We start from the raw sequence: 230,686 nt of genomic DNA, 5'->3' as shown, positions 1-230,686 counted from the left end.
TTCCTCGCGTTCGGCACGCAATTCCAGCGCATCCTGCAAACCGGCTTGTGCGGCCGAGGCATCCAGATCCAGCAGTTCGCCTTGCAAACCTTCCAACTGGCCGGCAGTGCGTTGTGCCTGCTCCTGCGCCAAGGCCAGATTGCGCTCCAGTTCGGCCATACGTTGCACTAAGGCACGTTCGGCAAACTGGGCATCGTGCACAGCACGTTCGCGCTCGTGGACTGTGCGCCGAGCCTGCTCAGCCTGCTCGGCGCCCTTCTCGCCTTCCATCTGCGCTTCGGCAAATACCCCCTGATGCTCGGCCAACTCTTCGTCCAGCGTTTCAAAACGGGCCTCGAACTCCTCGCGGTTCGCTTGCAGCTCTTCGCGCTGCACCGCCAGTTCTTCCAGTTCCTCGTTGATACGACCACCGCGCTCTTGCGATTGCTGCGCTTGCTGAGCCAGCTTGGAGTGTTCCAATTGCACATCGTGCATACGAGCGGTCAGCTCGCCCACGCGGGCTCGGGCCGGAACCAGACCATTACGCACTTGCTGCAAGGCCATTTCGGCCTGGGTGCTGGTATGGCCCAGCTCGTCCACAATCAATTGAGCGCCACGCAGCTCTCGCTCGAGATGCGCAATTTCCTGCTGACGAGCCAGCATCCCGGCTTGCTCGGAGTCCGGTGCATAAAAGCGAATGCTGTGCTTATCCACCAAATGACCTCCACGCACCACAATGGCCATTTGATCCGTCAACTGCTCGCGCAAGCTTAAAGCCTGCTTCAAGTCCTGGCAGACATAAACCTGGTGCAACCAGTTATCCAGCAAGCTACGCAAACCACCTTCCTGCTGTCGCAGCACCGAGGTCAGCAAGGGCAAATCCAGCGCGGGCTTGACAGGCGCCCCCGCTTCGGGCAACTGGTAAAAACTTAAACGAGCAGGTGGCGCATCGCTGGCGAACGCAGCCGCCATATCCAGGCGACGCAGCTCCAAAGCCGTCATGCGCTCGCGCAGCACGGCTTCCAGCGCGGTTTCCCAGCCCTTCTCCACGTCCAGGCTTTGCCAAAGACGTTTCATGCTCTCCAGCCCGTGCTTGGCCAGCCAGGGTTCCAGAGTCCCCTTGCGGGCCACGTCTTCCTGCAAACGGCTCAAGGCCAGATGACGTGCTTCCAGACGGGCCATGTCCTGCCCGCCTTGCACAGCTTGTTCCTGCGCTTCTTTGCGCTCTTGTTCCAATCGAGGAAGCTGGGCTTCCAGATGCTGCATATGCTCCTGAGCTTGCTGCAACTGATTTTGCAGCATGTTCAGATCGCCTTGCAGACGTTCCAGATTGTCCGGGTCCGGGGCATTGAGTTCGCGCAGTTCCTGCTTCAAGCGCTCCTGACGCTGCTCCACGCCTTGGATCTGGCGGTCAGCATCGCGCTGCGATTGCGCAGCCAAGGCCAGATTCTGCTCCAGACGCGCCAAAGCCATGCGCATTTCGTCCCGACGCTGGGCCTGTTCGCGTACACGCCGCTCCAGATCGGGCAAGGCTCCTTGCGCCTCTTCTAGCTGAATCTGTAACTCCTCCAGCTTTACCGCCGCCTCTTCACGCTGCTGTTCGCTGTTTTCCAGCTCCTGCTGACAATGTTCTTGTTGCTCGACCCAGTCGTGCTGTTGTTGCTCCAGTTGCTCGCGACGCTGCGCCATGCGGCTGCGCGAATCGAGCACGTGGCGAATTTCCGCCTCCAGGCTAGACACTTGGGAGCCGGCCTCATACAACTGGCTTTGCGCTTGATGCAAAGCGTCCCCGGCCTGCAAATGCGCCTGTCGCTGAGACTCCAACGCAGACTCGGTATGCCGCAAACCTGCAATAGATTCTTCCAGCTTGGTCTGGGCTTGCTCAATTGCCAGGAAACGAGCTTTCTGATCGCCCTGCGCATTGGACTCTTTCAACAGCCACAGCAGATTTTGCTTGAGCTCGCCATCTTGCTGCAAATTCCGATACTGGCGCGCCACTTCGGCCTGCGCCTGCAATTTCTCCAGTTGCGCATCCAGTTCTCTTTGGATGTCTTCTACCCGCAGCAGGTTTTCGCGGGTGTCGCGCAGGCGACTCTCGGTTTCGCGACGACGTTCCTTGTAGCGCGACACGCCCGCCGCCTCTTCCAGAAATACGCGCAGCTCTTCGGGCTTGGCTTCAATCAGGCGGTTAATCATGCCCTGCCCGATGATGGCGTAACCACGCGCCCCCAGGCCCGTACCTAAAAAGATGTCGTGAATGTCACGCCGACGAACGGCCTGATTGTTCAGAAAGTAGCTGCTTGTCCCGTCCCGACTCAGGACACGCCGTACCGAGATCTCGGCATAGGTGCTCCACTGGCCTGAGGCCCGCCCTTCGGAATTATCAAAAACCAGTTCAACCGACGCACGGCCAGCCGGTTTACGTTGCGATGAACCGTTGAAAATAACGTCCTGCATGGACTCGCCACGCAACTCGGAGGCTTTGCTCTCGCCCAGCACCCAACGCACCGCATCGATGATGTTCGATTTCCCACAGCCATTGGGCCCGACAACACCCACCAACTGACTGGGAGTTGGGATGGAGGTCGGGTCCACAAAAGATTTGAAACCAGCGAGTTTGATCTGGGTTAGACGCACAGGGTAGAAGTCAGCTCAGAAAAGACCAATTTGAACAGGCACACGGCGCCATTTTGATCTGCCTGGCACCGCGAGTCGTATGATACCGCAGCACCTGCCACCCACCGCAAAGACAGCTAAAAAACAAATGAAAACCACGGCTCGGCTGCTGAAATAGTAAGGCAGCCCCCATCGCCCGCCGTCAAGCCCTGTTTACCCTGCGTGGCAAGCGGGGCAATAGTGTCGAGCAGACCATTTACAATAGTGCTTTGGCAGTGCCCGCCCGTCCCGAAAATCCAAGCAGACAAACACATGCAATGAATTTCTGATACCACTGCCACCGCAGTCCCTGTTATTCTTGCTCCCCATCTCTGTTCGTAAATTTCGCACCGGCACAGGTTTTTCAGGAGAACCGTGGTGAGCAGCCCCCGGCCAGCTCGTCCTGCCTGATACCTGGCCTAGATTCGTGCTTTGCAGCCACCATACTGTTTTCAAAAAGCACACGCATTCGGAATGTATTTTGAATAAAGGTTTTTATCTGGTCATGGCCGCGCAGGCATTGTCATCAGTTGCTGACAATGCCTTGCTGATTGCCGCTATCGCCCTGATCGCAGATTTGCACGGACCTATCTGGATGGTCCCGATGATGAAATGGTGGTTTGCACTGTCCTACGTCCTGTTGGCGGCGTTTGTAGGTGCTTTTGCTGACTCGTATCCCAAGGGTCGAGTCATGTTCGCCACCAACGCCATCAAGCTGATTGGCTGTATGTTGATGTTCTGCCACCAGTACTTTGGCATGAACGACTCCCAGCAGTTGGTTCTGGTCTTTATCTCCTACACCCTGGTTGGTATCGGTGCTGCCGCCTACTCCCCCGCCAAATACGGCATCGTCACGGAAATGCTCAAGCCCGAATTGCTCGTCAAGGGCAATAGCTGGATTGAAGGGCTGACCGTTCTGTCCATCATCGGCGGCACGGTGTTGGGCGGTATCCTGATCAACCCATCGATCGCTAGCGCGCTGGCCGAACACCCTCTGATTGCACCGTTGGCCCAGACGCGTGCCGAAGTCGCTATCTTGCTGATTTCCTTTATTTATCTGTCTGCAGCACTGTGCAATCTGCTGATTCCCCGCACCAATATCGACTACCCACCTCAACAAAAAAATCCCATCTTGCTGCTCAAGGAGTTTCGTTCCTACGTGTGCATTTTGTGGCAGGACAAGCTGGGCCAAATCTCACTGGCCGTCACTACCTTGTTCTGGGGTGCCGGTGCCACCTTGCAATTCATTGTGATCGAATGGGGCGCCCAGCATCTGGGCTACCGTTTGGATCAGGCCTCGGTGCTGATGGGAGTAGCAGCCTTGGGGACGGTTTTTGGCGCTGTCTTTGCCGCTCGCGTTCCCTTGAAGAAATCCCTGGCCGTTCTGCCGGTGGGCGTGGCCATGGGCTTTGTGGTTTTGCTCATGCCGTTGGTCCACGAAAAATGGGCGGTCTATACCCTGCTGATGGGTATTGGGGGCTTATCCGGCTTTTTCGTCGTCCCCATGAACGCCCTGCTACAACATCGCGGCCACGTCATGTTGTCGGCCGGTCACTCCATTGCTGTCCAGAACTTCAATGAACAACTGAATATTCTGTTCATGCTGGCGCTGTACAGCCTACTGCTGTGGCTGCGTTTACCCATCAACTACATCATTGTGTTCTTTGGCCTGATGGTGGCATCCTTGATGACGGTATTCATCATCTGGAAAAATGCCAATCTGCGCGCCCATCCCGAGTTGGAAGCCTGCATCGGACAAGAAGGACATGGGCAGGCATTGACGGCCAAGTAAGCAAAAGCGCCCCAAAGGGGCGCTTTTGATCGGGGGCGCCGAGCCTTGGGGCGGCCCGGCGATAAAACATACCCCCCACGCTGCGCCTACGGCTTGCTGCCCCCCCAAAGGGGGCGCTTTTTATCTTGGGGCGGCCCGGCGATAAAACATACCCCCACGCTGCGCCTGCGGCTTGCTGCCCCCCAAGGGGGCGCTTTTTATCTTGGGGCGGTCCGGCGATAAAAATACCCAAAGGACCTGTATCAGGGCTGGTTTTGCAATTCGCGCAACAAAGACAAATCCCGCCAGGCATTGGCTTTGTGCTGCGGGCGCAACAAGAGCGAGGCCGGATGGTATGTCACCACCAAAGGCAGGCTGCGCCCCTGAGCATCGGTATACGTTAAAGCCTGACCCCGCAAGGTTTCCAGATCCTCATCACGACCACTTAGTGCCACCGCCGCCAAATGGCCGACGGCCAACAAACGACGTGGCTGTACCAAGCGAATTTGCGCGTCCAGAAAAGCCCGGCATGCAGCCAGCTCTTCCTGTGTGGGGGGACGATTACCCAGGGGGCGGCACTTCACCAGATGCGTTTTATAAACCGAGGCATTGGGAATCGCGCTATTGAGCATGGCTTGCAAGAGCAGACCCGCCTTGCCATCAAAAGGCTTGGCGCTACGATCATCGCTCGTGCCCGGTGCTTCGCCAATAATCATCCAGTCCGGCTCGGACAAGAGCTCTGAACCAAACACTACTTGAGCTCGCCCCGTGTGCAAACCACATTCCTGACAAGCCTGTACTTGCTCCAGCAAGCTGGCCATATCCTGCGCTTTTTCAGGCTGAATCAGCACGGCAGGCCGCTGCACCACTTCCTCGACAGGAGCTGCCGCTACCGGTCTGGCACCGGATTTACGCAAGACAGCCAGTGCCTGATCTCGGGCCGACATGGCATCCGTAGCCGCTGCGGGGGCTGAGGGGGACGGACTGCCCGCATCATTAAGATGCCGCTCTACCGGCTGAGCCGTCTGCATCGCTGCTGCGGCCTCTTGCGCAGGGGCGGCCACAGGGGCGGACTGCCCACCAGGCTGCGCCTGGGGCAGACGCGCCAAAAAAGCACGCTCCAGCCCCAACTCCAAAAGCCAGGTGCGCTGCAAAGGGGAGATAGGCTGAAAATCGATCATGCCCCTGCCTTGCTGGCCAAGCTCAGGCTCATCAAGACCGCGTCTTCACGCCGTCCATCGCTAAGCGGATAGTAGTTTTTACGTAAACCATCCGCCTTGAAACCATACTTCTGATATAAGCCGATAGCCGGCGCATTTGAGGCTCGCACCTCCAGAACCACGCGCTCGAGCTGCTGCTGACGGGCCCATTCCAGGCCATCGTCCAGCAATTGCCAGGCCAGACCGCGGCGCTGCTGCTCGGGGGACACCCCAATCAGCAGAAGTTCAATCATATCGGGGGCTTGCAACCAAATGGCATAGCCTTGAACCTGCCCTTGCTTGTGAATGATTCGGGAGCAATACGCACTATTGCCCAAAGCATCCGTGAAATTACCTGCCGTCCAAGGGTGTGTTTCCACGCAGCGTTCAATATCCAGTACAGCAGATACATGGCCTGCCTGCATGGCTTCAATTTGCAAAGGTTGATCCAGAGCGGCCGGGTTTCCACCCAAGCCCTGTTCACGTTCCTGAATGGTGTAGGCAACTTTCTCGCGCACATACAATGGCATGGCCAGGTCCGGGGAGACACCGCGTCCTTCGTCCAGATCATGCAAGGCCAAATGCGCCACACTGGCACCGGTTGCACGCCACGGCTGGCCCACTTCCCAGCCCTGAGCCAGAACGGCTGGGGCCAGATCAGGAAACTGCTCCAGAGCGTCACCAAGGACACAAATGGGCTGTTGCTGGGCAATCAACCCTTCCGCTTGCAAACGAACAATCCAGGTAGTGACCTGGGCGGCATCGAGCAAGACCGGACTTTGCAGCACGGACCAGGAACCCTTGGCCGTCCAACTGTACACAGCGGCATACACCTCTTGCATGCGCGCATCCTGCGCCACCACATAAGCCGTCCCCTCGATGGGCGTGCCGCAAGCGGCAGCCGCCAACAAGGACGAGACCGGCAGTACCGGCAAGCCCAAGGCAAAAGCCATACCCTGAGCCACGCCACAGGCCACGCGCAGCCCGGTAAATCCACCTGGACCTTGCCCGAACGCAATCGCGGTCAAGGCGTGTCTATCCACCCCCGCCTGCTCCAGCAGTTGCTCGGCCATGGGCAAAAGGCGTTCGGCGTGGTCGCCGCTCCCCTCGTGACTCAGCTCCACAAGCGAAATACCCGCCTGTGTGCGAGATAACAAGGTCAGTTCACAGAGATTGGAGGAAGTCTCCAAGGCAAGAATATGTGCATCCATCGCGCTATTTTAGTTTAAGCAGCCTCAAAATAGGCAGCTCCCTGGGATCGGACAAGGACAAAACACTCCACAGCGCAACTCAGAGCGCATTTCTTCTCTGGCCGCTCTTTTTTTTGACTTGGCTCAAACCGACCAATCAGATTATTTGCCACCATACAATCGTCTTCTAAATCACCCTAAACCTGCTGCAAGGCGCATAAATAGTACAAAACACTTAATGTGTAATATTTTTCTACACCCCCCTATACGCGCTTTCTGATGCCTGTTACATTTTCGCTATGAATACGCCGACACCCCCCCTCACCCGCAAAATCCTTGTCGTTGACGACGATCCCCGGCTGCGCGATTTGCTGCGCCGCTACCTGTCTGAACAAGGATTCAACGTCTTCGTTGCCGAAGACGGTAAAGAAATGGCCAAACTCTGGCAACGTGAGCATTTCGATCTGCTGGTACTGGATCTGATGCTGCCAGGCGAGGATGGCCTATCCATCTGTCGCCGGCTGCGCGGCGGTCACGACAATACCCCCATCATCATGCTTACCGCCAAGGCCGAAGAAATCGACCGTATCGTGGGCCTGGAAATGGGTGCCGATGACTACCTCATCAAACCTTTCAACCCCCGCGAACTGCTGGCCCGTGTCAACGCTATCTTGCGACGCCGTGGTACCGAGGAACACCCCGGCGCACCTAGTCAGGAAAATGAATCGATTGAGTTCGGTCCTTATGTGCTGAACCTGTCCACTCGAACACTGACACGCAATAACGAAGTTGTCCCCATCACAACGGGCGAGTTCTCCGTGCTGAAAGTGTTTGCCCGTCACCCCAAGATCCCCTTGTCGCGCGACAAACTGATGGAATTGGCGCGTGGCCGTGAATACGAAGCCTTTGACCGTAGTCTGGACGTCCAGATTTCGCGTCTGCGCAAGCTGATCGAACCCAATGCTTCCAAGCCCGTGTTTATTCAAACGGTCTGGGGCCTGGGCTACGTTTTTGTTCCAGACGGCGGTAACTGACCTTGTCTTCCGGTCAGCAAGACGGGCGGCCCGCCGTGGCCGCCCAACGCCGAGCAACAAAAAACTCAAGTATCCGGCTGGGTTTATTCAGCCGGTCTTTTTTATTGCTCGCAGCGTTAATGCTCGTCAGCCTGGGTGCCTGGCTGCAAGTATTCTTCAGTATGGAAGAAGGCCCACGCGCAGCCCAAATGGCGCAGCGCGTGGCGTCCATTGTCAGCATCACCCGTTCGGCCCTGGTGTACGCGCCCCCAGCGGTACGCCCTGCCCTGTTGCTGGATTTGGCTACCAAGGAAAGTCTGCGCGTGCAACCACGCGAGAACACGGACGAGCTTGAACCCCTGCCGCGCTCCAACTACTGGCAGCATGTCTCTACCGAAGTGCGTGGCGCATTAGGCAGCCAGACCTTGATCATGTGGTCGGTCAACAGCGTGCCGGGCATCTGGGTTTCGTTTGATATCAATGACGATCAGTATTGGCTGGTCTTTGATCGCGAACAATTAAGTCTGACTGCCGGAGTGGAATGGCTGGGCTGGGGCGCTACCGCCTTGCTGCTGGCCCTGATCGGTGCCGCTGTCAGTGTGCGCTTTGTGAACCGGCCTTTGGCCCAACTGGCCAAAGTGGCCCAGCAGTTGGCTCGTGGTGAAACACCCAGCACCCTGCCTGAAAAAGGCCCGGTTGAAATCCGTGACATGAATATCGCCTTTAACCGCATGGCCCGAGATATCCGCCAAACAGAGGCGGATCGAGAGATCATGCTGGCCGGTATTTCGCACGATTTGCGCACACCACTGGCCCGCATGCGTCTGGAAATTGAATTAAGTCAGGTATCGGACGAGACTCGTGCCGCCATTGACGAGGACTTGGCTCAGATTGACCACAGTATTGGTCAATTGATGGAATATGCCCGTCCTGCTGCGGCTGTGCCCGAGCATGGCATTGATGTGTCCGCCGTGCTCAATGATGTCTACGAGCGTGAGCGCACGCATACCGAATCGCTGGGTGGCATTTTGACAGCCTCCGTCGAACCCAATCTGTATGCCCGCATCAGCGCACACGACTTAAAGCGCATTGTCTCTAACCTGATCGAAAATGCCCGCCGCTATGGACGCAGTCCCGAAGATGATCGGGCACGCATCGAGCTGTCGGCGCATCAACATGGCAATATTTTGATCATCGCCGTCAAGGATCAGGGAGCCGGTATTGCAAAAAGCGACATCCAGCGCCTGCTGCGCCCCTTCTCGCGCGGTGTCTCTGCCCGCACAGGTGTCAGTGGTGCAGGTTTGGGACTGGCGATTGTGGAACGTTTGCTAGGACAGGTCGGAGGGCACTTTGAACTGGTCAGTGCTCCGTCCGAAGGCTTGACCGCTCGCATTCAATTGCCACGTATCCGTGCCAGTCGCAATGCGCCTGGAACCCAGGCCGATAAGGACAACAAAACTTCCTGAGCTGAATAAGACTTGGGCAGGGATTTTCCCTGCCCAAGGCTAGTCTCAGACCAAAACCACTCAGGCGCGATACAGCAAGGCCACCGAGGTGACCGCAATCCCTTCCTGGCGCCCCACAAAGCCAATCGCCTCGTTTGTCTTGCCCTTGATGTTCACACTGCCAGGTTCCAATTTCAGATCGGCCTCGATATTGGCCACCATCGCCGGGGCATGTGGTGCGATCTTGGGTTTTTGCGCATGAATCGTGGCATCCACATTCCCAACCAACCAACCCGCAGCGCGCACCTGCTCATAAGCATGACGCAACAAGACACGGCTATCAGCGCCCTTGTATTGAGGGTCTGTATCGGGAAAGTGGCGACCAATATCGCCCAGGCCTGCCGCCCCCAAAATCGCATCGGTAATGGCATGCAGCAAGGCATCGGCATCCGAATGCCCCATCAAGCCATGCGTATGCGGGATGGTAACGCCGCCCAAGATCAAAGGCCGGCCTTCGCACAGCACATGTACATCAAAACCTTGTCCTACGCGAATTGGCATGCTCATAACCACTTCTCCATCAATTCAAAATCTTCAGGCCAGGTGACTTTAAAATTCCGCGCCGACCCCAATATTAATAAGGGTTGGCTGCCCGCCAATTCCATGGCGCTAGCTTCATCCGTCACCACAAAACCCTGTTCTTTAGCCGCTTGTAAGGCCCCACGTAAGGCATGGGCGGGAAACAACTGGGGAGTCTGCGCCAGCCAGAGTCCTTCTCTGTCCACCGTTTCCAACACCCCCACTGGCTCCGCAGGCGTTGCGCGCTTGACAGTATCAGGCACGGGCAAGGCCAACAAGCCACCACGTTGCGCCTGCAAGCAGGCATCAATCAACCGTGCCAGGGCCTGCTTGGGCAAACCGGGGCGAGCGGCATCGTGAACCAGAACCCAGGCCTGTTCGTCCTTATCCAGGCTCTGCACAGTATTGAGCACCGTTTCAGCCCGCGTGTCACCACCACAGGGCAGGCAAACCGTACGCGGCAAGCCGTCCAGTGCCGCCGTCGCCCAGGTATCACCGGGGGCCACGGCCACCCGCACCTGGCTGATGCGCTCATCAGCCAGCAAAGCCTGTACCGAACGGCGCAACATGGGCTGCCCGCCCAGCAAACGATATTGCTTGGGCACGCCTTGCGTCTTCGTGGCAGAATCCAGGGCGCGCGAGCCAATACCGGCGGCTGGAACAATTGCAATCAAGGTAGTCTTCATAGGTGGGTGATTTTATAATGACAATCCTGATGGAAACCGAAAAACAGCACTCCCTGTCCCTGCCCAGCACTCAAGATGTGCTGGCCGCCTTACGCCCCGGTCAACGCTACTCGCAGCCCATGCCTCCTGGCTCGGGCGATGCCTGCCTGATTGCCGACCTGGCCCGCCAGCATAAAGCGCCTATTCTCGTACTGTGCGCCGATCCCTTGACCGCCCAAAGGCTGGCCGAGGAAATCCTGTTGTTTGGACCCGCCCTGCGCGTGCGCCAGTTGCCAGACTGGGAAACCTTGCCCTATGACAGCTTCTCTCCCCACCAGGATCTGATCTCCGAGCGTTTGCGCACCTTGCATGCCCTGACCATGCACGAGGTTGATGTGCTGACGGTTCCCGTCACCACCGCCCTGTATCGTCTGGCACCGCCTTCTTTTCTGGCCGCCTACACCTTTTCCTTCCGCCAGGGCGATGAGCTGGACGAGGCGCAATTGCGCGCCCAGTTGATGCTGGCCAATTACACCCACATGACACAGGTCAGCGCTCCGGGCGAATTCAGTATCCGCGGTGGCCTGATTGACCTGTTCCCTATGGGTTCGGTGCTGCCCTACCGTCTGGACCTGTTCGACAACGAGATCGAAAGCATACGCAGCTTTGATATCGATACCCAGCGCAGCCTGTATCCGGTCAAGGAAATCCAGCTCTTGCCCGGTCGTGAATTCCCTATGGACGAAGAGGCGCGCACGCAATTCCGGGCGCGTTTTCGCGAGTTTTTTGAAGGCGATCCTTCACGCGCCCTGCCCTATAAAGATGTAGGTAATGGCATTGCCTTTGCGGGCATCGAATACTATCTGCCGCTCTTCTTTGAAGAGACCGCCACCTTGATGGACTATGTGCCAGCAGGCAGCCTGGTCATCACGCACGGGGACGCACAAAACGCGATTGCCCGCTTCCAAAGCGATACCCATAGCCGTTTTTCCTTCCTGAAAAACGACCGTGAGCGCCCGATTTTGCCTCCAGAAAGCCTGTTTCTGTCTGATGAGCAGTTTTTCAACGGCATCAAACCTTTTAGTCGCCTCAGTCTGAACACGCAAGCTGACGATCAGCCCATTGCCCACCCAGACTTCGAGGCTTTACCCCTTGTCGCAGTCAACCGACGCGACAAGGATCCGTTGGCTCAATTGCGGCAAGAGGTGTTAGACCCAAAGAACCGGACGGTGCTGTGCGCTGATTCGGCGGGCCGTCGGGAAACCTTGCTACAAATGCTGCGTGACCACGATCTGTCGCCCGCAGCCGACTGCCAGAGTCTGACCGATTTTCTGGAGTCGGACGCCGCTTTTGCCCTGATCGTCGCCCCCCTGTCGCGTGGCTTTGCGCTGGTGCACGACAGTCTGAGTCTGCTGACCGAAAATGACCTTTACCCCTCCCAGACACGCACACAAAGCAGCCGCCGCCGCAACGAGCGCAGCAGCGATGTGGAAGCGATGGTGCGGGATCTGTCGGAACTGCGCGAGGGCGACCCCGTGGTTCACGCCGAGCACGGGATTGGTCGCTACTGCGGTCTGAAAGAAATGGACCTGGGCGAAGGCCCGGTCGAGTTTCTGCATCTGGAATATGCCAAGGGCAGCACCTTATATGTGCCTGTGGCGCAGTTGCACGTCATTGCCCGCTACAGCGGTGCCGACCCCGAACATGCGCCCCTGCACCAACTAGGCTCCGGTCAATGGGATAAAGCCCGCCGTCGCGCGGCCAAGCAAGCGCGTGACAGCGCGGCTGAATTGCTGGCACTGTACGCCCAGCGCGCTGCTCGTGAAGGCTTTCAATTCAAACTGCCTCTGAATGATTATCAGGCCTTTTCCGAGGGTTTCGGCTTTGAGGAAACACCGGATCAGGCCGCTGCTATTGAGGCAGTCGTAAACGACATGACCTCCGGCCAGCCTATGGACCGCCTCGTTTGTGGGGATGTGGGCTTTGGTAAAACCGAAGTCGCCCTGCGTGCCGCTTTCCTGGCCGTGGCCAATGGCAAACAAGTGGCCTTGTTGTGCCCAACCACCCTGCTGGCCGAGCAACACACACAAACATTTTCAGATCGTTTCGCCGACTGGCCTATCCGTGTTGCCGAGCTGTCTCGCTTCCGCTCGACCAAAGAAACCCAAGCCGCCATTGCGGGCCTGCGCGACGGCAGCGTCGATATTGTGATTGGCACGCACAAGATCCTATCCTCGGACGTACGCTTCAAACAATTGGGCCTGGTTATCATCGATGAGGAACACCGCTTTGGTGTGCGCCAAAAAGAGGCCCTAAAGCAGTTGCGGGCCGAAGTCGATATCCTGACCCTGACCGCCACCCCTATCCCCCGTACCTTGGGCATGTCTCTGGAAGGTATACGGGACTTCTCCGTGATTGCAACGGCGCCGCAAAAACGTCTGGCGATCAAAACCTTTGTACGTCGTGAAGATGGCAGCACCATACGCGAGGCCCTGCTGCGCGAATTAAAACGCGGTGGCCAGGTCTACTTCCTGCACAACGAAGTTGAAACCATCCACAACCGCCGCGCCCGTCTGGAAGAGCTGGTGCCTGAGGCCAGTATTGCCGTGGCTCATGGTCAAATGCCCGAGCGCGAGCTGGAAGCCGTCATGAAGGGCTTTTACCAGAAGCGCTACAACGTGCTGCTGTGCACCACGATTATTGAAACCGGCATTGACGTGCCAACCGCCAACACCATCGTCATCCACCGCGCGGATCGCTTAGGTCTGGCTCAATTACACCAGTTACGTGGGCGCGTCGGCCGCTCTCACCACCAGGCATACGCCTATCTGCTGACCCCCGGCGAAGATGCCATCACCAGCAATGCAAAAAAACGCCTGGAAGCTATTCAAGCCATGGAAGAGCTGGGCGCAGGCTTTTTCCTGGCCATGCACGATCTCGAAATTCGGGGTGCCGGTGAAGTACTGGGCGAGTCCCAGTCCGGAGACATTCAGGAAGTAGGCTATTCCATGTATGCAGATATGCTCAACACCGCCGTCAAAGCCCTGAAAGCCGGTGAAGAGCCTGACTTGGATTCGCCCTTTGCCTTGCAGTGCGAAGTGAACCTGCACACGTCCGCCCTGCTGCCGGCCAACTACTGCCCGGATGTGAATGCCCGTTTGGGGCACTACAAGGCCCTGTCACACGCTCGTACAGAAGACGATCTGATCCATATCCATGAGGAACTGATCGACCGCTATGGCTTGCTGCCAGAGGCGGGCGAGAACCTGCTGGCGGTGCATCGCTTGCGCATCAAGGCCGAACCATTAGGGATTGTGAAAATCGATGCCAGCGAAGCCCAGGCAACAATTCAGTTTTCTTCCAAACCCAATGTAGACGCAGTCAGCATTATCGAGCTGGTGCAAAAGAACAAGCAGGTGCGCCTGGCTGGACCGGACAAGCTGAAGATTGAAATTACCAAGGGCGAGGAAATCAAGAACCGCATCCAGGCCGTACGTAATGTGCTGAACAGTTTGCGCAAAGAGAAATAAGCCTTAACAACAAGGCTGGACATAAAAAGAGCGCTGCCACTGACAGCGCTCTTTTTTCGACGGTAAAGGCTGACTGCTTGAGTGTTTACTCTAGCCAATGAGGCGTTCTGAATACGGATCGAACCATTGCACTGTTTGCTTGGCAACAAACCGAATTCCGGGCTCAAGAGAAGCGCCCAACACTATAAGGAAATAGCCGGATCGACGCATCGTTCCATTGCCCCTCTTTCTGCCTGGCCTGGTTCTCAGGTAGTTTGCTGCGCTGCGTTTAGCTTTACTTTGCATCGCCAGACTACGCTGGCGATCCACCACCATCAAACATCCAGGCGGAACCAGTTCAGTACGGCATCCAGTGGAGAGTGATTCAACGCAAAGCTGGCTTGCTCCTGCACCACCGGTTTGGCACGGTAGGCCACCGAGTACTTGGCCTTTGACATCATGGGCAGGTCATTGGCCCCGTCGCCTATCGCAATACATTGTTCCGGACCAGCGCCCAGTTCCACAGCCAGTTCCTGCAAGAAGCGAGCTTTGGCCTGACCATCTACGATTGCGCCCAGCACCTTGCCAGTCAGCGTGCCGTCCACCACTTCCAAGGTATTGGAGTGGGCGTAGCTCAAGCTGAAACGGTCTTTCATACGTTCGGTAAAGAAGGTGAAGCCACCCGAGACCAACAAGGTTTTCACGCCATGGGCATGAGCCGTCGCAATCAAGCGTTCTGCGCCCAGATTGGGTTGCAAACGCTCTTCATAGACACGAGTCAGATCACTGACAGGCACACCTTCCAGAAACGCAACACGGCGATTCAGGCTTTCGGAGAAATCCTTGATCTCGCCGCGCATGGCTGCTTCGGTAATCGTGGCAACCTGCTCTTTACGGCCAGCCATATCGGCAATCTCATCAATACACTCGATATTGATCAGCGTGGAATCCATGTCCATTGCCAGCACACGCATTTCTTTCAGGCGGTCAATCTGCTCCAAAAAGGCAAAGTCCATCGCGCCGGTCTTGCACAAGGTTTGCACGTGGGCACGTTGCGTGGCGTCAGCACCCAACAGGCGTACGGCGGTAGGCCCCAGCTCCTGCACTCCATCGGCCTGCACCACTGCGGCAATTTTTTCGATGATGGCGCTATCTAGGCGCGGCCCTTGAAGAATGAGATGAGACATCAGATCGTCCACAAAGCAAAAAATACAGCACAGCCATTGTGCCAAAAGACGATTATTGTAGCCTGCCACGGGCCCTGCACACCCCAAGCTGTACACGACGATGTCAGTTTCCAGCCTGAACCCATCCTGCTACGATAAACGCTATCGCGAAATGACGAGGACGCCTTTCATGTACATCTGGCCCAACAATACTTTGCTGGATCTACTTCACATCGAGCAACCCATCGTTCAAGCCCCTATGGCAGGTGCCCAAGACAGCGAACTGGCTATTGCCGTTGCTCGTGCCGGCGGCCTGGGTTCCCTGGCCTGCGCCATGCTCAGCCCAGAACAGATTCGGGAACAAGTGGGTTTGTTCCGGCAAGCTGTCTCGGCCCCTATCAACCTGAACTTCTTTTGTCACGACGACCTGCGCCTGGAGCCAGAGGCCCTGCAAGAGTGGCGGTTGCGATTAATCCCCTATTACCAGGAATACGGCCTGGATCCGAATCAGGAACTGCCCAAAGCAGCACGCGCACCGTTCTCCAACCCACATACTGAATTGGTTGAGGAATTAAAACCTGAAGTCGTCAGTTTTCACTTTGGTCTGCCCTCCCCCGAGCTGCTTGAACGCGTGAAAAAGGTCGGCACTCTGGTCATGTCCAGTGCGACTTCCACGGCCGAAGCGGTCTGGCTGCAAGAGCACGGTGCCGACATCATCATCGCCCAAGGCCTGGAAGCCGGTGGCCACCGTGGCATGTTCCTGGACGATAAGGTGCATACACAAGTAGGCACCCTGTCTTTGGTTCCCCAAATTGCTGATGCTGTCAGCATCCCCGTGATTGCTGCCGGAGGTATTGCCGATGGGCGCGGTATTGCTGCTGCCCTGGCCTTGGGTGCCAGCGCCGCTCAAATTGGTACTGCCTATTTGTTCTGTCCTGAATCCAAGATCACCCCGCTGCATCGCCAAGCCCTGTCCAATAGTCGTTCAGACGGCACAGCGCTGACCAATTTGTTCTCTGGCCGCCCGGCTCGCAGCATCCGCACTCGCCTGATGGATGAAATCGGCCCGTTAAGCACCAGTGCTCCGGTATTCCCCCATGCGGGTTCGGCACTGAGCCCGCTACGTATCGAAGCCGAGAAACAAGGTCGCACTGAATTCAGCTCCCTGTGGAGCGGACAAAGTGCTGCCTTGGGCCGTGCCCTGCCTGCCGAGCAACTGACGCTGGTACTGGCTCAAGAGGCCCAGGGCGTCTGCAAGCGACTGGGAGTGGCTGGTGCCACCCATGCCCCTTTGGACAAACCTTGATCGATTGTACGGGCAGCTTGTGGCTAGACTGGCGAAACAAAGCAAGTCTAGCCCCACAGGCCTTCAACAGACAGCTATCGAGCATCCAGGCGGGATAATAATCGGACGACAAGACTTTAGAACTGACGCACTGAAAAAGACACCAAGCAGTTTTTTGACCTTGAGCGGCCAGACATAAAAAAAACCTCGCAAACTGATTTGCGAGGTTTTTTTATTCAATAGCACCACTACTCAAACTTGCCCTTGGGGTGTCGCATCAAATAGCGATACACAAAACCGGGATACGCCATTACCAAGAACAACGCAAAGGTAATGGTGTAGAACACCCAAGTCTGTTTGAACGGATTACCGATGCTTGCTTCAAAAGCAAAGCCGAACGCGCCCACAATCCCGTAAAACGCACAGACTTCCAAAAGGCGAGAAAAAAAGCCTTTGGACACTTTCTGATGGCGCGAGCGCCAAACCGGAAAGTAAAACATGGCTCCTACCAATACCAGACCCAGAAGCAGCTTACCCAACAGAACGGGCAAGGAGTTCAGGCCAGAGCTGGAGGCAATCATTGTGTAGATTCCCAAGCCCAACGCGGCCAGCACGGTCAGGTACACAAGGCCGACAATCAGTTGCAGCCAGGGCGAGAGACCAGAGCGCTCGCCCGGCAAGGACCAAGGCAAAACCAGCAAGGGCTTTTCCACAAGAAACGGCAAGTTTGCCGTAATCACGGAAAGAACAATCAAGACCCAGATGGAAAGGCTTTGGTCCATAGTGCTACCTACTTAAAACTGCAAGGAAGACTGAATCACGCGGATGCAGGTATCCATCAGGCCACCCGGCAACAAACCCAGGCCGATAATCAGAACACCATTCACCATCATGACCAGCTTGGTCATCAAGCCTGTTGCCACAGGATGCGCTTCACCTTCGGGCTCGTCGAAGTAAACGACCTTCACGACACGCAGGTAGTAGAAAGCACCGATCAAGGACATGATCACGGCAAACACGGCCAGCCAGACATAGCCCGCACCCACCACGGCTTGCAGAACACTCAGCTTGGCGGCAAAGCCGGACAGCGGAGGAATACCAGCCAGGGAGAACATGGACAGCAGCCAGACCAGAGCCAAGCCAGGGTTTCGACGGTTCAGACCTTTCAGGTCGCTGATGTTTTCACATTCAAAACCGCGACGGCTCAAGATCAGAATCAGGCCGAAGGTGCTCAGTGTGGTCAGAACGTAGATCACCACGTAGAACAACGAAGCGCCGTAGGCTTGAGAGTGAGTCTCGCCATTGAACACGCCAGCCAGCAAGCCCAGGAAAATGAAACCCATGTGCGAGATGGTCGAATACGCAAGCATACGCTTGAGATTCTTTTGCATGATCGCCGTCAGGTTACCCAGAGCCAGCGACAGCACAGCCATGATCAGCAACATAGGCTGCCAGTCCACGGCAATACCGTGCAAGGCTTCAACCAGGAAGCGCATGGTCACGGCAAAAGCAGCCAGTTTGGGAGCAGCACCGATGATCAGGGTGACGGTGGTTGGGGCGCCTTGGTAGACGTCCGGTGTCCACATGTGGAAAGGAGCAGCCGTCAATTTGAAGGCCAGACCAGCCACCACAAACACCACACCGAAAACCAAAGCCAGACGCTCGGCTTGACCGTTGGAGATGACTTCAGCGATGAGCGGGAATTCCAGATGGCCGGTAGCGCCAAAAATCATGGACATACCGTACAGCAAGATACCCGATGCCAAAGCACCCAGCACGAAGTACTTCAGAGCCGCTTCGATGGACTGGCGATGTTCACGACGCAGCGCAACCAGTGCGTACAGCGCAAAGGACATCAGCTCCACACCCAGATAAGCCGTCAACATACTGTTGGCCGAAATCATGATCATCTGGCCCAGCAGAGCCATCAGAGTCAGGGTGTACAACTCACCACCACGTTCCATCATGTCACGCTGCTCAGCGTATTCACGGCCGTAAATCAGGGTGGCGGCCACGGCTGCACACGAGAGCAGCTTCAGGAAGTGAGCCATCTCGTCCACGACGAACAGGCCACCGAACGAGACGCCGCTAACGCCCTTGGACCACTGCCAGGCCACGCTGGCCGCAACCACGGCAAGCGTCAGCAGGCTGAAAATAAACGTCGAGTGGCGCTGTTTATGTGTACTGAATGCATCAAAAATCAGCACACACGAAGCCAGAACCAGGAGCAGGATCTCGGGCAAAGCCAGAGAAAAGTTAAAGGTAGTATCCATAGTGATTCGGCCTACAGTTTCGAGATGGAGACGTGTTGCAGCAACGCTTCAACCGAAACGTGCATGACCTCGGTGAACGGCTTGGGATAGACACCCATGCCCAGCACCGCAATCGCCATTACGCCAAGAACGAAGAACTCACGGCCGCTCAGGTCGCTCATGCCGGCAACCTTGTCGTTACCGACAGGGCCAAAAGCCACACGTTTGAGCATCCACAGCGAGTAAGACGCACCTGTAATCAGCGCTGTTGCAGTCAACAGACCAATCCAGAAGTTGTACTCAACCGCACCCATGATGACGGTGAACTCACCGATAAAGCCGCTGGTGCCTGGCAAACCGCTGTTGGCCATCGAGAACAGCACAAAGAAGGTGACGAAACGAGGCATGACCTTGACCACACCACCGTAATCGGCAATTTGGCGGCTGTGCAGACGGTCGTACAGAACGCCAATACACAGGAACATGGCGCCAGACACGAAACCGTGCGAGATCATTTGCATGATCGCGCCTTCCATACCCGTGGTGTTGAATACGAAAAAGCCCAGTGTGACAAAACCCATGTGAGCCACAGAGGAGTAAGCCACCAGCTTTTTCATATCGTCCTGAACGATGGCGACCAGACCAATGTAGATCACCGCGACCAGGGACAAGGCAATAATGATTCCGGCCAGACCTTGCGAGGCATCAGGAGCGATGGGCAGGGAAAAGCGCAGGAAACCGTAAGCACCCAGTTTCAACATGATGGCAGCCAGCACCACGGAACCACCGGTAGGTGCTTCCACGTGGGCATCCGGCAACCAGGTGTGGACAGGCCACATAGGCACTTTCACTGCAAACGCCATGAACAGTGCCACAAAGATCAGCACCTGCGTGGTGTAGTCCAGGGGGACTTTGTGCCAGGTCAGGATATCGAAAGTGCCGCCGGACACGTTCCACAGGTAGATGAAAGCAACCAGCGTCAGCAGGGAGCCCATCAGGGTGTAAAGGAAGAACTTGACCGATGCATACACGCGGTTTGGACCACCCCAGATCCCGATGATCAGATACATCGGGATCAGCGTGGCTTCAAAGAACACGTAGAACAGCAAGCCATCCAGAGCGGCAAACACGCCCACCATCAGACCCGAAAGGATCAGGAAGGCGCCCATGTATTGCGCCACGCGGCTGGTAATCACCTGCCAACCCGCCAGCACCACAATCACCGTGATGAAAGCGGTCAGCAGAACAAACCACATGGAAATACCGTCCACACCAAGGTGGTAATTCACCTTGAAGGCATCAATCCAGGGGGCCAGCTCGACAAACTGCATGTCGGCTGTACTGGGATTAAAGCCCGTGTACAGAGGAATAGTGACAACAAGACCGGCAATCGAACCCAGCAGAGCCAGCCAGCGGGTGAAGGTGGGACGATCATCACGCCCCAGAGCCAGCACCAACAGGCCAGCGACGATGGGTACGAAAATCGCCAGCGTTAACCAAGGAAGAGTAGAAGACGCCATATCGCTAGCCATTACCGAACCGTCAGTACAAAAAAGGATAAGAGCGCCAGGATCCCGAGGATCATGGCAAAGGCGTAGTGATAGACATAGCCGGACTGGATATGACGGCTGATTGCAGCCACCCAGCCCACTACGCGCGCACTACCGTTGACCACCAGGCCGTCAATCAGACCGCGGTCAGCACCTTTCCAAAGGCCCGTACCCAGGCAGCGAACGCCACGAGACAGCACTTGCTCGTTGAACCAGTCAACGTAGTACTTGTTCTCCAGGATACGGTAGATAAAAGAGCAGTTCTTTTTGATAGCGGCAGGCAAGGCGGGATTGACCAGGTACATGTACCAAGCCACCACAGCACCGGCTACAACCAGCCAGAATGGCACCGTCACAAAACCATGCAAGGCATATGCCATCCAATCAGTCCAGTGGGCAGCCAGGTTTGCCATTGCAGGGTGGTCGGGCAGAACGGTCACAATGCCGTCAAAGTAACCACCGAACAGCAGCGGATCCACAAACCAGATACCAGCGAAAATCGATGGAATGGCCAGCAGAACCAGAGGCAGCGTCACCACCCAGGGCGACTCGTGAGGATCACCACCGTGAGCGTGATGATCGTCATGACCATGCGACTCGTCGTGTTTGACATCACGGAAGCGCTCTTTGCCGTGGAAGACCAGGAAATACAGACGGAAGGAGTACAGCGAGGTGACGAACACACCGATCAGTGTGGCGTAGTAAGCATAGGTCGAACCCCAAATGCCAGCTTCGCCTGCGGCTTCGATGATGTGCTCTTTCGAATAGAAACCCGAGAAGAACGGTGTACCCACCAGCGCCAGCGTACCGATCAGGAATGTCAGCCAGGTAATAGGCATGTACTTGCGCAGACCACCCATGTTGCGGATGTCCTGATCATGATGCATGCCGATAATGACCGAACCAGCGCCCAGGAACAGCAAGGCTTTGAAGAAGGCGTGCGTCATCAGGTGGAACACAGCGGCCGAGTAAGCCGAAGCTCCCAGAGCCACCGTCATATAACCGAGCTGGGACAAGGTGGAGTACGCCACAACGCGTTTGACGTCGTTCTGGATAATACCCAGCAAGCCCAGGAACAAGGCACCGGTTGCACCGATCACGATGATGAAGGACAGCGCGGTTGTCGACTGTTCAAACACAGGCGAGAAACGCGCCACCATGAAGATACCGGCCGTCACCATGGTCGCGGCGTGAATCAGTGCCGAGATAGGAGTAGGACCTTCCATGGAATCAGGCAACCAGCTGTGCAAAGGAACCTGAGCCGATTTACCCATGGCACCTACAAACAGGGCCAGAGCCGCAACGGTCAGCAATTGCCAGTCGGTACCGGGGAATGTCATGGTGCTCAGTTCCTGAACCTTGGCGAACACGTCGCTGTAGTTCATGGAGCCGGTGTAGGCGTAGAGCAAGCCAATCCCCAGAGCAAAACCGAAGTCACCCACACGGTTGACCAGGAAGGCCTTCATGTTGGCGAAAATTGCGGTCTTGCGCTCGTACCAGAAACCGATCAGCAGGTAGGAGACCAGACCCACTGCTTCCCAACCGAAGAACAGCTGCAGCATGTTGTTGGACATGACCAGCATCAGCATCGAGAAGGTAAACAGCGAGATGTAGGAGAAAAAGCGCTGATAACCGGGGTCATCTTTCATGTAGCCAATGGTGTAGATATGCACCATCAGCGACACGGAAGTGACCACCACCATCATCAGGGCAGTGAGCTTGTCGATCAGAAAACCGATGTCCCACTGAATGCTGCCAATGGTGATCCAGGTGTAGACCGGACCATTGAAGGTCTGGCCGTCCAGAACCTGAAACAGGACCATGACCGAGCCGACAAAAGAAAGCAGCACGCCCGCGATCGTGATCAGGTGAGCGCCTGTCTTGCCGATAAATCGACCCAGAAAGCCGGTACCGAACAAACCGGCTAGCGCCGAGCCCACCAGGGGGGCAAGCGCAATCGTTAAGTAAAGATTTATGGAGTTCATTAGTGTGCTATCCCATCAACCCTTAAGCTGGTCGAGATCTTGGACATTGATCGAATTAAGGTTACGGAACAACAGAACCAGAATTGCAAGACCAATGGCCGCCTCGGCCGCTGCGACCGTCAGGACGAAAAAGACAAACACCTGACCGGCCTCGTTGCCCATCCACGTTGAGAAGGCCACAAAGTTCATGTTGGCCGACAAAAGAATCAGCTCAACAGACATGAGCAGGATAATCAGGTTGCGACGGTTCAGGAAAAAGCCAAACAGGCCGATCGTGAACAGCACAGCGCCCAGGACCAAATAGTGCGCAAGCGTCAGCGTCATCATCATTTGTCTCCTGGCACGACAGCGTCAGCCGAACTGGACACCGACGGCTTTTCGGTTTGAGAAGGAATAGAAACCATGCGCAGACGGTCTTTGGCGCGAACCTTGACCTGTTCGCTGGAGACGGTGCGCTTGACACCCTCACGTTTACGCAGAGTCAGCGCAATGGCCGAGATCATGCCAACCAGCAGCACAATGCCGCCCAGCAACACCGCCAGTACATACTGGGAGTACATCAACTCGCCAATGACGCGGGTGTTGTTGTAGTCCGCAGCCACTGCGGCAGCAGGTGCCGTTGTGAACCACAGCTTGGTCAGCACAAAGCCCATTTCCAGAACCATGATGGCGCCGATCAACAGCCCCATCGGCACATGAGCCTTGAATTTCTTGGCAGCGGATTCCTGACGTACGTCCAACATCATGATGACGAACAGGAACATCACCATCACCGCGCCCACATAGACCACCACCAGCAAAAGGCCCAGGAACTCGGCCCCCATGGTGATCCACATCATGGCGGCCGTGAAGAACACCAGAATCAAGTGCAATACGGCCGTAACCGGGTTTTTGGCAGCGATCACGCGATACGCGGCCACCACCATCACCAGCGCCAACACATAAAACAGAACAGTAGTAAATAACATGAGTGTAGAGCTCCGGCCTTAGCGATAAGGTGCATCTGCGGCACGACGACGAGCGATCTCGTCTTCGTAGCGATCACCGATAGCCAGCAGCATGTCCTTGGTGTAGTACAAATCGCCGCGTTTTTCGCCGTGGTATTCGTGAATATGCGTTTCCACGATCGAATCGACCGGGCAGCTTTCTTCACAGAAACCACAGAAAATACACTTGGCCAGATCGATGTCGTAACGCGTGGTGCGACGGGTGCCGTCCTCACGTTCGGCCGATTCGATCGAGATAGCCATGGCGGGACATACTGCCTCGCACAGTTTGCACGCGATGCAACGCTCCTCGCCGTTTTCGTAGCGACGCAAAGCGTGCAAACCGCGAAAACGTGGCGAAGCGGGCGTGGTTTCAACGGGATAACGCAGCGTCACTTTACGCTTGAAGAAATACTTCCCCGTCAGGCGCATGCCTTTGAGCATCTCGGACAGCATCAGGCTGCCAAAGAAATCTTTGATTGCTTCCATAATCTTGCCCCTTAGCCTTATTGCCAGATGTTCCAGGGCGTCTGCATCCAGATCGCCACAATAACCAGCCAAACACCGGTCAGCGGGATAAATACTTTCCAGCCCAAACGCATGATCTGGTCATAGCGGTAACGTGGGAACGTTGCACGGAACCAGATGAACATGGAGACCACGACAAAGGTCTTCAGACCCAGCCACAGCCACCCCGGAATCCAGGTAAATGGAGCGAACTCGACGATTGGAGTCCAGCCACCCAAGAACATGATGGACGCCAGAGCCGACAAGAAAATCATGTTGGCATATTCGCCCAAGAAGAACAGAGCGAAACCGGTACCGGAGTACTCCACCATAGGACCGGCCACAATTTCCGATTCGCCTTCCACCACGTCAAACGGGTGACGGTTGGTTTCAGCAACGGCGGAAATCACGTAGATCACAAACAGTGGCAGCAGTGGCAGCCAGTTCCAGGACAGGAAGTTCAAGCCCTTGTCCGCAAAGTAACCCTGAGTCTGACCGACCACGATACCCGACAGATTCAGCGTGCCGGACACCAGCAGCACGGTAATCAGGACAAAGCCGATGGCCAGTTCGTAGGACAGCACCTGAGCGGCGGCACGCAAACCACCTAGCAAGGCGTACTTGGAGTTGGATGCCCAACCGGCCACGATCACACCGTACACGCCCAGCGAGGTAATCGCCAGAATGTACAACAAACCGGCGTTAACGTCGGCCAGAACCACATCGGGGCTGAAAGGAATCACCGCCCAGGCGGCCAAAGCAGGCATCAGCGTCACTACCGGAGCCAACAGGTACAGAACCTTGTTGGACTTCGCCGGCACGATCAGCTCTTTGGTCAGCAGTTTGAAAACGTCAGCGAAAGGCTGCAGCAAGCCGCGGTAACCAACACGGGTCGGTCCCAGACGAACGTGCATGAAGCCGATCATCTTGCGTTCCCAGTAGGTCAGGTAAGCAACACACAGAATGACGGGCACCGCGATAGCAACAATCTTCAGCAGCGTCCACACCACATACCATGCGTCCGGACCCAGCAGGTCCGAACCGTAGCTATTGATGGCAGAGAGAAATTCCATGTTATGCACGCTCCACTGTCAATTGACCGAATGCGCTACCCAAAGCGGCAGTTTCAGAAAAAGCGGTGGCAACACGCACCGAGTTCAATGCCACGGTGTCATCCAGCTGAGCTGGCAAGCTGACTTCGCCTTGCGAAGAACGAACCTTCACCAGATCGCCGTCGGCCAAACCCAGTTGAGTCAACGTGGCGGCGGCCATGCGAGCCGTAGGGGCGGCCGAAGCAGGTGTTTCCTGCAAAGGAGCCGAACGGCGCACCAGCGCATCGCTGCGGTAGATAGGCACATCAGTCACACGCTCCAGACCGCTAGCAGCAGGCAGCACGCTGGCAGCCAGATTGATCTGGTTGGACAGACGCGATTCCACACCGGCAGCCATGACAGAGTCACGCACCGATTCGGAAGTTTCGTCGTCAAAACCATCCAGCTGGAACAGATTGCCCAGTACGCGCAGAACCTTCCAGGCCGGACGGGTATCACCCACAGGAGCAGCAGCGCCCTTGAAGCTTTGTACACGGCCTTCGGCATTCACAAAGGTACCGGAGGTTTCAGTGAAAGGAGATACCGGCAACATCACATCGGCCCACTGCTCGGCAGCGGAACGATAGGAAGTCAGTGCCACCGAGAAAGTGGCGGACTTCAATGTTTCTACAGCTCGTTCGCCCAGATCGCTGTCCAGTGCAGGCTCGACATTTAAAACCAGGTAAGCACGCAGGGTTTGAGCCAGCATTTGCTCGGCGGTCAGACCGCCCTTGCCCGGTACGGCGTTGGCCAGGTAACCACCCACCGTGTTACCACCGGCAGTCAGGAAACCCAGCTTGGCACCGCTAGCCTGTGCAATGGCATTGGCGTTAGCAGCAATCACGCTGGCCTGATCCGAGTTGACCGCCATATTGCCCAGCAAGATAGCCACACGTTCGCCGGAGGCCAGGCTGTCAGCAATCTGCTGAGCTTCAGCAGAAACCTGTACGCCTTCCAGACCAGCAGGAACAGCGCTGTCCTTGGCTTTGGCAACAGCAACCAGCACTTGAGCCAAGGAATTGGCCAACTGGCTGGGAGCCACCGTCATGCGGCCAGCAATCGCATTGAACAATGGATTATCGGCAGCCGAATCAATAAAGGAAACTTGAGCACCACGTTTGACAGCCTGACGCAGACGCTGGGCCATCAAGGGGTGATCTTTACGCAGGAAGGAACCTACGACCAGAACGCGATCCAGCTCGTTCAAGGCCGTCAGAGGCATACCCAGCCATGGTACACCGGCCAAGGCGCCATCCAGACGGGCATCGGTCTGACGCAGACGGAAGTCCACGTTTTCGGTTCCCAGAGCACGACCCAGACGAGCCAGCAAAGCCAGTTCTTCGGTAGTGGAGGTAGCCGAACCAATACAGCCCAGTTGATCTGCACCAAACTTCTCGCGTACGGCATTCATGCCGGCAACGATGGTTTGCATGGCATCGTTCCAGGAGGCTTCACGCCACTGGCCGTCATCACCACGCACCATGGGGCGAGTCAGACGGTCTTCGGTGTACAGGCCTTCGTAGGAGAAACGGTCACGGTCGCTGATCCAGCACTCGTTGACTTCGTCGTTCTCGAAAGGAACAACACGCAGTACCTTGTCCATCTTGGCTTGCAGTACCAGGTTGGCACCCACGCTGTCGTGCGGGCTAACGCTGCGACGACGGGCCAATTCCCAGGTACGGGCATTGAAACGGAAAGGTTTGGACAACAAGGCACCCACGGGACAAACGTCAATCATGTTGCCCGACAACTCGGACTCGACTGCGCGACCCACAAAGGTGGTGATTTCGGCGTGTTCGCCACGGTTGAGCATACCAACCTCTTGGACACCGGCGATTTCTTCACCGGTACGCACACAGCGGGTGCAGTGAATGCAACGCTGCATGGCTTCGGTCGAGATCAGTGGGCCCATGGATTTGGCGGCCACGACGCGCTTCTCTTCCTTGTAGCGCGACTCGGAGCCACCGTAACCCACGGCCAGATCCTGCAGCTGACACTCACCGCCCTGGTCACACACGGGGCAATCCAAAGGGTGGTTGATCAGCAGAAATTCCATGACGCTCTTTTGAGCAGCCACAGCTTTTTCCGAACGAGTACGCACAACCATGCCGTTGGTGACGGGAGTGGCGCAAGCAGGCAAAGGCTTGGGCGCTTTTTCCACGTCCACCAAACACATGCGGCAGTTGGCGGCAATACTCAGTTTTTTGTGATAACAGAAGTGCGGCACGTAGACCCCGGCGTCATGGGCAGCCTGAATGACCATGCTGCCTTCCGGGGCGTCAACTTTAATGCCATCGATGGTGAGTTCTACCATTACGTTGTCCTGGCCTACAAATATTGAGGCACCACACAGCCTTTATGCTCGATGTGGTGTGCGAACTCGTCGCGGAAATGCTTAACGAAACTGCGCACCGGCATGGCCGCAGCATCACCCAGGGCGCAAATGGTGCGGCCCATGATGTTGTGTGCGATGTCGTCGAGCATGTCCAGATCTTCCGGACGACCTTGACCGTTCTCGATACGATGCACCATACGCCACAACCAGCCTGTGCCTTCCCGGCACGGCGTACACTGGCCGCAGCTTTCGTGATAGTAAAAATAAGACAGGCGCAGCAGGGACTTGACCATGCAGCGCGTCTCGTCCATCACAATGACAGCGCCCGAACCCAGCATGGAACCCGCCTTGGCAATGGAGTCATAGTCCAGGTTGGTGGCCATCATGATGTCAGCGGGCAAAACGGGCGAGCTGGAACCACCGGGGATCACCGCTTTCAGTTTGCGACCGTCACGCATGCCACCGGCCAGTTCCAGCAAGGTGGCAAAGGGGGTACCCAAAGGCACTTCGTAATTGCCGGGACGCTCTACGTCGCCAGTAATGGAGAAGATCTTGGTGCCGCCGGCGTTAGGAATACCTACTTCCAGGTATTCCTGGCCGCTGTTGCGCAGAATCCAAGGAACAGCCGCGAAGGTTTCGGTATTGTTGATGGTCGTTGGCTTGCCGTACAAACCGAAACTGGCTGGAAATGGCGGCTTGAAGCGAGGCTGGCCCTTCTTGCCCTCCAGGGACTCCAGCAATGCGGTTTCTTCACCGCAAATGTAGGCGCCGTAGCCGTGGAACGCATGCAGTTGGAAGCTGAAGTCCGACCCCAGGATCTTGTCACCCAGAAAGCCTGCCGCGCGGGCCTGCTCCAGCGCTTCTTCAAAACGCTGATAGATCTCAAACACTTCACCGTGGATGTAGTTGTAGCCGACGGTAATGCCCATGGCGTAGGCGGCAATGGCCATGCCTTCGATCACGATGTGCGGGTTAAAACGCAGAATATCGCGGTCTTTAAAAGTGCCGGGCTCACCCTCGTCAGAGTTACATACCAGGTACTTTTGACCGGGCAAGCTGCGAGGCATGAAGCTCCACTTCAAACCTGACGGGAAACCTGCACCACCACGACCACGTAACGCCGAAGTCTTGACTTCAGCAATCACGTCTTCGGGTTTCATGCCAGTGGTCAATACTTTACGCAGGGCTTCATAGCCACCACGCTTGACGTACTCTTCCAGGCCCCAGTTGTCGCCGTTCAAACCAGCCAGAATCTGTGGCTGAATATGACGATCATGAAAAATCATGCTGCGCGACAGGTCGCCACCAGGGTTAGGTTCCAATCCCTGAGCGAACTTGCGCAGAATGTCCGGTGCAATCATGCCGATTCTCCGTGTGTCTTCAATTCTTCGAGCATGGCATCAATGCGCTCGGCTTCCATGCGCACGCACATGTGCTGATTGTTCAGCAACATGACGGGCGAATCACCACATGAACCCATGCACTCTCCCATGATCAGGGAGAACTGGCCGTCCGCCGTGGTTTCACCATATTCGATACCCAGCTTCTCTTTCAGGTATTCGCCAGCCTTGACGCCATCACGCAGCGCACAGGGCAAGTTGGTGCAAACGGAAATAGTGACGCGACCAACGGGTTTGGTGTGGAACATGTTGTAGAAGGTCGCAACCTCCTGCACCGCGATCGGCTCCACGCCAATGTATTGGGCAACATCCTCGATAATTTCTGGCGATACCCAGCCTTTTTCCTGCTGGGCAATGGCCAGGGAGGCCATGATGGCAGAGCGACGTTGATCTGCCGGGAACTTGCTCAGTTCCTTATCTATCTGTTGGTAGGCTTTTTCGGAAAGCAACATAATTCGGTTCCGTTTTTCCAGGCGCGACCTTAACGGTCGATCTCGCCAAACACAATGTCCTGCGTACCGATGATCGTGACCGCGTCAGCAATCATGTGACCGCGGCTCATTTCATCGAGGGCCTGCAAGTGGACGAAGCCCGGAGCACGGATCTTCATGCGGTAAGGCTTGTTGCCGCCGTCAGATACCAGATAAATGCCAAACTCGCCCTTGGGATGCTCCACACCGGCATACACTTCGCCAGTCGGCACGTGCATCCCTTCGGAGAACAGTTTGAAATGGTGGATCAGGTCCTCCATCCCGGTTTTCATGCGTTCGCGCGACGGCGGCGCCACTTTGTGGTTATCCGTGATGACAGGGCCGGGGTTGTTGCGCAGCCACTGCACACACTGACGGATGATGCGGTTACTCTCGCGCATTTCTGCGATACGAACCAGGTAACGGTCGTAAGAGTCACCGTTGCGACCCACAGGAATATCAAACTCGACGCGGTCGTAGACTTCGTAGGGCTGCATCTTGCGCAGATCCCACTCCACGCCCGAACCACGCAGCATGGGGCCGGTAAAGCCCAGCGCTTTGGCGCGATCAGCGTCGACCACACCTACGCCCACCAAACGCTGCTTCCAGATACGGTTATCGGTCAGCAAGGTCTCGTACTCGTCAACACAAGCAGGGAAACGGTTGGTGAAGTCTTCAATGAAATCCAACAAGGAACCTGAACGCGCTTCGTTCATGGCTTTCAGTTCTTTGTCGGAGCGGTATTTGTTGGCCTTGTACTGGGGCATGCTGCCGGGCAGATCACGGTACACGCCACCTGGACGGTAGTAAGCTGCGTGCAAACGAGCACCGGAGACCGCTTCGTAGCAGTCCATCAGGTCTTCGCGCTCGCGAAAGGCGTACAGAAACACGGCCATGGCACCCACGTCCAGCGCATGCGAACCCACGGACATCAGGTGGTTCAGAATGCGAGTGATCTCGTCAAACATGACGCGGATGTACTGGGCACGCAAAGGCACCTGCACACCGACCAGACGCTCCACAGCCATACAGTAGGCGTGTTCATTCACCATCATGGACACATAGTCCAAGCGGTCCATATAAGGCAGGGTCTGCAGAAAAGTGCGGTTTTCGGCCAGTTTCTCGGTGGCGCGGTGCAACAGACCAATATGAGGGTCAGCACGCTGAATAACTTCGCCGTCCAGCTCAAGCACCAAACGCAACACACCGTGTGCGGCGGGGTGCTGAGGACCAAAGTTCAGGGTGTAGTTTTGAATTTCTGCCATGATGCTTATCGCCCAATTCCGTAATCATCCTCGCGCACCACACGTGGCGTGATCTCACGCGGCTCGATGGTGACGGGCTGGTAAATGACCCGCTTCTGCTCGGTGTCATAGCGCATTTCGACGTAGCCGGAGATGGGGAAGTCTTTGCGGAACGGATGGCCGATGAAACCGTAGTCGGTCAGGATGCGACGCAGATCAGGGTGGTTCTCGAAAATAATGCCGTACAGGTCAAACGCCTCGCGCTCGAACCAGTTCACCGAAGGCCAGACCTCGAACAGGGTTGGCAAAGCGGGAAAATCGTCGTTGGGCACAAAGCAGCGCACACGCAAACGCCAGTTGTGCTTCAAGGACATCAAGTGCAACACAACAGCAAAGCGGTGAGGAAACTGAGCCGATGCAGCCTGATAGGTAGGTGCTTTCCAGGCGGAATAATCAATCCCGCACAAATCAATACAGGTCTCAAAGCGCAAGTCAGCGTGGTCACGCAGCAGTGTGCAGGTATCGAGCCATGCATCAACCGGCACTTCCAAAGTGAGTTCATTGCGCGCTTGCGTCAACGCAGCCTGCTCGCCAAGAATAGAGAGCAAGTTGGTTTTTAAAGTTTCTAGCCGTGTCATAGTCTTGTTTAGCCTGTTCTAACCGTTCAGCGTGCGATGGTATTGGTCAAACGGATCTTGTTCTGCATTTGGAGCAAGCCGTAAACCAAAGCCTCAGCGGTTGGAGGACAGCCCGGCACGTACACGTCTACCGGCACGATGCGGTCACAGCCGCGCACAACCGAGTAAGAGTAGTGGTAGTAGCCGCCACCATTGGCACAGGAGCCCATGGAAACAACCCAGCGTGGCTCAGCCATCTGGTCGTACACCTTGCGCAAGGCAGGCGCCATCTTGTTGCACAGAGTGCCCGCCACAATCATCAAGTCAGATTGACGAGGGCTGGGACGAAAAATAATGCCAAACTGGTCCAGGTCATAACGAGCCGCACCAGCGTGCATCATTTCCACTGCACAACAGGCCAGACCAAATGTCATGGGCCACATGGACCCTGTTTTTGCCCAGTTCAGAAACTTGTCTGCACTGGTCGTCACAAAACCTTCTTTGAGAATGCCGTCGATAGCCATAGTAGTTGCCTTTTGCCGGATCAGAGCCTGGGAAGCCCCGGCCTATCCTGTTGCTGACCAAACCCGCTGTCATCAAGACGCATCCTCGTGCCCCTTATGCCCAGCAGCAGACGCGAAAACCCCGACAGGGTTCTCTATGAATGGGTTATTCCCAATCCAGAGCGCCTTTTTTCCATTCGTAGATAAAACCGACCGTCAAAACGGCCAGGAACGCCATAACGGTCCAGAAACCGACCAGGCCTACTGTTCCATTGGCCATGGCCCAGGGAAACAGAAAAGCGATTTCCAGATCGAACATGATGAACAGAATCGCGATCAGGTAGTAACGAATGTCCACCTTCATGCGCGAATCGCCGAATGCTTCAAAACCGCATTCGTAAGGAGAGAGCTTTTCAGCATCGGGCCGGTTAGGACCGAGCACTCGACCGACCAAAAGTAAAGCCAGGCCAATCCCAGTGGCAACGATGATAAATAGCAAAACGGGAAAGTACTCTTGCAGGTTCATGCAAAGCATCCAATCGCAGTAAATAAACTCTTGGATTGTAGCATTTTGAGAGCACAGTTTTGGGGGATAACCCCAAAGCATTACATCTATGCGCGGGTGTTGCACCCACGCCGCAAAAACTGTCAGCTACCTGACTGGAAACCCTTCAACTATTGATTATTTATTCTATTAAGGGTTGCGATTGTAGACTTCAATCAGACATCTTACTCGTTTTTGTAAGGTAAATGTCAGCCACCAAGCAGAAGAAAAGGATTTTTCCTGCTTATTTTGTAAGCAAGCCAAACAAGACCAAGCAGTCGCAACGTCTGTTAGACGGACTTAGCACGCACTCCAACCCCAGACCCTACACCACAACAACAGAGCACTACCCCAAGAAACCCACAACCTTAACTCAACAGCAAACACATACCAACACACTCATCAACACGAGCAGCAAAACCAAATAAAGCCTCTATAGCCCAAACGGACTTCAACAGACACCTCAAAAAACGGAAATAAAAAAGCCATCCCGAAGGATGGCTTTTTATACTTCTGCAGTTCAGGCGAATCCGAAAATTCGCCTTTCGCAACGCGTAGACAAGCTACGCGAAATGATTAGAACTGGTGACGCAGACCAACGCCGATCAGAGTCGACTTGCCGTCTGGCAAGAAGTGAACGTTCTTGGCGTAGGAGCCAATTGCGTACACGTTGGTGCGCTTGCTCAGTGGGTGGCTGTAACCCAGGCTGAAGGTGTGCTGCTTCTTCATTTCCCACGAAGCACCGCTGTTAGCCAATGCGTCTGGAGCCGAACGAGGATCAGCCATCGTCCAGGAGCCCATCACAGTACCTGCACCAACTGGGGCCGACAAGCCAACCAAGTAAGTGTTAACTTTCAGGCCTTTCAGGTTGCTGGTGTCAATACCAACACCACTGAAGGACTGGGCTTCAAACAGACCGTCACGAGTTTGACCGAAAGCCAAGTGAGCTTTCACAACTTCAAAGTCATAGCTACCGCCAATGTTCCAGGACTTGACAGTATCACCACCAGTCACTGGATCACCAACTGCATTGCGGTTTTCACGAGTCTTGTACTGATCATATGTCAGAGCAACACCGATTGGGCCGTTAGCGTAACGCAGACCGGTAGTGATACCGCGCTGGTTGCGCTCCAGACCATCTTCAGCGCTTACGCTGTTGGTGATCTTGTACTCTTGAGGACCATCAGTATTGAAGGAGTAACCAACGCCGAACTGGAAGCCGGAGAAGTTAGGGGTTTGGTACATGACCATGTTGTCGTAACGAACGGTGTTAGCAGCTGTGAAAGCAGCACCGATGTTAGCTTGATCGAAACCACCACCGAATGGATCGGCTACGCCTGGCAAGTACTTGGAGGCGATGTTAGTTTGACGACCGAAGTCCAGTTGACCCCAGCTGTCACCAGCCAGACCCAAAGTAGCTTGACGACCGAACAGACGGTCACCTTGCTTGTGAGTACCGGTACCCAGATCGAAACCGCTTTCCAGAACAAATACAGCACGCAGGCCATCACCCAGATCTTCAGAACCCTTCAGGCCCCAACGGTTACCGGACTGGATACCATTGATCATGCCGGTTTTCTTCTGGCTGACAGACTCCATACCATCACGGTTAGAAGCATAAGAGTCAACACCTTTGAATTTCTGGTAACCGATACCACCGTCCAGAATACCGTACAGGGTGACAGACGTTTCTGCGTGTGCGACGCCAGCGAAGCCGGCCATCAGAGCAGCAGCGAGCAGAGTCTTTTTCATGTAAGAAATCTCCGTAGATTTGAGTAAATCAGAGCAGCCCAACTACAACAGTGCTGCTGCTCTTTCTAACTCCGCGATGGGAAGTTAACGCTATTGCATCAAAATTCCCGTCACTTGACTACGAAACCCTTCGGAAACGTGAATCTTTGTGCACAGCTTGTTGGCTATACACAACAAAAACCCACTTATAGCGGCTTTCCAAGCCACCTCAACCAAGGACGACAATTAGCGAGCTAAAGCCAAAACCCTCTTAAGAACTTGCTTTAACTTCTGCTGGCAATCGGTCGCCAATACTGGTTTTGTGGAAACACGACAAAAAACCAAACTCTGCCGTCTAACTGGAAGCAAGCACCCCAAAGCCCATCCCAAACTCGGGACACCCAAAGCAGTGATCACAGCAATTTCTCATATTACGAGAAACAAGGATTTAACAAAACTCAGAACACACTGACCCAGCCGAAGCTCTTTTCAAACCAGAACAAACACCCCAGCACACCCCAAAACCCTACAATTTGAGCAAGACACTAAGCACCAAAAAAATGGCAAAAAAAAACCTGCCCTTTTCAGGATCAGGTTTTATTTTCAGGCTCTGCAATCACAAAGCTTTCTTACTGTTTAGTTTGGTGCCGACGACGAGACTCGAACTCGTACAGCTTTCGCCACTACCCCCTCAAGATAGCGTGTCTACCAATTCCACCACGTCGGCAAGCAATCAAGACAGCGATATTAGCATGACAAAAGTAAGACTGTCAGTACAAAACAAGCCAAAACACCCAAAAAAGCCCGTACTCAGGCATATTTTGCATAAACGTCACTAAATAAATGAAGCCCGCCTTAAAGCGGGCTTCGATATCGCACCTTCAGATCCTGCGCGTGACCTTTGTGAGCCCTTATAGAGAGAGCGACAAGAACCCCACAAATAGGCCAGACTTACTCAGCAGCAGGAACTGCTGGCGCGCTTGGTTCAGGGGCTGCCGAAGGAACCGCTGCAGGTACAGAAGCCGCTGGCGCAGGAACCGAAGCAGCACCCGATGAAGCTGCACCAGGCACAGAGGATTCATACCCCTGCATCACACCCGCATCAGCTTTTTGGGCTGGGTGATGAGCTACCCAAGCCAAACCGCCAGTAGACACAAAAAAGACAATTGCCGCCCATTTGGTCATGCGCGACAAAAAGTTGGCCGCACCTGCTGCGCCGAACACACTACCCGCCGAGCCGCCACCAAAGGCCGAGCCCATATCAGCGCCCTTGCCTTGCTGCAGCAGAACCAGACCAATAATCAACAGCGAGGAGATAACCTGCACCGCCATCAGAACGGAAGACATCCAATCTTGCATTTAAAGACTCCAGACCCTTTAAGCGGCCACAATACGTAAAAATTCCTGTGCATCCAAAGATGCACCACCCACCAAGGCACCATCAATATCCGGCATGGCAAACAGCTCTGCGGCATTATCCGCTTTCACACTGCCACCGTACAAAATACGCAACTGATCCGATTCCATGTAGGCACGAATCTGCTGATGCATTTGCTGCGCTTGCTCCGGCGTTGCGGTCAGACCCGTACCAATCGCCCAGACCGGCTCATAGGCCAGCACCAGTTTGGAAACCACCTCGGCCCCAAGAGCCTTGATAGGTTCGAGTTGATCTTGCACCACACAGGTTTCCTGCCCTGCCTCACGATCGGCCAACTGCTCGCCAATACAGACAATGGGCGTCAAGCCCGCATCTAGTGCCGCAATAACTTTGGCGGCGACTTGAGCACTGCTTTCCTGATGATACTGACGACGTTCGGAATGCCCGACAATCACCCAACGACAACCCACATCAACCAGCATTGCCGCCGAGATCTCCCCGGTATACGCCCCCTTGGCGTGGACACTGACATCTTGAGCACCGACCGCGATGGTCGAATCTTTCAAGATACCTGCCACCTGGGACAAATACACATAAGGAACGCATACAAGCACATCACAATCTGCCTGAGCATCAGGCTGAACGAGCAGTTCTTGCAGCAGACGGCTGTTGCCATCAAGCGAGCCATTTAATTTCCAATTACCCGCAACCAGTCGTTTACGCGAAGAATGTACGCTCATTGCTCCCTTGATGCCAGTCAAAAAGTTACACCAACGCCCACAATCAAGGCGCAGCTAACCGACTATTGTAGCGTGAGCGAATCCATTTCGCGCATATTTAGCAGAAAATTCATTTCAACACGATAAGAAAAGGGGCGGCCACGCCACCCCTCGCAGCTTTTAAGGAACAAGAATGATCTTGCCCACCTGCTCACCCGCCTCCATCATGGCGTGCGCTTCACTGGCTTTTTCCAGAGGGAAAGTGGCGTGAATCAAGGGGCGAACCTGCCCTGCTTCCAGCAAAGGCCAGACTCGCGCTTTCAGCGCCTGAGCCAGTTGCGCCTTGAACTCTACAGAACGAGAGCGCAAAGTTGAGCCGGTAATAGTCAGACGACGACGCAGAATCTCACCACAATTAATCGTGGCCTTCACCCCACCCAGCAAAGCAATAATGACGATACGGCCGTCATCGGCCAGGCACGTCAAATCCCGGTTGATGTAATCACCAGAAACCATATCCAGAATCACATCCACGCCACGATCACCTGTTTTGCTCTTGATGACGTCTTCGTAAACCTCGGTTTTGTAGTTGATACCAATCCCGCCCAGACGATTAATGGCCTCTACGCGCTCGTCGCTGCCAGCCGTGGCATACACCGTATGCCCCAAAGCCACCGCCAACTGAATGGCTGTCGTTCCAATGCCACTGGCACCACCATGAACCAGCAAGGTTTCGCCCTTGCTCAATTGGCCACGCTCAAACACATTGCTCCAGACCGTAAAGAAGGTTTCTGGCAGGCCCGCCGCTTCAAACAAGCTGAAACCCGCAGGAATAGGCAAGCACTGCTGTACTGGCACCACACAATATTCGGCATAGCCACCACCAGTAACCAACGCACAGACCTGATCACCAATCTTGAACTCACTACCCTGCACATCGCCCGATACGATTTCACCGGCCAGTTCCAGACCAGGAATATCAGAGGCACCAGCCGGTGGCGGGTAAGCGCCTGCTCGTTGCAAGACGTCCGGACGGTTCACGCCCGCCGCCAGCACCTTGACCAGCACCTCACCAGGACCTGTTTGTGGCATGGGGCGCTCGCCCACTCGCAACACTTCCGGCTTTCCAAACTCGGTAATCTCCACAACTCGCATACCTACTCCCTAATCTCTAGACTATTTTTTCCAGCGCGGCCAAAAGACAAACAACAAAAAGCCACCTTACTTGCTGCAATCTATCACAGGCACTGGTATCAACACCCCTATTCCTGCCATGAAAACAGATTATTTCCATGACGTTGGCAAATTTATACGTTACACTTTAAGGCTTTCCTAGCCGTCGTGCTTTTCACACGAAGAGCGTGCCGGGAAAAAGCCCAAGGAATAGGAAGCGTGCCAGAGCGGTTGAATGGACCGGTCTTGAAAACCGGCGATGGGGTAACCCATCCGTGAGTTCGAATCTCACCGCTTCCGCCATCATCTCCCGCTGCATCCATGGCGGAATTGGTAGACGCAAGGGACTTAAAATCCCTCGATCTTTGATCGTGCCGGTTCGATTCCGGCTGGATGCACCAAATATTCACGATAGCTGGCAGATCTCTTTGCCCACCATAAAAACCTCGGTTTTTATTCGCTCGTGACAAATAAGTACCAATCAAAAAAGCTCGCTTCAAAGCGGGCTTTTTTGCGTCCTGCCTGAAAACCAATCCAAGCCATCGCCCCGCAACCGCCACCTGAACCTGACCGACTGTTTATCCCTCCGCTCCGTAAAGCCTCTCCAGCCCCTCCTGGACCGAAACCGCCCCGAGAAGCAAACAGCTCAGAAATAGCGAACCAACAACAAGCAAAGCCACAACTACAACTACAACTACAACTACAACTACAACTACGACTACGACTGAAACCACTGGCATAACAAGCACAGGTACAGGTACAGGTACAGGTACAGGTACAGGTACAGCACCAACAGATTACCCTCCAGCTCCTGACACAACCCAATACGCAGCCCCTTTCCCAAAAAGCAGCCAAACGCAAAAAACCCGCCTTTCGGCGGGTTTTTCTTCATGCAGACTGCAAACGCTATCAGGAAGCAGCAGGAGCGGCTGGGCCGCCTTGGGCTTCAATACCGCCGATTGCCTTGATCGACAGACGCAGACGACCTTTCTCGTCAGCTTCGATGACCTTGACCTTAACAACCTGACCCACTTTCAGCACGTCATTGATGTTGGCGATACGGTAGTTGGCAATCTCGGAGATATGCAGCAAACCATCACGGCCTGGCAGCACTTGCACAATCGCACCAAAGTCCAGCAAGCGCATCACGGGGCCTTCGTATTCCTGACCCACTTCAACTTCGGCGGTCAGTTCTTTGATACGACGCTCGGCTTCGCGGGCCTTGTCCAGATCGGCGCTGGCGATAGTGATGGTGCCGTCATCCGAAATATCGATCTGTGTACCGGTTTCTTCGGTCAGGGCGCGGATGGTGGCACCACCCTTACCAATCACGTCACGAATCTTCTCGGGGTTGATCTTCACGGTCAGCATGCGAGGCGCGAATTCGGACATCTCGGTACGGGAACCGTCGATGGATTCTTTCATCTTGCCCAGGATGTGCATACGGCCTTCGTGAGCCTGAGCCAATGCAACCTGCATGATTTCCTTGGTGATGCCCTGGATCTTGATGTCCATCTGCAAAGCAGTAATACCTTTCTCGGTACCGGCAACCTTGAAGTCCATATCGCCCAGGTGATCTTCGTCACCCAGAATGTCGGTCAGCACAGCAAACTTGTTGCCTTCCTTGATCAGACCCATAGCCACACCAGCCACGTGATCCTGCACAGGCACACCAGCGTCCATCATGGACAGAGAGCCACCACACACGGATGCCATGGAGGAGGAACCGTTAGATTCAGTGATCTCGGACACCACGCGGATGGAGTACTGGAAATCTTCAGCGGCTGGCAGCAAGGGCGTCAAAGCACGCTTGGCCAGACGACCGTGACCGATTTCACGACGCTTGGGAGCGCCAAAACGGCCAGCTTCGCCGGTGGCGAACGGAGGCATGTTGTAGTGCATCATGAAGCGATCGCGGTATTCACCCATGATCGAATCAATGATCTGCTCGTCTTGCTTAGTACCCAGGGTGGTCACCACCAATGCCTGAGTTTCGCCACGCGTGAACAAGGCGCTACCGTGAGCACGGGGCAGAACGCCCAGACGGATGCTGATAGGACGAACGGTACGGGTGTCGCGACCGTCAATACGGGACTCACCGCTCAAGATGCGCGAACGCACGATCTTGCTTTCCAGGTCGAACATCATGTTTTCGACGGCAACCATATCAGGCAGGGCCTGACCGGCGGCTTCAGCTTGAGCCTTGACCGTTTCTTTAACTTGAGCGTAAACAGCGCGCACTTGCTCGGTACGAGCCTGTTTTTCGCGAGTTTGGTAGGCTTGTGTCAGGCCCTCTTCAGCGGCAGCGGTTACCGCAGCCAACAGGCTTTCGTTAACAGCAGCAGGCTGCCAATCCCACTCGGGCTTGCCAGCTTCTTCAACCAGTTCGTGAATGCAGTTGATGGCTGCTTGCATTTGCTCGTGAGCAAACACCACACCACCCAGCATGATCTCTTCAGACAATTGCTTGGCTTCGGACTCAACCATCAGCACAGCTTGTTCGGTACCGGCCACAACCAGATCCAGAGCCGAGGATTTCAGCTGAGTGGCGGATGGGTTCAGCACGTACTGGCCATCAACGTAACCCACGCGAGCAGCGCCCACAGGACCGTTGAAAGGAATGCCGGAAATAGCCAGGGCAGCCGAGGCACCAATCATGGCAGCGATATCAGGATCAATTTCGGGATTGACCGATACCGTGTGAATAATGACCTGAACTTCGTTGTAGAAGCCTTCAGGAAACAGAGGGCGCAGTGGGCGGTCGATCAAGCGAGAGATCAGGATTTCGCGCTCGGACTGACGGCCTTCACGCTTGAAGAAACCACCAGGGATCTTGCCAGCGGAGTAGGTTTTTTCGACGTAATCAACGGTCAGAGGGAAAAAATCCTGACCTGCTTTCGCTTCACTTTTGCCAACAACAGTGGCCAACACAACCGTGTCTTCAATCGAAACCAGCACGGCACCTGACGCCTGACGTGCGATTTCGCCGGTTTCCAGAACGACGGTATGTTCGCCGTACTGGAAAGACTTGGTGACTTTATTGAACATTAGGAGAATCCTTACAATAAAAAAACCGTGCACACAGCGAAACCAGTTCGCCGAATGCACGGTTGTTTAGCGGGGAGCCAGCCCCGGTATCACTTACGCAGACCGAGTTTTTCGATCAAAGCACGGTAAGCGTCTGGATTACGACCTTTCAGGTAATCCAGCAATTTGCGACGACGGCTAACCATGCGCAACAGACCACGACGGGAGTGGTGATCTTTGTTGTGAGCCTTGAAGTGGCCAGTCAATTCGTTGATGCGAGCGGTCAGCAAAGCCACTTGCACTTCTGGGGAGCCTGTATCGCCTTGTTTACGCTGAAACTCGGAAACGATATCGACTTTTTTGATATCTGCAACTGCCATTTTATTTAGCCTCTAAGACTTGCGTTAGGACCGAGGTGCCCTAACGTGTTGAAAATGAAATTGAACGCACCAGACCACAGGGTCCGATGCAAGCAAACGATTATAGCTAAAAACTGGAGAAGGCGTTAAGCATTTCGACCTGAAAACCCGCTCAAGCCGAGTATTTTAGTTGTTTCCACGCCGAAGTCGTGCCAAGGCTCGGGCCCGACGCCAGCGCCAGGCCATAACGAACCAACCCGACAAACCATACAGGCAGAACAAGCCAAACAGGAACACAGGGGGATCAGTAGAGACAAACACAAAGACCAGCACAAAAAGCAGCATGGCCCAGAACGGTACGCTACGGCTGACCGCAAAGGACTTGCCACTATAGAAAGGCGCATTGGACACCATGGCCAGACCGGCATAAATGGTCAAGCCAAAGGCAACCCAGGGAATGACGTTCACTTGCAAGGACAGCTTGTTGTCCACGGCCAGCCAAACAAAGCCGGCCACCAGCGCAGCAGCGGCCGGGCTTGGCAAACCCTGGAAAAAGCGCTTGTCGACCACTTCAATATTGGTATTGAAACGAGCCAGGCGCAATGCTCCACCGGCCACGTAAATAAAGGCAGCCAACCATCCCCAGCGCCCCAAACCCTGCATGGCCCAGACATACATGACCAGCGCGGGTGCCGCACCAAAAGAAATCATGTCAGCCATGGAGTCGTACTGCTCGCCAAAGGCGGACTGGGTGTTGGTTAAACGAGCGACCCGCCCATCCATGCCATCAAATACCAGCGCCAGGAAAATGGCGATGGCCGCCGCTTCAAAACGGCCATTCATGGCCTGCACAACGGCATAAAACCCCGCAAACAGATTGGCGGTCGTAAATGCGTTGGGCAGAAGATAGATGCTACGCCGACGACGTGTTTCATCATTGAGCAAATTGGGCATAATTTATGCTTTAAGAGTTGTTGCTAAGGACTGAACACTCAAATGTAGCATTGTCCACAAAGCTACAGAGTGCGAATAATTCCAGCAAATATAAGCCAGAGCGAACAAAAATGGCCAAGGGGCCTGCGGCCAGGGAGTTCGCGGATAAATAATGGATTTTATCGAACTCGCTTGCGCGCCACCCCGACAGGGGCACGATAGACCAATCAAGCACTGCATTTTATCGCGCCCTCACCAATACGGCTATAAGACGAGAACAAGGCGCTTCCACGCTTGCTTTTAGCCCAAGCAGAAGCTGCGTTGAAGGTCAAATTCTTGCAGCAATAAAAAACCGGCTGACGCCGCAAGACGTCAGCCGGTTCAGGTTCAAGACCAGGACAGCTTATGGAACTGCCCCGATATCAAACTTAGTTCTTGGACTTATCAACCAGCTTGTTAGCGGCAATCCAAGGCATCATGGAGCGCAGCTTGCTACCCACTTGCTCGATCTGCGATTCGGCGTTGATACGACGACGCGAGATCAGAGTAGGAGCGCCAGCGGCGTTTTCCAGGATGAAGTTCTTGGCGTACACACCAGTCTGGATGTCTTCCAGGCACTGACGCATGGCTTTGCGGGTTTCGTCGGTAACAATCTTCGGACCGGTCTCGTATTCGCCGTATTCAGCGTTGTTGGAGATTGAGTAGTTCATGTTGGCGATACCGCCTTCGTAGATCAAGTCCACGATCAGCTTGAGCTCGTGCAAGCACTCGAAGTAAGCCATTTCAGGAGCGTAACCCGCGTCAACCAGCGTGTCGAAGCCAGCCTTGATCAGCTCAACTGCACCACCGCACAGAACAGCCTGTTCGCCGAACAAGTCGGTTTCGGTTTCTTCGCGGAAGTTGGTTTCGATGATACCGGCACGGCCACCACCGTTAGCGGATGCGTAAGACAGAGCCACGTCGCGAGCAGCGCCGGTCTTGTCCTGGTACACAGCGATCAGGTGAGGAACACCGCCGCCTTGGCTGTAGGTACCGCGAACGGTGTGACCTGGAGCCTTGGGAGCAATCATGATGACGTCGATATCGTCACGTGGCACAACTTGGCCGTAGTGAACGTTAAAGCCGTGAGCAAACGCCAGAGCAGCGCCGGGCTTAATGTTTTCAGCAACCTGGTTGCGGTAAACCTCAGCAATGTTTTCGTCAGGCAACAAGATCATGACGACATCAGCACCCTTGACGGCCTCAGCCACTTCCTGAACTTTCAGGCCAGCGTTCTCGGCTTTGCTCCAGGAGGCGCCGCCTTTACGCAGACCAACAACCACGTTCACGCCGGATTCGTGCAGGTTCAGGGCGTGGGCGTGGCCTTGCGAGCCGTAACCGATGATGGCAACGGTCTTGCCTTTGATCAGGGAAAGATCACAATCCTTGTCGTAGAAAACTTTCATTTCAGGTGCTCCAAATTTAATAATTTCGCTTAAACAGCAATTCGAGAATGGCCGCTCATGCAGCAGCGGCACAAAAAAGACCTTGACTCATTACTTCCAGAACAGGCCACCGCGGTCTACACAGCACCAGGCCGTGTTTACCCTTTACAAGGAGCCGCCTTGAAAAGCAGCCCCCTGAATAAAAGCGGTAATTATGTCCTGAAAAAGCCTTGGCTTACAGCTTTAAGACACGTTCGCCACGGCTGACACCAGAGACCCCGGTGCGCACTGTTTCAAGAATGGCCGTACGATCCAGCGCATTGATGAAAGCAGCAATTTTGTCTTGAACACCGGTCAGTTCGATGGTGTATGTCTTGTCCGTAACATCAATGATGCGACCACGGAAAATATCCGCCATACGCTTCATCTCTTCACGTTCCTTGCCCACTGCCCGCACCTTGATCAGCATGAGTTCACGCTCGATGTGAGGGCCTTCGGACAGATCCACCACCTTGACCACGTCAACCAGACGATTCAAGTGCTTGGTGATCTGCTCGATGACGTCGTCCGCCCCTCGGGTAACGATCGTCATGCGAGACAGGGTGTCGTCCTCGGTTGGAGCAACCGTCAAGGTCTCGATGTTATAGCCACGGGCCGAAAACAGGCCGACCACACGGGACAGTGCGCCGGGCTCGTTTTCCAGAAGGATAGAAATGACGTGTTTCATGGTTCTCTCCTTACAGATCGTCCGGGCCCAAAAGCATTTCTGTCAGGCCGCGGCCTGCTTTCACCATCGGGAACACGTTTTCGGTTTGATCCGTGATGAAGTTCAGAAATACCAGGCGGTCTTTGTGCGTGGTGAAGGCTTCGCGAATAGCGGGGACCACATCGGCTGGCTTGTCGATCTCCAGACCCACGTGACCATAGCTTTCCACCAGTTTGACAAAGTCAGGCAGTGCATCCACATAGGACTCGGAATAACGCGAGCCGTAGTCGATTTGCTGCCACTGGCGCACCATGCCCAAATAACGATTGTTCAGGCAAAGAACCTTGGGGCTCAAGCGGTACTGTTTACACGTAGACAGTTCCTGGATGTTCATCTGGATAGAACCTTCACCCGTGATGACCGCAACATCCTGGCCAGGGTTGGCCATTTGCACACCCATTGCGTAAGGCAAGCCTACGCCCATCGTGCCCAGGCCACCGGAATTGATCCAGCGACGGGGCTTATTGAATTTGTAGTACTGAGCCGCCCACATCTGATGCTGTCCTACGTCGGAGGTCACGAAAGCGTTGCCGCCCGTCACTTCCCACAGGGATTCCACCACGTATTGCGGCTTGATCAGTTCGTCCGACTTGGCGTAGGCCAAGGAGTTCTTGCCACGCCAGACATTGATCTGTTTCCACCAGTCGTTCAAGGAAGGCGGGTTTTGCGCTTCCTGACGGCTTTGCGCATACAGCTCGTTGAGCTCGGTCAGCACGTCTTTAACACAGCCTACGATAGGCACATCCACTTTCACGCGCTTGGAGATCACGGAGGGATCAATATCAATATGAATGATCTTGCGTGGATTCTGACCAAAGTGACGGGTATTGCCGATCACGCGGTCATCAAACCGTGCACCGACAGCGACCAGAACGTCGCAATGCTGCATGGTCATATTGGCTTCGTAGGTACCGTGCATGCCAGGCATGCCGATGTACTGGTCGGCCGTGCCTGGATAAGCGCCCAGCCCCATCAAGGTAGTCGTGCACGGAGCACCGCTTAACTTGACCAGCTCATTGAGCTCGTTTTCGGCATTACCCAGCACCACGCCACCACCGACGTAAATCAGTGGGCGCTCGGCGCTATTGAGAATCTGGACGGCTTTCTTGATCTGCCCCTGGTGGCCTTTGGTCACAGGCGCGTAGGAGCGCATCTTGACCTCGCCACGCTTGGGCGTGTATTTACACGTTGCGGTCGTAATATCTTTGGGGATATCAATCAGCACAGGACCAGGGCGGCCCGTCGTGGCAATGAAAAATGCCTTGCGAATGGTATCGGCCAAATCACGAACATCGCGCACCAAAAAGTTGTGCTTGACGCAAGGGCGGGTGATACCGATGGCATCACATTCCTGGAAAGCATCTTCACCAATTGCCTGGGTGCTGACCTGCCCACTGATGATGACCATCGGAATGGAGTCCAGGTAAGCGGTTGCAATACCGGTGACAGCATTGGTGACGCCCGGGCCACTGGTTACCAGTGCCACGCCCACTTTTTGAGACGAACGGGAATAGGCATCCGCAGCATGAACAGCGGCCTGTTCATGGCGCACTAGAATGTGCTGGAAGCGGTCCTGCTTGAAGATTGCGTCGTAGATATAGAGAACGGCACCACCCGGATAACCGAAAACGTGTTCCACGCCTTCGTCCGCGAGCGTGCGCACGACAATATCTGCGCCATTTAATTCAGACATGAGTTTTCCTTTCAGTCTTGCTCTGCAATATCGATCGACCACGACGGTCCGAGCTTGAACCGATGTCAGCAACATGATCTGGCGCTTCATGGCCCACAGGACCACACCACCCAGACACATTACCGTCCGGCCTGCACTCTTCGACACCCAGTGCGTGCACACAAAAACGTATGCGTTAGCTTGAAACGGAAGTCCTGGCATCCCACGCTTGTGACGCGGCCAGCAACAAAGTTTTTAGGCGCAAAAAACCGGGCGGATGGCCCGGTTAACAGTGCCTCGCTACAATTTGCTCGGATATGGAGCAAAAACACCTAGTTACTTTACCTTGACTGCACAAAGCGAGCAACTGTGATTGTTGGTAAAGTGCAAAAAAACAGGCTTAAAGCTTACATACGTAAAACGATATACTGTCTACCCATGACGAGCTGTCCGGGTATTTTATGGCATCGCCCATCCCACAATTAAAACAATTCCTGTATAGCCACTATTTTTTCGGTGGGCTGCGCCAGTCCATCGGCGTGTTGTTGCCGGTCATTATTTTGGGCCGTTTCTTCGGTCACTATGATATTGGCGTCATTGCCTCCATGGGGGCCACCTGTGTGGCCATCATTGACCAACCCGGTGGCCCGCGCCGCTACCGCAACAATGAAATGCTCGGTGGCATTGCACTGGGCACGGTTACAGTCGGCCTGACGGGTCTGGCCTCCAGCTCCCCTCTACTACTGGTGCTGTGCGTCCCCTTTCTGTGCTTTCTGTACAGCATGTTCTCCGTCTTTGGCCGTCGTGGCGGACTGATTGGTTTTGCCGCCCTGCTGCTGATGACCTTGACGATGCGCTTTCCCATGCAGCCTCACGAGGTGCTGGCCCATACGCTGTACTCCTTTGCCGGTGGCCTGTCCTACTACCTGTTCAGCACCCTGTTCCGACGCCTGTTCTGGTATCGGGAAGAGCGCCAGACACTGGCGGTAGCCCTGTTTGCCACAGCGGAATACATGGAAGCGCGCTCACAGTTCTATGACTCCACCTCGGACCTGGACGCCTGCTATCGACGGCTGATCAATCTGCAATCCAATATGACCGAAAAGCACCAGGCCGCCCGCGATGTGGTACTGCGTGAACTGCCACGCGGTTATGGACGAGGCGATCACCACCGCAAAGCGCTGCTGACAATCTTCTTGAATATGGTCAGCATTCTGGACTCGCTGGTCGCGACCTATACCGACTACACCGTCCTGCGCCGCCAGCTTTCCGACAGCGATTTCATGGTTTTTGCGCGTGATGGCTTGCACAAGCTGTCGCTGGATATTGGCCGCATTGCCATGAATGTTTCACGCAGTGCTCGCACAACTCGTCGCTCCAGCGTCAAAGCAGAGATCCGCGCCATGGAATACGAGCTGGAGAAATACAAGCGCCAAGGCATGTCTCAATCAGACCCGGAAACGTATGCACTATTAGTTCAGGTGTTACGCCGCCTGCGTAACCTGAACCGGATCGTCGAGCATATGGCCAGCCTGTCTCACCGGGCCAGCCAGAATCTTCCAGTTGATCAGTACCTGAATAAATCGCTAAGCCGAATGCTGTCGCGCGAGGAGCTACGGCTGGGCATGCTGACCAGCAATTTCAAGCTGAAGTCCTCGCACTTTCGCTATGCGGCACGGGTCAGTATTGCTTCCATGGTGGCACTGGGTGTCGGCGCACTCAGCACTCACTTCCAAAGCGAATTGGGCCTGGTCAGTGCCCTGACCGCCCACAGCTACTGGATCATCCTGACGATTCTGGTCATCATGAAACCGGGCTTTGCCATTACCCGCCAGCGCAATGGCTGGCGTCTCTTTGGCACGGTACTGGGCTGTGCGGCCGCTTTCCTGCTTCTGAAACTGACCAACAACCGCGAGCTGTATCTGATTGCCATGTTACTGGCCTACCTCTTGGGCAACAGTCTGGTCCAGTTGAACTTCCTGCTATCGGCTCTGTTCAACACGATCTTTGTGATCCTGTCCTTCCAGTTCCTGTCCACGGGTGGCTCCTTCATTATTGGAGAACGTTTGCTGGATACGCTGATTGGTTGCGGTATCGCCATGGCAGCCAGCTACTTGCTGCCCAACTGGGAGTCCAGCGCCATGACAGGACTGGCTCGCGCGGCCTTGGCCGCAAACAAAGAATTCTGGCGTGCCGGTCTGGAATTCGCTCGTTTGAGTCGTCTGCACAACCAGAGCCTCAAGAGCGGGCAGGATGGCCAGCCCACGATGACAGAAGCCCAGAAAGAACAAGTGGATCTAGACTTGATGGAAGCCGATACCGCTTGGCAAGTGGCCAACAAAAACGTACACATTGCCTTCAGCAATTTTGCCTCGGCCTTTTATCGCATGATGGATGAGCCTGTCAGCCGTCAAGCCAATGTATCCCTACTGAATAATCTGCTGATTCAAAACCATGTACTGGCCTCGCAAATCAGCGCCGCCACGCCACTTCTGGCTAATTTGAGCCAGATCCCGCCGGGCATACAGAACTCTTTGGATGCGATTGGCGCACTGATCAACGATCAGGATGCAGAGCCGCCCGCCTCTATCGAAACCGAAGGCGAACTGGCCATGCTCGCCTACCCTATCCGCCAAATGAGCAAAGCCGCCCAATTGATACGTCAGGACATGAGAGGTCTGGAATACAGCACTGGCCCGCAGTTGCCACCGGAGCGCAAGCAGGAATTGAAACAGCAAGGGGCGTGATGGCCCTATCCCGTATACATGGGGAACTCGCTGTCAGGGCCAAATACGCAAAAGCACAAAGCACAAAGCACAAAGCACAAAGCACAAGAGCATAGGGCACCAAGCCTTCCTCAGGCCGCTGGCCAAAAAAAAGCAAGGCGCAATATATGGCCCTGCCTTTCCTCTTCATACCAGCAAGACTGCAGAGCAACTAAAGATCTGCCCCTACTAGGAAAGTAATAAAGCTAAATGCTTATCCAGCCTTGGCGTCCTGTTCGGAGCGACGAAACACCAGCTTATCCTCGCTGGACAGCTCGGGCTGAAATACATAGCCTTCACGATCAAACGCTTTCAAACCTTCCACCGTTTGAACACGCTTATCGATAACAAAGCGTGCCATCAAACCACGGGCTTTCTTGGCGTAAAAGCTGATGATCTTCCAGACACCGTTTTTCTCGTCCTGGAATACACACTGCACCACACGAGCACGCAGGGCTTTCTGATCCACCGCCTTGAAATACTCTTCAGAGGCAAGGTTCAGAACGACGGGCTTGGTTTCCCCGTCCTGACGCTCGTTCAGATAGTTGGCAATGCGGCTGCCCCAGTACGCGTACAGATTCGCACCACCGGGGTTCTTCAAGCGAGTCCCCATTTCCAGACGATAAGGGCGCATCAAGTCCAAGGGACGCAATACGCCGTACAAGCCACTGAGAATCACAATATGATCCTGCGCCCACTGCAGTTCCTTGTCCGACAAGTCTGTCGCAGCCATACCTTCGTACACATCACCATTGAAAGCCAGAATGGCCTGACGGGCGTTGGAGCGGTCAAACTTGGGCTCCCACTCCTGGTAGCGCTGAACATTCAAACGAGCCAGATCGTCACTTAGCTTCATCAAACCAGCGACATCCTCTTCGGACTGAGTGCGCAAAATATCAATCAAGCCTTGCGCCTGCTCCACAAACAGAGGCTGGGTCGCCAGCTCCGTGCGTACAGGGGAGTCGTAATCCAGCTTTTTTGCTGGCGAGAGCAATAACAACATGCGCCTATATCCTTTCTATACAAACAGATAAAGGGCCACGCCCTTTATCTGTTATCCACACAATACGCTCTGACAACAATTAGCGAGCCGTCCAGCCACCATCCAGGCTTAGCGTCGTACCCGTCATTTGATCCGCAGCGGGAGACGACAGGAACACAGCGGCACCGCCCAATTGCTCGGGGGTGACAAACTGCAGGGAAGGTTGTTTCTCAGCCAGCAGCTCGCGAGCGGCGTCCTCAATATCAATACCTTTTTGCTGGCTGATCGCTTCAATCTGTTTTTCTACCAAGGGTGTACGTACCCAGCCCGGGCAGATTGCGTTGCAAGTAATACCCTTGCCAGCATTTTCCAGCGCCGTCACCTTGGTCAGGCCCACTACACCGTGCTTGGCAGCCACATAAGCCGATTTATTCACCGAGGCCACCAGACCGTGAGCCGAGGCAATATTGATAATGCGCCCCCAACCCTGCTTTTGCATGATGGGCAAGGCAGCAGCAGTGCCGTGAAATACGGCCGACAAGTTCAAGGCAATAATGGCATTCCATTTATCCACCGGGAATTCTTCGATAGGCGCGGTGTACTGAATACCAGCGTTATTGACCAGAATATCCAGACCGCCCAAGGCCTCTGCCGCCTTGGCAATAAAGTCACGCGTGGCCTGTGCGTCGCTCAGATCTGCATTCAGATAATAGGCTTTGACACCAAACGTGGACTCCAGCGTGCTGCGCTCGCGCTCGATATCTTCAGGCTGACCAAAACCATTGATCACCACATCTGCACCGGCTTTTGCCAATTCGGTGGCCATGGCCAGACCGATACCGCTGGTCGATCCTGTTACAACTGCTTTTTTACCTTTCAGCATAGATACCTCGTGAGTATTGACAACAGAGAACTGAAACCTCAAGTGTACTCGCCGCCCCCACTGCCGGGAAATGCAATGGGATCCTTTTGTCCGGAATCCTCAAGGCCTCCAGAGCAAAGTCAAACACCATCGGACCCGGTGTTAGCGCATTGCCCTATATACCTTCTGCCTACGCTGGAAAAAAGTCGGCCATGCGAAATGTGACGGGTGAATTTCCCGGACGTCGGCTGCCACCGACACTTTTACCTTAACGTGCTCATGTGACAAAACGGCAAACAAACCAAGCACAGAGAACAGGATATTCAGACCGGCAGAAAACAAAAAAGCCCTTGAATAATCAAGGGCTTTTAAAATCTTAGGTGGCGGACAGGGTGGGATTCGAACCCACGGTACGCTTGCACGTACGCCTGATTTCGAGTCAGGTACATTCGACCACTCTGCCACCTGTCCGCGATTGCTTATATGATTACAAGCAAGCCCATAAATATAGATGAAATAACCAGCTATGACAAGCATTAAAAATGAAAGGCGAAAACGCCCTACCAGATAGGTCTGGAGAACTCGCTGACGGCTATACCAACGAGGGGGACCCGCTTGGACTGAGGACGAGTGGCATCAACCGGTGTTATCAGCGATAGACAAGCGAAATCAAGCTCTCTAGCATCATAGAAGCTGAGCCATATCGCCTTGCGGTCACAAAACCTGAACACACTGACAGCAAGCCAGTATGTGGCACGACTCGAACAAACACCCCAGCGTCACTTGGGCTCCTCATCCTGGCGCTGCCGCTGCATTGACCAGCCCTGCTTTAACAAACGCTGCAACGCACATTTTCATGTTTGCCCATCTGACTGACGCAAACATGCGTGGAGCCACATAAACCAGCCCTCCTCACCGGGTCTTTCATCATGCCTATTTCCCTACTCTCACCACGACGCCTGCTGATTCCAGTGCTCAGCACCACCAGCCTGCTGCTAGCCGCTTGCAGCGGCAACTATGATCATGCGCCTTCCAACGACCTGACTGAGGCACAGCTTGAGCGCGGCCTACAAGGCCTGCAAACCCTAGTGCCACAATTGATGGAGCGCTCTGGCGTGCCTGGCGTTGCCGTGGCCGTTGTCTGGAATGGAGAGCTGCGTTATGCCCAAGGCTTTGGTGTGCGCGAAACAGGCAAACCCGAGCCAATCACGCCAGACACTGTGTTCCAGCTTGCCTCAGTCTCCAAATCTGTGGGCGCCACCGTCGTTGCCACGCAAGTGGATGCAGGCGTCATCACCTGGGACACTCCCGTAGCCACACAGCTACCGGACTTTCTGCTTGCTGGCGGTGGCCCCCAACCTAGCGTCGGTGATCTTTACGCCCATCGATCAGGCTTGCCCGACCACGCAGGGGACCAGTTGGAAGATCTGGGCTATGACCGCGACACGATTTTGCACCGCCTGCGGTATGTGCCTGTCAAACAACTGGGTAGCCACTACGCCTACACCAACTTTGGTCTGACTGCGGCGGCTCAGGCCGTTGCCAACGCCGCAGGCACCGAATGGGCCACACTTTCGGAGCGTGAGCTATACCAACCTTTAGGAATGAGCCGCAGCAGCTCGCGCTTTGCTGACTTCATCGCCCAGGATAACCGTGCCATAGGACATAGTTGGCAAGACGGGCGCTACCAGGCTTTATATCAACGCCAGCCCGATGCACAATCCCCCGCTGGTGGCGTCAGTTCTAGCGCACGCGATATGGCGCGCTGGCTGGCCCTATTGCAAGGCATGGGCACCAGTGCCGAAGGTCGCAAACTATTCGCACCGGCTGCTCTGGAACCCGCACTGGTGCGCCAGTCTCCGCCCGGCCACCAATACGGCTTTGGCTTTAATGTCGGTAATGATCCCTATGGCCAGCGCCTGAACTCACACTCGGGAGCTTTTCTACTGGGCGCATCTACCGTTTTCATGCACTGGCCCGATTCTGCACTTGGCATTGTGGTACTTACAAATGCAGCCCCCAGCGGCGTCGCCGAGGCCAGTGCAATTTCCTTTATCGAGCTGGTGCGTAACGGCTCCACCTCACAAGACTGGTACACCGTCCTTCATGATCAATTCCAGCAGGAAATGTTCCAACCTTTCGGCTCATTGGCGGGTCAAACACCCCCTGTCACACCTGTCCAGCCCTTACCGCTGGGGCGCTACACTGGCACGTACGACAACGATTACTACGGTCAGGCGTCCATCACCCTCGACAACGGTACGCTGACACTCAGTCTGGGCGAACAAGGCCAATCGTCCTACAAGCTACGCCACTGGGACGGCTCTCGCTTCGTTTTCAGTCTGCTGGGTGAAAACGCCGTCGAGGGCTCAGTCTCGTATCTGGATTTCACGGTCAACCCGGTCGGCAACGTCACGGGCCTGCGTACTGAATACTTCGCTGAAGATTTATCAGGTGGCAGCTTCATGCGTAGCGGATATTAACCCCAAAAAAAGAAGGCTGAACAATCAAGGGTTTACCCTGTATTTCGGCCTTCCTGGCTTGTCCGGCGCATGGGGTGAGCCTATAGTGAAAACAGACATTGATGCATCATAGCCCTGCCTTTTGGGGGCAGCCCTTGGAATTCCAGTGCCACGCGCTGGACTTGATAAAAGGAGTTGTCATGCAAACCTTCCAATGGATTATTGACGCGAATGGCGACGGTATATATAGCCTGAATGAGATCCTTCAGACTATGCGCTGGGGATTCCGGATACCGGGTAGCCTGATCATCGAAACCCTGGGTTCTATTCCAGCCTTAGCAGACCTGCTCAATATTCGGGCCTCGGATGCGACAGGTTACGCCTCGCTGCGAGGTGGGCTGGTCAATATCCTGTCACTCTTTTTCTGGGCTTCTCTCTGTCTCTGGTTTCTGGAGGTCAGCTCCAAGCCGCGCACAGAGCCTGCGCAACGCAACCCACGCCGTACCCCACACCTGAACAAGCAAATGGATTCCGTACACGGTCGACAATTGCATGCGAATTACAATCGTCGCCCCATCCGCCATCGTCAGGTTGAACGCCACACCTTCTGAATCCGCTCATGTAACTCCCCTGTCCTGTCGGGCAGGGGAAACATGTGTTAAGAAAGGTAAACCTCCCGCATAGCTCATACGAGCCATGTTGCGTTTGGAAGTGCTTTGCCAGGATTGCCTAACGTTTGGTACACCGATTTCAAGCAACAATCGCTGCAGCTAGAGTCACGAGAGGTGCAGCATATGAAAAAGCTACTATTAGCTGGCTTGATGGTCTTGGGCACCCACACTGCCTTTGCAGGTGGTGTAAGTGTGGACATCAATGTCGGTATTCCCGGTATCGGTTACGGACCGATCTACTACCCGCCCGCTCATGTTGTGGAACGCCCGGTTTATGTCGCTCCACCGCCGGTGGTTTACCACCCTCCCCGCTATGTCTATCGTCCCGGCTACGTGGAATATGGCCGCTCCAACAAGGAATGGCGCAAGGAGCAGCGACGCGCACACAAGCGCTGGCGCAAGCACCAGGAACGCGACTGGGATGATGACTAATCCTTCACGACGGGACCAGGAATAAAAAAGGGCTGAGGACCATGAAGGTCATCAGCCCTTTTGCGATTCAGGCAGATGCTTTTACTGCGCAGGCACCAGGCGTTCCAGACCGCCCATATAAGGACGCAGAACCTTGGGCACAATGACGCTGCCATCTTCTTGCTGGTGATTTTCCAGGACGGCTACCAAAGCCCGGCCTACAGCCAGACCAGAGCCGTTCAATGTATGCACAAACTCAGGTCGAGCCTTGCTGTCGGCACGGAAACGGGCTTGCAGGCGACGGGCCTGGAAAGCCTCGCAGTTCGAGACCGAGGAAATCTCGCGGAACGTGTCTTGTGCTGGCAGCCACACTTCCAGATCGTAGGTTTTGGCGGCAGAAAAACCCATATCGCCGGTACACAGCTGCACCACACGGTATGGCAGTTCCAGAGCTTGTAGAACATGCTCGGCATGGCCGACCATGGACTCCAACGCTTCGTAGGATTGTTCGGGGTGAACGATCTGCACCATTTCCACTTTGTCGAACTGGTGCTGACGAATGACGCCACGGGTATCACGACCACCGCTACCGGCTTCCGAACGGAAACAAGGCGAGTGAGCAGTCAGACGCATAGGCAACGCATCACCAGCCAGAATCTCGTCGCGCACCATGCCCGTCAAGCTGATTTCGGAGGTGGAGATCAGGTACAGGTCTTCAGGCTTGGATTCGGCCGGATCGGCTGGCTCGTTGTCCTGACCACCTTTGGTAACCCAGAACATATCGTCCTTGAACTTGGGCAGTTGGCCTGTGCCGTACAAGGTAGACGCGTTCACGATGTAAGGGGTGTAGCACTCGGTGTAGCCGTGCTCTTCCACTTGAGTATCCAACATGAACTGAGCCAGAGCACGGTGCAAACGGGCCAGAGGGCCACGCAGAACCATGAAACGGGCACCAGCCAACTTGCGGGCGGCTTCAAAATCCAGGCCAAATTGTTCGCCCAGGTCCACGTGGTCACGCGGCGCAAAAGTGATATGTGCAGGTTTGCCCTGATCATCTTTAGGACCGGGAATCCAGCGGCGTACTTCGACGTTGTCTTCTTCGGACTCGCCCACCGGAACGCTGTCGTGCGGCAGGTTAGGTATCGTGGCAAACCAGGAGGACAGCTCGGCCTGTACTTGGGACAGGTCCTGCTCCAACTGCTTCAGGCGCACCGGGATTTGCTGGGATTGAGCCAATGCCTCGCTGGCGTCTTCGCCCTTGGACTTGAGCTGGCCAATGCGTTTGGCCAGTGCATTGCGCTCGGCCTGCAGGGTTTCAGTTTCCACCTGTACCGCTTTGCGGCGGGCTTCCAGCTGCTGGAAACGCTCGGTGTCAAATTGCACGCCACGTTTCGCCAGGCCCTGTACCAGCGGCTCCAAGTCTTTGCGTAATTGGTTCAGATCTAACATTTAATAGCCATATAGGTGATGATTCAATCCCGATTGATCTGGTGATTTTAACCACAAGCCACCACAAGCGCAGCACAGCGCAAGCCGTAGCGGGATATCGGGAAATACGGAGGTGGCAGGTCAAGCAAGCGCCTGTCCTGTCTTAGGTATCTTTTTTACCGGCCTGCTCGTCCAACTGACGCAGGCGCTCCATTTTTTCAGCAATCTTGATTTCAAGACCACGGGGCACGGGCTGATACCAATGCGGATCGGGAATACCCTCCGGCAAGTAAGTCTCACCCGCCGCGTAAGCATTGGGCTCGTCATGAGCATAGCGATACGCATGACCGTGGCCCAGCTCTTTCATCAGCTTGGTCGGGGCGTTGCGCAAATGCACGGGCACTTCACGGCTTTTATCCTGCTTCACAAAGGCGCGGGCCTGGTTGTATGCCATATAACCGGCATTGCTCTTGGCGGCGATAGCCAGATAAATCACGGCCTGCCCCAGCGCCAGTTCTCCTTCAGGGCTGCCTAGGCGCTCAAAGGTCAAGGCGGCATCATTGGCAATTTGCATGGCGCGCGGATCGGCCAGACCGATATCCTCCCAAGCCATGCGGATGATGCGGCGCGACAAATAACGGGCATCTGCCCCACCATCCAGCATCCGGGTCAGCCAATACAAGGCGGCATCCGGGTTGGAACCACGCACCGATTTATGCAAAGCAGAAATCTGGTCGTAGAAATTGTCGCCCCCCTTGTCAAAACGCCGAGAGTTCAAGGTCAGCGCGTTTTGCAGAAAGTCCGTTGTGACCCGCTCGGTGCCGGAGGTCTTGGCGGCCGTATTAGTCTGCTCCAGCAGGTTCAAGAAACGCCGGGCATCACCGTCGGCATAGCCGATCAAGGTATCAACGGCTTGATCGTCGAACGTCAGACCATCCAGCGCATTTTGCTCCTGTACGCGGCGCAGCAGCAGCTTGAGTTCATCATCCGTCAAAGACTTGAGCACATAGACCTGCGCCCGCGACAGCAAAGCCGAATTGACCTCGAACGATGGATTTTCTGTAGTGGCGCCAATAAAGGTCACCAAGCCACTTTCGGCATAAGGGAGAAGCGCGTCCTGCTGAGATTTGTTGAAGCGATGTATCTCGTCCACGAACAGGATGGTGTGCTTGCCCATGGCCAGATTCTGCTGGGCCTGCTCCATGGCCGCACGAATGTCTTTTACGCCTGAAAAGACGGCGGACAAGGCGATGAACTCGCACTCGAATGCACTGGCCGTCAAACGCGCCAGCGTGGTTTTACCCACACCGGGAGGCCCCCAGAAAATCATGGAGTGTGGTTTCCCGGACTGAAAAGCCAAACGTAGTGGCTTGCCCTCGCCCAACAGGTGAGACTGGCCCACCACCTGATCGAGGGTTTTGGGGCGCAGCGCTTCGGCTAAGGGTGCGGCGGGTTCCTGAGCGAACAAATCACGCATGGCGATCGCCCTTCCTAAAATGGCAAGACCTGGTCAAAACGGACCAGGTCTGTATTGAAAACTTGTTTTGTCAGAGCCAGCTAAGCGCTGCCTCTGACGATAGCTGCACAAAAACAGAATGTGCATCAAGGCATGGAAACGACATCCACTCCGGCAGGAGCCTTGAACGTAAAGGTACCCAAGGTAATCCGAGGGTTCGGTTCCAAGCCGGTGAAGTCGATATACGTGGTTTGCCCGAACGAGTCCTGCAATTCCAGACGACGTGGCTCACGATCCTTGAAGCCGATGTCTACGTAGGAAAAGCCAGCATCGCTTTGCAAAGGCGTGGCTCGGATCCACTCCAGCCCATCCCGCGCATCTTGTTCGACCAGACGGAAGGAATCTTCCAGATTGCCGGTGCCAAACAAGATTGCGGCAGGCGAGGCGCCAATGGACTGGTCCACACCACGCTCGGTAACTTGGGCCAGATCCGGGTCGTATTGATAGAGCAGCTTGCCGTCAGACACGATCAACTGCTCATAAGGGCGTTGCACATGCCATTTGAACTGGCCGGGGCGCTGAAACACGAATTGCCCGGACTGCGGCGCACCTTTGGACTGGCCATTGCTATCGACTGTGCGCTGGGAAAATTCGCCTTTTGCGGCATGCACATCTTGCACAAAAGAGCGCAATTGCTCGCTGGCCGACGCGGCCATGGTCAAGGCAGGTGTAGCGGCCAGCAGCATGCTGGCCAACAGTGTCTTAATCTTCATCTTTGGCACCTCCTGCGGGGACCAGAATTTCGCGGTTACCGTTGGGCTGCATGGCCGACACCAAGCCTGCCTGCTCCATTTGTTCCAACAGTCGGGCGGCTCGGTTATAACCGATACGCAAATGACGCTGCACCGAGGAAATCGAAGCGCGGCGATTTTTGATAATGACTTGAACGGCCTGGTCATACAGCGGGTCGGCTTCTGCATCCGCCATACCCGTCACCGGGTTGACTCCCTCACCCGATTCGCCTTCGACAGCACCTTCCAGCAGGCCCCCGATGTAATCGGGCTCGCCATGTTCTTTCAAGTGCTCGACAACACGGTGAACTTCCTCATCGCTGACAAATGCGCCGTGTACTCGTTTAGGCAAGCCTGTACCAGGGGGGAGGTAGAGCATATCACCCATGCCCAGCAAGGTTTCCGCCCCCATCTGATCCAGAATGGTGCGCGAGTCGATCTTGGAGGACACCTGGAAAGCAATACGGGTAGGAATGTTCGCTTTGATCAGACCCGTAATCACATCCACACTCGGGCGCTGCGTGGCCAGAATCAGGTGGATGCCAGCGGCACGGGCCTTCTGGGCCAAACGAGCAATCAACTCTTCGATCTTCTTGCCCTGCACCATCATCAGGTCAGCCAGCTCGTCGATAATGACGACGATCATGGGCAACACGGACAACGGCTCGGGAGCATCCGGCGTCAAAGAGAAAGGATTAGGGATAGGCTCTTCACGCTTTTGCGCTTCGCGTATTTTGGCGTTGTAACCGGCCAGATTGCGCACGCCCAGCTTGCTCATCAAGCGGTAGCGTTTTTCCATTTCCGCCACACACCAGTTCAAGGCGTTGGACGCCAATCGCATATCCGTGACCACCGGTGCCAGCAAATGAGGAATGCCTTCATAGACACTCATCTCCAGCATCTTGGGGTCAATCAGGATCAGGCGCACATCGGCCGGGTCTGCCTTGTACAGCAGCGACAGAATCATGGCGTTGATACCCACCGACTTACCGGAGCCCGTGGTACCGGCTACCAGCAGGTGGGGCATCTTGGCCAAATCCGCTACCACGGGCTTACCAGCAATATCCTTGCCCAAAGCCATGGTCAGCAAAGAAGCACTGCTGTGATAAGTTTGCGAGCCGACGATTTCCTCCAGACGCACCATTTGGCGGCGGGGATTGGGTAGCTCCAGACCCATCAGGTTTTTGCCGGGAATGGTTTCCACCACCCGAATGCTGACCAGACTCAAGGCACGGGCCAGGTCTTTGGCCAGATTCACGATCTGGCTACCCTTCACACCCGTAGCAGGCTCGATCTCGTAACGGGTAATCACGGGGCCAGCCTGAGCCGCCACCACCGTTACCGCGACACCGAAGTCGGACAATTTCTTTTCAATCAGGCGCGAGGTGAATTCTATCGTTTCCTGCGACACGGTCTCTACATTGTCTGTAGCCGGGTCCAGCAAAGACAGCGGAGGCAAATCGCCCGCTTCGCCAGCCTGACGAGGCACCTTGAACAAGGTCTGCTGCTTTTCTTTCTCGACGCGCTCGGATTTGGGCACGGCCACAAACGCAGGTTCGATACGAACAGGTTGTTCATGTACCAACTGCTCCTGCTTGGCCACCACGCTTTCCGTACGCTCGGCACGCTTGACTTCACCTACCCGGCGATCCTGACGCGCCGACCACAAGATCATCACACGACGAATCGCCCCTTCGATCAATCCGCCCAGTCGTTCAGCCAGCGTCAGCCAGGAAAAACCGAAGAACAAGCTGGCCCCACCGGCGAGCAGGCCCATCAGCACTAAAGTGGCACCGCCAAAGCCTATCGACGTTACCAATAGTTGCGAAAACAATTGGCCTAACTGCCCACCAGCCCCCGCCGGAAGCTGCCATTGCTGCCCCAGATCTTTAAAGAACAGCGACTCCAGGCCCATACTGCCCAGAAACAAAAAGAAAAAGCCGATGCCAATTTCCCAATGCACCCGCGGCAAGACGTCCTCGCTCTTGGTGCCGGGCAAGAGTAAAGCGGTCAGACGATAAAAGCCCACAGCCACGCGCTGTACCAGCAGCACCACCCAGAGCCAAGCTGTCAGGCCAAATAGATACAAGAGGAAATCGGCGATATGGGCACCAAAAATGCCCCCGCCATTTTGAGTCAGACCCGAATGCACGGAATGCGACCAGCCAGGGTCGCCCGGATCCCAGGTCGCCAGTACCAGACCGAGCCAGGCTGCCAACGCAGCGAAGATAATCCACCGTGCTTCGCGCAGCAGTCCTGTCAGGCGCTGTTGCAGGGCGGAAGGCCCATTACGCACATTTTTGGATGACCGGGACGAACGAGGGGATGTTGCAGGTATTCTTGCCATGGACTCATTATAATTGGAGATCGTCTTTTTCGGATTTTCTGTGATGTCGACTACTAAGCACGCAAAAGTACTCATTCTGGGCTCAGGCCCGGCCGGCTATACCGCAGCGATCTACGCAGCCCGCGCCAACCTCAACCCTGTCTTGGTCACCGGCATGGAGCAAGGTGGCCAACTGATGACCACCACGGATGTAGATAACTGGCCAGCCGATGCCCAAGGCGTCCAGGGACCTGATCTTATGGCACGTTTCCAGGCGCATGCGGAACGATTCGAAACAGAATTAATCTTTGACATGGTGTCCTCGGTTGACCTGTCCACCCGCCCGCTGACCTTGAATGGGGATAGTGGCACAGTCTACACCTGCGATTCGCTGATTATTGCAACAGGTGCGTCGGCGCAATATCTGGGCTTGCCATCGGAACAGGAGTTCATGGGCCGTGGCGTCTCCGGTTGTGCAACATGTGACGGTTTCTTCTACAAGAATCAAGACGTGGTGGTCGTCGGTGGTGGCAATACCGCCGTAGAAGAAGCCCTGTACCTGTCCAATATTTGCAAAACCGTGACACTGATTCACCGTCGCGACACTTTCCGCTCCGAGCCCATCCTCACCGACAAACTGATGGATCGCGTCCAGAACGGCAATATCCGCCTGAAACTGCACAGCGAATTGCAAGAAGTGCTGGGCGATGCTTCTGGCGTGACCGGTGTGCGCATTATCAACAAGCAAACCCAAGCCACTGAAGATCTGGCCGTGACCGGCGCTTTTATCGCCATCGGCCATAAACCCAACACCGGGATCTTCGAAGGCAAACTGGATATGCACGATGGCTACATCACCACTCGTAGCGGCCTGAAAGGCATGGCAACCATGACCTCCGTTCCCGGTGTGTTTGCCGCAGGTGACGTGCAAGACAATATCTATCGTCAGGCCATTACCAGTGCAGCCAGCGGTTGCATGGCCGCCTTGGATGCACAGCGCTGGTTGGATGAAAACAAATAAGCCCAAAGCCGTAGGCCGCAGCCTGGCAGACCTGAAGAAGTTGCAAGGTCAGGTCCGCCAGGATCTCAACCCGCCCCCGGCCCCCGCTCGTCCTCAAGCTCGCAAGCGTCCCCGTCCACCGGATCCCGGTGGCAAGCCGGCCAAGCCGGCTCCTGCCAGCAGCGCCGCAGCAGCCCAAGACCCCATTTCTTTATTGGACCCCAGCGACAGGGCCTGGCTACGCCAGTCCATGCGTGATGTGGCTCCCTTGAAAAAACGCGGTCAAAGCATGGTCATGAGCCGCCCTGCGGCCAGCCCGGAACAGTTGGAGCAACGTCGTCGCCACGCGGTAGGTGCGCCCGTCAACACACCTGCCCTGCCCCAGGCCTCTGACCAATATGTCAGCGTGCAAGGCGAGAGCAACGATCTACGACATTTGCGTGCCAGCTGTGGCCCCGATGTCTTGCGCGACCTGGAGCGCAACCGTTGGCCGATTGAGTCCAGCCTGGACTTGCATGGCTCCGATCTGGAGCAAGCCCGAGAGCGACTGGACAACTTTCTACGTTCCTGTCTGGAACACGGTGTGCGCTGTGTACGAATTGTCCATGGCACGGGCTACGGCTCACGCAATGGCGAACCCGTTTTGCGTCATGCCGTGCGTCGCTGGCTAACCCAGTTGCCAAGCGTTCTGGCCTATATGGAATGCGCGCCCAATGAAGGTGGGCAAGGTGCCGTCAAACTGGTGCTGCAAGCCATGTCTGAACCCGGTGTTTGATTTTCTTTATTGAGTACAGACGTAAAAAAGGCCAGCTTTCGCTGGCCTTTTTTTTGTTGTTGTTATGTTGTACTGCCTATTGCTTTTATAATAGTGACCGTTTTATTCCGGTCTTTGTTGCCCAGCTTCGCGGGCTATGTCTCCTCACCTGCATGAAACGTATTGTGCCCCATTTATAACGCTGTCACACTTAGGGAATGCACTGATACCCGCATCGCAAGAAAAGATCCGTCGCCCATTCGTAATGTTTATTCGGCTGCCTGCTCCAAAGCCTTTACGGCCCGTTTCAAAAACACCTGCATTTCTTTCTCAGCCTGCTTATCGCCCTGTTCCTGAGCAATCACCAAACCCTGCTCCAGAATTTCCCTGGCCTGTTTGAATTGCTGCAGATTCACCAGCACCCGGCCCAATAGCTTCCAGGCTGCGGTGTAACGCGGATTCATTTCCACCGCTTTGGACAAATGTTCACGAGCGGCTTCCAAATCACCCTCGCCCATACACGCATTGCCCAAGCCAAAGCGCAGCAAAGCATTATCCTTGCCTGCGGCCAGTAGTTTCTCTAATCCTTCGCGCATAATCCGTACCTCTGAAAACCCAGCAAGACTTGGCCGCGTTGCCTTCGCACAAAGCAAAATAGCAGCGATAAGCCTGAAGAGCTTGATGACTATCGAACTATATAACCATCAATCTTTAAGCTTGGTTTTGTAGCACAGAATATCAACGAGCAACCAAGCAGCCCAAGGCTCGGTAGGCCCATTCCCCTGCCGGTACCGCCTTGGCTAGCGCTTTAGGCCAGATCGCCTTGCAACGCCCCCTTGCTGACCACTTCACGGCCATCCAGGCTCACCGTGCAATTACGCATCGGATAGTCGAAGTGGCAATCGGAAAAACGACCTGCCGCAGGATTGGCGCCAGTAGAAAAAAGAAAGTTACCCGCAAAGGCACGCAACTCTGTTCCGTTGGTATCGCGCTTGTCGTACATGGCCATGGAATCCCAACGAGCTGCCGGTGCCATGCCCCAGCCCACATGGCTGACCGCATAGGCATCCTTGTCATTCCAGCTTGCGTAGTAGGAACGAATCAAATCGGCATCCACGCCCTTGCCCTCAATAGCCACGACATAATCATTTTCGATACGCAGGGTCACCGCCGATTCCAGATAACGCTTGAAGGTCAGGTTCACATCCCCGCTATCGAGCACCAGCGTGCCATTCACACTGCCATTGCTGGGGTAGCAAATACATAAGCCGGCAGGCCAATACCCAAAGCTGCCCGGCTTGTCGGCTATCCCGGCACTGCCGCGCCCGATCACACCCGCCAGGCTGACCGTCAGGTCCGTACCGGCCTCGGAGCTGATGTGCATAACGCTGGCGTCGGTAATCAGCTTGCCGCCAATATCGCACTTACTTTGCATGTAAGGACTGGGTTTGACCCGCTCCAGAATCTCGGGATGCTCGTCGCTGATCATCATGATGCGGGCACCGTTGGCCAGCAGAGCCGCACGCTCGGGCGAATGCAGCAACCCTTCTACCGTGCAGTCCACAATGAACTGGCTGCCTGCCAAAGCCTGAACAATCGGGTCCATACCCTCCAGAGCCAAAGAAGTCCCAGTCGAGCGCAAGGCAATATTGCTTTTCAGACGTGGCGAGACCAGTTTCACATGGCAAACCCGTGCGCCCATTTGCGTCAGGGCCAACTCGGCCAGCTCGGCCAGCACGGAGCGCGATTGCGTCTCGGACAACACAACGGCCATCTCGCCGGGCTGCACCTTGCACAGACCAAACACCTCTACAAAATCAGCAATCCACTTGCCTTCAATATGCTCACGCAACATTTCATTACTCCTTAAGAACTCAAAAAAGGCGCTGCGCGGCTCCTTCAGCCGGGCAACGCCTGTACAGGTCAGTCGTGTAAATCCTTGCCCTTGGTCTCGGGCGAGGCAATGGTGGCCCACAAGGCCAGAATGCACAGACCAATCAGGTACCAGTCAAACACCTGCTTTTGATTGATGGAATGCAGCCAGGCTTGCAAATAGGGGGCAGTCCCGCCCGTCAGGGCACCAGCGACCGAATACGGCAAACCCATGGCGACCGCCCGGATACGAGTCGGAAACTGCTCGGGGAAAAAGGCGGGCATGATCGCAGTGGGGGCAGAGATCAAAAGCATGCCGCCTGCCATGAACACCATCAGACGCCAAATTTCGCCCTGACCACCCGTTAGCACCAGGGTCAGCGGGATGATGCTAACGATTGAGCCAATGGAGAAAAAGTACCAGTTCACTTTGCGACCAAAACGATCCGAGAATGCCCCCCAGAAAATCAAACACAGGATCAGGAACAGATTGGCCCCAACGCCTACCCACATCACCTTGGCAGCAGGCATGCCCAAAGAGGTAATGGCAAAGGTGGGTGCCATAATGGCCCAGACGTAATACAGCACCGTGCCGCCTGCCGACAAGGCAAAAACGCGCAAGCAGGCGCTGCGGTATTTCCAGACCTCTGACCAGAACACCCGCGCACCAGGACGTGCCGTTTTCCCCGAAGCCTGGGCAGCCTGACGGGCTTTGAACATGGGGGTTTCGTCCAGTTTTCTGCGCAGATACAGCGCATATACCCCCAAAGCACCACCCAGCACAAAGGGCACACGCCATGCCCAGGCCCGCACAACCTCTTCACCCAGCAGGCTGGTCAGGCAGGCACTGAGCAAGACAGCCGCCAGAACCCCGATCGTAACAAACACAAAGACGGAGGAAGACCACAGCCCGCGTTTATGGGCAGGTGCCATTTCAGTGACGTAAGTGAAAGAGGACACCACCTCCCCACCATGACCAATGCCTTGCAACAAGCGGCCCATCAACAAGAACAAGGCAGCAATCGGCCCCACCATGTCATAAGTCGGTGCAACACCAATTACCAAACTGCCCAAGGCTGTCACCAGCATGGACAAGGTCATGGTGAAGCGCCGCCCCTTGCGGTCGGCCAGCCAGCCAAAAAAGATGCCTCCCAAAGGGCGCATGAAAAAGCCCACGGCAAATACTGCCAGCGTGCCCAGCAAGGCCGCCAGCGGGTCCTCGCTATGAAAAAACTGCTTGGCAAAATAGGCGGCAAAAATCGAATACGCCGTCCAGTCGTACCACTCCAGGGCGTTACCCGCCCCAACCCCCAAAATAACGCGTCGACGCTGCGCAGCAGTCATGGGCTGCTCGCGCAAAGATGATGTATGTGCGTCCAAGAGATGTCCCCTTCACTGTGATAGTTATGCTTCTTGTTATTTGTTTTTGATCCGGTGGCTCAGGCCACCAACTGCGTGAAACGAGAACGATGAAAGATCAGTGGCGAGATTTCGCGCTCGATCTGCACATCGTGGATAAGCAATTGCACGGCATCGTGGTCCCCGGCTGGATGCACTTGAAAAACACTGCAGTCAAACCAGACCGATGCCCCTTGGATATGGACGGCTCCCTCCTCGGTCAGCTCGACCTCGATATCGCTGAAACGGCTGTCCTTGTCCGGCCCAGCCAACTGGCGACAAATAGCCGCATGTTCAGCACTCAAAATTGACACCCCCAGACGCGAGGCGCGCGACAGCAGCGCCCAGGTCGAGGAACTTTTCTGCACAAAAAAGGCGGCCAAAGGCGGATCCAGCGAGACCCCTACGGAAAAACTGGACGCCACAATGACGTGCGGCTTGCCATCGAGCACAGCCGCAATAGCGGCAACCCCCGACGGAAAGTGTCCGAAGGCTTCGCGTACCGCCCTGGCTCCCAACCCACTTATATTTTCTTTCATGACGATGACTCTGCTCAGGCGTTAAAGACCCAAAACCCAAAATGAGGCGAGCGCTCCTGTAGCCTGCTCGCTTGGCCTAAATTCTGTTTCGATCGTCATTTATTTGCAATAACAAAATAGACAATTAATGTCTTTTTTTGTTGATTTTAGGTATTAACCCTATGAAAAATCGTCGTTTTAAACACTATAGGCCTATACAATTTGCCTGTAATTTATTGCGAATAATGATCTGCAATTATTTATTTGCAATAAAATACCAATTAATAAAGCCCTGAACTACGGCAACAGGGCCTATCCCTGACAAGAAGGACAGCATGTATCTACATATCGTTTTGATGGCGCCCCACACCCCGCTCAGCCCGGAGCTGGTCCCCAAGCTGGATCACGCCTTTATCCGCATACGCCAGGAGTGCCCAGGCATAGAGCGCTTTGAGTGGGTGCCGAATTTGTCGCGCAGCTCTGCGCGCTACAGCCATGCCCTGCTGTCCGTATTCCGCACGCAGGAAGCTTTGGACGCTTACCGGGAGAGTGACGCTCATCAGGCTATGCTCGATGCCATCGCTGCGCATATTCAGGACATCGTGGTGCTGGACAGCGTGCTGGAGGAAAACCTGCCCTGAAAGGCCATGCCGCAGCCCTGTCGCACAAGACGTAACAAGCCTCGAATGCGGCCACGCTAGCGCCGCCGGGGCACGCACGGTAAAATGGCCCGCTACAAACCTACTATCAAAAATGGGTAGCGATCAGCCCCTCCACCGGAAAACAGAATGAAAGCAAGCGTCGCGATTGATGAGTTCATCGCCAGCCGAGACCATGGCGAGCACGAGCAACTTGCCCCGCACCACTACATTCTGACGCTCTACGGTCTGTTCGCCCGTCCCACGGGCGTCATCATTCCGGTGGCCAGCGTGGTCCAACTGCTAGCTGACCTGGGCGCTGAGCCATCCAGTGTGCGATCCGCTATTTCCCGACTCAAGAAAAAAGGCGTACTGGTCAGCCAACAAGCCGCCTCAGGCAAAGGCTATGCCTTGGCCGCCGAGCTGGAACCGCATATGCAAGCCGGTGACGAGCGGATTTTCTCCTCGCCCTCCATGAATATTCGGGATCCCTGGCTACTGGTCTCCTTCTCTGTTCCAGAAAGCGAACGCCAGAACCGTCACAAGATTCGTACCGGCTTGGCCCGCATGGGTTTTGGCACGGTGAATGCGGGCCTGTATATAGGTCCGGCGCGCTTGCAGGCAGAGGCTGTCGAGTACATACGCGAGCACCAGCTCTGGCCCTATATTGAGTTGTTCACCTGCGAACCCAGTGGCCTGAGCGATATTCAGGAAAAAATTTCCCGCTGGTGGAATTGGGACAAATTGGCCAACGAGTACCAGTCCTTTTTAAACTCATATCAGCACGAGGTTGAGGTCTGGCAAACCGCTTTGCGCCAGGGCACGGGCGACCCGCTGGAAGCCTTCCGCCTCTATATGCCCATGGTGACCCGCTGGCGCAGACTGCCCTTTCTGGATCCCGGCCTGGCACCCGAGCTATTGCCTGACAACTGGGTCGGCAATACGGCCCGTAAATTATTTGGTGACCTACACCGCCTGCTTAGCCCCTTGAGTTCGCAACACGTGCAACAGGCCATTCCAAACTGGAAGGCCCACCGCGCGGAGTAGATCAGCTTCTGGAGTCATGCCCCTACAAAACGGGCAATGTCCCCCCTCAAGTCCTGGGAAACACACTCGAATCGCTCCTGCGTTACCCCCTGCATCATGGGGGCATCCTGCCAAGCCAGGAAGTTGCCAAACTGAAACGGCAGATCAAAACAATGCCCACTGAACACCGCGTCAAGTGGGCTTTGCTCTGTAAAGTCACTCCACACCACAGCTCGCCCCGCTGCTTTCAGGCTAGCCGCATACTGGGTAGGAAAGCGCTGAAACTGCAACCAGGAAGACGCCGCCACAACTTGCTGATACGGTGTCAAGCCCGACTCTGCTCCCTGATACACGCCGTTTCGCAGCAGGTTGGCGGGTAAATCTTCCGCAGGCCATACACCCAAAGCCTGATCGACTTGGTCCTGCGTAACCTGCCGGTGAAAAGGCACATCAAAAAAGAACACGGAGGACTCTTGGGCAGTACAACGCAGATACACCGCCTGCGCATGGCAGGTTTGTGCCGCCCAGTCAGGATTCAATAAATCCGGCGGCATCCCGGCACTGGCCACCGGCAAGAATGCCGAAGGAGCATGAGCCAAGCGTGGCGGCTCTTTATCCAGGGCCAGCATGCCGTGCTGCATCAAGGTATCGACATCCGCCATCAGCCACTGATCGCCCAGGCTTTGTCGCACGCGCTCCGTGGTTTTTCTTTGTTGCTCGGACGTCCACGGTGTGCGCGTCCCCATGCTGAGCAAAGCCACGCGATCAATCCAGCCTCGCGTGGACTCCAGCACACTGAGCAAATGCGCGTACCAGCCACCCGCCGACTGCCCCATCAAGGTGATCTTGTCCGGGTCGCCACCAAAGGCGTGGATGCGATCTTTCACCCATTGCAGCGCCAAGAACAAATCGGCTGCCGGTAAAGGCAAGTCGTCCGCTTGTGCATCACCCAAGTGCCCCAAGGCACCCAGACGATAATTCACATTGACGACCACCATGCCCTGCGCTGCCAAACGGGTGCCGTCATACCAGTCCAAAGAGGCGCCGCCACTCATCCAGGCACCACCGTGGATAAAAAAGACGACAGGCAGACCTTGCGCTTGGGCTGGCGCCCACACATTCAGAAAGTAAGCATCTTCAGATTGGGGGTTGGCACTGCCTGCGCCCATGACCGCAGCAAGGCGGCTGGGGCGCTGCGGAAATAAAGGCACCTGATCCAGAGATGTCGCTGCCACCCGCCCCATCGCCGCCTGCGCCGCTTCAAAACGATGCGTGCCTTGGGCGTAACGCAGGCCATACCAGGCCTGCACCTCTACGCCATCGGCACGACAACGGCGCGAGGGCGCATTGATCAGCAATGTCGCCGTCATGGCTTAGAGCTTGTTGGAAATATAAGGCGTACCGGTCATGCCGTTGCCGTGCAGCTCGTATCCCATGGGCGCGGTAATCGAGGCATGGCGAGTACCGGTATTAATATCGCGCCACATCCGGCCCAGCGGGCTGTTTTCCGCAAACGAAGCGGTGCCATGCAACCAGCAAAGATTGTTCACCGCATCCACCAGTTCGTGTCCGGCATGGCCGATCCCGGCGCGATGACGCGCACGCAGTTCCAAGGGCATGGGCACTATGCCAGAGGCAGCCGCATCAATCTGCGCCGCAGCACGTTCCAACAATAAACGGGCGCCATCAATCTGGATACTGGCCGAGCCCAAGTTCTGCACAAACGCCCCCGAGTCCGACTGTTTCTTGTAATGGGTATAGGTAATGCCACGCTTGCCACTGACGCCACTGGTGAAATCCACGGCAGCTTGAGCCGCTCCCAAAGATGGCGCTTGAATGCAGGTGGACATGGTCAGGTGCGGCGTCAAACGACGGCCAAACGTGGCCGAAGGATCTTGCTCCTGCACATCCCCCATCAATTGCTGAAACGTGATCAAGCGCTCTTTGGGCACCCACAGGTTTTCAGCCACCATGGTGTTGGAGCCAGACCCTCGCATACCGATGGTGTACCAGGTGTCCTGAATTTCAAACTCATCACGACGCATCAACACAAAGCCCACGGTAGGCTCGACCAGCTCGCTTTCCTTGATGAACAGAATCCCCAGCGCCCAGTCCGAATGGTTGCTGTTCGATGCAAAAGGCCACTTGCCCGTAATGCGCCAGCCATCGCCATCCGGCCTTGCCGTGCCTTGCGGTTGAGCAAAAATGGACGCAGCACGGATAGGGCCATCTGCAAACACCTCATCGAGCATCGCATCGCTAAAACGGTTGGCCAGCATGACCGAACCATTCGAGATCACCACACACCAGGCGGCTGCCGGATCGTAATAGCCCACGGCGCTGGCGCACTGCAAGAGCATGTCCGCGCCACCCTCGTACCCGCCGTAGCGCTTCAAGGTCGAAATGCGCCAAGCCCCGGTGGACTCCAAAGCCTGAACCGCCTCATCCGACAACACGCGATTACGGTCAGCCTGTGGGGCCAGCTCGCGTAACAGCGGACCGATCTCATGGATACGTTCCAGAATCTCCTCTGTCTCCTGACGGGATGGGGCCTGAGTAACGGTGATCCGCTCGTGCTCGGCGACCAACGTAGCTCCTGTGATAGCCATAACTGCTCCTTAGAATTATTTGATGTAGCAAATTTATATCTATCGTCAGTTAATCGCAATATCAATAATTATGGAAACAGTCGAAAACCCATGTTTTATTGGGTTTATTCGGGTTTCCACCTAGTAAAAATCACGCCTTCTTTTTATTTTTAATTGCATAAAACTAACGATCAAAAATAATTTGAGCGTAATGATAGAAGAAAAAGACAGGAGCGGAACGGCCCGCCAAAGCATGAGGCGAAAAAAAACCGCCGACCCGAAGGTCGACGGTTTTTCATGTAGAAAACTGGCTTTAACAGCCTGTTTTCATTACATGTTTTCGATCATGACATCGCCAAAACCGGAGCAGGACACTTGAGTAGCGCCTTCCATCAGACGGGCAAAGTCATAAGTCACTTTACGCGAGGTGATGGATTTTTCCATGCTGGAAATGATCAGATCAGCAGCTTCGGTCCAGCCCATGTGACGCAGCATCATTTCAGCGGACAAAATCAGCGAACCTGGGTTCACGTAGTCTTTGCCAGCGTACTTGGGAGCAGTACCGTGGGTAGCTTCGAACATGGCCACGGAGTCCGACAGGTTGGCGCCGGGAGCGATACCAATACCACCCACTTGAGCAGCCAGAGCGTCGGAGATGTAATCGCCGTTCAGGTTCAGTGTGGCGATAACGTCGTACTCGGCAGGACGCAGCAGGATCTGTTGCAAGAAGGCGTCAGCAATCGAATCCTTGACGATGATCTCGCGACCGGTCTTGGGATTCTTGAATTTGCACCATGGGCCGCCGTCGATCAATTCAGCGCCGAATTCTTTTTGAGCCAGTTCGTAAGCCCAATCACGGAAGCCACCTTCGGTGAACTTCATGATGTTGCCCTTGTGAACGATGGTCACGGAAGAGCGATCGTTGTCGATAGCGTACTGGATGGCCTTGCGCACCAGGCGCTCGGTACCTTCGCGGGAAACAGGCTTGACACCAATACCGGAAGTATTGGGGAAGCGGATCTTGTTCACGCCCAGGGTGGTTTGCAGAAAATCGATCAGCTTCTTGGCGCTTTCGGACTCAGCAGCAAATTCGATACCGGCGTAAATGTCTTCGGAGTTCTCGCGGAAAATGACCATTTCGGTCTTTTCTGGCTCACGCACAGGCGAAGGAACACCCTTGAAGTAGCGCACGGGGCGCAGGCAGACGTACAGGTCCAGTTGCTGACGCAGGGCCACGTTCAGGGAACGGATGCCACCGCCAACGGGAGTGGTCAGAGGACCTTTGATGGACACGACGTAGTCTTTAACGGCATCCAGTGTTTCTTCTGGCAGCCACACGTCGGAACCGTACACCTTGGTGGATTTTTCACCGGCGAACACTTCCATCCATTCGATCTTGCGCTTGCCGCCATACGCTTTGGCAACCGCAGCATCGACCACTTTGATCATGACTGGCGAAATATCCACGCCCGTACCATCACCCTCGATGTAGGGAATAATGGGTTGATCGGGAACATTCAGGGAAAAATCCGCGTTAACTGTAATTTTCTGCCCCGACGCGGGGATCTTGATATGCTGATAGGACATGGATGCTCCAGTTGTGCTCCAATATTAGGGATAGCTAAACACGGAACGCTTTTGCGTTTCCGAAGTCTTATATAAGAGTTTAACTTAATTCGCGCGTATTCAGGCACCTGTAAACTCAAAGCTTGTCAAAAATGCTTGCATTCTTGACAACTTATCTATTCTACACGGCCCCGATGGTGGCTTGTACCAGCCAGTCATTCTCACCGTTTCCCGTAAAATGCGCGCCAAAGATTCGCATTTTCTGACCATTTTTTTCTCGACTCCACCATGTTCAACCCCTCTCGCGAGCAGGTTCGCCAATTTTTCATTGAAGCTTGGGACAAACACCAAAGTGGTCATCTGCTGACCGCTCTAGAGACCATGGCAGTGGATCTGGTACAGCAGCACCCCGAGTACCACGACGATTTACGCAACGCCGATGCCGTCAGTCAGGACTATTCCGTGGAGCAAGGACGCAGTAACCCTTTCTTGCACCTATCCATGCATCTGGCCATCAATGAGCAACTGTCGATTGACCAGCCTCCGGGCATCAAGGCAGCATATCAGCGCTTATTGACCAAGCACGATCAGCATGCCGCAGCGCACATCATCATGGAGGCACTGGGCGAGGTGATCTGGGAAGCACAACGTCTGGGCACGCCGCTAAACAATGAGCGCTATATCGAATTGATTTTGCGCCACAGCACGCGCGACTAACGCCGCAAGCTGCTTTACTTCCTATGGCTTAACGGGCCGGGCTGACGCGACAGCCACACGGAAATACTGTCAATATCCGCTTGGCTCATGGTGTTGGCCATCGCTCCCATGATCGCGTTCTTGCGAATATTGGACGTTGCCGGCGCTCCGGCCTGCCCACGCTTGTACGCCATCAAGGCCTGACGTAAATAATCCGCATGCTGGCCAGCCAGAATGGGATACTCCGGATTCAAGGGCGTTTTCGCATCCTCGCCATGACAGGAGGCACAATTCAGGTTCTTCCAGGCTTGTCCGCCTGCATTGACCAAATCGTCAGCAGCCATTGCCTGACCGCCCCCTGCGACCATCAGCCCCATTGCCACCAGTAAGACTGTTTTTCTCATACGTACCTCCCCGTCCTTAAGGTTTGTTGCCCGCGTAATACGCGGCAATGTCCGCCATGTCCTGTTCGGACAAGCTCAGCGCAATGGCTTGCATGGTGGGGAAGGTTCGAGCACCGCTGGCATACTCCTTGAGCGCCGCTTCTATATACGCAGCACCCTGCCCGGCAATCATGGGAACGTGATAGACCTCGGGAAAGCTGGCCTTGTAACCGGGCAAGCCATGACAGCCTATACACATGGAGATCTTGTCGCGCGCCGCCTCGGGATTGGCCTTGATCGGCTCGGAATCCTGCGCCTGGGCTGCCCAGGGCAGACAGGAGCTGGAGGCCAGAAGAAAGAAAGAGACACACCGCTTCATTTGCAACTTCATCATCGCTATTCGCTTTGTCGTGGAGTTGAAAACGGTCCGGGTCAGGCTCTGCGTCTATTGCAGCAAAAGGTGAATCAACGCGACACCTGGCTCTGTGATGCTGACCGACGAGTACTGAGACGATTGTATGATAATTGCCAAGGATGACTGATACTAGTATTTATACCCGAGTTTCTATTCTTGACAGATCAACATTTTAAGTACAAGTTTGAGCCGATTTATGACTACTACGACCCGTTTTGAAGGCACCGACCAGTACGTTGCCACCGATGATTTGAAGCTGGCCGTCAACGCCGCTTTGACGCTACAACGTCCTTTGCTGATCAAAGGCGAGCCGGGTACCGGCAAGACACTGCTCGCCCTGGAAGTGGCCCGTGCCCTGGGACGCCCCCTGCTGCAATGGCATATCAAGTCCACCACCAAGGCGCATCAGGGTCTGTATGAATATGACGCGGTCTCGCGTCTGCGCGACTCCCAATTGGGCGATGAGAAAGTCCACGATATCGGCAACTACATTGTGCAAGGCACCTTGTGGCAAGCCTTTGAGTCCGAGGAGCCTACTGTCGTTCTGATCGACGAAATCGACAAGGCCGATATCGAGTTCCCCAATGACTTGCTGCAGGAACTGGACCGCATGGAGTTTCATGTCTATGAGACTCGCCAGACCGTCAAGGCGCGCCACCGCCCATTGATCATCATCACGTCCAATAACGAAAAAGATCTGCCTGACGCCTTCCTGCGCCGCTGTTTCTTTCATTACATCCGCTTCCCAGAGCGCGAGACCATGGAACAGATTGTGGCCGTGCACTATCCCAACCTGCGCAGCGACATCCTGTCCAGCGCCCTGGATACCTTCTTTGCCCTGCGCGATGTCCCTGGCCTGAAGAAAAAACCCTCCACCTCGGAATTTCTGGACTGGCTGCGTCTGCTACTGGCTAACGACATTCCGGCCGATGCCCTGCATGAGCTGGATGAAGGCCTGCCCCCCATGGTCGGTGCCTTGCTGAAAAACGAACAAGACTTGTCCTTGATGCAGCGTCTGGCCGCCATGAGCCAACGCAGCCAGCGCCGGAGCTGATATGCAGACAAGCGCTTTTTCCCAACCCATCGCTCCCTTGACGCTGCAAGGTTGGGGCGTGCGTCTGGAGCCTTTGCAACTGGCGCATGTGAAATTGCTGGAAGCGGCTGCGGCCGATGGCGAACTTTGGAATGTGCGTGTGACCAGCGTCCCCGCCCCCGGCCAGACCCAGGACTATGTCAACAAAGCTCTGGACGGTCTGGAACAGGGCCATATGCTGCCCTTTCTGGTATGGGACCTGAGCACAGACCAAGCTGTCGGCACCACGCGTTATCACGACATTATTGCGCCAGTGGGCCGCCTGGAAATCGGCTACACCTGGTATGCTCGCAGCGCCCAGCGCAGCCACGTCAATACCGCGACCAAGCTGCTCTTGCTGCAACATGCTTTCGAGACCTTGGGAGCTGGCGTCGTAGGCTGGCGTACCGACCACCTGAACTTCAAATCCCAGCAAGCCATCACCCGCCTGGGAGCTCGTTTCGACGGACGAGTTCGCCACCATGCTATGCGCCGCGACGGCACGATACGCGACACCCTGTTCTACAGCCTGATGGCAGGCGAGTGGCCGGATGTCCGCGCCCACTTGCTGGACAAACTAAGGCAGCACGGCCATGTTGCTTGATTTCTTCTACCACCTGCGCGAGCGCGGCCTGCCGGTTTCCATTCAGGAACACCTGACGCTGCTGGACGCATTGTGCAAAGGGATCATGCCCCCCACGCTGGACGATTTTTACCATCTGTCCAGACTGGTGCTGATCAAGGACGAAACCCTTTACGACCGCTTTGATTTGGCCTTTGGTGAGTTCTATCAGCCACAGTTGGAGGCGCTGGCCAAGGACAAGACCTTGCCCGAAGACTGGCTGCGCAAAACACTGACCCGCAACCTGACGCCTGAACAGAAAGCTGCATTGGAAAAGCATGGCCTGGAAAAACTGCTGGAGATGTTCAAGGAACGTCTGAACGAACAGCAAGGGCGACATGCGGGCGGCAGCAAATGGATTGGCACGGGTGGCTCCTCACCGTTTGGACATGGTGGCTATCACCCCGAAGGGATCCGTATCGGCGGCCCCTCTGCAGGAAACCGTACCGCCATCAAGGTCTGGGAAAAGCGCGAGTTCGTGGATTACGACGACCAGCAAGAGCTGGGCACACGCAACTTCAAAATGGCGTTGCGACGCCTGCGCCGCTTTGCCCGCCAGGGCGCCCCCACCGAGCTGGATCTGGACAGCACCATACGCGAGACAGCTCGCAATGCCGGCATGCTGGATCTACACATGCAGGCCGAGCGACAAAACCGGGTCAATGTGCTGATGCTGCTGGATATTGGCGGCAGCATGGATGACCACATCGCCCAGGTAGAATCCCTGTTCTCGGCTGCACGCTCTGAATTCAAGCACCTGGAAGCGTATTACTTCCATAACTGCGTGTATGAATCAGTCTGGCGGAACAATGCTCGCCGTCAAAGCGAGAGGCTGGATACCTGGGATTTGCTGCGCAAGTACAACGAGGACTGGCGCATCATTATCGTGGGCGATGCCACCATGAGTCCTTACGAGATCATGGCTCCAGGTGGTTCTGTTGAGCACTACAACAAGGAAACTGGTGCGGCCTGGCTGCAACGCCTGAACGATCACTGGCCACGTATTGCCTGGCTCAACCCGGAACCGCAGGCTTATTGGCCGTATCGACAATCCATCGCCATCATTCAGAACCTGATGTCCGACCATATGTACCCCGTTACCAGCGCAGGGCTGGAAGAGGCGATGCGTTACTTGTCGCGCTAAACAACCACCTTCTGTTCGACGACGGACAGGAAATCAACACCCGAGGCGCCAAAGACAAGGGCATAAGGTCAGCCAAGGGCGCTTTCCCTTCAGACATAAAAAAAACCCGCACAGTCACAAAACTGCTGCGGGTTTTTCATCACGCTTTTCAAGCCATCAACGCCCTTTCTGACGCTGCAACATCCCAGCGCGCTGCTTCTCCAACTCATTGATCTGACGCTGCAATTCACGCAGCTGCTCACGGGCTTCACGTTCCTGCTCGGCCAGAGCCTGAGCTTCACGGCGGGACTCTTCACGCTGGGCGATGGCCAAAGCTTCTTGCTGACGCTGCAAAGCCAGATCGTTTTGCAAAACAGTCAACTGGTCCGCGCTTTCATTCAATTTCTTTTCAGCATCAGCCACTTCGGCCTGCAGCTTGATGCGCTCCAGATCAGCGGCGGCATAGTCTACTGTGTCCTGACGGTACTGGGTGTACATACGCTCGGCCAGGGATTCGTCGGTGGTCTTGAACACACGCCAGAATTCACGCTGCTGAAACAGGGCCACGTAATACGTCATGCTCTCGGCAGAGAACAGCAAGCTGGCACCAAAACGACCGTTATAGGCAGTACGCAGCTCTTGGACGGCACGCGCCTGAATCAACTGCTGCAACTGGGCCACAGTGGTGTTCTGATAGGCAGGCGCCGGTGCCGGTGTAGGGGCCACTTCCGGCGAAGCGACAGGCGCCACTTCCTGGACATCTTGCTCTTGAGTTTGCGCCACTACAGGCCGCTCTGGCTCCTGCACCAAAGACATCGAGCTGCACCCTGACAATAAAAAAAGTCCTCCCAAGGACAGCAACGCCGCCGTCTTCTGACTAAGGTTCACCATACCCATCCCTTGATAATCCATTTTTTTGTGTTTAGCTTGATACACAGAATCAGCCCGTATTCTAAACGCGCGTTGTCGCATCTTGTGCCTTTATGTTGAATTTGCGCATCTTTTCCCACAAGACTTTGCGAGAAATTCCTAATACAGCAGCCGTATCCTGGCGTCGCCAGTTCTGCGTATCCAGAACATTGATAATGCGAGCGCGCTCCTCCTGCTCCTGCGCACTCAGACTGATGACCGGCTCGGGCCGCTCCAAAATAGGCGCCCCTTCAGGCAAAGCCATGGCCGGAGCCATCACCGGGGCGTTAAAGCGTTCCAGCACTTGCCGCAGTTGTACCGACTCCCAGGCACCGAACTGTTTACTCATGACAGCAACACGTTCAACCAGATTAGCCAGTTCCCGCACATTACCGTTAAAGCGCATGTTGCCTACGGCATCCAGCACCCATTGCGGAATATCTTCAACGTCACACTCCAGCGCCTGTTCCAGCAAGGCGCAGAAAATAGCGATCTTTTCCTGAGAGCCGCGCTGCTCCAGGTTCGGAATCAGCAGCTCAACCACGGCCAGACGGTAATACAGATCAGCGCGAAACTGACCCTGCTGCACCAAACCCAAGAGGTTTTTATTGGTGGCTGCGACCATACGAAAATCGACCGGGATCTGTTGCGTCGACCCCAAGCGCGTCACGCAGCGCTGCTCCAGAACGCGCAGTAGTTTGACCTGTTGATGCAAGGGCAAATCCCCAATTTCGTCCAGGAACAGGGTGCCTTGATCTGCCTGCTCGAAATAGCCTTTATGAGCGCCAATTGCGCCCGTAAAGGCCCCTTTCGCATGGCCGAAGAAATGAGCCTCGAACAAACCCTCGGGCACTGCCCCGCAGTTCACCGGAACGAAAGGGCCTTGGGCACGTGAGGAGCGCTCGTGCAACAGTTGGGCAATACGCTCTTTACCCACGCCTGTTTCGCCATGAATCAGCACACTGGCCCCGCTATCGGCGTACATATCCGCCTCAGCAATCAAGGCTCGCATCACAGGCGAGACGGCAACTAATGGCTGAGGGCCACCCTGCCCTTCACGCTCGACCTGTGCGGTCAAGCCGGCCAACTTGGCAACCAGAGTACGCAACTCGGCCTGACTGAAAGAAAGCGGCAAAGTATAGGAGTACGCTGACGGGTAAAAACGGGGGTCATAGCCCCGGTTCTCCGAAGCGACCCAGATCACCGGAATGGCATGCTCAACCAGCCATTGGTGCTGCTCAAAACGCCCCTGGGCCATCACACTGACAGACACCAGAGCAACCGCATGACGCGTGGGATGACGCTCGGCGTCCAGCACCAAGGAAGGCTCTACGCGCATGACCGCTACCGAACTGGGCTCCATGGCACGCTCAGCGCGCGTCACCAGATCGGAGCTGCCCTCCCAGACGTATAAAACAGGTTCATTACCCATAAAGCTGACACTCATTGCTGTGTTCGCCTCCCGCCCTATTGCACCAGATAGGCAGTACCACACTGCACATCGTGAAGTTTCACATCAGCCTCGACCAGACTCAGGCCCAGCAGCTTTAGCAACCCCTCCAGCAGCGCGCTCAAGCCTTGCAATACAGGGTCCAGCAAAGCGACAACCAGACTTAATACGGCACCGACCAGGTTGGAGTCTTTAAAGACCAGCACCTCTACCGCTCCTGTCCGGCACTCGCGCATCGCTTGTTGACCACCAATACCACCGATCACGCAGGCCAGATCACTCAAGGGCGCACCCAGCAGGGTTGTCAGCAAATTATCGACAAAGCCCAGGGTTCCGCCCAGCACACCAATCAAGCCATTCTGGCTCATGGTGCGGGCCAGTTGATCCATGCGTTCCTTGGACCAGTTCATCTCGTTCACAACAGCCGACACTGATCGACCTGCCCCATCCCCCACCAGACTTTCTGCCATCTGACGCTTGCCGGATGCACCGCTCCATGGGGTGTTCAACAAATCACCGAGAATGCCGGAAAGAACGGCATCAGAGAGCAGACGCACACTACGGGACAGGTCCAGTTGAGTGGCATTGACAGTCGCTTCCGAAGGCTCGCCCGGAGGTGCCGTCAGCGTCACGTGAACCGGATCTTTGGTATCAATCAGGGGTAAGGTCACTTTGGCCGTCAAGGGCAAAATACCCAGCACGTTAATGATGCGGTGACGCTGAATATCCCCAAAGGACTCATCCTTGCAACTGTTGCTGGTCGAGAAGAAATCCGAATGCGGAAATTTGCCCAGACACACGTTCACCAAGGAGGAACTGACCGCAATGGTGGCCTGATTCTCGGCAATCGGAGCGCGGCAGATATTCACCAGTTCGCCAGAGGCCTGGGACAATTCGATAATGACCGGCAGGCTGACTTCCGTCCCCAGGATTTTCAAAATCGGGCCTGCCAGCGGAATCTTGGAGGTATCCAGATTCAGATAAACACGTACACCTGCCGAATTCGCTTTAGTGCCTACCCCGCCCATGGCAATACTAGGCGGCTCTACGATCCGTACTCGCAAATCCAGGGCATTATTGAACATATCGGTCAAACCGGCTGGCAGCGCCGTCAGGTTCAGATCGATCAGGTTCTGACCATTGGCCACCACCAAACCGGTGTTGACCAATTGCAGCACATCCAGATTCACATTCAAGGCCGACAGAGGATCCACACCATTGATCAGGGCCAAGATACCGCCATCCCCCAGCAGCTTGATCGGCAAATCCAGGGGGCCGACACCCAGCAGCAAGCGAATATAGTCCTGTAAGGCGCCAACATCCAGACCCAGTGTTTTTTGCTGATCCAGCAAATCCAGACTGGCACTTAGCAAATCAGCCAAGGTCAGTTGTTCCAGTTGCGCCAACTCCTGCGGCGTTCCGACACCGGCAATGACAGTGGCAGGCAATCCCAGGGCTTTCAACAAACCGGAAGGCGTAATCTTGGCATTGACCAGACCAGCTGAGTCCAGCACAGTCAATTGATCCGGACGCAGACCTACGCCGCGCAGCAGGTTATAGACCAGGCCATTGCGTTTTAAGGACAGCAATCGACTGCCCACGGAAAAGGTCGCAACCGGCTCGCTGTTCTTGGCAGTGGCAACCGCTTCGATCACCGAAGAGGTGAAAAAGGGAAACAAGGAAGGGGGTTGATAACTCAAGTGGACGCGCACCGAGTCAGCGGGCAAGGCGGGCACGAAGCGCTGGGCCGGGTCACTTTGGTTGCTGTTCCATTGACCACAAAGGACTTTGGCGCCATCGCCCGTCAAACCCGCCGCAGGCGAATCGGGCTGGCTACGCAGGCTGAACCTGGCCATGTTCTCACCTTGCTGGCAGCCCAGTGCATCCCCAGAACCCAGGGCCTGCGCCCCAGCCAAGGCAGCCAGGTCAGCCGCGTTTTGCAGCCCCCGCTTCACATGGAAGTTATGTCCCAGGTGCGCCGCCCCCAGCAGCACCAGCCCCACCAGCAAAGCTGCGGCCGCAGGCACAATAATGGAACCTTGCTGCTTGTGTGCCTGCTCGTTTTGGGTTCGAGTTATTCCCCATTTCATCTCGCTCTCCTGGCCTGCTCCAGCCCTATAGGCTTAATCACTACTGTTTGTTTTGATGCGTTCTTTCATGTACTCAGGAATGGGATGCTTGAAACTATTCAAGTAACGCTCCCACACCAGATTGGCTGCGGCTCCGTGCACGGGCAAGACCTTGCCTTCCCGGTCCGGGTCGGCCTGCATGCTAAGTAGGCTGCGGGTGTCCGGGCCTACCTCGATGCGTGGTGGGATATGGCGACGCTCGTTCTGCACATGCACAGGCAGGCCTTCCACCTCAGGCCAAGGATGTACTTCCTCATCGCTCAAGCGGTACTTTTCATAAGGCTGGCGTTCAGCCGGCGTTGCCGCCGCAGCCACCGGTGTATCCATACCCTGATTGCTGGCTGCTGCCGGGCTGGTGTTGACCGGGTACGTGCGGGTGTCGGAAACCATGGTTCCAGTCAGTGGAGCTTGTGTCTGCGCCCAGGCACTACTGGCCATCAACAAGGTGCAGCAGGCCAAAATGCGGGATCGGTTCATTGCGATATCCTTGAAAAAACGGCAATCAATTCATTGACGAGGACACAGGGCCCAGGCTCTCGAGCAAGGGTCGGTTCAAGCCCGCTTGCGTGGAGGAAACCACAACAGGGGCGGGACGAGCCACAACCTGGCGCTGAGGCTGAACGGATCGATTCAAGACCACTTGATCCACTGCCACCGAGGGGGCTGAGCTCAATGCCACCGCCTGAGCTCTGGCCTGCTCTTGCTTTGCAGCCGCTGCCATGCGCAGCTCTTGGTGTTTCTGCATTTGCTGACGCGCATGCAATTGCTCTAGTTCCTGCCCAATTTGCTCGGCCATCTGCACAATGGCTTGCTGGGTTGCCGGGTCCATACCCGCCTGCTGCATCACAAAACCGGCGCGTTGCGTCTCCTGGCTAACCAGCAGATACAAGGCCATATTGCTCAAGATCTTGGGATTGTCCGGGGCCAGTTCTGCGGCCTTGCCCAAGGCCAGACGTGCTTCCTGGGGGCGGCCGGAACGCAAGTAGGCATAGGCCAGATCGCTTTGGACAATCGCGTTCGTAGGGTCTTGCTGAGCGGACTGTTTCAGAAAATGGGCGGCCTGATCAAAGTGCTCTTGCGAACCAGCGATCAAACCCAAGCCTTGATAGGCCCTCCCGGCCACTGGCGTATTCAACAGAGCCTTAAACGTATGCGCGGCTTGTTCCAACTGCCCGGTTTGACGCTGCGCCTCGGCCCGCAACACCATGACCTCTGGATCGGTGCCGTATTCTTTTTCCATGGCCTCGGCATAGGCCAGGGACGCAAAGTAACGTCCCTGCTTCTGCGTCTCTTGCAGCATGCGTACCGCCATCTGCTTGTCGGTGGGCTTGCGCTTTTCCCAGTGCTCAATCTCTTTGCTCTGCAAAAAGGCTTCCTGCTCCTGTTGCTGACGCACCAGCTCGTAAGCAGAATCCGTGGTGGAGCACGCCACCAGCAAGGTACTGCCCAAACCCAGTGCAGCCCAGCGCATTACGGGACGAATCCATGTCGACGTTTTCATTAAAATCATCCTCCGGCCACTTGGCTCAAGCCACGGAACAAGGCCAGAAAACCCGACCCTGCAGTAATAATCAACAAGGCAGGCAGCAAAGTCAGCACCATGACGCCCGTCATCTTCACCGTCAATTTGCCCACTTTGGCCTTCAGCTCCAGACGACGCTGCTCGCGCAAGCGCACACCGAAGCGGTGCAAGGGTTCTTGCATGGCACCGCCGTGCTGATCCACCTGCACAATCAGGCGGCAGATGACGGCCAGATCCTCGTTGGTAAAGCCGCTGGCAATCCGCTCCAAAGACTGCTCACGAGTACGGCCACGGGCGTATTGCTCGACCGCAATGGTCAGCTCGGAACCCATAACGGGAATCACGTCATGAAATTCACGCTCGATGGTGTGCAAGGTCTGGTCCATGGACAGGCCCACGCCTTGCAACAAACGCAGCAAGTCCACAAACAAAGGCAGCTCGGCAGCGATACGCAGACGACGCTGCGAGACGCGGCGTACCAGCCACCATTTGGGTAACATCCAGCCCAGGGCAAAACCAATGAACACGGACACAAACGGCACATACTCATTTAGCCTGCGCGTCATGGGCAGCAAGCTGAACAAGATGATCAGGAAAATGCTCAGGCCGACTCGACTCAAGACGAAATACTGCCGCGCCACATCAATATGCTTGAAGCCAGCATTCATGACGAGCACGCGATCTTCTTCACTAAGCAGGCTGGATCCGAAGCGCCCTTTAAGCCAACGCTCCCCCAAACTGCCTGCCTGCATCTTGATCTGTTCCACCGTTTGACGAGACTGGCTAGGCGCCTGCGACGTATGCGCTGCACCTTTCAGGCGTTCATCAACGACCTGGCTTAAACGCGTGGCTTGCTGACGCTGCTGCCAATGGTGGTGAAACCACAAAGCAAACAGAATCAAGCCTGCCAATGCGCAAGCCACGGCTCCCCAGACCAGAACGGTTTGTGCTTCCAAGGCCATCATGTCTTGCTCCTAGACATTGCGTGCCATCCAATACAGCCAATAACAACCCACACACTGCAGGACTGCTGCGAACAACAGCATGCGAAAACCCACCGGGTCATTCCACATCGTCAGGAACAGCTCGTTATTGAAAATCAGAATGTAGACCCCGATCAGGATCGGCAATAAAGCCAAAATCCAGGCGGACAGGCGTACTTCAGCCGACAAGGCGACCAGCTCACTGCGCGCATTTTCCCGGTCACGCATGAAACCCGCCATACGTTCCATGGTCTGGTCACTACGGCCACCAAAACGCATCGCTACGCTGATAACGGCAGCCACCAAAAACAGCTCATGCAAGCCGTGTTGGCGCGACACCGCACGCAAGGCCACATCCAGATCCTGACCAGACCGATGCAGGGAGTTGGCATCCTGCAACACCTGGCCCAAAGGTTGCGGCGTGTTGTCAGCCGCACTTAAAAAGGCCGCGCCCATACTGTTACCGATGGTGATCAAGCGAACCATCAGATCCAGAAAGTCCGGAATCTGCGAAACGATTTTGCGGTGACGCTTATCGCTGCGAAACCACAAAAAGGTATAGGCTCCCAGCACCGTCGCAAGCAGCATGGCGCCCCCCGCCACAGGGCCAACCAGCACCAGCAAGACAGCAGGCGGCACCACGATGCACAGCAAAAGGGTCAGATAAAAACGCTGCGAGGGCCGAATCCCGGTGCGCAGCATGAACTCACGCCACCCTTTCGGTGCGCCCAACCAGGCATCCTGGGTGCCGGGCTGTGCCCGTACGCTGCTCTGTACCGCCGGGCGCAAAGCCAACTGCTGCTCCAGAACGTGGGCTGAACGCTGTGCCTGCTGGTGCTGGGCACCTTTGGCCCAAAGCAGCAACGCCCCCAGCATTAAAATCACAGCCGCCAAAGCGATATACAACGCCATCATTTAGCGTCTCCAATCCCAAAAACCACCGCCTTCTTTAGGCGTGTTTTCCTGGGCCTGAACTTGCTCGTTAGCCAGTTGGTCGCGATACTGCAGCAACTTGCGGGTATGCGGATGAATGCCCAGGCTGACCCAACGATCCTGTTCGGTGCCATCGTCCAGCACATAGGATTCGTGGCGATACAGCTCTTGCATGGCAATCACGCCATCGCCCATGCCGGTCACTTCGGTAATAGACAGCACCCGGCGCTTGCCGTTGGGCAAGCGACCAATCTGAATAATGAAGTCCAGCGCACTGGCAATCTGCCGGCGCAAGCTGTCTTCACTACCCTGGAAACCCGCAAAACCGGCCAGCATTTCCACTCGATACACACATTCACGCGGCGAGTTGGCGTGAATTGTGGCCATGGAACCTTCATGGCCGGTGTTCATGGCCTGCAGCATGTCGATGACTTCGGCACCTCGCACCTCACCCACCACCACCCGGTCAGGACGCATACGCAAGCTGTTACGCAACAGTTCACGAATCGAAATCTCGCCACTGCCGTCATATCCTGCCTGACGCGCTTCCAGACGCACCACATGCGGGTGGTTCAAGGCCAGTTCGGCGGTATCCTCTACTGTGACAACGCGCTCGGTCTTGGGGATGTAAAAGGCCAGCGCATTTAGCAAAGAGGTCTTGCCCGAGCTGGTCCCGCCAGAAATCAAAATATTGCAACGCGAAGCCACGGCCGCTTGCAGCAAGCGGTCAACCGGTTCGTCAAAGGCCCCCAGGCGCAGCAAGTCTTCCGGTTTGAGCGGATCCTTGCGGAACTTGCGGATGGAGACCATGGGGCCATCCACCGCCAAGGGGTGAATGACCACGTTCAGGCGACCACCATCGGGCAAACGGGCATCGACCATCGGAACCGACTCGTCCAACCTGCGTCCCAGCGGAGCCAAAATACGACGCACAATGCGCAGCACATGCTGATCGTCGGTAAAGCCGCTGGGTTCACGCCCCAGAACGCCACCACGCGACACAAACAGCTTGTCGTAGCCGTTGATCAGAATATCTTCGACCCCAGGGTCTTCCAGCAGATCCTCCAAAGGCCCCAAACCCGCCAGTTCACGAGTCAGCGCCTGCACGATCTCGCGCACTTCCTGTTCGTTGACAGGCACCCGCTTCAAACGCACAAAGCTGGCTAATTCGATACCCACAAAATCCTGAATGGCCTGCCGTGTCCATCGGCCAAACTCGGCTCCCAACTCCTCGATGCGAGCCAGCAAATGTTCATGGGCCTGTTCCCGAACCTGAATCAGGTCGGGACGACCACCGAGCAATGAAGTATTGTTCATGCTTTACTTTTCCATGCTTGGGCCTGTTCAGCCCCCGAACCTGAATTTCAACCGTCCCAAAACCGAACTGACCTTGTTTTGTGACAGCCCCTGCCTGCGTCCCGTCAGCCCCGATGCCAGACTTTGCAAGGCACGGGTATACGGGTCCTTCTCATCCACTTGCACCAAAATCTTGCCCAACCCGGCGCTGCGCATATGCCCAAGACGCCGATCCGGTAGAACGGCTGCCAGTTCCAGGCCAAAGCGCTCTGCAATGGCTTGCCCCGAAAAGCCGTAAGCCGGATCAAACTGATTGACCACCAGACGCACATTGGCCAGCGCATCGAACTGCGCACGCACAGCCATGAATTCCGCCAGGGATACCAGCGCTCCCATACTTTGGTCGGTTACCACCAGCACCTCGTCCACCAGCGACTCCAGTTCCACCAGAAAACGCGGATTAGGAAAGCCACCGGCATCAATGACCAGACAGCCCATGCGTTCACGCAAATAACTGCACAGGCCCAGCGAATCCTCCAGACTGATCTGATTCAAGGTGTTCACATCGGCGGGCAAAGACAGCAGGTTCAAACCGCTACTGTGCTGCGCCAGCGCCGAGTGCAGCATGGTGTCGTCCATGCGATGACGCTGCGAGGCGGCCTGAATAAAGTCAAAATCCGACCCCAAGCCCATGTACAACGCACAGTCTCCGGTAGGCGCTCCCAGATCCAGCAAACCCACCCGCTCGGTCAGCGGCACCAGCTCAATCGGTAAAGGCTTGGCCGAAGACACACCGCGAACTTCCTTGCCCACGCGATTCATCTCTTGCTGCAAGAGCCAGGCCAGACTGCTGGCGGCGGTGCTGCAACCGACGCCAATACGCGCGCCCATCAACAAGACACTGCGAAAAGGCTTGTCCAGCAAAGGGCTATGCTGGGCCTGCCCCAGTTTTTCTATCAGCACCTGCAACTGATGATGCAGGTCTTCAGTCGTATCCAGGTTCAGGAACTCATTGGCACCCGCACGCAAGGCATTCACAGGCCCCTGCGGCACCGAGGCCCGTCCCACCGCCACACGCTGCACACTGGCATCGAGTCGGGCCAGGCCGCGCACCAAAGTCATGACCGGTCCGTTTTCATCCCCATGCTGTCCATGCACAAAGTCAAAAAACACCAAAGGTTCTGCTTGCTTGGCCAACTCCCGGCGCAAACTCTCGGTCGTGGGCTCAATCGCCCTTACCGTCAGCAAGCCGGCGGCTGCCGTATTGATCATCACAGCCAGCTCGGGGTGCTCTGTACACAAGAGATATTCCCGATATCGTTGCACGTCACCACTCCACGCGCTTAGCGCGAAAACCCTGGCATCTGCTCGTAACCATGACGGCCCAGCAAGAAGTAGCCCCAGGCATTGGGTGCGTCATCCAGCTTTTCCTGACGACCACCCGGCAAGGCAATCGTGGCACCTTTCTGGATAGGTTTGATCAGACGGGGCGTGACGACAATGACCAGTTCCAGCTCTTTCTGGCTGTACTGCACGTTGCGGAAAAAACTGCCCAGAATCGGCAGATCACCCAGGAAGGGGATCTTTTTGACGGCGGCTGCGGTTTGGCGCGACACCAGGCCACTGATGATGTAGCTCTGGCCATCACCCAGCTCGATCGTGGTATCGGCACGGCGGGTGCGCAGGGAAGGCATCACGCCGCCACCGGGCATTTCCACCACACGTGAGTAATCCAGATCACTGGCTTCCGGGGCAACCTTCAAGGCAATACGTTCGGGAGACAGCACGGTTGGCGTCACCGTCAAACCAATCCCGAAAGGCTTGTATTCCACCGTGGTCGTTCCCAAACCGCCCGAGCTGGGGATAGGGATTTCGCCACCGGACAGAAAGCTGGCGCTATGGCCGGACATGGCGACCAAAGTCGGCTCGGCCAGCACACGGGCCAAGCCATTTTGTTCCAGCAGATTCAAGGCCGCACTAAAGTTGCGCGAGTTATACGCCAGACTCAAACCGCCGCTTAAAGCCTGAGGCAGCAAGTTCACCCCGCCCGACCAGGGTTTACCGCCAATGGCATTGGCACTCAGGCCGATGTCCTTCATCACTTCACGGGAAACCTCCACCACTTTGACTTCTACCTGCACCATGCCACTGGTGCTGACCTCGGACAGGTCCAGCACATCCGCATCCGGGCCGGAGCCAGAACGTGCTGCGGCCATGGCATTTTGATGATCCAGCAAAGACGGACTACTCCCCGTAATCAAGGACTGCTGCCCGGCACTGGAGATCTGTGCCGACAGAGGGCTGCCCGATTGCGCCAGTTGCTGCTGCACCTGGCTGGTCACTTCAATAGTCCAGCGATCCGGGTTGGTGCGACCCGGCATCCAGACACGCAAATCCGCTGTGCCTGCGCGCTTGCCAATCAGCAGAACCTCGCCCCGCTGTCCGGCCGACGCAGACAGGATCTGCACATCCGCCACACTTTCATCGCTGATCGCCACACGCTGCGGCACTTGCGACAAGCGCAAAACATCCTGATCGTTAGCGACCAGGCGAATCACCTTCTGGCTGGCGCTGGTCTGCGTCGTTTGTGCCATGGCTGGAATCGGTGCCAGACCCAACAAGCAGAGCGCGTACCAGCACCCCAAACCCAGACCCGCTTTTTTGATTTTCTGTCTCATGTGTTTAATCCATGCTGCCTTGCGTCGCTTCCCGTCAGCCCCCACAGCTTGGCTGACCCGTCCCCACAACAAGATGTGTATTGCTTAATACTGAATGACCTCTAAACGGCCCCCGCGGATGACTTCCGTGCGACGCGGCGGCGCCGCATACGGTTCACCATTGGCTTTGGCTCGTGCCTGAACCTGCTCTTTTTCAGTCTGGCTGATGGCAAACTCGCGCAAACCCAAACCGGCCATCGCACGGTTTTCCGGCAATTTCAAGGCGTCGCGTTGATCCGCGTCCAGCCCCGCACGCGCTGGAATCAAGCCCGCAAATTCGGGGAATAAAGAAGCATCAGGCAGGTTTTCGTCCTGGGGCGCACGCAAGACCAATTGCAGGCCGCCGCTGCGGCTGGCCAGCAAAAGCTCATTGACCGACTCCACAGGGACCGCCAACATGGCATGGCGGGCTTGGGTCTCGGCACGATTGTTGGTATTGGCTTGCACCGGATCCGGCCCGGACAGCGAGGCACCGCCGTAGGCCAGCACGCGCACACGCGGCATCAACAAACGGGCTTGCGTGTCGTTGACCTCGTTACCACTATTGAAGGTGATGAAAATATCAACCAGATCGCCCGGCTCCACCCTATGGCTGGCGCCGGTAATGACATCAATGGGGATGGTAACGGCACGCTCGCCATCCTCCAGATAACTGGCCAGGCTTTTGGCGATGAAACTACTGAGCACCGGCTGGCCCTGGCCCAAATCAAAACGCAAGGTTTTGCCGGTCAAGGCCTCCAAGTTATTGAAAGACTGAGCGGGAGCGGCAGGCCACTGCGCCAGCTCCAGGGCATCGGCCTGCAAGGTTTCCCCGGCTTTCACATCTCGTTTGACCAGAACCACTGCCTGCAAGCTGGCCGCAGGCTCTGTGTTTTGCGTGCTGACTACTGGCTGGATGACCTCGGGTTTGGGCTTCATACCCAGGTACAAGGCAAACGCAACCAGCACGGCTGCGATCAGCAATAAAAGGACTGCTGCCCCCTTCATAATGCCGCTCATTAATGTGGTCTCCGTAGTACGAGTAATGTCTTGGCGCTTAAGCTGCGCAATGGATCTGCCTGATCTTCTTCAGGTCTGAGCAGATCCAGGGTTTGAGAAAGGATTCCGGGTTCAATATCCAGCGTCAGGGAAAGCTGGGCGCAGTCGTACTGCGGCTCCGAGGTACAGGCCTGGGACTGAACATCCGCACTAAGATCGCCAAACCAATGCAAAAACGCATCGCTCTTGGCTTGGCCCTTGCCATAATCTTTCGCCAGTACGTCATTCAAAAAGGGGGCAATTTCATCCACGGTTTTGACGTGCATCGTCACTTGCCGGGAAAGGTCACCGACCAGATGGCTCATTTTCTGCTTGGCCAAAAACAAAGAGCTAAACGTGATGATGCCGCTGAAGATCAGCAGTAGAACCCCCACCATCAAGGCGAATTCGATAGCAGCAATGCCTTGCTGGTGCTGCGTGGCAGGCAAGGACTGGGCTAACCGAGTCATGGCGTGCCCCCCATTGCGCCCACTTCGCCAGCGACCAGCAAATTAATTTGCGCATTGCCCTTTAATTGTTCGGGCACCACCAAGGCAAACAAGGTATCGGGAGCGAAACGGGGAATCAGCGGGGCTTGAAGATAGTCGTACACAATGCCAACACGCAGCTCTTCACTATGCAAATCCGTGGTGATGCGTACATGCTCACTGCCCACCCAACTGCTTAACCACTGCACCTGATCGGCAGCCACTGCCTTGGCGCGATCCGCGCGTGCCTGCAAACGATCCGGGCTAAGCATAGGGCCGCCCGGCCCAGCACCTGGCTCAATCAGGGCAGCACGGGCACCGGATTCGGCCGCAAAATTCAAAGACTGCTGGGCGGTCATGATCAAACCGAACGTCAGCAAGCCATACATAAAGAGAAACAGCAGGGGAAAAACCAATGCAAACTCCAGCGCGTAGGCTCCTTGTTGATACTTTTTATCGACACCACGCCGTTTTGCGAATTGGCCCTCTCGTGGGGGCTTTATTGATTGTGAATCCATACCCACCCCATTGTTGCAAGGCATAACCAGGCCCCCAAAGGCACACTACGTGCCTTGACCCGGACGCCCGGCAAAGCAAATCCGTACTTACGTTCCAACGATGGAATCAGCACCAGTACCAAGGCATGCAAACCGGCCAATACCGTGCCAAACAACACCACCATGCCGGCTTCTTTCCACCCCAAGGCCAGGCCCAGCACCGCCATCAGCTTTACATCGGCTGCCCCCATCAAACGTAATAACCAGACTGGATAAAACACGATCAGGGCGGCTGCAAAACCGATCAAGGAGTCCCCCCAGCCCGCCACCCATCCCAAAGGAAGGCCATAAGACAGGCTGACAACAAGCTTATGCAGCAGAACCGCTAAACCATAAAAAACTAATAAGGCATTAGGGATTTTCCGTAATCTCAGATCGTTATAAATAATCTGAACGGAAAAGAAAAACAGAATAAAAATAAAAGAAAGATTAATTAAAACAGACATAAGCATCAGCCATTCAAGCTAAAAGGCACAGCCATTCTTGAATTGGCTGATGCTCGAACAAAACTACTCGTGCGAATTAACCACCGTTACTACTAGAGCCATCTGTGCCTGCCTTAACCGACGTGGAAACCTTCTCAAACATCGCACGCAAATCGGCACCGAGTGCTGTCAAAGCAGCAATAATCGCCACAGCGATCAGCCCCGCGATCAGGCCATATTCAATAGCCGTTGCACCGTCTTCATCGTTCCAGAATTGCTGAAGTTGAGTCTTCATGACCGTCCCCATTTAAAAAGAAAAAACCACCCTCAATGGCGAGGGCTAGAGGCCCCTCGGGGCACAACACTTTGCCAAATTTGGCAACTTTCACCGCTAACTGTTATCAATTTTTGTATTTTTCAGATGAAATCATCTTAAACCCAGGTATGTCTATGTTTTTACTAGGGTTTACGTGTAACAACCGTTAAATACACAAACGAATTCTAGCCTAAAGATACGAAAAACGCATGATTGTGTATTTACAACAGCCAAATTCCCATGAAAAAAGGCTAAAAAACAGCTAATTTGAAACTTTTACTTACCTGTTTTGTGTCGAATCTTGTTAATGTTACCGTTTTTATCATTTCAAAATGAAACAGAACAAACGGAAACCCATTGTTGTAGAACACCAGGAATACAGCTTTAATTACTTGAAAGAAAGCGGTTTTTTTTCGATTCGTCGCTACCCACAAGGGAAAACCAGAACCCCCTTAAGTAAGCATGAATACAGTGATAAAGGACTGTTCGCTAACGAGCTAAATCATGCCTATTTTTTTTACGTTTCAGAATGTAATAGTTAACGCTTTTTAAAGCGGCAAGAAGGAATTCCCTGCTTTCAAACACCAAAAAGTGACAGCGAAGATAAACTACGGCACAGTAGAAAAAAGCGCCCGATTTCTAGCGAATACTCATTAATGAACATGAATCTCAAGCACCACTTGTCGCTGGCTCTGCCCAGAAAAAAAACCCCCGATATCATCATCAGCTTGGGTTTATGCATGGGTCTGGCCACAACAGGTTCAGAAAGCTGGGCAGACGCCCCCTTGCGGGGGAACCCGGTTGACTCTTTGCCGCCTATTAATGCGCCTACACCCAGCACCCGCACGCCCTCTTTACATATCCCGCCCGCAGCAGCCCAAAGTCAGTTGCAACAACAACTGCAACTGCAAGTGGTGGTGCGCAGCTTTGATGTCAGCGGCAGTCGCAGTATTCCTTTTGAGCAGATCACCGCTATTTTGGAACCCCTGGCCGGCAAAACACTGAGCATTGCCCAGTTGATCAATGAGGTGAACAAAATCACCGCCCTGTATCAACAACAAGGCTACCCGCTGTCCTTTGCCATCTTGCAGCAGCAGGACTTCTCGCAAGGACACATCAAGGTCACAGTGGTGGAGGGCCATGTGGGCAGTGTTCGTATTGAGGGCGATCCAGGACGCAGCCAGGCACGCATCGAACGCATTGCCCAGGCCATGGTGGATGAAAAGCCGCTGACCCAGCGCACGCTGGAGCGCACCATGAATCTGCTGCGTACCGTCCCTGGCCTGAAAATCGATCCCAAGCTGGACATGCCCGTACGCACCGATGGCGCCTCTGAACTGCTCATCAATGCCCAGCACAAATCCTTCAGAGCCAATGCCAGTGTCGCGGAAATGGGCTCCAGCAAGCAGGCTCTGGTACAACTGAGCGCCAATAGCCTGACTCCCTTGGGCGAAGAGCTAAAACTGACCGCCGCCATTCCTACCCACTCCGAAGACGTCAAATATGTCAGCGGTAACCTGACCATCCCCCTGACCGGCAACGGCTTGAACCTGGAAATTGACGGTTATCACTACCGCTCCGAGCCGCGCGACGAAGTGCTGGAAAGCCAGGGCTGGAACCGTAAGGTCATCAACGAACGCATCGGGGCGGCGATCAGTTATCCCTTTATTTTGAACAATCAGCGCAGCCTTAAAGGCACAGCGGGCTTTTATGCCAGCCGCTCCCTGGACGATTACACCCACAAAACGCTGGATAATGTCTGGATTGAAAACACCACGGACGTACGCGCTCTGAAGGCCGAATTGCGCTATACCGATGCCTCGCCACGCCAATCTCGCGAGGTCAATTTCGGGGTATATAAAGGCCTGGATGCCATGGGCGCCCGCAAATCCCTGAACACCTATTTGCAGCGTGATGCCGAATCGGATCTGGATTTGGACTTCACCCGCTGGACAGCCTCTTTCAAACAGAACCTGGCTTTGCCAGGCCAGTTCGGCATGAGTTTCTCAGCCAGCGGCCAGTACAGCTCGAACGTCTTACCGAACTCCGAACAGATTTCTTTTGGCGCCTGGCGGCATGGCTATGGTTACCCACAAGGCGAACTGGCGGGCGACAAAGGCGTGGGCGCTACGCTGGAGATCAACCGACGCTTCACAAACTCTTCCACCTGGCTCAACAACATTCAGCCGTATATCGCCTATGACTGGGCGCGTGCCTGGTACAACCTGGACCGACTCAACAGCTACAACAACCGCAACCTGCGATCTGCTGCGATTGGGGTCCGGCTATCGAACAACAAGCATTATTTGTTTGACATCAATGTCGCCAAACCACTGGGAGATTTGCCGGTTAACTCCGATGAACGCAAGCTACGTTTAAACACTAACTTCCTGTTCTTTTACGACGGGTTTTAAACACGGCACCTGTTGCACAGTTCCCCCAAGGCCATCACAAGATGGCCTTTTTTGTTTTGCATTCCAACGAATTTCAAGCTCAGGTGTTACGAAAAACGTTACGTAACAGGAACGGAACACTCCACAAAAACAGCCTTCAACAAGCTTAAGTGAGCCTTGAAACCTGGCAGCATGATTTCAAAAGAAAACAAAAAACCAACCCAACCATTTGATTAAAAACAACAAAATTAAAACAAAGCATTACCAAGCAAATCTGGCACGATACTTGCTTAATGTCTATCAAGAGCCCCTTGAGGGCGTGCTCACACTTCAGATCGGAGTCAGACATGAAAGCAAGGAATTCAGCAAGAAACGCCTCGACCCAACGCAAACTGCAACGCGCCGTTGTCGCTACCTTAGTCATCAGCGCCGCCGTTCTGGCCGGTTGCTCCTCGCGCGGTGGGGTACGCGATGGTCTGGATGTATCGGTTCGCCCACCTGTTGTTGATCCCAACCTGCCCAACCCCGGCGATGGCGACCATGGCGGCGGAGACAACGGCGGTGGAGATAACGGCGGTGGGGACAATGGTGGCGGCGATAACGGCGGCAAGGACACTAGCCTGACACAAAATGCGCTGGGCAATCTGGGCCAGGCAGTGGACAACGTAGTGCCCTTGAACCTGAGCAAAACGGGCAATCAACTGGGCAAAACGCTCGATAGCGCACTCAAACCCGTCACCGACATCGTGACCGACACCACACGCACCGTCGGCGGCGTGACTGGACTGGGCCAACCGGTCAACGGTCTGACAAATCAAGTCGGTGGCGTTGTGACCAATCTGGGCGAGCAATTAGGTCAGACAGGCCTGCCCCTGAATCTGGGTGAAGGCGCTGGCGGCCTGCTATCCCATCTGGGTCAAGCCGTCGGTTCGGTCGGCGGCTTGCTGGTTAACGATCCCAACAACCCCAACCCGCTGGGCAACACCCTGCACCACGCCACCAAAGGCGTAGAAGTGCTGACCGGCTCCTTGCTGGGTGAAGGCAGCCTGCTGCACCCATTGACCTCACAACTGGGCCTGGACGGAATCTTGTTGGCGGGCAGCGGCGAACCCATCCTGCAACCTGCACTGGGCAATGTCGGGCAAACCGTGGACAACATTCTGCCGCTGGGCCTGAACCCGATTCTGGGTGATGTGGGTGGCGCCTTGGATAACACGGTGGCACCGGTCGTTGCCACCGTCACCAATGTGACTCAGCAAGTGGGTGATGGCCTAGGGGTAGGCCAACCCATCAATGCGTTGCTCGGGGGTGTCGGTAGTGCCTTGGGGAACGTGGGTAGCCAGTTGGACAATGCAGCGCCTCTTGGACTGGGCGGTGTCGTAGGACATCTGGGACAGGCTGTCGCCTCGGCAGGCGGGTTGTTGCACGCGACAGATGCAAACACCAATCCCTTGGGCAACACCTTGAATCACGCCACCCAAGCCGTCGCTTCCCTGACAGGTGGCTTAGGCGGCATCACAGGCGGTGAAGGGGGTGGCCTGCTGGCACCTGTAACCGGGCTGCTAGGTGGCCTTGGTGGCGGAGATGGAGCGAACGGCGGTTTGCTGGCACCCGTCACTAACCTGGTCGGTGGTTTGACCGGCGGTTTGGGCGGCGGTGATGCTGCCAACGGTGGGCTGCTGGCCCCGGTTACTGGTTTGGTCAGTGGACTCACTGGCGGCTTGGGCGGCGGCGACGGCGCGAACGGTGGGCTACTGGCCCCGGTTACCAACCTGGTCGGTGGCTTGACCGGAGGCTTGGGCGGTGGTGAGGTCGCCAACGGCGGACTATTGGCCCCCGTCACTAACCTGGTTGGCGGTTTAACGGGTGGCTTGACTGGTGGTGACGCATCCAACGGTGGCTTGCTAGCCCCTGTAACCGGCCTTCTGGGCGGTATCACAGGCAGTGTTTCGATTGGTGGTGGCGCCGCCGTAGAAGGCCAGGCAGGTGGCGGCTTACTGGCACCGGTTACCGGTTTGGTCGGCGGCCTGGTGGGTGGATTGACCGGCGGCGTCAATGTGCAGGCAAATGCAGACACAAGCGGCGGTGGGCAAGCCAATGGCGGCTTGCTGGCGCCCGTAACCGGCTTGCTCGGTGGCCTGCTGGGAGGTGGCCGTCAATGATGAATAAAGTCATGAACCCGGTCAGTTTGCCGGTGAGCCGTCACCCTGGCGCACAAAGTGCCGGGGCCCGCTCCAACTGGTCCTCGCACAACGATGAACACAGCATGCTTTCAGAAAAGATGCTGATGGATCTGGGCAAGATGCTGGGTCGTCAGTTCACCATCTACGCAGAAGCTCTGAAAGCCAGCTTGGCCGAAGAGGCAAACATGCCTCTGAACGATTTCAAGGCCTTGGAATACATCATGGAATTCGATGCCTTGCCCACTGGTCAGTTAGCACACCTGATGGACTTGAGTGCCAGCGGTGTCAGCGCCCTTATCAACCGCCTTGAACATCGGGGTTACATCACACGGGGCCGTCACCCCTTGGACAAGCGCGTAATTGCCTTGCACCCGGTGATGGAAAAGTGTCGCGAGGTTCTGGCTGTGAAAGAGCGTGCCATTAATCAGGCCATCAACACCGCAGCGAATCAAAACCCGGCCCAGCTAATTGCCATGTACGACTTTCTGGTCGATAGCATGAGCACCTTCAGGCAGAACACCAAAGCCTGGCTGGATGCCAAGGCCCTGGTGCCACGAACCTCCTGAGCACCCTGCCCTCCCTCTACCGAACCGCTGCTTGTCAGCGGTTCTTTTTTTGTTACGTAACACGTTCCGCCCAAAGCCCAAAACCCGTAACAAATAGCCCTCTTTTTTTTGCTTACTTTACGCCAAACCAAGAGCACATGCGGCCTATCGCAAACCCAATTAATTGGCATGCAAATTGCTTATACAAGAATCAGGAAGCAAGCAAGTACCCCGATCATTTATTGGAGCAAGCAATGCATAAAAATACAGACAGCAAGAAACCAGGCCTACGCCTGACACTCCTGGCCACCTTAATGGCCAGCACATTGACCTTGACCGCCTGCGGCAGCTTATTAGGAGGCGGCAGTGGTGGTGGCGGTGGAGAAACCCCCACCAACCCTGGCCCAGGCACGGGCGGACCAGGTAACGGCGGTGATAACGGCGGCGGCGACAACGGCGGTGGTGATAACGGCGGCGGTGATAACGGCGGTGGTGATAACGGCGGTGGCGACAACGGCGGTGGTGATAACGGCGGTGGCGACAACGGCGGTGGTGATAACGGCGGCGGTGATAACGGCGGTGGCGACAACGGCGGTGGTGATAACGGCGGCGGTGATAACGGCGGTGGCGACAACGGCGGTGGCGACAACGGCGGTGGCGACAACGGCGGTGGTGATAACGGCGGAAACCCTCGCACTCCTGGCCCCCTTGAAACTACGCTGAATAATGTCGGCGAAGCCGTCGACAATGTCCTGCCAGTCGGTCTACAAGATACCGGTGGCAAACTGGGCAAAACACTGGACACCGTGGTTGCTCCTGTCGTGGACACAGCCACGGGTCTGACTCAACAAATTGGCGGCGCAACCGGCTTGGGCCAGCCCATCAATGGTCTAACACAGCAAGTAGGTGGTGTTGTGACCAATCTGGGCGAGCAACTGGGCAATAGTGGCCTGCCCCTGAATCTAGGCCAAGGCGTAGGCGGTCTCTTAACGGGATTGGGCAACGCGGTGGGCAGTGCAGGCGGTTTGCTGCATGCTGACGCCAACAACCCTAATCCATTGACCGCCGTGCTGGGCCACGCCACAGGTGGCGTGGCGGCACTGACCGACTCCCTCTTGGGCGAAGGCAGCTTGTTGCACCCCATCACCGGCCAACTCGGTTTGGGAGGTTTGCTGGACGGTACCGATGCCGCCCCCATTCTTGAACCTTCCCTTGCCAACGTAGGCCAGACTGTCGACAACATCTTGCCTGTTGGCTTGAACCCCATCCTGGGCAATGTCGGTGAAACCCTGGATACCGTGGTCGCTCCTGTAGGTGCCACGGTGACCAATATCACTCAACAAGTGGGCGATGGCCTAGGTGTTGGCCAGCCCATCAACGCCCTATTGGGCGGCGTAGGTAGTGCCCTGGGCAATGTGGGTACTCAGATCGATGGCGCCGCCCCGCTGGGTCTGGGCGGTGTCGTTGGACACTTGGGCCAGGCCGTTGCCTCGGTCGGTGGACTGGTTCACCAAACTGACAGCAATACAAACCCGCTGGGCAACACCTTGAACCACGCCACACAAGCCGTCGCCTCCCTGACTGGTGGCCTGACAGGTAACGGCGAAGGTGGCTTGCTCTCACCAGTTACCGGCTTGCTCGGCGGCCTGACAGGAGGCTTGGGCGGTGGTGACGCTGCCAACGGCGGTTTGCTGGCTCCTGTCACAAATCTGGTCGGTGGCCTGACCGGAGGACTGGGTGGTGGTGACGCCGCTAACGGCGGCTTGTTGGCTCCTGTCACGGGTCTGGTCGGTGGTTTGGTCGGCGGTTTGGGTGGTGGCGAAGGTGCCAACGGCGGTTTGCTGGCTCCTGTCACGAATCTGGTGGGTGGCCTGACCGGAGGACTGGGTGGTGGTGACGCCGCCAACGGCGGTTTGCTGGCTCCCGTCACAAATCTGGTGGGTGGCCTGACCGGAGGATTGGGTGGTGGTGACGCCGCCAACGGCGGTTTGCTGGCTCCCGTCACGAATCTGGTGGGTGGCCTGACCGGAGGATTGGGTGGTGGTGACGCTGCCAACGGCGGTTTGCTGGCTCCCGTCACAAATCTGGTGGGTGGCCTGACCGGAGGACTGGGTGGTGGTGACGCTGCCAACGGCGGTTTGCTGGCTCCTGTAACTGGCTTGGTCGGTGGTTTGACCGGCGGGCTTTTGGGCGGAGCAGCCCCTTCGGTAGATGGCGGTGCCTCTGGCAGCGTGAATGCCGGTGGTGGGACCACTACAGGCACCAACAACGGCGGCTTGCTGGCCCCGGTAACCGGCCTGCTCGGCGGCTTGCTGGGCGGCCCCCGCTAAACGGAAGGATGGGGCGCTCAACCGCCCCATCCCTTATCCCCAGGAGCTCACTCATTCAGATTTGAAACGCCTGAGCAATCCTGATCTTCAGATGGAGTAAGTCATGACTATAAAGACACGTTTTACGTCCAGCAGGATCGTTTTGCTCAGCCTGACAGCCAGTCTGTTCTCTACGACTGCCCAGGCCGATTTGCTGGGAGCCAGCCCTCTCGCTGTTCCAGCAAATCTGAACCTGAGTCAAAACCTGAGAACAGCAGAAACAATGGTCGTCCAACCCGGCCCGCTTGAAACGAGCTTGGCAAATACAGGTCAAGCAGTAGATAACATTCTGCCTGTCGGATTGCGCGATTACGGACAGCGTGTTGGATTAAGCGCTGATCAAATACTAGACATCCAGGATATAGAGCCCTGGAGAGCTCGAATAATGGAAGCAATTGATCTAGGCACCATCATCGACAGCGAAGGCGTCAACGTCACCCTGGACGAAACTGAACATGGCATCGATATTGTGGGCAAGCTCATTGAAAACGCCAATCTCCCACTCAACGCAGGACAAGCGGCGGGCAACTTATTGTATGGAGTCAGTGATACGGTCGGTAGCGCAAGAGGCCTGCTCCATAACGACCCCAACAATCCCAACCCGATTAGCTCCACGCTGGAAAACCTAACGGGCAGCCTTGCCGCGACAAGCGATGCACTCTTGCATGACAGCAATCAGCTACAACCTTTGCTCGGTGCTCAAACCACAGCACTCAATAACAACGCCGGTTTACTGACCCCTGTCACCAATCTGGTCGACGGGTTAACTGGTGGCTTAGCAGGCGGGAACGTCGGCAATGACGGGCTTCTGTCCCCCATTACTGGTCTGGCGCATTCCCTGACTGGCGGACTTGCGGACGGCACAGAACAAAACGCTGGCCTGCTGGCCCCTGTCACCCACCTGGTCAGCAGCGTGACGAGTGGTCTTGGTGGCGACATGGCCAATAACCCAGGCTTGTTGGCCCCCATCACCGGTCTGCTGGGCAATGGTTTGCTTAGCCCACCTGCGGCCACGACCGAAACGCCTCCTGGCAACACAGGCGCCGCCACCAATGTCGGTCTACTAAGCCCCGTCACCGGTCTGATTAACGGTTTGCTGGGCGCTCCCCCGCGTTAAGGATGTGTGCATATGCCTAATAAACAGCCCCTGAGAACGGATTGGACCGAGCCAGAAGCAAGGGACGAGGTTTTATCAGGGCATATGCAAAGCGACATTGTGCGCATGATGCTGCGCCAGTTTGATGTCTACCTGGAGGCAAACAAAACCCAGTTGGCACAAGCAGCGGGCTTGAGCCTGAATGAATACAAGGCTCTGGAGTTCGTACTGGAGTTCAAACCTCTGTCTCCCGGCAAGCTGGCCCAGCTACTGGACTTGAGTCCCAGTGGTACGCAGGCTTTGATTACACGCTTGGAAAGCGCCGGATATCTGCTGCGCAAGCCGCACCCGCGCGACGGGCGCATGACCAGCCTGTATCCCAACCAAGAGCGCTGCAAGCGCCTGATTACTGATATGAACCTGCCTGCCCATCACATCATGGATGCCACGGCACACTACAACCCCAAGCAATTGGCTGCACTTTACGATTTTCTCTTCAAGAGCCTAAGCCACCTACGCAAGGAGGCTTTGGAGAGGCTAAAACACAAACCCAGCTAGACGCGGCATCGTTTTCTTGCTGTTTTGCCCATCAGTGTCCCTGATGGGTTTTTTTTCGATCACGCCGGACATTTGTAAGGCAAGCTGCCTACCCAGCCAAACGACCCCATGCTACAAAAGACACTGGTCGGCTTGGCTGGCTTTTTCATCGCTAAAACCGTAAGGATGTGTTCATGAAACTCTCTGTACTGATTGCCGCCCTGCGCCTGCGCCATCTTGCAGGGGCTGCGCTGCTGTCCACTTCGCTGGCAGCCTATGCCCTACCCGCAGGTCTGGCCCAAGGCCCCTCTGTCGAAGGCGTCACTCAATACACTCTGGACAATGGCCTGCGCCTGGTTCTGGCCCCAGACGACTCCAAACCCACGACCACGGTCAATATGACGTATCTGGTCGGCTCACGACACGAGAACTACGGGCAAACCGGCATGGCTCACCTGCTGGAGCACATGCTGTTTCGCGGCACGCCCACCTTGCGCAATGCGCTGGGCGAATTTTCCAAACGCGGTCTGGAAGCCAACGGCACCACCTCCAGCGACCGTACCAATTACTTTGCCAGCTTCGCTGCAGATCCCGAAACCCTGAAATGGTATCTGGACTGGCAAGCCGATGTCATGGTCAACGCCTTGATCGACAAGCAGGATCTGGAAGCGGAAATGCCCGTGGTACGCAATGAAATGGAAAGCGGTGAAAACAGCCCCTTCCGTGTTCTGATGCAGAAACTGACCGCTGCCGCCTACCAATGGCATAGCTACGGCAAGACCACGATCGGCGCCCGCTCCGACGTAGAAAATGTGGATATTGAACAGCTTCGCAAGTTCTACCACGATTACTATCAGCCCGATAATGCCGTGCTTTTTATAACCGGGCAGTTCGACACCGATCAAACCCTGGAAAACATTGCCAAGGCCTTTGGCTCCATCCCCAAGCCAACTCGTACACTGCGCCCCGAATACACGGTTGAGCCGGTGCAAGACGGCACGCGCACAGTCACCTTGCGCCGACACGGTGGTACCCCCCTGATCATGTCGCTGTACCACCTGCCCAGCGCCGCCAGCCCGGAATATATGGACTTGAGCCTGGGCATCAGCGCCTTGGGCGATACCCCCAGCGGACAGTTGTACAAGAACCTGGTCAACCAGAACCTGGCTACCAGCGTATTTAGCTTTGACTCCGAAAGCCACGATCCGGGCTACGCCCTGTTTGGCGCCGAGCTCAAACCCGATATGGATCAGCAAAAGGCCTTGAAGGTCATGAATGACACGCTGGAGGGTTTAGCCAAGTCCCCGCTGAAAGAGACGGATCTGGAGCGCATCCGCAGCCAATGGATGACAGGCTGGACACAGACCTATGCCAATCCCTCCAGCTTGGCCAGTGCACTGTCTGAAGCGGCTGCCAGCGGGGACTGGCGTTTGTTCTTTCTGCAGCGCGACCGGGTAGAAGCGGCCAAGCTGCCAAACGTTCAAAAGGCGTTGGAGACCTGGTTGGTAGCCAGCAACCGCAGCAATGGTTTATACATCCCTACAGAAAAACCGCTGCGCGCCCCGCAAGCCACTACAGTAGATGTGGCCAAACTGGTGCAAGACTATACCGGCAAGGACAGTGGCAAAGCGGTAGAGGCCTTTGATCCTAGCCCTGCCAACATCATGGCCCGCACTGATCTGCGGCCCCTGTCCCTGGGCAAGGACCTGGGCGAAGTGAAAATGGCGCTGCTACCCAAGGGAACGCGCGCTGAACGTGTGGAGGCCCGCTTGTCCTTCAAGTTTGGCTCACCTGATCAACTCAAGAACCAGACAGCTACCGCCGCTGCCGTGGCCAGCCTGCTGAGCACCGGCACCAAAAAGCTGAATCGGGAACAGATTTCCGACCAGTTCACCGCCATGCAAACCCAGTTCAGCACCAGCGGCTCCAATGGCCGTTTGTACCTGAGCCTATCCTCGAATCGAGAGAACCTGCCTAAAGCCATTGCTCTGGCGCTGGATGTGCTGCGCGAGGCGAACTTCCCCGAAGACGAGCTCAAGAAATATCAGCAAGCCGTTGTAACCGACCTGAAATCGGCCAGTACCGAGCCTGCAGCCCTGGCAAGCCAGGCCATTGAACGCTATACCAACCCCTGGCCTAAAGACGATATTCGCTACACGCCCAGCTTTGAGGAAGGCATAGAGCGAGTCCAAGCGGTAAACATCAAGCAAGTACGGGACTTCCATCAAAAATTCTACGGTACGGGCGATGTCGCCTTTAGCGCCGTGGGCGACTTTGACAAGGAAGAAGTTCGCAAGGCTTTGGCGGAGGGTCTGAAGGGCTGGCGCAAAGCCCCGACCTACCAGCGTCCGGACGACCCACTGCAAACCGTGGCCCCCAAGGTCTTCGATATCAACACCCCAGACAAGGCCAACGCCTTTTATCTAGCGGATCTGGGTCTGAAGTTACAAGACAGCGATGCTGACTTTCCGGCTGTCTACTTAGCCAACTACTTGCTGGGCCTGTCTGAGACTTCGCGCCTATGGAACCGCGTGCGAGTGGAAGATGGCTTGTCCTACAACGTACGCAGTCAGGTGGAGGCGTCCAGCTATGAGCCCAATGGCTCGTGGAAGGTCTATGCCATCCACGCCCCCAGTAACAGCGAAAAACTGGGCAAGACCATCGACGAAGTACTGACTCAAACACTAAAAGATGGCTTTAGCGAGCAAGAGGTCAAAGAAGGTGTGAATGCTTTGCTGAATTATCGTCGCTTGTCGCGCAGCCAGGACACCGTGGTCAGCAGCGCCTGGTTGAACTACCTGGACCTGGGTCGTAGCTTTGAATGGTCCGAGAAAATGGACCAGGAGCTGCAAAAACTCAATGCCGAACAGGTCAATGCGGCTTTGCGCAAATACCTGAAACCCAAGGAAATGGTCGTGGCAATTGCCGCAGACCACGAACGCCAGAAACAAGGTGCTGCCGCTCCTGAAGCCCAGGAAACAAAGCAAGGACAGGCACCCGCCCCAGCTCCAACTGATGCCCCGGCTGCACTGGAAGCCCAGCCCTGATAGCTGAAACCCAGGGCCTGTTCAGGCAGGCATAAAAAAGCCCGGTACACATGTACCGGGCTTTTTATTTCGCTATCCCTTGCAGGATTCAGGAGAAGAAACCCTTCACCTTATCCGTCCAGGACTCACTTTTGGGCGAATGCTTGACGCCACCATCGTTCAAGGCCTGTTCAAACTGACGCAGCAACTTCTTTTGCTCTTCGTTCAGACGGACAGGTGTCTCGATTTGAATGTGGCAGTACAAGTCACCAGGGTAGCTAGAGCGCAAGCCCTTGATACCCTTGCCGCGCAAGCGGAATGTCTTGCCCACTTGAGTACCTTCTGGAATGGTGATTTCGCCACGCCCTGTCAGGGTAGGCACTTCCACCGTTCCGCCCAAGGCTGCCGTGGTAAAGGGGATGGTCAGCTCGCAATGCAGGTCCTCGCCATCACGCTGGAAAATACCGTGCGGCTTGATGCGGATTTCCACATACAAGTCACCGGCAGGACCACCGTTAACGCCAGGCTCGCCATTGCCGCTGGAGCGAATGCGCATGCCATCATCAATACCGGCAGGAATCTTGACCTGCAAAGTCTTGGTCTTTTTAACCTTGCCTTCGCCGTGGCACACCACGCAGGGATCAGGAATCTCCTTGCCACTACCGTGACAGGTCGGGCAGGTTTGCTGCATGCTGAAAATGCCCTGCTGCATGCGGACTGCGCCACTGCCTTGGCAGGTACGGCAAGTCTGTGCAGAGGTACCGGGTTTGGCACCCGAACCCGAGCAAGTTTCACAGTTTTCCCAGCTTGGTACGCGAATTTCTGTATCAAAACCGGCTGCTGCCTGCTCCAGGCTGATATCAAGCGCATAGCGCAAATCCGCGCCACGGTAAACCTGAGGGCCACCGCCGCGACGTCCACCGCCACCACCAAATATTTCACCAAAAATATCACCAAAGGCGTCTGCAAATCCGGCCCCGCCCATGCCACCACCCATACCGCCCATGCCGGCATTGGGATCGACTCCGGCATGACCATAGCGGTCATAGGCTTCGCGTTTCTGTTCGTCGGACAGGATCTCGTACGCTTCCTTGGCTTCCTTGAACTTTTCCTCGGCGTCCTTGCTATCCGGATTACGGTCAGGGTGGAACTTCATGGCCAGCTTGCGATACGCTTTGCGGATTTCATCCTGCGTCGCATTTTTGGCCACACCGAGAATTTCATATAAGTCGCGTTTTGCCATGTTTGATTAACGACGTCCAAACGCCGCTGTTTGAATAATAATGCCCGATCTCCAGCGTATGCCGCCAAAGATCGGGCCAGGGAACCTGAATCAGGCTCTCAATTACTGATCGCGTTTGACTTCTTTAAAGTCAGCGTCGACCACGTTCTCATCGGCGGGCTGCTGCTGGGCTGCACCTTCAGCACCTTCTTGTGCTGCGGCTTGAGCCTGCATGTCAGCGTACATCTTCTCGCCCAGTTTCTGCGAGGCCACACCCAAAGCTTCCACCTTGGCGTCGATGGCTTCCTTATCGCCTTCTTTCAGAGTTTCCTCCAGATCAGCGATTGCCTTTTCGATGGCTTCTTTCTCTGCCGCTTCCAGCTTGTCGCCGTAGTCCGTCAAGGACTTGCGGGTCGAGTGAATCAAAGCTTCGGCCTGGTTGCGAGCAACGGCCAGTTCAGCGATGCGGTGGTCTTCAGCTGCGTTGACCTCGGCATCCTTGACCATACGCTCGATCTCCTCGTCGGACAAACCGGAGTTTGCCTTGATGGTGATCTTGTTCTCTTTGCCTGTGCCCTTGTCTTTGGCGGACACATGCAAGATACCGTTGGCGTCGATGTCGAACGTCACTTCAATCTGTGGCAGACCACGTGCTGCTGGTGGAATACCCTCCAGGTTGAATTCACCCAGAGCCTTGTTACCGGCAGCAATTTCACGCTCGCCCTGGAACACCTTGATGGTCACCGCAGGCTGGTTGTCGTCAGCCGTGGAGAACACTTGCGAATGACGCGTAGGGATCGTGGTGTTCTTCTGGATCATCTTGGTCATGACGCCACCCAGGGTTTCAATACCCAGGGACAGAGGAGTCACGTCCAGCAGCAAGACGTCAGTACGGTCGCCCGACAAGACGGAACCTTGAATCGCGGCACCAGCGGCCACAGCTTCATCCGGGTTGATGTCTTTACGTGGGTCACGGCCAAAGAACTCTTTAACGCGCTCTTGCACCTTGGGCATACGGCTCATGCCGCCGACCAGGATCACATCGTCGATTTCCGACACTTTCACGCCAGCATCCTTGATGGCAACGCGGCAAGGCTCGATCGTGCGTTCGATCAGGTCTTCAACCAGCGCTTCCAGCTTGGAGCGAGTGATCTTCAGGTTCAAGTGCTTGGGACCGGAAGCATCTGCCGTGATATAAGGCAGGTTGATTTCGGTCTGCTGCGTAGAAGACAGCTCGATCTTGGCTTTTTCAGCGGATTCTTTCAGACGCTGCAAGGCCAACACATCTTTGGACAGATCAACGCCGCTTTCTTTCTTGAACTCGTCGATGATGTAGTCGATGATGCGCTTGTCAAAGTCCTCGCCACCCAGGAAGGTGTCGCCGTTGGTGGAGAGCACTTCAAACTGCTTTTCACCGTCGATGTCGGCGATTTCGATGATGGACACGTCAAACGTACCGCCACCCAAGTCATACACCGCAATCTTGCGATCACCCTTTTCAGCCTTGTCCAGGCCGAAAGCCAAAGCCGCTGCGGTTGGCTCGTTGATGATGCGTTTGACATCCAGACCGGCAATGCGGCCTGCGTCCTTGGTTGCCTGACGCTGGCTGTCGTTAAAGTAAGCAGGCACGGTAATCACGGCCTCGGTTACTTCTTCGCCCAGGTAGTCTTCGGCAGTTTTCTTCATTTTGCGCAAGATGTCGGCAGACACTTGCTGAGGTGCCATCTTCTTGCCCTGTGCTTCTACCCATGCGTCACCGTTATCAGCGGCAACAATGGTGTAAGGCACGTGTTCAATATCTGTCTGAACAGCCTTTTCAGTGAACTTACGACCGATCAAACGCTTGACCGCGAAAATGGTGTTGGCAGGGTTGGTCACAGCCTGACGTTTGGCAGGAGCGCCAACCAGGATTTCACCATCCTGCATGTAAGCCACGATGGAAGGGGTCGTACGACCACCTTCGGCATTTTCGATAATACGAACCTGGTCGCCGTCCAACACCGATACACAGCTATTGGTGGTTCCAAGGTCAATACCAATGATTTTGCCCATGATTTTTTACCTGACTAAAAGATTGATTGCGAAAGCAAATTATTTGATGAAATGCATATGGGGAACTGTGTACGCATTTCAAGAGCAACAGCCCTATTTTTTTCACTGTGCCTGCCAGAAACCCGGAAAAGAAGCTTGAAAGCGGGTTTAGCCCGGAAAGCCTGCTGGCACAGTCAGGCAAGCTCTGATTACTTGGGAGCTGACACCATCACCAAGGCGGGACGCAACACGCGATCCGAAATGGTGTAACCCTTTTGCAGCAGTTGGGCGACTGCGCCCTCTTCAAACTCCGAAGGCACGGCCGAGATAGCCTGATGCAGATGCGGATCAAACTTGTCGCCAGCTTGTGGAGCCACTTCTTTCAAGCTATTGCGTTCAAAAGCCTTGTTCAGTTGACGCAAGGTCGTCTCCACCCCTTCTTTCCAGGTTTCAGGGCTTTGCTCGCCCTGGGCCAGGGCTGCTTCCAGGCTATCACGCACCGGAATCAGGCTTTCGGCAAAGGACTCGGTGCCGAACTTACGGGCTTTAGCAACATCATCATCCGCACGACGACGGATGTTTTCCACTTCAGCTTTGGCACGCAGCAACTGGTCGTAATACTGCGACACTTTCTCCTGGGCCTGGGCCAATTCGGTCGCCAGATCAGCCGAACACTCTTCAGGCTGCTGGGCCAAAATCTCTGGCTGGTCTTGCTCGACGGTGCCCGTTTGCGCCTGCTCAGGCGTGTTTTCCGTCACTTCCCCGTCCAGAGGCTTATTGGGATCGGCGTGTGTAGCCATTCGATTTTTCTCCACTACAGAATTCGTTGATCGCATAAAAATGGGGGCATCTGCCCCCAGTTCAAGACCTGCTTTCGTATTTTGCTCGCTCGGCCCGTTAAAACCTTCCCTGGCCACTACTGGGCTGACACCAGACGGCTGGGCAACCAGCCTCCCAAATGCTGCACAGCCAGCCGTCCCAGACCTTCGATCCATTGCGGGTCGTCATTCAGGCAAGGAATGTAATGGAACTCGCGACCGCCCTCTTCCAAAAAGGCGTCGCGACACTCCACCTGAATCTCCTCCAGGGTTTCCAGGCAATCTGCCAAGAAACCGGGGCAAACGGCATCGACACGTCCTACCCCCTGCTTACCCCACTCACGCAAGGTAGGCTCGGTGTACGGCTCCAGCCAGCGCTGCGCACCAAAGCGACTTTGAAAAGCCATGTGGACTTCTACAGCAGGCTCATCGAGCGCCGCACGCAAGGCATTGGCCGTTTCACGGCAATCGCGATAATAAGGGTCACCCAGTTCCACGCAGCGGCGTGGCAAACCGTGAAAACTCAATAACAAGCGCTCTGGCTTGCCATGTTCATCCCAATAACGACGAATCAGCGCTGCCAAGGAACCAATGTAATCCGGGTGCGTGTGATAGCGCTTGAGAAAACGCAGCTCTGGCTGATTGCGCTGTTTGCCCAGATGCGCCGCGACACAATCGACCGCTGTCGCGGTCGTGCTGGCTGCATATTGTGGATAGAGGGGCAAACTCAAAATCCGCTCGCAACCTGCAGCTTTCAATTTATCCAGTCCGCTGGCAATGGACGGATTGCCATAACGCATCCCCAGCTCCACCTTTACATCGTGGCCCTGCGAGTGCAACAACTTTTGTAAACCATCGGCCTGGGCCTGGCTATAGACCAGCAAGGGGGCGCCCTGCGGCAACCAGATGTCCTTGTAACGCGGCGCCAGCTTGCTGGGACGGCGGGGCAAAATGAATAGGCGCAAAATAATCTGCCAGACCGGCTGCGGGATTTCAATTACCCGAGGATCAGACAGAAACTCGCCCAGATAACGGCGAATGGATGCCGCATCGGGCTGATCCGGCGTACCCAGATTGACCAGCAAGATACCGACCGGCCCAGCCTGGCGTACCGGAGCCTGGTCATTGAACATATCGGCGTCCTGCTCTTCGGGCAAATAAGGAGAAGCAAACAACTTGGGCATGATGATTAATACCTTAGACAGCCAGCAAACCTTCCGCCTGCCAACAGGTTGAAGATCTATCCATTAACTGGCCGAGTGATGGCTCAGGGCATTGGACAATAGCCGAGCCGTAATGTCCACGATCGGAATCACACGATCATACGCCATCCGCGATGGCCCGATCACACCCAGCGTACCCACGACTTTGCCGTCCACTCCATACGGGGCGGTAATCACAGAGACATCATCCAGCGGCAGGAGCTGGGAGTCTCCGCCGATATAAATCTGCACCCCTTCAGCCTGGCTGGACACATCCAGCAGATGCAACAGATCGGTTTTTTTCTCGAACAGGGAAAACAGACGGCGCAAACGATCCATGTCCGCCACCATTTCCGAGACATTTAACAACTTGCTCTCGCCAGCGATCACCACGGCCTCCTCACTGTCAGGCTGATGGCTGCCTACATCCACCGCTTGCTGCATCAGGCGCGAAATGTCCGCCTGCAAAGAGCTAAGCTCCTGCGACAAGGCCAGCTTGACCGACTCAAAAGACAGGCCAGAGAAATGCTGATTGAAAAAGTTGCTGGCCTCAACCAGCTCCTGCTCCAGGTAATCACGCGGCACAAACAGGATACGGTTTTGCACATCGCCATCTGGTGTGACGATAATCAGCAACACTCGCTTGTCGGACAGGCGAATAAACTCAATCTGCCGGAAGGTCTGCGCTTTTTTCGGTGCCAGCACCACGCCAGCAAACTGCGACAGATTCGACAGCAAGGCAGCGGCGGAACTGACCGCCCGGTTGGGTTCATCAAAAGGCAGATACTGGCTAAGGTTGCGAGCATCAGGCCGCTCGAAACGCTCTGCCGCTAATAGACGATCCACAAACAAGCGGTAACCCTTGGGCGTGGGAATACGCCCCGCCGAGGTGTGCGGGCTGTGAATCAGTCCCAAGCCTTCCAACTCGGCCATCACATTTCGAATGGTGGCCGGAGAAAAATCAAAAACGGTCGATAAGGTACGAGACCCTACCGGCTGACCATCGGCGATGTAACGCTCGATCAGCACCTTCAACAAGGCATTTGCTCTGTCATCCATGTCGCGTACGTCACTTAAAAACACCAGCACTGCATGATAAAGGGGAGAATCTTACAGCCAAGCCTAGAGTGGCAACTCTATAATCCACTGATCGCCATTATTTCATTAATCTTAAGGTTTTCGCCCCATGCATTTCAAAACGGTTGCCATTGTTGGCAGATACCAGGACTCCGGCTTGGATGCGCCCATCCGATCGCTGGCCAATACCCTGGTCAGCACTGGTTGCTCGGTATTGCTTGAGGCCACAACCGCCCAGAATGCCGGTATTACCGAATTTCCCATCGGCGATTATGCCCAAATTGGCGAGCACGCCGATCTGGCTATCGTGATGGGCGGCGACGGCACCATGATAGGCGCGGCTCGCGAATTAGCCCACAGTAAAGTCCCCCTGATCGGAATCAACCATGGTCGCCTGGGCTTTATTACCGATATTCCCTTGAATGACGCCAACGACGCCTTGCTGAGCGTTCTCAAAGGCGAGTATGACGTTGAAGAGCGCTCCATGCTGGAAGGCCGCGTCGTGCGCGACGGACAAGTGCTGTATTCAGGCGTGGCCCTGAACGATGTGGTCATCAACCGCGCTGGCCGTGGCGGCATGATCGAGCTGCGCGTAGAACTGGATGGTGTATTCATGTATCGCCAGCGCTCGGACGGCCTGATCATCTCCACTCCCACCGGCTCGACCGCCTATGCTTTGGCCGCCAGCGGCCCCTTGCTGCACCCGTCCCTGAAAGCCTTTTTGCTGGTGCCTGTCGCGCCGCAAACCCTGTCTAACCGGCCCATCGTGCTACCCGACACAGGTACCTTGAACTTGACCATTACGGCACTGGGCCGGGTGGAATCAGGTGGCAGTGTGCACTTTGACATGCAAACCTGGTCCGACTGTCAGCAGGGAGACCGCATTGATGTGCGTCGCTCCCAGGACACCATTCGCTTTATCCATCCCAAGGGCTACAGCTTTTTTTCCACTCTGCGCCAAAAACTGGGCTGGAATCACATCCCTTTGCCTAACGACGAAAACGAATAAACCTCTATGCTCCGTACCCTGCACGTTCGAGACTTTGTCATCGTGGATCAAGCCACGATTGATTTCGACACCGGCTTCACGGTCTTTTCCGGGGAGACCGGCGCTGGCAAATCCATCCTGATTGACGCGCTCTCCCTGGTTCTGGGAGCACGCGGCGATGCCAAAGCCATACGCGAAGGCTGCACACGCACTGAAGTCAGCGCACACTTCGATTGCGAACAAGACATTCAGCGCTGGCTGAGCGAGCGTGACTTCGATGTTTCGGACGAGTTGATCTTGCGTCGTCTGATTGACCTGCAAGGGCGCAACCGCAGCTACATCAACGGCAGCGCAGCAACCTTGACCCAGTTGCGTGAGCTGGGCGAATTGCTGGTGGATATTCACGGCCAGCACGCACATCAAAGCCTGATGAATCCTCACAGTCAGTACGATCTGCTCGATAGCCAAGGCGGCCATTTGCCACTGGCGCGTCAAGTGGCACAATCCTGGCAGCAATTGAGCCAGGCGCGCAAAGCCGTCGAGCAAGCCAGCCAAAGTGCGGAACAAGGCAAGCGCGAGCAAGAGCGCCTGGAATGGCAGATCAATGAGCTCTCCAGCCTGAATCTGCGCGCTGGGGAATGGGACCAGCTACAACAAGAACACACCCGTCTGTCTCATGCTCAAGCCCTGATTGATGGCAGTGCGCTGGCCCTGACCGCTCTGGATGGCGAGGAAACCTCGGTACAGCAACTGCTGGGCAAGGCCAGCCACGAAATGAGCGCCCTATTGCGCCATGACCCTGGCCTGCAAGCGATTGTGGATGCGCTGGAGTCGGCACAAATTGCCGTCACCGAAGCGGCTTCGGATCTGAACAGCTACTTAAGCGATATGGAGCTGGACCCCGAGCGCCTGGCTCAAGCAGAGGAGCGGGTGTCAGCCATTTTCAGTGCCGCGCGCAAACTGAAAGTGGAGCCCGAGGAATTACCCAGTCTGCTGGACTCCTGGCAGGAGCAGCTCGCACAGTTACAGCAATCTTTTGATTTGGAGGCCTTGCAAGCCAAGGCCCAGCACGCGCAGAAGCAGTATCAGGAGCTTAGCGGCAAGCTCAGTGCGGCAAGACGCAAAACCAGTGTGCAGCTTGGCAAACAAGTCAGCCAGGCCATGCAGTCCATGGCCATGCAAGGCGGCCGTTTCGAGGTCGCCCTGACCGCCTGCGAACCTCAAGTCCATGGTGTCGAGCACGTGGAGTTCCTGGTTGCAGGTCACGAAGGCGTCACACCGCGTCCACTGGCCAAAGTGGCCTCTGGAGGTGAGTTGGCTCGAATCTCCCTGGCGCTGTCTGTGATCGCCAGTCAAGCGGCTCGTGTACCTACCTTGATTTTTGATGAAGTCGATACCGGTGTGGGTGGCGCAGTGGCCGAAGTGGTAGGACGTCTACTGCAAGAGCTGGGCGCACGCCATCAGGTTCTGTGCGTGACCCACCTGCCCCAGGTGGCTGCCTGTGGGAACCATCATCTGAAAGTCGAGAAAACGACCGAACAAGGCCAGACTTTTTCCTCGATCCGCCCCTTGACGCAAGATGAACGGGTAGATGAGATTGCCCGTATGCTGGGTGGTCTGAAAATTACGCAAACCACGCGTGAACATGCACGGGAAATGCTGGCGCGACAGTAAAGCCGCTTTTGAAACGCAAACCAAACCACCAGCGCCGCAGCAACTGGTGGTTTTTTCATGTCCGGCTGTGATGCCCTATGGCCTGAATCTGACTGTTCTTTGAATTTTCAGAATGCCGTCCTGGCTATCCTGCCCCCCAATCGTCAGATCCTGGGCCTGCGGGCCAGCTACAACAGAATTAACTACGCAAACCGGGCTTGGCCTGCTTGCCCGCTTCCGAACATTTGGGGCAAATACCATACAACAGCATCGTATGGCTCTCCAGCACAAAACCGTGATCCTGTGCGACCTGATGCTGACGGGCTTCGATATTGCTGTCGGTAAACTCTTCGACAACGCCACAATTGGTGCAAATCAGGTGATCGTGGTGATCGCCATCATTCAGTTCAAAGACGGCCTTGCCGCCGTCAAACTGGCTACGCACCAAAATGCCGGCTTGTTCAAACTGGGTCAACACACGGTATACCGTGGCCAAACCAATATCGACTTCTTCAGCAATGAGCAAACGGTATACGTCTTCAGCGCTCAGGTGTCGTTGGCCGTCCTGATCGGAGCGGCGAAAAATATCCAGAATCTTCAGGCGTGGAAACGTCGCCTTAAGCCCCATGTTCTTCAGTTCATTTTGATCGTTCATGGCTAAATTATCGCATCTTGATGGGGATGGATCTCAAGTCCGTTCTGATTGAAAACCAGCTCGTCTTGAGGCGGTTCAACGCGCAATTCATGCGCTTTTTCCTAAACCCTTATATGATAACGATTTTATTCCTACTGGGGCATTTCGTGCAGAAGAAGGCCAATTCATTCACTCCTGTCATCCGCGCCATACTCGCAGCCAGCTTGGCTGCCGCCGCCCTGAGCGCCTGCGGATCCTCCAAATGGGGCTTCCCATACCGCGCAGACATTCAGCAGGGGAACTGGATCACTGCCGAGCAAGTGGCCCGCCTGCAACCGGGGATGACTCGCGAACAGGTACGTTATCTGCTGGGCTCACCGACCTTGCAAGACATTTTCCACGCTGACCGTTGGGACTATCCTTACCTGAACCGACCTGGCTACGGCAAGATCGAGCAGCGCACGTTCACCGTCTGGTTTGAAGGCGACACCCTGGTTCGCTGGCAAGGCGACGAACAGCCTGATCGCCAACCATTCGAGCGCAGCGATACCGGCAAGAAACAAACGCCACCTCCCGCTGACGCCGAAAACACGGCCCCCACGCCCAGCGTGACCGGCAACCAGCCCACGCTTTAAGCTTTACGTTAAGGACACTGGATACATGCGCATTGCCATTGCTGGCGCAGACGGCCGTATGGGCCGTATGCTGATTGAAGCTGTTTTGAACAGTACCGACCTGACACTGGCCGCCGCCTTGGACCACAGCGGCTCCAAAGCCATCGGCCAGGATGCAGGAGCTTTTCTGGGTAAAGACACGGGAATCAAGATCACGGACGATCTGAACGCCCTGGCCCAAGCCGACTGCCTGATTGACTTCACCCGCCCTGAAGGCACCCTGGCCCATCTGGATGCCTGCGTCCAACACGGCACCCGTCTGGTGATTGGCACCACCGGCTTTTCTGAAGCGGAGAAACAACAGATCCAAGCCGCTGGCCGCGAGATTGCCATTGTCTTCGCCCCGAACATGAGCGTGGGCGTCAATGCAACCTTGAAACTGATTGAAATGGCCGCTGCCTTGTTGAACCAGGGTTTCGACGCCGAGGTATTTGAAGCCCACCATCGCAACAAGGTGGATGCACCCTCGGGCACCGCCTTGGCCATGGGTGAAGTCATCGCCCAGACCTGGGGCGAATCCCTGAACGATGTAGCCGACTGGGCCCGTCACGGACATACCGGGGCGCGTCAGGATGGCCGCATTGGTTTTTCCGTTGTCCGTGGTGGCGACATTGTGGGCGACCACACCGTGTTTTTCTGCGGTGAAGGCGAGCGCATCGAAATTTCGCATCGCTCCAGCAGCCGTGCCGGTTATGCCAATGGCAGCCTGCGTGCCGCCCGTTTCCTGGGCGATAAAAGCACCGGCCTGTACACCATGCAGGACGTACTGGGCCTGTAAGTTCCTGACTTGCAAACGCTCTGATAAAAAGCCGGCTTTCGAGCCGGCTTTTTTACGCCGCGCAACATCAAGCCATTGGGCCTCCTTTTTCGCTTATTGGCGACCCACTACTTCAGCCATTTATTTTATTGTTTGGACTGCAGCATAGATTTCATCTTGAATATCAGTACATATTCAATAAGAAATACCGAATACAATCAGAGCCACCCCTACAAAATCAGCCATGAAGCTACATTACGCACCCACGGAGACGCTACATGAGTATTCCCTCCTCCTCTGCTGACACGTTGCTGGCTACCCAAGCCTTCCAGGCATTTCGTCATTTATTGGCGACCGGGCAGGTACGCGCGGGGCAGATGGTGTCGATGGCGGAGCTGATGAAACTGAGCGACTTTCCACTGGCTCCGGTGCGCGAGGCCGTCAAGCGGGCGGCGGCGGCCGGGCTGGTCTCTATCTTGCCCAAGCGCGGCGTTCTGGTTTTGGAGGCAACCACGGAAGCCCTACGGGAATGTTTTCAGTTGCGCTGTGTCTTCGATCAGGAAGGGGCCAGGGTATTGGCAAGCCGTGCCACGCAGCCCGCACTGGAGAGCTTGCGGGAACAACACCAGAAAATCCTGGAGCAGGCGCAAAGCGGCCTTGTCACCACCGCATTGCAGATCCAGGCCATGGAAGTGGACTGGGCCTTGCACCGTTATCTGGCACAAGCGTTGCAGAACCGCTCGGCCATGACGATTTACGAAGAAAATTGTGATCGCATCAATGTGCTGCAGCACTCGCGACGCCCTTTGCCCGAGCGCATCGTACCCGCCATGAAGGAACATTTGCACATTCTGGACACGCTGCAGGCGGGCAAACCCGAAGCGGCCATGGAAGCGGTACGCCACCATCTGGCACAAACGCTGCGATGGTGGGGCGCGGTAGACGCTTAATTCACCATAACGGGCTCTTGTTCCAGCTCCACGCCAAAGCGTTCCCGAACAGAGCCACGAATTGCTTGGGCCAAGTGTTCAATATCATGCGCGGTCCCGCCGCCATGATTTACCAGCACCAAAGCCTGACGGTCGTGTACACCCACCGCGCCATCGCGCTTGCCTTTCCAGCCACACTGGTCAATCAACCAGCCTGCCGCTAACTTGCATTGGCCTTGCCCAAGGTCATAAGAGACCAGATTGGGCCATTGCTGCTTCAAGGCATCACGCTGCTCGGTCTGCACCACGGGATTCTTGAAGAAACTGCCCGCATTACCCAGGACGCGGGGATCAGGCAATTTTTGACGACGAATCTTGCAGACCGCATCAAAAATGCGTTGAGGGTCTGGCTCCCCCGCCAAATGAGCTTGTTTATTCAGATCGGGATACGCCAGCACCGGTGTCCATTGACGTGGTAAGGCAAAACGCACGGCCAGAATCAACCAGCTACCCGCCGGATCGTGCTTGAAGCGGCTGTCTCTATAGGCAAAGCCACACTCGGCCGCAGACAGTTCCACCTCTTTGCCTTCTTTAAAGCTCCAGGCCAGCACGCTGTGCACCCGCTGCTCCAGTTCCAGGCCATAAGCACCAATGTTCTGAACCGGAGCCGCACCCACCGTACCGGGAATCAACGCCAGGTTCTCCAAACCAGGCCAGCCCAGATTCAAGCAATGCTGAACAAAATCATGCCAGCACTCGCCCGCCTGCGCCTCCACAACATAGACATCGTCCCGCTCTTGCAGCAGACGGATCCCTTTGCTTTCCACCTTGATCACCAGGGCATCCACGTGCTCGGCCAGCACCACATTGCTGCCACCGCCCAGCACAAAGATACGCTCGCCCTGCTCCACCAGCGCTTGCAAGGCAGGTAGCTGGGTAACATTGTCATACACCACCAGGTCGCGCGCGCGGCTATCCAAACCCAAGGTATTAAAAGAGCTCAAATCCACATTACGCTGCCTGTCCACGGCCCTGTCTCACAATCAAAGAAAGCAGTAAGCATAGCTCGGACGGCCTATTTTCCGGAAAAATTTACAGAATCTATTGACAAGCATATTTCCTGCGGTCTATAGTTACGTTCTTGCTTAGCGCAGCGTTGGTTTCGCAGCAAAAAGCAGTTTATAGGCAGGCTAGTTTGTTAGGCAGTACAGATAAAAAGCGTAAGCGATAAAAAGCATAAGCAAAATATCAAAAACTCTTGACAAACAAAGATAGCCACTCTAAACTAGCTTTCTTTACTTAATAAGCAAAAGCTAATAAGTAAATCGCTGAAAACAGATTCAATCTGCACAGCAAAATGCGGGAGTAGCTCAGTTGGTAGAGCGCAACCTTGCCAAGGTTGAGGTCGCGAGTTCGAGACTCGTCTCCCGCTCCAGATTCCTAAGGGAAGCCTAGGCTTCCCTTTTTAATCGACCACGGCGCAATGGCAGAGTGGTTATGCAGCGGATTGCAAATCCGTCTAGGTCGGTTCGATTCCGGCTTGCGCCTCCAGTAATGCTGGTCACAAGTCGGTAGTGCAGTAAAAAATGCGGGAGTAGCTCAGTTGGTAGAGCGCAACCTTGCCAAGGTTGAGGTCGCGAGTTCGAGACTCGTCTCCCGCTCCAAATTCAGAAAGCCCAAACTTCGGTTTGGGCTTTTTTTCGTCCTGCCTCCCCCCATTTCCTCCCCTTGCTGTCACAGCCACGGCCTGCTGTTGCCTGCCCGTTACGTATAACTACCTACATATAGATAAGACAACACCGCCCGCCTGAGGGTATAAATATCAGTAAACGGCAGTTACACAGAACAAACCGGAGGGGCACCAGCTCCCAAACATAAACGTAATCGATACGGCCACCAGTTATTGATTATTTTTACAGTTAAATCTATGGAGCACAGGACAACTATGAAATCCCTCTCCTCCCCGGTACCTGTCGAAGAAAATCGTCGCCTACGCATCCTAGCGGAGTACAAACTGCTAGATACCCCCCCTACAGAAGAGTTTGACCGGCTCGTTAACCTGGCAGCCAGATTATTCAAGGTACCGATCGCTCTGATTTCGCTGATAGATAGGGACCGACAGTTTTTCAAGGCACGTGTTGGTATTGATCTGCGCGAAACAAGGCGCGCTGATTCGTTTTGCACGACGACCATCCTGTCCAATGACATTTTGCTTGTCCCGGACGCCTTGAACGCCCCCCACTTTGCACCGAACCCATTAGTCACCAAACCGCCACACGTTCGCTTCTATGCGGGAAAACCACTACTCGCCCCGACGGGGGAGCGATTGGGCACGGTATGCCTGATGGATACCAAGCCGCGCCATGTCTTCACCGAAACTGATCGTGCCAACCTTTCCGACCTGGCAACCCTGGTAATGGCGCGAATGGAAGCGCACCGCCTGGAACAAACCAAATCAGACAGCAAAGCCCGTTTTGAAAATATCGCAGCCACCTCCCCTGATGCCATCATCTGCTCTGACGAGCATGGCCGCATCACGTTCTGGAATCGCTCTGCAGAGAAAATCTTTGGCTATCTAGCTGACGAGACCCTCAACCAGCCAGGATCGATTATTGTGCCCGACAATTGGCGTAAGATTTACGAGAAAGAGCTTTTACGGCTGCGACAGGGCGAGCGAATGAAACTTGCTGACCGCACGATCGAACTATCCGCTTTGCGTAAGGACGGAACCGAGTTCCCGGCAGAGTTCTCATTATCGACCTGGGTTGAAGCAGACACCACCCATATCGGCGCCATTGTGCGAGACATCACTGAGCGCCGGCATCATGAAGAAAGGCTGTTTCAACTGGCCTCGCTAGACGCACTAACAAACCTTGCCAACCGGGAAATGTGGCGGGCACGCCTTGCCCAAACGCTTGCCAACGAAACCCCTGCAACCATATTGTTAATTGAGCTGGACGACTTCAAGGAAATCAACGATACCTTCGGCCACTCGGCTGGCGATGCCGCCCTCAAACACATCGCCCAGCAATTAAAGTCGACATTTCCCAACGCCATTAAGCTTGCTCGATTCGGTGGCGACGAGTTTATGGCCTTGCTGCCCGGAAACGGCGTGCAGGCGGCACGAAGAGCCGCACAAACACTGATCAACGTCTTTGCAACGCCGTATAACTTTGCTGGCCAGTCTTTTGACACTAGTATCAGCATTGGCGTGGTTCTCGCGCCGACGCACGGCACTAGCGCCGAGGATATTCTGAGCGCAGCCGATCTGGCGCTCTACAAAGCGAAATCATCCGGTAAGGGATACTACGAGGTGTTCTCTCCGGCCTTGCGCGAGGTCGCTGTCGCACGCAGATCGTTCGAGCGGGAATTACGCCTGGCCTTTGAAAACGATGAGTTTGAGCTTTTCTACCAACCCCAAGTATCAACACACACTAGGCAGTTGACCGGAGCAGAAGCACTGATTCGGTGGAACCACCCTACAAGGGGCTTGTTAACGCCGCTCTCTTTTATTGATGTGCTCAACGAAAAGCCATCTGCGCCTGCTATAGGAGAATGGATATTACAAACGGCCTGCCGTCAGGCCGTCCGCTGGCAAGCAACCATCCCCGATTTTCGTATCAGCGTAAACCTGTTCGAGGCACAGCTACGTACCAATCGCCTGCTCTACACAATCAGCGCTCTACTGGCTGAAACAGGTCTGCCTGCCAGTTCTCTTGAGCTGGAAATCGTGGAGACCTCCTTGCTTCGCAACGAAGCAGTCACCAAAAACTTGTTTCGCGGTTTACGAAACATAGGCGTTGGTCTGGCCTTCGACGACTACGGGACAGGCTATGCATCATTAAGTCTGCTAAAAACATATCCAGTCAGCCGCCTAAAAATCGACCGGTCATTCATCCACCATGTCTACGAATATGCCGGAAATGCCGCACTGGTCAGGGCTATTATCTACTTAGCCAAGAACTTTGGCCTGGATGTGATTGCAGAAGGCGTGGAAACGGAAGAGCAATTCATATTCCTTAAAAATAATGAATGCCCAGAAATACAAGGCTATCTTTTTGGAAGACCTGTTTCAGCTGAAACATTCACAGCGCAATTTATCGAGCACCAGGGCCCACTTAACTTTCCGCACGCCAGGCAAGCAGTCAACGCGGGATCAACCGAACAACTCATGACTGGCAAAGATGGCCCTTGATCTTGGTACCGCTATCTATTTAAAGAAATCATCAGGATGCCTCATCTTGCCGGATACTGCTCTTTATGACACCTCAAACTGCCATCCGCATGGCTGACTACAACAGCCAAATGAACCGCCGTCTTTATCAGGCCGCCGCTCGCTTGCCCCCAGAGAAGCAGCATCAAGAGTGCGGCGCCTTCTTTGGCTCCTTGTTCAAGACGATGATGCACATTGCAGTGGGGGATACGATCTGGCTGCACCGCTTTGCCCAGCATCCTGATGCCCTCAGCTTGCGCGAAGAAATGGAGGTATTTACCAAGCCACGTACACTGGATCAGCAGTTATTCGACACCTTGGCGGAACTGGATCCGTACCGTCGCAAACTGGATCTGATTATTATTGCTTGGGCGGCCACACTGACACCCGAGCAACTGGGCCAAACGCTACGCTATAACAATATGGCGGGCCAGAGCATGGAGAAGGATGTTGCGCTTTTGGTGACGCACTTTTTTAATCACCAGACTCACCATCGTGGTCAGGCCAGCACCTTGTTGTATCAAGCGGGTGTCGATATTGGGGTGACTGATTTAATGGCCTTGGTATCCTGAATATTGTAGCCCGCAGGCCTCAAGGCAGACGGACAGCGCCACGCTTGCCGCTCCAGGACCACAAGATTTTTGCGTCTGAGATAACGCCGCTCAGGTCTCCGCTTCCAATGAAAAAAGCCTGCTTGTCCTTGCCAAGCAGGCTTTTGTATCAGGCAAGCCTGTCTGCTCACTCCACCCTTAATACTGCGCCCGCAAGGACAGCATCACGTTTTGCGGAGCACCGTACCAGCCCTGGTTATAAAAACCGATCTGCGAGTAGTACTTTTTGTCGAACAGGTTGTTCACGTTCAAGGTGGCCGAGACGCGCTTGTTGAAGTCATAACTTGCCATCAGATTCACGATGGCATAGCTGCCCTGCTCAACATTCACCACTTTGCGGCCTGGTGCCGTGGCGTTCTGATACATGCGATTTTGCCAATCAATGCCGCCGCCCACAGTCAGCCCTTGCCAATCCCCTGACAAGCGATAGGTGGTATAGAGCTTGAACAAGGTACGTGGCTTGCTGGTATTGATGGGCTTGCCTTTCGCATCCTTGGCGGTAAAGGTCGTCAAACTCGTGGCCAGATTCCAGCCAGGCATCAGTTCTCCGCCCAACTCCAGCTCCACCCCTTCTACTTTGGCCCCCGACACCGGGCGGTAAGCAGGTGTATTAGGTGGTGCACCAATCACATTATTACCTGTGGCTTCCGCCAAATTGTCCTGCCGTGTCTGGAACAGGGACAATGCACCATTGAGCCGGCCATCCATCCATGCCGCTTTCAAGCCCAACTCATAGCTTTTACCGGTAATCGGTGCCAGAATCGCACCCTGTTCGTTGCGGGCGTTCTGCGGCTTGAATATCTCGGTATAGCTGGCGTAAGCGGTATAGGTATCGTCAAAGTCATAGATCAGGCCGGCATAGGGGATGAACTCGTTACGATGGCGATACTGACGCTTGGAACCAAAGTAGGTCTGATCAGTTTCCCAGTTGCTCAGCCGCCCCCCCACCATCAAGCGCAAACTATCGCTCAAGGCAAAGCGGCCAACGGCATAGGCGCCGGACTGTTTGTTATCCGTATCATCAGCCTGGGATGGCTCACTGGACCAGTTCGGCTCCGGCTCTCGGCCTGGCTGATAGAAGCTGGCCGCCGCAGCCAATGGGGGTACGGCCCGATACTGCGGGAAAGATACGCGATCCTGGGACATCATCCAGCCCACCGAAAACTCGTGCTCTTTGCCAAACAAGGTAAATGGCCCGGACAAGGACGCATTCAATGCCTTGCGGCGTACATCGCCTTCGTAATAAGAGTACGAGTTTGATGTACCCAGCCCTGTTTCCCGATCCGGATACCCACCCCGAAACAAGTTTTTCATGAAGGCATCGGTGTAGGACTGGTTATAGGTCAAGCGCAAGCTCAAGTTATTCTTGAACTGGTGGCTCAAATCCACAAAACCCGTTGTCGTATTGTTCTCGACGCGTGACCAGTTTGTATTGTTGGAAATCGAACGCTTGAAATCCGTACGAGAGCCATCGCTATAGAACAGCGGAAAACCACTGCCAAAACCATTATTGGAGCTGGACTGATAGGCAACACCCCCCGTCAACTCCATGCCAGGCATCAAGTCAGCCGTGACCACGCCATACAATGTACGGGTTTTAGTATCCTGCAAATCGGTATAGCTATTGGCCTTGCCATAAGCTCCTACAATACGGCCACGGATACGCCCATCTTCCGTAATCGGGGTAGACACATCTGCGTATCCACGCGCAAAGTCCCAGCTTCCGACACTGATCCCCCCCGATGCGGCAAAGTCCCGCAAAGGACGTTTACGTACATAATTGACGGCTGCCGAAGGATTACCGGCCCCCGTCATCAAACCGGTCGCGCCGCGCACCACTTCAACCCGATCAAAAACGACCAGGTCCAGGTTGCTTTCACCAAAGGCCCAGGGCGACAAAACTGGTTGCGTCAAACCATCAAACTGATAGTTGTCGATACCAAAACCACGCGAGGAAAAGGAATAACGGTTGGTATCGCTGCGTGTCACAGATATACCCGGCGCGCTCTGCAAGGCATCCGCCGTCGTCTGCATGCCGCGATCATCCATCATTTTTCGGGTGACCACACTGACCGATTGCGGCGTCTCCTTGATAGAAAGAGACAGCCCCGTCGCCGTGCTCATGGCCTTGGTGGTGTAAGACGGATCGGTTTCCGTCACGCCTGGGTCTCGATTGCCCTTGATCGTAATGGTGGACAGTTCTACAGGCGTATCAGCCACGGAATCCTGCGCCCAGGCCGGGCTGCTGGCAACAACCAGCAACATGGCAGAACGAGTGACAGGGGCAAGCAAGCGCAATCTTGAACGGGCATAGCAGGTTGAAACAGCAGGCATGAGCAAGGATCTCAGAACAGGTTTTAGATGCGAACAATTATCATCTACAGAGTTTGCATGAGCGTATCCCTAAACGCAAAAACCCTATTCCAAATATCAGTCCTGCCGCTTTCCTTCTAGGAGGGGCATCGATCCGCGCGCAGTTGCAGCCAAAACCAGCTAACGGCACTGAGCAAGACGCAGATCAGCATGGCGGCTGACATCCGCAAGGGCTGGCCGTAAACCCACGGCACCAGCCAACCGCTGACCAGCGAAAACGTACTCATCTGGCAAAAGCCCAATAAGGAGGCCGCCAACCCGGCCCGACTGGGAACTTGGGCCAAAATACGCATGGTCACCACCGGCATCAACATAGCCAGACCTGCGGTGAAAAAGGCGGGGAGCAACACGGCCCACGACAAGGCAGGATGCCAGGCGCTGGCCAGATACCCGGTATAGACAAGGCAACTGGCCAGCATCAAGCCATAGGCGCAGCGAATAATCGTGATGTCTCCCCAATGCCGCACAAGATGGGCAGAGGCCAAAGCCCCCAACATGGCCCCGACCACCAAAGGCACAAACAACACGGCAAAGGCGGTTTCAGGCAAATTCAAAGTATGAGAAATGAAATCCGGAGCAGCGCCGATCAGAAAGGCCTGAGCCCCAATCAGCAAACTTAAGGCCACACTCATGCCCATAAAAGGCACATCGCCCAGTAATTGCCCAATATCGCTACGCAACTGGCGCCAGGCCAAAGGCTGACGCTTACTGCTGGGCAAGGTTTCAGGCAAGCGACGCAGGCACAAGTAGCACGCCGCAGCGGCCAGGGCGGCCAGCATCCAGAACACAGCGCGCCAACCCAAAAGCGCAATCAATTGACCACCCACAATCGGGGCCAGCGCGGGCGAGACATTAAAGACCACGACGATATAAGACAGAGTCCGTTGCGCCTGTTCACCTTGATAGCAATCACGCACCATGGCCTGGCCAATCACCAAACCCGCTCCGGCCGACAAGCCTTGCAGTACCCGAGCAGCCAAGAGCCAATCCATGCTGGGCGCCAAGGCCGCCATCACCGAGCCAGTGATATACACCGCCAGGGACGCCACAATCACAGGTTTGCGCCCCCAGGCATCGGACAAAGTGCCATGCAGCAGCAACATCGCTGCATAGGCAGACATATACACACCCAAGGTCTGCTGCACGCTTTCGGGGGGTACCTGAAACTCGCGCTCCAACGCGCTGAAAGCAGGTAAATAGGCGTCAATAGTGGCAGGTGCAACGCAGGCCAGCAGGCCCAGAATCAACACCATCAAGGGATACGGGGGAAGCGAGGAAGGCAACACAGCTCTGTCTGAAATAAGAAAACAAACCCGCATAGGGGAGGTCTTTTTCAGGATGGACCAGGCTCGCCAGAGAGGGGAATGGCAAACGCCTAAAAAGCTTTGAACAATGACAGAGCTGGCCGCCCGGCCACCTCAATTCAATTCGCTGGGCGCAATCCCGTAGCGCTCACGAAAGGCTGTGGCAAAGTTGGTGGCGTGGCGATAGCCCACAAAATGAGCCGCCTGCTGTACGCTCCAGCCTTGCGCCAGATAATCACGTGCCAACTCCAGACGACGCTCACGTAACCAGCCAAACACAGAACACTGGTAGGTTGCCTGAAACTTCACCCGCAAGGTGCTCGGGCTCATGCAGGCCAGCTTGGCCAGATCCGCCAAGGTATGATCGTCACCCGGCGCGTTGTACAAACGTTCACGCACACGCTCCAGTAGCTGTCGGTCACGGGCCGTGGCCGGCGACTCTTTAGCAGGCTTTGGAGTCAATCCGTCCAGCGCATGAGCCAGCATTTGCAGGCTGACACCTTCCAGCAGCAAATCGTACGTCGTCCCCTGCCAGGGGCTGTCTATCAACTGCTCGAGCGTGTTGAGCAAATGCGGCGGGACCGTCCACTTCTGCATGCACAGTCCGGATGGGCCCATCAGTTTGGACAGGGTGTCGCCCAAGCGCGAGTCGCCCACGCTTTCCGCTGAACGCAAAGAGAGGTTAATACAGCGCAAACGTTGCCCGGCTGGGTGTATCCCGGTCAACGCGACCGATTCGCTATGCGCAATACTGACACCACTTTGCGCGACCAGGCTCAGTTGATTCTGACTGGCCAGGCGGGCTTGCGCGCGGCCTTGCAGCATCACAATGGCAGAGAACTGCGGCGCGCTGACGGAACTGGATTCGTAGTGATGGTGCGTGACGATATCTGACAGCACCAACTTGATGCCCGGCCTGACCTCGTGTTCCTGCACACGCCCCTCGGCAATGCAAAGCTGCTCCCTTTCCCGATCTGGGCCAACATAGTGAGGCAAACAATAGTGAAAGCCTGCCGGACGACCGAGTCGGTCAAAGTCCGATACTGTGAATCTGATCATAGGCATAGAGAGAAAAAACGATGTCAGCCTGGCGGATACGGGCTCAAGGCACTCGGGCCGATGGGAACAGAACATCCGACACAATGCAACTGAGAATAACATACATTCTCAATTATATGGCACCTCTAAAGAATTCAAAGAGTACGGCAATGCCTTGAATTAACGGAGTTTTATGTTGACCTCATCGTGCCAGGGTCTGCTCTTGCATCAAAATCGACACACAGAATCGCTACAATTTTGCATCTGTGCTGCACCTATTCTTTTTGCTGTTGATCACCTAGCAAAATGCAATCAGCTAAAGCAATCGGGGCATAAGCCCTTTTTTCATCACACCAATGGTTCCACATTTCCAAGCATGATTTGCCGCTCGACACCCCGCCTTAAATCAACGATTGGCCTGATTATTTTTTCTAGTCTGGCTGGTTTTTTCTGGTGGCTATTTTACGAGCGCTACTACCGCTATAAAGACTGCATAGAAACGGCTGCCTCCAGTTGCCTGAACGCGCAGGGAGACAACCTGATCGGCGCAGGTATGGTCTGGGCTTTGCCCGCCTTTATCTTTAGCGGCATCGCTGTGTACTACCTGTGGCGAGTCATCGGCCGCTGCTGTGCGAATAAACCTTAAACGCTATCCGCTTTAAAAACGACAGTATCAGCACAGCAAAAGCAGTTTATACACAGACTGCTATAATCCGGCCCGGCAATTAGCGATCCTTTTGCCAACACATTTTCTGCAAGAAGAACCTTTCATGAATACCAACGTACCAAGTTTTGGTCGGCGTCAGTTTCTCAAAATTCTTGGTGCTGGGGCAGCTGCGCTGTCAGCGACCGCGATGGGACTTTCGACAGCCGCCGCTCAAGTTCCCGCCGCCGTCCGGCCCTACAAACTCCTTCGATCCAAAGAGACACGCAACAACTGTACATACTGTTCAGTGGGCTGCGGCATCCTCATGTATTCCATGGGCGATGGCTCCAAAAACGCGAAACCGCGCATCTTCCATATTGAAGGCGACCCGGACCATCCGGTCAGCCGTGGCTCGCTCTGTCCCAAAGGCGCTGGCCTGCTGGACATGATTCACTCCAAGAATCGCCTGCTGCACCCCGAATACCGAGCCCCGGGCTCCAAAGAATGGGTCAAGATCAGTTGGAGCGAAGCCACCAAGCGCATCGCCCGTTTGCTCAAAGATGACCGTGACGCCAACTTCATTGCCAAGAACGAAAAAGGCCAGGTGGTGAACCGCTGGCTATCCTCGGGCTTTCTGGCTTCCTCGGCCGCGTCCAACGAAACCGGCCTGCTGGACTTCAAATTTACCCGTGCCTTAGGCATGCTGGGTATCGACTGTCAGGCGCGACTCTGTCACGCCCCGACCGTGTCAGCCCTGGCCCCCAGCTTTGGGCGCGGTGCCATGACCAACCACTGGGTGGACATCAAGAACGCCAACGTGGTGATTGTGATGGGCGGCAACCCTGCCGAAGCCCATCCGGTCGGCTTCAAATGGGTGATTGAGGCCAAAATCAAGAACAAGGCCAAGGTCATTGTGGTGGACCCACGCTTTAACCGTACAGCCGCTGTTGCCGATATCTTCTCGCCCATCCGCGCCGGCTCGGACACCGCCTTTTTGATGGGCATGGTGCGCTGGCTGCTGGAGAACGACAAGATTCAGCACGAGTACGTGCGCGCCTACACCAATGCCTGCCTGATTGTGCGTGACGACTTCGCCTTTGACGAAGGCATGTTCTCCGGCTTCGATCCGAAAACCAAGATCTACGACAAGTCCTCCTGGACCTACGCGCTAGACGAGAACGGCGAAGTGATGCGCGACAACAGCATGACGCATCCACGCTCCGTGCTGCAGTTGTTAAAAGCGCACGTGGACCGCTACACGCCCGAAGTCGTGGAAAACATTACCGGCGTCAAACAGGCCGACTTCCTGCAGATTGCCGAGGTTATTGGCTCCTGTTCGGCCAAGAACAAAACGCTGACCTGGCTATATGCGCTGGGCTGGACGCACCATACCGGGGGCGCACAGATCATTCGTGGCGCCGCCATGATTCAGCTCTTGCTAGGCAATATCGGCATGGCCGGGGGCGGCGTGAACGCCTTGCGCGGTCACTCCAATATCCAGGGCTATACCGACCTGGGCCTGCTGTCCTTGCGCTTGCCAGGTTATATGAACCTGCCCTCGGACAATCAGCAGACACTGGCACAGTACCTGGAAGAAACCACGCCCAAAGACGTATTGCCCGGTCAGGTGAATTACTGGAAAAACACACCCAAGTTCTTCATCTCTTTGCTCAAGAACCTGTACGGCAAGCACGCCACGCCCGCTAACGATTTCGCTTTTGATCTGCTGCCCAAATGGGATCGCAGCTACGACATGCTGGCCTACTTCGACATGATGTATGAAGGCAAGGTCAACGGGTACTTCGCACAAGGTTTTAACCCGCTGGCCGCGATGCCGGACAAGAACAAGACGTCCAAGGCCCTGTCCAAGCTGAAGTTCCTGGTTATTGTGGACCCACTGGTCACCGAGACCTCGAACTTCTGGCGCAATGAAGGTCAGTTCAACGACATCAAGACAGAAGAAGTCATGACAGAGGTGTTCCGCCTGCCGTCGAACTGTTTTGCTGAAGAGGACGGTTCCATCGTGAACTCGGGCCGCTGGTTGCAATGGCACTATGCCGGCCAGCAACCTCCCGGTCTGGCCCGTCATGACCCCAACATCCTGGGCGACATCATGATGGAACTGCGTCGCCTGTACGAAGAAGAAGGTGGTGCCTGTCCCGAACAAGTCCTGAACATGACCTGGGACGCCGACACCTATCACGACCCGCATTTCCCGCATCCGGAAGAAGTGGCCAAAGAGGCCAATGGCTATGCACTGGCTGATGTTTTCGACGAGAACGGCACGCAGATTCTACGCAAGGGCCAGTTGCTGGATAGCTTTGCGCAATTGCGCGATGACGGCACGACACAAAGCTACTGCTGGGTATTTACCGGTTCCTGGACCGAGAAAGGCAACCAGATGGCTAATCGGGACAACACCGATACGGGCTTGGGCAACACCCCTGGCTGGGCATGGGCATGGCCTGCCAACCGACGCATTTTGTACAACCGCGCCTCTATGGATGAAATGGGCAGACCCTGGGATGAGCATCGCCAGATTTTGCATTGGGACGGCCAGCAATGGACCGGGGCGGATGTTCCGGACTTCCCGGCCAACCTGCCTCCTGGTAGCCCAGCAGCGCCTTTCATTATGCTGCCCGAAGGGCTGGGCCGCTTGTTCTCGGAAAAAGGTATTAATGACGGCCCCTTCCCCGAACACTACGAGCCGGTAGAAAGCCCCATTGCGAAAAACCCGCTACACGAAAACGTAACGCATAACCCGACCGCACGGATTCTTTCCAATGACGCCGAGCGCATGGGCAATCGTCACGATTACCCGTATGTGGCCACCACCTACTCCATTACCGAATTGTTCCGCCACTGGACCAAGCACTCTTATCTGAATGCCATGTTGCAGCCTGAACAGTTCGTGGAAATTGGCGAACAACTGGCGGCTGAAAAAGGCATCCGCCACGGCGACACCGTCAAAGTCACAACCAAGCGCGGTTACATCACCGCCAAGGCGGTGGTGACCAAACGCATGCGCACCCTGACCGTTGCCGGCCAGCAGGTGCAGCAAATTGGTATCCCCTGCCACTGGGGCTTTGAAGGTGAAACCCGCAAGGGTTTTCTGGCCAATACGCTGTCCCCCGGCGTTGGCGATGCCAATACGCAAACACCGGAGTTCAAAGCCTTTCTGGTCAATGTCGAGAAAATGAAGGGAGCCACGGCATGAATTCGCAAAACATAGTACGCCGTTCGGCCACCAACTCGGTCACACCAGCCCCACAGGTGCGTGATCACCAGATGGAAGTGGCCAAGCTGATTGACGTGTCCATCTGCATTGGCTGCAAAGCTTGCCAGGTCGCCTGCAATGAATGGAACGATTTGCGCGGCCAGGTGGAAGAAAACGTCGGCGTGTACGACAACCCCAGCGACCTGAGCCCCGACAGTTGGACCTTGATGCGCTTTACCGAGCACGAGGACGAAGCAGGCAAGCTGGAATGGCTGATCCGCAAGGACGGCTGCATGCACTGCGAAGACCCCGGCTGTCTGAAAGCCTGCCCGGTTCCCGGCGCGATTGTTCAATATGCCAATGGCATTGTGGATTTTCAGTCCGACCTGTGTGTGGGCTGCGGTTATTGCGTGGCCGGCTGTCCTTTCGATGTGCCCCGTATTTCCAAGAAAGACCATAAAGCCTACAAGTGCACCCTGTGTTCGGACCGCGTTACCGTGGGCCAGGCCCCTGCTTGCGCCAAAACCTGCCCGACCGGCGCCATTGCGTTTGGCTCAAAACAGGAAATGAAGGATCTGGCCCTGAGTCGTATTGAGGACTTGAACGAGCGCGGCTATGAAAACGCCGGTCTGTACGATCCTCAAGGTGTTGGTGGCACCCATGTCATGTACGTGCTGCAACACGCGGACGATCCGCAGCGCTACGCGGGCCTGCCCAAAGACCCGCAGATCAGCTCTGTGGTGGATGGCTGGAAAGACGTACTCAAACCTGCTGCTGCCGTAGCTGGTGCGGTGGCGGTGGCCGGTATGGCAGCCCACTTCATCGGTGTGGGCCCCAACAGCGTGGACGAGGACGAAGAACACGAGCACGACAAGGCAACGCAAGGAGACGATCATGAGCAAGAAAAGTAATCTTGTGCTGCGCACCCCATTCCGTGAGCGGCTATGTCATTGGGCCGTTGTGCTCTGCTTTTTCCTGGCTGCCACCTCGGGGCTATCCTGGTTCTACCCCTCTTTTTCCTGGTTAAGTTCCTTTCTGGGCACCCCGCAATTGGCACGCGTTCTGCATCCCTTTTTAGGGATCGCAGTTTTCGTTGGCCTTGGCTATATGTTCACCCGCTTCGTAAAGTACAACCTGCCCGCCAAAACCGATCTGATCTGGTTTCGTAACGTCAAAGGCGTGATCCTGAACAACGCCAAGCAGCCATTGAAAATCGGCAAATACAATGCCGGTCAAAAAGTACTGTTCTGGCTGATCATGCTGTCTATCGTCACGCTGCTGGTATCGGGCCTGATCATGTGGCGCGCGTACTTTGCCGAGTTCTTCTCCATTCCCGTTCTGCGTCTGGCCATCCTGATCCACTCCGTGGCTGGGATTGGGCTGATCTTGCTGATTCTGGGCCATATTTATCTGGCGATCTGGGTGCGCGGCTCCATCACCGGCATGGTGACAGGCTATGTTTCCAAAGCCTGGATACGTCATCATCACGATCGCTGGCATGAAGAGCTGCAAGCGACCAAGAAAGACGTGAAGGAAGGTAAGGCATGAACGAAGTTCCTGTCCGTCGTTCCGTTCCATCGGAAGAGTCCACCCGGCACTTTGACCCCATCCTGCGACCTGAATTGCATGAGCTGTACACCGCCCGCGCGGCCCGTTTGCGCGAACTGGCTACAGGCCATGAGCTGGAGGCCTATCTGCGTTTGGCCGCCGATGTCGCTCAGGCTCAGGCTCAGGCTCAGGCTCAGGCTCAGGCTCAGGCAACAGTTTCACCTGAAAGCCGTTCCAATGCCGTGGCCGTTGATCCTGTAGAGATCGCTCGCCAAGGTACATGGGTAACGCATCTGGATACCATGCTGGACCAGCTTATCCCTGGTGCTTCACCAGCAATTACCCCACATCTGGATGCCCTGCGCGCCATGAGCACCCAGGCGCGTCTGGATGCAGGTCTGGCCCTGGCCCAACACCAGTTCCATTCCGTATCCCAGGCCCTGGCTCCTTTTTTGTGGGCGGCTTTTTCTCTGGACGCGGCTTTGGCAGCACGGACAGTGCCTTTGCCTGTGGCCAGCAGTGAAGAGTCCCCCAGTTGCCCGGTTTGTGGCAGTGCCCCTGTCGCCAGCCTGATCTATAAGGGCACCCGACAAGGTCTGCGCTATTTGCACTGCTCCTTGTGCGAGAGCCAATGGCATATGGTTCGCGCCAAATGCACCAACTGCGCCGATGCGGGCGATCTGGACTACCTGAGCTTCGACTCCACCGAAGCCGTGGTGCGTGCGGAAAGCTGCGGTCACTGCCACAGCTATCTGAAGGTGATCTCACAGGAACGCGAACCCAATGCAGAAAGTGTCGCGGATGACTTGGCGACGCTGGTACTGGATGATGCAGCAAGCGCAGAAGGTTATGGCCGCACCGGCCTGAACCCCTTTGCATTGCCTGATCAAGCCCTGTAAAGAAAAGCCCGGATTGGCAGCATGCGGATCCGGGCTTTTTTTTCACACCTGTTTCACTACCCGCTTCAATCTCTGCACCAGGCACACTCTGTGCTCTGCGCTTCTCGCTGCATGATCAAAAGCAGTCGACAACCCCCTATTACAGACAGGCAAACTCTTCATCGCCCACAATGAGCAATGAACGATTGATCATTCGCCCCTCATCATAGAGATACGATTTGTTGTCCGGGTATTGGTTTTCTGAGATATCACAGGCCCTATAATCAAGAATGATTCCTGTTTAGCCTTCTGCAATCTGACCTTGATGAAAACCTCCTTACCCCGCTTTCTGCTCAGTGCCGCCACGCTCTGCCTGGCCTGCACGCTGCCCGCCCAAGCCCAACAAACTACCCGCCCCTGGAACGAATCAGTGGGCCCCACCATCGTGGATCAGCAACAAAGCCTATACCGCTTCGAGACGCTGATCATGTCCTCGGAAGACGGCAAGCGGCACTACAAAATACAGATAGGCACCCCGAACCGCCCCGCTCCCGCACGCGGTCATCCGGTGATTTATATGGTCGATGGCAATGCCGCCATGGCCAGTATTGATGTGGACGACCTGAAAGCCATCAGCAGCCTGTCTGCGCCGGTACTGGTCGCCATTGGCTACGACACCGAAGCACGTCACGATGTGATTGCCCGCTCCTTCGACTACACGCCTCCGGTCACGGAGAACGGCGTCAGCAAGCCGGTGGAAGTACGGGGTCGTTTAGGGGGCGGCGCCGATATTTTTCTGGACTATATAGAAACGCACATCAAGCCTGCAGTAGAAGCGCGCGAGCCTATTGATCGCTCCCGCCAGACGCTGTGGGGCCACTCTTATGGTGGCCTGTTTACCTTGCATACCCTGTTTACCCACCCTGATCTGTACCAGCGGTACGTGGCGGGCGATCCTTCACTGTGGTGGTACGACGGAATTCTGGTCAAGACGGCTCAGACCTTTGATACAAGGCGGGCCAAGGACAAGCAGATCGCCATCATGGTCGGCGGACAGCGCCGCAGTACATCCATGAGCAATGCTGCGGCACAATGGTCCACACAGGATATGGCCAAGCATTTGCAAGAGGCCGGGCTGAACGTCAGCTACGAGAACTTCAGCGAGCTGAACCACGGGCAGATGCTGGCCGCCTCCTTGAAACCCGCCCTGCGAATTGCGGCCCAACCGTGATGCCTTCGAACCGAAAGCATCACCACTGAGCACCACATCAGTGCCCTGCCCTCAAGGGCGCTGAGCCGCCCCCACAAAGCCGCCATCGGGCAAGGTCAATACATTGAAAAGCGCCGGTTCAACCTCCGGCCCCTTAGTATGAATGCCATCAATAATGGCGCCTTGTTGCGGCGCTGTGCGCGATAGGGATCGCTCCCTATAGTTGCTGGCACAGGTACTTGATTTCCAGGTACTCGTCGAGACCGTAGCGTGAACCTTCGCGGCCCAGGCCAGATTGTTTGATGCCCCCAAATGGGGCTACTTCGTTAGAGATCAGACCGGTGTTTACACCAACCATGCCGTACTCCAAGGCCTCACCCATCCGCCAGACTCGCGCGTTGTCCCGGGTGAACAGGTAGGCGGCCAAGCCATATTCGGTATCGTTGGCCATGGCAATGGCCTGTTCTTCAGTGTCAAAGCGGAACAATGGAGCCACTGGGCCGAATAACTCTTCACGGGCCACACGCATGGCTGAGCTCGCCTCCCCCAAGACCGTGGGCAAGAAGTAGGTCCCGCCTAAGGGGTGGGGTTTACCGCCTAGCAGAACACGGGCCCCGTGTTCAAGGGCATCCTCAATCAGCTCACTCAGATGATCGACGGCTTTTTGCTCGATTAATGGGCCTTGTTCTACACCCTCATCCATCCCGTTGCCCACTTTCAGAGTGGCAACACGTTCGCTTAAGCCTTTGGCAAAACGATCATAAATGCCGTCCTGCACCAGAAAACGGTTAGCACATACACAAGTCTGACCACTGTTGCGGTATTTAGAGGCTATCGCTCCCTCAATGGCGGCATCCAGATCGGCATCATCAAAGACGATGAACGGAGCGTTGCCACCCAACTCTAACGACAGACGTTTGATGGTAGGAGCACATTGCGCCATCAGCAAACGACCCACTTCGGTCGAGCCGGTAAACGATAGCTTGCGCACAATGGGACTTTCCGTCAACGCAGCCCCCACCACGCTGGACGAGCCTGTGACCAATTGGAATACACCGGCAGGAATACCCACCTGCTCGGCCAGCGCCGCCAAGGCCAGGGCGGTCAGGGGAGTCAGGCTGGCAGGACGAACAATAATGCTGCAACCCGCAGCCAAAGCAGGCGCTACCTTGCGAGTAATCATGGCCGCAGGGAAATTCCAGGGAGTAATGGCCGCACACACACCCACAGGCTGCTTGACCACCACAATGCGCTTGTCCGCCTGAGGGTGCCCCATCACGTCGCCGTATACGCGCTTGGCTTCTTCGCTGAACCACTCTACAAAGGAGGCGGCGTACAGCACTTCACCGCGCGCCTCCGCCCAGGGCTTGCCCTGCTCCAGGGTCATGATGGTGGCCAGATCGTCTGCGTTGGCAACCAAGGCATCGAACCAGGCGCGCAACAGCTTGGCACGCTCGTGCCCGCTGCGAGCCTTCCATGCGCGCTGGGCCACTTCAGCATCGCTGATGACCGCTTCAATTTCTTTCGTGGCCAGGCTGGCAACATTGGCCAGGCGCTCGCCCGTAGCAGGGTTCAGAACGGCAAAGGTATTGCCATCCGCTGCGCTGACCCAACCCCGAGCCGTCCAGGACTGATCGTTAGCCAGGCGGGGATTGTTCAGTTTATGAATCAATGATGCCGCTATAGTGTTCATTATGGTCGACCTATTTCTAAAATGATGAACCCGATCAAAAACATCAAGGTCAAACAATCGGAGCCTCAAAGAACTGAGGCTCCAGTTTACCTACAGAACATCCATATCGCTTAGGCCATCGTCATCAGGCTTGCATTCCCTCCAGCAGCAGCCGTATTAACGCTCAAGACTCGCTCCTGAACCAGTCGCTCCAACGCAATCGCATGGTCTCCTGGAGCTAATGCCGTAATACTGACAATCATTCCCTCTCGGGCCGCGATCCGTTGCTGCCAACGTTGCAATGAACTGGCCTGTCCGTGATGCAGCATGGCATCAATGTAGCAGCGCTCCAGATCATCAGACAGCGTAATGGCCGAACGCAGCAAGGCGGGCAAACGGGCATGTAGTCTCTGTGCCTGCTCATCATGCGCATCCCATACCATCTGACTGCCAACAGCCAACACGGCGCACAATTGCGCGATACGATCGCGCTCATTATCTGCCACGCCCAGCACGGCCTGACGAGGCACTAAGCGATAGGTATTGGACTCCCCCGTTGGCCCACGCAGCTCAAAGCGTTGGTTACTGAAAAACGTCATCGGAGTACGCGTTGGAGCCAGTTCCGGATGCTGATCCAACCAATTGGCCAAGGCTTGTCGCGCAGACTCCTGTGGGTTCCCTAAGAACTGGCCTGCCCCGTCTGTGCCGAAAGGCTGACTGAGCGCCTGTTCAGGCCGCTCAGCCAATAAGCGATACAAGTACAAAGGTCCACCTGCTTTGGGCCCTGTTCCCGACAAACCCTCTCCACCAAACGGCTGTACTCCCACGACCGCCCCCACCGTATTGCGATTGACATACATATTCCCCACATGGCTGCGCGCCACAACATAGTCAATCGTTTCATCAATACGGGTATGCAAACCCATGGTCAGACCATAGCCCTTGGCCCGGATCTGCTCCAGCACTGCATCCAGTTGATCACGGCGATAACGCAGCAAGTGCAGTACCGGGCCAAATACCTCTTGCGTCAAATCGGACAGATCAGGCAGCTCAATCAAGGTCGGCGCAATAAAGGTGCCGTTAGCCGTTGTCAGCGTGCGGGCGGCCTCACCGCCCAGACTCAACTGATGGACGACATGACCCTTGGCACGCATTTTTGCAATATGCCGCTCAATCCCCTCTTGAGCCCGTTGATCAATCACCGGACCAATATCATTCGCCCACTCAACAGGATTGCCCACTCGCAATTGAGCCATCGCACCCTGCAACATGGTGATCAAACGATCTGCCGCTTCTTCTTGGACAAATAAAACCCGCAAAGCCGAACAACGCTGCCCGGCGCTATCGAAAGCCGATACGATCACATCCTGCACAACCTGCTCAGTCAATGCAGACGAATCGACAATCATGGCATTTTGCCCCCCCGTCTCCGCAATCAGAGGCACCGGTCCCCCATGCCGACCGATACGTTGGGCAACCGTCGCCTGCAAACCACGAGCCACTTCGGTTGAGCCAGTAAACATGACGCCTTGCACACGATCATCCGAAGTCAGCTGTGGCCCCACCACACTGCCCCGGCCAATCACCAGTTGCACAGCCTGGCGCGGCACACCCGCGTCCCACAAGATACGAACCGCTTGGGCGGCAATCAAGGAGGTCTGCTCCGCCGGCTTGGCCAACACCGTATTGCCCGCCGCCAGAGCAGCAGCCACCTGACCCGTGAAAATCGCCAAGGGGAAGTTCCAGGGGCTGATACACACTATTGGCCCTAGCGGTCGATGGCTGTGATTGGAAAACTGGACCTGTACTTGCTGGGCGTAATAACGCAGAAAATCCACCGCTTCACGGACCTCGGCAATCGCATTGGCATAGGTTTTACCCGCCTCGCGCACCAGTATTCCCATCAGAGGCTGCATTTGCGCCTCCATGCCATCAGCAGCCCGCAACAAAATTGCTGCACGCTCGGCAGGCTCGACCGCAGCCCATTGAGGAAAATACTGACTGGCCGTCTGCAAGGCCAATTCCACCTGCTGCGCTGTCGCACTGTATACCTGACCGAGCTGATCGCGATGATCCGCTGGATTTACGATCGCCGTCACCACAGCTGCGGCCAAATCATCATGCGGCGTCTCCGTGCCCAACATGGCTTGCACCTGCATAGACGTGCTCGCTTCCTGCTGCAAGGTTTGCGAAAGCGTCTTTAACTGCTGCTCATCGGCTAGATTCAGTCCCCATGAGTTGGGGCGAGATGCACCATACAAATCGCGTGGCAAGGCAATGCCAGCATGCGGCAAGCCAAGCTGCCCCTCTTGCGCGGCCATTTGCTCGACCTGCAACACAGGATCACGCACCAGTTCGCCCAGCGCGATGCTCTCGTCCGCGACCTGATTCACAAACGACGTATTGGCCCCATTTTCCAGTAAGCGCCGCACCAGATACGCCAACAAAGTCTCATGCGTACCAACGGGTGCATAAATGCGGCAAGGTCGCCCCAGCTTGCCTTGCTCGGGGTGGCCCACCACCTGCTCGTACAAGGGTTCCCCCATCCCGTGCAAGCACTGGAATTCATACTGTCCCGAATGATACTGATCAGGCCCAGCCAGCTCATAAATGCTAGCCAGTGTCTGAGCATTATGAGTGGCAAACTGGGGATAGATTTGCTCTGGTGCGGCCAGCAGTTTGCGTGCGCACGCGACATACGACAGATCAGTGTAGGGCTTACGCGTATAGACCGGATAACCTTCCAGGCCGTCTAACTGCGCCCGTTTGATTTCACTGTCCCAATACGCACCTTTGACCAGACGAACCATCAAACGCTGATTACTGCGACGGGCCAGATCAATGACATAGTCAATGACATACGGGCATCGCTTTTGGTAGGCCTGGATCACAAAGCCAATTCCTTTCCAGCCCCGCAAGTCTGGCTCGAAACAAAGCCGCTCCAACAGGTCCAGGGAAATCTCCAGGCGATCGGCCTCCTCCGCGTCAATATTCAGACCAATATCGTAGTGACATGCCAGACGGGCCAGCTTTAACACCAAGGGATACAACTCTTCGTGCACCCGGTCAATCTGGGCACGGCTGTAACGCGGATGCAAGGCAGATAACTTGATGGAAATCCCTGGGCCGTCATAAACGCCACGGCCATTAGAGGCCTTGCCAATGGCATGAATAGCCTGCTCGTAATCTTGCAGATAGCGTTGGGCATCGGCCGCCGTCAATGCCGCCTCACCGAGCATGTCGTAGGAATAACGAAAGCCTTTGGCCTCTAAGGAGCCTGCGTGTTGCAAGGCTGCCTGGATGGTTTCACCCGTCACAAACTGCTCGCCCATCATGCGCATTGCCATATCCACCCCTTTGCGAATCAGGGGTTCACCACCTTTGGCGATCAGGCGCCCCAGCGAGGCCGACATTCCAGTTTCGCTATAGGTGGATACCAGTTTGCCCGTCACCATCAAGCCCCACGCGGCGGCGTTGACAAAGATGGGCGCGCCTTTCTTGCCGACGTGTTGACGCCAATTGCCATGACTGATCTTGTCGCGAATCAAGGCATCGCGTGTTGCCGTATCAGGGATACGCAACAAGGCCTCGGCCAGACACATCAGGGCAATGCCTTCCTGGGACGACAAGGAAAACTCCTGTAAGAGGCCCTGCACCAGTCCCGACTTGCCGGTGGCGGTTTTACGCTGTCGCAACGCTCCGGCAACCCGCAGTGCCAAAGCCTGCGCCCGGGTCGCCATCTCACCCGGTAAACGAGCCTGCTCCAACAGACTGGGCACAAGCTCGGTTTCTGGACGCAGCCAGGCCCGAGTAATGGCTTGCCGCAACGTGGATTGCTCCAACCAAGGCGTCAAAGCGGCAAAGGAGTGGACTGCTGCACGAACTGGCGACGCGCACGCACCTTGTTGTAGGACCATGAACTACCCCTGCAATAAATACGAAAGACAGATTGATGACAAATTTTTCGCTATTATTAAGGAATAAATGTAAAATTTCTCACCATATTCACATCGATCTATAGTGAAAAATAAATCATGAAAGACCAAGAGCACCAACTTGACAAGCAAGACCTGAAAATTCTGGACTTGCTCCAGCAAGACGGACGTATTGCCAACACAAAACTGGCCGAAGCCGTTGCCCTGTCTCCAACGGCAGCTCTGGCTCGGGTGCAACGTCTGACACGAGAAGGCTATATCCTGGGCTACGAGGCCCGGCTCAATCCGGCCAAGCTCAAGGCAGGGATGTTGGTGTTTGTTGAAGTATTGTTAGACCGCACCACGCCCAACGTATTTGAAGAGTTCAAGCTGGCGCTGCAGGATCGACGCGAGGTCATGGAGTGCCATATGGTGGCTGGTGGCTTTGACTACCTGCTCAAAACCCGCCACGAAGATATGAGTGCGTACCGGGACTTTGCCGGTCGCGTGCTATGGAAACTACCCGGTATCCGAGAAACCCGCACCTTTGCCGTCATGGAAGAGGTCAAAAGCTCTATGGCCCTGGATTTAAGCCGGATCTGGTAACTGAGATAGTTCTTTAGGGGCGCCGTCCGCGCCCATCTTACCGTCGAGCCAAGCCGTCCTGCGCGATGCCAAGCGCAACGCTGAGGCGGCCCGACCTTGCCATTGTTACCTGCTGATCGGCCAGCGCGTCACTCACCCAAGGAGGGATGTGAACTTACCCACAGCACGGTGGCGTCCTGCTCGCCACCGGAAATACAGGCATGTCCCATCGCGCTGTCAAAGTAACAGGAGTCTCCACTTTCCAGCTCCAGAGGCGCATAAAAATCCGTGTGTATCACCACCGTCCCTGTCAACACATAGATGAACTCCTCGCCATCATGCCGCAACAAGGTCTTAAAGGCCTTGGAGTCATGCGCCTTGATCGTCGTTACCAAGGGGATAAATTGCTTATCTGCAAGATCGCTATGCAAAATTTCATAACTGTACTGACGCGTATCGTGCACCACCCCTTCCCCCCGTCGAGACACGCTGCGTCTACCTAGGGGCGTGGGTTTGGAAGTGTGGCCAAACAGCTCGCCCACATGCACATCTAATCCTTGGGCCAGGGCAGCGATTTTTTCGTACGTCGGAGAGAGCTGCCCATTTTCAATCTTGGATAAGGCCGAGGCAGAAATCCCCGATCGCTCACTTAATTGTTGCAGGGTCAATTTGGCCTGACGGCGTAATTGATTCAGTTTGACGGCCAATACATTGACGGGATCATCAGGGGGGGTCATGGCAGTTTTTAAGGCTTCCTGGATGCACTACCTATGGAAAACCCTAAAAGAGGATTTTCCAATATGGCAATATTATTTCGTATAAGAAATATTTTCTCAAAATTACAGGCATGCGCCTGTACGTTGATGGTAGATCACATGCAAATCCTGGATCAAGCTCAAACTGAGCACTCCATGCCTTTCGATCGTCTTTTTGATGCAATCGAATCCATGTTCATTGAAGGCTGCAACGTGCCTTTACGGCATAACCACGCCATTGAAAACGCCGGTCACGCAACCGGCACCCTGCTGCTGATGCCCGCCTGGCAAGCCGGTAAACATCTGGGCCTGAAAACCGTGTCCATTTTCCCGGACAATAACACTCAGGGCCTGCCTGGCCTGCACTCAACCTATACCCTGTTTGATGCGACTACAGGCAAACCACTGGCGGCCTTGAACGGCGATGTCATCACCTCCCGTCGTACCGCTGCCGCCTCGGCCCTGGCTGCACGCTGGCTCAGCCGCCCAGACTCGCAAACACTGCTGGTCGTTGGCGCAGGTCGGATTGCCAGCCTGCTGGCCGATGCCTATCGCACCGTCCGCCCCATCCGCACGGTCTTGGTCTGGGATCGGAATGCCGACAATGCTCTCGCCTTGGTCGAACGGCTAAACCGCGATGGCTTTGACGCTCATCATGTGCGTGAGCTGGAAAGCGCTGCACGACAAGCTGACATCATTACCTGCGCCACCCTGGCCACCGAACCGCTGATTAAAGGCGAATGGCTGCAAGCTGGCACTCACCTGGATCTGATCGGTAGCTTCATGCCCACCATGCGCGAGAGCGATGATGCCTGCTTTACACGCGCCACCGTTTTTGTTGATACCGATGAAGCAGCGATGAAATCGGGCGACATTCTGGAACCCATCAAATCCGGAAAATTCGATCCGGCTGACATTACCGCCACGCTGGAAGATCTGTGTCAGGGCCGACACCCTGGCCGCCAGAGTGCCGACGAAATCACACTGTTCAAAGCCGTTGGCACAGCCTTGGAAGACCTGGCTGCCGCGACACTGGCTTATGACCTTTGGCAAGAACAATCCTCTACTTTTACACCGGGCTGATTGGCTCAACGCGAACCAATAACAAGGAAACCCCTCATGACGGCAAACGTCACCCCTCCCGCACAACGTGCCTCCGCCAAGCGCGTTCTTCTGGCTAGCCTGACAGGCAGTTCTATTGAATGGTTTGATTATTTTCTGTACGGCACAACCGCCGCACTCGTTTTTAACAAGCTGTTTTTCCCTACCTTCGACCCTGTCGTCGGTTTAATGCTGGCCTACCTCTCCTTTGCCCTGACCTTCTTCATTCGTCCCTTGGGCGGTTTGATCTTTGCCCATATTGGGGACCGAATCGGACGCAAGAAAACCCTGGTCATCACCTTATCCATGATGGGCGGGGCTACCGTTCTGATTGGACTGCTGCCTGGCTACGATACGATCGGCGTCTGGGCCCCCATTTTGCTGGTGCTGCTGCGTCTGATTCAAGGTTTGGGGATTGGTGGAGAATGGGGCGGAGCCTTGTTACTGGCCTATGAGTATGCGGCGCCGAACCGACGCGGGCTGTTTGGTAGCGTTCCGCAGATGGGAGTGACCATTGGCATGCTGCTGGCCACCTTGGCCATGACCTTGATGAGCCTGCTGCCCGATGAGCAGTTCATGAGCTGGGGCTGGCGCATCCCCTTCCTGGCAAGCGCCGGACTGGTTTTTCTTGGCCTATGGGTACGTAATGGCATTGATGAGACACCGGACTTTCAAAAAGCCAAGCAGGAGGGTCAAGTCGCCAAAATGCCATTGGTTGAAACCTTGCGAGACCATTGGCGTGAAGTGCTGATCGCCATCGGTGCCAAGATTGTGGAAACGGCGCCATTTTATTTGTTCTCGACCTTTGTAGTCAGCTACGCCACCAGCAGCACATTGCAGTACGAACGTTTTGATGTTCTTAACGCGGTGACCGTCGCCACGCTGGTCACCACCTTCTGCATTCCACTGATGGGACTGCTGTCTGACTATATCGGCCGCGTCAAAGTATTTATTGCTGGGGCAGTAGCCATGGCCTTGTTTGCCGTCCCTTACTTCCTGCTGCTTGACCAACGTTCTACCACATCCCTGATGATTGCTACGGTTGTTGCCCTGGGTCTGATCTGGGCACCGATCACCGCCGTGCTGGGCACCATGTTTTCGGAGATTTTCGCCACACGTGTCCGCTATACCGGCATTACCCTGGGTTATCAAATCGGTGCCGCCTTGGCCGGTGGGACAGCACCACTGATCGCAACATGGCTCATGAGTCGTTACGACGGCTCCTGGGTGCCTGTCGCGGTCTACATCATCGTTGCCGCGCTCATCTCGATTGCTGCCGTGTCAGCCGTACGAGTCCGCAAACCAGAATAAGCCAACAACAAGCGGGTTCGCCACGCTTTCCCAGACCGCCGATAAACCCCAGGTTCGATAACTTGGGGTTTATTTTTTTGTGCGCCAAGCCAAGCAATCAGACCGTCGATCACAGCAGCGTGATCTGCTCCTGGCAGACTCACCTGCGCTGGGCTGCAGATGCCACACAGTGATCCGAGCAACAACATTAAGATGCCGCACACCAGGCGATACCGGTAAACTGTCGCTAAATCCTTTATTTTGCAGTTCTTTTTGATGTCACCCATCGTGCCCCATACCTCTTTCAGTACCCTTCCCCTTTTGCCCGCCTTGCTTGAAACCCTGGATAGCCTGGGTTTTGAAAAAATGACGGCCATTCAGGAACAGAGCCTGCCGCTGATTCTGCAAGGCCGCGACCTGATTGCCCAAGCCAAGACCGGCAGCGGCAAAACCGCCGCATTTGGCCTGGGTCTGTTGCAAACCCTCAACCCCAGCAAACTGACGCCACAAGCCCTGGTAATCTGCCCCACGCGCGAACTGGCCGATCAGGTCACGACCGAACTGCGTCGTCTGGCCCGCCAGATTCCTAACGTACGTATGCTGACGCTGTGCGGTGGGGTTCCCTCGCGCCCGCAAACAGAAGCCTTGCGCAACGGTGCTCACGTAGTGGTGGGCACACCGGGCCGCATCCAGGACCACCTAGAGCGCGGCAACCTGGACTTGTCCGCCCTGAAAACCCTGGTACTGGACGAAGCCGACCGTATGGTGGACATGGGCTTTCACGATGACATCGTGGCCATTGCCTCGCACTGCCCGCCCCGTCGTCAAACCCTGCTGTTCTCGGCCACCTACCCGGAAAACATTCGCAAGCTAAGCGCCCGCTTTCTGCATAACCCCGCCGAAGTCAAAGTGGAAGCCCTGCACGATGCCAGCCAGATCGAACAGATTTTTTACGAAGTTCACCCCGAGCAGCGTTTGTCTGCTGTGGTGACCCTGCTGGAGCATTTCCGCCCCTGCTCGACCCTGGTTTTCTGCAACACCAAGATGCGTTGCCAGGAAGTCGTCGAAGAGCTGCAATCCGAAGGTATCCAGGCTCTGGCCTTGACCGGTGATCTTGAGCAGCGTGATCGCGACGAAATTCTGGTGCAGTTCTCCAACCAGAGCTGCGCTGTGCTGGTCGCCACCGACGTGGCCTCGCGTGGTCTGGATATTCAGAATCTGGGGGCTGTCATCAACGTAGACGTCACCAAAGACAGCGAAGTGCATATCCACCGCATTGGCCGTGTTGGTCGTGGTGATCAAAAAGGCCTGGCCTTGAATCTGGTCTCGCGCAACGAGCTGCGCTGGGTCAAGCTGATTGAAGACTTCCAGGGCCGTGAAGTGAAATGGGGCAATCTGAAAGCCTTGCGATCTCAATCAAAAGAACCCTTGCGCGCACCCATGATGACACTGGAAATTCAGGGTGGCAAAAAAGACAAGCTGCGCCCCGGCGACCTGCTCGGTGCCTTGACGCGTGATGTCGGTCTGAAAGGGGACCAGGTCGGCAAGATTGCCATTACCGACGCCCGCTCCTACGTGGCCCTGGATCGTGGAATTGCCCGTCAATTCTTTGACCGTATTTCCAACGCCAACATCAAAGGTCGCCGCTTCCGTATGCGCTTTGTGGAAGACAAATGAGGCCTGCCTTGCTGACTACATACAGGCTATTTTGCTGGGTGCCTGTTTCAAATGACTGCTGGCCGCGGAGGGTCCTGAACCATGCCAGCGTGCCAGCTCTCGTATGCGCTCTATCAGGCTGGCAGCCGCTTCGCTCATGCTGCCTGTCTCTCGTGGGTAGGCCATCAATAACTCGCAACGCGGGCCGCCGCCGATCAAGGGTCGTGACACCACGTTCTTGGGCATGAAGTATTCCGCGTAGGTTGGCAACAAGGTGTAGCCCAATCCAGCCGCGACCAGATTAATGCTCATCAGGGGGTTGGCCGAATTGTAGGTATGCTCGGGCACCACCTTGTGATGGGCCAGATAGCGAGCCAGCACATCGTGCATGGAGCGGCCATAAGAGCGATCCACGGCAATCATGGGCAGGCGGTTCAAACGCGCCGGAGGAATCAAGCTATACGCTTCCAGGCGATGACCTTTGGGTAGATAGACCCGCAAGGGCTCATCCAATACCACTTCGCTACAAACATTGGTGGCTCGCACCGGGCCACGCATGAAAGCCAGATCCAGTTCCCCTCGGGCCATGGCGCCTTCTTGCTCGTTGGATGTCAGGCTACGCAGCACCACATCCACCTGGGGGAAAGCCGCCCGAAAAGCGGGCAATACCGCTGGAAAGATACGCACCTCTGCCGCCGGGACAAAGCCTATCGTCAGCACTTCCCTGGCTTGCGAAGCCGCCTTGCCCGCACGTATCACCGCCTCTTCCACTTTTTGCAAAATCTCGCGGGCGTCATCCAGGAAAACGGCTCCGGCCTCCGTCAACTCGACCTTGCGACGAGTACGGTTCAACAAGGGATAACCAATATCCTCTTCCAGATTGCGGATCTGCTCACTCAAGGAGGGTTGAGAGGTATAGAGCCGCTCAGCAGCACGGGTGAAATTCAACTCTTCCGCGACTGCAACGAAGTAACGCAAGTGTCGCAATTCCAAGTTAGTCTCCTGTCAAATTAGTCGCCCTGTCCGGCTCTGACCCGAACAGCATAGGGCTCGGCCTGCGGTATTTCTCCCGAACAAGCCGTTCTTGCAAGCACTATTGTCGCTGCTCCAAAGGCGTTACAAGCGACTGCGATTTTCATTGCTGCAGCGCAGCAATTGGGATTCTCGTAAACCCTAAGTACCTGTAAAGCCGCATCAATATTGGCCTTCAGACTTAAACCCTATACATGCCAGGGTCTTAAAGCCGACTTATCGGGTTTGCCGATCACCCGATCTAAAGCAAGTATTGGTCGAATTCATTTCAAGCTTCTACATTTTGCCGTTGGCGACAAAAACCTGTTTCGCAAAAGCACGCATTGCAATAGCGAGGAGCAAGCGATGGGAATCAACCCTGAAAAAATCGAAGCCTTGGTCGATGCACGTAATGGACGCGTTACCCCTTCCATTTACACCGACCCGGATATTTATGAGCTGGAGCTGGAGCGCATCTTTGGCCGCACCTGGCTGTTCCTGTGTCACACCAGCCAGATCCCCAAAGCGGGAGACTTCTTCAATACCTATATGGGCGAGGACCCGATTATCGTTGTCCGTCAAAAAGACGGCTCGATCAAGGCCTTCCTGAACCAATGCCGACACCGCTCGATGCGCGTGTCCTATGCCGACTCGGGCAATACCAAAGCCTTTACCTGTCCCTACCACGGCTGGAGCTATGGCACCAACGGCGATCTGGTGGACGTACCGCTGGAGCCGCGCGCCTATCCGCAAGGCTTGTGCAAGGAAAAGTGGGGTCTGCAAGAAGTGACCCGCGTCAAAGTATACAAGGGTCTGGTCTTTGGCAACTGGGATGCGAGCGCTCCTGATCTGGAAGAATACATGGGCGATATCGCCTGGTATCTGGACGGTGTGTTGGACCGACGCGAAGGCGGGACTGAAATCATTGGCGGGGTTCAGAAATGGACCATCGAATGCAACTGGAAATTCCCCGCTGAGCAATTCGCTTCCGACCAATACCACGCTCTGTTCTCGCACGCTTCTGCTGTGCAGGTGCTGGGCCAAAAACCGGGTGACGAAGACAAGGCGCTAGGTGCCGGTCAAACCGCCCGCCCGGTCTGGGAAACCGCCAAAGACGCCGTCCAATATGGCCAACGCGGCCATGGCAGTGGCTTCTTTTTTACCGAACAGCCCGATGCCAACGTGTGGGTAGACGGTGAGGTCTCGCAGTACTTTCGCGACACCTATGCCGAAGCGCACGAGCGCCTGGGCGAAGTGCGTGCCCTGCGTCTGGCTGGCCACAACAATATGTTCCCGACACTGAGCTGGCTGAACGGTACCGCAACGCTGCGCGTCTGGCATCCACGCGGCCCGAACCAGGTGGAAGTCTGGGCATTTTGTATTGCCGATGCCGCCGCTCCCGACAATGTGAAGGCGGCCTTTGAACGCAGCGCCACCCGCGCTTTTGGTCCTGCCGGATTCCTGGAGCAGGACGACTCCGAGAACTGGGCTGAGATCCAAAAAATCCTGCGTGGCAAACGCGCCCGTGGCACCCAGTTGTGCATGGAAATGGGCCTGGGTAACGAAGGTCTGCGTAGCGACGGCGTGCCAGGCGTCACCAACTACATCTTCTCCGAAACCGCCGCTCGCGGCCTGTACAAGTACTGGGCCGACCTGATGGTGTCCGAGACCTGGGATGAAGTCCTGGAGCGCAGCCGCGTCTACGAAGAGGAGTTGGTGAAATGAGCGCCGTCATTGAAGAACCGACCCAAACAGCCATCGTCGATATGCAACTGCATCATGAAATTGCTGACTTCCTGTACATGGAAGCCGAGTTGCTGGACGACTGGCAGTTTCGCGACTGGCTGGACCTGCTGTCCGAGGATGTGCACTACCACATGCGCAGCACCACCAATGCGCAAACCCGCGACCGTCGCCGCAGCGTGCAGCCACCCACCACCTGGATCTTTAACGACAACAAGTTCCAACTGGAACGTCGCGTCGCTCGCCTGGAAACCGGCATGGCCTGGGCCGAAGAACCTCCTTCGCGCACCCGCCACTTTGTCAGCAACCTGCGTATTCGCCCCACTGCCGACGGCCAGGGTTACGAAATTCGTAGCAACTACATCCTGTACCGCGCCCAGAAAGAGAAGGACGAGACCTGGTACGCCGGCAAACGCCTGGACTATGTACGCCGTGCAGACAACCGCTTTGGTTGGGAGCTGTATGAACGCGAGATCGTTCTGGATCAAGTGGTCATTACATCCCACAACCTGAGCGTTCTGTTCTGACCCTGCTCACTTTCCGATGTTGATTGATATGACACGCATTACCGCATGTGAAACCGGTGCCCTGGCCGATGGCGAGGCACTGAAGATAGACACTCCCGACCGTCAGATTGCCCTGTTCAATATTGATGGCACCTTCTATGCGACTGACGACCGTTGCACACATGGCAACGCGTCCATGTCCGAAGGCTATGTCGAGGACGATGGCACAGTGGAGTGCCCACTGCACGCTGCCCGTTTCTGCCTGAAAACGGGCGCGGCCCTGTGCCAGCCCGCCACCGAGGCGCTACGTACCTATCCGGTAATCATCAGCGAAGGCATGGTCTATATCGATCTGGAGGCCCAGGCATGAACGGCTGGCTACAAAACGAAGTCGCTTTGATCACCGGCGGCGGCTCAGGCCTGGGTCTGGCATTGGTGGAGCGCTTTCTCCAGGAAGGCGCATCCGTGGCGGTACTGGAACGCTCGGCAGAAAAATGTGCCGATCTGGAACAGAAGTTTGCAGGCAAAGTGCTGGCTATCCAGGGCGATGTGTGCAGCGCGGCGGACAACCAGAAAGCCGTGGCTGCCACGGTTGCCCGCTTTGGCAAGCTGGACTGTTTTATTGGCAACGCCGCAGTCTGGGACCACGGTGCCCGGCTGATCAACACCAGCATCGAGCAATTGGACACTGGCTTTGACGAGCTGTTTGCCATCAACGTCAAAGGCTATCTGCTCGGTGCCAAGGCAGCCGCCGCTGAACTGGTCAAATCCTGCGGCAGCATGATTTTCACCTTAAGCAATTCGGCCTTTTACGCCGAAGGCGGCGGCCCGCTCTATACCGCCAGCAAACATGCAGCGGTCGGTCTGATTCGCGAGCTGGCGTTTGAGCTGGCCCCTAAAGTGCGTGTCAACGGCGTGGGGCCCTGCGGCATGAAAACCGATCTGCGTGGCCCACAAGCCTTGGGCCAGCAAGATACGCGCATCATGGACTCGCGCTCGCCCGACGCCATCAAAGCAATTTTGCCCCTGCAATTCTTTCCCGAGCCTGAGGAATTCACCGGCCCGTTTGTGCTGCTGGCCTCGCGCCAGAACAACCAAACGCTGACCGGCGTCATGATCAATGCCGACGCAGGCCTGGGAATACGCGGCATACGTAATGTGGCCGGTGGACTGGAGCTGTGATGCAGACACCTCATATTGTGATTATCGGGGGGGGACAAGCCGGAGCCACGGCCGCCGCTGAACTGCGCCGCCGTGAATTTGCCGGGCAGATCACCCTGGTCGGTGAGGAGCCGTACCTGCCCTACGAGCGTCCGCCCTTGTCCAAAGATGCCTTGTTGGACCCGGACAATGTGCAGCTCAACGTGCATCCGGAACACTTTTACACCGAGCAGAACATCACCCTGAAACTGGGGGTTCGTGCGGATACGATTGATGCTCAACAAGGCTGCGTCACCCTATCCAATGGCGAAACCCTAAAGTATGACAGCCTGTTGCTGGCTACCGGCGCACAAGCCCGCCGTCTGCCCGAGCTGGACGCGCTGGGTTCGGTATCGCATGTCTTGCGTACGCTGGACGACGCCAACCGTATCCGTGCCCAGCTCAAGCCTGGCAGCCATGTCTTGCTGGTCGGAGCGGGCGTTATTGGTTTGGAACTGGCCTCCAGCCTGATCGCCTTGGGTGCCAGTGTAGAACTGATCGACCCCGCCGCCCGGGTCATGTCGCGCAACGCACCGGAAGTTCTCAGCCAGTATCTGCAGACCGTACATGAAGCGCGCGGCGTGCGCTTTCACCTGGGCACACAGGTCAGCAAGGCCCACCTCGACCAAGAACAGAAAGTCGTGCTGACACTGGACAATGGTCAGGAGCTGCAAGGTGACCTGCTGATTTACGGTGTCGGTGTGACGATTGATACCCGCTTGGCCGACAGCGCCGGATTGCACACCGAACAAGGTGCCATCGTGATTGATGAGCATGGTCGCAGTTCCCAGCCTGCCATTTATGCGGCGGGTGACACTACCGTGCAAATCGGTATGGATGGACGCTGGCAACGGCAAGAAACCTGGGAAAACGCCAATCATCAAGCCTGCATGGCCGTCTGCCACATGCTCAACCAGGAGCCGGCTCAGGCCAGCCCGGCTTGGTTCTGGACAGACCAATGCGATATGAACATCCAGTTTGCCGGGGATATGGCCGCTGCCCACTGGATTGTGCGCGGCGATCTGGACACGCCTCCTTTTGTCCTGATTGGTCTGGACCCCGAAGGGGCCATCTGTGGAGCCATCACCGTCAATCAAGGCCGTGACATGCGCCCGCTTAAAGAGCTGATCGAACGCCGGGCTGTCCTGCCGCTGGAGGTCTGGAACGACACTGCCCAGAACCTGCGCAACCTGGCCAAACAAATCGCACAGGCAACAAACAGCCCAGCCGCAATCGCTGCAGTGGCAGTCGAAGCAGCGGCCCCCTTACACCCATAATCAGAGTCAGGAGACTGGCATGCAGGCACACCTGGAGTGTCTTTCACACACGCCGTTGCTGGGTCACCACGACCCAGCCCAAGCCGTACTGGACGAAGTCTTTGCGGTACAGAAAGCCGCCCGCGAACGTGTCGCGGCTTTCAAACCTGATCTGATCGTGCTGTTCACTCCCGATCATTTCAACGGTTTTTTCTACAACGTCATGCCCAGCTTTTGCATAGGCACTGGCGCCCATGCCATTGGTGATTTTGACAGCCTGGCCGGACGCCTGGACGTGCCCTTCGAGCTGGCGACACAATGCGCCACCCATGTGATCAATAGCGGCGTGGATGTGGCCATTTCGCACGATATGCAGCTCGATCATGGTGCCGCCTATCCGCTGGAACATCTGGTGGGTAGTCTGGATCAGTACCCGGTCATCCCGGTGTTTATCAATTCGGTGGCCGCCCCCTTGCCGACCTTCAAACGTGCCCGTTTGCTGGGCGAGGCCATCGGGCAATGGGCCCGCTCGACCGGCAAGCGCGTGCTGTGGATCGGTTCGGGTGGCTTGTCGCATCAACCTCCTGTGCCGGTGTATGCCGAGGCACCCGATGCCGTGCGTCGCTCGCTCGATGGCGAGGGCTACACGCTCTCGCCCGAGGCGCGTGCTGCCCGTACACAACGCACCATTGATGCCGGCAAAGCCTTTACTCAGGACCCTTCTGTTCTGCACCCACTCAACCCCGAGTGGGACCAGGGCTTTCTGAATCTGCTTCAAACACAAAGCTACCAACAGCTCGATGAAGTGGCGAACGATGACGTCTCGGCACTGGCTGGGCGCAGTGCCCACGAGGTTAAGACCTGGGTGGCCGCTTTTGCCGGACTGTCAGCCTATGGCCCTTATGAAGCGGGGCATCGCTATTACCGCGAAATTCCCGAGTGGATTGCCGGCTTTGGTGGCTTGTCCGCCCATCCGCGCCAGAACTGAAATCCACCACAACAAAACCTCAGGAGATTGTCATGAGTCTGAATGAATCTGATTACAGCCGTTTCGCGACCGTGGTCGAGGAAGGCAAAGAACTGCGCATCCATTACAACGATTTGGGCCAGGGTGAACAGACGGTCGTCATGTTGCACGGCTCGGGCCCCGGTGCCACCGGCTGGGCCAACTTCAACCGCAATATTGAACCGCTCACGCAAGCTGGCTACCGCGTCTTGCTGATCGATTGCCCTGGCTGGGGCAAGAGCGATTCCATCGTCAACAGCGGTTCGCGCTCGGACCTGAACGCCCGTGTGGTGAAAAGCATTATTGACCAACTGGGCATAGACAAAATCCACATGCTGGGTAACTCCATGGGCGGTCATAGCTCGGTTGCCTTTGCCCTGACCTGGCCTGAACGTGTGGCCAAGCTGGTTCTGATGGGTGGCGGCACGGGTGGCATGAGCCTGTTTACTCCTATGCCCAGCGAAGGTATCAAGCTGCTGAACGGCCTGTACCGCGAACCCACGCTGGAAAACCTGAAACGCTTTAACAATGTGTTCGTGTTCGACGCCAGTGTGCTGACCGACGAGCTGCTGCAAGCGCGCCTGAACAATATGCTCAGCCGCAAGGATCACCTGGAAAACTTCCTGAAATCGCTGGAAGCCAACCCACGTCAGTTCCCGGATTTCAGCCCGCGTCTGCCCAGCATTAGCGCTCCTACCCTGATCATCTGGGGTCGTCAGGATCGTGTTGTGCCTTTCGATACCGGCCTGCGCCTGCTGGCAGGTATCCCCAATTCCGAGCTGCACGTCTACAACCAATGCGGTCACTGGGCGCAGTGGGAACATGCCGAGAAGTTCAACCAGTTGGTTCTGGATTTCCTGGAGCGTTGAGATGAGCGAAACATCCAGCGATCTGCTCGACACCCTGGCCAGCCGTTTGCGCCAGGCCGAGAACAGCAGTCAGTCCATCGAGCCGATTCGCAGCCTGATTGGTGAAGACAATGCCGAGGCAGCCTACACCATCCAGCGCATCAATATTGCCCGAGGTCTTGCCCAGGGCCGTCGCCTGACAGGCCGCAAGATTGGCCTGACCAACCCCAAGGTCCAGCAGCAACTGGGCGTGTCGCAACCCGACTTTGGCGCCCTGTTTGCCGACATGGCCTATGGCGATGGCGAAACCGTTCCTGTCGAGCGCGTCCTGCAACCGAAGATCGAGGCTGAAATTGCCCTGGTGCTGGATCGCGACCTGCCCCATGCCGACACCAGTTTTGGCGATGTCGCCGCCGCTGTGGGCTGGGTCATGCCCTCGCTGGAAATCGTCGGCAGCCGCATCGCCAACTGGGATATCCGCTTTGTGGATACCGTGGCCGACAACGCCTCCAGCGGTCTGTACGTGCTGGGCGGTCCGGCCCGCCGCCTGGACGGTCTGGACCTGCGCAATGCCCGCATGAGCCTGCATCGCAATGGAGAACTGGCCTCCAGTGGCAGTGGTGCCGAATGTCTGGGCCACCCCTTTAATGCCGCCGCCTGGCTGGCTCGCACCATGGCCAAACTGGGCGAACCGCTACGGGCCGGCGATCTGATTCTGACCGGTGCCCTGGGCCCGATGGCACCCGTTGCCCCCGGCGATCATTTTGAAGCCGTGATCGAGGGCATAGGCTCGGTATCCGTCACCTTCAGCGCAGGCTAAGTCCTCTTTGTACGGAGTAACACACATGACAAACCCCAACGGCATTGCCGTCGCCATCATTGGCTCGGGCAATATCGGCACCGACCTGATGATCAAGGTGATGCGCCAAAGCAAGCACCTGAAAATGGGCGCCATGGTCGGTATCGACCCGGCCTCCGATGGCCTGGCCCGTGCGGCCCGCCTGGGCGTGCCCACCACCCATGAAGGCCTGGACGGGCTGCTGAAGCTGCCCAACTTCAAGGACATTCGCATTGTGTTTGATGCGACCAGCGCCGGTGCCCACGCCCGTCACAATGCCGTCCTGCAAGAGCACGGCATCCAGGTGATTGATCTGACACCTGCCGCCATTGGTCCCTACACCATCCCGGTGGTCAACCTGGACGACAATCTGGACGCCCCCAACATCAATATGGTGACCTGTGGCGGACAAGCCACCGTGCCCATTATTGCGGCCGTCTCGCAGGTGACCCCGGTGCATTATGCCGAAATCATTGCCTCGATCTCGTCCAAATCGGCTGGTCCGGGCACCCGCGCCAATATTGACGAATTTACTGAGACCACCAGCAAAGCCATGCAGGTCGTGGGCGGTGCCACCGTGGGTAAAGCCATTATTGTGCTCAACCCGGCCGAACCACCCTTATTGATGCGCGATACCGTCTACACCCTGAGCGATCCGGGCAAGGAAGCGGAAATCGAACAATCCATCCAGCGCATGGCCGACAAGGTGCAGGCCTACGTGCCGGGCTATCGCCTCAAACAAAAAGTGCAGTTCGATGTCATCCCCGAGGACAAGCCCATCAATGTGCCTGGTCTGGGATGGCGTTCCGGCCTGAAAACCTCGGTGTTTATCGAAGTCGAGGGCGCGGCCCACTATCTGCCCGCCTATGCCGGCAATCTGGACATCATGACCAGTGCGGCATTGGCCTGCGCCGAGCGTCTGGCCCAAACCCGCCTGCTGACGCAAACCGCATGACACGCAAGGACATCACAATGGCACACGATCCCAACAAGAAGCTCTATATCTCCGATGTGACCCTGCGCGACGGCAGCCACGCGGTGCGTCATCAATACAGCGTGCAAAACGCCATGGATATTGCCCGTGCCCTGGACCAGGCCAAAGTCGATTCCATTGAAGTGGCCCACGGCGATGGTTTGTGCGGCTCCAGCTTTAACTACGGTTTTGGCGCGCACACCGACCTGGAATGGATTGAGGCCGTCGCCTCGGTTGTCACGCATGCCAAGATTGCCACCTTGCTGCTGCCCGGCATTGGTACCATCCACGATCTGAAGGCTGCCTACGACGCCGGTGCCCGTACCGTGCGGGTGGCCACTCACTGTACCGAGGCCGACGTCAGCAAGCAGTACATCGAATATGCCCGCAATCTGGGCATGGACACGGTGGGCTTTTTGATGATGAGCCACATGACGACCCCACAACACTTGGCCGAACAAGCCAAGCTGATGGAAAGCTACGGAGCGACCTGCTGCTATGTGGTCGATTCAGGCGGTGCCTTGAACATGAATGATGTGCGTGACCGTTTCCGCGCCTTCAAGGACGTGCTCAAGCCCGAGACCGAAACCGGCATTCACGCCCACCACAACCTGTCCCTGGGTGTGGCCAACAGCATTGTGGCCGTGGAAGAAGGCTGCGACCGTATCGATGCCAGTCTGGCGGGCATGGGCGCAGGAGCCGGCAATGCGCCCTTGGAAGTGTTTATTGCTGCCGCCGCACGCATGGGCTGGAACCATGGCACGGATCTGTACACCTTGATGGATGCAGCGGACGACATTGTGCGCCCCTTGCAAGATCGCCCCGTACGCGTCGATCGCGAAACCCTGGCCCTGGGCTATGCAGGCGTGTACAGCAGCTTCTTGCGTCACAGCGAAGTGGCCGCACAGAAATACGGCCTGAAAACCGTGGACATTCTGGTCGAACTGGGCAAACGCCGCATGGTGGGCGGTCAGGAAGACATGATCGTGGACGTGGCTCTGGACTTGCTGCAACGACAGGGCACCACGGCCTGATTTCAAAAAACTAAAAAGTTCTACCCCCGGCTCACCGCCGCTTTATCGCGCGATGAGTCGGGTTTCTGCACCCTGAATTCGGGGCGGGCAGGTGGCAGAAGCAAGAAAAAAAACGTCCCGGTAAACCGAGGAGACATTGAAATGACACAAACCCACGGCCGCAAGCACGCGGTCATTACGGTGGCGATCTGCTTTCTGATCGCTGTTATCGAAGGCATGGATATCCAGGCCGCTGGCATTGCCGTGAAAGGCGTGGCGGCAGAGTTCGGTCTGGATAAAACCTACCAAGGCTATTTTCTAAGCGCAGGCATTCTAGGGCTACTGCCCGGTTCGCTAATGGGCGGGCGCTGGGCAGATAAATACGGTCGCAAAGCCGTGTTGATTGCCTCGGTCGCCATCTTTGCCCTGTTTACCTTGTTCACCGCCTGGGTCAACAGCCTGGCCACCTTGTTGCTGGTGCGCTTTCTGGCCGGTGCTGGTTTGGGCGCAGCCATGCCCAATCTGATCACCTTGGCTGCCGAGTCCGTCAAACCCGAACACCGTGCCCGCGCCGTGGGCATGATGTATGCGGGCATGCCCGTTGGTGCAGCCATTTTGTCGCTGGTAGCCGCTTCCAACTTTGGCGAGAACTGGAAAAACATCTTCTACCTGGGTGGCTTGCTGCCTCTGCTGGTCATTCCCGTGATGGTGTGGCTGCTGCCTGAGTCACGCGAGTTTTTGCAAGCACGCCAGAATCGAACCATCGTACAAGGCCGCTTCCAGGACCTGTTCAGCAATGGTCTTGCCGCCCGTACCCTGCTCTTGTGGGTCAGCTATTTCTTCACATTGATGGTGGTGTATCTGATGCTGAGCTGGCTGCCCTCCCTGTTCCAGGAGCTGGGCTTTAGCCGTAAACAAGGCAGCACCGCCCAATTCTGGTTCATGGTCAGTGCAACCGTGGGCACCGTCTTGCTGGGCTATTTGACAGACCGCTGGCACAAGGCTTTGGTCATCGCCCTGATGTATGGCGGAATCCTGGCCGGTTTGCTCAGTTTGAACGGTGCTTCCGGGCTGGAGCAGATGTATTGGGCCGCCGCCTTGACTGGTGCTTTTGTGATCGGCTGCCAGGGTGTCTTGTATGCCTTTGGCGGCATCGTCTACCCCACTGCCGTGCGTGCCACGGGTGTTGGCACCGCCGCCGCAGTAGGCCGTATTGGCGCCACCCTGGGCCCCACCATTGCAGGCATGTTGCTTAGTCAGGGCTATGGCGCTGCTGGTGTAATCACCTCCGCCATCCCCTGCATTATTGTCTCGGCACTGTGCATGTTCCTGGTGGTACGTCAGATCAGTCAGGAGCAGACACAGGCATCCGGCACCTGCGCCCTGCCTGCAGCAGGGAAAGCCTAAAAGCAGAGCGGATTGCAGACCAACACCAAGCTGTGTGGTCCGCAGGGCAATCCTTCCATAAGCAGCCCTTGTGCTAAGGCTGCTGCCAACCAAGCGAAGGCACTAAAGACATGAGCCGCCCCCCAACGCCGAAGCCCGTATTCGACTTTGGGGGCGGCTCGAAATGGCACAGCCATCTTTTACAATGCCATGCCTGTTTTGCCCAAGCAGACTGATCGGCGGCCATCCCTGATAAGAATGAAAACAAGAATAAAGAATGACGGGATACAATGGCCGGCTGCTACTTTGACAGCATTTTTCTATAGCCTGGCCTAACCCTGCTGCGGGGAAACAAGAACAAGGCGCCAGGCCCAGCACGGAAACACGAGTGATGGACACAGTCATACTTCTTCTGATCGCCGCTATTGCCCTTCATTTTGTGCGGGCACGCTATCAACGCGGGCGCATTATCTTGCTGGGCCACCATCTGAGCAGCTTTCAGTTGGAACGCCACATGGAAACGCTGACAGAAGGCTATACCCGTGCGATTGGCGAACAGGATCTCTCGCGCCAACAGCAGGTTCTGGACATGTTTGCCCAGACTGAAAACGCCGTGGCTACCCAGATTCAATCCTTGGCCGATGCACTACAAAAAGAACCGGCAGAAAACACCCGTGTGGGCATGTTGCCTTTTTGTGTGCCTTACGCAGAACGAATCATCCCGTCCATGACGCGCGACTTTCGCCAGCTTTTGCAGATTCATGCCGCAGGTTTGCGCCATGTTGTCGACAATCCCGAGCAGTTGGACCCCAAAAGCCGTGCCTATCATTTGTCAGCCGAACTTTATCTGTTCCAACATAGCTGTCACTGGTTTTGCAAGTCCAAAACCGTGGCCGATGCACGCTTGCTAGCACGCCATAAAGTCACTCATCAAAAAGTGTTGGAGTCCGTGTCTGCCCAGACTCGCAGCGCCTATTTGCGCTGGCAGCAAGGCCAGGACAAGCAGTAAAAAAGGAGCCAGAACGGCTCCTTTTTTTATACATCACTATCATGACGACACCACCATCCGCACCGCAAAAGCCTCTGAAAAGTCTGGTATGAATTGTTCACGACTTTGCCGTTGGAACAGAACGACTGCTACGCCTGCACTTGCCCCCCAAAACAAAGCTGTGCAAGTGGCAAGAGCCAAACTTTAGCCCACATGGTTCGTTGAAAGGGCAAAGTCGGTTTCTTGATTTGCCTGCTCGTCACATCACACTCCTTATTCATCCATAATTAATTCCGGCCTATATGCAAATCGGCTTGAAATAAATTTTAAGAGTGTGAATTCTTTATTTATCTCAGACTATTCTTAGTTTTACTTTTCAACGACTTATATACAATCACACCTTACATGGGTTAATTGTCAATAACTGCAAAGTCACCCCAAACACCTCTTGACATGCGATTAATTAAAAAACCAACCCAGCCAATCAATTAATTTCATTTTTAAGAATAGTCCTAAATCTTTTCACCGATTGATTTCCTAAACTTCAATTGTGCTCTAAACCAAGCACATACCTGGGAACCTTCGAGCGCCCCAAGGCGTACAACAAGGTTGCTTCGTTTGTCCAACAACCGGAAGTCAAATCAATCATGAAAAAGATCCTTTTAGGCCTCACCATCCTTTCCGCTTTCGCCGCTGCCGGTGCTCAAGCCGAACCTGTTCTTGGTGCTCGTGGCAACATCAGCTTTATCGGTAGCATCAACGCTGACAGCTGCACCGTGCGCACCCCTGGTGCATCCAGCTCCGGCGCCAACATGCTGGTAGACATGGGCCCCGTCTCGGCCAAGACTCTGGGTACCGAAGCCGTACCTGCCACCTCCGAAGGCGGCCTGACCTCCATCGCCAAGAACATCGACATGCAAGTTGAATGTGCCAGCGGTACGAAAGTTGAACTGAAACTGGCCCCTACCACTACCTCCGGCAAGGGTATTGCAGTGACTGGCGGTGCACAAAACGTGCAGATCATGTTGCTTAGCAACGAAAACGTTCTGGACTTTACCGCCGGCTCCGCCAAGCTGGAAGCTCCTTACGTTAACGGTTCCATCAACATCCCTCTGACCGCGTACTACACCCGTAAAGCCGGTACTGAAGTTGCTGATGTCGTTGGCGGCCAAGCCAATGCCACCGTCGCTTACGAGCTGTCTTACGAATAAGACTGCCTAAGCTGCTGGCAAAGGGATTTCCCCTTGCCAGCACCCACCCTCAAGGAGAATGAACCATGTCTATCTCAACGTTCAAGAAACTGGCTTTTGGATGTCTAACCCTTGGCGCTGCGCTGTTAAGCAGCCATGCACAGGCATCAATCTCCTTGAGTGGTACCCGCCTGATCCTGCCCGAAAAACAACAAGAAGCGTCCATCGTAGTTCGCAACGAAAATTCGCCTGTACTGATTCAGTCCTGGTTAGAAACGAATACCGACCACGATCAAGCGGAACTACCTTTTGCTATCACACCCGCACTGGTCAAAGTTGCCCCGAACGCACAGCAGGTGATGCGTGTGCTTTACGCCGGTGGTGAGCAAGGTCTGCCCCGCGACCGTGAAACCGTACTGTGGCTGAACGTTCAAGAAATTCCACAGCAAGGCCCTGGCGACAATCAACTGCAGATTGCCATCCGCCAACGCATCAAATTATTTTTCCGCCCTGACGGCCTGCCCGGTTCGGCAGAGCAGGCCCCCGCTCAATTGCAGTGGTCTGTGGTGAACAGTCAGGGCAAACCCATGCTGGAGGTGCACAACCCCAGCGCCTACCACGTATCCATGTCCACCCTGAGCACCGCCAAAGGTCAGGAAATGGAAGACCCCGGCATGATTGCCCCTGGCCAGACTCGTCTCTTGCCACTGGGCCGCTCGGGTGCCCAGGACACCTTGCGGTTTCGGGCCATCAGCGACTATGGCAGTGCCGACCCTTATGAAGTTCGCCTGAACGGGCAGAACAAAGTTCAGGGCCGCGCCTTAAATCCGGACGCACCATAAAACGGCGGCCTAGACCGCCCAGCCTCCCCCGCCTCACGTCTGACCCTTTCGGCTACTGGCTCCCAGCCAGTAGCAGGAGCCCTTGCACGTCTTCGAATCGTCCAACACGCCCCCTTGGGTGCAGAGTCATGTCCAAAAAAAATCGCCTGTCCTGCCATCGCATTCGCCCCGTCAACCGCCAACCTCAGGCTACGTTGCGTCTTGCTTTGTTGCCCTGCCTGGTCATCATGGCCTGCGCAACCCAGGCCCAGACAGACTCCTCCATCCGCATTCCTGCTCCTGAAGACACCAAGGCAGAATCCGTTCAAGTTGCCGCTCTGGATACAACAGACTCCATCGGCTTTAACATGGCCTTCCTGCAAGGCAATGCCTCCACAGCCGATCTGCGCACCTTGCTCTCCAACAGCAACGTCCCTGAAGGCGTGCAGCGCGTAGACTTGTATGTCAACCAGCAACGCACTGGGCGGCGCGACATCACCTTCAAACGCAACCCACGCACGGATGACAACGAACCCTGCTTTAACCAGGAGATGCTGGAACAAGCCGGTGTTGACCTGAGCAAACTGCCTACCCCTGTGCCGGCCGAGGCAAGCTGCCTGCGTTTGCCAGAGATCGTGCCTGAAGCCACTGCAACCTATGAAAGTAGCCAATTACGTCTGCTGCTGAACATTCCACAGATTTACATGAATCCCAGCAGACGCGGTTATGTCGACCCTTCTCTGTGGGACTCGGGCCAGACGGCTGCTTTTGTGAACTACGGCGTAAACGTGCGCCGGGATCAAAGCAAAGGTATGTCCGCTACCAATGACCTCAGCGCAGACCTGCGCATGGGCGTGAATATTGGCCCCTGGCGTATACGCAACAACTCCTACTACAGCTCGGGCACCAACCGTTCCAGCACCTTTACCAGTCAGAACACCTATGCTCAGCGCGACATCGTCGCCCTGAAAAGCCAATTGGTGGCTGGGCAGACCTATACACGCTCCCCACTGTTTAACAGCGTGCGCTTTATGGGTGTACAAATGCACTCGGACGAGGCCATGCGTCCCGACAGCGAGCAAGGCTACGCACCCGTGATCCGTGGCACGGCCGAGAGCAATGCCACAGTGGAAGTGCGCCAGAACGGCTATGTGATCTACACCACCAACGTGGCACCCGGCCCTTTTGCGATCAGCGACCTGTCTCCTTCAGGCTCGAACGGTGATCTGGAAATCACTATTATCGAAGCCGATGGTTCGCGCCGCATCTTGCGCCAAGCCTTTTCCGCTCCGCCCCTGATGGTGCGCGAGGGCCGCCTGAGCTATGACATTGCGGCTGGCCAGCTACGCCTGAACGAAGACATGCAAGAGCGCCCCAATTTTGTTAGCGGCTCCATGCTATATGGCGTCAGCGCCAATACGACGCTGGCCGCCGGGGTACAGGCGTCCAAAAACTTCAGCGCCTACTCCCTGGGCGTAGGCATGAATACCCAGTTAGGTGCAGTGTCACTGGATGCAACCCGTTCCACCAGCCGTGTCCAAGGCCAGCAATCCCAGGGCACCAGCGTGAACTTGCGTTACAACAAATTCCTCGAAACCACTGGCTCGAACGTGTCCGTCACCATGCGTCACGACCTGAGCCGTGGCTATCGCACCCTGTCCGATCATGTGCAGGCAACACAAGCACCTGCTCACCTGCGCATGCCTGGGTCACACAACTCTCGCCAGCGTATTGATGCCAACATCAGCCAGCCCTTAGGCGGTGGCAATCTCTACCTGAACGCCTCCTATAACAAACATTGGGAGAACACTTCCTCCAACAGCCTGTCGGTGGGCTACAGCAACCATATCGGCAAGGTGAACTACAACCTGGCCTACACCCGCACCCGGAATTTGCACTCCTCCTTTAGCCCCACGCGCTCCCATGACAATGCCATCATGCTGACGCTGAGCATGCCCTTGGGCAGCGGCTCCCATGCTCCACAAAGCTTTACTAGCATCAATCACGACAATAATGGCAACTCGGTCCAAGCCGGTGCCAGTGGCTTGCTACCTACCGACCGTGAGATCAGCTACGCTGTCGCAGGTGGACGCACCGTTGCCGGCGAAAGCAATGCATCGGTCAACGTCGGCACGACCACTTCTTTTGCCCGTATGAATGCTGGTTACTCCTATGGCAACCGTCACAACTCCGGCAACTTCTCGGCCAACGGTTCAATAGTGGCGCACGGTGGCGGCGTCAACCTGGGTCAGGCGCTGGGCGAGACCTTCATGCTGGCCAAAGTAGAACCCGCCGTAGCCGGTGTCGGAATCTCCAGCCATGTCGGTGTCGAAACAGGCTCAAATGGCTACGCCATCATCCCGCATGCCACGCCGTACCGCGGCAATCACGTCAGTCTGGATACACGCCACGCTCCCAAAAACGCCGAATTCGACAACGCCGTACAGCAGATTGTCCCGACGCGTGGTGCTGTTGCACTGGCAACTTTCAAGGCCGAGGTGGGCTACCGCGTGCAGTTTGAACTACATGACGAACAAGGAGTCGCCCTGCCCTTTGGCGCCATGGTGCGCAATGCCGCCGGCGAACAACTGGGTATGACAGATCCACGAGGCCGAGTCTTGACCATGGTGTCCCCCGAGCAAATGCGTGGTCACCTGGACATTAGCCGTAACGGTCAGTTGTGCCGCGCTCGCTACGAGCTGTCCGAGAACACAGACGAACTGAACTATCAACTGGTCCGCCTGAACTGTGTCCACCGCGATCCTGACCCTATCCTTCCCGGCAATCTGGCCAAGCAAGGCAAGGCCCAAGACAGCGCAGCATGAGCAAGCCCAGCCACCCATCAAGCCACGGCCCTATGCGTGAGAACCTGCCCCCCATGCAGGTTCCACGTTTTCCCAGTGTTTTGTTGGCAGCCCTGTCTTTGATTCTGATTCTATGCGCATCACTAGGGACAGGCGCCTATTTGTACTCGTCTGCCACACACCTGATTTCCGAGTATCGCCGTCAACTCAACAGCGCCGCAGACCATGCTCAGCTCTTCTTTGACCAGCGCGAGGTTCTCTTGCGTGCTGTGGCCGCCAGCGCAGTTTCCCCAGACTCGTTGACCTTGTCGGCCAATAGCGGCAATCTGCAAGCCATTGACACACCAGACAATGGCGCGCTTGATCACTACACCTTGCTGCTGACGCGCCGCCACTGGAACGCCATCCATCGCACTGGCAAGCTGCGTTACATCAAGCTGAATCCTGCCCAGGATTTTCGTCTGGAGCAACATGGCCAGAATCTGAGGTGGGAGCAGCACATCGATGCCTTGGCCACGCGCTTGAGTACGATCAATCAAGAACCCCATGCCCGTCAGGTTACCGTGGTCTGGCTGCATCATGATGATGCTCCTTCCTCGCGGCTGGTGGCCTATACACCGATTGATCGAGAAAACCGGCTGGGGGCCTGGCTGGGTCTGGAACTACGAGACATAGATCAAGCCCTGACCTTATCCGCTCCCCCGCCCGGAACCGAACACATCCTGTTCGATATACGCGGTCAAGCCGTCTTGTACAGTAGCGCCCCACCTGATCCGTCTGAATTGCGCTGGCTACAGCAAGACTATTTTGGCTTTGATGGCAAAGCCTGGCCAGAACATATCATTCTGAGCAAATCCATTGGCAGCGGGGGTTTGCGAGTGCTCTACGCCCTGCCCACTCAGCGATTGCTGCACGATGGTCGCGGCGCCCTGATCACCGCCTTATTGACCCTTACCATCTTTACCACCATTGTTCTGGTCGGGGCTTGCCTGATCCGACGCCGTTTGCTGCTGCCTGCCCGCCAGCAACAGCAAAGCCTGGTCGATAGCGTGTCCTTGAATCGCAAGCTGATTGCCATGGCCCCTGTCGGCCTGACCCTGGTCGATGCCCAGGGCCAGGTGATCTTTCAAGAGAACCTGCAAGCACGAACCTGGATGCAAGGTGACCATCAATGGCGCTCGCGGCTGCCAGAAGAGCATGAGCAAAGCGCCTGCTCCGACATCACCCTGAAGGATGGTCGTAGTGTGCGTGTGCATGCCATCAGCCTGAACTACCGTGGCAAGCGGGCAGCATTGTGTTCAATCATCGACATCACGACCGAGAAAGCAGAAGAGGCGGCCCTGCGTCATTCCCGCCAATTGGCTGAAAATGCCAATATCGCCAAGACCCAGTTCCTGACCACGATGAGCCATGAAATCCGCACGCCTCTGTACGGCATTCTGGGAACACTGGAACTGCTATCGCTTTCCGAGAAACATCAGCACCCTTCGCCCTACATGGACACCTTGCGCCGCTCGGCCGAAACCCTGTTCCGGGTGGTGGGCGCATCGCTGGATCTGTCACGCATTGAAGCTGGCCACGTTTCCCTTGAACCGCGCGAATTTACACCACAAGAGCAGATTGATGACGTGATTGCCGCCTTTGCGGCCACAGCGCAAAACAAGGGCTTGCTGCTGTATTCAGTGACTCCGGTACGGGCCTTGACCACCACCATTGGCGATTCCTTGAAAATCCGCCAAATTCTGAGCAACCTGGTCAGCAATGCGATCAAGTTCACCACCTCCGGCCATGTTGTACTGCGCCTGCATACCGAACCCCAGCCCGGTAATCGTCTGGCTCTGCGCTTTCAGGTAACGGACTCGGGCCAGGGCATCAGCGCGGATATGCTGCCCAAGCTGTTTTTGCCGTATTTCAGTGCCCACAAAAGCGGCATCAACCAGCAACCGGGTACCGGTCTGGGTTTGCCGATTTGCCAGCGCCTGGCCAGTTTGATGGGTGGCTCCCTGTCTGTGGTCAGCGAACCCGGACTGGGCACCAGCATTAGCTTTGAGGTGGTTTTACCGGTAGCCACCCCATCGGCAACCCCGCCGGCACCCAAGTCCAAACTGGCGTTCCAGCCTGTGTATGTCGCCGGGGACATCCCTGAAATCGTCTCCAATGTCAGCAAATGGCTGCGCCACTGGGGGGCCTATGCCTTGCCTTATACCGGACAGCCCGCCAAACCCGGCTCCGTTCTAGTCCACAGTTGGCCATCTTTTGCCACCAGCACACCTGAATGGACAGGCCGCCAGGTGATGGTTCAAACCCATGCTCAGACTACTGCTATACAAGCAGACAATCCAGACCATTTCTACACCGCCTCAAGCGCGATGGAACACGTCACGCAGGCGGTGCAACTGGCTCAATCTCTGGCCTGCCCGTCTCAACGAGCCGGGCAAGATATTGGCCCTTCCATGCGCTCACAACATGTGCTGGTTGTTGACGATAATCCGGTGAACCAGCAGATTCTTCAGGAGCAGTTAAGCGTATTGGGCTGCACTACCCACCTGGAAGCCAGTGGCGAAGCGGCCTTGGAACTGACAGACAAAAACCGCTTTGATATTGTCTTTACCGACCTGTTCATGCCCGGCATGGATGGCTACGGCCTGGCCCGCGCCCTGCGGGCAGAAGGCTACCAGGGACGCATTATTGGCATTACGGCCAATGCCATTTTGGACAAAGACAAAGAATGGTCCACCGCAGGCATGGATGCCCTGCTGATCAAGCCTTTGCCGATGGCGGCCTTGCGCGCCAGCCTACAAGCTCCGACACCCTAAGTTTGCCTCACCATCTACGGCTCCCGCGTCGCCATCACGACGCTGGACGGTATGATATGGCAGGACTTGCCCCACACGGCGCCCCCACGGAGAACCATGGCCAACTCACCCTTTAATCGTATGACGCGACGCTCGCGCGGACACACACGGCTGCTGCTGGGCGTTATTCCTGTCTCATTCATGTTGCTCGGCGCGCTGGTCGTAGGCGGTCAACACTTTTTCAGCAATGAACGCCACCGCCTGGCGTCCGACTTCAACGTGACCTTGGCCTACATACAGGAGCAAGAACGATTTTTGGCTCAGCTCAAGGCCGATGCAGCCAAGTTGCAGGCCGGGCCACAACCCGAGCCCCCACCCGTAGAAAGCAGCCATGCCGTCAGCATCTGGCGCCCCACCGCCAGCGTGTCTTTTTCCATGATTTGCGAGCAGCATTGCCGTGCATCCAAACAGGACTACGGCACGCTAGGTGCCGATCTGGCCGATAGTTTTGCCTCCTTCTGGGCCCGGTCCTATTTCCCATCCGGTTACTTGTTCCTGTTTCATCCCGACATGGAAGACAGTTTGAGCATTCCGGAGCTGGAGTCTTCCCGCACCGATACGGTCCTGCCCATTGCCTCGCACAAAGAAGCACGCCAACACATTCAGCCACCCGGCGAACTGGCCTCCAGTCCATCTGCCGTGAAATGGGTTTCCTTACCCGAACACCCTCTGCACATGCTGGGCATCATTCCGATCTCCCTGCCTGGCCTGCCCCTGCCCGGTGCGAACCCCTCTCTGTTTCAGGCAATGAGTCTGTTCGACAAGGGCCGACTGCGCGAGTTCTTCAATCAATCCGAAGCCCCACTGGGCTATCGCTTCTGGCTGCACCATGCTGCACAAGGCCTGTTAATCGGGGAAAACAACTCCCCCGCCCTAGAACAAGATGGCTTTACCATCAGCCTGCAGGGATTGGCCTTCCAGATGAGCGATCCCTCGGGAACCTGGACGGGCCGCTATCTGATCAGCCCCAGACAACTGCTAAACAGCACCTGGGTACCATTGGGCACTGTGGTGTTCTTATTATTAAGCCTACTGGGCGGCCTGGCCTATGCCCGCTGGTATGGACGCCAAGTGGTAGAGCCAGCCCGTCAGGCACAGCGCGCTTTGCTGGAAAGCCAGGACTTTAATCGCAATCTTATTGATACCTCACCGGCGGCCCTGTGCGTGATCAGCAAGGACAAGCGACAGATTATTTTCGGCAATGCTCAGGCGCTGGAGTGGCTGGAGCTGGATGCAGGCGACACCTTACCCGAGCAATCTCCCCTGTCCCTGGCTTTGAACGAACTGCAACAACAAGGACCGGATGCGAACGAAGGCAAAGTGGACTTGCCCGATGGTCGCAGTCTGCACTTGGCCTGCGCGCCCAGTCGCTACCATGAGCAAGACGTCTTGCTATGCGTTCTGATGGATTTGACGGCCCAAGAGGAAATCCAGCGGGAACTAGAACGTGCTCGCGCCGCGGCAGACGAAGCCAGCACCGCCAAGTCCTCGTTCCTGGCCACCATGAGCCATGAAATTCGCACGCCTTTGTACGGAGTCCTGGGCTCTTTGGAGTTGCTGTCCATGACCGAGCTGGATGGCCAGCAGCATCAGCAAGTGGACCGAATACAGGGGGCCTCGCGCCAACTGCTGCAAATCATCAGCGACATTCTGGATATCAGCCGAATTGAAGCAGGCCAAACGCATGTGCAGTCCGTGCCGCTGGATCCCATCGCCCTGGTACAAGACTGCACCGCCACCTACACCGCTATGGCCCAGCAAAAAAACCTGCTGTTGTTCTGTCACGTGGACCCGAACGTACCACGCAGCGTATTAGGCGACCCGCTGCATATACGCCAGATTCTGAGCAATCTGATCAGCAACGCCATCAAGTTCACCCAGGCGGGCCACATTATTGTTCGATTGCGTCTGGAGCAGCTTACACAGGACAAAGCACAACTACTGTTTCAAGTAGCCGACAGCGGGGTGGGCATCGAGCACGAACGCCAGGACAAGCTGTTTACCCCCTTTTATGTGGCCCACTCAGGCGAGCACACGATACGCGGGGCGGGCCTAGGCTTGTCCATCTGCGCCCGTCTGATCGAACTGATGGACAGCCAGATTCAACTGACCAGTGAACCCGGTCTGGGGAGCAGTTTTTCTTTTATGCTGAACCTGGATATCGCACCCGCAGGCGATCAAACTCACCCTGCACCGGATCTGCAAGGCATGAAACTGCATATACGCACTCCCCATGCCGAGCTATCCGAGTCAATTTGCGTCTGGCTCAATCGCTGGAATGCCCAAGCCCAGGCCATGCTGCCCAGCTATCCGCTGACCGGTAAAACCGAAGATATCTTGCTCGATGTGATGATGCCCAACAGCAATCCGGCGCCCCACTGGCCAGGCCCTTATATCAGCATTTCTGCACGCGACGGCAGCGCCACCTTGCCCGAGGCCGACGGCACCAACCCGGAAAGCATTGCCCTTGCGCTGGAGCGTTGGCAGACACAACAACACGCCCCCTCCGAACAAAAAACGGTAGTCACCAAGACGGTCATCACGCCCCCGAGCCGCCCCGGTCCGCATGTGTTGATCGCAGAAGACAACCCGATCAACCAGGTCACCTTGCGTGAACAGTTGGAGCGTTTGGGCTGCCAGGTCACCCTGGCCCAGGACGGCGAAGAAGCACTGAGCTTGTGGGATGGCCATAGCCACGATCTGCTGCTGACTGACGTCAATATGCCTAATATGACCGGTTACGAACTGGCCCGACGCTTACGCGCTCAAGGCATGAACGCCCCCATTGTTGGTATTACCGCCAACGCCATGCGCGACGAAGCCCAGCGTTGCACACAGAGTGGCATGAACGCCTGCCTGGTCAAACCCATGAATCTGGCCACCTTGGGAAATTTGCTGGAATCCTTGATCCGCTCACCCATACCGCAGCGTTACAAGAAGATTTTTCGCAGCACCATGAGCAAGGATCTGGAGGCCTTGGAACACGCCCTGAAAGAAAAAAACGCGACCCAAAGCCAAGCCATTTTGCACCGTATCGCTGGCGCGCTAGTCATGATGGGTTTGCAGGAAATCGCAGACAAAGTGAAAGAACTGGAACAGAATTTCAGGCAAAATACTCAACAAACCGACACACATGTTCAAACAGCCATCGCCGTGTGCAATGCACTACGCGACCTGATCGAACAAGCTTAGCAAAACAAGCAAGGAACCCCGGTATGCCCGCGATTCAAAAACTGCGCGTCATCATTGCTGACGATCACCCATTAATCCTGATGGGTATACGCGAGCTGCTGGGACGCGATATCAACCTGAGTGTCGATGCCGTGGCGGCCAGCCCCTCAGAGCTGGTCGAGCATCTGCAAAAAAGCCAGCCCGATGCCATCATTACCGATTATTCCATGCCCGGCGATGAGCAATATGGCGATGGAATGCGCTTCATTTCTTATCTGCGACGCCGCTTTCCTGAGGTCAAGCTGATAGTACTGACCATGGTGTCCAACCCCATGATTATTTCTTCTTTGTACGACGCTGGCGTACAAGGGGTTGTCCTCAAACAAGACGAGCTGTCTGAAGTCCTGGTCGCCCTGCATTTGCTGCGCCAGGGCGTAAAGTACTACCCGGCCAATTTCAAACAAGACACACCCAAAGAGGTGCTGGAAAGCTCGGTACCCGATCGTCTGGCATCCCTGAGCCCTCGGGAGTTTGAAGTACTGCGCCTGTTTGCCATGGGAGACTCCATCAGCAGCATTGCAGAACAATTAAATCGCAGTATCAAAACCATCAGCGCACAAAAAGCATCCGCCATGCGCAAGTTGAATGTAAACAACAACCAGGCCCTGATTGCGTTCTGTACTCAAAACAACCTGTTTACCTAGACGGCCCAACGCTGCCGAATCCACATATCCAGTTCAAAGGCCGGAGCGGGCTTGGCAAATAAATAGCCTTGGGCATAATCACAACCCATTTGCTGCAACAGCTCCAGATCTGCCTGAGCTTCCACGCCTTCCGCCGTCACGCACATACCACGCTCCTTGGCGCTAGCAATCCAATCCAACACCTGCACGGCTTGCTGGCGATCGGCAGACAGGCCATGCACAAAACGCCGATCCAGCTTCAGTTCCGAAAACGGCGCACCAACCAGCCGCTCCATCGAACTGTACTGCACGCCTGCATCATCCTGGGCCAACCCAAAACCCATTGCCACCAAACGACAAGCCCCCATAAACAAGGCACAGGGCGTCTTGGTATCCGAGTTCTCCAGCAACTCAAAAGTAATGTCCTCGGCCCGACCCTGCTTGGCTTGCACACAAGCCATCAAGCGATCTGGCAAACCAGCATCATTGAGCAAATGCGTAGGCAAGTTTACCGACACGGGCATCACCATACCTTGGCGCCGCCAGTAAGCCTGCAGACCCAGCACCTCTTGCAAAATATGCATCAACAAGGCCTCGTCCAGACCGTGCTCGCTGAACCAGGGTAAAAATACATGGGGCGACAACAAGCCCAGCTGTGGATGACGCCAACGGGCCAAGGCTTCCAGCGCCACCAGCTTCTGAGAGCGTACCGCCACCTTGGGCTGCAGCCATGCCTGAATCTGGTCCTTGTGCAAGGCGTCAAGCAAGACAGAGCGACTGATAATGGCGGCACCGGACTGATTGAGCGCCTCACGCTCCGGCACCCACAAAGCCGCATCCGAACGGACAGGACGCACAGGACGCGCCAGCTTCCGGGCAGGTCGATAAGTCAGACATCCGGACGGTACTTGAAACGTAGAAGGTGCAAACATGAAGAGCCCCGGCAACAAGAGATGTGCATCCCAAATCGCCTTGCGGTTCAGTTGCCATCATCGATGCTTTAAATCTTAAGATTCCAGCGGCTTGACGGGTCTAGGAATAATCCGAAAAAACGTGTCAGCTACAAAACAGTCTAGGAAAACCGGAGCCTCAGTTGATCTTTTGAACTGTCAATCAACAATAAAAAAAACCCTGTTCCAAACTAAAGGAACAGGGCTTTAAACGATACAGAACCGGCAAACGATACAAGAGGCTCAAACCATTGGGCCATTAGTCATACATAAAAGTGACCACTGCCTCTGCATTCATACTACCGGGTGTCACCGCCGTTTTAGTCACACCTGGCATCATTACATACTGAGCAGTAATTGGCATGTACATATCACTTGTAGTACTGGCGGATGGCCCCTCAACGACAGCCTGACGTTCTGGCAACGTTGAACCAACGGGAGCAGGCCCTAGCTTAATCGCTGTCTGGCTATCACGGTGATACAGCCGCACTCCTACTTCCGGGTGTGACGATGTGACATAAGCATTAGAAGCAGACGGTGCACGTGCGTCAGTAAAGAACGCTTTGATCGTCGTGCCCACTGGACACCGCTTGCCGATCAGATCAAAATTGTATTGCCCAGTAACTCCCTGGCTCCGCTGACTGCCTGCCGAAGCCAACTCAGAGGCCATTACAGGCGACATAGTGGCCACCACATTCAAATCGGCCGAGGCACAAGTCGGTACGGAGGGGCGTGGCAACTCAGGAACAGTCGTATCCTGGGACAACATTCCCAGTAAATCGAAGGAACCATCTCTGCACAAAGATCGGTTTCCTTGAAGAGGACCTCCAAATACCCGACCGTTACCAATTCCCGACCGTTTAAAATCCGGCTTTCCTCCCTGATATGCTTTGGCATCAATAACCACCACTTCGTACTGAAAGGTATAGGAAATACCAAAACTTGCAGGTGCAGATCCAACCAGCAAAGTGAACTCATGGGGGTTAGTTACCGTGGTCCCACTCGGAGCTTCATGACTAGGAACAAAATTGTAGCTCCCCTGAGCGTAATGCCCCATCCAGCGTATACGCACACCTACCCCAGGCATTTCGCGCATGGGGACCACCTCATCCGGATATAAAGCATCCGCTCCACCCCTCATTTCCACGTACGCCTTAGGTAGATTGGCTGGATAACTGAAAAGAAAAGTGGTAGAGGCAGTGGCAAGAATCTGTCTATTGTAGACCTCACCCTTGATTGGGTAAGTGACCCAATTATATATATGCCCGCCGCTTGCCCTGTAGCATTGTGACGTCTGGGCATATACGTTGGGATTTATAAAAAACATAAGAACAAAAAAACACATGAAGATAATTTCATTCATGTTTCTATTTAATTTTTTCGTCATTTTTATTCACCTATTGCCGGTACTTGATCATTTAACCATTCACAAGAAAGCATATAAATAAGACTATTCTTATAAGTTCTCTTGTGCCCCTTCATGTACTTATTGGCAGGGCACGACAGATAAACTCCAATGACTTCCTGCTGTTGCATACACCGGGCACACGTCGTCGCCTACAGCACTGGAAAACCCTAGTATTTTTCAGAAGGCATATTTTGTAGATTAAATAAGCAGACATCTTCGTCTGCCAAAACAGATGCATGCGCTGCCAAAGTTGCCAGCGACATGCAGGCAATAAAGCCTCACTCCCTGACACCAGGGGTGGGGCTTTTTTTGTGCGCGCGATTGATGCATGCCTGTTTTATGACCACCACAAGGAGAAGACAAATGACGGTAAGTGTGAAAGACGCCTTGGCCGCAAAAGGGATACATCCCAGCCCCCAGCATCTGGAGAAGCTGGAGGTCAAATGGCGCGAGATCCAGGCCATGAAAGGCAATCTGGAAGGCATTGCCATTGACGATGCAGACGTCGCCATCAAACACCTGGCCGGAGGAGACCACCATGAATAAAGACCTACTTGAACTGAGCGTTATCGACCTGGCCGACAAGCTGCGCAGCAAAGCCGTCTCTCCCGTTGAAGTGACCGACAACCTGCTGGCCTATATCGAGCAATCCAACAAGCAAACCAACGCCTATATTTCCGTTACCGCTGAGCAGGCCCGCAAAAGCGCCAAACAAGCGGAACAGGACATCATGGCCGGAAAGTACAAAGGCGTTTTCCACGGTGTTCCGCTAGCCCTGAAAGACAATATTTACTTTGCGAACGAGGTCACCACCATGGCCTCCAAAATCCACAAGGACTTTGTCTCCAAAGACGACGCCACCGTGGCTACCAAGCTGCGCGATGCCGGGGTGATCTTCACCGGCAAGCTGAACATGCACGAATACGCCTGGGGCATCGACAACAACAACCCGCACTTTGGTGCCGTCCATAATCCCTGGAATGCCGACCGCGTCCCCGGTGGCTCCAGCGGTGGCTCGGGTGCGGCCGTGGCCTCCCACAGCTCCTACAACACCCTGGGCACCGACACCGCCGGTTCCATTCGTATCCCATCGGCTGCATGCGGCATCGTCGGCCTGAAACCCACCCATGGCCGCGTCAGCAAATTCGGCGTCTACCCCCTGGCCTGGACCCTGGACCACGTAGGCCCCATGTCCAAAACCGTCGCTGACGCCGCCGCCATGCTGGAAGTAATTGCTGGTTTTGATGGCCGCGACCCCACGTGCGCCAAGGTCCCGGTCGGCTCCTACCTGAACGCGCTCAATGGGAATATCAAAGGACTGCGCATTGGCATCATCGAAGACTATTTCTTCAAGAACGTAGACGCCGGTATCGAAAAAGTGATCCGTGACCGCCTGGCCGACCTGGAAAAACAAGGGGCCAAAGTCATCCCGCTGAACGTCCCCGCCCTGCGCTACTCCGAATGGGCCGAACTGGCAGTCAGCCTGACCGAAGCCGCCACCATCCACCACCAGGACCTGATCAAGCGCCCCGAGGATTTTGGCGGCGACATCCGCTTTCTGTTTGAACTGGGCGAACTGTTCAGCGGCATCGACTACCTGCAAGCCCAGCAAGTACGCCGTGCGTTGAAACAGCAATTTACCGCCACCTTCAACGACGTAGACGTCATCATTGCCCCCACCCTGCCTTGCCAGGTACCCAATATCGGCACCGATACCGTCAATATCAACGGCAAAACCCTGGACTTCATCGATGAAGGCATCCGCTTTACCGGCCCCAGCAACCTGACCGGCCTACCCGCCATCACCGTACCCGCCGGTATATCTGAGGGCATGCCCGTGGGCCTGCAAATCATCGGCCCCGCCTTTGAAGAAGCCCGCATTCTGAACGTCGCCTACGCCGTGGAAAACATGAAACCACTGGCAGGACACCAGCCCGTCCTGAAACCGTAAGCTCAACAAAGCACCACAGGAACAAGCCCCTGTCCGCCAACCGCAGACAAGGGCTTTCTTTAGTAAAGCGACTAAAAGACGCAATCTGTTTAGCTTGGACCCAGCTAGCGAAAACAACAAAAATACGACTCTGAGCTATCTTCGTCTTTCAGCACCCCAAGCTGGACGCCAAACACGTCGGGCTACTCCTTGTCGGCTCAGTCACTTAAGTGGACTCAGACCGTTTGATCCCACCCGAACTGGCCCGATACCCCCGCATCCGACCAAGCCAGGCAAAGACAAAGCATCCACCACCAGTTCAAAGCCAAAGCCAAAGCCAAAGCCAAAGCCAAAGCCATCAAAATCGTAAACACAGAGGGACTCTATTTTCTTTCAATAAGCCATTCGGGTTCGCCCCAGGGCTGAGCGGCGAGTCAGAGTTCTTGCCGCGGGCGATTGCGGGATACGGGGTACAAGCGCCCTTCTGTTCGTGCCCGACGCTTGTGATGTGTACGGGGGACACATCACCGGGCAAGTTAAGGGCGCGCCCGTATCCTGCAATTGCCAAGGGGACCGACGCGCAGCGTCGGCAAGGACTCAGCCGCTCAGCCCTGGGGCGAACCCGAATGGCGTCTTTCAGAACGAGCCCCCCTGCTACCAACCCGAGGCACTTCAGACAAGAAAACAATCTAAACGAAGTCAAACAGCGCAGGCATTACACCCACCCCAAACAAGGCATTACCTCCTGCGTCAAATGCGCCACATTCAGGCGCATCCTGTCCCTGAAATCCTTGTCTACAGCAAACGAGGCCCCCGGCATCAGCAAGATCCCCTGCTGTTCCAGCCTCTCTATATAAGCCGTCAAATCCGGCATATCCGGGTGCCCAACCCACAAAAACATCCCGCCCTGCGCTGGAACCTCAAACACCCAGCCATATTCCGTCAACGCCTTTTGTGCAATGTGCTGATGCGTCATCAACTGCCGCTGAATTGCCTGCGTATGTTTCGCATAGGTGCCATCGGCCAAAATGGTATTGACGAAACGCTCACAAAACCCCGGCACAGCCACACTGGTCAACAGCTTCAAACGAATCAAAGGGTCGAGCAACGACGTCCCACAGGCGATATAGCCAATCCGCAAAGAGGCCGACAAGGACTTGGAAAAACTGCCTATATAAACCACATGCTCCAAATCTCCCAGCCCCGCAAAAGTCTGCCGCACACCGGGGAAGAAATCCCCATACACATCATCCTCGACAATCAGGAAATCGTGCTCCGCCGCCAGCTTGACCACGGCAAAAGCCACCTTGGGACTTAAGCCCGCCCCAGTCGGATTATGAAAGGTACTATTGCAGAAAAACGCCCGTACCTTGTGCGCCTGCAGAATCTGCTCCAAAGCCGCCACATCCGGTCCATCGGCCAGGCGCGGCACACCGACAGGCACACCCCCACACAAGCGGATCAGCTTGATCAGGTTGCTGCTACAAGGCTCATCCACCAGAACATAATCACCCTGACGAATCACTATTCGCGCGATCAGATCCAACGCTTGCGTCGCACCTAAGGTCGTCACAATTTGCTGGGGGGACACCTCAATCAAGGTCGATTGCCGCAACAGCATGGACAACTGCTTGCGCAGCGGCAGATAGCCCTGAATATCTCCATACTCCACCAGACCACTGCGCCCCGAGCGCGCCGTCTTGCGTATAGCCTTGGCCAAGGCATCCGTATCCCTCCACGGTACAGGCAACCAACCACAACCCAACTTGCACTGCTCGGGCTTGGCCTGCAAGATCTTGAGCAAAGGGTCCCGTGCCGCTTCACAAGGGGACAGAGGCAAATGCTCTCCCAAACCAGACCAGCGAGCCACAAAATAACCGCGACCTTGCAAGGCCTCCAGCATCCCCTGGCCAACCAGACGGGTGTAGGCACTGACCACGGTGTGATGGCTCAGGTTTTCTGTCGCCATCATCTTGCGGATGGACGGCAACGGCTGCCCCACCGCCCATTCACCCTGAACAATCGCTTCCTTCAGACGCTCATAAAAATCCATGCTGCCTGCCTCTTAACACTGTTAGAAAAAATTAACTAACAGTTTTCAGGATAGTACACCCACTGTTCGAGACAAGCGCATCGTGAACATACAAAATGGTCCCCACCGTTTTCACGCACTCAGCCACCGTTGGAGCCGAGACAGTCGTTCCCCTTGAAAGGTCTATCTATCACCGCGCAGCACCATGACATCCACTCATCTTCCATCTCGAACCTACCTGTATTTCCTGGCCCAATCCATCAACCTGACTACTGCCGTCATGTCCGTCACCATGGCAGCACTGGTCGGCGGCAGTCTGGCGCCCGAAGCCTGGCTATCGACCGTGCCTTACGGTTTTCAGTTCCTGTTTGTGATGCTGTTTACCCTGCCTGCGTCCAAGCTGATGGCCGCCATAGGCCGAAAAAAATCCTTTCTGCTGGCCTGTCTGCCCTTGGCCGCCTCTGGCGTGGTCGGTTACTGGGCAATTGAAATGAAGCAGTTTTCCTGGCTGGTGGCCTCACATGCCCTACTGGGTATTTATATTGCCTTTGCCAACTTCAACCGCTTTGCCGCCACCGACGGGCTTAGCGCCGCGTTAAAACCGCGAGCCATTTCCTTGGTCGTAGCCGGAGGGGTGATTGCCGCCGTATCGGGCCCTTTGCTGATACGGGGTTTGAAAACCAGCAGCTTTGGGCCCGAATTTGCCGCCTGCTATGCCGCTTTCACCGTGTTGGCCGTCGTCTCATTCATTCTGAATCTTTGCATCAAACCCATACAGCCTGCTCAACAGGCTGCACGCAAACCAGGCAACCGTGGCCAGACCTTAAACCTGGTACTGCATAACAAGACACTGGCCATCGCCATTTGCATCGCCGCGATTGGCTACGGCATCATGAACCTGCTGATGATTCAGGCCTCCATGCACATGTCCCACCTGCATGTACATTTTTCAGATATCAGCACCGCGATTCAATGGCATGTACTGGCCATGTTCGCCCCTTCTTTCTTTACCGGCTTTCTGATTCAAAAGTTTGGTTTGAAAACCATTGCCATTACCGGCATTTTACTTTTGCTCTTGAGCAGCCTGATCAACATCGTGGGCCACAGCTATACGACGCTCAGCCTTTCCTTATTGATTCTAGGCTTAGGCTGGAACTTTACTTATGTGGGTGGCAGCGCCTTGCTGACACAGGCCCTGGAAGGCAAACCGCACTCTCTGGAAGTACAGGGTGTGAATGATCTGGGGGTTTCCATCTGCGCCACACTGGGGGCCTTCGCTCCGGCCTTTCTGTTCAGCTTTGCTGGCTGGGGCGGCACCAATATTCTGTCCGCCATTATCTGCCTGGTGCTATTGCTGCTGTCCCTACTCTATATCCAGCCCACAACGACAAACACCAAGCCTTAGAACCGGGTCTGCCAAGATCACAACAGACTCGCCGTTATCGATGAAATCGCCGCTGACCTGTATGGAAAGCGGCGATTTTTTTGCCTGCATCAATAATCGAAAGCCATGAAAATCAGATAGTTCTTACTTCGCAAGCTGAATCTGCATGTTCCAATTTCATGCACACAACACGCTAATGCAAACTGCCTCTATTCAAACGGACCATCGCCTAAACAGGCGCCAGGCCCACCATTTTCTCGGTTTGCAGCACGGCTCGAATTCAATGCTCGCCCCTCAAAAAACGGAATAAAGATAGTCGAACATCTCGAGGAATTTATGCGATTTACCTTTCCCGGTGCGGCCATTGTGGCCGCCTTTATTTTATCTGCTTGCCAAGCCACCACCCCTACCCACACGACTGAAGCGCCCACTGCCTCCAGCCAGGACGATAAATGCTATCAAGAATTCGCCGCGCTAAAAGATCTGGATCCGCTTGCCTACGAAAAATACCGACAGCAAATGCAAACTATTGACGAGAATTTTGGCGTTTACAAATCCAATGAAGCATTGATTGATGAAAACGCCTCTGAAGTCATGCTGACCGAAGTCAATAAGATGCTATCTCTGGTTTGTGTCCGGATTAATAACGCTGTCTATTCCAACATGATGGATCGCGTTCAAAGCCTGAACAAGCTATGAGAAAGTACATGAACGCAGCACTTTGCTGCAGTTTGCTGCTGTTTTACGAGGCGTCCCATTCGGTTGGCACTGGTCTTCTGGACCGCTTGGCCCATGAAAACATCATTGGCGATGGCCTTGCCCGCCCGCAAGGGGACGAGCACTCGGCACGAGCCAACGCCATCCCCGTCACACCGAACACCACAAACCAGGCCGAGCACCATGCCTTACTCAGAAACGAGCTGCATCAGGCCAACACACAACTGATCGCCTTACAACAACGCTTGTCAGATAGCGAAAACCTGAACAGCCAACTGCAACAACAGTTGCTGCAACTACACGCAGAGCCAGACGGCTCCATGATCTTGGCCCCCATTGCTCTCGATCAGGAACAGAACCTGGCGCGCATCAAGGATTTAAGTCAGCGCCTGGAACAAGAGCTGAACCAGAGACATGCCCTGGAATCAGAGCTGGAGAACTTGCAAAAAGCCCGGGACCACGACCTGCCCAATGGCCTGTCACAAGACAGCAGGCAGGCGACGATTGAAATAGCCTCTCTCAAGAAAGACATTGACGACCTGAAAGCAGCAAAGCAAGACTTGCAGCACCGGCTGGTCGCACAAGCACTGACCTCAAACCAGGCCAAACCCACTGGCGTGCCCAGGCGCATGATTGTAAATAATGCGGCATCAGCCGATGTTCGTCTTAGCTACGCCATCGGTACCTGGTATGCCGACAGTGCGCCACACGAGACACAGAAACTGGCCTCTATCGGCAAGAAGCTAGATTTACAAGCCTTCTCCCAAGGTTTTAGCGACAAGATAGACCAGCGCCTGCAATTGTCCTCCAGCATCATTTCCGTAGAACTGGCCAATGTCGACAAACTATTGGAACAGGCCATGCTGTCCAAGAACGAGAAACAGGCCCAATCGGTTCTGGCTGCAGCGGCGGCAGAAAAGGGGGCAGTCAAAATGCAGGATGGCACGGTTTACAAGATCTTGAACAAAGGCAAAGCACCCATGGTGACCGCCAGCAGCGACATCTTGTTTGAGCTGGACGAAGAGCTGGGAACAGGGGAAATACTGGCCGCCAGAGAAAGCAAAACCAGCCTGACTAAAGATTTGCCCCCCTTATTTCAAAGCATCGTCAAACAGCTAGGTATTGGCGGCTCTGCAAGAGTCCATATCCCCATCACCGAGGCTCATGCAGGCACCGGAGTGCCGCCCGGTTCGGTATCAATTACCACTATTAGGATCATCGGTGTGAAATAAGAAAAATGCCGATACTCGTATAAAAATCGAGTATCGGCATCTTGACTGGTTTAAGTCCCAAGCTACGGTGGCGGATTCATGCCTTCAAACGAAAAAAGAACTTCTACCATGATCGCTTACTTGGCGGTATACCCGCCATCGGCCACCATACACGCCCCCGTCATGAAACTGGCCCCGTCCGAGAGCAGGAAAGCAATCGCGTGGGCAATTTCATCGGCATGACCCAAACGGCCAATCGGATGTTGGTCCACGAGTGCTGCACGGGCGGCATCATCTAAACCCGACAGAATCGGCGTATCCACATAACCGGGGTGGATGGTGTTGATGCGTACACCTTTGGAGGAATACTCCAGCGCAGCCGAGCGGCTCAAGCCAATCACCCCGTGTTTGGCGGCGTTGTAGCCGGGCAAAGTGGGGTTGGCCACCAGCCCCATGATGGACGACATATTGACGATAGCGCCCCCGCCGGCAGCCAAAATGGCGGGGATCTGATAGCGCAGACCATAGGCCACGCCGTTCAGGTTGATGTCGATCAGGCGACGCCAGCCGTCCAGATCCATCTCGCCAGCCGGGCCGGAATCCCCGGCCACACCGGCGTTATTGACGGCAAAGTGCAAAGCACCGAAATGTTCAATAGCGCCATCAACAGCGGCTTTCAGCTGATCGGGCTGAGTCACGTCGGCCACGTTCGCCACCGCCTTGCCACCGGCCTGCTCAATTTCCTTGACCACGGCCTGGACCGCGTCGGCCTGTACATCAGACACCACAACCGACAGACCATTGGCCGCCAGCAGGCGGGCCGTTGCGGCACCGATACCCGAAGCGGCGCCCGTCACCAGAACAGAATGGCCGGAAAATGAGTACTTCATACTGACAACTCCTTCAAAAATTCACTGGAACCCAGTCTCAAGACTTGCGCTGACGAGTCCTGGATGCAGCACCCGTGCTGGCAGGCTTGGTGGCCGCCACCTTGCCTTGCCCGGATGCTGGCAAGGCAGGTGCTGACTTGACGGCTGGCTTTGTTGCCGTGCTGACCGGATCGGACTTGGCGTCTGCACTGACGGCCTTGGCAGGCACGCTGGCAGCAGGCTTGCTTGTGGTCTGTTCCGCAGGAAACAAAGACCCAGAAGCAGACGACGTAGCGGCGGGCTTAGTCGCTGAACCTGTCGCAGGCCGTGCTACTGAGCTCGTCGTTGCAGACGTAGAGGCTGGCGATTTGCTTGTCGCCGGAGCCGCCGAACTTGCAGCGCCCGATACTGGAGTCCCGGCAGCGCTAGTTGCTTTACCCGTTTCCTTGCTGGGTTCTACCGATTTGGCCTGAGGTTTAGCCACGGCATTACTCTTTGCTTTTGTAGCGGCACCGACCTTGGTCTCCCCTACGGAGCGAGAGACAGGCTTGTCAACAGCGGGCTTAGCCGCCGCGTGAGCCGGAATGCCTGCCGTGGTTTGGGCAAGCGGTTTTGTTGCTGGCTTGGCGGCTGCTTTCACTGGCGCTGTTGCAGCTGTTTTAGCGCTCGTACCTGTTGACGATGTGCCCGTCGATTTCGCAGCCGTTTTCCTTACTGGCTGGGCCGTCCTTGGCTTGGCGGACACAGGAGCAGCCGACTTCCTGGCCACTGCTGGCGTCGTTTTAGCAGCGGCTTTCGTTGTGACCTTGCTGGCCGTTTCGGCAACGGGTTTGTCGTCCGCACTGCTCGACTTCCCGCCCTGCTCTTGTTGTTTAGCCGCTGCCTCGAACAAGCCCAACACTTCTTCAGAGGCCTTGACCACCGCCTCGGGGGCGGCATCCTGCTCGTCAATCGCACTGATCAGTTTCTTGATCAGGGACGCTACCAGACGGATTTCCTCTGGCTTATGTTTGCTCAACAGATGCGGAATCGCTTCTACGGCCTTATGACCGTGGTGCGCCAGCACCAAGGCTTGCTCGCGAATCGCTGCGCGCATTTTTTCAATATCAACGTGGCCCGTATCGTACTGCTCGCGCAAGCGCATGGCGGCATGGTGATAACGCTCATCAACGCTGTGACGCTGTTTGGCAATATGGAACAAACCGCGCAGTGCCGCTTCCAGCAAACCGCCCTCGTTCAACAAACCGTCCAGCCTGTGCATTTGCTGACGCACAAATGCCAGATGCTCAGGCGAGCTGCCAGGATGCGGGCGTGCCGGTGCAGAATCACCCGGCGCATGCCCTGCCAAGGCCATCAGCAAAGGCGAACCATACACCGTGTCAAACCAGATCTGATAAATACTGTCGCGACGGTCGCGGTAATTATTCAAGACCCGTTCCATGGCTTGGGAGAAATTCTCTTGCGCCTCCAGAAACAGATTGTCTTTGTCGACAGTCTGACGCTGCTGGCTAATGTTCTCGGCCCATTGATGAATCGTAGCGGCCCAAGGATGGGTGCTGGTCCAGGATTCGTAGGACAGGCGCATGGGATGCAAGGTTTCCAGCAGTGCAGCGGTATAAGGCGTGGTCAAGGCTTTGACCCACGGCTGTAAAGTGCTCTTGTAGAAAGCCAAGTTGATTTCCGACAAGCGTGCGGCCGCTGCAAAGCGACGGTCTGACTCAGGGTCAGGTTGCACAATCTCGGCAATTTCAGCCAGATTGCTTTGACGCACCGACATCAGATACGGGTCGTTCAGCAAGGTGTCGTCGTCAGGTGTTTCCTCGACGGTGGCCCGATAAATACCAGCAGGCAGTAGATCAATTTGATCAATGGTGCTGGCAAACTTGCGGTGCTCTTTGCTGCCTACACTGCCCGACACAAAAATACCTAAATGCCCGATACGATCATGGGTCGTAAATACAATGGTCTGGTCGTGACTGCGTACATCATCGTCGTCCAGATACAGGTCGGTAATCCAGCCCAGGGCCTGTGCTGGTGGCGTGATGTTATCGCCAAAGGAGCTGAACACCACAATCGGTGAACGGATATTACGCAGATCAATACGGATGCCATCTGAAGTCAGTAACTGAGCCGTAGACAGCTTGTTGCCGATGAACAGATTGTCCACGATGTACTGCATTTCCACATCGTTCAGAAAGACATAACCGCCCCAGTACTTCTCGAAGCCGATGTAGCGTTCGGCCTCAGTGTCTGCCTTGGCGTACACGTTGTACTGCTTGGTCCACAAGGTATTGGCAGGGTCCAGGTTCTCGAAGTTCTTGACCAGCCACGCGCCATCAAAACGGCCATTGCCCAGATCGCTGGTCATGGCGGTCAACCAGCTCCCCCCCAGCAAGCCTCCGGCATAACGCATGGGGTTGCGACCGGCCCAGTAGGACAGGGGCGCGCCGGCCAGAATCAGCGGGCCAAACAGCTCCGGCCAGACAGCAGCAGCCATCATGACCTGCCAGCCTGCCTGACAATTGCCGATCACTACCGGCTTGCCCTGACTTTCCGGATGCAGTTCAGCCGCTTTGCTGACAAAGGCGGCATGAGCACGCATCACGTCCTCGACCGTCTGGCCGGGAACAGGGTCAGGTAAAAAACCGACGAAATAGCAAGGGTGCCCGGCTTGCAGCGCGGCACCGATTTCACTGTCGGACTTAAAGCCACCGATGCCCGGCCCATGCCCGGCCCGGGGGTCTACCACCAGGAAAGGACGTTTGCTGGGATCGGTAGGCTGATCATCCGGTGCCAGAATGCGCACCATCAGATAGTTAACGGGTCGGGGAAGAGTCAGACCCGACATGACCAGTTCAGCCGGGAAGTTCAACACATTGGGCACGTCAAGCTTGCGTTGGGTCTGGTACTGATCCCCGACCTGACGCTCGATGTCGGCATACAGAATGGTGCGCTGCCAGGCATCCACAAAGTACGAGGAGACGGTCTGACCCAGGTTCCAGGGATTCATCATCCAGGAGGACCAAGCCGTGCTGTCATCACGAGACTTATCTGTCATCATCTTCTCCCTTCAATCAGCTATCTGTTCAAGCGGCCTCAATAGCAATCGCTACGCCTTGACCACCGCCAATGCACAAGGTGGCCAGACCTTTCTGGGCACCACGGCGACGCATTTCATGAACCAGTGTCACCAGCACACGCGCGCCGGAGGCACCAATGGGGTGACCCAAAGCAATGGCACCGCCATTGACGTTGACCTTGTTCATATCCCACTGCAAGTCTTTGGCCACCGCCAGCGATTGAGCGGCAAAGGCTTCATTGGCTTCGATCAGGTCCAACTGATCCAGCTCCCAGCCCACCTTCTTCAAGACCTTGCGACTGGCCGACACAGGACCAATGCCCATGATGGCCGGGTCCACGCCAGTGCTGGCCCAACCACGAATCCAGGCCAGAACAGGCAGGCCCAATTCCTTGGCTTTTTCTGCGCTGGCCAGCAACAGCACGGCAGCACCATCGTTAATAGTGGATGCATTGCCTGCCGTCACCGTACCCTCTTTTTTGAAGGCGGGACGCAACTTGGCCAGGGACTCCAAGGTGGTTTGTGCACGAGGTTGCTCGTCAGCCTCGACACGAACGGGATCGCCTTTGCGCTGAGGAACCTCGATCGGGGTGATCTCGTCCTTGAAGCGTCCGGCTTCCATAGCGGCGACAGCTTTACGCTGGGATTCCACGGCAAACGCATCTTGCTGCTCACGGCTGATGCCGTAACGCTCGGCCAGATTCTCTGCGGTAATGCCCATGTGGTAATTGTGGAAGGCATCGGTCAGGCCATCACGCAGCAAGGTATCGTCCATCATGGCATGGCCCAGACCCAAGCCGGTACGCGCCTTGTGTACGACAAATGGGGCCAGGCTCATGCTCTCCTGGCCGCCTGCCAGCACCAGATCCGCATCACCCAGGGCGATGGCCTGCGCCGCCAGATTCACCGCTTTCAAGCCTGAACCGCACAGCTTGTTCAGAGACATCGAGGGGACTTCATACGGCAGGCCGGCGTTGACCGCTGCCTGACGGGCCGGATTCTGCCCTGCACCGGCGGTCAGAATCTGGCCCAATATGACTTCATCAATCTGCTCGGCTGCCACGCCTGTGCTCTGGAGCACAGCACGAATCAGTTGTGCGCTTAAATCATGAGCGGGCACCGTCGACAGCCCCCCTTGAAAGCGGCCGATGGGGCTGCGAGTTGCAGCAACAATCGCGATATCTTTGTGCATATCCATTCCTTTCGTAAGTCGCAGGCCCGACAAGCGGGCCCATCCAGGCTGCAGCCGAACAGGGTCGGGCTTAGTACATATGCTGGCCGCCATTCATGGCGACATTACTACCTGTCATAAATCCGGCTGCCTCGCTGGCAATAAAAGCCACCAAAGCGGCTATTTCCTCGGGCTGGCCCAAACGGCCCACCGGGATGCCCGCGATAATGCTGTTACGCACTTCCTCGGGCACCGCCATGACCATCTTTGTGGCCAGATAACCGGGAGAGACGGTATTGACCGTGACGCCCTTACGCGCCACTTCCTGAGCCAGCGCTTTGGTAAAACCGTGCATCCCTGCCTTGGCGGCCGAGTAGTTGGTTTGACCGAACTGCCCCTTGCTACCGTTAATGGAAGAGATATTGATCACCCGGCCCCAAGCACGCTCCAGCATGCCGTCGATAAAAGGCTTGGTCACGTTAAATACCGAGTCCAAATTGACACGCAGCACATCGTCCCACTTGTCTTTGCTGAGCTTGCGGAACGTACCGTCGCGTGTAATACCGGCGTTATTGATCAGGATGTCGACCTGCAGGCCATCCTTCTCAATGGCTTGCGCCATTTGCTGGCACGACTCGAAATCGGCCACGTCAACGTGATAGCCCTGAAATACATACCCTGCATCGGCCTGCTCTTTTAACCAGACCTGGGCATCGGCCTCACTACGTGAATGAGTCACCAGAACATGGTGGCCCGCATCATGCAGGGCACGGGCGATCTCTTGGCCCAGACCACCCATCCCTCCTGTCACCAACGCTGTGCGTTTAACCGTAGACATACCGCTTATGCTCCCTTTTTAGTGTCTGAGGCGCTGGCAGCCGTTGCCCAAGGTGCGCCCCACTGCTTGAAAATATCCATCACAGGCACCGCCGCGCTGGTATCGCTGACGATCGCCATCACCGACTTCTGCCACGCTTCCAGCGCTTGCTGCAAGCCGGACGTAAATTCAGTCTGGTTCTCGATCGCAAGCTGATTGATGGTCTGGCTGTCATTGACACCGTGCTGGAACAAACGCCAGAAGGTGTCGGCGGGCAAGGCGGCCAAGGACTGCCAATTGCCGGTTTGCAGCAAGCTCTCGATTTCAGCGGTGGTCTGCTCCATGCTGCGCAAATTGCTCTTCTGTACAGATTCCAGCCAGCGATGTCCTCCTTCCTGCAGCAGGCGAGTGATACGCAGTTGCAACTCAACATTGGCCTTGTACAGATCCAAGGGAAGTGTTTCCATGCTCATCGAAATCTCCTTAAAGGAAAAAAGTGCCCCGTAATGGGGCCCAGCCCATCAAGCCATCTGAGAGATGGTGTTACGAAAACGCCGCAGCGACAGAACAAACAAGGCCGTTCCGATCACCAGCAGGGCTAAAAAGGGTTGCCACACGGTTTCAAGACCGGCGCCACGAAACAAAATGGCTTGTCCCAGAGACACAAAATGCGTGGTGGGGGCCAGTTGCATCAGGTTTTGAACAATTTCAGGCATGCTTTCACGGGGAGTCCGTCCGCCCGAGAGCAAGTTCATAGGCAGCAAGGTCAGCATCAGGAGCAAGCCAAACTGCGGCATGCTGCGCGACAAAGTGGCCAGATAAATGCCCATGGAGGTCATGGCGAACAAACACAGCACAGTGCCGCACAAGAACAAAGGGATGGAGCCTTCAATCGGTACGCCCAGCAAGCCACGCACCACGAAGTTCAGGGACGCAGCGGTCGCAATCAGCACCACCAGCCCCATGGCCGTTACCTTGGACGCCATGATCTCGCCCGGAGTGACGGGCATCACCAGCAAGTGTTCAATGGTGCCGTGTTCGCGCTCACGAATCAGGGCAGCGCCAGTCAGAATGATGGACAGCATGGCGACCGAGTTGATGACCTCGGCAATACTGCCGAACCAGGCTTTTTCCAAGGTAGGGTTAAAGCGCACCCGCAAAGCCAGATCCACCGGCAGGGTGTCAACGCTGCGATATCGCCGCACGAACTCGTTGACCTCGCCCATCACCACCTGCTGGATGTAGTTATTGCCAGTAAAGGCCTGACTCATGCGGGTGGCATCAATGTTCAACTGCACCTCGGGGCTGCGTCCGGCCAGCACATCACGCTGAAAATTCGGCGGAATATTCAGCACAAAAGTAAAGGCCCCGGTATCCATGCCGGAGTCCATTTCGTCGTACTCGATCATGCGCGGGTGAATAAATTCCGGCGGATAGAAAGCCGACGTAATACGCGCGGATAAGGGGCTTTGGTCCTGATCCACAATCGCAATAGGCGCATTGTTCAAGGTTTCGGGCTGGGCCGTGGCCGAGGTGTAAATCGAGACCGAAAACACATACACGATGAGCAACAGCATCATGGGGTCGCGGGCCAGACTCCATAGTTCCTTGCGGCCCAGCAACAGCACATTCTTGAGTTTTCTCATCTCACTTCTCCTGCTTTTTCAGCAGCATGACCGCCGCACCCAGGACCACCGGAATCGCCAGCGCCAGGGCCAGCAAGGCGCCCTGCAAGTCCGAGAACGTCAGGGCCTTGTTAAATACCCCACGGCTGATGTTGAACATATGTGTCGCCGGGTAAATTTCGCCTGCCCAGCGACTGATTCCTTCCATGGAGGACACGGGATTGAGTAAACCCGATATCTGCACGGCGGGCAGCATGGTGCCGATCATGGCAAAGAACATGGCAGCGATCTGACTCTTGGTGACGGTGGATGCGACCAGGCCCATGCCGGTTGAAATCACGCAAAACATCAAGGTGGCCACGCTCAAAGTCAAAAAGCTGCCCTTGATAGGCACGTCGAACACCGTGATCGCCAACAGACACATGCACAAAAAATTGACCATCGCCAGGCCGATATAGGGAATCTGCTTGCCCAGCAAAAACTCCACTCGCGTCACCGGCGTGACGTACAGATTGATGATGGAACCCAGCTCCTTTTCGCGCACCACAGACAGCGCGGTCAGCATGGCGGGCAACATCAGCAAGAGCACCGGGATCACGGCCGGCACCATGGCGGGCAAGCTCTTGACGTCCGGGTTGTAGCGATAACGGTCCTGAATACTGGCGGGAACCACCAAGGCCCCTGCCCCCAGGCGTTCCTTGGCTTGTGTCACCAGCCATTGCTGGTGCATGGCTTTCACATACCCCTGGATGGTCTCGGCCCGGGTAGGCATGGAACCATCTACCCAGGCGGCAATTTCAGGCTTGCTGCCACGTAAAACATCACGCCCAAAACCGGGCGGGATTTCAATGGCCAGCGCAATCTTGCCACGCCGCATGCGGTCATCCAGATCCTGATAGTCCGTTAACGGGGGCTGTTCCAGAAAGTAGCGTGAACCGGACAGGTTCAAGGCATAGTTCTGGCTGATACTGGTTTGGTCACGGTCCAAGACGGCATAGCGCAAATCCTCTACATCCAGCGTAATACCAAAACCCATCACAAACAACAAAATCAAAGAACCGGCCAAGGCCAAGGTGGCGCGCACCGGGTCACGACGCAGTTCCAGGGCTTCACGCCAGGTATAACTCAACAGACGTTGCAGACTGAAGTGATCGCGCTTGTCGCTATGTTCCTGGGCTACGGTGACTTGCTCGGTAGCTGGCTCTACGTCAGCTTCCGGTCCACTGGCCTCCAGCAAATAGCCGATAAACGCTTCTTCCAGACTCGCTGCGTCCCGTTTTTTCACCAGATTGGCAGGGGTGTCACTATCGAGCACCTTACCGGCGTGCATCATGGACATGCGGTCGCACCGCTCGGCCTCGTTCATGAAGTGAGTCGAGATAAAAATCGTGACCTTGTCGCGACGCGACAGCTCAATCAACAAACGCCAGAAATTGTCGCGCGCGACCGGGTCCACCCCAGAGGTCGGTTCATCCAGAATCAGCAGTTCCGGCTTGTGCACCATGGCCACGGCCAAAGACAAACGCTGGCGCATACCCAAAGGAATTGCATCGGGCAGGCGGTCCAGAATCTGCCCCAGCTCGAAGCGCTCCACCATTTCGGCCACACGGCCATCCACCTCATCCTCGGGAACGTGGAACAACTGGGCGTGCAGCACCAGGTTTTGTCGAACCGTCAGCTCGCTGTACAGAGAGAAAGCCTGCGACATGTAACCCACACGACGACGGGTATCAATGTCTTTGGGGTTCACCTCGTGGCCGAACAGCCAGGCCTGACCTTCGGATGCAGGCAGCAAGCCGGTCAGCATCTTCATAGTGGTGGACTTGCCGCAACCATTCGATCCCAGAAAGCCAAAAATCTCGCCGCGTCGAATCCGAAAAGACACATTGTCCACGGCGGTAAAGTCGCCAAAGCGAATCGTCAGCCCCTCGGCTTCAATGGCAATATCGTCTGCGTCCACATCCAGCGGCGGGATTTCTACTGCTTTGTGTCCTTGGCGCTTGTCCTCGGGCAAGAGGCGGATAAAAGCCTGTTCCAGGCTTTGGCTTTCCGTGCGTTCCAGCAACTCTTTGGGTGAACCCGTTGCCAGAATCTGGCCATCATCCATGGCAACCAGCCAGTCAAACCGCTGGGCCTCGTCCATATAGGCCGTGGCCACAATCACGCTCATGCTGGGGCGCTCGATGCGAATACGCTCGATCAAATCCCAGAACTGCTTGCGGGCCAGCGGGTCCACACCAGTGGTAGGCTCGTCCAGCAGCAGGAAATCCGGGTCGTGAATCAAGGCGCAGCACAGACCCAGCTTTTGCTTCATACCGCCCGAAAGCTTGCCTGCAGGCCGGGTAAGAAAAGGATGTAGTCCGGTACTGCGCGTCAAATCGTCAATACGACGGCGCCGCTCGGCCGCATCGTGCCCAAACAAACGGCCAAAGAACTGCAGGTTTTCTTCCACTGACAAAGTGGGATACAAATTCTTGCCCAGACCTTGAGGCATGTAGGCAATGCGCGGGCAAATCTGGTCGCGATGACTTTTTTCCGCCATATCGCCACCCAGCACCTCAATATGGCCTTCCTGAATCATGCGGGCACCGGCCAGCAGGGACAGCAAGCTGGACTTGCCCACACCGTCAGGGCCAATCAGTCCGACCATGCAAGCAGCAGGAACATCCAGGCTTAACCGATCCAGTGCGAGCGTGTCACCATAACGCTGGCTGAGCCCAACAACGCGAGCAACAGTCGCCGCTTGCTGCTTGAGCATGGTTTACTCCGTCAAGGTAGAAGTCAGCGACTCAGGCCAGTTGGCATTAGGATCCAGCTTCACCCAGGCCACACCAGGCAAGCCAGTTTTAACTTGCTCCAGGTGCTTTTTCAGCAACTCGGGGGCAATCTGAGCCTTGACGCGGAACATCAATTTTTGACGCTCCGAGGCTGTTTCTACACTTTTTGGGGTGAATTGGGCCGAACTGGCTACAAAGGACACGGTAGCGGGAACCGGAATATCAGGGATGGCATCGAGCACGAGACGGACCTCTGTACCCAGAGCCACCCTGCCGGCCACTTCGCTGGGCAAGAAGAAAGTCATGTACACATCAGACAGGTCCAGCACGTTCAACACACGGCCACCGGCACCCAATACTTCACCGGGTTGAGCAACGCGAATTTGCACTCGTCCATCTCGGGGGCTGACCAGCTTGCTGTCACGCAAGTCGGCTTCAATACGGGCAACAGCCGCAGTGGCAGCTTCCACCGCCGACTGCGCACCAATCAACTGAGCTTTAGCGGCGTTAATGGCGGCTTGCGCTGCATTGGCCTGGGCCTTGGTGGCGGCAACGGCCGCCTGTGCACCACGCACACGCGCACGGTCATCATCCAGCTCCTGCGCGGAGGCAGCCCCTTCTTTGGCCAAGGTCGTGGAACGGGCCAGACGGCGCTGGGCCGCATCCAGCTCCGACTCACGTTGACCAATCAGGGCTTTGGCGGCGATAGCATCGCTTTCACGCAAGGCAACTTGCGCCTGAGAGGCCGCCACATTGTTTTCGGCCTGACGCAAACCAGCCACCGCTTCGTCACGAGCCGCTTCCAAACTGTCTTGCTGCATGATGGCCAGCACTTGGCCTTCCTTCACAAAGTCGCCCTCATGGGCAGCAATACTCTGGATACGTCCGGCAAACTTGGTAGAGATATCAATCTCGGTCGCTTCGATACGGCCATTACCACTGACAAAACCTTCTCCAGGGCCCGTATCGGACATTTTCTGCCATGCCCACCAGCCCAGGCCCAACACCCCGGCAACGATTAGGACAGGAACAAGATTTTTTTTCAACGAAGATGGTTTGCTCATAGCTGGCTCGAGGATGGATTCGATGGAGAGGAGTTATGGGTGTTGGTCAGGGGCTCGGCAGGGTCCAGCCCACCGCCCAAGGCGCTATACATGGCAATCTGGCTGGCCAGGAGCGCACGGCGCGTTTGCACCACTTGCTGCTCCACATCCAGCAGGTCGCGCTGCGCATCCAGCACTTCCAGATAGGCGGCTGAACCGTTGTCGTAACGCATCTGTGCCAGACGGGCGCGCTCGGTCTGAGCGCTACGGGCCACCAGTTGCACTTCCAGTTGCTGACTTAACCAACGACGCGTCGACAAAGCATCCGACACTTCACGGAAAGCGGTTTGAATCGCTTTCTCGTACTCGGCGATACGCATATCACGACGCACGTAAGAGACGTCCAGATTGGCGCTGCGACGGCCACCATCAAAGATAGGCAGGGAAATCGTGGGAGCGAACATCCAGGCTTTGCTGCCGGATTCAAACAAGCCATCCAACTCAGCGCTGGCTGTGCCGAAATTGCCGGTCAAGGCAATGCGCGGGAAAAAAGCAGCGCGGGCTGCACCAATATTGGCGTTGGCTGCCCGCAACTTATGTTCAGCCGCAATAATGTCGGGCCGCCAGATCATCAGGTCAGAAGGCAAACCGGGAGCCAGCTCGGCCAACATGAGCGTGTCATTTAAAGGCGTTCCCGTTAGAGGCACTCCCGGATCAGCACCCAGTAGTTGTTGCAAGGCATGCAATTGCACAGCACGTTGCTGCTCCAGTTGGGCCAGCATGGACTGGGCTTGCGTCAGCAAGGTTTGGACCTGAGTCACATCCAGCTTGGACGTTGCTCCTACCTCATAGCGGCGGGAGAAAATACGGTAGGACTCCTGACGCGTCTCCACACTTTTACGAGCGATCTGCACGCGCTCATCGAGCTCGCGCACCACAATATAGTTAATGGCCACTTGCGAGACCAAAGCCACATGCGCGGCTTGTCGGCCTGCCTCGGTAGCCAGCCAGCCCTGCAAGGCGGCATCTTCCAGACTACGTACACGCCCCCACAAATCCAGCTCCCAACTGGTCAAACCAACCTGGGCGCGGTAATCGCCGCCCGTCACGGCCTGGCCGCTCGGGTTCATATCGCCTGGCACACGCGAACGCGCAGTCTGACCACCCACGGTAAATTCAGGAAAGCGTTCGCTGCGCTGCAAATTCAGCATGGCGCGAGCCTCATCTACCCGTAGCACAGCCACGCGCATATCACGGTTATGGTTCAGTGCCGTCTCAATGAGCTTGCTCAGAATCGGATCTGTAAAGTATTGGCGCCAGCCCAGGTCACGCGCTCGCGCCGCATTTGCCTGCTCTGCAGACAAGTCCGAATAGGCTTGCGGAACGGGGGCGGCGGGCTGCTGGTAATCGGGTGCCATCGAGGAACAACCCGCTAAGGTCAGCAGCAAGGCAGCCAGCGCGAAATGAGGGCGACGCGCAGCACTTCGATACTTGATACTCAAATCAGAGATCTGTGGGGCCATGGGAAAACATGCCTAATGAGAAAAAGAAAACTGCCGTCCAGGCAAAACAGCACGTCAGCGATAGGTTTTGTCCCCATCGCCGACATAAAACAGCGCGAAAAGCTCAGCTCGAAAGAGAGCGTGTATGAGCTGACTGCTTACTTCACTAATACGTATTGACCGGGTGCCGGACCGACAGGTGGATAACCCTGTTTAGCTGCCCCCATTTGCGGTGGCTTCACATTCGCACCCGAACGGGTTTTCAGCCATTCAGCCCAGGCGAGCCACCAGGAGCCCTGATGGGAGGCGGCTTGGGCCTGCCAATCGTCCACCAAAATGGGCGCGGTGCCTGCTGCGCGGGTATGAGTCTGATATTTGCGACGCGGATGACCCGGTTCGCTGACAATTCCGGCGTTATGCCCGCCTGTGGTCAAGACAAAGGTGATCTCAGAAGGGACCAGATAATGCAGTTTATAAACAGAGCGCCAGGGTGCTACGTGATCGGAAACCGTACCGACGCAAAAAATAGGCAAATTAACTTGCGACAAAGAAACAATACGGCCTTGTACCGGATAACGGTTTTGACTTAAATCATTATTTAAATACATGCGGCGCAAATACTGCGAGTGCATGGTGGCTGGCATACGCGTGGCATCTGCATTCCAGGCCATCAAGTCACTCAAGGGGCGACGTTCGCCCAATAAATACTTACTCACCATGGGCGCCCACAGTAGATCAGCGGAACGCAGCATTTGAAAAGCAACTTCCATCTGATTGGCGCGTAAGTACCCTTCATCAGCCATCTGGGCTTCCAGCAGGCTGACCTGGCTCTCGTCAATAAACAGGGACAAATCGCCAGGCTCGGAAAAGTCGGTTTGGGCGGCAAAAAAAGTCAGGGAGGCAAGCCTGTCATCACCATCGCGTGCCATGGCAGCGGCCGCAATGGCCAGCAAGGTGCCACCCAGGCAATAGCCGGTCGCGTGGATTTTCTGGCCGGGAACAATGGCGTTGACCGCATCCAGGCTAGCCTTCCAGCCCAGGCCAATGTAGTCGTCCATCCCGAACGCATGATCTTGGGCAACGGGGTTTTTCCAGGATAAGCAAAACACGGTATGACCTTGATCCACCAGATATTTGATCAGGGAGTTGTGCTCGGACAGATCCAGAATGTAGTACTTCATGATCCAGGCCGGCACAATCAGCACCGGCTCTGGATGAACCTGTTTGGTCGTTGGCGCGTACTGGATCAGTTCAACCAGTTCATTACGCAATACAACTTTGCCCGGAGTGGCCGCCACATCCTTGCCAACCACGAAGTCTTGCGCACCTACGGGAGGCTCACCGGCGAACTGGGCTTGCATATCCTGCTGCCAGTTTGTCAGACCACGGCTAAAGTTATCTCCATGCTCTGCAAGGGTTTTGTCCCACACCTGCGGGTTCGTCCAGGCAAAGTTGCTGGGGCTGAGCATGTTCAACCATTGCTCGACACCAAAGGCAATTAGTTTTTGATGATGGGGCTCAACACCGGCCACACCTTCCGTGGCGCTTTGCCACCATTGCTGTTGCGCCTGATAGGTTTGTCGCAGCAAATTAAAAGGCCAGCGGTCCCAGGCAGGATCAGAAAAACGGCGGTCTGTGTAGGCTGGCGTGGGGGCTGGTTGAGCAGTTTGCAAGGACTGTTGGGCCGATGCAGCCAGCTCTTGGCTCCATTCGCGGAACAACTGTTCCCACTGTTTTTGGGCCAACTGCCGTAACTGCTCTTGTTTGCCGGGGCTAAGGGCCAGATGACGTATCCAGTCCATCCAGGCAAGAAATTGTGATTCGGGGGAGATGGAACTCCAGATACGAGCCCAGGCGGCTCGTGCGGATGCGTCTAACTGTTCAGCCTGATCATGGGACTGCCTGCTAACCATTGCCACTCCGCAAAAAGTACACAAAAAACAGATACGACTGCTTAGTCTTTTTAATAATACACCAGTTTACATCTAAACTTTTTGCATACAGGTCTTTTAACAAGAAGCTATAAAAAACCTTTGCGTTAGATCAAGTTCATGACAGATAAAAAACCGCCAACGTCAGCCCCATTTGTTGTTATACCGTGCTTGTTATGAAATAAGGAAATGAAAATCAGTAAAAAACAAATAAAACATTTTTAAAAAAGGTTTTTAAAAACAAAACGCTGCATTTCAGTTAAACCCGCGAACACCCAAACACAGAGCAGAACTATTATTTCTGCAACTATGTGACAAAACAAGCAAAACGTCACGTCTCATGGAACGTAGCTTGCCAGCGGTCTGAGAAAAGCAGCCTGATATACTGCAGGCCCCATATCTTGCCCATCCACACAGGATGACATGACAGACACACACCAAAATAAACTTCATAAAAACGAAAGCACAAACAAGCGACGTTACCTGCCCTCGGCCGAGCGTAAACGCGAAATCCTGAAAGCAGCTTTTGACGAATTTTCTCACCGGGGTTTTTTGGGAACCTCGCTCGAGCGCATTGCCGCCCGCGCTGGAATCTCCAAGTCCGGCATTTACGCGCACTACAACAGCAAAGATGACGTATTCGAGGACATGCTCCGCAGCACGCTGCTGCCCCCCGAAGGCAACACCTTTGAACTTTCCGATACCTGCGAGGCAGCCACCCTGTCCTGTCTCGTGGATGAGTATCTCAATCAACTCTATGAGCGCCTGTCCAATCCGGACGTGCAAGCCATGTTCAGGCTGCTAATGACCGAAAGCGGTCGTGTCCCCGATCTGGCCCAGTATTGGGGCCAACAACTCTTGGACCAGAACTACACGGCCAACCAGGCTTTTTTTCAGTTGGGTATCCAACGAGGGCTTATCCGCCCCGATGTCAGCTCCTCAGACTACCTCCAGGCGGCCTCCCCTTCCCTGATGTGGTTAATGGTTTTGCTGGTTTTAGGCCCGCAACACTCGCCTGTACCCTTTGAAGAAGTCCGCCTCCTGCACAAACGCTTATTAATAGAGCGCCTGCAACCCGTGTCTGCCTGAGCACGCCCCCTTGAAATCAGGCAATCAAGCTCAATGGCATTGGCAAGCAGGCTTGATTGGCATGCAAGGCCTCTTATGTTGTAGGCCATAAGCCTCATCAAGCCTGACGTATAAGCGCAGCCGAGCTGCGCGCTACACTTGTGGCCACCAATTATTCCCTTGAACCGCAACTACTCGTATAATTGTCGGTTGCAGTCCATTTCCAATGGGTTCCCTCACCCCATCCACCAAAAAGGTCCAGACATGACTCTGCCTACCGTGCCGTCTTCACGGCTGTCGTTCTACTTGCGACTTCTCATTGCCTTTCACATTTTTATTGTGATTGCCAGCAATTATCTGGTTCAACTTCCCATTGAATTGTTCGGCTTCCATAGCACGTGGGGAGCCTTCAGCTTTCCCTTTGTTTTTCTGGCTACCGACCTGACCGTCCGTTTGATGGGCAAGTCCGAAGCACGCCGTGTGATTACCCGCGCCATGTTTCCGGCCCTCATCGCCTCTTATGTCGTCTCCGTGCTCTTTCATGAAGGCCAATTCAATGGCCTGCAGGCACTGGGCGAATTCAACAGCTTTGTGTTTCGTATTGCCTTGGCCAGCTTTGCCGCCTACGTCTTAGGGCAATTGCTGGATGTACAGGTCTTTGACCGCATCCGTCGCGACTACAAACAGTGGTGGCTTGCTCCAGCCGCTGCTTCGGTCTTCGGGCAGGCACTGGATACGCTGGCCTTTTTCGGTATCGCCTTCTGGCATAGCAGCAATCCTTTCATGGCCGAACACTGGGGCGAGATTGCCATCGTCGATTACGTCATCAAGCTGGGCGTCAGCCTGCTGCTGTTTGTACCTATGTATGGCGTGCTGCTCAATTCCCTGATCAGCACCATGAAGCGCCGCGCCCTAAGCATCGCGCAGGCCAAAGCATGAAGCCGCACACTCCACACCGCCGGGCCCTGGTTTTGTTTTCAGGCGGACAGGATTCGGCTACCTGCCTGGCCTGGGCTCTGGACCGCTTTGCCTTTGTGGAAACCGTGGGCTTTGACTACGGCCAGCGCAACCATGCGGAATTGCAGTGCCGTCAGACACTAAAAGACAAACTGTGCCAACGGTTCCCGCATTGGGCAGAGCGCCTGGGGCAAGACCATGTGCTCGATGCCCATGTTCTGGCTCAGATAGGTGGCAGCGCCATGACCGAATCCATGACGATCGCCATGCAGGAAGACGGTCTGCCCAATACCTTTGTGCCCGGTCGAAATCTGCTGTTCTTTACTCTGGCTGGTGCCCTGGCCTACCGCAGGGGCCTGGATACGCTGGTAGGCGGCATGTCGGAAACCGATTATTCGGGCTACCCGGATTGCCGCGACAACACATTGAAAGCGCTGCAAGTGGCATTGAGCCTGGGAATCGAGCGCCCACTGACCGTGGAAACACCATTGATGTGGCTGGACAAGGCCGACACCTGGGAATTGGCCCACCAGCTTGGCTCGGATGCTTTGGTACAACTGATTCGGGAAGACAGCCACACCTGCTACCAGAACAATCGGGAAACGCTGCATGACTGGGGATATGGCTGCGGGCAATGCCCGGCTTGTGAACTGCGGGCCAAAGGGTATGCCGACTGGCGGATACAAGACAGAACCGCAAGGCGCTCATGAGCTAAACGGATGACTGAATGGCCACTACCACCTATACCTCAAGCCTCAACATAAAAGGTGGTGGGTAAAGCCGCTTCATGTCCCAAGCAACATGCCTAAAGATAAGCCCAGTCATGCTAATGACTGGGCTTTTTCATTGAATTACAACTGCGCCGGTTCTGTCTGCACTTGATACACCGGATAGCTTCGACACAAGGTCACGATTTTTTCACGGATCTCGTGCTTGATCGTATCCAGCGTGCCTGCCTCATAGGCATCGAGCACATCGCACAAGTAGTGTGCCAACTGCTCGCAATCGGCCACGGTAAAGCCGCGCGTGGTCACAGCGGGGGTTCCGATCCGGATGCCTGAGGTCACCATGGGCGAACGCGGATCATTGGGCACCGAGTTCTTGTTCACTGTAATGTAGGCATCTGCCAAGGCATCGCTGGCCTCTTGACCGGTGTAAGGTTTGGCCGACAAGTTAATCAGCATCATGTGATTATCCGTACCGCCTGAAACGATATTATGGCCGCGCTGCATCAGTACCGCTGCCATGGCGCGGGCATTACGCACCACATTTTGCTGATAAGTCCGGAACTCGGGCTGCAGGGCTTCTTTGAACGCGACCGCTTTGGCTGCAATCAAGTGCATCAAGGGGCCCCCTTGCACGCCAGGAAACACAGCCGAGTTCAGGCGTTTGTACAAATCCTCGCTCTGCCCTTTAGCCATGATCACACCACCACGTGGGCCACGCAGGGTTTTATGGGTCGTACTGGTCACCACATGCGCGTATGGCAGAGGGCTGGGGTACTCACCTGCCGCCACCAGACCCGCCACGTGGGCCATATCCACCCAGAACCAGGCACCCACCTTGTCGGCGATCTGGCGCATGCGGGCCCAGTCCTTCACACGCGAATACGCGGAAAAGCCACCAATCAGCATTTTGGGCTTGGTCTCGATAGCAATGCGCTCCATTTCGTCGTAATCGATCAGCCCGGTTTGGATATCAACTCCGTAAGGAACAATATTGTAAAGACGGCCGGAAATATTGATCGGGTTGCCGTGTGTCAGGTGCCCGCCTTGGGCCAGGTTCATTCCCATGACCGTATCGCCTGGTTTGAGCAAGGCCAGGAACACAGCGGTATTGGCTTGCGCTCCGGCATGAGGCTGTACGTTGGCGTAGTCACAATCGAAGACGGCTTTCAGGCGCTCGATTGCCAGACGTTCAGCCACGTCCACAAACTCGCAACCGGCGTAGTAACGCTTGTCCGGGTAGCCCTCGGCATATTTATTGGTAAACACGGAGTTCTGAACCTGCATAACCAGGGGACTGGCATAGTTTTCCGAAGCAATCAGTTCTACGTGATCTTCCTGGCGGCTTTCTTCGCCTTGGATGGCCTGGGCCAATTCCTTGTCAAAATCGGACAGGCTGAGAGTGTTGTCGTACATCGCTTTTCCTTAAAAAAATTCTATCCACGTTGCGGCCACTTGCCTGGCCACTTTGCAAAGCAGGCCCACGCCCTAACCGTGCGTGCGCTCGAACTCACGCATGAACGCTCCCAGCGCCTGTACCGCGTCCAAGGTGACGGCGTTGTAGATGCTGGCGCGCAAGCCTCCTGTTGATTGATGGCCCTTCAAACCGTGAAAACCATTTTTCTGGGCTTCTTTCACAAACAAATCTTCCAAATTAGTTTCAGCAATATGAAATGGCACATTATTGATGGATCGATCGTCAGGCCAAACGCCATTGGTATAAAAACCATTGCTTTTATCAATGACGCCATAGAGATGTTGTGCTTTTTTCTTATTTATTTCATACAACACGTCTATTCCACCTACTCGCTCAATCCACTCCAGAGTCAAACCCAAGACATACCAGGAAAATGTAGAAGGGGTATTGAGCAAGGATTGCTTTTTTGCCTGAATGGAAAAATCCAACACCTGTGGCGTACTCGCTAAAGGCTTGTCTAAAATAGCAGGATTGAGCAATACCATTGTCACACCAGCGATTCCCATATTTTTCTGGGCCGAAGCGTAAATCAAATCGTGAGCCGAGATGTCAAGCGGTTTTGACATCAAGCTGGAGCAAGCATCGCATACCAATGGAATAGATGAAACGGGTGGTTTTGAAAATTGCAAGCCCTGTGCGGTTTCATTCTCTGTGTAATGCAAGTACGCTGCATCCAGATTAATATTAGATTCATTAATTTCCGGAATACGATCAAATCCAGTTTCATAAGAACTCGCTATGATTCTTACTTCCCCATATTGCCTAGCAGCATTGGCGGCTTGTTCCGACCATAACCCTGTATGTATATAGTCTGCTGTTTTTTTTTGATGAAACAAGTTCATCGGGATTTGAGAGAACTGCAGATACGACCCCCCTTGCAGGAGCAAGACGTGATAGTCCGATGGCACAGCCAGAACACGACGTACAGCGGTGTCAGTACGATGGGCAAAATCCATGAAAGGCTGGGAACGATGACTGATTTCCATCACAGAGACCCCTGTGCCGGCAAAATCAAGCAGCTCATCTCGTACTTGCAATAGAACATCCATCGGCAAGGCGCTGGGCCCTGCGCTGAAATTAAAGGGTCGGGACATACTTGTTGAGATCCTGTACAAACCTGAACGCCGAAACAGGCCCCCCCTATTTCGGCAATGACAATCAAGTCTACGAGCACAATGGTCTGACTAGTCAGACCATTAATATTCCCTGGAGCAGACCGCATGACGCGTTCGTTTGAACTGGATACCTTGAAGATGCGTCTTAACGATGACGAACTTCAATCCCTGGATCTCCATCAGCGCATCCAGCGTGCCTTGCGGGCATTGATTCTGGATGGCGCGCTGGGCCCCGGGGTCAAGCTGCCTGCTACACGCTCCCTGGCCAAGTCCCTGAGCATGGCCCGCGATACCGTTGAAAACGCCTATGTTCAGCTCCATCGCGACGGCTTTATCGTGCGTCGTGAAGGCTCGGGCAGCTATGTTTCCGAATCAGTAGGCACCGAGCTGCGTGGCAGCGCCTACCGTCGTATCAAAGCTCAAGATCTGAAACGCAGTGTGATGGAACCGGGCACCGGTTTAAGCCGTCGCGGTCGCGCCGTGTTTGAAAGCGGCGGCATTGCTGATCAACAAACTATCAAAGCCTTTGCCACCGGCTTGCCGGAAACCCGCAACTTCCCCACCGATGTCTGGGAGCGCCTGCAACGTCAGGCCATGAAAGACTATCGGGCCAACATCCTGCTGCACGGTGACCCGCAAGGCACCGAGTCCCTGCGTAAAGCGATTGCCGTCTACCTGAATCTGGAGCGTGGCGCCAAAGTCTCGGCCGACCAGATTCTGATTCTGAGCAGCACACGCCAAGCCTTATTTCTGTGCGCGCAATTACTGGTCGATGCCGGCAAGCCCATTCTGGTTGAAAACCCCGGCTACTTCGGCGCCCGTAAAGCATTTGAAGCGGCCGAGGCCCGTGTGGTGCCCATTGGCGTGGACAGACAAGGGCTGCGCACCGATTTGCTCAATGAGGACCGAAGCGGCGCGAACTGTATTTATGTGACACCCTCGCACCAGTACCCCACCGGGGCCACCATGTCACTGGAACGCCGTCTGGAACTCATCCACTGGGCGGCAGAAAATGGCCGCTGGATTATGGAAGACGACTACGACAGCGAGTTTCATTACGACGGGCTGCCCACCGCATGCGTGCAGGGTCTGGATAAATACCAGCGCACGATTTACTTAGGCACCTTCAGCAAAACCCTGTATCCGGGCCTGCGCATGGGCTATATGGCGCTGCCGCCCGAACTGGTCAAACCCTTTACCCAGGCACGCAGCATCATGGACGGCCACACACCGCAAATCCTGCAGCTGACGCTGGCCCGCTTTATGGAAGACGGACACTACAACTCTCATATTCGCGCCATGCGCAAGTTGTACGCAGGACGACGGGAAATCATGCTGGAAGCCATCGAGCAGCACTTGCAAGGCATTGTTCGTGCTGCCCGACCCGAAGGTGGTTTGCAGATTCCCTGCTTTCTGGAGCCGGGCTGGTCAGAGGAGCACACCTTGCGCCGCGCCTTAAGTGCCGGGGTTCAACTGCCAGGTTTGAGCCGTCTGTACATTGGTGAGGAAAAACAACAGGGCTGGTTACTGGGCTATGCGTCTCTGACCGCTTATGAAATCGAGTCAGCCATGTTGCGTCTGGCCAACGCCCTACGTCAGGGCAAAGGCTAAAGGAGCCGGGTATCAGTACATCAAGGGGTATCGTCGATTCAGGTCGGCGACCCCTTCCAGAATGGCATTTTCGGTACGTGGGTTGCGTGAGCCACTACGCACACCGCCCAGCAAAGCCAGAATCATGTCGCCAATTTCTTTGAAATCATCCTCACCTAAACCACGAGTGGTACAAGCAGCACTACCTACGCGCACGCCCGAATACGCCGCATTGTCTTGCTCATAAGGCACCCGGTGTTTGCTCAAACTAATGCCTAGCTGAGCCAGCACCCGCTCCACCAAAGGGCCAGACAAATCCCAGGGGCGCAGGTCCACCACACCAAAATGACAGTCTGTTCCCCCCGACACCACCGTCAACCCGCCCTCGGACAAGCGGCGGCACAAGCTGCGAGCGTTATTGATGACGGACTGGGCGTAGGCTTTATAGGACGGGCTCATCGCCTCACCCAAAGCCACCGCCTTGGCAGCCATAATGTTCAGCAAGGGTCCGCCTTGCAAGCCTGGATACACGGCCTGGCTCAAGCGCTCGGCCAACTTGGGTTCATTGCTCAGGATAATGCCGCCACGCGGACCCCGTAATGTGCCGTGTGTGGAAAAAGTAGTGACGTGTGCATGTTTGACCGGCGAGTCCATCAAACCCGCTGCGACCAGGCCCGCACTATGCGCCAAATCCACCATCAGATAGGCATTGACCTCGTTAGCGATATCTCTGAATTGGGCAAAGTTCGGGGTTCGTGCATAAGACGAGCCCCCGGCAATTATCAGCCTTGGACGCTCCTTGTGCGCCAGGGCACGCACTTCATCCATATCCACCCACTGGGTCTGACGATCTACTCCATACGAACAGGTCTGAAACCAACGGCCCGATACATTGAAATGCGAACCATGGCTAAGATGGCCACCCGCGCTTTGATCCAGCGCCAAAATAGTATCCCCAGGTGAGAGCAAGGCCAGGTATACCGCCAGATTGGCCTGGCTGCCTGAGTGCGCCTGCACATTGGCATAGGATGCCCCAAAGACCGCTTTGGCCCGTTCGATAGCCAGCTCTTCAGTCTGATCCGCTTGTTCGCACCCGCCGTAGATCCGCTGTCCTGGATAGCCCTGCGCCTGCTTGTTGCTAAGCAAGGAGCCTTGCACATCCAAAACGGCTCGACTCAGGTAGTTCTCGGAAGCGATCAATTCAATGGTGTGTTGTTGCCGACCCCGCTCGGCTTCGATGATGTCCCAAAGATTGCGATCACTTTGCTGTAGAAATTGCGAACCCACCAGAGGCTGGTGGGGGGTGTCGCCACCGGCAAGACTCTTCATGGGAGTTCCTGTTCAAAGATTGGCTACTTTTACAACCGTGGCTGCTTTTCAGGCACGAGAGAAAAACTCAACCCTGGCCTGATGGCTCCAAGGGCGAAAGATACACATCCTATTCTGTTTATCAAGTTATTAAGCAGTCCAATAAAATTTTATTCACCAGACCACTTTTTATTATTGTTATTTAAATAAACATTTAAAGCATAAATAATTAAAAACCCTCTGAAACACAGCCAGAAAGCCAATCCCGATCATTCTTATCAAGAATTAAAACGGGATTTTATTTTCTGCTTTTAAGTGGTCTGTTAAATGATCTTGAAATGGTCTGTCATTTATTGTCATAGGATCATTAGAATGCAGCCAACGAATACTCAACAGCCATACTTCTATTCGCTCAAACAGATTATCACTCTTTTTAATCTGCAAACGACAGAAACATCCCCAGTTCCCCACAACCACAGGAAACGCCATTGCTTTAACGGCAGTTCAACCATGCTGATCCCCAAGACTTGAGAGACTCGATGACGGGTTTTTTTGGGCCTTGCTCATAAGGACCGGCAAATCCTTTTAAGCCTGCGGATTTCCATTTGGAAATAGAGATAGGCGAAATACAGAAACGACCTGTTCATTTCGAACAGATCGCAATCAACAGCAAGGAAGTTTGAAATGACAATCAAAAGCTACGAAACTGATGACGCCGTACGTAATATGCTGCAAAAGCTGTCTGTACTTTGGAAAAACCGGGCCGCTGTCAATCAGGAACTGCCGGACTACAACAATCTGGCGTTCGACCCCAGCAAGGCGGATTTCAGCGAATGCCTTTTGCCTTTCCGTGAGCATCAGGCCTGGTTGGAAGCCCCCGAGGAATTAAAATCGCAGTGCTTGTCCTATGCCTGGGGTATTTACAACCTTAAAACCATTTACGTTGAATGCAACGTGGTTACCCCTTCTTGCGAAGACATCATCAAAACGCCGCCCCCAAGCTCCAATCGCAATCTGCTGCAAGATGTCATGTCCCAAGCCTTGTTGGACGAGGCCCTGCACACCCGCATGTCGATCATGGCGTGCAACTACATCTATTCCATGCGCGGCCTGCAGCCGCTGGACTTCACCAACTTCAACCTGGTGCAGTGGCGCAATGACATCCTGAGCCAGTGCAGCTCCGAATCCGAACGTCGCCTGACCCGCTTTGCCATTGCCTGCGCGTCCGAGACCCTGATTACCGACTACCTGAAAACCATGGCCGAGGACAAGAGCATCCAGACCGTGTGCCATGAAGTCACTCGCACCCATGCCATGGACGAATGGAGCCACTCCAGCGTGTTCAGCTTTGTCGCTTCGGACATCATTCACGGCCTGAGCCAGAAAGAGCGTGAACACATGCGTGCCATTATTTTGCGCACCGTGGAAATGTTCGCCAACAATGAAATGGGCGCCTGGGAAAAAGTGTTCTCCATGGTGAACTTCCCCAATGCTCGCGACATCCTGCACGATACGGGCGACTCCAACGAGATTGGCGTGTACACCGGTTCGGTTGAAAGCCTGATCGAGCGCATTGGCTTGAACAGCAAATCGGGGCAGGCACAGGCCCAAGCCGAGCAACAGGAGGCGCTGCAATGACAGCCACGATTCAGGCGCGCTGCGAGACCGTTCGCCCCGAGGCCGGAAACGTCAAAGTGTTCACCTTGCGCGTTCAAAGTAAACACTTCGATTTTCTGAGCGCCTTGCGGGCGGGCAAGCATGTCGCCCTGAGCTACCCCGATACCGGCGGCACCATTCAACAGCGTATGTACTCGATCACCCGTATGGCTGATCCAGACCTGATTGAAATTGCCGTAAAAGGTTCGGGCCGCAATAGTGTCTCCGATCATTTGCACGCCACCTTGCGTGAGGGCATGAGCGTGCCCCTGCAATATGTGGCGGGTGATATTTCGGTGGACTCTATTGTGGGTTATGAGCGTATCGCCATGATCGCAGGCGGCATTGGCATTACCCTGCCCATTGCCTTGCTGCGTGAGTTGGCGGCGCGAGCCCAGGATGGCTTGCCAGTACCACAAGTACATTTGCTGCTCAGTATTGCTCGTATTGCCGACATCCCCTTCTTGCACGAACTGCTGCAGCTGGATCTGAGCACCAGCTGGTTCACACTGACGGTGTTTGTCACGCAAGAAAAAATCCGCGAAAGCGCGCATTTCAAAGTGGGACGTCCCTCCTTTGAGAACATGGAGCAGTTGAAAGACCCGCAGGCTGTTGTGATTTGCGGCAGTCATGGCTTTGCCCAGGCCTTGCGCGAATACACGATTCAAGCGCATCCCATCTCGCATATGTTGATTGAAGCTTTTTCCCCGCCTGCCAAGTCCGGTGTGGAAATCCTGCCTGAAGCAGGCAGCGCTCCCTTGCAAATCAATGTACGCAGCACAGGGCAGACGCTCTCACCCGAACCCGGCAGTAGTTTGCTGGAAATGCTGGAAGCGGCCGATGTTCCTATCCGCAGTCAGTGTCGTTCAGGAATTTGTGGTGCTTGTCGGGTACAGATCTCGGAGGGCGAATACCGCTCTGAACCGGACTTTTGCCTCAGCGACCAGGACAAGGCGCAAGGTCATGCTCTGGCATGTTGCACCTTCCCCCTATCGGGCGCCATGAATGTAGACATTGGTACCACGAGCTGACATCCTTACCATCTGAATTAAAAGAACCCCCTATGAAGAAAGTCATCGCACTGCGTCATATCCATTTTGAGGACTTGGGCACACTGGAACCTGTTCTGATCGAGCAGGGCTACCAAGTTCAATACATTGACCCTTCCGTCGAGTCACTGCGCCACGTGGGTGAACAGGACGCTGACCTGCTGGTTGTATTGGGCGGGCCAATCGGCGCCTACGACGAAAAGATTTACCCATTTCTCTCCGATGAGCTGGAGCTGATCAACAAATTCCTGCTGGCTGGCAAACCCTTGCTGGGCATTTGTCTGGGCGCACAACTGATTGCGCGTGCCCTGGGAGCCAATGTGTATCCACTGGGTGTGAAAGAAATCGGTTTCTCTCCCTTGAAACTGACTGATGCGGGCAAAGAATCGCCCCTGTCCGCAGTTAGCGGTATTCCTGTCCTGCACTGGCACGGGGATCAGTTCGATATTCCTGACGGTGCCATTCACCTGGCCAGCACGGATGTGGGCCCCAACCAGGCCTTCTCCTTTGGAACCCAGGTATTGGGCCTGCAATTTCACTTGGAAGCCGACACCAGCAAGCTGGAGCGCTGGCTGGTTGGTCATGCCAACGAACTGGGCCAAGCGGATATCGACCCGCAAATGCTGCGTCTGGAAGCCATGGCGGTACAAAAGCGCCTACACGCCGCTGCCGCTACGGTCCTGACCGACTGGCTCAGCCAACTTAAACAAACCAGTTCCGCTGATTGTGCTGCATGAACACTGCTGTAACGTTTGTTGATCGTGAACGACATCCCTACCATGTGGATGTCGTTTCGATTCAGTCCCAAGTCGTCTACGGTCGGGTGGGCAACAATGTTGCCGGCCCGACTTTGCGTAGACACGGTTTTAAAGTAGCCGCCGTTCCCACCGTGTTGCTTAGCAACAACCCGCAATACCCCACGGTGCACGGCGGTGCTGTACCCGATGAGTGGCTAGAAGGCTTTCTGAACGATCTGGTCTTGCGCGGTGCGCTGGACAAGGTGCGCGCTGTGCTGATCGGTTATCTGGGCAGCGCCAATCAGGCCATTATCATTGCGCGCTGGTTAAAAGCGCTACTGCAAGAGCACCCCGACATTCTGGTCATTGTGGACCCGGTCATTGGCGATCTGGACGTAGGCGTCTATGTAGACCCGGCTCTGATCCCCGTCTATCACCAGACCTTATTGCCGCTGGCTACGGGCTTGACACCCAATAACTACGAGTTGTCCTTACTGTCTCAACAGTCTTGTGACAGTATTCAGGCCAGCTCAAGCGCGGCTCACGGCCTGTTGAATGGCCGTACCGAATGGGTCATTGCCACCAGTGCCGCCCCCGAATCCTGGCAAGATGGCCAGATCAAATTATTAATGTCTCGCAAAGAACCACGTGCCGACACGCTGCTTAGCCATCCACGCGTCGACTGTGCGGCCAAAGGCACCGGCGATCTGTTTGCCGCCACCTTGTTGGCTCACCTGATATTGGGCGCAGACCTGCATTCTGCTGTGCATACAGCCAGTGCCAATGTGCTGCACCAGTTGGAGTTGACACGGCAGGCCGGACATCAGGAATTAATTTTGCCCATAGATCCTTTCCGAGCCTGAGCAAATATTTCTTAATCTAACAAGACTTTCAACTGTCAGCCGTTCTCGTTAAGCTGTGCCCTCTTAGTTACAAACGGAGCATGACATGGGGCTGCCTTTTAGAAGCACGCTACATCCACGGGTGTTCTGGGGATCTACCTTTATCGTCCTGATTTTCTTGCTGATCGGGATCATTTTCCCTAAAGACGCCGCGCTTATTTTTGAACAGTTGCAAGACTGGGTCATCAAAAGCTTCGGCTGGTTCTACATCCTTGCCGTCGCCTTATTTTTCTTTGCGGTGGTTTATCTGGCCTTAAGCCGCTATGGCAATTTGAAATTAGGGCCCGATGACTCTGAGCCTGACTACCCTTACCTGACCTGGATGGCCATGCTGTTTGCCGCCGGCATGGGTATTGGCTTGATGTTTTTTGCCGTGGCCGAGCCGCTGCAACACTTCTCGGCCCCCCCTTCAGGGCTGGCTAGTACAACCACGTCAGCCCATCAGGCACAGATCATCACCTTCTTTCACTGGGGGGTGCATGCCTGGGCGGTCTATGCCGTGGTCGGGCTATCACTGGCTTACTTTTGTTTTCGTTACAACCTACCACTGACGATTCGCTCGGGCCTATACCCTCTGTTTGGCAAGCGCATCGAGGGTTGGATTGGCGACAGCGTTGATATTTTTGCTGTCTGCGGCACCTTGTTTGGTATTGCCACCTCCATGGGTCTCGGTGTTTTACAGATCAACGCAGGGCTTGAATACCTGTTTGGCTGGCCTCAAGAGACCTGGTTACAGATCGCACTCATTACCGGTGTCACCGCCTTGGCGACCTTATCGGTGATCAGTGGTCTGGATGTGGGCATTCGGCGCCTTTCCGAACTGAACCTGCTGGTAGCCGTGTGTCTGATGCTGTTTGTGCTGACTGTCGGCCCCACCTCCTTTTTAATGAATGCTTTTGTACAGAATATTGGCGGATATCTGGATAACTTTTTCGCTCGCTCATTCAGTACACAAGCATTCCGAGAGCAAACCTGGATGAAAGCCTGGACCCTGTTTTACTGGGCCTGGTGGATTGCGTGGTCGCCCTTTGTCGGCATGTTCATCGCCCGCATCTCGCGCGGTCGTACCGTGCGCGAATTCGTCCTGGGGGTCTTGCTGGTTCCAACCGTGTTCACCTTTTTCTGGATGACCGTATTTGGCAACACAGCTATTTTCCTGGATATGGGAGTTGCCGCTGGCCAGCTGGCTCAAGATGCAGCCAATAACGCCTCTGTGGCCTTGTTCGAGTTTTTTGAATACCTGCCCTGGCCTGGTGTCACCTCGGCTCTGGCGGTACTGCTGGTTACCATTTTCTTTATCACATCAGCAGACTCCGGCTCCCTGGTGATCGACACACTGGCAGCCGGTGGCGTAGAAGACGCTCCTGTATGGCAACGGATTTACTGGTGCACGCTGGAAGGTGTCGCCGCTGCCTTGCTTTTGTTGGCCGGTGGTCTCACCGCGCTGCAAACTGTCACTTTGGTCAGTGCCCTACCTTTTGCTGTGATCGTCTTTTTGCTGATACTGGGACTGTTCAAAGGCATGAAAGCGGATATGTCACGTATGCGTCGCCAAAGCCCCATGTCCGGCCCAGCACCAGGCTCGGAAGTGTCCTGGCGTCATCGGCTCTCGACCATCTTGCACACGCCCAATCGACGGGATGCTCGTCGCTTTATGGGCGCGACCGTTATCCCTGCGCTGCAGGCGGTGGCCGACGAACTAGGTAAGCGCAATCTGAATGTCAGCCTGGAAACCAGCGATCAAGATACCGCTCAACTGACGATTCAGGCGGATAACCAGCGCAACTTCGTCTATGGCGTGGAACTGCGTGCCCGTCGAGTTGCCAGCTTTACGGCAGCAGCCGCCCGTAACGAGCAGGCACATCCTCAGGAATGGCAGATACGCACCGTGTTTGCGGACGGCAGTCGGGGTTATGACTTGATGGGTTTGTCCTCCAGCCAGGTCATTAACGATATCCTGAACCACTTCGAGCGCTATCAGGCCTTGGTCACCTCCGAGGCGACCGCTCTGTACGCACAGTCGCCCGACCCGACCTAAACCTCTGATCCGGCCTCCAGCTTTCTTTCCAGAATCTGGGGGCCGGGCCCTTGCTGGCCCAGGATATCGGCCGGATTACGCAAGGGACATTCACTCATGGACAAGCACCCACAGCCAATGCAGTGGGTCAGCTCATCGCGCAATCGCGTCAACTGCTCAATCCGATCATTCAAACTGTCTTGCCAGCGGCTGGACATGGCCCGCCATTGTTTGCTGGACGGTCTGCTACCCGGTGGCAAACCCTGCAAGGCCTCGTGAATTTCCTCCAAAGGAATTCCGGTACGCTGCGCCACTTTAATGATCGCTATGTAGCGTAAAACCACCGAATCAAAGCGACGCTGGTTACCACTATTACGGGTACTGGCAATCAAACCTTTCGCCTCGTAAAAATGCACCGTGGACACGGGCACGCCACTGCGCCTGGCCACCTCTCCCACCGTCAGCGCACGCGTGAAATCCACTGTTTTCGCCATTTCCACCCCCTTGACCTAAAGTTAACTTGAGGTTTTATAGTCCAGGTACCTAATTAAGGCAAGCCATATCGGCTGCCTCTTTATTGTCACAGGAACCTGCCATGCCTCCCCTCATTTGGACTATGTTTGCCGGACCTCTGTCATGGTTTCGGCAGTCCGTGCTTGGCCAGAGCACAATCAACACTGCCCTGGCAACCCAAGCCCGCAAGCCGCTTGCAGCAGCCATCCATTTCAAGCCCGAAGACTGGTCACAAAGCGATCAGCGATTCGGCTGGACGCTTCCGAACAGACAGCCCCTGTGGCTCTCTTGCCCAACAGGAGGTCCAGCAGCATGAGTTCGCGTCGTACTTGGATCATGATTCCCATTGTGGCCGGCGTATTGGCCATAGGCTGGCGTTTGCTGCCAGCCTCACAAGAAGTTCAAGCAGCAGGCGGCTATCCCCCTGCCGTTGTCGAATTGGCCAGCGTCAAGTCCCAAACCGCCCCTCGTCTTTTACATGCCGTCGGTGCACTGGAAGCCTGGCAGCAAGTGTCGCTGAGCGCAGAGACCAGTGGTCGTATTCGCAAGATTGATTTCACCTCCGGACAGCACGTCAAAGCCGGCCAGCCTCTGGTCTTGCTTAATGACGAACTGGAGCAAGCCAGCGTGCGCCGCGAGCAGGCGCAAGTCAAACAGACCGCTATTCAACTGACGCGGGTGCGCAAGTTAAAAGAACAGCAAGCCGCAACCCAGGAGCAACTGGATCAGGCCCAGGCTGATCACGCGGTAGCCCTGGCTCAACTGCAATATCAACGTGCTGAGCTGGCCTTGAAGCAGATTACCGCTCCCTTCTCGGGCCGCATCGGTATCACCAGCCTGCACCAGGGCCACTACCTGCAACCTGACCAAGCTATTGCCAGTCTGGTCGATGACAGCCAATTGCGCGTAAACCTGACGGTGCCCGAGCAAAATCTGTCTGATTTAAGCGTGGGCCAGACCTTGCTGGTGCAAGTTGACGCCTGGCCAGGTGAAAACTTCCAGGCTGAAATCAGCGCTGTCGATCCTTTGATCGGTGATTCGCGCACGGTGCGCCTGCAAGCCCTACTACCCAATCCAGGTAATCGCCTCAAAGCGGGAATGTACGCCCGCGCTCAATTAAAACGCCCCGCCGAAGCCCCCGTACTGACCGTGCCCGAAACCGCACTGACCTACACCGCTTACGGCCAGACCGTGTTTGTGGCCTCCCCCAAGGACCAAGGTCTGTGGCAGGTCAAGCGTGTAGCCGTACAAACCGGCGAGCAGTGGGATGAGCATGTCGAGATCCTTGAGGGCCTGAAAGAAGGCGACAAGGTGGTCAGCGCCGGTCAGATCAAGATTCAGGACGGCTCCACGGTACAGACCGCCAAGGACAAGGAGCCCGTATGAACACCGCCTCCCGTCCCGGTTTTACCGACTTGTTCGTGCGTCGGCCGGTTCTTGCCCTGGTGGTCAGTGCCTTGCTCCTGATGTTGGGTCTGTTCTCTCTGGACAAGCTGCCCATCCGGCAGTATCCCCTGCTGGAGAACTCCACCATCACGATTACCACCGAGTACCCCGGCGCCTCTGCACAGCTGATGCAAGGCTTTGTCACCCAACCTATCGCCCAGGCACTGGCCTCGGTGGAAGGGGTGGATTATCTGTCCTCCCACTCCGTGCAAAGTCGCAGTGTCGTGACCTTGCGCATGGAGCTGAACCGCGACTCCACCCAGGCACTGACCGAAGTCATGAGCAAGGTCAGCCAGGTGCGCTATCGCCTGCCTGAAGGCGCTTATGACCCGGTTGTGGAGCGCTCCTCCGGGGACTCCACCGCCGTGGCCTATGTGGGCTTTTCCACGACGTCGATCTCCATCCCGGAGCTGAACGACTATCTGTCCCGCGTGGTGGAACCCATGTTCTCCACCATTGATGGCGTCGCGAAGATCCAGACCTTTGGCGGCCAAAAACTGGCCATGCGACTCTGGCTGGATTCGGACCGCATGGCTGGCTATGGCCTGACTGCTGCCGATATTGCCCAGGCTGTACGCGCCAACAACTATCAGGCCGCTCCCGGCATGGTCAAAGGCCAGCATGTCTTGAGCAACATCCAACTCAACTCGGACCTGACCAGCGTGGCCGAGTTCCAGGACCTGATCGTGCGCGAAGACGGCACCTCTTTGGTACGACTGCGCGACATAGGCAAGGTGGAACTGGGGGCAGCGGCAACTGAAACCAGTGCCTTGATGGATGGCCTGCCCGCCATTCACCTGGGTTTGTTCCCCACTCCCGGCGGCAATCCCTTGCGCATTGTGGAAGGCATTCGAGATCGCCTGCCAGCCATTGAAGCGACCTTGCCACCCGGCGTAGAAGTGGCCCTGGCTTTTGAAACCGCCCGCTTCATTCAAGCCTCAATTGATGAAGTACTGAAGACCCTGACCGAAGCCATGATTATCGTGGTGCTGGTGATTTATCTGTGTCTGGGTTCCTTTCGCAGCGTGCTGATTCCGCTGGCTACCATTCCCTTGTCCATGCTGGGAGCCGCGGCCTTGATGCTGGCCTTTGGCTTCAGCATCAACTTGCTGACCTTGCTGGCCATGGTGCTGGCTATTGGTCTGGTCGTGGACGACGCGATTGTGGTGGTTGAAAACGTACACCGTCACATCGCTGCGGGTCGCTCGCCCGTGGTGGCAGCCTTGCTGGGCGCGCGTGAAGTGGCCGGCCCTGTGATCGCCATGACCCTGACGCTGGCTGCGGTTTATGCCCCGATTGGTCTGATGGGTGGTCTGACTGGGGCACTGTTCAAAGAGTTTGCCCTGACCCTGGCCGGTGCGGTGCTGGTATCCGGCGTGGTGGCCCTGACCTTGTCCCCGGTGATGAGTTCTTTGCTGCTGCCCTCGCAGCAAGATGAAGGCCGCATGGCCCATCTGGCAGAGAGCTTCTTTGGTGGCCTGTCGGCCCGCTATGGCCACTTGCTGGCCCGCTCCTTGCGTCATCGCTGGATTACCGGCGCGGTCGCCTTGCTGGTCTTTATCAGCCTGCCCGTGCTCTATCAAATGACGCACAGTGAACTGGCTCCCATTGAGGATCAGGCCAGCGTGCTGACAGCCGTGAAAGCTCCGCAAAATGCCAACCTGGCCTATGCCGAGCGCGACGGCAAGCTGCTGGATGACACGTATCGTGAAGTGGCCGAAACCGAAAGCACCTGGTTGATTGTGGGGACAGACGGCCCGGCCGCCAGCTTTGGCGGGATCAACCTGAAGGACTGGAGCAAGCGCGACCGCGATGCCAGCGCCGTACAGGGCGAACTGCAAGGACGCGTCAGCGCGATTCCCGGCAGCAGCATCTTTGCTTTCCAGCTTGCCCCCCTGCCCGGCTCCAGCGGCGGGCTGCCGGTACAACTGGTACTGCGCAGTCCCGGCGACTACCGCACGGTATACGACACGATGGAATGGGTGAAGCAGCAAGCCCGTGAAAGTGGCTTGTTCGTTGTAGTGGATAGCGACCTGGACTACAACAAGCCCGTTTCCCGCGTGGAAATTGACCGCAGCAAAGCCGCCAGCATGGGCATCAGCCTGCGTGATATTGCCGACTCTTTGGCTGTACTGGTGGGCGAGAACTACCTGAACCGCTTCTCGCTGGATGGCCGCTCGTACGACGTCATTCCGCAAAGCCAGCGTGAACTGCGCCTGACGGCTCAAGCCCTGACACGCCAGTTTGTACGCAGTGCCAATGGCGAGCTGGTGCCCTTGTCGACCATGGTCCAAATTCACAGCGAAGTAGAACCGAACAGCCTGCGCCAATTCAACCAGCAAAACTCGGCCACGCTGCAAGCCATTCCCGCTCCGGGCGTGACGCTGGGACAAGCGGTGGGCTATCTGGACGACATCGCCCGGCAATTGCCGGCAGGCTTTACGCATGACTGGCAATCCGAATCGCGCCAATTTACCCAGGAAAGTCAGTCTCTGGTGTGGGCTTTCCTGGCCGCACTGGTGGTGATTTATCTGGTGCTGGCCGCGCAGTACGAAAGCCTGGTGGACCCCATCATCATTTTGGTCACCGTCCCCTTGTCTCTATGCGGTGCCCTGCTGCCTTTGGCCCTGGGATTAGGCACGCTCAACATCTACACCCAGATAGGCCTGTTAACGCTGGTTGGTCTTATCAGCAAGCACGGCATCTTGATGGTGGAGTTTGCCAATGAACTGCAATTCAAAGAGGGCCTGAAAAAGCCCGAAGCCATCTTGCAAGCCGCCCGCATTCGTTTGCGCCCTGTGCTGATGACAACCGGAGCCATGGTCTTTGGTCTGGTGCCTCTTCTGTTTGCCTCCGGTGCGGGTGCTAACAGCCGCTTTGGTCTGGGTGTGGTGCTGGTCTCGGGCATGTTGATTGGCACGGTCTTCACTCTGTTTATCCTGCCGACTTTGTATACCTTGCTGGCGCGTGATCACGCCCATCAAGCAGACACCCCACGGGCGCGCGATTTGGCTCAGGCCCTGCGCCCTTCGACTGGAGAACACTCATCATGACGCCACCATTATCAAACAGGCTCGCGCCTGTGGCGCGTGCTCTGCGACTGGTGATCCCCAGCCTGATCCTGAGCGGTTGTGCCGTGGGACTGGACACCTCCATTCCCACCGCCCCAAGCTTGGCCGACACCAACTGGAACAGCCAGTTCGCTCAAACCACCGAACAAGGCGAAAACTGGTGGACCTTGCTGCAAGACCCGCAACTGGACGCCCTGATTGCCAAGGCCCTGGATCACAATCTGGATATTGCCCAGGCACAGGCCCGCTGGCGGGCCTCCCGCGCCCTGATCGACGAGCGCCAGCACGACCGCCTGCCGGCCGTCACGGCCCACGCCAGCTACAACCGTAGCGGTTCACAGTTTGCCGCAGCAGACGGTTCCATTGACCACGGCATTAGCGAAAACTGGCGCCTGGGCATGCAGGCCACGTGGGAGATTGATCTGTTCGGTCGTCTGGAACAATTAGCCCGCTCTGCCCAGGCTCGCAGCGAGGCCAGTGCAGATCAATTGGATCTGACTCGCCAGGCCATTGCCGCTGAACTGGCGCGTCAATATGTGCAAGCACAGGGTTTGCAACGACGACTGGCTCTGGCAGAGGACGATGTACGCAGTTGGGAACAAACCATCAAGCTGGTGCAGGCTGGTGTGTCGTTGGGCCGGGAACTGCCGGAGAATCTGGACAATGCCCAGGCGGGTCTGGAACGAGCCAAAACCCTGGTGCCTCAACTGCGCAGCGATCTGGAGCTGGCTCGTTTGCGTATCCAGGTGCTAAGCGGCGGACAAGCCGAGAGTATTGATACGCCGCTGCCTAGCGCCAAGGCACCTTTGGCCGCCTCCCTGCCTTTGGGGGACGTCAACGCCATGCTGTTCAACCGGCCTGACGTACGTGCCGCTCGACAGGAAATCCTGGCCAGTTCGCACGAAGTGGCCGCCGCCACCGCCGAGCTGTACCCCCGTCTGGATCTGGCTGGCTTTATCGGCTTCTTTGCTCTGAGGGGTAGCGACCTAGGCCATGCTGCCCGCGCCTTCGATGTTTCACCCGCCATGCAATGGCCTGCCCTGCGCTTGGGTCATGCCAGAGCGCGCTTGCGTGGCATGGAAGCCGTGGCTGATGAATCACGCCTGCACTATCAACAAGTGCTGCTGCAAGCTCAGGAAGAAATTCAGGGCTCTTTGCAAAGGCTGACTCAACATCAGGAGAGCCTGCTTAGCCTGACACGGGCGGCGTCACACCTGGAAAATGCCCATGAGCGCGCCTTGACGCGCTATGAAATAGGCGCTGGGGCCTATCAGCAAGTGTTGGAAAATCAGCGCAGCCTGAACCAGACCCGGCAAGAGCTGGCAATGGCGGAAACCGGCTCGTACCTGAATGTGATTGCCTTGTATCAGGCTTTGGGTTGGGGAGTAGCGGCACCGAGTCCGACAAAGTAGTTTCAGCTTTGATTGGCTTGGGGGTGGTCTGTCTCATAGATGGGCCGCCCCTTTTCTATTTGTGCGTCCGCCTGTCGCAGAAACTCGGATAGATTCGCAATCTTGCTTTGCATCAGCCGCTCCAGCCGCTTCCCACCAAACCACAGCAAGGCGCAGCAAAAAAGCGTAATCGGCAATACATACCAGCGCAGCCAGACCGAAGCATCCAGCAGCCAGCCTGCAGCGGTAAAAATCACCACCAAGGTACAGGCAATCCCATTATTGCGCTTGGCTTTGAGCAGAAATTTACTCAAGTCCTGGTGACCACGCTCCAGAGTCTCTACTTGCTCGCTCAACTGATCACGGTCTTTTTTCAGCTGCGCCCAGGCGGCGCGCTGCTCCTGTGTCACCGGCCTGCCTGGTTCATGTTCCTGATTGCTCATTATCTCTACGCCTGCTCTCGCTACCCACAGCACATCAGACTAGCCAAAAAAGTGCTAATTCCCCAGCAAGGACGAACCTTTCTGCCCCAAAGACAGCACTTCACTGGCGTTCACAATGGCAATCGAAATATCTTCAATCGTGCTGCGTTTGTTCATGGCCTGCTCGCGGATCAGATCGTAGGCCTGATCTTCCGACACCTGATGGGTGCGCATCAAGATCGTCTTGGCCTGCGCTACATGCCGCTGCCCCAGCAGCTTGGTCTGCAACTTGCTGATCAGGCGACGCTGCTGGCGCAATTCCTTATGGTATTTGCGCGCCAGTACCACCGTGGACAACAAACCGAAAGAACGAATGGGCGAAGGCAGGATCGCCTGAATATTCAAATCCAGCACAGCGGAAACTATCGTGGGGTTTTCATAATTAACCACGGCAATCACTGTAGGGGCGTCTTCCTCGCAGACCCAGTCCAGGCGCAGGTGCAAGAGGTCCGGTTGCACGGCCAGAAATACCAGATCCGTTCCTGAAGGCAGGTTTTGCGTGGGCGGCCAGATGGTCTGGACCGAACACCCGATACGCTGCAGTTGCTGGGTCAGCAAGCGGCCATCGCTATCGTCCGGATGCATGACCACCATCGTCAATTGCCGCAGTTCCTTGAGCTGCGGCGAGGTGGCATGCGGAAAACGATTCCGCGTTCGCAAGGGCTTGTTTGCCGGCTCATCACCGTAGGAAGAGGAGTTGGCCACGCTTTATGTCTCCAAAGTATCCAGCTTGGCAGTCCAGTCGCCCAAAGAATGGGTGACCAGATAGGGGTCGGGTGAGACCGGGCGCGTTGCCTGGCGCACAATCACAAACTCGCCGTCGGCATTGATGCGTCCGATCCGAGGATAAAGCCATGTGTGGTGATTATTAGGATCGATCTTGATCCGCCCCTGAGGTGCATCCAGCTCGCTGCCCAGCAGGTAGGGCAGCAAATCCCCGATCGCATCGCTGGCGGATTGCCGATACGCATTGGCGAACAAATGCATCTGCGAATAAGCCGCTTCCCAACACAGATTAGGGTGGCAGTCGGCCCCGAAACGCTTGCGCAAACTGGCCAGGCAACGCGCATTGACGGCCGACTCGATGGATTGGAAGTACGGTGCAGCGGTAAAGTGCCCACAGGCAATATCGGCCCCCATCTGGGCGATCTCGGCCTCTGAGGTCGTCAGACTGGCAATGGGCATGGTCTGCGGATTGAAGCCCGCATTGGCATAGGCACGGTACAGATTGGCCGTGGAATCGCCCACCACGGTGGAGAAGATAAAGTCCGGCTGTTTCTGGCGTATATCTTGCATGATGCGGCTGTAATCGACCTCGCTGGCATCCAGGGGCAGATAGTGTTCACCCAGCACTTGGCTATCAGGATGCTGCATGACCAGCTCGCGCATGATGCGGTTGGACTCGTAGGGGTAGATGTAGTCCGAGCCAATCATATAGACCCGCGCGCCGAAATTGCTGGTCATGAAATGCGCTAGCTGCACACTGTTCTGATTGGGGGCGGCGCCGGTATAGATCACATTGCCGGAGAACTCGAAACCTTCGTACAGAGTGGGATAAAACAGCAGCTTGTTCCACTTCTCCACAATCGGGATCACAGCCTTGCGGCTGCTGGACATATAGCAACCAAAGATCACATTGACGCGATCCTGCACAATCAGCCGCTCGGCCTGTTCAGCGTATAAAGTGGGCTTGGACGCTGGGTCGTAGCACACTGCCACCAGCTCGCGCCCGAGCAGGCCACCGGCCTCGTTGATTTCCTCAATCGCCAGTTTGGCGCCCTGCCATTGCGACTGACCAATGGTAGAGGTCATGCCGGTTGCGGAATAAAGAACGCCGACGCGTACGGGTTCGTTGTGAGCCAAAGTCCATCTCCTGTCTAGCATGGTAGGGGTGCAGGTCAACGGACCTGCCAGTAAACACGACAAGCGAGCATCAGGTTACTCCAAAAAACGGCTTGAATCTGGCCCCCCACCACGCTTGCACCCCTATGAAAACTACCAGGCATCCATCAGGATCAGGGTCCCGGGCAACCAGCAAGTCAGCGCTCCGATCAGGACGGTGTACGCGGGCAAAATACGCAAGGACCGTCCCAGCCCCAGGGCCACAAAAAACAGGAACCACAGGCTGGACCACAAAAGCCACATGGCGATCAAACGCGGATCACTGGCAGATCCGGCAAAGGCCAAGGCACTGACGGCAACAAACAAGCAATACCAACCAAAGCCCGCCCCTTTCAGGCCATACCACTGCACCACGGCCAGATACAGGTAGGTAAAGGCAAACAGCAGCCCGCCGGCAGCGGCGAAATAATCCGCCATTTGCTCACCACGCTGCAGGCCCAGCAAATTGATGAACAAGGCCAACAAACCCACCAGTAAATTAAAGGGGGCCAGATCTCGACTTTCAATACGTCCAGTCAAACCCACGCCATTGACAATCAGCACAGCCCCAATAAAGAAAAGCGCAACACCCAACATGGCATAAGCCTCCAAAACAAGGTGACGATCCCGGCCTGGCTGGCACCAGAAACTCCTGGTGCTGCATGAGCTCCGTGTATCGCGATGGCGTATTGCCGGCAGGCATGGTCCGAATAGTTCGCAGCCTAATTACAAGGTCGAATTGATTTCAGGCAAACAAAAAAGCCCGGACCGGTTCAAACAATGAACCGGTCCGGGCTTCTTTGCCCAGCATCGGCGCTGGCAGCATTGGCAGCGGATGTCGTGTCTATTCGGAAATGTCTCAGCGATCTGAAATCGCGATCGATGCAATTCTTACATAGCCCGGACGATCGTCTGTACTAGCGATTACCCTAGCGGCTGACGATTGACGTACCAAATACATTTCATGCTAAAGTGCTCCATCGATTTAACGATCTGATTCTTATTTCATGAACCGCCCCGCATCCTCTTTGCTAAGCACTCTGCCCCTGTCGCGGGCCGCGTCGTTGCGGGCGGGCTCTCCCCCATCTGTCTTGCTGTTGACTGTCGTCGCCCCAGGCGTCGTCGATCAAGCCGCAGTCGTGTCCGACGTCGTCGTCGACACACGCGTCTACAGCGTCTGCTCCTAAGACCCTTTTTCTTTTCCTGCGCGGTTGATACGCCTGGAATGTCTTTGCAGACAAGTCTCATTTATTTAGACAGATAAAGAACGATCATGATTTCTTCTTCTCGCGCCCAAGGGGGTGCTATTGCCTTGTTCGTGCTGCTTTGGGGCAGCGCGGGTATTTTCACTCGTATCGGTTTGGACCATGGCTCGGTTATGGCCATGCTGATCCTGCGTTTTGCCATCGCCCTGCCTATGGTGGTTATGCTGGGGCACTTCAATGGCGGCTGGCTACCGCCCAAAGGGCAACGTCTGCTGCCGGCTATCAGCGGTTTGCTGATGATCGGGCTGTATTCCTTTTTCTATTTTGAAACTCTGGCCCAGGGAATCACGCCCGGTCTGCTGGCAACGATCCTGGGTGTACAACCGATTCTGACCTTGGCCTTGACCGAGCGGCGTTTTTCCCTGACCCGTGTAGCCGGTTTGGCCCTGTCGCTGACCGGGCTGATTCTGGTGGTGTATCAAAGCCTGATTGTCAGCCGTTTGTCCGTAACGGGTCTGGTGTTTGCCATTGCGGCTTTGTTAAGCATTACTGTCGGGACGATTGTTCAAAAGCGCCAGCCTGTGGGGGCTTTGCAGGGCATGCCTTTGCAATACTCTTTGTCTTTGGGCTTGTTTATTCTGGTGTCTCTGGGTTTGGGGCAAGACATCCGCTGGGAGAACACCTTGGGCTTTTGGGGGCCTGTTATTTGGCTTGGCCTGGTGATTTCCGTGCTGGCCCAGTTGCTGCTGTATCGCATGATTCGCAGCGGGAATCTGGTCAATGTCACTAGCCTGTTTTATCTGGTTCCTGTGGTGACAGCCGGATTGGATTTCCTGATTCTGGGCAATACCTTGGCGGCTCGCGCGGGGTTGGGACTGGTGGCTATCTTGGCGGGTCTGTGGCTGACATTACGGAAGAAGGCGGCGTAAGTCTGTTTTTAATAAGTGGGGTTTCACGGAGAGTTAAATCGGCCTTTGAATGATGAAAACGGTCTCCGTGAAGCCACCACTTGGGTCCCTCTACAGGGATTGGGCTGAGAACTTGTCGGTGCTGCGCACCGGTGCCCTTGTCAGGAGATAGCTACGGGCGCATCCTGAACTCGCCGGGTACTTGGTCCCCCGGACCAAGTACAAGCGTCCGGCTCAAACAGCAGGATGCTTGAACCTCTACGCTATCTCCTGACCGCGGCAAGTACTCTGATCCGCCCAATCCCTGTAGAGGGACCCAAGTGGTTCACAGTGATGCATATCCACGATTCAAGCTGGTTTGCTTCCAAGATCTAGATGCCCAAAGACAGATTTCAATGCCTGGTCTCTATTTTTAAGCGCAACCCTCAAAGCCCCCTCTAAAAGCCCCTGACTTACGTGTTCTCGCTACATACAAATAGATGCCAGTCATTAACGTGTGAGTACTGAAAGCATGCTGATCATCATTGATGATTGCTTTTGGGCTTTTTCAACTGGCCTCACTGCGCTCAATGGCAGTAGCCCTTCAATCCATCTCAACAACTTGGCCAACAACAAGCCCTAAGCCCACCAAGCGCCAAGCCAAGGAACTCTAAAAAGCCCCCTGTCTCCTATACAACCAGCACTTTCTCCCGCCACAAATCGGTTTTTCTATATTTCTCTGTTTTGAGCCGCTTGGGGGCCGGGGCCAGGGGGGTGGGCGATTCAGACTGCTTGCCGCAGGCGGTTCTGATATCCGGGATGCAAGCCCTGTGCTGCTTGAGCCCGACGCTTGTGATTGGTCCAGGGGACCAATCACCGGGCGAGTTCACAGGGCGCCCGGATATCAGAATCGACAAGGGCACCGATGCGCAGCATCGGCAAGTAGTCAAGCCCCCCCTGGACCCAGCCCCCAAGCGGCGTCCCCACACCGAGACACCCAACAAAAAAAACCGACATCTCCAACCCTGGGGTCGGGCGAGATATCGGTTCAAAAGCCGGGGGCCTGTTCCCGGCGGGCTACCGTTTCAAAACGTGCTTCTAATTATTAATTCCAGAAGAACTCATCCCAGCCGTCTCACTGCGCCGCAATCCAGTCCTGCAATTCCTTCTCCCCTTGCCAGGGTTGACTACGATCAGCACTGGCCGTGCGTGCCTGGGCAACCAGCTCGGGAGTGATAGCATCCACCTCATTTCCCCACTCATGGCGAATAAAGCTCAACACAGCCGCCAGCTCCGCATCACTGAATTGTTCTGCAAACGCAGGCATCGCCCCCTGATATTCCTGACCTTTCACCGTAATAGGCCCGGTAATCCCATGCAGCACCAATTGCGCCAGCACCTTGGGTTCTCCCTTCACCCATTCAGAGTCAGCCAAAGGCGGAAACACCCCTGACAAACCTTGTCCCGTCGCCTGGTGACACGCTACACAGGCATTGGCATACAACTGCTTGCCGTCCGCAGACGCACTGGCAGGAGCGGGAGCCAACACAGCCAACGGTCGTTGATCCCCCAGGCGAGGAGAGCTGTTAGGCTGAGCTGACACGATGTAATACACCGCCCAAGCCAGCAAAGCCAAAACCACCAGAATCACAACGCGCGGAACCGGGTTGTATTGCTCGTGAGGATCCGCATTCTCGCTTTGACGACTTTGCACAGGGCGACTCATTCCTCACCTCCCACTGCATCCGCACTCAAGATCGGATACACATGCTTGAGCGATTGCAAATACACCACCAGATCCAAGGCCTCCGGACGGGCCACCACCACCTTGCCCTCCGGTGCCACACCCGGCGGCAGACTCACGACGCGCTCATCGGGCTGCACCTGATCTGGACTCTTGGCTTCAAACAAGAAACGATAGGGAGGCATATTGCTACCCGGCGAGTATGCGCGTGGATCGTACAAATGGCCCAGATGCCAATCCTGACTAGGCTGACGCACGCCAATATTGAACAAATCCGGCCCGGTACGCATGGTGCCCAGCAAAGGCGGATCGTCGTAGTGATAATCCCCCGCGACCGAAGCGCGCCCCCAACCACGGCTGGCATCGGCTACACCCGCACCCGTGGTGCTGGGCTGCTGCGTGTGACAAGTAATGCAGCCATTGCCCCGATACACCGCCCGCCCCCGTATTTCCTGACTGGTATAGGGTGACAAGCCTTCCGGGGCAGGCTCGTCCTTCAGTTGCAAAAAGGGCACCACAATCATGGCCGCCGTTGCCAAGGACAAAGTCACCATGGACCCGATAATCAACTTCAATTCGTTTTCCATGACCTTAAACCTCCAGCTCAGCGATGCGGCGCACAGGAGCCGAGCGGGACTCGGTCAAGGCAAACGCACCCGACTTCACAATCATCAGCAATACGTGCAGGGCGAAAACCAGATGGCCCAGCGTCATCATGGCGCCGCCAATGGAACGACCTTGCAGCCACGGCATGGTGACCGCCACCGATTCCATAAAGCCACGCGCAGGATCCAGCAGGGCCAAGCCTTGCAGCACGCCACCAATGCTGAGCGTGATCATGTAGACAGCAAAACCAGCCACCACCAACCAGAAGTGCCAGGAGATCAAGGCGGGACGAGGCCAGGCGGTATTCAGAATGCGTGGCAAGGCAAAGTACACGCCACCAAAAATCACCATGGTCACAAAGCCGTACATACCCAGATGAGCGTGTGCCACCGTAAAGTGCGTAAAGTGAGTAATGGAGTTCAGCGAACGCAGCGCTTCAGCAGAACCTTGCAGAGACGCGACGGTGTACATCATGGCGCCAAAGACAATGAAACGCAGAACAGGCGAGTGACGCAGCGCACTGAAATGACCTTTCAGCGTCAAGTGCTGGTTAGCCGAAAAGGCCAGCACCGGAATCACCATCATCATGCTTTGAACGATGGACAGGGTAATCAGCCATTCAGGAATAGGACCACCAATCAGATGGTGCGCCCCCACCTGTCCGTAGAAAAACGCCAGCGTCCAGAATCCCAGCAGCGACAAGTTATAGGAGCGCACGGGCCGCCCGATGACTTTAGGCAGGAAATAGTAAATGGCGGCAATCGACATGGGGGTGTAGAACAAGCCCAATACGTTATGCCCGAACCACCAGTTCATGGTGGCTTGCTCCACCCCGAAGTGCACGCCAGGAACCTTGGCCACCAGATACAGAATGGGGAACCAGAACAGCGCCGCACCGATATACCAAACCGACACGTATAAGTGCTTGACCTTGCGTTGCGAGAGCATCAAGGCCAGCGGCATACCAATCATCATGCCGCCAAAGGCAAACAACACGCCAATTTGCCAAGGGATCTCCAGCCACTCCAGGCCCGCATTCAAGCCAATGGCCAGCGCGCCCATCCCAGCCACCAAGGCGGCGTTCCAGACCAGGCCGCCCACCATCACCAAACGGCCACCCAATAAGGGAGTTTGCAGCAAGCGCGGCAGCATCCAGATGGTCAGGCCCAGCAAGCCCATAGGCGCCCAACCATAGGCCACGCCGTTCAGGTGAATCGTGCGTAAACGGCCAAAGCTCAACCAGGACACATCCCCCAGAAACTCGGGCCAGTGCAGCTTCAAGGAGCTGATCAGCCCCGCAAACGAAGCCACCACCAGCCAGACCACCGCACAGACAATCAGCAAAAAAGCAGGCAAGGAACTGGAACGGTCAGCCTGCTCACGTGCAGCCATTTCAATGGCACTGGCTTGTTGGCCATGATTTTCTGCCAGATGGTCGGCAGCAGCCAGACTCAACGCCTGCCGTTGGGCATCACCGGCAGAGGGTTCTTCGGGCTGGCCGATTTCGCCCTTGTGAAAAATAGTGCGTGCACCACTGACGTCAGCATCGAACAGGCCCTTGCGCAAGGACCAGATAAAGGCAAAAAGCCCGGCAATCGACAGGATGAATGCGGCAAGCAAAAGCGCCGTCGGGTTCATGGTATTCCTCTGAGTAGATAGGCCCGCCGCCCACACGGGCACGGACGAAAACACCCGGCAAGGCTACCCGTCGGCACAGTGCATTCCAAGAATCAGTTAATGCTTAAAAAACCCTATCAGTTGGCTTGAAAGCCGTGTAAACCGCGACTTGCTTGTATTTACCGGCATACCCATCAGATAATAAAAAAACCACATTTATTAAAATTACCGTATCAGATGGAGCACAGAGCAGCATGAAACTGTACGAGACGCTGGCCAAGGAACTGGCCCAGGCCATTCTTGACGGCACCGTAGCGGCAGGCGAGCGCATGCCCTCTGTGCGTCAATTGATGGATAAGCACAAGATCAGTGCCTCGACGATTTTCCAGGCCTATTACCGACTGGAAGCACAAGGCTTAATCAAGGCGCGACCGCGTTCAGGCTATTACGTGTGCTCCAGTCTGGCTCCTCATACGCTGGAGGCAGATACAGCCTCCCAACCCCCTCTGCAAGCGACCAGCGTCAACAATAGCGACCTGATCATGGCGATCTTGCAATCCAGCTCCGAGCGCTCCGTAGCCCCCTTTGGATCCGCATTTCCCAGCCCCCTGCTCTTCCCTCTGGAACGGCTTGGGCGCTTCTTGTCCGCCAGTCTGAAACAGCAAGACCCTTGGGCCAGCGTGGATGACCTGACCCAGGGCCACGCTCCCTTGCGCCGCCAGATTGCCTTGCGTTACCTGGCTCAAGGCATGGCCATCAATGCCAACGATATTGTGATTACCAACGGGGCTCTGGAAGCACTGAACCTCTGTCTGGCTGCAGTGACTCAACCGGGTGACATTGTGCTGGTGGAGTCACCCACCTTTTATGCCGCCCTGCAATCGCTGGAACGCATGAAGCTGCAGGCCCTAGAAGTGCCCACCCACCCGCGTGAAGGCATTGATCTGGAAGCGCTGGAGCACGCCATCAAGCAACACGCCCCCAAAGCCTGCTGGCTGATGACCAATTTCCAGAATCCGCTGGGCAGCCTGATGCCCGACACTAAAAAAGCCCAACTGGTCGAGCTGCTGGCCCGCTATGAAATTCCCTTGATCGAGGACGATGTCTATGGCGAGTTGTACTTCGACACGGAACGCCCTCGTCCCGCCAAAGCCTTCGACCGTCAAGGTCTGGTGATGCACTGCTCCTCTTTTTCCAAAACCCTGGCACCCGGTTACCGCATCGGCTGGGCCGTCCCGGGACGCTATATACGCGAAGTCGCCCAAGCCAAGCTGACCACCACCCTGACCTCCCCCGTGCCCACGCAACTAGCCTTGGCCAGCTATCTGGAAAAAGGCGCGTACGACCAGCATCTGCGCCGTTTGCGTACCCAGTTAAAAAACCAGTATGCGCAGTTCTCCAAAGCCTTGGGACGCTACTTCCCCGCAGGCACGCGGGCCACCCGCCCCGAAGGCGGCTACTTCCTGTGGGTAGAACTGGAACAAAGCGTGCAGACCCTGGAATTACATCGTCAGGCCCTGTCCCAGGGCATCAGTCTGGCGCCGGGTTCCATCTTTTCAACCACCCAGAATTACAGCCATTGCCTGCGTCTTAACTTTGGCCACCCCTGGACAGAACACAGTGATCAGGCCTTGGAGATTCTGGGTAACTTATGCCGACCATTGCCACTTAAAAAGTAAAGGCACGTAGCGCCTGACGATAGAAAATAAAAATTGGCAGCTTATTGAATGACAAAAGAAAAGACAGCATGATCGCGCAGTTACACACGCAAGCACACTGTCTGTTCAGGAGTTTTTGATGGCCTACACCTTACGTAACAAGCTGATCGGTGTCTGGCAATTGCAGTCCTTTGAGTTTGTTCCAGCAGATGGCTCGCCCCGCTATCCGGGGCTGGGGCCCAACCCCATTGGTCAACTGATTTACACAGAAACAGGCCATATGGGGGCACAACTGGGCAGCAGCACCAGAACGGTACAGGACAGTTGTCAGTCCCTACTGGATACGTACCTGGCCTATGCAGGTACGTTTGAAGTAGACGAGGCGACCCAATGCGTCACCCACTTTGTTGATATGTCTCTGTACCCCGATTGGGTGGGCGTTCCCCAGCTACGCCTGGCACGCTTTACCCAAGACGCGCTGGAACTGTCTACCCGTGATCCCGTCGTGGTGGCTGGCAAACTAGGCGTGGGCACCTTGCTGTGGCACCGTGCCGAGCCGGTCTAAGCACACTGGTTCAACGCCATGAGCAAAGTCCAGCCTGTGCTGGTCATGTCAGTGTTGAACCGCGCTATCGAGCAAGCCCAGAAAATAATCCACAATCGCATGGGCACGTCTGTCCTTGCGCATGGCCAAGGACAAGGGAATCGTAAACTGACGCTGCTGTGGGTCCACCGCAATCATCTGGCCCTTCTCTACCCAACGAGCCGCCACGTGCTCAGGCAGGAAACCGATGTACTCTCCCGTCAAAATCAAAAAAGCGGTTCCTTCCCGATCACTGGCGGTAGCGACACAATTCAAATCCTGATGCTGTCCAATCGCCTCCGGGCTCATGCGATAAGCGGGCGCAATAGCCGCAGCCTGGCGCAAGGCTTCCTGAGACACTGCCCCTTTTTGTACCGCTGCAAACAAAGGATGCTCCCAGGAGCAGTACAAAAAATAAGGCTCGGCATACAGCGTGCGATACTCCAGCCCGCTCAAGGCATTAATTTCGGGCAGCACACCCATATGCAAACGGCCATCCAATAAACCGCGCTCAATTTCACCTGGCGTGCTCATGCTGATATGCACACGCACCGCCTCGCTGTTTTGCCGCAAGGCACGCAAAGCGGAGGTGATGTGCATATGAGGCTGCGAGATCAGGCTATTCATCAAGCCTATATTCAAATCTCCCCGCAAGCTGGAATGCAGCTGGTTCACTTCACTGCGAAAATTCTCCACCGCAGCCATCAAGGTTTCACTGGCCCGCAATACTTGCCGCCCTTCCTCCGTCAAAGCAAAACCGGCCCTACCGCGCTGGCACAAGCGGATTCCGCCCAGGCGCTTTTCCAAATCGCTCATATGCAGGCTGATGGCCGAGCGCGTAATCCCCAGCACACCTTCCGCTGCCGAAAAGCTGCCCACTTGCGCCACCGTTCTGAACACACGCAGCAGACGCAAATCAAAATCGGAAACCTGCAACAGTCCTTTGAGCTGCATATAGGTAAATAAAACAATAAGTAAAGTTAAATAAAAACGTATTTTACTCAACAACTTAGCTCTCTACACTGAGGGTATTCACCGCCTTGAGGAGACAAACATGAACTCACCCTACTTTGCGCCACAGCAGATTGCCAGTGAACTCAATCTCCAGTCCCACTGGATGCCCTTTACCGCGAACCGACAATTCCAGCAGGACCCGCGTCTGGTCGTCAAAGCCGAAGGCAACTGGCTGTATGACCAGGAGGGTCGCCAGATTTTTGACGGCCTGTCCGGGCTTTGGACTTGCGGGGCTGGACACGCCCGTCATGAAATCCAGGCCGCCGTGCATCGCCAACTCGGACAACTGGACTATTCTCCCGCCTTTCAGTTTGGACATCCCACCGCGTTTCAACTGGCCGACAAACTAACCCAGCGCACCCCCGACGGTCTGGATCATGTTTTCTTCACCAACTCCGGTTCTGAATGCACCGACACCGTCGTAAAGATGGTACGAGCCTACTGGCGCATCAAAGGCCAGGCAACAAAAACCCGTCTGATTGGCCGCGCTCGTGGCTACCACGGCGTGAATGTGGCCGGTACCAGCCTGGGCGGTATCGGCGGCAACCGCAAAATGTTCGGTCAGTTGATGGATGCCGACCACCTGCCCCACGTGCTGCAAGCCGATTGCGCCTTCACACGCGGCCAACCCGAAACAGGGGGCCTTACCCTGGCCGACGAACTACTGAAGCTGATCGAACTGCACGACGCCAGCACCATTGCCGCCGTTTTTGTCGAACCCGTCTCGGGCTCGGCAGGCGTACTGGTGCCCCCTACCGGCTATCTGCAACGCCTGCGCCAGATTTGCGATCAGCACAACATCCTGCTGGTCTTTGATGAAGTCATCACTGGACTGGGCCGCCTGGGCACCTACACCGGAGCCGATTACTTTGGCGTCACCCCCGACATCATGACCATGGCCAAGCAGCTGACCAACGGTGCCATTCCCATGGGTGCGGTCATTGCCAGCAAAGAAATCTACCAAACCTTCATGGGCCAGGACCTGCCACTACACACCGTGGAGTTCAGCCACGGCCACACCTACTCCGCCCACCCTGTCGCCTGCGCCGCCGGACTGGCTGCCCTGGAGTTGCTGGAACAGGACAACCTGCTGCAACGTTCTGCCGAACTGGCCCCGCATTTTGAGCAGGCCCTGCACCAGTTGCGCAATAGCCCGAATGTGATCGACATCCGCAACTGTGGCTTGGCAGGTGCCATCCAACTGGCCCCGCGTAACGGTGACCCCACCATCCGTCCCTTTGAAGCCGGCCTACAGCTGTGGAAACAAGGCTTTTACGTACGCTTTGGTGGCGACACCCTGCAATTTGGCCCCGCCTTCACCACCACACACGCCCAGCTTGATTCATTATTCGATGCCGTCGGTGGCGTCCTGAAGCAACTGGCTTAAGCAACCCAAAAGGGCGGCCTATCTTGGGCCGCCCTAAATCAGCTCCACTCGTTGCAACTGGAAACCTTAACTTTCTACCCAAGCAGCCCCTGTAACCGGCTCCAAGATCCACAAACGCGCCATAATACGAGCTTTGCTCCACAAGAAATATTCAGCGCCATGAGTTCTCCCACAACACCTACCTTTGCTCAGGCTCCCATCGGCCTGTTTGACTCGGGTGTGGGCGGTCTGTCCATCTGGCGCGCCCTGCGCCAGTCCTTGCCAAACGAAAACCTGCTGTATCTGGCCGACTCACAATGCGCCCCGTACGGCGACCGTTCCCCGGAATGGATCATTGAGCGCACCCTGTGCATGACACAGTTGCTGGTCAACCAAGGCTGCAAAGCACTGGTCATCGCCTGCAACACCGCCACCCTGGTGGCAGCCCAGGCCTTGCGCGACACGCTAAGCATCCCCATTATCGCCATCGAACCCGCTATCAAACCCGCTGCTGCCCTGAGTCGCAGCCGCAGCATCGCCCTGATGGCCACCAGTCGCACCTTGGACAGCGGCGGCCTGCAAAGCCTGATCGAACGCTACGCCAGCGACGTGGAAGTCATCCGTATCCCCTGCCCCGGCCTGGCCGACCGCGTCGAAGCCCTGCAGTTAAGCGGCCCGGAAATCGAAGCAGAGCTGCGCGCCCGCCTGGCCCCTGCCCTGCAAAGCCAGGCCGACGCACTCGTGCTGGGTTGTACCCACTACCCCTTCCTGCGCCCCACCATCGAATCCATCAGTGGCTCGCGCTTCCATATCCTGGAACCCTCCTTCGCGGTCGCCGCTCAAGTCCACCGCCGCCTGGAACAAGCTAACTGCCTGAACACACAGGCTCAAGCAGGCAACAGCGCCTTCATCAGCAGCGCCCCCATGGAGCAAGCGCGACAAGTCATCCGAGCACTGACAGGACTGGCAGAACCCACCATGCTGACATTCCCGACGCAAGCCGGAACACGCCCTATCGTCGCGGACTAGCACAAAGCAACAACAAACTCCCCGAGAGTGACGCCAGCCAGCGCCGCGCCAAACCCCGAGCCATCCCTGACTCAGACCATACCTCTGGGTGCCTTCTTATGCTCTTGTGTCATCGCTTGTCTCCTTCAAGACAATCATAGGCTCGAACACAAAATTTCCGACACTCTCCGCCGCGTCGGCAAGTTGTCCGCTTCCGCCCCCTGCTCCGAGGCCCCGAGTGGCGACCTACGAAGAGTGATAAAAACTACAACTCAAACCCATCACCCACCTTAAATTTGCTACTTAAAAGATAAAAATCACTTACAGCCCCGCCAAACTGCCCCACCGTAACAAACCATCCATCACACCGTCATATGCCTGCCAAGCCGCAGCCAGCCAGGCTGTGAGCCCCGCTGATCCCCTCCCCGCCCCACCCTTCACATAAAACACAATCCAATCATCGGCGGATTTTCTGATCCGTTCACAGGGCAGTCACACGCCCTTCCTACACTGCCCGCAGTCCTGATCCGATGCCGACTGGGCAGCCCACCCTCATGCACAGTCCGGCCTCTCTTTCCACCTTCTCTCCTTGAGTGGCTGTATGACCTTGACCTCCCGTCCCCAAAAATCCCCCACCGTGCAGCGCCTGCAACAAGCCGGACTCTCTCTGTCCCTGGCGCTGCTGCTGACCGCCTGCGGCAGCGGCTCCGGTGGTAATGATGGCCCAGCTAACCCTGGCACCAATCCCGAAACCCCTACCGTAGAGCCCGGCGACAAACCCCAGGCGCTGGGCGGCAAAAAAGCCCTGATCGTCACTCTCGACGGCTTAAGCTACGAAGCCCTGCTGCAAGCCCGTCAAGCAGGCCAGCACCCTGCCCTGAAAAACCTGACCATTGCCCCCGCACAAACCGGTGGCTACGCAGGCACTGCCAGCGAACAACGCACCCTGCCACTGCCTGGCTGGGCCTCCCTGATTACCGGCGTCTGGGCAGACGAGCACGGCCTGCGCGGTGTCGGCCAAGAAGACACCAAACTCAATAGCCCCACCTTGGTCGCCCAGACCTCCAAACCAACCCAGGCCGCCCTGGCCTTGAGTACCGCCGACTACCGCACACTGTGGAGTCAGGATCTGCAAGAAGGCCGCATCATCGAAGCGGCCAACTGCACCGACTCTGATAGCTGTGTCAGCGAGCAAACCCAGAAATACCTGCAAGAAGGCAAATCTCTGATCCTGGCTCAAATCCAGGCCCCCGCCCGTGCGGCCAATCAGGCAGGCCTGGGTAGCCCGGCTTACCAACAGGCCGTCAACGACTCCCTGGCTGCGCTGGACAAGCTGTTCGCCCTGATCGACAAACGCACACAGGCCGATGCGTCGGAAGACTGGCTGGTCATCCTGACCACTAGCTACGGCCTGGACGAATTTGGCGGCACCACCGGCTCGCAATTTAACCGCAACAAGACCAGCTTTATTGCTACCAATAAAACCCTGGCCTCCTTGCCTGCCATCGACAGCCAAGTCTCCAGCAGCACGGACATGAACACCCTGGCCGCCGTCATTGACATCGCGCCCACCGTCCTGTCCCACCTGGGTCTGCAAAACGAACAATACCGCTTCCGTGGCTCGCCCCTGCAAGCCGACACCCGCGTACACAATCTGGTTTTCAGCAAACCGGCCGACAAGAACATGGTGGACCTGAGCTGGGTGCTGCAAGGCGAAGCCTCGCAAGAAATCCAGGTCATGCGCGATGGCAAACTGATCGCTACCTTGCCTGCCGGCACTACCCAGTACTCCGATCCACTGCCTGCCTCCGATACCGCGCAAACCTACTCCCTGTATTACTCGGTCCAGGTGGGCAAGGCGGCCTCGACCCTGAAAGCCGATGTAGGCTACCAGCCCCCACCCAAGCTGGCTGACACCCTGAAAAACGGCCTGCTCAGCTATTACACCTTCAATAGCCAGCCCTTTACCGACGCCAAAGGTGGCAGCACACTGCAAACCTCGACCCCTGCCGTGCCGGCCGGCCAGTTGATTGCCGCTGACTTCCTGGACCCCAGCACACCCAAGGGTGGGCTGCGCATCATGGGCAGCAATGTCGATGGCAACGGCAACCGTGGTTACCGCCTGTCCATGAGCCGCAATCTGTTCACTCTGAGCAGCGTGCAGCAAATGACGATTGGTTTTTGGCTGCGCACTGCCAACAACTGCCACGGCTATGGCGCCTCCATCATGGCCAACAAGAACTATGACTCGGGCAACAACCCCGGTTTTGCATTGGGCCTATTTAACGCCAACGGCTGCGACATCCGCTTTAACACGGGCTACGGTGGCGGCCGCAACGAGAGCCAGGGCTACAACATCACCCCCGACGAATGGGCCTATGTAGCCGTCGTCATCGACAAGGCCCAAGGCAAGATGCTGGGCCACGTGTTTGACCCCAAAAAAGGCGCGCAGTTTGGCTCGGTGGCTCTGGAAGCCCGCACTTTGCAAGCCCTGGGGGGCACCGGCACGGGCGAACTGGGCTTGAACGAAGACGTTACCGGCCAGTACTACAAACGCTGGGGACGCAACGACATCAATATGGACTTTGGCGAACTGGCCATGTGGGACCGCGCCCTGAGCACGGACGAACTGACCAGCATTTACGAATCCCGCCAGCCTCTGTCCAGCCTCCAACCCTGATCGCCAAGCAAGGACTATTTATGACTTCCAAGAACGCTTCACTCACCTTTGAGCGCCTAAAACGCGCATCCGTCTTGTTGATGTTCTGCGGCCTGCTGGCTGCCTGCGGTGGTGGCAGCGACACCGATAGCTCGGGTAACACAGGCTCGCCTGAAGAGCCCACCGAGCCTGGCAAACCCACGCCCGAACCCGCGCCGCAACTGAAATGCGCCCCTTGATTGACTAAGAGATTAAGTACAATGACTTCACGCCGCAATTTCCTACGCAATATGACCGGTGCCAGCCTGGCTGCCGGTTCCCTGGCCGCTTTCCCTCCCAGCATCCGCAAGGCGCTGGCCATTCCGGCCAACAACAAGACGGGCACCATCAAGGATGTGGAACACATCGTCGTCCTGATGCAAGAGAACCGCTCATTCGACAACTACTTTGGCACGATGAAAGGCGTACGTGGTTTCGGGGACCGCTTCACCATCCCGCTCCCGAATGGCCGCAATGTCTGGCAGCAAAACCTGAGCTCCACCGAAACCATCATGCCCTACCACTTGGACAGCACCAAGGGCAATGCTCAGCGGGTCAACGGCACCCCCCACGCCTGGGTCGATGGGCAGCAAGCCTGGGACCATGGCCGCATGGCTTTCTGGCCCAAGTACAAGCGCCCCCACTCCATGGGCTACTACCGCGAAGCCGAGGTGCCGTTCCAGTTCGCCATGGCCAACGCCTTTACCCTGTGCGATGCCTACCACTGCTCCATGCACACCGGTACAAACTCCAACCGCATGTTTATGTGGACGGGAACTAACGGCCCAACCGGGACGGGTGAATGTACCGTCAACAACGCCTGGGACAGCCTGGGTTCCTCGGCGTTGGGCTACGAGTGGAAGACTTATCCCGAGCGTCTGGAAGAAGCCGGTATCAGTTGGAAGGTCTACCAAAACCTGCCTGACAACTTTACTGACAACTCGCTGGCAGGCTTCAAACAATATCGTCGTGCCAACGAACAATCGGGCAAGCCAAACAATACCCCTTACGAGCCGTCGGATGACATTGGTAATCCCCTGTACAAGGGCGTGGCCAACACGATGCCCGACGGTGGTTTCTTCGGCCAACTGCGCAAGGATGTCGAAGAAGGGAATTTGCCCCAGATTTCCTGGGTCGTGGCACCGGCCGCCTACTCCGAACACCCTGGCCCATCCAGCCCGGTGCAAGGTGCTTGGTACACGCAGGAACTGCTCGATGCACTGACATCGAACCCCGAGGTCTGGAGCAAGACCGTTCTGCTGGTCAACTTTGATGAAAACGACGGTTTTTTTGACCACGTACCGTCCCCTTCGGCACCATCCATTGATCCGGACACGGGCAAGCCTATGGGCAAAACCACCCTGACCGATGAGCAGATTGCTTTTGAATACTACAACTACCCCAGCCCCACAGGCTTGATGGGTCAACCTCCACGTGACGGCAAGGTATTTGGCCCCGGGGTACGCGTTCCGATGTACGTGATCTCTCCGTGGAGCCGTGGTGGCTGGGTAAATTCGCAAGTCTTTGACCACACCTCCGTGATCCGCTTCATGGAAGAGCGCTTTGGCGTGATGGAGCCCAATATCAGCCCCTATCGCCGTGCAGTATGTGGTGACTTGACCAGTGCCTTTAACTTCGCCAGCCCGAACGACGAACCTCTGCCCACCTTGAACGGACGTCGTAGCCGTGACGAGGCCGATGCCATCCGCCGCGCCCAGGAACGCCTGGCTCAGGTGCCTCAGCCCCTGGACAATCAGCGCATTCCTGTGCAGCAAACCGGTGTGCGCCCGTCGCGTGCCCTGCCCTATGAACTGCACGTCAGCGCCCGCTGCGATAGCGAAAAAGGCGTACAGCTGCTGTTCTCCAACACAGGCAAAGCCGCTGCTGTTTTCCATGTCTACGATAAGCTGAATCTGGACCGCATTCCCCGCCGCTACATGGTCGAACCCGACCAGATGCTGGACGATGTCTGGGACGTTCAGGCCGATAACCTGGGTCACTACGACCTGTGGGTACTGGGCCCGAACGGCTTTCACCGTCACTTCCGTGGCGATGTCAGCGTACTGAGCCAGTCCGAGGCCGCTCGCCCCGAAATTCGCGTCTGCTACGAAGTCACCAAAGGCGATGTCTATCTGGAAATGATGAACGGCGGCCAGTCTGCCTGCACCTTCACCATCCAATCCATGGCCTACCGCGAAGACGGCCCTTGGGAAGTGACGGTTGAACCCGGCCAGCAGTCCAAACAGTCCTGGGCCCTGAAGTCCAGCGGCCACTGGTACGACTTCGTGGTCCGCAGCAGCAACGACCCAAGCTACTACCGTCGCTTCGCAGGTCGAGTGGAGT

General features: G+C 55.9%; 183 protein-coding genes, 7 tRNA genes and 1 pseudogene (2 of these 191 cut by a window edge). 89 read left to right on the top strand and 102 right to left on the bottom strand.

Translation table 11 applies throughout. The features are described from left to right. A protein-coding gene (gene smc / locus LNA76_RS01235; RefSeq protein WP_230017689.1) for a chromosome segregation protein SMC crosses the window boundary here: on the bottom strand, window positions 1-2,616 show its 5' portion. 909 nt of this gene lie to the left of the window's left edge; the window shows 2,616 of its 3,525 coding nt (coding positions 1-2,616); it begins with the start codon at window positions 2,614-2,616; its stop codon lies beyond the left edge, outside the window. A 499-nt stretch (window positions 2,617-3,115) separates the two neighbouring features. Here smc and lplT point away from each other — a divergent pair, with 499 nt between their 5' ends. Then, window positions 3,116-4,426, top strand: a complete 1,311-nt coding sequence (gene lplT, locus LNA76_RS01230; RefSeq protein WP_094197341.1) for a lysophospholipid transporter LplT — start codon at window positions 3,116-3,118, stop codon at window positions 4,424-4,426. Window positions 4,427-4,668: 242 nt separating this feature from the next. Here lplT and LNA76_RS01225 read toward each other — a convergent pair whose 3' ends face one another. Continuing rightward, complete coding sequence (locus tag LNA76_RS01225; protein WP_108727765.1) at window positions 4,669-5,586, bottom strand: uracil-DNA glycosylase; 918 nt, start codon at window positions 5,584-5,586, stop codon at window positions 4,669-4,671. Beyond that, window positions 5,583-6,815, bottom strand: a complete 1,233-nt coding sequence (tsaB, locus tag LNA76_RS01220) for a tRNA (adenosine(37)-N6)-threonylcarbamoyltransferase complex dimerization subunit type 1 TsaB (protein WP_108727766.1) — start codon at window positions 6,813-6,815, stop codon at window positions 5,583-5,585. The genes LNA76_RS01225 and tsaB overlap by 4 nt, the downstream gene beginning before the upstream one ends. A 278-nt stretch (window positions 6,816-7,093) precedes the next feature. Here tsaB and ompR point away from each other — a divergent pair, with 278 nt between their 5' ends. Both ompR and LNA76_RS01210 read left to right on the top strand, forming a co-directional pair. After that, a complete protein-coding gene (gene ompR, locus LNA76_RS01215) occupies window positions 7,094-7,828 on the top strand; it encodes an osmolarity response regulator transcription factor OmpR (protein ID WP_003801024.1) in 735 nt (244 codons plus the stop codon). Between the two features lie 119 nt (window positions 7,829-7,947). Further along, on the top strand, window positions 7,948-9,273 hold the full coding sequence (locus LNA76_RS01210; protein ID WP_230017688.1) for a sensor histidine kinase: 1,326 nt from the start codon (window positions 7,948-7,950) through the stop codon (window positions 9,271-9,273). A 60-nt stretch (window positions 9,274-9,333) separates the two neighbouring features. Here the strand turns inward: LNA76_RS01210 and ispF are convergent, their stop codons facing one another. Then, a complete protein-coding gene (gene ispF / locus LNA76_RS01205; protein ID WP_094197345.1) occupies window positions 9,334-9,819 on the bottom strand; it encodes a 2-C-methyl-D-erythritol 2,4-cyclodiphosphate synthase in 486 nt (161 codons plus the stop codon). Further along, window positions 9,816-10,517: a 2-C-methyl-D-erythritol 4-phosphate cytidylyltransferase gene (gene ispD / locus LNA76_RS01200; RefSeq protein WP_094197346.1), complete on the bottom strand. Its 702-nt coding sequence runs from the start codon at window positions 10,515-10,517 to the stop codon at window positions 9,816-9,818. The genes ispF and ispD overlap by 4 nt, the downstream gene beginning before the upstream one ends. A 29-nt stretch (window positions 10,518-10,546) precedes the next feature. On the opposite strand from ispD, the gene mfd reads away from it, so the two are divergent. Continuing rightward, entirely contained in the window at window positions 10,547-14,026 is a 3,480-nt protein-coding gene (gene mfd, locus LNA76_RS01195) for a transcription-repair coupling factor (protein WP_094197347.1), read from the top strand. 314 nt (window positions 14,027-14,340) lie between these two features. Here mfd and serB read toward each other — a convergent pair whose 3' ends face one another. Then, window positions 14,341-15,192: a phosphoserine phosphatase SerB gene (gene serB, locus LNA76_RS01190; RefSeq protein ID WP_094198401.1), complete on the bottom strand. Its 852-nt coding sequence runs from the start codon at window positions 15,190-15,192 to the stop codon at window positions 14,341-14,343. A gap of 169 nt (window positions 15,193-15,361) precedes the next feature. Here serB and LNA76_RS01185 point away from each other — a divergent pair, with 169 nt between their 5' ends. Further along, a complete protein-coding gene (locus tag LNA76_RS01185) occupies window positions 15,362-16,477 on the top strand; it encodes an NAD(P)H-dependent flavin oxidoreductase (protein WP_230018756.1) in 1,116 nt (371 codons plus the stop codon). A gap of 227 nt (window positions 16,478-16,704) precedes the next feature. Here the strand turns inward: LNA76_RS01185 and LNA76_RS01180 are convergent, their stop codons facing one another. From LNA76_RS01180 to LNA76_RS01085, 20 genes are all read right to left on the bottom strand, one after another. Beyond that, window positions 16,705-17,238, bottom strand: coding sequence for a DUF2818 family protein (locus LNA76_RS01180; protein ID WP_230017687.1), 534 nt, complete (start codon window positions 17,236-17,238; stop codon window positions 16,705-16,707). Window positions 17,239-17,250: 12 nt separating this feature from the next. Further along, window positions 17,251-18,729 carry an NADH-quinone oxidoreductase subunit NuoN gene (gene nuoN, locus LNA76_RS01175; RefSeq protein WP_230017686.1) on the bottom strand — a complete coding sequence of 493 codons (1,479 nt, stop codon included), beginning with the start codon at window positions 18,727-18,729 and terminating at the stop codon, window positions 17,251-17,253. An 11-nt stretch (window positions 18,730-18,740) separates the two neighbouring features. Next, the gene (locus LNA76_RS01170) at window positions 18,741-20,228 is read right to left on the bottom strand and encodes an NADH-quinone oxidoreductase subunit M (RefSeq protein ID WP_230017684.1); all 1,488 of its coding nucleotides are present in this window, start codon (window positions 20,226-20,228) and stop codon (window positions 18,741-18,743) included. Window positions 20,229-20,239: 11 nt separating this feature from the next. Further along, a complete protein-coding gene (gene nuoL / locus LNA76_RS01165) occupies window positions 20,240-22,243 on the bottom strand; it encodes an NADH-quinone oxidoreductase subunit L (protein ID WP_125277930.1) in 2,004 nt (667 codons plus the stop codon). 15 nt (window positions 22,244-22,258) lie between these two features. Then, the gene (gene nuoK, locus LNA76_RS01160; protein WP_026483136.1) at window positions 22,259-22,567 is read right to left on the bottom strand and encodes an NADH-quinone oxidoreductase subunit NuoK; all 309 of its coding nucleotides are present in this window, start codon (window positions 22,565-22,567) and stop codon (window positions 22,259-22,261) included. Between the two features lie 2 nt (window positions 22,568-22,569). Then, window positions 22,570-23,211, bottom strand: coding sequence for an NADH-quinone oxidoreductase subunit J (locus LNA76_RS01155; RefSeq protein WP_042482517.1), 642 nt, complete (start codon window positions 23,209-23,211; stop codon window positions 22,570-22,572). Window positions 23,212-23,229: 18 nt separating this feature from the next. Then, complete coding sequence (gene nuoI, locus LNA76_RS01150; RefSeq protein ID WP_003801051.1) at window positions 23,230-23,718, bottom strand: NADH-quinone oxidoreductase subunit NuoI; 489 nt, start codon at window positions 23,716-23,718, stop codon at window positions 23,230-23,232. 17 nt (window positions 23,719-23,735) lie between these two features. Further along, entirely contained in the window at window positions 23,736-24,809 is a 1,074-nt protein-coding gene (gene nuoH / locus LNA76_RS01145) for an NADH-quinone oxidoreductase subunit NuoH (protein ID WP_108727774.1), read from the bottom strand. Window position 24,810: 1 nt separating this feature from the next. Then, window positions 24,811-27,141, bottom strand: a complete 2,331-nt coding sequence (gene nuoG, locus LNA76_RS01140) for an NADH-quinone oxidoreductase subunit NuoG (RefSeq protein ID WP_230017682.1) — start codon at window positions 27,139-27,141, stop codon at window positions 24,811-24,813. 14 nt (window positions 27,142-27,155) lie between these two features. Further along, window positions 27,156-28,523 (bottom strand): NADH-quinone oxidoreductase subunit NuoF, encoded by a 1,368-nt coding sequence (gene nuoF, locus LNA76_RS01135; protein WP_094197356.1) that lies wholly within the window; start codon window positions 28,521-28,523, stop codon window positions 27,156-27,158. Further along, window positions 28,520-29,014 carry an NADH-quinone oxidoreductase subunit NuoE gene (gene nuoE / locus LNA76_RS01130; RefSeq protein ID WP_026483139.1) on the bottom strand — a complete coding sequence of 165 codons (495 nt, stop codon included), beginning with the start codon at window positions 29,012-29,014 and terminating at the stop codon, window positions 28,520-28,522. The genes nuoF and nuoE overlap by 4 nt, the downstream gene beginning before the upstream one ends. 29 nt (window positions 29,015-29,043) lie before the next feature. After that, window positions 29,044-30,297 carry an NADH-quinone oxidoreductase subunit D gene (locus LNA76_RS01125; protein ID WP_094197357.1) on the bottom strand — a complete coding sequence of 418 codons (1,254 nt, stop codon included), beginning with the start codon at window positions 30,295-30,297 and terminating at the stop codon, window positions 29,044-29,046. 5 nt (window positions 30,298-30,302) lie between these two features. Beyond that, window positions 30,303-30,914, bottom strand: coding sequence for an NADH-quinone oxidoreductase subunit C (locus LNA76_RS01120; RefSeq protein WP_042482529.1), 612 nt, complete (start codon window positions 30,912-30,914; stop codon window positions 30,303-30,305). Between the two features lie 26 nt (window positions 30,915-30,940). Continuing rightward, window positions 30,941-31,417: a NuoB/complex I 20 kDa subunit family protein gene (locus LNA76_RS01115; RefSeq protein WP_003801059.1), complete on the bottom strand. Its 477-nt coding sequence runs from the start codon at window positions 31,415-31,417 to the stop codon at window positions 30,941-30,943. Window positions 31,418-31,562: 145 nt separating this feature from the next. Next, complete coding sequence (locus LNA76_RS01110; RefSeq protein WP_003801061.1) at window positions 31,563-31,922, bottom strand: NADH-quinone oxidoreductase subunit A; 360 nt, start codon at window positions 31,920-31,922, stop codon at window positions 31,563-31,565. Window positions 31,923-32,516: 594 nt separating this feature from the next. Beyond that, a complete protein-coding gene (locus LNA76_RS01105; RefSeq protein ID WP_230017680.1) occupies window positions 32,517-33,692 on the bottom strand; it encodes a porin in 1,176 nt (391 codons plus the stop codon). A gap of 621 nt (window positions 33,693-34,313) precedes the next feature. Beyond that, a tRNA-Leu gene (locus LNA76_RS01100) sits at window positions 34,314-34,398 on the bottom strand. A gap of 224 nt (window positions 34,399-34,622) precedes the next feature. After that, window positions 34,623-35,030, bottom strand: a complete 408-nt coding sequence (secG, locus tag LNA76_RS01095; protein WP_094197359.1) for a preprotein translocase subunit SecG — start codon at window positions 35,028-35,030, stop codon at window positions 34,623-34,625. A gap of 18 nt (window positions 35,031-35,048) precedes the next feature. Next, complete coding sequence (gene tpiA, locus LNA76_RS01090; protein ID WP_094197360.1) at window positions 35,049-35,789, bottom strand: triose-phosphate isomerase; 741 nt, start codon at window positions 35,787-35,789, stop codon at window positions 35,049-35,051. A 159-nt stretch (window positions 35,790-35,948) separates the two neighbouring features. Further along, entirely contained in the window at window positions 35,949-36,923 is a 975-nt protein-coding gene (locus LNA76_RS01085) for an NAD(P)H-quinone oxidoreductase (protein WP_230017679.1), read from the bottom strand. A gap of 231 nt (window positions 36,924-37,154) precedes the next feature. Here LNA76_RS01085 and LNA76_RS01080 point away from each other — a divergent pair. After that, window positions 37,155-37,244 (top strand) — tRNA-Ser (locus tag LNA76_RS01080). A 12-nt stretch (window positions 37,245-37,256) separates the two neighbouring features. Continuing rightward, window positions 37,257-37,342, top strand: a tRNA-Leu gene (locus tag LNA76_RS01075). A gap of 508 nt (window positions 37,343-37,850) precedes the next feature. Here the strand turns inward: LNA76_RS01075 and pnp are convergent. The 6 genes from pnp to ilvB form a co-directional block, all read right to left on the bottom strand. After that, a complete protein-coding gene (pnp, locus tag LNA76_RS01070) occupies window positions 37,851-39,989 on the bottom strand; it encodes a polyribonucleotide nucleotidyltransferase (protein WP_108727779.1) in 2,139 nt (712 codons plus the stop codon). Between the two features lie 89 nt (window positions 39,990-40,078). Beyond that, window positions 40,079-40,348, bottom strand: coding sequence for a 30S ribosomal protein S15 (rpsO, locus tag LNA76_RS01065; RefSeq protein WP_003801068.1), 270 nt, complete (start codon window positions 40,346-40,348; stop codon window positions 40,079-40,081). A gap of 165 nt (window positions 40,349-40,513) precedes the next feature. Further along, on the bottom strand, window positions 40,514-41,281 hold the full coding sequence (pssA, locus tag LNA76_RS01060; RefSeq protein ID WP_094197364.1) for a CDP-diacylglycerol--serine O-phosphatidyltransferase: 768 nt from the start codon (window positions 41,279-41,281) through the stop codon (window positions 40,514-40,516). A 407-nt stretch (window positions 41,282-41,688) separates the two neighbouring features. Next, window positions 41,689-42,705 (bottom strand): ketol-acid reductoisomerase, encoded by a 1,017-nt coding sequence (gene ilvC / locus LNA76_RS01055; protein WP_094197365.1) that lies wholly within the window; start codon window positions 42,703-42,705, stop codon window positions 41,689-41,691. Between the two features lie 214 nt (window positions 42,706-42,919). Next, window positions 42,920-43,411 (bottom strand): acetolactate synthase small subunit, encoded by a 492-nt coding sequence (ilvN, locus tag LNA76_RS01050; protein ID WP_003801075.1) that lies wholly within the window; start codon window positions 43,409-43,411, stop codon window positions 42,920-42,922. Window positions 43,412-43,421: 10 nt separating this feature from the next. Beyond that, on the bottom strand, window positions 43,422-45,143 hold the full coding sequence (gene ilvB, locus LNA76_RS01045; RefSeq protein WP_094197366.1) for a biosynthetic-type acetolactate synthase large subunit: 1,722 nt from the start codon (window positions 45,141-45,143) through the stop codon (window positions 43,422-43,424). A gap of 440 nt (window positions 45,144-45,583) precedes the next feature. On the opposite strand from ilvB, the gene LNA76_RS01040 reads away from it, so the two are divergent. Then, window positions 45,584-47,869 (top strand): FUSC family protein, encoded by a 2,286-nt coding sequence (locus LNA76_RS01040; RefSeq protein ID WP_230017677.1) that lies wholly within the window; start codon window positions 45,584-45,586, stop codon window positions 47,867-47,869. A 232-nt stretch (window positions 47,870-48,101) separates the two neighbouring features. On the opposite strand, the gene yaaA is transcribed toward LNA76_RS01040, so the two are convergent. From yaaA to LNA76_RS01025, 3 genes are all read right to left on the bottom strand, one after another. Next, a complete protein-coding gene (gene yaaA / locus LNA76_RS01035; protein WP_125277923.1) occupies window positions 48,102-48,890 on the bottom strand; it encodes a peroxide stress protein YaaA in 789 nt (262 codons plus the stop codon). Between the two features lie 79 nt (window positions 48,891-48,969). Further along, a complete protein-coding gene (locus LNA76_RS01030) occupies window positions 48,970-49,752 on the bottom strand; it encodes a 3-hydroxybutyrate dehydrogenase (protein ID WP_230017675.1) in 783 nt (260 codons plus the stop codon). Window positions 49,753-50,112: 360 nt separating this feature from the next. Further along, window positions 50,113-50,202, bottom strand: a tRNA-Ser gene (locus LNA76_RS01025). A 458-nt stretch (window positions 50,203-50,660) separates the two neighbouring features. Between LNA76_RS01025 and LNA76_RS01020 the strand changes: the two genes are divergently transcribed. The 3 genes from LNA76_RS01020 to LNA76_RS01010 all read left to right on the top strand — a co-directional run bounded on the left by LNA76_RS01020 (window position 50,661) and on the right by LNA76_RS01010 (window position 53,296). Then, window positions 50,661-52,214 (top strand): serine hydrolase, encoded by a 1,554-nt coding sequence (locus LNA76_RS01020; protein ID WP_230017673.1) that lies wholly within the window; start codon window positions 50,661-50,663, stop codon window positions 52,212-52,214. A 179-nt stretch (window positions 52,215-52,393) separates the two neighbouring features. Continuing rightward, window positions 52,394-52,804, top strand: coding sequence for a hypothetical protein (locus tag LNA76_RS01015; RefSeq protein ID WP_094197370.1), 411 nt, complete (start codon window positions 52,394-52,396; stop codon window positions 52,802-52,804). A 183-nt stretch (window positions 52,805-52,987) separates the two neighbouring features. After that, the gene (locus tag LNA76_RS01010; RefSeq protein ID WP_094198403.1) at window positions 52,988-53,296 is read left to right on the top strand and encodes a hypothetical protein; all 309 of its coding nucleotides are present in this window, start codon (window positions 52,988-52,990) and stop codon (window positions 53,294-53,296) included. A gap of 81 nt (window positions 53,297-53,377) precedes the next feature. On the opposite strand, the gene serS is transcribed toward LNA76_RS01010, so the two are convergent. The 4 genes from serS to LNA76_RS00990 all read right to left on the bottom strand — a co-directional run bounded on the left by serS (window position 53,378) and on the right by LNA76_RS00990 (window position 59,297). After that, window positions 53,378-54,724 (bottom strand): serine--tRNA ligase, encoded by a 1,347-nt coding sequence (gene serS, locus LNA76_RS01005; protein WP_094197371.1) that lies wholly within the window; start codon window positions 54,722-54,724, stop codon window positions 53,378-53,380. A gap of 142 nt (window positions 54,725-54,866) precedes the next feature. Beyond that, on the bottom strand, window positions 54,867-56,180 hold the full coding sequence (locus LNA76_RS01000; protein WP_230017671.1) for a replication-associated recombination protein A: 1,314 nt from the start codon (window positions 56,178-56,180) through the stop codon (window positions 54,867-54,869). A gap of 125 nt (window positions 56,181-56,305) precedes the next feature. Continuing rightward, entirely contained in the window at window positions 56,306-56,932 is a 627-nt protein-coding gene (gene lolA / locus LNA76_RS00995) for an outer membrane lipoprotein chaperone LolA (protein ID WP_108727785.1), read from the bottom strand. Continuing rightward, window positions 56,922-59,297 (bottom strand): DNA translocase FtsK, encoded by a 2,376-nt coding sequence (locus LNA76_RS00990; protein WP_230017670.1) that lies wholly within the window; start codon window positions 59,295-59,297, stop codon window positions 56,922-56,924. The genes lolA and LNA76_RS00990 overlap by 11 nt, the downstream gene beginning before the upstream one ends. Window positions 59,298-59,340: 43 nt before the next feature. Here LNA76_RS00990 and trxB point away from each other — a divergent pair, with 43 nt between their 5' ends. Beyond that, window positions 59,341-60,297 (top strand): thioredoxin-disulfide reductase, encoded by a 957-nt coding sequence (gene trxB / locus LNA76_RS00985; RefSeq protein WP_094197375.1) that lies wholly within the window; start codon window positions 59,341-59,343, stop codon window positions 60,295-60,297. Beyond that, window positions 60,284-61,051: a Smr/MutS family protein gene (locus LNA76_RS00980; protein ID WP_230017669.1), complete on the top strand. Its 768-nt coding sequence runs from the start codon at window positions 60,284-60,286 to the stop codon at window positions 61,049-61,051. Before trxB ends, LNA76_RS00980 begins: the two co-directional genes overlap by 14 nt. A 248-nt stretch (window positions 61,052-61,299) precedes the next feature. Here LNA76_RS00980 and LNA76_RS00975 read toward each other — a convergent pair whose 3' ends face one another. The 4 genes from LNA76_RS00975 to LNA76_RS00960 all read right to left on the bottom strand — a co-directional run bounded on the left by LNA76_RS00975 (window position 61,300) and on the right by LNA76_RS00960 (window position 64,839). Next, window positions 61,300-61,626 (bottom strand): tetratricopeptide repeat protein, encoded by a 327-nt coding sequence (locus tag LNA76_RS00975; protein ID WP_094197377.1) that lies wholly within the window; start codon window positions 61,624-61,626, stop codon window positions 61,300-61,302. A 212-nt stretch (window positions 61,627-61,838) separates the two neighbouring features. Beyond that, a complete protein-coding gene (locus tag LNA76_RS00970; protein WP_230017668.1) occupies window positions 61,839-62,885 on the bottom strand; it encodes a peptidase M29 in 1,047 nt (348 codons plus the stop codon). Window positions 62,886-62,953: 68 nt separating this feature from the next. After that, entirely contained in the window at window positions 62,954-64,282 is a 1,329-nt protein-coding gene (locus tag LNA76_RS00965; RefSeq protein WP_230017667.1) for an MFS transporter, read from the bottom strand. A gap of 59 nt (window positions 64,283-64,341) precedes the next feature. Continuing rightward, window positions 64,342-64,839: a flavin reductase family protein gene (locus LNA76_RS00960; RefSeq protein ID WP_121739363.1), complete on the bottom strand. Its 498-nt coding sequence runs from the start codon at window positions 64,837-64,839 to the stop codon at window positions 64,342-64,344. A 314-nt stretch (window positions 64,840-65,153) separates the two neighbouring features. Here LNA76_RS00960 and LNA76_RS00955 point away from each other — a divergent pair, with 314 nt between their 5' ends. Both LNA76_RS00955 and LNA76_RS00950 read left to right on the top strand, forming a co-directional pair. Continuing rightward, a complete protein-coding gene (locus LNA76_RS00955) occupies window positions 65,154-65,459 on the top strand; it encodes a Dabb family protein (protein ID WP_108727791.1) in 306 nt (101 codons plus the stop codon). Window positions 65,460-65,606: 147 nt separating this feature from the next. Continuing rightward, window positions 65,607-66,503: a PaaX family transcriptional regulator gene (locus tag LNA76_RS00950; RefSeq protein WP_094197382.1), complete on the top strand. Its 897-nt coding sequence runs from the start codon at window positions 65,607-65,609 to the stop codon at window positions 66,501-66,503. Between the two features lie 14 nt (window positions 66,504-66,517). On the opposite strand, the gene LNA76_RS00945 is transcribed toward LNA76_RS00950, so the two are convergent. The 3 genes from LNA76_RS00945 to icd form a co-directional block, all read right to left on the bottom strand. Beyond that, a complete protein-coding gene (locus LNA76_RS00945) occupies window positions 66,518-67,852 on the bottom strand; it encodes a carboxylesterase family protein (RefSeq protein WP_230017666.1) in 1,335 nt (444 codons plus the stop codon). 3 nt (window positions 67,853-67,855) lie between these two features. Continuing rightward, window positions 67,856-69,091, bottom strand: a complete 1,236-nt coding sequence (locus LNA76_RS00940; protein ID WP_230017664.1) for an acyl-CoA dehydrogenase — start codon at window positions 69,089-69,091, stop codon at window positions 67,856-67,858. Between the two features lie 309 nt (window positions 69,092-69,400). Beyond that, the gene (gene icd, locus LNA76_RS00935; protein WP_042488358.1) at window positions 69,401-70,657 is read right to left on the bottom strand and encodes an NADP-dependent isocitrate dehydrogenase; all 1,257 of its coding nucleotides are present in this window, start codon (window positions 70,655-70,657) and stop codon (window positions 69,401-69,403) included. A gap of 267 nt (window positions 70,658-70,924) precedes the next feature. Here icd and LNA76_RS00930 point away from each other — a divergent pair, with 267 nt between their 5' ends. Next, window positions 70,925-71,353, top strand: a complete 429-nt coding sequence (locus tag LNA76_RS00930) for a DUF1841 family protein (protein ID WP_094197385.1) — start codon at window positions 70,925-70,927, stop codon at window positions 71,351-71,353. Between the two features lie 14 nt (window positions 71,354-71,367). Here LNA76_RS00930 and LNA76_RS00925 read toward each other — a convergent pair whose 3' ends face one another. Then, window positions 71,368-71,736, bottom strand: a complete 369-nt coding sequence (locus tag LNA76_RS00925; RefSeq protein WP_121739368.1) for a c-type cytochrome — start codon at window positions 71,734-71,736, stop codon at window positions 71,368-71,370. 16 nt (window positions 71,737-71,752) lie between these two features. After that, window positions 71,753-72,109 carry a c-type cytochrome gene (locus LNA76_RS00920; protein ID WP_108727795.1) on the bottom strand — a complete coding sequence of 119 codons (357 nt, stop codon included), beginning with the start codon at window positions 72,107-72,109 and terminating at the stop codon, window positions 71,753-71,755. A 217-nt stretch (window positions 72,110-72,326) separates the two neighbouring features. Between LNA76_RS00920 and LNA76_RS00915 the strand changes: the two genes are divergently transcribed. From LNA76_RS00915 to LNA76_RS00905, 3 genes are read left to right on the top strand one after another with little or no spacing between them, the layout of a single operon-like run. Beyond that, window positions 72,327-73,184, top strand: coding sequence for an AAA family ATPase (locus tag LNA76_RS00915; RefSeq protein ID WP_230017662.1), 858 nt, complete (start codon window positions 72,327-72,329; stop codon window positions 73,182-73,184). A 1-nt stretch (window position 73,185) separates the two neighbouring features. Further along, the gene (locus LNA76_RS00910) at window positions 73,186-73,806 is read left to right on the top strand and encodes a GNAT family N-acetyltransferase (protein WP_230017660.1); all 621 of its coding nucleotides are present in this window, start codon (window positions 73,186-73,188) and stop codon (window positions 73,804-73,806) included. After that, window positions 73,796-74,968, top strand: coding sequence for a vWA domain-containing protein (locus LNA76_RS00905; RefSeq protein WP_094197390.1), 1,173 nt, complete (start codon window positions 73,796-73,798; stop codon window positions 74,966-74,968). Before LNA76_RS00910 ends, LNA76_RS00905 begins: the two co-directional genes overlap by 11 nt. A 156-nt stretch (window positions 74,969-75,124) precedes the next feature. Here the strand turns inward: LNA76_RS00905 and LNA76_RS00900 are convergent, their stop codons facing one another. From LNA76_RS00900 to LNA76_RS00830, 15 genes are all read right to left on the bottom strand, one after another. Further along, on the bottom strand, window positions 75,125-75,763 hold the full coding sequence (locus LNA76_RS00900; RefSeq protein WP_094197391.1) for a DUF2968 domain-containing protein: 639 nt from the start codon (window positions 75,761-75,763) through the stop codon (window positions 75,125-75,127). Window positions 75,764-75,899: 136 nt separating this feature from the next. Beyond that, complete coding sequence (locus tag LNA76_RS00895; protein WP_094197392.1) at window positions 75,900-77,303, bottom strand: sigma 54-interacting transcriptional regulator; 1,404 nt, start codon at window positions 77,301-77,303, stop codon at window positions 75,900-75,902. A 20-nt stretch (window positions 77,304-77,323) separates the two neighbouring features. Further along, window positions 77,324-79,396 (bottom strand): pilus assembly protein TadG-related protein, encoded by a 2,073-nt coding sequence (locus LNA76_RS00890; protein WP_230017658.1) that lies wholly within the window; start codon window positions 79,394-79,396, stop codon window positions 77,324-77,326. Between the two features lie 33 nt (window positions 79,397-79,429). Next, window positions 79,430-79,912, bottom strand: coding sequence for a DUF3613 domain-containing protein (locus LNA76_RS00885; protein WP_230017656.1), 483 nt, complete (start codon window positions 79,910-79,912; stop codon window positions 79,430-79,432). 25 nt (window positions 79,913-79,937) lie between these two features. Then, a complete protein-coding gene (locus LNA76_RS00880) occupies window positions 79,938-80,936 on the bottom strand; it encodes a tetratricopeptide repeat protein (RefSeq protein WP_230017654.1) in 999 nt (332 codons plus the stop codon). 5 nt (window positions 80,937-80,941) lie between these two features. Further along, window positions 80,942-81,922, bottom strand: a complete 981-nt coding sequence (locus LNA76_RS00875; protein ID WP_108727800.1) for a type II secretion system F family protein — start codon at window positions 81,920-81,922, stop codon at window positions 80,942-80,944. A 9-nt stretch (window positions 81,923-81,931) separates the two neighbouring features. Continuing rightward, the gene (locus LNA76_RS00870; RefSeq protein WP_230017652.1) at window positions 81,932-82,855 is read right to left on the bottom strand and encodes a type II secretion system F family protein; all 924 of its coding nucleotides are present in this window, start codon (window positions 82,853-82,855) and stop codon (window positions 81,932-81,934) included. Further along, window positions 82,856-84,190, bottom strand: a complete 1,335-nt coding sequence (locus LNA76_RS00865) for a CpaF family protein (RefSeq protein ID WP_094197398.1) — start codon at window positions 84,188-84,190, stop codon at window positions 82,856-82,858. It lies immediately after the preceding gene. A gap of 27 nt (window positions 84,191-84,217) precedes the next feature. Next, on the bottom strand, window positions 84,218-85,495 hold the full coding sequence (locus tag LNA76_RS00860) for an AAA family ATPase (RefSeq protein ID WP_230017650.1): 1,278 nt from the start codon (window positions 85,493-85,495) through the stop codon (window positions 84,218-84,220). 17 nt (window positions 85,496-85,512) lie between these two features. Next, entirely contained in the window at window positions 85,513-86,847 is a 1,335-nt protein-coding gene (locus LNA76_RS00855; RefSeq protein ID WP_094197399.1) for a type II and III secretion system protein family protein, read from the bottom strand. A gap of 84 nt (window positions 86,848-86,931) precedes the next feature. Then, window positions 86,932-87,885, bottom strand: a complete 954-nt coding sequence (gene cpaB, locus LNA76_RS00850; RefSeq protein ID WP_108727802.1) for a Flp pilus assembly protein CpaB — start codon at window positions 87,883-87,885, stop codon at window positions 86,932-86,934. Continuing rightward, window positions 87,885-88,373 (bottom strand): TadE/TadG family type IV pilus assembly protein, encoded by a 489-nt coding sequence (locus tag LNA76_RS00845; protein ID WP_108727803.1) that lies wholly within the window; start codon window positions 88,371-88,373, stop codon window positions 87,885-87,887. Before LNA76_RS00845 ends, cpaB begins: the two co-directional genes overlap by 1 nt. Further along, complete coding sequence (locus LNA76_RS00840; protein WP_230017648.1) at window positions 88,370-88,909, bottom strand: TadE/TadG family type IV pilus assembly protein; 540 nt, start codon at window positions 88,907-88,909, stop codon at window positions 88,370-88,372. The genes LNA76_RS00845 and LNA76_RS00840 overlap by 4 nt, the downstream gene beginning before the upstream one ends. Further along, window positions 88,891-89,394 carry an A24 family peptidase gene (locus tag LNA76_RS00835; RefSeq protein ID WP_230017646.1) on the bottom strand — a complete coding sequence of 168 codons (504 nt, stop codon included), beginning with the start codon at window positions 89,392-89,394 and terminating at the stop codon, window positions 88,891-88,893. The genes LNA76_RS00840 and LNA76_RS00835 overlap by 19 nt, the downstream gene beginning before the upstream one ends. A 76-nt stretch (window positions 89,395-89,470) precedes the next feature. Then, window positions 89,471-89,668 (bottom strand): Flp family type IVb pilin, encoded by a 198-nt coding sequence (locus LNA76_RS00830; protein WP_230017643.1) that lies wholly within the window; start codon window positions 89,666-89,668, stop codon window positions 89,471-89,473. 677 nt (window positions 89,669-90,345) lie between these two features. Here LNA76_RS00830 and LNA76_RS00825 point away from each other — a divergent pair. The 7 genes from LNA76_RS00825 (at window position 90,346) to LNA76_RS00795 (ending at window position 101,859) form a co-directional block, all read left to right on the top strand. Beyond that, window positions 90,346-92,103, top strand: coding sequence for a ShlB/FhaC/HecB family hemolysin secretion/activation protein (locus LNA76_RS00825; RefSeq protein ID WP_230017642.1), 1,758 nt, complete (start codon window positions 90,346-90,348; stop codon window positions 92,101-92,103). Window positions 92,104-92,429: 326 nt separating this feature from the next. Next, on the top strand, window positions 92,430-94,244 hold the full coding sequence (locus LNA76_RS00820; RefSeq protein WP_230017641.1) for a collagen-like triple helix repeat-containing protein: 1,815 nt from the start codon (window positions 92,430-92,432) through the stop codon (window positions 94,242-94,244). Then, the gene (locus LNA76_RS00815) at window positions 94,241-94,831 is read left to right on the top strand and encodes a MarR family winged helix-turn-helix transcriptional regulator (protein WP_230017640.1); all 591 of its coding nucleotides are present in this window, start codon (window positions 94,241-94,243) and stop codon (window positions 94,829-94,831) included. Before LNA76_RS00820 ends, LNA76_RS00815 begins: the two co-directional genes overlap by 4 nt. 233 nt (window positions 94,832-95,064) lie before the next feature. Further along, complete coding sequence (locus LNA76_RS00810) at window positions 95,065-97,140, top strand: collagen-like triple helix repeat-containing protein (protein ID WP_230017639.1); 2,076 nt, start codon at window positions 95,065-95,067, stop codon at window positions 97,138-97,140. 103 nt (window positions 97,141-97,243) lie between these two features. Next, the gene (locus LNA76_RS00805; protein ID WP_326833638.1) at window positions 97,244-98,296 is read left to right on the top strand and encodes a hypothetical protein; all 1,053 of its coding nucleotides are present in this window, start codon (window positions 97,244-97,246) and stop codon (window positions 98,294-98,296) included. 84 nt (window positions 98,297-98,380) lie between these two features. Beyond that, window positions 98,381-98,833 (top strand): MarR family winged helix-turn-helix transcriptional regulator, encoded by a 453-nt coding sequence (locus tag LNA76_RS00800; protein WP_230017637.1) that lies wholly within the window; start codon window positions 98,381-98,383, stop codon window positions 98,831-98,833. 173 nt (window positions 98,834-99,006) lie between these two features. Further along, window positions 99,007-101,859 carry a M16 family metallopeptidase gene (locus LNA76_RS00795; protein WP_230017636.1) on the top strand — a complete coding sequence of 951 codons (2,853 nt, stop codon included), beginning with the start codon at window positions 99,007-99,009 and terminating at the stop codon, window positions 101,857-101,859. An 88-nt stretch (window positions 101,860-101,947) separates the two neighbouring features. Here LNA76_RS00795 and dnaJ read toward each other — a convergent pair whose 3' ends face one another. From dnaJ to hrcA, 5 genes are all read right to left on the bottom strand, one after another. Next, window positions 101,948-103,081, bottom strand: coding sequence for a molecular chaperone DnaJ (gene dnaJ / locus LNA76_RS00790; RefSeq protein ID WP_094197406.1), 1,134 nt, complete (start codon window positions 103,079-103,081; stop codon window positions 101,948-101,950). A 102-nt stretch (window positions 103,082-103,183) separates the two neighbouring features. Further along, the gene (gene dnaK / locus LNA76_RS00785; protein WP_230017635.1) at window positions 103,184-105,112 is read right to left on the bottom strand and encodes a molecular chaperone DnaK; all 1,929 of its coding nucleotides are present in this window, start codon (window positions 105,110-105,112) and stop codon (window positions 103,184-103,186) included. 188 nt (window positions 105,113-105,300) lie between these two features. Beyond that, window positions 105,301-105,891, bottom strand: coding sequence for a nucleotide exchange factor GrpE (grpE, locus tag LNA76_RS00780; protein ID WP_094197408.1), 591 nt, complete (start codon window positions 105,889-105,891; stop codon window positions 105,301-105,303). Between the two features lie 116 nt (window positions 105,892-106,007). Continuing rightward, window positions 106,008-107,093, bottom strand: coding sequence for a ferrochelatase (gene hemH, locus LNA76_RS00775; protein ID WP_094197409.1), 1,086 nt, complete (start codon window positions 107,091-107,093; stop codon window positions 106,008-106,010). A gap of 63 nt (window positions 107,094-107,156) precedes the next feature. Continuing rightward, window positions 107,157-108,170 carry a heat-inducible transcriptional repressor HrcA gene (gene hrcA / locus LNA76_RS00770; protein WP_094197410.1) on the bottom strand — a complete coding sequence of 338 codons (1,014 nt, stop codon included), beginning with the start codon at window positions 108,168-108,170 and terminating at the stop codon, window positions 107,157-107,159. Between the two features lie 127 nt (window positions 108,171-108,297). Here hrcA and LNA76_RS00765 point away from each other — a divergent pair, with 127 nt between their 5' ends. Beyond that, entirely contained in the window at window positions 108,298-109,197 is a 900-nt protein-coding gene (locus LNA76_RS00765) for an NAD kinase (protein ID WP_094197411.1), read from the top strand. A 6-nt stretch (window positions 109,198-109,203) separates the two neighbouring features. Next, complete coding sequence (gene recN / locus LNA76_RS00760) at window positions 109,204-110,850, top strand: DNA repair protein RecN (RefSeq protein ID WP_230017634.1); 1,647 nt, start codon at window positions 109,204-109,206, stop codon at window positions 110,848-110,850. Between the two features lie 178 nt (window positions 110,851-111,028). Here recN and fur read toward each other — a convergent pair whose 3' ends face one another. Continuing rightward, window positions 111,029-111,484: a ferric iron uptake transcriptional regulator gene (gene fur, locus LNA76_RS00755; RefSeq protein WP_094197413.1), complete on the bottom strand. Its 456-nt coding sequence runs from the start codon at window positions 111,482-111,484 to the stop codon at window positions 111,029-111,031. Window positions 111,485-111,630: 146 nt separating this feature from the next. Between fur and LNA76_RS00750 the strand changes: the two genes are divergently transcribed. The 3 genes from LNA76_RS00750 (at window position 111,631) to LNA76_RS00740 (ending at window position 113,844) form a co-directional block, all read left to right on the top strand. Then, window positions 111,631-112,098, top strand: a complete 468-nt coding sequence (locus LNA76_RS00750; protein ID WP_319802190.1) for an outer membrane protein assembly factor BamE — start codon at window positions 111,631-111,633, stop codon at window positions 112,096-112,098. A 25-nt stretch (window positions 112,099-112,123) separates the two neighbouring features. Next, window positions 112,124-112,915 (top strand): 4-hydroxy-tetrahydrodipicolinate reductase, encoded by a 792-nt coding sequence (dapB, locus tag LNA76_RS00745; protein WP_108727812.1) that lies wholly within the window; start codon window positions 112,124-112,126, stop codon window positions 112,913-112,915. Between the two features lie 257 nt (window positions 112,916-113,172). After that, window positions 113,173-113,844 (top strand): GntR family transcriptional regulator, encoded by a 672-nt coding sequence (locus LNA76_RS00740; protein ID WP_108727813.1) that lies wholly within the window; start codon window positions 113,173-113,175, stop codon window positions 113,842-113,844. Here the strand turns inward: LNA76_RS00740 and murB are convergent. Beyond that, window positions 113,841-114,851, bottom strand: coding sequence for a UDP-N-acetylmuramate dehydrogenase (murB, locus tag LNA76_RS00735; protein ID WP_268253663.1), 1,011 nt, complete (start codon window positions 114,849-114,851; stop codon window positions 113,841-113,843). The genes LNA76_RS00740 and murB overlap by 4 nt on opposite strands. Before the next feature lie 331 nt (window positions 114,852-115,182). Here murB and LNA76_RS00730 point away from each other — a divergent pair. The 5 genes from LNA76_RS00730 (at window position 115,183) to LNA76_RS00710 (ending at window position 118,608) form a co-directional block, all read left to right on the top strand. Next, window positions 115,183-115,258 (top strand) — tRNA-Gly (locus LNA76_RS00730). 42 nt (window positions 115,259-115,300) lie between these two features. After that, a tRNA-Cys gene (locus LNA76_RS00725) sits at window positions 115,301-115,374 on the top strand. A gap of 37 nt (window positions 115,375-115,411) precedes the next feature. Then, window positions 115,412-115,487, top strand: a tRNA-Gly gene (locus LNA76_RS00720). Between the two features lie 281 nt (window positions 115,488-115,768). Then, window positions 115,769-118,018, top strand: a complete 2,250-nt coding sequence (locus tag LNA76_RS00715) for a putative bifunctional diguanylate cyclase/phosphodiesterase (protein WP_230017631.1) — start codon at window positions 115,769-115,771, stop codon at window positions 118,016-118,018. Window positions 118,019-118,083: 65 nt separating this feature from the next. Further along, complete coding sequence (locus LNA76_RS00710; RefSeq protein WP_094197419.1) at window positions 118,084-118,608, top strand: DinB family protein; 525 nt, start codon at window positions 118,084-118,086, stop codon at window positions 118,606-118,608. Between the two features lie 177 nt (window positions 118,609-118,785). Here LNA76_RS00710 and fauA read toward each other — a convergent pair whose 3' ends face one another. From fauA to LNA76_RS00695, 3 genes are all read right to left on the bottom strand, one after another. Then, window positions 118,786-120,981, bottom strand: coding sequence for a TonB-dependent alcaligin siderophore receptor FauA (fauA, locus tag LNA76_RS00705; protein WP_230017629.1), 2,196 nt, complete (start codon window positions 120,979-120,981; stop codon window positions 118,786-118,788). A 116-nt stretch (window positions 120,982-121,097) separates the two neighbouring features. Next, on the bottom strand, window positions 121,098-122,273 hold the full coding sequence (locus LNA76_RS00700) for a multidrug effflux MFS transporter (RefSeq protein ID WP_326833650.1): 1,176 nt from the start codon (window positions 122,271-122,273) through the stop codon (window positions 121,098-121,100). Between the two features lie 165 nt (window positions 122,274-122,438). Next, window positions 122,439-123,389: a helix-turn-helix transcriptional regulator gene (locus tag LNA76_RS00695; RefSeq protein WP_230017625.1), complete on the bottom strand. Its 951-nt coding sequence runs from the start codon at window positions 123,387-123,389 to the stop codon at window positions 122,439-122,441. 166 nt (window positions 123,390-123,555) lie between these two features. Between LNA76_RS00695 and LNA76_RS00690 the strand changes: the two genes are divergently transcribed. The 6 genes from LNA76_RS00690 (at window position 123,556) to LNA76_RS00665 (ending at window position 130,882) form a co-directional block, all read left to right on the top strand. Beyond that, a complete protein-coding gene (locus tag LNA76_RS00690) occupies window positions 123,556-124,008 on the top strand; it encodes a hypothetical protein (protein WP_230017623.1) in 453 nt (150 codons plus the stop codon). Between the two features lie 124 nt (window positions 124,009-124,132). Continuing rightward, a complete protein-coding gene (gene fdnG, locus LNA76_RS00685) occupies window positions 124,133-127,225 on the top strand; it encodes a formate dehydrogenase-N subunit alpha (RefSeq protein ID WP_230017622.1) in 3,093 nt (1,030 codons plus the stop codon). Continuing rightward, the gene (gene fdxH / locus LNA76_RS00680; RefSeq protein WP_108727820.1) at window positions 127,222-128,136 is read left to right on the top strand and encodes a formate dehydrogenase subunit beta; all 915 of its coding nucleotides are present in this window, start codon (window positions 127,222-127,224) and stop codon (window positions 128,134-128,136) included. Before fdnG ends, fdxH begins: the two co-directional genes overlap by 4 nt. Continuing rightward, window positions 128,120-128,773: a formate dehydrogenase subunit gamma gene (locus tag LNA76_RS00675; RefSeq protein WP_230017621.1), complete on the top strand. Its 654-nt coding sequence runs from the start codon at window positions 128,120-128,122 to the stop codon at window positions 128,771-128,773. Before fdxH ends, LNA76_RS00675 begins: the two co-directional genes overlap by 17 nt. Then, complete coding sequence (gene fdhE / locus LNA76_RS00670; RefSeq protein WP_230017620.1) at window positions 128,770-129,672, top strand: formate dehydrogenase accessory protein FdhE; 903 nt, start codon at window positions 128,770-128,772, stop codon at window positions 129,670-129,672. Before LNA76_RS00675 ends, fdhE begins: the two co-directional genes overlap by 4 nt. Before the next feature lie 304 nt (window positions 129,673-129,976). Next, window positions 129,977-130,882 (top strand): alpha/beta hydrolase, encoded by a 906-nt coding sequence (locus tag LNA76_RS00665; protein ID WP_230017619.1) that lies wholly within the window; start codon window positions 129,977-129,979, stop codon window positions 130,880-130,882. Window positions 130,883-131,078: 196 nt separating this feature from the next. Here LNA76_RS00665 and LNA76_RS00660 read toward each other — a convergent pair whose 3' ends face one another. Together LNA76_RS00660 and putA are read right to left on the bottom strand one after the other, a co-directional pair. Continuing rightward, window positions 131,079-132,554 (bottom strand): NAD-dependent succinate-semialdehyde dehydrogenase, encoded by a 1,476-nt coding sequence (locus LNA76_RS00660; RefSeq protein ID WP_230017617.1) that lies wholly within the window; start codon window positions 132,552-132,554, stop codon window positions 131,079-131,081. A gap of 110 nt (window positions 132,555-132,664) precedes the next feature. Further along, complete coding sequence (putA, locus tag LNA76_RS00655; protein ID WP_230017616.1) at window positions 132,665-136,450, bottom strand: trifunctional transcriptional regulator/proline dehydrogenase/L-glutamate gamma-semialdehyde dehydrogenase; 3,786 nt, start codon at window positions 136,448-136,450, stop codon at window positions 132,665-132,667. Between the two features lie 117 nt (window positions 136,451-136,567). Between putA and LNA76_RS00650 the strand changes: the two genes are divergently transcribed. Beyond that, window positions 136,568-137,053, top strand: coding sequence for an Lrp/AsnC ligand binding domain-containing protein (locus LNA76_RS00650; RefSeq protein ID WP_094197427.1), 486 nt, complete (start codon window positions 136,568-136,570; stop codon window positions 137,051-137,053). A gap of 128 nt (window positions 137,054-137,181) precedes the next feature. Here the strand turns inward: LNA76_RS00650 and LNA76_RS00645 are convergent, their stop codons facing one another. Next, window positions 137,182-137,769: a helix-turn-helix domain-containing protein gene (locus tag LNA76_RS00645; RefSeq protein ID WP_094197428.1), complete on the bottom strand. Its 588-nt coding sequence runs from the start codon at window positions 137,767-137,769 to the stop codon at window positions 137,182-137,184. 138 nt (window positions 137,770-137,907) lie between these two features. Between LNA76_RS00645 and LNA76_RS00640 the strand changes: the two genes are divergently transcribed. The 3 genes from LNA76_RS00640 (at window position 137,908) to dbpA (ending at window position 141,855) form a co-directional block, all read left to right on the top strand. Continuing rightward, window positions 137,908-138,870, top strand: coding sequence for an ornithine cyclodeaminase family protein (locus tag LNA76_RS00640; protein ID WP_094198411.1), 963 nt, complete (start codon window positions 137,908-137,910; stop codon window positions 138,868-138,870). A gap of 36 nt (window positions 138,871-138,906) precedes the next feature. Continuing rightward, complete coding sequence (locus LNA76_RS00635; protein WP_094197429.1) at window positions 138,907-140,199, top strand: MFS transporter; 1,293 nt, start codon at window positions 138,907-138,909, stop codon at window positions 140,197-140,199. A gap of 255 nt (window positions 140,200-140,454) precedes the next feature. Further along, complete coding sequence (gene dbpA, locus LNA76_RS00630) at window positions 140,455-141,855, top strand: ATP-dependent RNA helicase DbpA (protein ID WP_094197430.1); 1,401 nt, start codon at window positions 140,455-140,457, stop codon at window positions 141,853-141,855. A gap of 15 nt (window positions 141,856-141,870) precedes the next feature. On the opposite strand, the gene LNA76_RS00625 is transcribed toward dbpA, so the two are convergent. Next, window positions 141,871-142,827, bottom strand: a complete 957-nt coding sequence (locus tag LNA76_RS00625; RefSeq protein ID WP_108727827.1) for a LysR substrate-binding domain-containing protein — start codon at window positions 142,825-142,827, stop codon at window positions 141,871-141,873. A 384-nt stretch (window positions 142,828-143,211) separates the two neighbouring features. On the opposite strand from LNA76_RS00625, the gene hcaE reads away from it, so the two are divergent. From hcaE to LNA76_RS00535, 18 genes are all read left to right on the top strand, one after another. After that, window positions 143,212-144,570 carry a 3-phenylpropionate/cinnamic acid dioxygenase subunit alpha gene (gene hcaE / locus LNA76_RS00620; RefSeq protein ID WP_094197434.1) on the top strand — a complete coding sequence of 453 codons (1,359 nt, stop codon included), beginning with the start codon at window positions 143,212-143,214 and terminating at the stop codon, window positions 144,568-144,570. Next, entirely contained in the window at window positions 144,567-145,115 is a 549-nt protein-coding gene (hcaF, locus tag LNA76_RS00615; RefSeq protein ID WP_094197435.1) for a 3-phenylpropionate/cinnamic acid dioxygenase subunit beta, read from the top strand. The genes hcaE and hcaF overlap by 4 nt, the downstream gene beginning before the upstream one ends. A 28-nt stretch (window positions 145,116-145,143) precedes the next feature. Beyond that, window positions 145,144-145,464, top strand: coding sequence for a 3-phenylpropionate/cinnamic acid dioxygenase ferredoxin subunit (gene hcaC / locus LNA76_RS00610; RefSeq protein WP_094198412.1), 321 nt, complete (start codon window positions 145,144-145,146; stop codon window positions 145,462-145,464). Then, on the top strand, window positions 145,461-146,276 hold the full coding sequence (gene hcaB / locus LNA76_RS00605; protein ID WP_094197436.1) for a 3-phenylpropionate-dihydrodiol/cinnamic acid-dihydrodiol dehydrogenase: 816 nt from the start codon (window positions 145,461-145,463) through the stop codon (window positions 146,274-146,276). The genes hcaC and hcaB overlap by 4 nt, the downstream gene beginning before the upstream one ends. After that, complete coding sequence (gene hcaD, locus LNA76_RS00600) at window positions 146,276-147,571, top strand: 3-phenylpropionate/cinnamic acid dioxygenase ferredoxin--NAD(+) reductase subunit (RefSeq protein WP_230017615.1); 1,296 nt, start codon at window positions 146,276-146,278, stop codon at window positions 147,569-147,571. The genes hcaB and hcaD overlap by 1 nt, the downstream gene beginning before the upstream one ends. 19 nt (window positions 147,572-147,590) lie before the next feature. Then, the gene (locus tag LNA76_RS00595; RefSeq protein WP_230017614.1) at window positions 147,591-148,538 is read left to right on the top strand and encodes a 3-carboxyethylcatechol 2,3-dioxygenase; all 948 of its coding nucleotides are present in this window, start codon (window positions 147,591-147,593) and stop codon (window positions 148,536-148,538) included. A gap of 32 nt (window positions 148,539-148,570) precedes the next feature. After that, window positions 148,571-149,425 carry an alpha/beta fold hydrolase gene (locus LNA76_RS00590; protein ID WP_094197438.1) on the top strand — a complete coding sequence of 285 codons (855 nt, stop codon included), beginning with the start codon at window positions 148,571-148,573 and terminating at the stop codon, window positions 149,423-149,425. Between the two features lies 1 nt (window position 149,426). After that, window positions 149,427-150,224, top strand: coding sequence for a 2-keto-4-pentenoate hydratase (mhpD, locus tag LNA76_RS00585; RefSeq protein ID WP_108727828.1), 798 nt, complete (start codon window positions 149,427-149,429; stop codon window positions 150,222-150,224). A 25-nt stretch (window positions 150,225-150,249) separates the two neighbouring features. Continuing rightward, window positions 150,250-151,197 carry an acetaldehyde dehydrogenase (acetylating) gene (locus LNA76_RS00580; protein WP_035272042.1) on the top strand — a complete coding sequence of 316 codons (948 nt, stop codon included), beginning with the start codon at window positions 150,250-150,252 and terminating at the stop codon, window positions 151,195-151,197. A gap of 17 nt (window positions 151,198-151,214) precedes the next feature. Next, window positions 151,215-152,249: a 4-hydroxy-2-oxovalerate aldolase gene (dmpG, locus tag LNA76_RS00575; protein WP_094197440.1), complete on the top strand. Its 1,035-nt coding sequence runs from the start codon at window positions 151,215-151,217 to the stop codon at window positions 152,247-152,249. A gap of 141 nt (window positions 152,250-152,390) precedes the next feature. Beyond that, window positions 152,391-153,635 (top strand): 3-(3-hydroxy-phenyl)propionate transporter MhpT, encoded by a 1,245-nt coding sequence (gene mhpT / locus LNA76_RS00570; protein ID WP_094197441.1) that lies wholly within the window; start codon window positions 152,391-152,393, stop codon window positions 153,633-153,635. Between the two features lie 370 nt (window positions 153,636-154,005). Next, entirely contained in the window at window positions 154,006-154,623 is a 618-nt protein-coding gene (locus tag LNA76_RS00565) for a hypothetical protein (RefSeq protein WP_230017613.1), read from the top strand. Window positions 154,624-155,249: 626 nt separating this feature from the next. Beyond that, entirely contained in the window at window positions 155,250-155,813 is a 564-nt protein-coding gene (locus LNA76_RS00560) for a fimbrial protein (RefSeq protein WP_230017612.1), read from the top strand. Window positions 155,814-155,878: 65 nt separating this feature from the next. Further along, the gene (locus tag LNA76_RS00555; protein ID WP_230017610.1) at window positions 155,879-156,634 is read left to right on the top strand and encodes a fimbrial biogenesis chaperone; all 756 of its coding nucleotides are present in this window, start codon (window positions 155,879-155,881) and stop codon (window positions 156,632-156,634) included. A 128-nt stretch (window positions 156,635-156,762) separates the two neighbouring features. Continuing rightward, complete coding sequence (locus LNA76_RS00550) at window positions 156,763-159,438, top strand: fimbria/pilus outer membrane usher protein (protein ID WP_230017609.1); 2,676 nt, start codon at window positions 156,763-156,765, stop codon at window positions 159,436-159,438. Further along, a complete protein-coding gene (locus tag LNA76_RS00545; RefSeq protein ID WP_230017608.1) occupies window positions 159,435-162,233 on the top strand; it encodes an ATP-binding protein in 2,799 nt (932 codons plus the stop codon). The genes LNA76_RS00550 and LNA76_RS00545 overlap by 4 nt, the downstream gene beginning before the upstream one ends. 96 nt (window positions 162,234-162,329) lie before the next feature. Beyond that, the gene (locus LNA76_RS00540; RefSeq protein ID WP_230017607.1) at window positions 162,330-165,464 is read left to right on the top strand and encodes a hybrid sensor histidine kinase/response regulator; all 3,135 of its coding nucleotides are present in this window, start codon (window positions 162,330-162,332) and stop codon (window positions 165,462-165,464) included. 23 nt (window positions 165,465-165,487) lie between these two features. Beyond that, entirely contained in the window at window positions 165,488-166,147 is a 660-nt protein-coding gene (locus LNA76_RS00535) for a response regulator (RefSeq protein ID WP_230017606.1), read from the top strand. Here the strand turns inward: LNA76_RS00535 and LNA76_RS00530 are convergent. After that, on the bottom strand, window positions 166,144-167,058 hold the full coding sequence (locus tag LNA76_RS00530) for an EAL domain-containing protein (protein WP_230017604.1): 915 nt from the start codon (window positions 167,056-167,058) through the stop codon (window positions 166,144-166,146). The two genes, LNA76_RS00535 and LNA76_RS00530, sit on opposite strands and share 4 nt — an antisense overlap. A 277-nt stretch (window positions 167,059-167,335) precedes the next feature. Continuing rightward, window positions 167,336-168,463: a fimbrial protein gene (locus LNA76_RS00525; protein WP_230017603.1), complete on the bottom strand. Its 1,128-nt coding sequence runs from the start codon at window positions 168,461-168,463 to the stop codon at window positions 167,336-167,338. Window positions 168,464-168,847: 384 nt separating this feature from the next. On the opposite strand from LNA76_RS00525, the gene LNA76_RS00520 reads away from it, so the two are divergent. Continuing rightward, window positions 168,848-169,030, top strand: coding sequence for a hypothetical protein (locus LNA76_RS00520; RefSeq protein WP_026484623.1), 183 nt, complete (start codon window positions 168,848-168,850; stop codon window positions 169,028-169,030). After that, window positions 169,023-170,435: an amidase gene (locus LNA76_RS00515; RefSeq protein WP_230017602.1), complete on the top strand. Its 1,413-nt coding sequence runs from the start codon at window positions 169,023-169,025 to the stop codon at window positions 170,433-170,435. Before LNA76_RS00520 ends, LNA76_RS00515 begins: the two co-directional genes overlap by 8 nt. Window positions 170,436-171,129: 694 nt before the next feature. On the opposite strand, the gene LNA76_RS00510 is transcribed toward LNA76_RS00515, so the two are convergent. Continuing rightward, window positions 171,130-172,467, bottom strand: a complete 1,338-nt coding sequence (locus tag LNA76_RS00510) for an aminotransferase-like domain-containing protein (RefSeq protein WP_108727831.1) — start codon at window positions 172,465-172,467, stop codon at window positions 171,130-171,132. Window positions 172,468-172,651: 184 nt separating this feature from the next. On the opposite strand from LNA76_RS00510, the gene LNA76_RS00505 reads away from it, so the two are divergent. From LNA76_RS00505 to LNA76_RS00495, 3 genes are all read left to right on the top strand, one after another. Next, window positions 172,652-173,851, top strand: a complete 1,200-nt coding sequence (locus tag LNA76_RS00505; RefSeq protein WP_230017601.1) for an MFS transporter — start codon at window positions 172,652-172,654, stop codon at window positions 173,849-173,851. Window positions 173,852-174,166: 315 nt separating this feature from the next. Continuing rightward, a complete protein-coding gene (locus LNA76_RS00500; RefSeq protein ID WP_230017600.1) occupies window positions 174,167-174,529 on the top strand; it encodes a hypothetical protein in 363 nt (120 codons plus the stop codon). 8 nt (window positions 174,530-174,537) lie between these two features. Continuing rightward, a complete protein-coding gene (locus tag LNA76_RS00495) occupies window positions 174,538-175,779 on the top strand; it encodes an FKBP-type peptidyl-prolyl cis-trans isomerase N-terminal domain-containing protein (protein WP_230017599.1) in 1,242 nt (413 codons plus the stop codon). Between the two features lie 116 nt (window positions 175,780-175,895). Here the strand turns inward: LNA76_RS00495 and LNA76_RS00490 are convergent, their stop codons facing one another. The 10 genes and pseudogenes from LNA76_RS00490 to LNA76_RS00445 form a co-directional block, all read right to left on the bottom strand. Next, entirely contained in the window at window positions 175,896-176,648 is a 753-nt protein-coding gene (locus LNA76_RS00490; RefSeq protein WP_108727834.1) for an SDR family NAD(P)-dependent oxidoreductase, read from the bottom strand. Between the two features lie 724 nt (window positions 176,649-177,372). Beyond that, window positions 177,373-179,640 (bottom strand): annotated as a pseudogene (locus tag LNA76_RS00485) (DUF3141 domain-containing protein); the annotation flags it as partial. Between the two features lie 73 nt (window positions 179,641-179,713). Further along, a complete protein-coding gene (locus LNA76_RS00480; RefSeq protein ID WP_108727836.1) occupies window positions 179,714-180,898 on the bottom strand; it encodes an acetyl-CoA C-acetyltransferase in 1,185 nt (394 codons plus the stop codon). A 70-nt stretch (window positions 180,899-180,968) separates the two neighbouring features. Continuing rightward, entirely contained in the window at window positions 180,969-181,715 is a 747-nt protein-coding gene (gene phbB, locus LNA76_RS00475; protein WP_094197451.1) for an acetoacetyl-CoA reductase, read from the bottom strand. Window positions 181,716-181,720: 5 nt separating this feature from the next. Beyond that, complete coding sequence (locus LNA76_RS00470) at window positions 181,721-182,167, bottom strand: phasin family protein (RefSeq protein WP_094197452.1); 447 nt, start codon at window positions 182,165-182,167, stop codon at window positions 181,721-181,723. Between the two features lie 48 nt (window positions 182,168-182,215). Next, on the bottom strand, window positions 182,216-183,340 hold the full coding sequence (locus LNA76_RS00465) for an ABC transporter permease (RefSeq protein WP_094197453.1): 1,125 nt from the start codon (window positions 183,338-183,340) through the stop codon (window positions 182,216-182,218). 1 nt (window position 183,341) lies between these two features. Continuing rightward, a complete protein-coding gene (gene rbbA, locus LNA76_RS00460; protein ID WP_094197454.1) occupies window positions 183,342-186,077 on the bottom strand; it encodes a ribosome-associated ATPase/putative transporter RbbA in 2,736 nt (911 codons plus the stop codon). A gap of 3 nt (window positions 186,078-186,080) precedes the next feature. Further along, window positions 186,081-187,160 (bottom strand): HlyD family secretion protein, encoded by a 1,080-nt coding sequence (locus tag LNA76_RS00455; protein WP_230017596.1) that lies wholly within the window; start codon window positions 187,158-187,160, stop codon window positions 186,081-186,083. Next, on the bottom strand, window positions 187,157-188,662 hold the full coding sequence (locus LNA76_RS00450) for an efflux transporter outer membrane subunit (protein ID WP_094197456.1): 1,506 nt from the start codon (window positions 188,660-188,662) through the stop codon (window positions 187,157-187,159). Before LNA76_RS00450 ends, LNA76_RS00455 begins: the two co-directional genes overlap by 4 nt. Before the next feature lie 137 nt (window positions 188,663-188,799). Continuing rightward, window positions 188,800-190,554 carry a PHA/PHB synthase family protein gene (locus LNA76_RS00445; protein ID WP_230017595.1) on the bottom strand — a complete coding sequence of 585 codons (1,755 nt, stop codon included), beginning with the start codon at window positions 190,552-190,554 and terminating at the stop codon, window positions 188,800-188,802. 441 nt (window positions 190,555-190,995) lie between these two features. Between LNA76_RS00445 and LNA76_RS00440 the strand changes: the two genes are divergently transcribed. The 3 genes from LNA76_RS00440 (at window position 190,996) to queC (ending at window position 193,307) form a co-directional block, all read left to right on the top strand. Next, window positions 190,996-191,661, top strand: coding sequence for a TetR/AcrR family transcriptional regulator (locus LNA76_RS00440; RefSeq protein ID WP_094197458.1), 666 nt, complete (start codon window positions 190,996-190,998; stop codon window positions 191,659-191,661). Between the two features lie 243 nt (window positions 191,662-191,904). Then, window positions 191,905-192,579, top strand: a complete 675-nt coding sequence (locus LNA76_RS00435) for a 7-cyano-7-deazaguanine/7-aminomethyl-7-deazaguanine transporter (RefSeq protein ID WP_125277664.1) — start codon at window positions 191,905-191,907, stop codon at window positions 192,577-192,579. Further along, a complete protein-coding gene (queC, locus tag LNA76_RS00430; RefSeq protein WP_108727840.1) occupies window positions 192,576-193,307 on the top strand; it encodes a 7-cyano-7-deazaguanine synthase QueC in 732 nt (243 codons plus the stop codon). Before LNA76_RS00435 ends, queC begins: the two co-directional genes overlap by 4 nt. A 141-nt stretch (window positions 193,308-193,448) precedes the next feature. Here queC and glyA (LNA76_RS00425) read toward each other — a convergent pair whose 3' ends face one another. Together glyA (LNA76_RS00425) and serC are read right to left on the bottom strand one after the other, a co-directional pair. After that, the gene (glyA, locus tag LNA76_RS00425; RefSeq protein ID WP_108727841.1) at window positions 193,449-194,738 is read right to left on the bottom strand and encodes a serine hydroxymethyltransferase; all 1,290 of its coding nucleotides are present in this window, start codon (window positions 194,736-194,738) and stop codon (window positions 193,449-193,451) included. A 72-nt stretch (window positions 194,739-194,810) separates the two neighbouring features. Next, window positions 194,811-195,893 (bottom strand): 3-phosphoserine/phosphohydroxythreonine transaminase, encoded by a 1,083-nt coding sequence (gene serC, locus LNA76_RS00420; protein ID WP_230017594.1) that lies wholly within the window; start codon window positions 195,891-195,893, stop codon window positions 194,811-194,813. 126 nt (window positions 195,894-196,019) lie between these two features. On the opposite strand from serC, the gene pdxR reads away from it, so the two are divergent. Further along, complete coding sequence (gene pdxR / locus LNA76_RS00415) at window positions 196,020-197,525, top strand: MocR-like pyridoxine biosynthesis transcription factor PdxR (RefSeq protein WP_094197463.1); 1,506 nt, start codon at window positions 196,020-196,022, stop codon at window positions 197,523-197,525. A 12-nt stretch (window positions 197,526-197,537) separates the two neighbouring features. Here pdxR and glyA (LNA76_RS00410) read toward each other — a convergent pair whose 3' ends face one another. Beyond that, on the bottom strand, window positions 197,538-198,833 hold the full coding sequence (gene glyA, locus LNA76_RS00410) for a serine hydroxymethyltransferase (protein WP_094197464.1): 1,296 nt from the start codon (window positions 198,831-198,833) through the stop codon (window positions 197,538-197,540). 663 nt (window positions 198,834-199,496) lie between these two features. Between glyA (LNA76_RS00410) and LNA76_RS00405 the strand changes: the two genes are divergently transcribed. From LNA76_RS00405 to LNA76_RS00385, 5 genes are all read left to right on the top strand, one after another. Beyond that, window positions 199,497-200,450 carry an AurF N-oxygenase family protein gene (locus LNA76_RS00405; protein WP_094197465.1) on the top strand — a complete coding sequence of 318 codons (954 nt, stop codon included), beginning with the start codon at window positions 199,497-199,499 and terminating at the stop codon, window positions 200,448-200,450. Then, on the top strand, window positions 200,447-201,499 hold the full coding sequence (locus LNA76_RS00400; RefSeq protein WP_094197466.1) for a 2Fe-2S iron-sulfur cluster-binding protein: 1,053 nt from the start codon (window positions 200,447-200,449) through the stop codon (window positions 201,497-201,499). The genes LNA76_RS00405 and LNA76_RS00400 overlap by 4 nt, the downstream gene beginning before the upstream one ends. Before the next feature lie 32 nt (window positions 201,500-201,531). Further along, window positions 201,532-202,254, top strand: coding sequence for a glutamine amidotransferase (locus LNA76_RS00395; protein WP_094197467.1), 723 nt, complete (start codon window positions 201,532-201,534; stop codon window positions 202,252-202,254). Next, window positions 202,251-203,117, top strand: a complete 867-nt coding sequence (gene pdxK, locus LNA76_RS00390; protein WP_094197468.1) for a pyridoxine/pyridoxal/pyridoxamine kinase — start codon at window positions 202,251-202,253, stop codon at window positions 203,115-203,117. Before LNA76_RS00395 ends, pdxK begins: the two co-directional genes overlap by 4 nt. Before the next feature lie 85 nt (window positions 203,118-203,202). Then, window positions 203,203-205,194 (top strand): BCCT family transporter, encoded by a 1,992-nt coding sequence (locus LNA76_RS00385; RefSeq protein WP_094197469.1) that lies wholly within the window; start codon window positions 203,203-203,205, stop codon window positions 205,192-205,194. On the opposite strand, the gene soxR is transcribed toward LNA76_RS00385, so the two are convergent. Continuing rightward, entirely contained in the window at window positions 205,191-205,667 is a 477-nt protein-coding gene (gene soxR / locus LNA76_RS00380) for a redox-sensitive transcriptional activator SoxR (RefSeq protein ID WP_094197470.1), read from the bottom strand. The genes LNA76_RS00385 and soxR overlap by 4 nt on opposite strands. 331 nt (window positions 205,668-205,998) lie before the next feature. Here soxR and LNA76_RS00375 point away from each other — a divergent pair, with 331 nt between their 5' ends. The 3 genes from LNA76_RS00375 to LNA76_RS00365 are packed head-to-tail and all read left to right on the top strand — an operon-like array spanning window position 205,999 to window position 211,615. Further along, complete coding sequence (locus tag LNA76_RS00375) at window positions 205,999-207,072, top strand: efflux RND transporter periplasmic adaptor subunit (protein ID WP_230017592.1); 1,074 nt, start codon at window positions 205,999-206,001, stop codon at window positions 207,070-207,072. Then, the gene (locus LNA76_RS00370; protein WP_230017591.1) at window positions 207,069-210,185 is read left to right on the top strand and encodes a MexW/MexI family multidrug efflux RND transporter permease subunit; all 3,117 of its coding nucleotides are present in this window, start codon (window positions 207,069-207,071) and stop codon (window positions 210,183-210,185) included. The genes LNA76_RS00375 and LNA76_RS00370 overlap by 4 nt, the downstream gene beginning before the upstream one ends. Next, a complete protein-coding gene (locus tag LNA76_RS00365; RefSeq protein ID WP_230017590.1) occupies window positions 210,182-211,615 on the top strand; it encodes an efflux transporter outer membrane subunit in 1,434 nt (477 codons plus the stop codon). The genes LNA76_RS00370 and LNA76_RS00365 overlap by 4 nt, the downstream gene beginning before the upstream one ends. 2 nt (window positions 211,616-211,617) lie before the next feature. On the opposite strand, the gene LNA76_RS00360 is transcribed toward LNA76_RS00365, so the two are convergent. From LNA76_RS00360 to LNA76_RS00345, 4 genes are all read right to left on the bottom strand, one after another. Then, window positions 211,618-212,037 carry a hypothetical protein gene (locus tag LNA76_RS00360; RefSeq protein ID WP_230017589.1) on the bottom strand — a complete coding sequence of 140 codons (420 nt, stop codon included), beginning with the start codon at window positions 212,035-212,037 and terminating at the stop codon, window positions 211,618-211,620. 54 nt (window positions 212,038-212,091) lie between these two features. After that, window positions 212,092-212,781, bottom strand: a complete 690-nt coding sequence (locus tag LNA76_RS00355; RefSeq protein WP_094197475.1) for an ANTAR domain-containing response regulator — start codon at window positions 212,779-212,781, stop codon at window positions 212,092-212,094. Between the two features lie 3 nt (window positions 212,782-212,784). Then, complete coding sequence (locus LNA76_RS00350; RefSeq protein WP_094197476.1) at window positions 212,785-213,960, bottom strand: transporter substrate-binding domain-containing protein; 1,176 nt, start codon at window positions 213,958-213,960, stop codon at window positions 212,785-212,787. 111 nt (window positions 213,961-214,071) lie between these two features. Further along, the gene (locus tag LNA76_RS00345; protein ID WP_094197477.1) at window positions 214,072-214,554 is read right to left on the bottom strand and encodes an AmiS/UreI family transporter; all 483 of its coding nucleotides are present in this window, start codon (window positions 214,552-214,554) and stop codon (window positions 214,072-214,074) included. A gap of 676 nt (window positions 214,555-215,230) precedes the next feature. On the opposite strand from LNA76_RS00345, the gene LNA76_RS00340 reads away from it, so the two are divergent. Beyond that, window positions 215,231-216,091 carry a DMT family transporter gene (locus tag LNA76_RS00340; protein ID WP_230017587.1) on the top strand — a complete coding sequence of 287 codons (861 nt, stop codon included), beginning with the start codon at window positions 215,231-215,233 and terminating at the stop codon, window positions 216,089-216,091. A gap of 1,093 nt (window positions 216,092-217,184) precedes the next feature. On the opposite strand, the gene LNA76_RS00335 is transcribed toward LNA76_RS00340, so the two are convergent. From LNA76_RS00335 to LNA76_RS00325, 3 genes are read right to left on the bottom strand one after another with little or no spacing between them, the layout of a single operon-like run. Further along, complete coding sequence (locus LNA76_RS00335) at window positions 217,185-217,775, bottom strand: c-type cytochrome (protein ID WP_108727849.1); 591 nt, start codon at window positions 217,773-217,775, stop codon at window positions 217,185-217,187. Further along, window positions 217,772-218,380, bottom strand: a complete 609-nt coding sequence (locus LNA76_RS00330) for a cbb3-type cytochrome c oxidase subunit II (protein ID WP_094197481.1) — start codon at window positions 218,378-218,380, stop codon at window positions 217,772-217,774. The genes LNA76_RS00335 and LNA76_RS00330 overlap by 4 nt, the downstream gene beginning before the upstream one ends. A gap of 4 nt (window positions 218,381-218,384) precedes the next feature. Next, a complete protein-coding gene (locus LNA76_RS00325) occupies window positions 218,385-220,037 on the bottom strand; it encodes a cbb3-type cytochrome c oxidase subunit I (RefSeq protein ID WP_108727850.1) in 1,653 nt (550 codons plus the stop codon). Between the two features lie 233 nt (window positions 220,038-220,270). Between LNA76_RS00325 and LNA76_RS00320 the strand changes: the two genes are divergently transcribed. Next, complete coding sequence (locus LNA76_RS00320) at window positions 220,271-221,695, top strand: aminotransferase-like domain-containing protein (RefSeq protein WP_125277657.1); 1,425 nt, start codon at window positions 220,271-220,273, stop codon at window positions 221,693-221,695. Between the two features lie 118 nt (window positions 221,696-221,813). Further along, a complete protein-coding gene (locus tag LNA76_RS00315; RefSeq protein WP_230017586.1) occupies window positions 221,814-222,239 on the top strand; it encodes a lipocalin-like domain-containing protein in 426 nt (141 codons plus the stop codon). Between the two features lie 48 nt (window positions 222,240-222,287). Here LNA76_RS00315 and LNA76_RS00310 read toward each other — a convergent pair whose 3' ends face one another. Beyond that, the gene (locus LNA76_RS00310; protein WP_108727853.1) at window positions 222,288-223,211 is read right to left on the bottom strand and encodes a LysR family transcriptional regulator; all 924 of its coding nucleotides are present in this window, start codon (window positions 223,209-223,211) and stop codon (window positions 222,288-222,290) included. A 100-nt stretch (window positions 223,212-223,311) separates the two neighbouring features. Between LNA76_RS00310 and LNA76_RS00305 the strand changes: the two genes are divergently transcribed. The 5 genes from LNA76_RS00305 to LNA76_RS00285 all read left to right on the top strand — a co-directional run. Next, window positions 223,312-224,658: an aspartate aminotransferase family protein gene (locus LNA76_RS00305; protein ID WP_094197486.1), complete on the top strand. Its 1,347-nt coding sequence runs from the start codon at window positions 223,312-223,314 to the stop codon at window positions 224,656-224,658. A 159-nt stretch (window positions 224,659-224,817) separates the two neighbouring features. Beyond that, window positions 224,818-225,666 (top strand): glutamate racemase, encoded by an 849-nt coding sequence (gene murI, locus LNA76_RS00300; protein ID WP_230017585.1) that lies wholly within the window; start codon window positions 224,818-224,820, stop codon window positions 225,664-225,666. A 580-nt stretch (window positions 225,667-226,246) separates the two neighbouring features. Further along, window positions 226,247-228,325 carry a LamG domain-containing protein gene (locus LNA76_RS00295; RefSeq protein ID WP_230017584.1) on the top strand — a complete coding sequence of 693 codons (2,079 nt, stop codon included), beginning with the start codon at window positions 226,247-226,249 and terminating at the stop codon, window positions 228,323-228,325. A 20-nt stretch (window positions 228,326-228,345) separates the two neighbouring features. Continuing rightward, window positions 228,346-228,543 carry a hypothetical protein gene (locus tag LNA76_RS00290; protein WP_094197489.1) on the top strand — a complete coding sequence of 66 codons (198 nt, stop codon included), beginning with the start codon at window positions 228,346-228,348 and terminating at the stop codon, window positions 228,541-228,543. Between the two features lie 21 nt (window positions 228,544-228,564). Further along, window positions 228,565-230,686, top strand: the 5' portion of a protein-coding gene (locus tag LNA76_RS00285; RefSeq protein ID WP_230017583.1) for a phosphocholine-specific phospholipase C. The gene runs 53 nt beyond the window's last position; the window shows 2,122 of its 2,175 coding nt (coding positions 1-2,122); its start codon is at window positions 228,565-228,567; the stop codon falls past the right edge of the window.

The sequence above is a fragment of the Alcaligenes sp. MMA genome, assembly GCF_020907215.1.
In the GTDB taxonomy this organism is placed as follows: domain Bacteria; phylum Pseudomonadota; class Gammaproteobacteria; order Burkholderiales; family Burkholderiaceae_B; genus Alcaligenes; species Alcaligenes aquatilis.
Note: the sequence above shows the minus strand (reverse complement) of the source record. Positions and strands in the feature narration are given on the sequence as shown.

Coding starts and splice junctions, on each gene's coding strand:
- LNA76_RS01225 (WP_108727765.1), bottom strand. CDS start 5,586: ATGATCGATTTTCAGCCTATCTCCCCTTTGCAGCGCACCTGGCTTTTG.
- tsaB (WP_108727766.1), bottom strand. CDS start 6,815: ATGGATGCACATATTCTTGCCTTGGAGACTTCCTCCAATCTCTGTGAA.
- ompR (WP_003801024.1), top strand. CDS start 7,094: ATGAATACGCCGACACCCCCCCTCACCCGCAAAATCCTTGTCGTTGAC.
- LNA76_RS01210 (WP_230017688.1), top strand. CDS start 7,948: ATGCTCGTCAGCCTGGGTGCCTGGCTGCAAGTATTCTTCAGTATGGAA.
- ispF (WP_094197345.1), bottom strand. CDS start 9,819: ATGAGCATGCCAATTCGCGTAGGACAAGGTTTTGATGTACATGTGCTG.
- ispD (WP_094197346.1), bottom strand. CDS start 10,517: ATGAAGACTACCTTGATTGCAATTGTTCCAGCCGCCGGTATTGGCTCG.
- mfd (WP_094197347.1), top strand. CDS start 10,547: ATGGAAACCGAAAAACAGCACTCCCTGTCCCTGCCCAGCACTCAAGAT.
- serB (WP_094198401.1), bottom strand. CDS start 15,192: ATGTCTCATCTCATTCTTCAAGGGCCGCGCCTAGATAGCGCCATCATC.
- LNA76_RS01185 (WP_230018756.1), top strand. CDS start 15,362: ATGTACATCTGGCCCAACAATACTTTGCTGGATCTACTTCACATCGAG.
- LNA76_RS01180 (WP_230017687.1), bottom strand. CDS start 17,238: ATGGACCAAAGCCTTTCCATCTGGGTCTTGATTGTTCTTTCCGTGATT.
- nuoN (WP_230017686.1), bottom strand. CDS start 18,729: ATGGATACTACCTTTAACTTTTCTCTGGCTTTGCCCGAGATCCTGCTC.
- LNA76_RS01170 (WP_230017684.1), bottom strand. CDS start 20,228: ATGGCGTCTTCTACTCTTCCTTGGTTAACGCTGGCGATTTTCGTACCC.
- nuoL (WP_125277930.1), bottom strand. CDS start 22,243: ATGAACTCCATAAATCTTTACTTAACGATTGCGCTTGCCCCCCTGGTG.
- nuoK (WP_026483136.1), bottom strand. CDS start 22,567: ATGACGCTGACGCTTGCGCACTATTTGGTCCTGGGCGCTGTGCTGTTC.
- LNA76_RS01155 (WP_042482517.1), bottom strand. CDS start 23,211: ATGTTATTTACTACTGTTCTGTTTTATGTGTTGGCGCTGGTGATGGTG.
- nuoI (WP_003801051.1), bottom strand. CDS start 23,718: ATGGAAGCAATCAAAGATTTCTTTGGCAGCCTGATGCTGTCCGAGATG.
- nuoH (WP_108727774.1), bottom strand. CDS start 24,809: ATGGAATTTCTCTCTGCCATCAATAGCTACGGTTCGGACCTGCTGGGT.
- nuoG (WP_230017682.1), bottom strand. CDS start 27,141: ATGGTAGAACTCACCATCGATGGCATTAAAGTTGACGCCCCGGAAGGC.
- nuoF (WP_094197356.1), bottom strand. CDS start 28,523: ATGATTGCACCGGACATTCTGCGCAAGTTCGCTCAGGGATTGGAACCT.
- nuoE (WP_026483139.1), bottom strand. CDS start 29,014: ATGTTGCTTTCCGAAAAAGCCTACCAACAGATAGATAAGGAACTGAGC.
- LNA76_RS01125 (WP_094197357.1), bottom strand. CDS start 30,297: ATGGCAGAAATTCAAAACTACACCCTGAACTTTGGTCCTCAGCACCCC.
- LNA76_RS01120 (WP_042482529.1), bottom strand. CDS start 30,914: ATGACACGGCTAGAAACTTTAAAAACCAACTTGCTCTCTATTCTTGGC.
- LNA76_RS01115 (WP_003801059.1), bottom strand. CDS start 31,417: ATGGCTATCGACGGCATTCTCAAAGAAGGTTTTGTGACGACCAGTGCA.
- LNA76_RS01110 (WP_003801061.1), bottom strand. CDS start 31,922: ATGAACCTGCAAGAGTACTTTCCCGTTTTGCTATTTATCATCGTTGCC.
- LNA76_RS01105 (WP_230017680.1), bottom strand. CDS start 33,692: ATGAAAAAGACTCTGCTCGCTGCTGCTCTGATGGCCGGCTTCGCTGGC.
- secG (WP_094197359.1), bottom strand. CDS start 35,030: ATGCAAGATTGGATGTCTTCCGTTCTGATGGCGGTGCAGGTTATCTCC.
- tpiA (WP_094197360.1), bottom strand. CDS start 35,789: ATGAGCGTACATTCTTCGCGTAAACGACTGGTTGCGGGTAATTGGAAA.
- LNA76_RS01085 (WP_230017679.1), bottom strand. CDS start 36,923: ATGCGAGTTGTGGAGATTACCGAGTTTGGAAAGCCGGAAGTGTTGCGA.
- pnp (WP_108727779.1), bottom strand. CDS start 39,989: ATGTTCAATAAAGTCACCAAGTCTTTCCAGTACGGCGAACATACCGTC.
- rpsO (WP_003801068.1), bottom strand. CDS start 40,348: ATGGCAGTTGCAGATATCAAAAAAGTCGATATCGTTTCCGAGTTTCAG.
- pssA (WP_094197364.1), bottom strand. CDS start 41,281: ATGCCCAATTTGCTCAATGATGAAACACGTCGTCGGCGTAGCATCTAT.
- ilvC (WP_094197365.1), bottom strand. CDS start 42,705: ATGAAAGTTTTCTACGACAAGGATTGTGATCTTTCCCTGATCAAAGGC.
- ilvN (WP_003801075.1), bottom strand. CDS start 43,411: ATGAAACACGTCATTTCTATCCTTCTGGAAAACGAGCCCGGCGCACTG.
- ilvB (WP_094197366.1), bottom strand. CDS start 45,143: ATGTCTGAATTAAATGGCGCAGATATTGTCGTGCGCACGCTCGCGGAC.
- LNA76_RS01040 (WP_230017677.1), top strand. CDS start 45,584: ATGGCATCGCCCATCCCACAATTAAAACAATTCCTGTATAGCCACTAT.
- yaaA (WP_125277923.1), bottom strand. CDS start 48,890: ATGTTGTTATTGCTCTCGCCAGCAAAAAAGCTGGATTACGACTCCCCT.
- LNA76_RS01030 (WP_230017675.1), bottom strand. CDS start 49,752: ATGCTGAAAGGTAAAAAAGCAGTTGTAACAGGATCGACCAGCGGTATC.
- LNA76_RS01020 (WP_230017673.1), top strand. CDS start 50,661: ATGCCTATTTCCCTACTCTCACCACGACGCCTGCTGATTCCAGTGCTC.
- LNA76_RS01015 (WP_094197370.1), top strand. CDS start 52,394: ATGCAAACCTTCCAATGGATTATTGACGCGAATGGCGACGGTATATAT.
- LNA76_RS01010 (WP_094198403.1), top strand. CDS start 52,988: ATGAAAAAGCTACTATTAGCTGGCTTGATGGTCTTGGGCACCCACACT.
- serS (WP_094197371.1), bottom strand. CDS start 54,724: ATGTTAGATCTGAACCAATTACGCAAAGACTTGGAGCCGCTGGTACAG.
- LNA76_RS01000 (WP_230017671.1), bottom strand. CDS start 56,180: ATGCGTGATTTGTTCGCTCAGGAACCCGCCGCACCCTTAGCCGAAGCG.
- lolA (WP_108727785.1), bottom strand. CDS start 56,932: ATGAAGATTAAGACACTGTTGGCCAGCATGCTGCTGGCCGCTACACCT.
- LNA76_RS00990 (WP_230017670.1), bottom strand. CDS start 59,297: ATGGCAAGAATACCTGCAACATCCCCTCGTTCGTCCCGGTCATCCAAA.
- trxB (WP_094197375.1), top strand. CDS start 59,341: ATGTCGACTACTAAGCACGCAAAAGTACTCATTCTGGGCTCAGGCCCG.
- LNA76_RS00980 (WP_230017669.1), top strand. CDS start 60,284: ATGAAAACAAATAAGCCCAAAGCCGTAGGCCGCAGCCTGGCAGACCTG.
- LNA76_RS00975 (WP_094197377.1), bottom strand. CDS start 61,626: ATGCGCGAAGGATTAGAGAAACTACTGGCCGCAGGCAAGGATAATGCT.
- LNA76_RS00970 (WP_230017668.1), bottom strand. CDS start 62,885: ATGTTGCGTGAGCATATTGAAGGCAAGTGGATTGCTGATTTTGTAGAG.
- LNA76_RS00960 (WP_121739363.1), bottom strand. CDS start 64,839: ATGAAAGAAAATATAAGTGGGTTGGGAGCCAGGGCGGTACGCGAAGCC.
- LNA76_RS00955 (WP_108727791.1), top strand. CDS start 65,154: ATGTATCTACATATCGTTTTGATGGCGCCCCACACCCCGCTCAGCCCG.
- LNA76_RS00950 (WP_094197382.1), top strand. CDS start 65,607: ATGAAAGCAAGCGTCGCGATTGATGAGTTCATCGCCAGCCGAGACCAT.
- LNA76_RS00945 (WP_230017666.1), bottom strand. CDS start 67,852: ATGACGGCGACATTGCTGATCAATGCGCCCTCGCGCCGTTGTCGTGCC.
- LNA76_RS00940 (WP_230017664.1), bottom strand. CDS start 69,091: ATGGCTATCACAGGAGCTACGTTGGTCGCCGAGCACGAGCGGATCACC.
- icd (WP_042488358.1), bottom strand. CDS start 70,657: ATGTCCTATCAGCATATCAAGATCCCCGCGTCGGGGCAGAAAATTACA.
- LNA76_RS00930 (WP_094197385.1), top strand. CDS start 70,925: ATGTTCAACCCCTCTCGCGAGCAGGTTCGCCAATTTTTCATTGAAGCT.
- LNA76_RS00925 (WP_121739368.1), bottom strand. CDS start 71,736: ATGAGAAAAACAGTCTTACTGGTGGCAATGGGGCTGATGGTCGCAGGG.
- LNA76_RS00920 (WP_108727795.1), bottom strand. CDS start 72,109: ATGATGAAGTTGCAAATGAAGCGGTGTGTCTCTTTCTTTCTTCTGGCC.
- LNA76_RS00915 (WP_230017662.1), top strand. CDS start 72,327: ATGACTACTACGACCCGTTTTGAAGGCACCGACCAGTACGTTGCCACC.
- LNA76_RS00910 (WP_230017660.1), top strand. CDS start 73,186: ATGCAGACAAGCGCTTTTTCCCAACCCATCGCTCCCTTGACGCTGCAA.
- LNA76_RS00905 (WP_094197390.1), top strand. CDS start 73,796: ATGTTGCTTGATTTCTTCTACCACCTGCGCGAGCGCGGCCTGCCGGTT.
- LNA76_RS00900 (WP_094197391.1), bottom strand. CDS start 75,763: ATGTCTTTGGTGCAGGAGCCAGAGCGGCCTGTAGTGGCGCAAACTCAA.
- LNA76_RS00895 (WP_094197392.1), bottom strand. CDS start 77,303: ATGAGTGTCAGCTTTATGGGTAATGAACCTGTTTTATACGTCTGGGAG.
- LNA76_RS00890 (WP_230017658.1), bottom strand. CDS start 79,396: ATGAAATGGGGAATAACTCGAACCCAAAACGAGCAGGCACACAAGCAG.
- LNA76_RS00885 (WP_230017656.1), bottom strand. CDS start 79,912: ATGAACCGATCCCGCATTTTGGCCTGCTGCACCTTGTTGATGGCCAGT.
- LNA76_RS00880 (WP_230017654.1), bottom strand. CDS start 80,936: ATGAAAACGTCGACATGGATTCGTCCCGTAATGCGCTGGGCTGCACTG.
- LNA76_RS00875 (WP_108727800.1), bottom strand. CDS start 81,922: ATGATGGCCTTGGAAGCACAAACCGTTCTGGTCTGGGGAGCCGTGGCT.
- LNA76_RS00870 (WP_230017652.1), bottom strand. CDS start 82,855: ATGATGGCGTTGTATATCGCTTTGGCGGCTGTGATTTTAATGCTGGGG.
- LNA76_RS00865 (WP_094197398.1), bottom strand. CDS start 84,190: ATGAACAATACTTCATTGCTCGGTGGTCGTCCCGACCTGATTCAGGTT.
- LNA76_RS00855 (WP_094197399.1), bottom strand. CDS start 86,847: ATGAGACAGAAAATCAAAAAAGCGGGTCTGGGTTTGGGGTGCTGGTAC.
- cpaB (WP_108727802.1), bottom strand. CDS start 87,885: ATGAGCGGCATTATGAAGGGGGCAGCAGTCCTTTTATTGCTGATCGCA.
- LNA76_RS00845 (WP_108727803.1), bottom strand. CDS start 88,373: ATGACTCGGTTAGCCCAGTCCTTGCCTGCCACGCAGCACCAGCAAGGC.
- LNA76_RS00840 (WP_230017648.1), bottom strand. CDS start 88,909: ATGGATTCACAATCAATAAAGCCCCCACGAGAGGGCCAATTCGCAAAA.
- LNA76_RS00835 (WP_230017646.1), bottom strand. CDS start 89,394: ATGTCTGTTTTAATTAATCTTTCTTTTATTTTTATTCTGTTTTTCTTT.
- LNA76_RS00830 (WP_230017643.1), bottom strand. CDS start 89,668: ATGAAGACTCAACTTCAGCAATTCTGGAACGATGAAGACGGTGCAACG.
- LNA76_RS00825 (WP_230017642.1), top strand. CDS start 90,346: ATGAACATGAATCTCAAGCACCACTTGTCGCTGGCTCTGCCCAGAAAA.
- LNA76_RS00820 (WP_230017641.1), top strand. CDS start 92,430: ATGAAAGCAAGGAATTCAGCAAGAAACGCCTCGACCCAACGCAAACTG.
- LNA76_RS00815 (WP_230017640.1), top strand. CDS start 94,241: ATGATGAATAAAGTCATGAACCCGGTCAGTTTGCCGGTGAGCCGTCAC.
- LNA76_RS00810 (WP_230017639.1), top strand. CDS start 95,065: ATGCATAAAAATACAGACAGCAAGAAACCAGGCCTACGCCTGACACTC.
- LNA76_RS00805 (WP_326833638.1), top strand. CDS start 97,244: ATGACTATAAAGACACGTTTTACGTCCAGCAGGATCGTTTTGCTCAGC.
- LNA76_RS00800 (WP_230017637.1), top strand. CDS start 98,381: ATGCAAAGCGACATTGTGCGCATGATGCTGCGCCAGTTTGATGTCTAC.
- LNA76_RS00795 (WP_230017636.1), top strand. CDS start 99,007: ATGAAACTCTCTGTACTGATTGCCGCCCTGCGCCTGCGCCATCTTGCA.
- dnaJ (WP_094197406.1), bottom strand. CDS start 103,081: ATGGCAAAACGCGACTTATATGAAATTCTCGGTGTGGCCAAAAATGCG.
- dnaK (WP_230017635.1), bottom strand. CDS start 105,112: ATGGGCAAAATCATTGGTATTGACCTTGGAACCACCAATAGCTGTGTA.
- grpE (WP_094197408.1), bottom strand. CDS start 105,891: ATGGCTACACACGCCGATCCCAATAAGCCTCTGGACGGGGAAGTGACG.
- hemH (WP_094197409.1), bottom strand. CDS start 107,093: ATGCCCAAGTTGTTTGCTTCTCCTTATTTGCCCGAAGAGCAGGACGCC.
- hrcA (WP_094197410.1), bottom strand. CDS start 108,170: ATGGATGACAGAGCAAATGCCTTGTTGAAGGTGCTGATCGAGCGTTAC.
- LNA76_RS00765 (WP_094197411.1), top strand. CDS start 108,298: ATGCATTTCAAAACGGTTGCCATTGTTGGCAGATACCAGGACTCCGGC.
- recN (WP_230017634.1), top strand. CDS start 109,204: ATGCTCCGTACCCTGCACGTTCGAGACTTTGTCATCGTGGATCAAGCC.
- fur (WP_094197413.1), bottom strand. CDS start 111,484: ATGAACGATCAAAATGAACTGAAGAACATGGGGCTTAAGGCGACGTTT.
- dapB (WP_108727812.1), top strand. CDS start 112,124: ATGCGCATTGCCATTGCTGGCGCAGACGGCCGTATGGGCCGTATGCTG.
- LNA76_RS00740 (WP_108727813.1), top strand. CDS start 113,173: ATGAGTATTCCCTCCTCCTCTGCTGACACGTTGCTGGCTACCCAAGCC.
- LNA76_RS00715 (WP_230017631.1), top strand. CDS start 115,769: ATGAAATCCCTCTCCTCCCCGGTACCTGTCGAAGAAAATCGTCGCCTA.
- LNA76_RS00710 (WP_094197419.1), top strand. CDS start 118,084: ATGACACCTCAAACTGCCATCCGCATGGCTGACTACAACAGCCAAATG.
- fauA (WP_230017629.1), bottom strand. CDS start 120,981: ATGCCTGCTGTTTCAACCTGCTATGCCCGTTCAAGATTGCGCTTGCTT.
- LNA76_RS00700 (WP_326833650.1), bottom strand. CDS start 122,273: ATGGTGTTGATTCTGGGCCTGCTGGCCTGCGTTGCACCTGCCACTATT.
- LNA76_RS00695 (WP_230017625.1), bottom strand. CDS start 123,389: ATGCCTATGATCAGATTCACAGTATCGGACTTTGACCGACTCGGTCGT.
- LNA76_RS00690 (WP_230017623.1), top strand. CDS start 123,556: ATGTTGACCTCATCGTGCCAGGGTCTGCTCTTGCATCAAAATCGACAC.
- fdnG (WP_230017622.1), top strand. CDS start 124,133: ATGAATACCAACGTACCAAGTTTTGGTCGGCGTCAGTTTCTCAAAATT.
- fdxH (WP_108727820.1), top strand. CDS start 127,222: ATGAATTCGCAAAACATAGTACGCCGTTCGGCCACCAACTCGGTCACA.
- LNA76_RS00675 (WP_230017621.1), top strand. CDS start 128,120: ATGAGCAAGAAAAGTAATCTTGTGCTGCGCACCCCATTCCGTGAGCGG.
- fdhE (WP_230017620.1), top strand. CDS start 128,770: ATGAACGAAGTTCCTGTCCGTCGTTCCGTTCCATCGGAAGAGTCCACC.
- LNA76_RS00665 (WP_230017619.1), top strand. CDS start 129,977: ATGAAAACCTCCTTACCCCGCTTTCTGCTCAGTGCCGCCACGCTCTGC.
- LNA76_RS00660 (WP_230017617.1), bottom strand. CDS start 132,554: ATGAACACTATAGCGGCATCATTGATTCATAAACTGAACAATCCCCGC.
- putA (WP_230017616.1), bottom strand. CDS start 136,450: ATGGTCCTACAACAAGGTGCGTGCGCGTCGCCAGTTCGTGCAGCAGTC.
- LNA76_RS00650 (WP_094197427.1), top strand. CDS start 136,568: ATGAAAGACCAAGAGCACCAACTTGACAAGCAAGACCTGAAAATTCTG.
- LNA76_RS00645 (WP_094197428.1), bottom strand. CDS start 137,769: ATGACCCCCCCTGATGATCCCGTCAATGTATTGGCCGTCAAACTGAAT.
- LNA76_RS00640 (WP_094198411.1), top strand. CDS start 137,908: ATGCAAATCCTGGATCAAGCTCAAACTGAGCACTCCATGCCTTTCGAT.
- LNA76_RS00635 (WP_094197429.1), top strand. CDS start 138,907: ATGACGGCAAACGTCACCCCTCCCGCACAACGTGCCTCCGCCAAGCGC.
- dbpA (WP_094197430.1), top strand. CDS start 140,455: ATGTCACCCATCGTGCCCCATACCTCTTTCAGTACCCTTCCCCTTTTG.
- hcaE (WP_094197434.1), top strand. CDS start 143,212: ATGGGAATCAACCCTGAAAAAATCGAAGCCTTGGTCGATGCACGTAAT.
- hcaF (WP_094197435.1), top strand. CDS start 144,567: ATGAGCGCCGTCATTGAAGAACCGACCCAAACAGCCATCGTCGATATG.
- hcaC (WP_094198412.1), top strand. CDS start 145,144: ATGACACGCATTACCGCATGTGAAACCGGTGCCCTGGCCGATGGCGAG.
- hcaB (WP_094197436.1), top strand. CDS start 145,461: ATGAACGGCTGGCTACAAAACGAAGTCGCTTTGATCACCGGCGGCGGC.
- hcaD (WP_230017615.1), top strand. CDS start 146,276: ATGCAGACACCTCATATTGTGATTATCGGGGGGGGACAAGCCGGAGCC.
- LNA76_RS00595 (WP_230017614.1), top strand. CDS start 147,591: ATGCAGGCACACCTGGAGTGTCTTTCACACACGCCGTTGCTGGGTCAC.
- LNA76_RS00590 (WP_094197438.1), top strand. CDS start 148,571: ATGAGTCTGAATGAATCTGATTACAGCCGTTTCGCGACCGTGGTCGAG.
- mhpD (WP_108727828.1), top strand. CDS start 149,427: ATGAGCGAAACATCCAGCGATCTGCTCGACACCCTGGCCAGCCGTTTG.
- LNA76_RS00580 (WP_035272042.1), top strand. CDS start 150,250: ATGACAAACCCCAACGGCATTGCCGTCGCCATCATTGGCTCGGGCAAT.
- dmpG (WP_094197440.1), top strand. CDS start 151,215: ATGGCACACGATCCCAACAAGAAGCTCTATATCTCCGATGTGACCCTG.
- mhpT (WP_094197441.1), top strand. CDS start 152,391: ATGACACAAACCCACGGCCGCAAGCACGCGGTCATTACGGTGGCGATC.
- LNA76_RS00565 (WP_230017613.1), top strand. CDS start 154,006: ATGGACACAGTCATACTTCTTCTGATCGCCGCTATTGCCCTTCATTTT.
- LNA76_RS00560 (WP_230017612.1), top strand. CDS start 155,250: ATGAAAAAGATCCTTTTAGGCCTCACCATCCTTTCCGCTTTCGCCGCT.
- LNA76_RS00555 (WP_230017610.1), top strand. CDS start 155,879: ATGTCTATCTCAACGTTCAAGAAACTGGCTTTTGGATGTCTAACCCTT.
- LNA76_RS00550 (WP_230017609.1), top strand. CDS start 156,763: ATGTCCAAAAAAAATCGCCTGTCCTGCCATCGCATTCGCCCCGTCAAC.
- LNA76_RS00545 (WP_230017608.1), top strand. CDS start 159,435: ATGAGCAAGCCCAGCCACCCATCAAGCCACGGCCCTATGCGTGAGAAC.
- LNA76_RS00540 (WP_230017607.1), top strand. CDS start 162,330: ATGGCCAACTCACCCTTTAATCGTATGACGCGACGCTCGCGCGGACAC.
- LNA76_RS00535 (WP_230017606.1), top strand. CDS start 165,488: ATGCCCGCGATTCAAAAACTGCGCGTCATCATTGCTGACGATCACCCA.
- LNA76_RS00530 (WP_230017604.1), bottom strand. CDS start 167,058: ATGTTTGCACCTTCTACGTTTCAAGTACCGTCCGGATGTCTGACTTAT.
- LNA76_RS00525 (WP_230017603.1), bottom strand. CDS start 168,463: ATGACGAAAAAATTAAATAGAAACATGAATGAAATTATCTTCATGTGT.
- LNA76_RS00520 (WP_026484623.1), top strand. CDS start 168,848: ATGACGGTAAGTGTGAAAGACGCCTTGGCCGCAAAAGGGATACATCCC.
- LNA76_RS00515 (WP_230017602.1), top strand. CDS start 169,023: ATGAATAAAGACCTACTTGAACTGAGCGTTATCGACCTGGCCGACAAG.
- LNA76_RS00510 (WP_108727831.1), bottom strand. CDS start 172,467: ATGGATTTTTATGAGCGTCTGAAGGAAGCGATTGTTCAGGGTGAATGG.
- LNA76_RS00505 (WP_230017601.1), top strand. CDS start 172,652: ATGACATCCACTCATCTTCCATCTCGAACCTACCTGTATTTCCTGGCC.
- LNA76_RS00500 (WP_230017600.1), top strand. CDS start 174,167: ATGCGATTTACCTTTCCCGGTGCGGCCATTGTGGCCGCCTTTATTTTA.
- LNA76_RS00495 (WP_230017599.1), top strand. CDS start 174,538: ATGAACGCAGCACTTTGCTGCAGTTTGCTGCTGTTTTACGAGGCGTCC.
- LNA76_RS00490 (WP_108727834.1), bottom strand. CDS start 176,648: ATGAAGTACTCATTTTCCGGCCATTCTGTTCTGGTGACGGGCGCCGCT.
- LNA76_RS00480 (WP_108727836.1), bottom strand. CDS start 180,898: ATGCACAAAGATATCGCGATTGTTGCTGCAACTCGCAGCCCCATCGGC.
- phbB (WP_094197451.1), bottom strand. CDS start 181,715: ATGTCTACGGTTAAACGCACAGCGTTGGTGACAGGAGGGATGGGTGGT.
- LNA76_RS00470 (WP_094197452.1), bottom strand. CDS start 182,167: ATGAGCATGGAAACACTTCCCTTGGATCTGTACAAGGCCAATGTTGAG.
- LNA76_RS00465 (WP_094197453.1), bottom strand. CDS start 183,340: ATGAGAAAACTCAAGAATGTGCTGTTGCTGGGCCGCAAGGAACTATGG.
- rbbA (WP_094197454.1), bottom strand. CDS start 186,077: ATGCTCAAGCAGCAAGCGGCGACTGTTGCTCGCGTTGTTGGGCTCAGC.
- LNA76_RS00455 (WP_230017596.1), bottom strand. CDS start 187,160: ATGAGCAAACCATCTTCGTTGAAAAAAAATCTTGTTCCTGTCCTAATC.
- LNA76_RS00450 (WP_094197456.1), bottom strand. CDS start 188,662: ATGGCCCCACAGATCTCTGATTTGAGTATCAAGTATCGAAGTGCTGCG.
- LNA76_RS00445 (WP_230017595.1), bottom strand. CDS start 190,554: ATGGTTAGCAGGCAGTCCCATGATCAGGCTGAACAGTTAGACGCATCC.
- LNA76_RS00440 (WP_094197458.1), top strand. CDS start 190,996: ATGACAGACACACACCAAAATAAACTTCATAAAAACGAAAGCACAAAC.
- LNA76_RS00435 (WP_125277664.1), top strand. CDS start 191,905: ATGACTCTGCCTACCGTGCCGTCTTCACGGCTGTCGTTCTACTTGCGA.
- queC (WP_108727840.1), top strand. CDS start 192,576: ATGAAGCCGCACACTCCACACCGCCGGGCCCTGGTTTTGTTTTCAGGC.
- glyA (WP_108727841.1), bottom strand. CDS start 194,738: ATGTACGACAACACTCTCAGCCTGTCCGATTTTGACAAGGAATTGGCC.
- serC (WP_230017594.1), bottom strand. CDS start 195,893: ATGTCCCGACCCTTTAATTTCAGCGCAGGGCCCAGCGCCTTGCCGATG.
- pdxR (WP_094197463.1), top strand. CDS start 196,020: ATGACGCGTTCGTTTGAACTGGATACCTTGAAGATGCGTCTTAACGAT.
- glyA (WP_094197464.1), bottom strand. CDS start 198,833: ATGAAGAGTCTTGCCGGTGGCGACACCCCCCACCAGCCTCTGGTGGGT.
- LNA76_RS00405 (WP_094197465.1), top strand. CDS start 199,497: ATGACAATCAAAAGCTACGAAACTGATGACGCCGTACGTAATATGCTG.
- LNA76_RS00400 (WP_094197466.1), top strand. CDS start 200,447: ATGACAGCCACGATTCAGGCGCGCTGCGAGACCGTTCGCCCCGAGGCC.
- LNA76_RS00395 (WP_094197467.1), top strand. CDS start 201,532: ATGAAGAAAGTCATCGCACTGCGTCATATCCATTTTGAGGACTTGGGC.
- pdxK (WP_094197468.1), top strand. CDS start 202,251: ATGAACACTGCTGTAACGTTTGTTGATCGTGAACGACATCCCTACCAT.
- LNA76_RS00385 (WP_094197469.1), top strand. CDS start 203,203: ATGGGGCTGCCTTTTAGAAGCACGCTACATCCACGGGTGTTCTGGGGA.
- soxR (WP_094197470.1), bottom strand. CDS start 205,667: ATGGCGAAAACAGTGGATTTCACGCGTGCGCTGACGGTGGGAGAGGTG.
- LNA76_RS00375 (WP_230017592.1), top strand. CDS start 205,999: ATGAGTTCGCGTCGTACTTGGATCATGATTCCCATTGTGGCCGGCGTA.
- LNA76_RS00370 (WP_230017591.1), top strand. CDS start 207,069: ATGAACACCGCCTCCCGTCCCGGTTTTACCGACTTGTTCGTGCGTCGG.
- LNA76_RS00365 (WP_230017590.1), top strand. CDS start 210,182: ATGACGCCACCATTATCAAACAGGCTCGCGCCTGTGGCGCGTGCTCTG.
- LNA76_RS00360 (WP_230017589.1), bottom strand. CDS start 212,037: ATGAGCAATCAGGAACATGAACCAGGCAGGCCGGTGACACAGGAGCAG.
- LNA76_RS00350 (WP_094197476.1), bottom strand. CDS start 213,960: ATGCTAGACAGGAGATGGACTTTGGCTCACAACGAACCCGTACGCGTC.
- LNA76_RS00345 (WP_094197477.1), bottom strand. CDS start 214,554: ATGTTGGGTGTTGCGCTTTTCTTTATTGGGGCTGTGCTGATTGTCAAT.
- LNA76_RS00340 (WP_230017587.1), top strand. CDS start 215,231: ATGATTTCTTCTTCTCGCGCCCAAGGGGGTGCTATTGCCTTGTTCGTG.
- LNA76_RS00335 (WP_108727849.1), bottom strand. CDS start 217,775: ATGAGTCGCCCTGTGCAAAGTCGTCAAAGCGAGAATGCGGATCCTCAC.
- LNA76_RS00330 (WP_094197481.1), bottom strand. CDS start 218,380: ATGGAAAACGAATTGAAGTTGATTATCGGGTCCATGGTGACTTTGTCC.
- LNA76_RS00325 (WP_108727850.1), bottom strand. CDS start 220,037: ATGAACCCGACGGCGCTTTTGCTTGCCGCATTCATCCTGTCGATTGCC.
- LNA76_RS00320 (WP_125277657.1), top strand. CDS start 220,271: ATGAAACTGTACGAGACGCTGGCCAAGGAACTGGCCCAGGCCATTCTT.
- LNA76_RS00315 (WP_230017586.1), top strand. CDS start 221,814: ATGGCCTACACCTTACGTAACAAGCTGATCGGTGTCTGGCAATTGCAG.
- LNA76_RS00310 (WP_108727853.1), bottom strand. CDS start 223,211: ATGCAGCTCAAAGGACTGTTGCAGGTTTCCGATTTTGATTTGCGTCTG.
- LNA76_RS00305 (WP_094197486.1), top strand. CDS start 223,312: ATGAACTCACCCTACTTTGCGCCACAGCAGATTGCCAGTGAACTCAAT.
- murI (WP_230017585.1), top strand. CDS start 224,818: ATGAGTTCTCCCACAACACCTACCTTTGCTCAGGCTCCCATCGGCCTG.
- LNA76_RS00295 (WP_230017584.1), top strand. CDS start 226,247: ATGACCTTGACCTCCCGTCCCCAAAAATCCCCCACCGTGCAGCGCCTG.
- LNA76_RS00290 (WP_094197489.1), top strand. CDS start 228,346: ATGACTTCCAAGAACGCTTCACTCACCTTTGAGCGCCTAAAACGCGCA.